The 228,281-nt window shown below is 68.5% G+C and carries 199 protein-coding genes, 1 tRNA gene, 1 pseudogene and 2 riboswitches (2 of these 203 only partly in view); of the genes and pseudogenes, 115 read left to right on the top strand and 86 right to left on the bottom strand.

What is annotated here, in order from left to right; all coding sequences use genetic code 11:
* From J2S75_RS06340 to J2S75_RS06310, 7 genes are all read right to left on the bottom strand, one after another.
* Positions 1-27: the 5' portion of an AmpG family muropeptide MFS transporter gene (locus J2S75_RS06340; protein ID WP_307018966.1), read on the bottom strand. Its footprint begins 1,320 nt before the window's first position; the window shows 27 of its 1,347 coding nt (coding positions 1-27); it begins with the start codon at positions 25-27; the stop codon falls past the left edge of the window.
* 145 nt (positions 28-172) lie between these two features.
* Positions 173-973, bottom strand: coding sequence for a SapC family protein (locus tag J2S75_RS06335; protein WP_307018965.1), 801 nt, complete (start codon positions 971-973; stop codon positions 173-175).
* Between the two features lie 186 nt (positions 974-1,159).
* A complete protein-coding gene (locus tag J2S75_RS06330; protein WP_307018964.1) occupies positions 1,160-2,077 on the bottom strand; it encodes a transglutaminase family protein in 918 nt (305 codons plus the stop codon).
* Positions 2,074-4,587, bottom strand: a complete 2,514-nt coding sequence (locus tag J2S75_RS06325; protein WP_307018963.1) for a circularly permuted type 2 ATP-grasp protein — start codon at positions 4,585-4,587, stop codon at positions 2,074-2,076. Before J2S75_RS06325 ends, J2S75_RS06330 begins: the two co-directional genes overlap by 4 nt.
* 143 nt (positions 4,588-4,730) lie before the next feature.
* Positions 4,731-8,042, bottom strand: coding sequence for a transglutaminase family protein (locus tag J2S75_RS06320; protein WP_307018962.1), 3,312 nt, complete (start codon positions 8,040-8,042; stop codon positions 4,731-4,733).
* A gap of 271 nt (positions 8,043-8,313) precedes the next feature.
* Positions 8,314-11,511, bottom strand: a complete 3,198-nt coding sequence (locus J2S75_RS06315) for an efflux RND transporter permease subunit (RefSeq protein ID WP_307018961.1) — start codon at positions 11,509-11,511, stop codon at positions 8,314-8,316.
* 109 nt (positions 11,512-11,620) lie between these two features.
* Positions 11,621-12,790 (bottom strand): efflux RND transporter periplasmic adaptor subunit, encoded by a 1,170-nt coding sequence (locus J2S75_RS06310; protein ID WP_307019160.1) that lies wholly within the window; start codon positions 12,788-12,790, stop codon positions 11,621-11,623.
* A 545-nt stretch (positions 12,791-13,335) separates the two neighbouring features.
* Here J2S75_RS06310 and J2S75_RS06305 point away from each other — a divergent pair.
* The 4 genes from J2S75_RS06305 (at position 13,336) to J2S75_RS06290 (ending at position 18,879) form a co-directional block, all read left to right on the top strand.
* Complete coding sequence (locus J2S75_RS06305; protein ID WP_307018960.1) at positions 13,336-13,725, top strand: hypothetical protein; 390 nt, start codon at positions 13,336-13,338, stop codon at positions 13,723-13,725.
* 260 nt (positions 13,726-13,985) lie between these two features.
* Positions 13,986-14,075: transfer RNA gene (locus J2S75_RS06300), tRNA-Ser, on the top strand.
* A gap of 478 nt (positions 14,076-14,553) precedes the next feature.
* Positions 14,554-14,755: riboswitch (cobalamin riboswitch) on the top strand.
* Between the two features lie 111 nt (positions 14,756-14,866).
* Entirely contained in the window at positions 14,867-17,740 is a 2,874-nt protein-coding gene (locus tag J2S75_RS06295; protein ID WP_307018959.1) for a ribonucleoside-diphosphate reductase subunit alpha, read from the top strand.
* 23 nt (positions 17,741-17,763) lie between these two features.
* Complete coding sequence (locus J2S75_RS06290; protein ID WP_307018958.1) at positions 17,764-18,879, top strand: ribonucleotide-diphosphate reductase subunit beta; 1,116 nt, start codon at positions 17,764-17,766, stop codon at positions 18,877-18,879.
* 40 nt (positions 18,880-18,919) lie between these two features.
* Here the strand turns inward: J2S75_RS06290 and metE are convergent, their stop codons facing one another.
* Positions 18,920-21,283: a 5-methyltetrahydropteroyltriglutamate--homocysteine S-methyltransferase gene (gene metE / locus J2S75_RS06285; protein ID WP_307018957.1), complete on the bottom strand. Its 2,364-nt coding sequence runs from the start codon at positions 21,281-21,283 to the stop codon at positions 18,920-18,922.
* A gap of 112 nt (positions 21,284-21,395) precedes the next feature.
* Positions 21,396-21,606: riboswitch (cobalamin riboswitch) on the bottom strand.
* Positions 21,607-22,037: 431 nt separating this feature from the next.
* Here metE and J2S75_RS06280 point away from each other — a divergent pair.
* Positions 22,038-23,216 carry an efflux RND transporter periplasmic adaptor subunit gene (locus tag J2S75_RS06280; RefSeq protein WP_307018956.1) on the top strand — a complete coding sequence of 393 codons (1,179 nt, stop codon included), beginning with the start codon at positions 22,038-22,040 and terminating at the stop codon, positions 23,214-23,216.
* 24 nt (positions 23,217-23,240) lie between these two features.
* On the top strand, positions 23,241-26,375 hold the full coding sequence (locus J2S75_RS06275; RefSeq protein ID WP_307018955.1) for an efflux RND transporter permease subunit: 3,135 nt from the start codon (positions 23,241-23,243) through the stop codon (positions 26,373-26,375).
* A 190-nt stretch (positions 26,376-26,565) separates the two neighbouring features.
* Here J2S75_RS06275 and J2S75_RS06270 read toward each other — a convergent pair whose 3' ends face one another.
* Positions 26,566-27,477: a PLP-dependent cysteine synthase family protein gene (locus J2S75_RS06270; RefSeq protein WP_307018954.1), complete on the bottom strand. Its 912-nt coding sequence runs from the start codon at positions 27,475-27,477 to the stop codon at positions 26,566-26,568.
* A gap of 118 nt (positions 27,478-27,595) precedes the next feature.
* On the opposite strand from J2S75_RS06270, the gene J2S75_RS06265 reads away from it, so the two are divergent.
* Complete coding sequence (locus tag J2S75_RS06265; protein WP_307018953.1) at positions 27,596-27,985, top strand: winged helix-turn-helix transcriptional regulator; 390 nt, start codon at positions 27,596-27,598, stop codon at positions 27,983-27,985.
* Positions 27,986-28,513: 528 nt separating this feature from the next.
* On the opposite strand, the gene J2S75_RS06260 is transcribed toward J2S75_RS06265, so the two are convergent.
* The 3 genes from J2S75_RS06260 to J2S75_RS06250 form a co-directional block, all read right to left on the bottom strand.
* A complete protein-coding gene (locus J2S75_RS06260) occupies positions 28,514-28,948 on the bottom strand; it encodes a lipid-binding SYLF domain-containing protein (protein ID WP_307018952.1) in 435 nt (144 codons plus the stop codon).
* Positions 28,949-29,137: 189 nt separating this feature from the next.
* On the bottom strand, positions 29,138-30,838 hold the full coding sequence (locus J2S75_RS06255; protein WP_307018951.1) for a methyl-accepting chemotaxis protein: 1,701 nt from the start codon (positions 30,836-30,838) through the stop codon (positions 29,138-29,140).
* An 84-nt stretch (positions 30,839-30,922) separates the two neighbouring features.
* The gene (locus tag J2S75_RS06250) at positions 30,923-31,813 is read right to left on the bottom strand and encodes a LysR family transcriptional regulator ArgP (protein ID WP_307018950.1); all 891 of its coding nucleotides are present in this window, start codon (positions 31,811-31,813) and stop codon (positions 30,923-30,925) included.
* Between the two features lie 73 nt (positions 31,814-31,886).
* Here J2S75_RS06250 and J2S75_RS06245 point away from each other — a divergent pair, with 73 nt between their 5' ends.
* The 27 genes from J2S75_RS06245 (at position 31,887) to J2S75_RS06115 (ending at position 63,196) form a co-directional block, all read left to right on the top strand.
* Positions 31,887-32,528, top strand: a complete 642-nt coding sequence (locus J2S75_RS06245; RefSeq protein ID WP_307018949.1) for a LysE/ArgO family amino acid transporter — start codon at positions 31,887-31,889, stop codon at positions 32,526-32,528.
* A gap of 122 nt (positions 32,529-32,650) precedes the next feature.
* Positions 32,651-34,024, top strand: a complete 1,374-nt coding sequence (locus tag J2S75_RS06240; protein WP_307018948.1) for an ABC transporter substrate-binding protein — start codon at positions 32,651-32,653, stop codon at positions 34,022-34,024.
* Positions 34,021-35,943: an ATP-binding protein gene (locus J2S75_RS06235; protein ID WP_307018947.1), complete on the top strand. Its 1,923-nt coding sequence runs from the start codon at positions 34,021-34,023 to the stop codon at positions 35,941-35,943. The genes J2S75_RS06240 and J2S75_RS06235 overlap by 4 nt, the downstream gene beginning before the upstream one ends.
* Positions 35,940-37,316: a sigma-54-dependent transcriptional regulator gene (locus tag J2S75_RS06230; protein ID WP_307018946.1), complete on the top strand. Its 1,377-nt coding sequence runs from the start codon at positions 35,940-35,942 to the stop codon at positions 37,314-37,316. Before J2S75_RS06235 ends, J2S75_RS06230 begins: the two co-directional genes overlap by 4 nt.
* A gap of 231 nt (positions 37,317-37,547) precedes the next feature.
* Positions 37,548-38,873 carry an ABC transporter substrate-binding protein gene (locus tag J2S75_RS06225; protein ID WP_307018945.1) on the top strand — a complete coding sequence of 442 codons (1,326 nt, stop codon included), beginning with the start codon at positions 37,548-37,550 and terminating at the stop codon, positions 38,871-38,873.
* Positions 38,874-39,035: 162 nt separating this feature from the next.
* On the top strand, positions 39,036-40,754 hold the full coding sequence (locus J2S75_RS06220) for an ABC transporter permease (protein ID WP_307018944.1): 1,719 nt from the start codon (positions 39,036-39,038) through the stop codon (positions 40,752-40,754).
* Positions 40,751-41,875: an ABC transporter ATP-binding protein gene (locus tag J2S75_RS06215; protein ID WP_307018943.1), complete on the top strand. Its 1,125-nt coding sequence runs from the start codon at positions 40,751-40,753 to the stop codon at positions 41,873-41,875. The genes J2S75_RS06220 and J2S75_RS06215 overlap by 4 nt, the downstream gene beginning before the upstream one ends.
* Positions 41,876-42,169: 294 nt before the next feature.
* The gene (locus tag J2S75_RS06210) at positions 42,170-43,072 is read left to right on the top strand and encodes a 3-hydroxyacyl-CoA dehydrogenase (protein WP_307019159.1); all 903 of its coding nucleotides are present in this window, start codon (positions 42,170-42,172) and stop codon (positions 43,070-43,072) included.
* The gene (locus J2S75_RS06205) at positions 43,069-43,803 is read left to right on the top strand and encodes an FCD domain-containing protein (RefSeq protein WP_307018942.1); all 735 of its coding nucleotides are present in this window, start codon (positions 43,069-43,071) and stop codon (positions 43,801-43,803) included. Before J2S75_RS06210 ends, J2S75_RS06205 begins: the two co-directional genes overlap by 4 nt.
* A 145-nt stretch (positions 43,804-43,948) precedes the next feature.
* The gene (gene otnK, locus J2S75_RS06200) at positions 43,949-45,211 is read left to right on the top strand and encodes a 3-oxo-tetronate kinase (RefSeq protein ID WP_307018941.1); all 1,263 of its coding nucleotides are present in this window, start codon (positions 43,949-43,951) and stop codon (positions 45,209-45,211) included.
* 61 nt (positions 45,212-45,272) lie between these two features.
* A complete protein-coding gene (locus tag J2S75_RS06195) occupies positions 45,273-46,277 on the top strand; it encodes a TRAP transporter substrate-binding protein (protein ID WP_307018940.1) in 1,005 nt (334 codons plus the stop codon).
* 98 nt (positions 46,278-46,375) lie between these two features.
* Positions 46,376-46,852: a TRAP transporter small permease gene (locus J2S75_RS06190; protein ID WP_307018939.1), complete on the top strand. Its 477-nt coding sequence runs from the start codon at positions 46,376-46,378 to the stop codon at positions 46,850-46,852.
* Entirely contained in the window at positions 46,849-48,117 is a 1,269-nt protein-coding gene (locus tag J2S75_RS06185; protein ID WP_307018938.1) for a TRAP transporter large permease, read from the top strand. Before J2S75_RS06190 ends, J2S75_RS06185 begins: the two co-directional genes overlap by 4 nt.
* 63 nt (positions 48,118-48,180) lie before the next feature.
* The gene (gene otnC / locus J2S75_RS06180; protein ID WP_307018937.1) at positions 48,181-48,819 is read left to right on the top strand and encodes a 3-oxo-tetronate 4-phosphate decarboxylase; all 639 of its coding nucleotides are present in this window, start codon (positions 48,181-48,183) and stop codon (positions 48,817-48,819) included.
* A gap of 136 nt (positions 48,820-48,955) precedes the next feature.
* The gene (locus tag J2S75_RS06175; RefSeq protein WP_307018936.1) at positions 48,956-50,089 is read left to right on the top strand and encodes a transglycosylase SLT domain-containing protein; all 1,134 of its coding nucleotides are present in this window, start codon (positions 48,956-48,958) and stop codon (positions 50,087-50,089) included.
* A 47-nt stretch (positions 50,090-50,136) separates the two neighbouring features.
* Positions 50,137-51,033, top strand: a complete 897-nt coding sequence (locus J2S75_RS06170) for a LysR family transcriptional regulator (RefSeq protein ID WP_307018935.1) — start codon at positions 50,137-50,139, stop codon at positions 51,031-51,033.
* 154 nt (positions 51,034-51,187) lie between these two features.
* The gene (locus tag J2S75_RS06165; RefSeq protein WP_307018934.1) at positions 51,188-51,697 is read left to right on the top strand and encodes a RidA family protein; all 510 of its coding nucleotides are present in this window, start codon (positions 51,188-51,190) and stop codon (positions 51,695-51,697) included.
* Between the two features lie 90 nt (positions 51,698-51,787).
* On the top strand, positions 51,788-52,909 hold the full coding sequence (locus J2S75_RS06160; protein ID WP_307018933.1) for an ABC transporter substrate-binding protein: 1,122 nt from the start codon (positions 51,788-51,790) through the stop codon (positions 52,907-52,909).
* 199 nt (positions 52,910-53,108) lie between these two features.
* Positions 53,109-55,142, top strand: a complete 2,034-nt coding sequence (locus J2S75_RS06155; RefSeq protein WP_307018932.1) for an ABC transporter permease — start codon at positions 53,109-53,111, stop codon at positions 55,140-55,142.
* Positions 55,139-55,933, top strand: a complete 795-nt coding sequence (locus tag J2S75_RS06150) for an ABC transporter ATP-binding protein (protein ID WP_307018931.1) — start codon at positions 55,139-55,141, stop codon at positions 55,931-55,933. Before J2S75_RS06155 ends, J2S75_RS06150 begins: the two co-directional genes overlap by 4 nt.
* Before the next feature lie 122 nt (positions 55,934-56,055).
* Positions 56,056-56,715 (top strand): ABC transporter ATP-binding protein, encoded by a 660-nt coding sequence (locus J2S75_RS06145; protein ID WP_307019158.1) that lies wholly within the window; start codon positions 56,056-56,058, stop codon positions 56,713-56,715.
* Positions 56,712-57,659, top strand: coding sequence for an arginase family protein (locus J2S75_RS06140; RefSeq protein WP_307018930.1), 948 nt, complete (start codon positions 56,712-56,714; stop codon positions 57,657-57,659). The genes J2S75_RS06145 and J2S75_RS06140 overlap by 4 nt, the downstream gene beginning before the upstream one ends.
* A gap of 16 nt (positions 57,660-57,675) precedes the next feature.
* Positions 57,676-58,833 carry an aromatic ring-hydroxylating oxygenase subunit alpha gene (locus J2S75_RS06135; RefSeq protein ID WP_307018929.1) on the top strand — a complete coding sequence of 386 codons (1,158 nt, stop codon included), beginning with the start codon at positions 57,676-57,678 and terminating at the stop codon, positions 58,831-58,833.
* Positions 58,830-59,828: an NAD(P)-dependent oxidoreductase gene (locus tag J2S75_RS06130; RefSeq protein ID WP_307018928.1), complete on the top strand. Its 999-nt coding sequence runs from the start codon at positions 58,830-58,832 to the stop codon at positions 59,826-59,828. The genes J2S75_RS06135 and J2S75_RS06130 overlap by 4 nt, the downstream gene beginning before the upstream one ends.
* The gene (locus J2S75_RS06125; protein ID WP_307018927.1) at positions 59,825-60,709 is read left to right on the top strand and encodes an amidohydrolase family protein; all 885 of its coding nucleotides are present in this window, start codon (positions 59,825-59,827) and stop codon (positions 60,707-60,709) included. The genes J2S75_RS06130 and J2S75_RS06125 overlap by 4 nt, the downstream gene beginning before the upstream one ends.
* A complete protein-coding gene (locus J2S75_RS06120; protein ID WP_307018926.1) occupies positions 60,706-62,310 on the top strand; it encodes a gamma-glutamyltransferase family protein in 1,605 nt (534 codons plus the stop codon). The genes J2S75_RS06125 and J2S75_RS06120 overlap by 4 nt, the downstream gene beginning before the upstream one ends.
* Positions 62,311-62,356: 46 nt before the next feature.
* Positions 62,357-63,196: a maleate cis-trans isomerase family protein gene (locus J2S75_RS06115; protein ID WP_307018925.1), complete on the top strand. Its 840-nt coding sequence runs from the start codon at positions 62,357-62,359 to the stop codon at positions 63,194-63,196.
* On the opposite strand, the gene J2S75_RS06110 is transcribed toward J2S75_RS06115, so the two are convergent.
* A complete protein-coding gene (locus J2S75_RS06110) occupies positions 63,111-63,998 on the bottom strand; it encodes an AraC family transcriptional regulator (protein ID WP_307018924.1) in 888 nt (295 codons plus the stop codon). The genes J2S75_RS06115 and J2S75_RS06110 overlap by 86 nt on opposite strands.
* A gap of 245 nt (positions 63,999-64,243) precedes the next feature.
* Between J2S75_RS06110 and J2S75_RS06105 the strand changes: the two genes are divergently transcribed.
* From J2S75_RS06105 to J2S75_RS06025, 17 genes are all read left to right on the top strand, one after another.
* Positions 64,244-66,376 (top strand): TonB-dependent siderophore receptor, encoded by a 2,133-nt coding sequence (locus J2S75_RS06105; RefSeq protein WP_307018923.1) that lies wholly within the window; start codon positions 64,244-64,246, stop codon positions 66,374-66,376.
* On the top strand, positions 66,370-67,194 hold the full coding sequence (locus tag J2S75_RS06100) for an ATP-binding cassette domain-containing protein (protein WP_307018922.1): 825 nt from the start codon (positions 66,370-66,372) through the stop codon (positions 67,192-67,194). The genes J2S75_RS06105 and J2S75_RS06100 overlap by 7 nt, the downstream gene beginning before the upstream one ends.
* Entirely contained in the window at positions 67,191-68,102 is a 912-nt protein-coding gene (locus J2S75_RS06095; RefSeq protein WP_307018921.1) for an ABC transporter substrate-binding protein, read from the top strand. The genes J2S75_RS06100 and J2S75_RS06095 overlap by 4 nt, the downstream gene beginning before the upstream one ends.
* Entirely contained in the window at positions 68,095-70,077 is a 1,983-nt protein-coding gene (gene fhuB, locus J2S75_RS06090) for a Fe(3+)-hydroxamate ABC transporter permease FhuB (protein ID WP_307018920.1), read from the top strand. The genes J2S75_RS06095 and fhuB overlap by 8 nt, the downstream gene beginning before the upstream one ends.
* Positions 70,070-71,149, top strand: a complete 1,080-nt coding sequence (locus J2S75_RS06085; RefSeq protein WP_307018919.1) for a siderophore-interacting protein — start codon at positions 70,070-70,072, stop codon at positions 71,147-71,149. Before fhuB ends, J2S75_RS06085 begins: the two co-directional genes overlap by 8 nt.
* Positions 71,150-71,170: 21 nt before the next feature.
* Positions 71,171-72,910 (top strand): ABC transporter ATP-binding protein, encoded by a 1,740-nt coding sequence (locus J2S75_RS06080; RefSeq protein ID WP_307018918.1) that lies wholly within the window; start codon positions 71,171-71,173, stop codon positions 72,908-72,910.
* A 213-nt stretch (positions 72,911-73,123) separates the two neighbouring features.
* Positions 73,124-76,243 carry a response regulator gene (locus J2S75_RS06075; protein ID WP_307018917.1) on the top strand — a complete coding sequence of 1,040 codons (3,120 nt, stop codon included), beginning with the start codon at positions 73,124-73,126 and terminating at the stop codon, positions 76,241-76,243.
* Positions 76,240-77,124, top strand: a complete 885-nt coding sequence (locus J2S75_RS06070) for a CheR family methyltransferase (protein WP_307018916.1) — start codon at positions 76,240-76,242, stop codon at positions 77,122-77,124. The genes J2S75_RS06075 and J2S75_RS06070 overlap by 4 nt, the downstream gene beginning before the upstream one ends.
* Positions 77,111-78,985 (top strand): response regulator, encoded by a 1,875-nt coding sequence (locus J2S75_RS06065; RefSeq protein WP_307018915.1) that lies wholly within the window; start codon positions 77,111-77,113, stop codon positions 78,983-78,985. The genes J2S75_RS06070 and J2S75_RS06065 overlap by 14 nt, the downstream gene beginning before the upstream one ends.
* A 128-nt stretch (positions 78,986-79,113) precedes the next feature.
* Positions 79,114-80,271 (top strand): transporter substrate-binding domain-containing protein, encoded by a 1,158-nt coding sequence (locus J2S75_RS06060; protein ID WP_307018914.1) that lies wholly within the window; start codon positions 79,114-79,116, stop codon positions 80,269-80,271.
* A 30-nt stretch (positions 80,272-80,301) separates the two neighbouring features.
* Positions 80,302-80,916, top strand: a complete 615-nt coding sequence (locus J2S75_RS06055; RefSeq protein WP_307018913.1) for an ANTAR domain-containing response regulator — start codon at positions 80,302-80,304, stop codon at positions 80,914-80,916.
* 268 nt (positions 80,917-81,184) lie between these two features.
* Entirely contained in the window at positions 81,185-82,015 is an 831-nt protein-coding gene (locus J2S75_RS06050) for a nitrilase family protein (RefSeq protein WP_370874097.1), read from the top strand.
* Positions 82,016-82,090: 75 nt separating this feature from the next.
* The gene (locus tag J2S75_RS06045) at positions 82,091-83,224 is read left to right on the top strand and encodes a substrate-binding protein (RefSeq protein ID WP_307019157.1); all 1,134 of its coding nucleotides are present in this window, start codon (positions 82,091-82,093) and stop codon (positions 83,222-83,224) included.
* 249 nt (positions 83,225-83,473) lie between these two features.
* Positions 83,474-84,310, top strand: coding sequence for a branched-chain amino acid ABC transporter permease (locus tag J2S75_RS06040; RefSeq protein WP_307018911.1), 837 nt, complete (start codon positions 83,474-83,476; stop codon positions 84,308-84,310).
* Positions 84,303-86,129, top strand: a complete 1,827-nt coding sequence (locus J2S75_RS06035; RefSeq protein WP_307018910.1) for a branched-chain amino acid ABC transporter ATP-binding protein/permease — start codon at positions 84,303-84,305, stop codon at positions 86,127-86,129. Before J2S75_RS06040 ends, J2S75_RS06035 begins: the two co-directional genes overlap by 8 nt.
* A complete protein-coding gene (locus J2S75_RS06030; protein ID WP_307018909.1) occupies positions 86,126-86,824 on the top strand; it encodes an ABC transporter ATP-binding protein in 699 nt (232 codons plus the stop codon). Before J2S75_RS06035 ends, J2S75_RS06030 begins: the two co-directional genes overlap by 4 nt.
* A gap of 10 nt (positions 86,825-86,834) precedes the next feature.
* Positions 86,835-87,569, top strand: coding sequence for a DUF1028 domain-containing protein (locus tag J2S75_RS06025; RefSeq protein ID WP_307018908.1), 735 nt, complete (start codon positions 86,835-86,837; stop codon positions 87,567-87,569).
* 140 nt (positions 87,570-87,709) lie between these two features.
* On the opposite strand, the gene J2S75_RS06020 is transcribed toward J2S75_RS06025, so the two are convergent.
* From J2S75_RS06020 to choX, 3 genes are all read right to left on the bottom strand, one after another.
* Complete coding sequence (locus tag J2S75_RS06020; RefSeq protein ID WP_307018907.1) at positions 87,710-88,009, bottom strand: hypothetical protein; 300 nt, start codon at positions 88,007-88,009, stop codon at positions 87,710-87,712.
* A 250-nt stretch (positions 88,010-88,259) separates the two neighbouring features.
* Positions 88,260-89,798: a choline-sulfatase gene (gene betC / locus J2S75_RS06015; protein ID WP_307018906.1), complete on the bottom strand. Its 1,539-nt coding sequence runs from the start codon at positions 89,796-89,798 to the stop codon at positions 88,260-88,262.
* A 105-nt stretch (positions 89,799-89,903) separates the two neighbouring features.
* On the bottom strand, positions 89,904-90,845 hold the full coding sequence (gene choX, locus J2S75_RS06010; protein ID WP_307018905.1) for a choline ABC transporter substrate-binding protein: 942 nt from the start codon (positions 90,843-90,845) through the stop codon (positions 89,904-89,906).
* 150 nt (positions 90,846-90,995) lie between these two features.
* Here choX and J2S75_RS06005 point away from each other — a divergent pair, with 150 nt between their 5' ends.
* The 11 genes from J2S75_RS06005 (at position 90,996) to J2S75_RS05955 (ending at position 104,337) form a co-directional block, all read left to right on the top strand.
* Positions 90,996-91,937, top strand: a complete 942-nt coding sequence (locus tag J2S75_RS06005) for a LysR family transcriptional regulator (RefSeq protein ID WP_307018904.1) — start codon at positions 90,996-90,998, stop codon at positions 91,935-91,937.
* Between the two features lie 215 nt (positions 91,938-92,152).
* Positions 92,153-93,274, top strand: coding sequence for a transporter substrate-binding domain-containing protein (locus tag J2S75_RS06000; protein ID WP_307019156.1), 1,122 nt, complete (start codon positions 92,153-92,155; stop codon positions 93,272-93,274).
* On the top strand, positions 93,274-93,930 hold the full coding sequence (locus J2S75_RS05995; protein WP_307018903.1) for an ANTAR domain-containing response regulator: 657 nt from the start codon (positions 93,274-93,276) through the stop codon (positions 93,928-93,930). Before J2S75_RS06000 ends, J2S75_RS05995 begins: the two co-directional genes overlap by 1 nt.
* Before the next feature lie 19 nt (positions 93,931-93,949).
* Positions 93,950-95,188 carry an urea ABC transporter substrate-binding protein gene (locus tag J2S75_RS05990; RefSeq protein WP_307018902.1) on the top strand — a complete coding sequence of 413 codons (1,239 nt, stop codon included), beginning with the start codon at positions 93,950-93,952 and terminating at the stop codon, positions 95,186-95,188.
* A gap of 383 nt (positions 95,189-95,571) precedes the next feature.
* Positions 95,572-96,444 carry an ABC transporter permease subunit gene (locus J2S75_RS05985; protein WP_244379556.1) on the top strand — a complete coding sequence of 291 codons (873 nt, stop codon included), beginning with the start codon at positions 95,572-95,574 and terminating at the stop codon, positions 96,442-96,444.
* A gap of 20 nt (positions 96,445-96,464) precedes the next feature.
* Complete coding sequence (locus tag J2S75_RS05980) at positions 96,465-97,529, top strand: branched-chain amino acid ABC transporter permease (protein ID WP_307018901.1); 1,065 nt, start codon at positions 96,465-96,467, stop codon at positions 97,527-97,529.
* The gene (locus J2S75_RS05975; protein ID WP_307018900.1) at positions 97,529-98,275 is read left to right on the top strand and encodes an ABC transporter ATP-binding protein; all 747 of its coding nucleotides are present in this window, start codon (positions 97,529-97,531) and stop codon (positions 98,273-98,275) included. The genes J2S75_RS05980 and J2S75_RS05975 overlap by 1 nt, the downstream gene beginning before the upstream one ends.
* Positions 98,268-98,981 (top strand): ABC transporter ATP-binding protein, encoded by a 714-nt coding sequence (locus J2S75_RS05970; RefSeq protein WP_307018899.1) that lies wholly within the window; start codon positions 98,268-98,270, stop codon positions 98,979-98,981. The genes J2S75_RS05975 and J2S75_RS05970 overlap by 8 nt, the downstream gene beginning before the upstream one ends.
* 30 nt (positions 98,982-99,011) lie before the next feature.
* Positions 99,012-100,004: an acetamidase/formamidase family protein gene (locus J2S75_RS05965; RefSeq protein WP_307018898.1), complete on the top strand. Its 993-nt coding sequence runs from the start codon at positions 99,012-99,014 to the stop codon at positions 100,002-100,004.
* A 137-nt stretch (positions 100,005-100,141) separates the two neighbouring features.
* Complete coding sequence (locus tag J2S75_RS05960) at positions 100,142-101,860, top strand: nitrilase-related carbon-nitrogen hydrolase (protein ID WP_307018897.1); 1,719 nt, start codon at positions 100,142-100,144, stop codon at positions 101,858-101,860.
* A 107-nt stretch (positions 101,861-101,967) separates the two neighbouring features.
* Positions 101,968-104,337, top strand: coding sequence for a Tex family protein (locus J2S75_RS05955; RefSeq protein ID WP_307018896.1), 2,370 nt, complete (start codon positions 101,968-101,970; stop codon positions 104,335-104,337).
* Positions 104,338-104,349: 12 nt separating this feature from the next.
* On the opposite strand, the gene J2S75_RS05950 is transcribed toward J2S75_RS05955, so the two are convergent.
* A complete protein-coding gene (locus J2S75_RS05950; RefSeq protein WP_307018895.1) occupies positions 104,350-105,591 on the bottom strand; it encodes an ArsB/NhaD family transporter in 1,242 nt (413 codons plus the stop codon).
* Positions 105,592-105,936: 345 nt separating this feature from the next.
* Between J2S75_RS05950 and J2S75_RS05945 the strand changes: the two genes are divergently transcribed.
* From J2S75_RS05945 to J2S75_RS05930, 4 genes are all read left to right on the top strand, one after another.
* A complete protein-coding gene (locus J2S75_RS05945) occupies positions 105,937-106,077 on the top strand; it encodes a hypothetical protein (RefSeq protein ID WP_307018894.1) in 141 nt (46 codons plus the stop codon).
* A gap of 71 nt (positions 106,078-106,148) precedes the next feature.
* On the top strand, positions 106,149-106,325 hold the full coding sequence (locus J2S75_RS05940; RefSeq protein WP_307018893.1) for a hypothetical protein: 177 nt from the start codon (positions 106,149-106,151) through the stop codon (positions 106,323-106,325).
* Positions 106,326-106,435: 110 nt separating this feature from the next.
* Positions 106,436-106,594, top strand: coding sequence for a hypothetical protein (locus J2S75_RS05935; RefSeq protein WP_307018892.1), 159 nt, complete (start codon positions 106,436-106,438; stop codon positions 106,592-106,594).
* A gap of 201 nt (positions 106,595-106,795) precedes the next feature.
* Positions 106,796-108,052: a hypothetical protein gene (locus J2S75_RS05930; protein WP_307018891.1), complete on the top strand. Its 1,257-nt coding sequence runs from the start codon at positions 106,796-106,798 to the stop codon at positions 108,050-108,052.
* Positions 108,053-108,070: 18 nt separating this feature from the next.
* Here the strand turns inward: J2S75_RS05930 and J2S75_RS05925 are convergent, their stop codons facing one another.
* The 17 genes from J2S75_RS05925 to J2S75_RS05845 form a co-directional block, all read right to left on the bottom strand.
* On the bottom strand, positions 108,071-108,799 hold the full coding sequence (locus J2S75_RS05925) for a GntR family transcriptional regulator (protein WP_307018890.1): 729 nt from the start codon (positions 108,797-108,799) through the stop codon (positions 108,071-108,073).
* A 72-nt stretch (positions 108,800-108,871) separates the two neighbouring features.
* Positions 108,872-109,738 carry an efflux RND transporter periplasmic adaptor subunit gene (locus tag J2S75_RS05920; protein WP_307018889.1) on the bottom strand — a complete coding sequence of 289 codons (867 nt, stop codon included), beginning with the start codon at positions 109,736-109,738 and terminating at the stop codon, positions 108,872-108,874.
* Positions 109,735-109,968 carry a DUF1656 domain-containing protein gene (locus J2S75_RS05915; protein WP_307018888.1) on the bottom strand — a complete coding sequence of 78 codons (234 nt, stop codon included), beginning with the start codon at positions 109,966-109,968 and terminating at the stop codon, positions 109,735-109,737. The genes J2S75_RS05920 and J2S75_RS05915 overlap by 4 nt, the downstream gene beginning before the upstream one ends.
* Position 109,969: 1 nt before the next feature.
* On the bottom strand, positions 109,970-112,150 hold the full coding sequence (locus J2S75_RS05910; RefSeq protein ID WP_307018887.1) for an FUSC family protein: 2,181 nt from the start codon (positions 112,148-112,150) through the stop codon (positions 109,970-109,972).
* 102 nt (positions 112,151-112,252) lie between these two features.
* On the bottom strand, positions 112,253-113,242 hold the full coding sequence (locus J2S75_RS05905; protein ID WP_307018886.1) for a dihydroxyacetone kinase subunit DhaK: 990 nt from the start codon (positions 113,240-113,242) through the stop codon (positions 112,253-112,255).
* A gap of 108 nt (positions 113,243-113,350) precedes the next feature.
* The gene (locus tag J2S75_RS05900; RefSeq protein WP_307018885.1) at positions 113,351-113,761 is read right to left on the bottom strand and encodes a hypothetical protein; all 411 of its coding nucleotides are present in this window, start codon (positions 113,759-113,761) and stop codon (positions 113,351-113,353) included.
* A gap of 2 nt (positions 113,762-113,763) precedes the next feature.
* The gene (locus J2S75_RS05895) at positions 113,764-115,428 is read right to left on the bottom strand and encodes a putative PEP-binding protein (protein ID WP_307018884.1); all 1,665 of its coding nucleotides are present in this window, start codon (positions 115,426-115,428) and stop codon (positions 113,764-113,766) included.
* The gene (locus J2S75_RS05890; RefSeq protein WP_307018883.1) at positions 115,412-115,759 is read right to left on the bottom strand and encodes an HPr family phosphocarrier protein; all 348 of its coding nucleotides are present in this window, start codon (positions 115,757-115,759) and stop codon (positions 115,412-115,414) included. Before J2S75_RS05890 ends, J2S75_RS05895 begins: the two co-directional genes overlap by 17 nt.
* Positions 115,759-116,160 (bottom strand): dihydroxyacetone kinase phosphoryl donor subunit DhaM, encoded by a 402-nt coding sequence (gene dhaM / locus J2S75_RS05885; protein WP_307018882.1) that lies wholly within the window; start codon positions 116,158-116,160, stop codon positions 115,759-115,761. Before dhaM ends, J2S75_RS05890 begins: the two co-directional genes overlap by 1 nt.
* Positions 116,157-116,771, bottom strand: a complete 615-nt coding sequence (dhaL, locus tag J2S75_RS05880) for a dihydroxyacetone kinase subunit DhaL (RefSeq protein ID WP_307018881.1) — start codon at positions 116,769-116,771, stop codon at positions 116,157-116,159. Before dhaL ends, dhaM begins: the two co-directional genes overlap by 4 nt.
* Positions 116,772-116,795: 24 nt before the next feature.
* Positions 116,796-118,430, bottom strand: coding sequence for a dihydroxyacetone kinase subunit DhaK (locus J2S75_RS05875; protein ID WP_307018880.1), 1,635 nt, complete (start codon positions 118,428-118,430; stop codon positions 116,796-116,798).
* 69 nt (positions 118,431-118,499) lie between these two features.
* Positions 118,500-119,516, bottom strand: a complete 1,017-nt coding sequence (locus tag J2S75_RS05870) for an ABC transporter ATP-binding protein (RefSeq protein WP_307018879.1) — start codon at positions 119,514-119,516, stop codon at positions 118,500-118,502.
* Complete coding sequence (locus tag J2S75_RS05865; protein WP_307018878.1) at positions 119,509-120,621, bottom strand: ABC transporter ATP-binding protein; 1,113 nt, start codon at positions 120,619-120,621, stop codon at positions 119,509-119,511. Before J2S75_RS05865 ends, J2S75_RS05870 begins: the two co-directional genes overlap by 8 nt.
* 4 nt (positions 120,622-120,625) lie before the next feature.
* Entirely contained in the window at positions 120,626-120,847 is a 222-nt protein-coding gene (locus J2S75_RS05860; RefSeq protein WP_307018877.1) for a hypothetical protein, read from the bottom strand.
* On the bottom strand, positions 120,844-121,797 hold the full coding sequence (locus J2S75_RS05855; protein WP_307018876.1) for a carbohydrate ABC transporter permease: 954 nt from the start codon (positions 121,795-121,797) through the stop codon (positions 120,844-120,846). Before J2S75_RS05855 ends, J2S75_RS05860 begins: the two co-directional genes overlap by 4 nt.
* Complete coding sequence (locus J2S75_RS05850; protein ID WP_307018875.1) at positions 121,794-122,762, bottom strand: carbohydrate ABC transporter permease; 969 nt, start codon at positions 122,760-122,762, stop codon at positions 121,794-121,796. The genes J2S75_RS05855 and J2S75_RS05850 overlap by 4 nt, the downstream gene beginning before the upstream one ends.
* Positions 122,763-122,976: 214 nt before the next feature.
* Positions 122,977-124,248, bottom strand: a complete 1,272-nt coding sequence (locus J2S75_RS05845) for an ABC transporter substrate-binding protein (RefSeq protein WP_370874096.1) — start codon at positions 124,246-124,248, stop codon at positions 122,977-122,979.
* Positions 124,249-124,761: 513 nt separating this feature from the next.
* On the opposite strand from J2S75_RS05845, the gene glpD reads away from it, so the two are divergent.
* The 8 genes from glpD (at position 124,762) to glpK (ending at position 134,100) form a co-directional block, all read left to right on the top strand.
* A complete protein-coding gene (gene glpD, locus J2S75_RS05840) occupies positions 124,762-126,312 on the top strand; it encodes a glycerol-3-phosphate dehydrogenase (protein ID WP_307018874.1) in 1,551 nt (516 codons plus the stop codon).
* Positions 126,309-127,418, top strand: a complete 1,110-nt coding sequence (locus tag J2S75_RS05835; protein ID WP_307018873.1) for an ABC transporter ATP-binding protein — start codon at positions 126,309-126,311, stop codon at positions 127,416-127,418. The genes glpD and J2S75_RS05835 overlap by 4 nt, the downstream gene beginning before the upstream one ends.
* 11 nt (positions 127,419-127,429) lie before the next feature.
* Entirely contained in the window at positions 127,430-128,533 is a 1,104-nt protein-coding gene (locus J2S75_RS05830; RefSeq protein ID WP_307018872.1) for an ABC transporter ATP-binding protein, read from the top strand.
* The gene (locus J2S75_RS05825; RefSeq protein WP_307018871.1) at positions 128,533-129,435 is read left to right on the top strand and encodes a carbohydrate ABC transporter permease; all 903 of its coding nucleotides are present in this window, start codon (positions 128,533-128,535) and stop codon (positions 129,433-129,435) included. The genes J2S75_RS05830 and J2S75_RS05825 overlap by 1 nt, the downstream gene beginning before the upstream one ends.
* Positions 129,432-130,253, top strand: a complete 822-nt coding sequence (locus J2S75_RS05820) for a carbohydrate ABC transporter permease (RefSeq protein ID WP_307018870.1) — start codon at positions 129,432-129,434, stop codon at positions 130,251-130,253. The genes J2S75_RS05825 and J2S75_RS05820 overlap by 4 nt, the downstream gene beginning before the upstream one ends.
* A gap of 11 nt (positions 130,254-130,264) precedes the next feature.
* Positions 130,265-130,582, top strand: a complete 318-nt coding sequence (locus J2S75_RS05815) for a DUF2160 domain-containing protein (RefSeq protein WP_307018869.1) — start codon at positions 130,265-130,267, stop codon at positions 130,580-130,582.
* 58 nt (positions 130,583-130,640) lie between these two features.
* Positions 130,641-132,398, top strand: coding sequence for an ABC transporter substrate-binding protein (locus J2S75_RS05810; protein WP_307018868.1), 1,758 nt, complete (start codon positions 130,641-130,643; stop codon positions 132,396-132,398).
* 199 nt (positions 132,399-132,597) lie between these two features.
* Positions 132,598-134,100: a glycerol kinase GlpK gene (glpK, locus tag J2S75_RS05805; RefSeq protein WP_307018867.1), complete on the top strand. Its 1,503-nt coding sequence runs from the start codon at positions 132,598-132,600 to the stop codon at positions 134,098-134,100.
* 27 nt (positions 134,101-134,127) lie between these two features.
* Here glpK and J2S75_RS05800 read toward each other — a convergent pair whose 3' ends face one another.
* The 4 genes from J2S75_RS05800 to J2S75_RS05785 all read right to left on the bottom strand — a co-directional run bounded on the left by J2S75_RS05800 (position 134,128) and on the right by J2S75_RS05785 (position 138,259).
* The gene (locus J2S75_RS05800; protein WP_307018866.1) at positions 134,128-134,559 is read right to left on the bottom strand and encodes a diol dehydratase small subunit; all 432 of its coding nucleotides are present in this window, start codon (positions 134,557-134,559) and stop codon (positions 134,128-134,130) included.
* Positions 134,556-136,862: a propanediol/glycerol family dehydratase large subunit gene (locus tag J2S75_RS05795; RefSeq protein WP_307018865.1), complete on the bottom strand. Its 2,307-nt coding sequence runs from the start codon at positions 136,860-136,862 to the stop codon at positions 134,556-134,558. The genes J2S75_RS05800 and J2S75_RS05795 overlap by 4 nt, the downstream gene beginning before the upstream one ends.
* 213 nt (positions 136,863-137,075) lie before the next feature.
* Complete coding sequence (locus J2S75_RS05790) at positions 137,076-137,318, bottom strand: BON domain-containing protein (RefSeq protein ID WP_307018864.1); 243 nt, start codon at positions 137,316-137,318, stop codon at positions 137,076-137,078.
* 95 nt (positions 137,319-137,413) lie between these two features.
* Positions 137,414-138,259, bottom strand: coding sequence for a fumarylacetoacetate hydrolase family protein (locus J2S75_RS05785; protein ID WP_307018863.1), 846 nt, complete (start codon positions 138,257-138,259; stop codon positions 137,414-137,416).
* 183 nt (positions 138,260-138,442) lie between these two features.
* Between J2S75_RS05785 and J2S75_RS05780 the strand changes: the two genes are divergently transcribed.
* Positions 138,443-139,300: a PfkB family carbohydrate kinase gene (locus tag J2S75_RS05780; RefSeq protein WP_307018862.1), complete on the top strand. Its 858-nt coding sequence runs from the start codon at positions 138,443-138,445 to the stop codon at positions 139,298-139,300.
* An 84-nt stretch (positions 139,301-139,384) separates the two neighbouring features.
* Complete coding sequence (locus J2S75_RS05775) at positions 139,385-140,458, top strand: alpha/beta fold hydrolase (RefSeq protein ID WP_307018861.1); 1,074 nt, start codon at positions 139,385-139,387, stop codon at positions 140,456-140,458.
* A 10-nt stretch (positions 140,459-140,468) separates the two neighbouring features.
* On the opposite strand, the gene J2S75_RS05770 is transcribed toward J2S75_RS05775, so the two are convergent.
* On the bottom strand, positions 140,469-141,215 hold the full coding sequence (locus J2S75_RS05770) for an LOG family protein (RefSeq protein WP_307018860.1): 747 nt from the start codon (positions 141,213-141,215) through the stop codon (positions 140,469-140,471).
* Between the two features lie 56 nt (positions 141,216-141,271).
* Positions 141,272-143,311 (bottom strand): NAD(+) synthase, encoded by a 2,040-nt coding sequence (locus J2S75_RS05765; protein WP_307018859.1) that lies wholly within the window; start codon positions 143,309-143,311, stop codon positions 141,272-141,274.
* A 115-nt stretch (positions 143,312-143,426) separates the two neighbouring features.
* Between J2S75_RS05765 and J2S75_RS05760 the strand changes: the two genes are divergently transcribed.
* Complete coding sequence (locus tag J2S75_RS05760; protein WP_307018858.1) at positions 143,427-144,701, top strand: porin; 1,275 nt, start codon at positions 143,427-143,429, stop codon at positions 144,699-144,701.
* A gap of 14 nt (positions 144,702-144,715) precedes the next feature.
* Here J2S75_RS05760 and fabG read toward each other — a convergent pair whose 3' ends face one another.
* Positions 144,716-145,495, bottom strand: a complete 780-nt coding sequence (fabG, locus tag J2S75_RS05755) for a 3-oxoacyl-ACP reductase FabG (RefSeq protein ID WP_307018857.1) — start codon at positions 145,493-145,495, stop codon at positions 144,716-144,718.
* Positions 145,496-145,761: 266 nt separating this feature from the next.
* Between fabG and J2S75_RS05750 the strand changes: the two genes are divergently transcribed.
* From J2S75_RS05750 to J2S75_RS05720, 7 genes are all read left to right on the top strand, one after another.
* Positions 145,762-146,916, top strand: coding sequence for an ABC transporter substrate-binding protein (locus tag J2S75_RS05750; protein WP_307018856.1), 1,155 nt, complete (start codon positions 145,762-145,764; stop codon positions 146,914-146,916).
* A 198-nt stretch (positions 146,917-147,114) separates the two neighbouring features.
* On the top strand, positions 147,115-148,221 hold the full coding sequence (locus J2S75_RS05745; RefSeq protein WP_307018855.1) for an ABC transporter ATP-binding protein: 1,107 nt from the start codon (positions 147,115-147,117) through the stop codon (positions 148,219-148,221).
* A gap of 2 nt (positions 148,222-148,223) precedes the next feature.
* Positions 148,224-149,141, top strand: a complete 918-nt coding sequence (locus J2S75_RS05740; RefSeq protein WP_307018854.1) for an ABC transporter permease — start codon at positions 148,224-148,226, stop codon at positions 149,139-149,141.
* A 3-nt stretch (positions 149,142-149,144) separates the two neighbouring features.
* The gene (locus tag J2S75_RS05735; protein WP_307018853.1) at positions 149,145-149,939 is read left to right on the top strand and encodes an ABC transporter permease; all 795 of its coding nucleotides are present in this window, start codon (positions 149,145-149,147) and stop codon (positions 149,937-149,939) included.
* Positions 149,936-150,763 carry a DeoR/GlpR family DNA-binding transcription regulator gene (locus tag J2S75_RS05730; RefSeq protein ID WP_307018852.1) on the top strand — a complete coding sequence of 276 codons (828 nt, stop codon included), beginning with the start codon at positions 149,936-149,938 and terminating at the stop codon, positions 150,761-150,763. Before J2S75_RS05735 ends, J2S75_RS05730 begins: the two co-directional genes overlap by 4 nt.
* 4 nt (positions 150,764-150,767) lie before the next feature.
* Complete coding sequence (locus J2S75_RS05725) at positions 150,768-151,805, top strand: phosphotransferase enzyme family protein (RefSeq protein ID WP_307018851.1); 1,038 nt, start codon at positions 150,768-150,770, stop codon at positions 151,803-151,805.
* Positions 151,802-153,127, top strand: coding sequence for an aspartate aminotransferase family protein (locus J2S75_RS05720; protein WP_307018850.1), 1,326 nt, complete (start codon positions 151,802-151,804; stop codon positions 153,125-153,127). The genes J2S75_RS05725 and J2S75_RS05720 overlap by 4 nt, the downstream gene beginning before the upstream one ends.
* Positions 153,128-153,154: 27 nt before the next feature.
* Here J2S75_RS05720 and J2S75_RS05715 read toward each other — a convergent pair whose 3' ends face one another.
* The 4 genes from J2S75_RS05715 to J2S75_RS05700 all read right to left on the bottom strand — a co-directional run bounded on the left by J2S75_RS05715 (position 153,155) and on the right by J2S75_RS05700 (position 157,089).
* The gene (locus J2S75_RS05715) at positions 153,155-153,793 is read right to left on the bottom strand and encodes an HAD family hydrolase (RefSeq protein ID WP_307018849.1); all 639 of its coding nucleotides are present in this window, start codon (positions 153,791-153,793) and stop codon (positions 153,155-153,157) included.
* Positions 153,790-155,286: an FGGY-family carbohydrate kinase gene (locus J2S75_RS05710; RefSeq protein WP_307018848.1), complete on the bottom strand. Its 1,497-nt coding sequence runs from the start codon at positions 155,284-155,286 to the stop codon at positions 153,790-153,792. The genes J2S75_RS05715 and J2S75_RS05710 overlap by 4 nt, the downstream gene beginning before the upstream one ends.
* 102 nt (positions 155,287-155,388) lie before the next feature.
* The gene (locus J2S75_RS05705) at positions 155,389-156,189 is read right to left on the bottom strand and encodes a BtpA/SgcQ family protein (protein WP_244379727.1); all 801 of its coding nucleotides are present in this window, start codon (positions 156,187-156,189) and stop codon (positions 155,389-155,391) included.
* Positions 156,190-156,225: 36 nt separating this feature from the next.
* On the bottom strand, positions 156,226-157,089 hold the full coding sequence (locus J2S75_RS05700) for a DeoR/GlpR family DNA-binding transcription regulator (protein WP_307018847.1): 864 nt from the start codon (positions 157,087-157,089) through the stop codon (positions 156,226-156,228).
* Between the two features lie 161 nt (positions 157,090-157,250).
* Between J2S75_RS05700 and J2S75_RS05695 the strand changes: the two genes are divergently transcribed.
* The 5 genes from J2S75_RS05695 (at position 157,251) to J2S75_RS05675 (ending at position 162,545) form a co-directional block, all read left to right on the top strand.
* A complete protein-coding gene (locus tag J2S75_RS05695; protein ID WP_307018846.1) occupies positions 157,251-158,057 on the top strand; it encodes an SDR family NAD(P)-dependent oxidoreductase in 807 nt (268 codons plus the stop codon).
* Positions 158,058-158,230: 173 nt separating this feature from the next.
* A complete protein-coding gene (locus J2S75_RS05690; protein ID WP_307018845.1) occupies positions 158,231-159,370 on the top strand; it encodes an ABC transporter ATP-binding protein in 1,140 nt (379 codons plus the stop codon).
* A gap of 13 nt (positions 159,371-159,383) precedes the next feature.
* On the top strand, positions 159,384-160,181 hold the full coding sequence (locus J2S75_RS05685) for a carbohydrate ABC transporter permease (RefSeq protein ID WP_244379735.1): 798 nt from the start codon (positions 159,384-159,386) through the stop codon (positions 160,179-160,181).
* Positions 160,182-160,259: 78 nt separating this feature from the next.
* The gene (locus J2S75_RS05680) at positions 160,260-161,537 is read left to right on the top strand and encodes an extracellular solute-binding protein (RefSeq protein ID WP_307018844.1); all 1,278 of its coding nucleotides are present in this window, start codon (positions 160,260-160,262) and stop codon (positions 161,535-161,537) included.
* 126 nt (positions 161,538-161,663) lie between these two features.
* A complete protein-coding gene (locus J2S75_RS05675; protein ID WP_244379739.1) occupies positions 161,664-162,545 on the top strand; it encodes a carbohydrate ABC transporter permease in 882 nt (293 codons plus the stop codon).
* Positions 162,546-162,663: 118 nt separating this feature from the next.
* Here J2S75_RS05675 and J2S75_RS05670 read toward each other — a convergent pair whose 3' ends face one another.
* The 5 genes from J2S75_RS05670 to J2S75_RS05650 form a co-directional block, all read right to left on the bottom strand.
* Entirely contained in the window at positions 162,664-164,205 is a 1,542-nt protein-coding gene (locus tag J2S75_RS05670; protein ID WP_307018843.1) for an amidohydrolase family protein, read from the bottom strand.
* The gene (locus J2S75_RS05665) at positions 164,193-165,056 is read right to left on the bottom strand and encodes a carbon-nitrogen hydrolase family protein (protein WP_307018842.1); all 864 of its coding nucleotides are present in this window, start codon (positions 165,054-165,056) and stop codon (positions 164,193-164,195) included. The genes J2S75_RS05670 and J2S75_RS05665 overlap by 13 nt, the downstream gene beginning before the upstream one ends.
* A 5-nt stretch (positions 165,057-165,061) precedes the next feature.
* The gene (locus tag J2S75_RS05660) at positions 165,062-165,850 is read right to left on the bottom strand and encodes an ABC transporter ATP-binding protein (protein WP_307018841.1); all 789 of its coding nucleotides are present in this window, start codon (positions 165,848-165,850) and stop codon (positions 165,062-165,064) included.
* The gene (locus J2S75_RS05655; protein ID WP_307018840.1) at positions 165,847-166,767 is read right to left on the bottom strand and encodes an ABC transporter permease; all 921 of its coding nucleotides are present in this window, start codon (positions 166,765-166,767) and stop codon (positions 165,847-165,849) included. Before J2S75_RS05655 ends, J2S75_RS05660 begins: the two co-directional genes overlap by 4 nt.
* Positions 166,768-166,932: 165 nt before the next feature.
* Positions 166,933-167,991, bottom strand: a complete 1,059-nt coding sequence (locus J2S75_RS05650) for an ABC transporter substrate-binding protein (RefSeq protein ID WP_307018839.1) — start codon at positions 167,989-167,991, stop codon at positions 166,933-166,935.
* A gap of 548 nt (positions 167,992-168,539) precedes the next feature.
* Here J2S75_RS05650 and J2S75_RS05645 point away from each other — a divergent pair.
* Together J2S75_RS05645 and J2S75_RS05640 are read left to right on the top strand one after the other, a co-directional pair.
* Positions 168,540-169,268: a GntR family transcriptional regulator gene (locus J2S75_RS05645; RefSeq protein ID WP_307018838.1), complete on the top strand. Its 729-nt coding sequence runs from the start codon at positions 168,540-168,542 to the stop codon at positions 169,266-169,268.
* A gap of 11 nt (positions 169,269-169,279) precedes the next feature.
* Entirely contained in the window at positions 169,280-170,035 is a 756-nt protein-coding gene (locus J2S75_RS05640) for an aspartate/glutamate racemase family protein (RefSeq protein WP_307018837.1), read from the top strand.
* Between the two features lie 9 nt (positions 170,036-170,044).
* On the opposite strand, the gene J2S75_RS05635 is transcribed toward J2S75_RS05640, so the two are convergent.
* The 3 genes from J2S75_RS05635 to J2S75_RS05625 all read right to left on the bottom strand — a co-directional run bounded on the left by J2S75_RS05635 (position 170,045) and on the right by J2S75_RS05625 (position 174,911).
* On the bottom strand, positions 170,045-172,756 hold the full coding sequence (locus tag J2S75_RS05635) for an HAD-IC family P-type ATPase (RefSeq protein WP_307018836.1): 2,712 nt from the start codon (positions 172,754-172,756) through the stop codon (positions 170,045-170,047).
* Positions 172,757-172,853: 97 nt separating this feature from the next.
* Positions 172,854-173,417 carry an ActR/PrrA/RegA family redox response regulator transcription factor gene (locus J2S75_RS05630; protein WP_370874092.1) on the bottom strand — a complete coding sequence of 188 codons (564 nt, stop codon included), beginning with the start codon at positions 173,415-173,417 and terminating at the stop codon, positions 172,854-172,856.
* 117 nt (positions 173,418-173,534) lie between these two features.
* The gene (locus J2S75_RS05625) at positions 173,535-174,911 is read right to left on the bottom strand and encodes an ActS/PrrB/RegB family redox-sensitive histidine kinase (protein WP_307018834.1); all 1,377 of its coding nucleotides are present in this window, start codon (positions 174,909-174,911) and stop codon (positions 173,535-173,537) included.
* Positions 174,912-175,102: 191 nt separating this feature from the next.
* Here J2S75_RS05625 and J2S75_RS05620 point away from each other — a divergent pair, with 191 nt between their 5' ends.
* Entirely contained in the window at positions 175,103-176,479 is a 1,377-nt protein-coding gene (locus tag J2S75_RS05620) for a polyhydroxyalkanoate depolymerase (RefSeq protein WP_307018833.1), read from the top strand.
* A 50-nt stretch (positions 176,480-176,529) separates the two neighbouring features.
* Positions 176,530-177,639 (top strand): bifunctional transcriptional activator/DNA repair enzyme AdaA, encoded by a 1,110-nt coding sequence (locus J2S75_RS05615; protein WP_307018832.1) that lies wholly within the window; start codon positions 176,530-176,532, stop codon positions 177,637-177,639.
* 22 nt (positions 177,640-177,661) lie between these two features.
* Here J2S75_RS05615 and phoB read toward each other — a convergent pair whose 3' ends face one another.
* From phoB to J2S75_RS05580, 7 genes are all read right to left on the bottom strand, one after another.
* Positions 177,662-178,363, bottom strand: a complete 702-nt coding sequence (gene phoB / locus J2S75_RS05610; RefSeq protein ID WP_018388729.1) for a phosphate regulon transcriptional regulator PhoB — start codon at positions 178,361-178,363, stop codon at positions 177,662-177,664.
* Positions 178,364-178,397: 34 nt separating this feature from the next.
* The gene (gene phoU, locus J2S75_RS05605; protein ID WP_307018831.1) at positions 178,398-179,111 is read right to left on the bottom strand and encodes a phosphate signaling complex protein PhoU; all 714 of its coding nucleotides are present in this window, start codon (positions 179,109-179,111) and stop codon (positions 178,398-178,400) included.
* 25 nt (positions 179,112-179,136) lie between these two features.
* Positions 179,137-179,958, bottom strand: coding sequence for a phosphate ABC transporter ATP-binding protein PstB (pstB, locus tag J2S75_RS05600; protein WP_244379770.1), 822 nt, complete (start codon positions 179,956-179,958; stop codon positions 179,137-179,139).
* Between the two features lie 8 nt (positions 179,959-179,966).
* Complete coding sequence (gene pstA, locus J2S75_RS05595) at positions 179,967-180,800, bottom strand: phosphate ABC transporter permease PstA (protein WP_307018830.1); 834 nt, start codon at positions 180,798-180,800, stop codon at positions 179,967-179,969.
* A gap of 10 nt (positions 180,801-180,810) precedes the next feature.
* The gene (pstC, locus tag J2S75_RS05590; protein WP_307018829.1) at positions 180,811-181,785 is read right to left on the bottom strand and encodes a phosphate ABC transporter permease subunit PstC; all 975 of its coding nucleotides are present in this window, start codon (positions 181,783-181,785) and stop codon (positions 180,811-180,813) included.
* 143 nt (positions 181,786-181,928) lie between these two features.
* Complete coding sequence (pstS, locus tag J2S75_RS05585; protein ID WP_307018828.1) at positions 181,929-182,972, bottom strand: phosphate ABC transporter substrate-binding protein PstS; 1,044 nt, start codon at positions 182,970-182,972, stop codon at positions 181,929-181,931.
* Positions 182,973-183,145: 173 nt separating this feature from the next.
* Complete coding sequence (locus J2S75_RS05580) at positions 183,146-184,438, bottom strand: ATP-binding protein (protein WP_307018827.1); 1,293 nt, start codon at positions 184,436-184,438, stop codon at positions 183,146-183,148.
* A gap of 190 nt (positions 184,439-184,628) precedes the next feature.
* Between J2S75_RS05580 and ppk2 the strand changes: the two genes are divergently transcribed.
* Positions 184,629-185,537 (top strand): polyphosphate kinase 2, encoded by a 909-nt coding sequence (gene ppk2 / locus J2S75_RS05575; protein ID WP_307018826.1) that lies wholly within the window; start codon positions 184,629-184,631, stop codon positions 185,535-185,537.
* 33 nt (positions 185,538-185,570) lie between these two features.
* On the top strand, positions 185,571-186,176 hold the full coding sequence (locus J2S75_RS05570; protein ID WP_307018825.1) for a hypothetical protein: 606 nt from the start codon (positions 185,571-185,573) through the stop codon (positions 186,174-186,176).
* Between the two features lie 13 nt (positions 186,177-186,189).
* On the opposite strand, the gene J2S75_RS05565 is transcribed toward J2S75_RS05570, so the two are convergent.
* Complete coding sequence (locus tag J2S75_RS05565; protein WP_307018824.1) at positions 186,190-187,272, bottom strand: putative bifunctional lysylphosphatidylglycerol flippase/synthetase; 1,083 nt, start codon at positions 187,270-187,272, stop codon at positions 186,190-186,192.
* A 176-nt stretch (positions 187,273-187,448) separates the two neighbouring features.
* Positions 187,449-189,332, bottom strand: coding sequence for a potassium transporter Kup (locus J2S75_RS05560; protein WP_307018823.1), 1,884 nt, complete (start codon positions 189,330-189,332; stop codon positions 187,449-187,451).
* A 575-nt stretch (positions 189,333-189,907) separates the two neighbouring features.
* Here J2S75_RS05560 and J2S75_RS05555 point away from each other — a divergent pair.
* On the top strand, positions 189,908-190,663 hold the full coding sequence (locus J2S75_RS05555) for a TetR/AcrR family transcriptional regulator (RefSeq protein ID WP_307018822.1): 756 nt from the start codon (positions 189,908-189,910) through the stop codon (positions 190,661-190,663).
* Here the strand turns inward: J2S75_RS05555 and J2S75_RS05550 are convergent.
* The 3 genes from J2S75_RS05550 to J2S75_RS05540 are packed head-to-tail and all read right to left on the bottom strand — an operon-like array spanning position 190,606 to position 193,300.
* Complete coding sequence (locus tag J2S75_RS05550) at positions 190,606-191,463, bottom strand: NAD-dependent epimerase/dehydratase family protein (protein WP_307018821.1); 858 nt, start codon at positions 191,461-191,463, stop codon at positions 190,606-190,608. The two genes, J2S75_RS05555 and J2S75_RS05550, sit on opposite strands and share 58 nt — an antisense overlap.
* Positions 191,460-192,635 (bottom strand): tRNA epoxyqueuosine(34) reductase QueG, encoded by a 1,176-nt coding sequence (queG, locus tag J2S75_RS05545; RefSeq protein WP_307018820.1) that lies wholly within the window; start codon positions 192,633-192,635, stop codon positions 191,460-191,462. The genes J2S75_RS05550 and queG overlap by 4 nt, the downstream gene beginning before the upstream one ends.
* Positions 192,611-193,300, bottom strand: a complete 690-nt coding sequence (locus J2S75_RS05540) for a glutathione S-transferase family protein (RefSeq protein WP_307018819.1) — start codon at positions 193,298-193,300, stop codon at positions 192,611-192,613. The genes queG and J2S75_RS05540 overlap by 25 nt, the downstream gene beginning before the upstream one ends.
* A gap of 182 nt (positions 193,301-193,482) precedes the next feature.
* Here J2S75_RS05540 and J2S75_RS05535 point away from each other — a divergent pair, with 182 nt between their 5' ends.
* From J2S75_RS05535 to J2S75_RS05485, 11 genes and pseudogenes are all read left to right on the top strand, one after another.
* Positions 193,483-193,881: a VOC family protein gene (locus J2S75_RS05535; protein ID WP_307018818.1), complete on the top strand. Its 399-nt coding sequence runs from the start codon at positions 193,483-193,485 to the stop codon at positions 193,879-193,881.
* 157 nt (positions 193,882-194,038) lie between these two features.
* Positions 194,039-194,980 (top strand): sugar phosphate isomerase/epimerase family protein, encoded by a 942-nt coding sequence (locus J2S75_RS05530; protein ID WP_307018817.1) that lies wholly within the window; start codon positions 194,039-194,041, stop codon positions 194,978-194,980.
* Positions 194,981-195,211: 231 nt separating this feature from the next.
* Entirely contained in the window at positions 195,212-197,107 is a 1,896-nt protein-coding gene (gene dnaK, locus J2S75_RS05525; protein WP_244379808.1) for a molecular chaperone DnaK, read from the top strand.
* A gap of 211 nt (positions 197,108-197,318) precedes the next feature.
* Positions 197,319-198,470: a molecular chaperone DnaJ gene (dnaJ, locus tag J2S75_RS05520; RefSeq protein WP_307018816.1), complete on the top strand. Its 1,152-nt coding sequence runs from the start codon at positions 197,319-197,321 to the stop codon at positions 198,468-198,470.
* Positions 198,471-198,611: 141 nt separating this feature from the next.
* Positions 198,612-199,247, top strand: coding sequence for a class I SAM-dependent methyltransferase (locus J2S75_RS05515; RefSeq protein ID WP_307018815.1), 636 nt, complete (start codon positions 198,612-198,614; stop codon positions 199,245-199,247).
* A 33-nt stretch (positions 199,248-199,280) separates the two neighbouring features.
* Complete coding sequence (locus J2S75_RS05510) at positions 199,281-199,865, top strand: NADPH-dependent FMN reductase (RefSeq protein WP_307018814.1); 585 nt, start codon at positions 199,281-199,283, stop codon at positions 199,863-199,865.
* Positions 199,866-199,913: 48 nt separating this feature from the next.
* Positions 199,914-200,624, top strand: a complete 711-nt coding sequence (gene pyrF, locus J2S75_RS05505; protein ID WP_307018813.1) for an orotidine-5'-phosphate decarboxylase — start codon at positions 199,914-199,916, stop codon at positions 200,622-200,624.
* A gap of 23 nt (positions 200,625-200,647) precedes the next feature.
* Positions 200,648-200,947: pseudogene (locus tag J2S75_RS05500) on the top strand (DUF1330 domain-containing protein); the annotation flags it as partial.
* A gap of 51 nt (positions 200,948-200,998) precedes the next feature.
* The gene (locus J2S75_RS05495) at positions 200,999-201,268 is read left to right on the top strand and encodes a DUF1330 domain-containing protein (RefSeq protein WP_370874095.1); all 270 of its coding nucleotides are present in this window, start codon (positions 200,999-201,001) and stop codon (positions 201,266-201,268) included.
* 189 nt (positions 201,269-201,457) lie between these two features.
* On the top strand, positions 201,458-201,700 hold the full coding sequence (gene rpsU, locus J2S75_RS05490) for a 30S ribosomal protein S21 (RefSeq protein ID WP_018388665.1): 243 nt from the start codon (positions 201,458-201,460) through the stop codon (positions 201,698-201,700).
* Between the two features lie 93 nt (positions 201,701-201,793).
* A complete protein-coding gene (locus J2S75_RS05485) occupies positions 201,794-202,252 on the top strand; it encodes a GNAT family N-acetyltransferase (RefSeq protein ID WP_307018812.1) in 459 nt (152 codons plus the stop codon).
* Positions 202,253-202,264: 12 nt separating this feature from the next.
* Here J2S75_RS05485 and J2S75_RS05480 read toward each other — a convergent pair whose 3' ends face one another.
* The 3 genes from J2S75_RS05480 to J2S75_RS05470 form a co-directional block, all read right to left on the bottom strand.
* On the bottom strand, positions 202,265-202,537 hold the full coding sequence (locus J2S75_RS05480; protein WP_244379814.1) for a hypothetical protein: 273 nt from the start codon (positions 202,535-202,537) through the stop codon (positions 202,265-202,267).
* 164 nt (positions 202,538-202,701) lie between these two features.
* A complete protein-coding gene (locus tag J2S75_RS05475) occupies positions 202,702-203,103 on the bottom strand; it encodes a TIGR02301 family protein (protein WP_307018811.1) in 402 nt (133 codons plus the stop codon).
* Positions 203,104-203,152: 49 nt separating this feature from the next.
* Positions 203,153-203,596 (bottom strand): NUDIX hydrolase, encoded by a 444-nt coding sequence (locus tag J2S75_RS05470; protein ID WP_307018810.1) that lies wholly within the window; start codon positions 203,594-203,596, stop codon positions 203,153-203,155.
* A 137-nt stretch (positions 203,597-203,733) separates the two neighbouring features.
* Here J2S75_RS05470 and J2S75_RS05465 point away from each other — a divergent pair, with 137 nt between their 5' ends.
* The gene (locus tag J2S75_RS05465) at positions 203,734-204,042 is read left to right on the top strand and encodes a hypothetical protein (RefSeq protein WP_307018809.1); all 309 of its coding nucleotides are present in this window, start codon (positions 203,734-203,736) and stop codon (positions 204,040-204,042) included.
* A 25-nt stretch (positions 204,043-204,067) separates the two neighbouring features.
* Here the strand turns inward: J2S75_RS05465 and dapE are convergent, their stop codons facing one another.
* From dapE to ppdK, 4 genes are all read right to left on the bottom strand, one after another.
* Positions 204,068-205,276: a succinyl-diaminopimelate desuccinylase gene (dapE, locus tag J2S75_RS05460; RefSeq protein ID WP_307018808.1), complete on the bottom strand. Its 1,209-nt coding sequence runs from the start codon at positions 205,274-205,276 to the stop codon at positions 204,068-204,070.
* A 147-nt stretch (positions 205,277-205,423) separates the two neighbouring features.
* Entirely contained in the window at positions 205,424-206,266 is an 843-nt protein-coding gene (gene dapD, locus J2S75_RS05455; RefSeq protein ID WP_307018807.1) for a 2,3,4,5-tetrahydropyridine-2,6-dicarboxylate N-succinyltransferase, read from the bottom strand.
* A gap of 65 nt (positions 206,267-206,331) precedes the next feature.
* The gene (locus J2S75_RS05450; protein WP_307018806.1) at positions 206,332-207,063 is read right to left on the bottom strand and encodes a pyrimidine 5'-nucleotidase; all 732 of its coding nucleotides are present in this window, start codon (positions 207,061-207,063) and stop codon (positions 206,332-206,334) included.
* A gap of 110 nt (positions 207,064-207,173) precedes the next feature.
* Positions 207,174-209,852, bottom strand: a complete 2,679-nt coding sequence (gene ppdK / locus J2S75_RS05445) for a pyruvate, phosphate dikinase (protein ID WP_307018805.1) — start codon at positions 209,850-209,852, stop codon at positions 207,174-207,176.
* Between the two features lie 291 nt (positions 209,853-210,143).
* On the opposite strand from ppdK, the gene J2S75_RS05440 reads away from it, so the two are divergent.
* The gene (locus J2S75_RS05440) at positions 210,144-210,542 is read left to right on the top strand and encodes a DoxX family protein (RefSeq protein ID WP_307018804.1); all 399 of its coding nucleotides are present in this window, start codon (positions 210,144-210,146) and stop codon (positions 210,540-210,542) included.
* A gap of 59 nt (positions 210,543-210,601) precedes the next feature.
* Here the strand turns inward: J2S75_RS05440 and J2S75_RS05435 are convergent, their stop codons facing one another.
* The 4 genes from J2S75_RS05435 to J2S75_RS05420 all read right to left on the bottom strand — a co-directional run bounded on the left by J2S75_RS05435 (position 210,602) and on the right by J2S75_RS05420 (position 215,469).
* A complete protein-coding gene (locus J2S75_RS05435; protein WP_307018803.1) occupies positions 210,602-210,778 on the bottom strand; it encodes a DUF3096 domain-containing protein in 177 nt (58 codons plus the stop codon).
* 234 nt (positions 210,779-211,012) lie between these two features.
* Positions 211,013-213,076, bottom strand: a complete 2,064-nt coding sequence (gene glyS, locus J2S75_RS05430; protein WP_307018802.1) for a glycine--tRNA ligase subunit beta — start codon at positions 213,074-213,076, stop codon at positions 211,013-211,015.
* A gap of 107 nt (positions 213,077-213,183) precedes the next feature.
* Positions 213,184-214,488, bottom strand: coding sequence for an MFS transporter (locus tag J2S75_RS05425; protein ID WP_307018801.1), 1,305 nt, complete (start codon positions 214,486-214,488; stop codon positions 213,184-213,186).
* Between the two features lie 36 nt (positions 214,489-214,524).
* The gene (locus tag J2S75_RS05420) at positions 214,525-215,469 is read right to left on the bottom strand and encodes a glycine--tRNA ligase subunit alpha (RefSeq protein WP_307018800.1); all 945 of its coding nucleotides are present in this window, start codon (positions 215,467-215,469) and stop codon (positions 214,525-214,527) included.
* Between the two features lie 281 nt (positions 215,470-215,750).
* Here J2S75_RS05420 and xseA point away from each other — a divergent pair, with 281 nt between their 5' ends.
* Together xseA and J2S75_RS05410 are read left to right on the top strand one after the other, a co-directional pair.
* Positions 215,751-217,364, top strand: coding sequence for an exodeoxyribonuclease VII large subunit (gene xseA, locus J2S75_RS05415; RefSeq protein WP_307018799.1), 1,614 nt, complete (start codon positions 215,751-215,753; stop codon positions 217,362-217,364).
* A 96-nt stretch (positions 217,365-217,460) separates the two neighbouring features.
* A complete protein-coding gene (locus J2S75_RS05410; RefSeq protein ID WP_307018798.1) occupies positions 217,461-217,685 on the top strand; it encodes a DUF2093 domain-containing protein in 225 nt (74 codons plus the stop codon).
* A 6-nt stretch (positions 217,686-217,691) separates the two neighbouring features.
* Here the strand turns inward: J2S75_RS05410 and lpxK are convergent, their stop codons facing one another.
* The 5 genes from lpxK to J2S75_RS05385 form a co-directional block, all read right to left on the bottom strand.
* Positions 217,692-218,711, bottom strand: a complete 1,020-nt coding sequence (gene lpxK, locus J2S75_RS05405; protein WP_307018797.1) for a tetraacyldisaccharide 4'-kinase — start codon at positions 218,709-218,711, stop codon at positions 217,692-217,694.
* Between the two features lie 4 nt (positions 218,712-218,715).
* On the bottom strand, positions 218,716-220,011 hold the full coding sequence (locus J2S75_RS05400; RefSeq protein ID WP_307018796.1) for a 3-deoxy-D-manno-octulosonic acid transferase: 1,296 nt from the start codon (positions 220,009-220,011) through the stop codon (positions 218,716-218,718).
* Between the two features lie 6 nt (positions 220,012-220,017).
* On the bottom strand, positions 220,018-220,764 hold the full coding sequence (locus tag J2S75_RS05395) for a lysophospholipid acyltransferase family protein (RefSeq protein ID WP_307018795.1): 747 nt from the start codon (positions 220,762-220,764) through the stop codon (positions 220,018-220,020).
* A gap of 70 nt (positions 220,765-220,834) precedes the next feature.
* On the bottom strand, positions 220,835-221,080 hold the full coding sequence (locus tag J2S75_RS05390) for a DUF4170 domain-containing protein (protein WP_244379846.1): 246 nt from the start codon (positions 221,078-221,080) through the stop codon (positions 220,835-220,837).
* A 28-nt stretch (positions 221,081-221,108) separates the two neighbouring features.
* Positions 221,109-221,930 carry a 3'(2'),5'-bisphosphate nucleotidase CysQ gene (locus tag J2S75_RS05385; protein ID WP_370874091.1) on the bottom strand — a complete coding sequence of 274 codons (822 nt, stop codon included), beginning with the start codon at positions 221,928-221,930 and terminating at the stop codon, positions 221,109-221,111.
* Positions 221,931-222,147: 217 nt separating this feature from the next.
* Here J2S75_RS05385 and J2S75_RS05380 point away from each other — a divergent pair, with 217 nt between their 5' ends.
* The gene (locus J2S75_RS05380) at positions 222,148-222,744 is read left to right on the top strand and encodes a DUF6101 family protein (protein ID WP_307018794.1); all 597 of its coding nucleotides are present in this window, start codon (positions 222,148-222,150) and stop codon (positions 222,742-222,744) included.
* 21 nt (positions 222,745-222,765) lie between these two features.
* Here the strand turns inward: J2S75_RS05380 and J2S75_RS05375 are convergent, their stop codons facing one another.
* The gene (locus tag J2S75_RS05375; RefSeq protein ID WP_307018793.1) at positions 222,766-223,440 is read right to left on the bottom strand and encodes a YoaK family protein; all 675 of its coding nucleotides are present in this window, start codon (positions 223,438-223,440) and stop codon (positions 222,766-222,768) included.
* Positions 223,441-223,584: 144 nt separating this feature from the next.
* Entirely contained in the window at positions 223,585-223,935 is a 351-nt protein-coding gene (locus tag J2S75_RS05370) for a hypothetical protein (RefSeq protein ID WP_307018792.1), read from the bottom strand.
* Between the two features lie 195 nt (positions 223,936-224,130).
* Here J2S75_RS05370 and J2S75_RS05365 point away from each other — a divergent pair, with 195 nt between their 5' ends.
* Positions 224,131-224,826, top strand: a complete 696-nt coding sequence (locus J2S75_RS05365; RefSeq protein ID WP_307018791.1) for a TIGR00266 family protein — start codon at positions 224,131-224,133, stop codon at positions 224,824-224,826.
* A gap of 27 nt (positions 224,827-224,853) precedes the next feature.
* Here J2S75_RS05365 and J2S75_RS05360 read toward each other — a convergent pair whose 3' ends face one another.
* From J2S75_RS05360 to J2S75_RS05350, 3 genes are read right to left on the bottom strand one after another with little or no spacing between them, the layout of a single operon-like run.
* Positions 224,854-225,405, bottom strand: a complete 552-nt coding sequence (locus tag J2S75_RS05360) for a chromate transporter (protein ID WP_244379854.1) — start codon at positions 225,403-225,405, stop codon at positions 224,854-224,856.
* The gene (locus J2S75_RS05355) at positions 225,402-226,052 is read right to left on the bottom strand and encodes a chromate transporter (RefSeq protein WP_307018790.1); all 651 of its coding nucleotides are present in this window, start codon (positions 226,050-226,052) and stop codon (positions 225,402-225,404) included. Before J2S75_RS05355 ends, J2S75_RS05360 begins: the two co-directional genes overlap by 4 nt.
* Before the next feature lie 35 nt (positions 226,053-226,087).
* The gene (locus J2S75_RS05350; protein ID WP_307018789.1) at positions 226,088-226,930 is read right to left on the bottom strand and encodes a hypothetical protein; all 843 of its coding nucleotides are present in this window, start codon (positions 226,928-226,930) and stop codon (positions 226,088-226,090) included.
* A 216-nt stretch (positions 226,931-227,146) separates the two neighbouring features.
* Here J2S75_RS05350 and tal point away from each other — a divergent pair, with 216 nt between their 5' ends.
* Both tal and J2S75_RS05340 read left to right on the top strand, forming a co-directional pair.
* Entirely contained in the window at positions 227,147-228,118 is a 972-nt protein-coding gene (gene tal / locus J2S75_RS05345; RefSeq protein ID WP_307018788.1) for a transaldolase, read from the top strand.
* 91 nt (positions 228,119-228,209) lie between these two features.
* Positions 228,210-228,281, top strand: partial view of a sulfite exporter TauE/SafE family protein gene (locus J2S75_RS05340; RefSeq protein ID WP_307018787.1) — the beginning only. It continues 687 nt past the right edge of the window; the window shows 72 of its 759 coding nt (coding positions 1-72); it begins with the start codon at positions 228,210-228,212; the stop codon falls past the right edge of the window.

Below are 228,281 nucleotides of genomic sequence, written 5' to 3'. Positions count from 1 at the left end.
GGGCTCGGTGCGGGCGGTGTCGGTCATGGTCAGCGGTCTCGATGGCGGGCGCGCCGGCGCGCGATTCGGGCTGCGTCCCGCCTATCTCTAAAGCGCTTTGGCAGCGGATTGAATCGCCAAGGCGGTGGCGGGCGCCCTTTCCTTCCGGGCGCCTGCCGCTGGGCACCGCGCCTCAGTGCGCGGCCTCGGCGCGGACGCGAGCGGACATGTCCACCAGTTCGCGCCAGCGCTGCTGCGAGGCGAGGTGGAGCACGATAAGATCGAGCCAGCCTTTGGCATGAAACTCGACCACGGCGGCGGCGGGCAGCGCCCGGAACGCCGCCTCGTCGACCAGCTGGAAGCCCTGCACCACGGCCCGGCCGGCATCGGCAAAACTGACCTGCGCGCTGCGGGGCACCAACAGGTTCTTGTCCTTCAGTGCCTGGACGAAGGCCCGGGTGCGGGTGTGCTCGGTGGCGTAGGCCTCGCACAGCGCCATTGCCGACTGGCTGGTGCGGGTGGCGGCGCCCCTGAGGTCGAACAGCATGTCGGCCTCCTTCTCGCCCTCGTCCGCCAGACGGTCGCTGGCGAGGTCGACGCCGAGCATGGTCGACCCGCTATCCTCGGCGGTGATGCCGATGAAGGGGTAGCGCCGGACATAGCCAGGAATGTAGCTGCCGGCGCGCCAGCGCCCGTCCGCCTCGACGAACAGGTTCTGTTCGGCGGTAATGCCCGTCACCGCCAGCGGCATCGCGCCCTCGTCGCTGGCGAAGACCAGGGGATAGTCGCGCCCGGCCGCCGCGAATTCGGCAGCCACCAGCGGAAGCGACGTCGCGCGGGCGGCGAAGCGGAAATCCGCCGCGCGCCGGAGGCTGAGCCGTCCATGGCTCTCGAAGCGCAGCAGCGTCGGCTTGCGGTAGAACAGCGGCAGCGGCGCGGCAGCGGCGCCCTTTGGCTTGCGGGCCTTGGGTGCTTTTGCGGGCGGTTTCGTCATGGCAGGGCCTTTCGCGAAGCGGAGCGAGGGACGGCCCTGTCAGACGGGTGCGTCCGGCGGCGCCGGACACCCCGCAGCCTTCAGCGAGAGGGTCCGTGGCGACCCGCCGGAATTACCCGATCGGCCGGAGCGCGACAACCATTCTTACCTCCGCACATATCTCCGCATGACCGCGCCAGCACCGCGTCAGGCCGGCGGCACGGCCGGGCCCTTGCGCGGCGGCTCCTCCGGCATCGGGATCACATCCACCTCGACCTTGAGCTTTTGCCGGCCGGAGCCAAACACCACGCCGCCAATGGGGGCGACATCGGTGTAGTCGCGCCCTACCGCCAGCACGACGTGATCGGTGGCGACGGTGAGCGCGTTGGTCGGGTCCAGCCCCTGCCAGCCGATTTCGTCGCCGCACCACACCGCCACCCAGGCATGAGTGGCGTCGGCGCCCTGGAGGCGCTCCTTGCCGGGCGGCGGCTCGGTGCGCAGGAAACCGGAGACATAGGCCGCCGGCAGGCCGAGGCCGCGCAGGCCGGCGATCATGATATGGGCGAAGTCCTGGCACACCCCGGCGCGCATTTCGAACGCTTCCAGCGGCGGGGTCGAGACATCGGTGGCGCGCGGGTCATAGGTGAACTCCGCATGGATGCGGTTCATCACCTCGATGCAGGCGGCGAGCATCGGCCGGCCCGGCGGGAAGCTCGTGGCCACCCATTCGGTGATCGCCGGGCTCAGCGGCACGGCGGGGCTGGGAAACAGGAAATGCGCCGGCGACCGGCCGGAGAGATCGAGGCTCGCATTCGCCGCCGCGCGCGTTTCCTCCCAGGAGGGGCCGGAATCGGCCGCGATGTCGGGCGGCGCGTCCACCTCCACCCGCGCCCGCGTCTTGACGACGAAGCTGCGATGCGGGGTCTCGATGCGGATATGCACCACCTTGTTGCCGAAGAAATCGCGGGTCTCGGTCCATTCCACCGGCTCGGGCTCGACGGCGAAATGGCTGGCGACGACGCGCTGGTTCGGCCGCTCCACCGGCACCATCCGCACCACATGGCGCGCCACCGGCACGGAAGAGGCGTAGGAATAGGTGGTCGCCTGGTGGATGTCGTATTTCATGCCTGGAGGTCCCATGGCGTTTCCACCGGCTGGCGGTGGATGAAATAGCGCTCCGCCACGTCGTTCGAGAGTTCCATCAGCTGGGCCTCGACCTTGGCGAGGCGCGCATCGTCGAACTCGACCGCGTCGAACGCCTTCATGCTCGCGGACAGCCGGGCGACAAGGCGCTCCTCCGGCGGGGGCAGCGCGTCGCCGGCATGGCCGGGCAGCACGTCGAGATGGTCGCTGATGGCAGCGATCTGGAAGGCGAGCGAGCGCGGATTCACCGGGTCCAGCAGCACGAGGTCGAGCACGGGCGCGCGGCTTTCCACCATCACATAGCGCGAGCGATAGGTGATCTGGCTGTCGCACAGCTCCAGCAGCACGTCGAGCGTGCTGGCGCTCGGCCTCTCGCCCACCAGCGCCCGGGCGAAGCGGCACACGGCGATGCCGCGTTCGATGCGGCGGCCGAGATCGAGGAAGCGCCATCCGGCGAGCCGGTTCATGTTCTCCGAGGCGAGGCCGGAAAAGGCGGCGAGCGCCCGCAGGGCCCGGTCGGCGCGCTCATAGGCGTCCGGCTCGGCGCCACCCGGCGGCACCGGCTCGTCCAGCGTCAGGCCGAGATCGGCCAGGGTACGCCAGGCATCGGGGGAGAGCCGGTCGCGGATCACCGAGGCGGTGTGGCGGGCGCTGTCGATGAGGTTTGGAAGGGCGCCCGGCCGCTCGCGCCCGGCCAGCGCCGCCAGCACGTGACGGATCGGGCGCGCGCGCGTCAATTCGTCCGGCACCGCCCCCCAGGATTGCAGCAGGTCGAGCAGCGCCGGCACCGAGCCGCCGCCGCCATCGGCGGTGGAGGAGAGCCGCCCGGCGAGCGTGCGCAGCAGGCGCAGCGTGCATTCGGCGCGCTCGACATAGCGCCCGAGCCAGAAGAAATTATCCGCCGCGCGGCTCGGCAGCGGTCCGGTCTGGCGCTTCACCTCCACCGTGTCGGGCGCCGGCAGCAGCGTGGTCTGTTCCACCGGCGCGGCGTCCAGCACCCACACATCGGCCGAACGGCCCCCGCCCTGCATCGACACGGCGCGGGAATCGAGCGTGTCGGAGACACGGCAGAAGCCGCCGGGCATCACGGTCCAGCCGGCCTCGGTGGCGGCGACGAAGATGCGCAGGATGAAGGGGCGCGGCTCCAGCCGCCCGTTGCTCCACACCGGCATGGTGGAGAGGCGCACCGCCTCCTGCCCGACGATATCCACGCCGCGGGTGCGGATGGCGCGCTCCACCGCCGCGCGCTGGACGGGATCGAGATCGGCGCCGATCACCGGCCCGTTCTCCAGCGCCCCCGGCACCGGCCGGCGGAAGGCGGGCGAGATGACGAGATCGTCGAGGCTGTCGAGCACGCGCTCGCGCTCGGCCGGCTGGCCGCACCACCAGGTCGCGATATTGGGCAGGATCGGCGCCTCGCCCAGCACTTGCTGGCCGAGACGCGGCAGGAAGCCCATCATCGCTGGCGCCTCGACCACGCCGGCGCCGAGCGCATTCGCCACCGCGACGCCGCCGGCGCGGATGGCCTGCATCAGCCCGGGCACGCCGAGATGCGAGGAAGGGTTGAGTTCCAGCGGGTCGGCGTAGTCGGCGTCGAGGCGGCGCAGCAGCACGTCGACCCGCTTCAAGCCGGCCACGGTGCGGACATAGACGACATTGTCGCGCACGGTGAGATCGTCGCCTTCCAGCAGCACGAAGCCGAGATAGCGGGCGAGATAGGCATGCTCGAAATAGGTCTCGTTCAGCGGACCGGGGGTGAGCAGCCCCACCCGCCCCTCGCCGGAACGGTCGAGCTTGGTCAGCCCGGCCCGCAGCCCCTGGAAATAGCCGGCCAGCCGCATGACGTTGAGCGAGCGGGCGAGGTCCGGCAGGGCGCGGGCGATGGCGATGCGGTTCTCCAGCGCGTAGCCGGCACCGGAAGGCGACTGGGTACGGTCGGAGAGCACCCACCAATTGCCGTCCGGCCCGCGGCCGAGATCGGCGGCGTAAATCTTGAGGAAGCTGCCGCCATGTGGATCCACCCCAACCATGGGGCGCAGGAAATCGGGATTGCCCGCCACCGCCGCCGCCGGCAGCGCACCCCCGCGCACAAGCTGGCCCTCGCCATAGAGGTCGGAGAGCAGCCCTTCCAGCATCTGCGCGCGCTGGATCAGCCCGCGCTCCAGCGCGCGCCATTCCGCCGCGTCGATAACGAGCGGCAGATGCGAGATCGGCCAGGGCCGCTCGCCGCCATTGGGGTCGTCATAGACGCGGTAGAACACGCCGGAGCGGTAGAGATGCCGGTCGGCGGCGCGGAAGCGGCGGTTGACCTCCTCCACGCCCATTTCGGCCAGCGCCGCCAGAAGCGAGGTCCAGTGCGCGCGCGGGCGCCCGTCGCCGTCCACGAGTTCATCGTGGACGCCCGGCAGCGGCTTGTACTGCGCCAGCAGCGCCGCGACGGCCGCTTCCTCGAAGCGGCGCGTGCGCGCCTGCGGCTCCGTGCGACTGGGCATGGCTCCCTCTCAGCCCGGCAAAGGATGGGCATACCATCCCCGCGCCGCCGCCGCACGCCCCGTCCCCGTCAAACCGCCCGCCCCGGCCCTGACGGAGCGGCACTGTGGCAGGAAGGAAGCAGACCGGACCGCCATTGCCCGCGTCAGATCCGCGCCGGGCGGCGCAGGTCGAGCGTCGCCGGGAATTCGGTGGAAGGCTCCTCCGCCGGGATGAAGAGATAGCCCGGCGTGTGGCCATGATCCTGGAAGCGCGCCAGCCGGCGGGCCTGCGCCTCATAGGAATTGACCGGGAAGGTGTCGTAGTTGCGCCCGCCGGGATGGGCGACATGGTAGACGCAGCCGCCCAGAGAGCGGTTCGACCACAGATCGACGATGTCGAAGGTGAGGGGCGCCTGCACGGGAATGGTCGGGTGCAGGCCGGAGGCCGGCTGCCACGCCTTGAAGCGCACACCCGCGACATATTCGCCGAAGCGGCCCGTCGGCATCAGCGGCAGGCGCCGGCCATTGCAGGCGACGACATGGCGGGCCGGATTGAGCCCTTCCACCCGCACCTGCAGCCGCTCCACCGAGGAATCGACGAAACGCACCGTGCCGCCGACCGCGCCTTCCTCACCCATCACATGCCACGGCTCCAGCGCCTGCCGCAGTTCCAGCGTCACCCCGCCATGTTCCACCTGTCCGAAATAGGGAAAGCGGAATTCGCGCTGCGCCTCGAACCAGAGCGGATCGACCCGGTAACCGGCGCGGGCAAGGTCGGCCAGCACGTCCTGGAAATCGGCCCAGACGAAATGCGGCAGCATGAAGCGGTCGGCCAGCGCCGTGCCCCAGCGCACCAGCGGGCCTTCCTGCGGCGTGCGCCAGAACCAGGCGATGAGCGCGCGCAGCAGCAATTGCTGGGCGAGCGACATGCGCCAGTCCGGCGGCATTTCGAACGAGCGGAACTCGACAAGGCCGAGGCGCCCGGTCGGCCCGTCGGGCGAGAACAATTTGTCGATGCAGATCTCAGAGCGGTGGGTGTTGCCGGTGACATCGGTGAGCAGGTTGCGGAACAGCCGGTCCACCAGCCAGGGCGGCGGCACGAGGCCCCTGCCCGGCGCCGGCACCTGCGCCATGGCGATTTCCAGCTCATAGAGGCTGTCATGGCGCGCCTCGTCGACGCGCGGGGCCTGGCTGGTCGGGCCGATGAACAGGCCGGAGAACAGATAGGACAGCGCGGGATGGCGCTGCCAATAGGTGACGAGGCTTTTCAGCAGGTCCGGCCGGCGCAGGAACGGGCTGTCCGCCGGCGTGGCGCCGCCCACCACCACATGATTGCCGCCGCCCGTGCCGGTGTGGCGCCCGTCGACCATGAACTTCTCGGTGCCGAGGCGGGTGAGACGCGCCTCCTCATAGAGATCGCGGGTGATCTCGACGCAGGTCTGCCAATTGGCGGCGGGATGGACGTTGACCTCGATGACGCCGGGATCGGGCGCCACGCGGATGACGTTGAGCCGCGGATCGACCGGCGGGGTGTAGCCTTCGACATGCACGGGCAGGCCGAGTTCCTCCGCCGTCACCTCGATGGCGGCGAGCAGTTCGAGATAGTCCTCCAGCCGCTCGGTCGGCGGCATGAACACGCAGAGCCGTCCGTCGCGCGGTTCGATGGAAAGGGCGGTGCGCACCGCGCCGGTGCCGGTGAGCACCTGGTCGACCTGGTCCTGCGACGGCTCCTCGCGCGCCGAGCGGCGGTAGAGCTGGTGCAAGGTTTCCGCATCCGGCAGGTCGCCGGAGATCGTCATCGGGTCGGCGGGATTCACATAGGGGTAGGCGGCCGGCGGCACCCAGGGCAGGCTCGCCAGCGGCAGGCGGAAGCCGACCGGGGAATCGCCGGGCACCAGCAGAAGCCGCCCGCGGCGGAAGCGCCATTTCTCGCTGACCCAGCCGCGCACGCCGCGTGCCTGCCAGCGCTGGATCGGCAGCACATAGCCGCTGGGCGTCCCCAGCCCGCGATCGAACACGCGGGCGAAGCGCGCCCGCGCCTCGGCATCCTCCAGCTTGGTGTCGAACGGGTCGGCATTCTCCGGGAGCTCGCCCTCCTTCACCATCCAGTGGGCGGCGTCCTCATAGGCCGGCTCGGCATAGGCGGCGCCGACGCCGAGGCTGTCGGCCAGCGTGGCGATGAAGCGCTGCGCCTCGTCGATCGTGGCGCCCTTCTGCGTCTCGGCGGCAACCAGTGCCGGGTCGCGCCAGATCGGCTTGCCGTCCTTGCGCCAGTAGAGCGAGAAGGTCCAGCGCGGCAGGCTCTCGCCGGGATACCACTTGCCCTGGCCGTAATGCAGCATGCCGCCGGGGGCGAAGCGCGTGCGCAGGCGGCGGATCAGCTCGTCCGCCCGGGCGCGCTTGGTCGGCCCGACGGCGGAGGTGTTCCACTCCGCGCCCTGATAATCGTCGATGGAGATGAAGGTCGGCTCGCCGCCCATGGTCAGGCGCACATCCTGCGCCGCCAGATCCGCGTCGACCCGGTCGCCCAAAGCGTCGAGCGCGGCCCAGGCCTCGTCGGAGAAGGGCAGCGTCACGCGCGGCTTCTCGGCGACGCGGGTGACGCGCATGTCGAACTCGAACTCGGTCTTGGTGCCTTCCTCGGCGGAGAAGCCGCCGGTGATCGGCGCGGCCGAGGACGGGCTCGGCGTGGCGCAAAGCGGCAGATGGCTCTCGCCGCACAGCAGGCCGGAGGTGGGGTCGAGGCCGATCCAGCCGGCGCCGGGAAGATAGACCTCGCACCAGGCGTGCAGGTCGGTGAAATCGACCTCGGTGCCGGTCGGCCCGTCCAGTGCCTTCACGTCAGGCTTGAGCTGGATGAGATAGCCGGAGACGAAGCGCGCGGCGAGGCCGAGCCGACGCAGCACCTGTACCAGCAGCCAGCCGGAATCGCGGCAGGAGCCGGAAGCGAGCGCCAGGGTCTCGTCCGGCGTCTGCACGCCCGGTTCCATGCGGATGAGATAGCCGACGCGGCCCTGAACCTTCTGATTGAGGGCGACGAGATAGTCGACGGTCATGGTCCCGTCGGCCGGACGGACCTCCTCGACAAAGGCGTCGAGAAGCGCCCCGCCCTCCTCGCGCTCAAGATACGGAATCAGCTCCTTGGCCAGCGCCGTCGGATAGGCGAAGGGCAGCGTCTCCGCATATTCCTCGATGAAGAAGTCGAACGGGTTGTAGACCGTCATGTCGGCGATGAGGTCGACTTCGACCCGGAACTCCGTGACCTTCTCCGGGAAGACGAAGCGGGCCATCCAGTTGCCGAACGGGTCCTGCTGCCAGTTCACGAAATGGTTCGAGGGCGTGACCTTGAGCGCGTAGCTCTTCACCGGGGTCCGGCAATGCGGCGCCGGGCGCAGCCGGATGATCTGCGGGCCGAGGGAGACCGGGCGGTCATAGCGGTAGGCCGTGACGTGATGCAGGCTGGCGAAGATTGTCATAGGCACCCACTGACCAACAGGGAACACGGCGCCCACGCCCGGGACGGCGGGGCGCGGTGCATTGGCCACGATCAACGCAGGAATCGTGCCGCAGGGCAATGGCTGGCAAGATGGGTCGGCAAGATGGACGCGAAGATGGGCCGCACCGATCGAGCGCAACGACCTTCACAACGCCGGGCGCCGGAACGGGCACGCCGGCCGCCGGGCGGGAGAGCCGGGCGCCCACCGAAGCGTCACCCGGCTGCCGATAGTTGAGGCGACGGCGCCGTCCTCACGCCGCCGATTGCGGAGCCCCTTCGCCGCCAGCGGGCGGCACGGTGCCGGCCGGCGCGGCTCCTGCGGGCGTCTTGCCGCGCGCGCGCCATTCCTCGAAGCGCTGCAGCACCGTGTAGAAGGACGGCACGAACAGCACGGCGAGGCAGGTGGAGGCGAGCATGCCGGAGAACACCGCGATGCCGATCGACTTGCGCGAGGCGGCGCCGGCGCCCGTGGCCAGCACCAGCGGCAGCACGCCGAGGATGAAGGCGAAGGAGGTCATCAGGATCGGCCGGAATCTCAGCCGCGCCGCCTCCGTCGCCGCCTCGATGATCTCCATCCCCTCCGCCCGTTTCTCGCGCGCGAACTCCACGATCAGGATCGCGTTCTTCGCCGATAGGGCGATCAGCAGGATGAGGCCGATCTGGGTGTAGAGATTATTGGCGAAGCCCAGCCCGGTGAGCGCGGCGACCGTGCCGAGCAGCGCCAGCGGCACGGCAAGCAGCACCGCGAAGGGCAGCACCCAGCTTTCATACTGGCCGGCGAGCACGAAATAGACCAGCAGGATGGCGAGGCCGAAGACGAAATAGACCTCATTGCCGACCACCACTTCCTGGTACGACATGGCCGTCCAGTCGAAGCCCATGCCCGGCGGCAGGGTCGAATCCGCGATCTGATCCATGATCTGCAACGCCTGGCCGGAGGAGAAGCCGGGCGCCGGCCCACCCTGGATGGTGGTGGCGGGATAGAGATTATACAGGGTGATCAGCGGCGGGCCGAAAGCCGGCTCCACTTCGGCCAGCGTGCCGAGCGGCACCATCACCCCTTCGGGCGTGCGGATCTTCAGGTTGAGGATTTCCTCCGGCGTGCGGCGGAAATCGGCCTCGGCCTGGATATAGGCTTGGAAGGTCTGGCCGAACTCGTTGAACTGGGTGACGTAGCTCGACCCGACATAGCCCTGCACGGTCGAGAACACCTGGCCGACCGTCACGCCCAGCGTCTCCGCCTTGATGCGGTTGATCTTGAGCAGCAGCTGGGGAACGTTGGCGCGGAACGAGGTGGAGAGGCGCTGCAGCGCCGACTGGGTGGAGGCGTTGGCGAGAATCTGCTGCGTCACCGCCTGCAATTCGGCGAAGTCGAAGCTTCCGTCCTTCTGCTGCACCATCATGGTGAAGCCGGAGGCGTTGCCGACGCCCTGGATCGCCGGCGGCACCAGCACGAAGGTGAAGGCCTGGTCGACCTGCTGCAATTCCTTGTTCAGCGTGTCGTAGATGAAGCGCAGCCCGTGGCCGGCCTTGTCGCGCTCGTCCCAGGGGTCGAGCATGACATAGGCGACGCCGCCATTAGGCAGGGTGGCGTTGTTGTCGAGCACCGAGACGCCGGAAATGGCGATGACATCCTTCACGCCGGGCGTGGCGCTGGCGATCTTGGAAATCTGGTCCATCACCTCATTGGTGCGCTCCAGCGAAGCCGCGTCCGGCAGCTGGGCGCCGATCAGCACATAGCCCTGGTCCTCGGTCGGCAGGAAGCCGGTGGGCACGCGGGTGATGCCCCAGATGGCGAGGCCGATCAGAACCAACCCGACGGTGACGACCACCGCGCTCGCCTTGACCATGTGGTGGATCAGGCCGGCATACCAGTGCTCGGCGCGGTTATAGACGGCGTTGAAGCCGCGGTAGAAGAAGTTGCGCTGGTCCTCCGGCACCGGCTTGCGCAGCCACAGCGCGCACTGGGTCGGCTTCAGCGTCATCGCGTTGATCGCCGAGATGAAGGCGGTGGCAGCGATGACGAGGGCGAACTGCTTGTACATCTGGCCGGTGAGGCCGGGCATGAACGCCGCCGGCAGGAACACCGCCATCAGCACCAGCGTGATGCCGATGATCGGGCCGAGCAGTTCGTCCATCGCCTTTTCCGCCGCCTCGCGGCCCGGCAGGCCGCGCTCGATATGGCGCGCCACGCCTTCGACGATGACGATGGCGTCGTCGACGACGATGCCGATGGCGAGCACGATGGCGAACAGGGTGGAGAGGTTCACCGTGAAGCCCATCGCCGCCATGGCGGCGAAGGTGCCGATGATGGTCACCGGCACGGTGGTGGCGGGCACCAGCGTCGCCCGCCAGTCCTGCAGGAAGACGAGGATGACGATCAGCACGAGGATGCCGGCTTCGAACAGGGTCTTGTAGACCTCCGTCACCGAGGCGTTGACGAAGACGGTGGTGTCGAAGGGCACGGCATAGGCGAGGCCGGGCGGGAAGTTCTTGGCGAGCTGGTCCATCTTCGCGCGGACCTCGGTCGCCACCTGCAGCGAGTTGGCCTCGGGAAGCTGGTAGATGCCGAGCGCCGCCGACGGCTTGTTGTTGAAGGTGAAGACCTGGCTGTAGGTCTGCGCGCCGATTTCCACCCGCGCCACATCGCGCAGGCGGGTGATGCGCCCGCCATCGGCGTTCGACACCTTGACGATAATGTTCTCATAGTCGGCGACATCGTTCAGCCGGCCGTCCATCAGCAGCGAGAACTGGAAGTTCTGCCCCTTCGGCACCGGCGGCATGCCGACCACGCCCGACGCCACTTCCTGGCTCTGCTGCTGGATGGCGTCGATGACGTCCTGTGGGGTGAGCTGGCGGGCCTGCAATTCATCCGGGTTCAGCCAGACGCGCATGGCATAGTCGCCGGCGCCAAACACCGCGACATTGCCGACACCGTCGAGGCGGGCAATCTCGTTCTCCAGGTTGATGACGCCGTAATTGGCCAGGAACAGGCTGTCATAGCGGCCATCAGGCGAATAGAGCGTGACGAATTGCAGGATCGCCGTCGACTTGATCTGCGTGGTCACACCCTGCACCTGCACCGCCTGCGGCAGCGAGGCGAGCGCGATGGCGACGCGGTTCTGCACCAGCACCTGCGCCATGTTGGGATCGGTGCCGATGGCGAAGGTCACGGTCAGCGTGTAGGTGCCGTCGCTGGCGCTGGTGGACTGCATGTACAGCATGTCCTCGACGCCGTTCACCTGCTGCTCGATCGGTAGCGCGACGGTGTCGACCAGCGTGCGCGCGCTGGCGCCGGGATAGAGCGTCGTCACCTGGATGGTCGGCGGCACGACGTTGGGATATTGCGCCACGGGCAGCGAATAGAGCGCCACGGCGCCGATCAGCACGAAGACCAGCGCGAGAACGTTGGCAAGGACCGGCCGTTCGATGAAGAAGCGGGAGATCATGTGACGGGCCTTCGGTTCAAGCGGGCCGGAGCGGAAGTCGCGGGGCCGGTGGCAGTCGTTCGGCGTCTCGGAGGGGTCCGGCCGCTGGCGGGCGGCCGGCGCCGGTCGGTCAGTTCGCCGGCTTGGCCGGCGCGTCGGTCTTCGTCTCAGGGTTCGCCGCGGCTGGCGCAGGCGCGGCGTCGCTTGCCGCCTTCGCCTCCACCGGCGCCACCTTGGTGCCCGGCGTCGCGCGCTGGATGCCGCCCACCACCACCCGGTCGTCGGCGGTGAGGCCGGATTCGATCACCCGGTTGGCGCCGATCTGCTGGCCGACGGTGACGATCTTCTGCTCGACCACATTGTCCTTGTTGACGACCAGCACATACTTGCCCTGCTGGGCGGTGCCGATCGCCGTATCGGCGACGAGGAAGGCGTTGGGAATCTGCTTGGCGGGAATGCGCACGCGCACGAACAGGCCGGGCAGCAGCGCCAGTTTCGGGTTGTCGAACACGCCGCGCACCAGCAGCGTGCCGGTGGCGGGATCGACCTCGGGCGACACATAGTCGAGCCGGCCCTTGTGCGGGTAGTCGTCGCCCTCGTTCTGCAGGCCGAGATCGATCTCGATCTGCTTCACCTCCTCGATGGTCCGCCCCTGCGCCGCCAGCGCCTGCTTGATGCGCAGCACCTCGTTCTCGCCAATGTTGAAATAGGCGTAGATCGGGTCCATCTCGACGATGGTGGCGAGCGTGGTCGGCTGGCTGTGGCCCACGAGCTGGCCGACATCGGCGAGATGCCGGGTGACGATGCCGTCGAAGGGCGCGGTCACCGTGGTGTAGCCGAGATTGATGGTGGCGATCTCGACATTGGCCTTGGCCGCATCCACCGAGGCGATAGCCTCGTCCCGCGCCGCGCGCGCCTTGTCGACGGTGGCCTGCGAGGAGAAGTCCTGCTGGCCGAGCGTGGCCTGCCGCTGATATTCGGCCTCATTATTGGTCAGCTGGGCCTGGGCCGAGGCCAGCTGCGCCTTCGCCTGGTCGAGATCGGCCTGGTAGGTGTCCTGCTGGATGAGGAAGAGCCGGTCGCCCTTCTTCATCACCGCGCCGTCCTTGTAGTCGATCGACATCAGGAAGCCTTCGACACGGGCGACGAGATCAACCGAGTTGATGGAAGCGGTGTTTCCGGTGAACTGGAGATACTGCGTCACCGCCTGCTGCACGGGCGCGGCGACCGTCACCTGCGGCGGCGGGGGAGCGACATATTTGTTCTCTTCCGAGCACGCCGCCAGCATCACGGCCACCATGCCGACGCCGAGCCAGCCGGCTCCCGCACGCCGTCGACCGGTCTTACTCACGCTCGGACCCATCCCACTCTCCCGTGGCGCCATTTCCGCCACCGGACTATACCGCCGACGGCCCCCTTGTCTAGTTGCACCGATCTTAACGTATTCAATAAAAAGAAACGTTACAGAAATAGAGACGCGCGAAATAGACCTATGTTTTCTTGCCATTTCATGACGGATCACGCCGGCCGAATCCGCGGGAAACCGCCTATTCGTCGCGTGAGCGCACGGGCAATAGTTCGGCTCACCCGCTAGCCGCACGGCATCTGAGCACCATGGGCGTGAAGACCGTGTGAACGGTCAAATCGTGTCACGACAGATCTTTCCGCGCGCGCATCCTCGTACCCCTCACCCACCCGCCCGCGCGGGTTCTGCCGCCGCCCGCGAGCCGTTCGCCTCATCCGGCCCGGCTCGACTTTTACCGCGCATCGACTAGGCTGCGCCGGCGCGGCGTGGCTCTGTCCCCGCCGCCGGTCCGAACGCCGCAGCCGACCGCGAGGCCCTTCATGTCGCTCCGTCTTTCATCCCGCCGCGCCCGTCGCCTCGCCCCGTCGCTGGCCGCGCTCCTGGTGGCCGCGCTGTCCCTGCCGACGGTCGTCCGGGCGCAGAGCGGCGATGCCCGCTTCGCCGGGCTCGCGCTCTCGCAGGGCGACATCTTCACCAATGACGTGGGAACGGTGATCGGCGTCTCCGTCACCAACAGCACCGCCGCGACGGTGGGTTCGGTCGGCGTCAGCTGCAGCTTCACCGTCAAGGGCAAGGCAGCGGGTTCGGCCAGCACCACCATCTACAACATCGTCGCCGGCGCGACCGGGCAGGACCAGGTGCATCTGATGGGCCCCAGGGCCGATGCCGCCAGCTGCGCCATGACCTCCATCGGCAAGCCGCTCGATTAAGCCGCTCGACTGAACCGCTCGACTGAGGGGCGCGCGGGCGGGAAGCGGCCGCGCCTTCGCCTGATCCGCCCTTGTGCGGCGATCGCGCGCCCCTGTTGGCGTGGTGAAATCAGCGCTTTTCAACAGCCGGTGACGATTGCGTGTCGATCCCGTCGCGCGGCGCTTGCCACGGAAGCGGGCTTCGCTATATTCCGCGCCTCTTCGCTGGTTCGCGGGCACGCCCGCACCCTGCGCAGACACCCGGCCTAAGGGCCGGCGACGGAGGGGTGGCCGAGTGGTTGAAGGCGCACGCCTGGAAAGTGTGTATACGGGAAACCGTATCGCGGGTTCGAATCCCGCTCCCTCCGCCATTTCAGTCCCAAACTGGGCACGCCGAGCGTAGCCGATCTCCCTCCTGAGATGGCAGCCAGCGTTCGAAGCAGGTCTCCCTTCGATCCGGTGATGCGGACTTCCTTCGCTCCCACGTCCACGCGCTACACCAAGGCGCGCAAATGATCGCGTCGATATCGGCCGCCTTCTGTGCATATGCGCTTGCGGGCGATGTCGGCGAAACGCGCGACCATGGCGCTGATCGGCCTCTGTCCCGCGCCTAATGAGTTCGGCAAGCTGTGCACCACCGCGACATCAGCGCTGGCTTCAGCGTACCCCCCTCGATCATCCGCTGGCGAGATTGAGGCGCTCCACCCTGCCGTTCGCTGGCCGATGCGTTATCCTGAACCGCCGTTCCGCATGAACTTTTCGGGGCTTGAATCTGTCGGCCTCGACCCATCCCGCCTAAATCGAAACACGGCACCTTAACCATATGTTGACCAAGTTCGGGCGTCGATGTCTATATGTTGACGCTTCGGTCCTCTGAGTCGGGTTGGCTCAGAGGCTAAGAGGGAAGCCGGTGCAAGACCGGCGCTGCCCCCGCAACTGTAAGCGGCGAGCCTGTCGTCCATTCAGCGTCACTGGAACGAGAGTTCCGGGAAGGCCGGACGAAAGGCGGTGACCCGCGAGCCAGGAGACCTGCCGTCGCAACATAATCGTCCCTGGGCGGGGTGTCCCGGTGGTGCGTTCGCGCGTCCGTCGGCTCCTCGTGCCGTCGTGCCCGCCGATGCGTCGCTCGGCCTTTGCCCCCAATGCTGATTGGGGTTTGCCGATGTCTCTCCTTCATCCTGTCGCGCCGGTCGCCGAACCGCCTCTTCCCCGCTCGGCCGGGGCGGACCCGGCCAGCACGCCGGGCTATCAGCTGATCCGCCGCAATGGCGCGGTGACGCCCTTCGATCCCGCGAAAATAGCGCTCGCCCTCACCAAGGCCTTTCTCGCCGTCGAGGGGTCGTCCGCTGCGGCCTCGCGTCGTGTGCACGCCATCGTCGCGGACCTCACCGCGCAGATCGTCGCCGGACTCACCCGTCGCGCCGATGCCGGCCGCACCTTCCACATCGAGGACGTACAGGACCAGGTGGAACTCGCCCTGATGCGCGGCGAACATCACAAGGTCGCCCGCGCCTATGTGCTGTACCGCGAGGAGCGCGCCCGTGAGCGGGCGGCTGCCAGAGTCGGCGCGACGGCGCCACCGGTTACGGGCGAATTGCGCCTGCGCCTGGCGAGCGGGGCGCTGGTGCCGCTCGACGAGGTACGGCTCGCCGCCGTCATCGGCGAAGCCACCGCCGGGCTCGCCGATGTCTCAAGCGATGCCATCCTCGCCGAGACGCGCCGCAATCTCTATGACGGCATCAGCGTGGACGAGCTGGGGCTCGCACCCATCCTCGCCGCGCGTACCCTGATCGAGCGCGAGCCGAACTACGCCAGGGTGTCGGCCCGGCTGCTGCTCGACAGGCTGCGCCGCGAGGCGCTGAGCTTCCTCGCCGGCCGTCCCGATCAGGCGACGCAGGCGGAGATGGCCGAGCGCTATGGCGACTATTTCCGTGCCTATCTCGCCCGCGGCATCGACGAAGAACGGATCGATCCCGAACTCGCGCGGTTCGATATCGAGCGGATCGCGGAAGCCCTGCTGCCCGAGCGCGACCTGCAATTCGACTATCTCGGCCTGCAAACGCTCTACGACCGCTATTTCCTGCACGCGCGCGGCACGCGCTTCGAGCTGCCGCAGGCCTTCTTCATGCGTGTCGCCATGGGGCTGGCGCTCCGCGAGGTCGACCGCGAGGCGCGGGCGATCGAGTTCTACCGGCTGCTGTCGTCCTTCGACTTCATGGCCTCGACGCCGACCCTGTTCAATTCCGGCACGCCGCGCGCGCAGCTTGCCTCCTGCTTCCTCACCACGGTCGCCGACGACCTCGACGGCATCTTCAAGGCGATCAAGGACAACGCGCTGCTCGCCAAATACTCCGGCGGCCTTGGCAATGACTGGACCCGCGTGCGGGGCTTGGGGGCCCATATCAGGGGCACCAATGGCGAGAGCCAGGGCGTGGTGCCGTTCCTGAAAGTCGCCAACGACACCGCCATCGCGGTCAATCAGGGCGGCAAGCGCAAGGGGGCGGTCTGCGCCTATCTCGAGACCTGGCACATCGACATCGAGGAATTCCTCGACCTGCGCAAGAACACCGGCGACGACCGCCGTCGCACCCATGACATGAACACGGCCAACTGGGTGCCGGACCTGTTCATGCAGCGCATCGAGCAAGACGGCCCGTGGACGCTGTTCTCCCCCGACGAGACGCCCGATCTACACGATCTGTACGGTCCGGCCTTCAAGACGGCGTATGAGGGCTATGAGGCAAAGGCTGCGCGCGGAGAGTTGAAGGTCTTCAAGCAACTGCGCGCCGTCGATCTGTGGCGGCGCATGCTGACCCTGCTGTTCGAGACCGGCCACCCCTGGGTCACCTTCAAGGATCCCTGCAACATCCGCTCGCCGCAGAGCCATGTCGGCGTGGTGCACTCCTCGAACCTGTGCACCGAGATCACGCTGAACACGAGCGCCGACGAGGTCGCCGTGTGCAATCTCGGTTCGGTGAATCTGCTCGCGCATGTCACGCCGGACGGCCTCGACCATCAGCGCCTCGCCCGCACCGTGAAGACGGCGCTTCGCATGCTCGACAACGTCATCGACATCAATTTCTACACCATCCCGGAAGCGCGTCGCTCGAACCTGCGCCACCGTCCGGTCGGTCTCGGCATCATGGGCTTTCAGGATGCGCTGCACGCGCTGCGTCTTCCTTATGGCTCGGATGCGGCCATCCGTTTTGCCGATGAGAGCATGGAGGCGATCAGCTTCCACACCATCTCCGCCTCGGTGGATCTCGCCGCCGAGCGGGGGCGCTATCCCTCCTTCGAGGGCTCGCTGTGGTCGAAGGGCATCCTGCCGATCGACAGCATCGAATTGCTGGCCGAGGGGCGCGGCGGGCTCGACCTCGACCGCTCGACGACACTCGATTGGGAGGGGCTTCGCGCGCGGGTGACGACGATCGGCATGCGCCACTCCAACACCATGGCGATCGCACCCACCGCGACCATTTCCAACATTTGCGGCGTGTCGCAGTCGATCGAACCGGCCTACCAGAACCTGTTCGTGAAATCGAACATGTCCGGCGACTTCACCGTGGTGAACGCGTTCCTTGTCCGCGACCTGAAAAGCCGCGGCCTCTGGGATGAGGTGATGGTCTCCGACCTCAAATATTACGATGGCAGCGTCGGCCAGATCGACCGCATCCCGGACGATCTCAAGGCGCTCTACGCCACCGCCTTCGAGATCGACGCTTCATGGCTGATCGAGGCGGCGGCGCGCCGGCAGAAATGGATCGATCAGGCTCAGTCATTGAACCTCTACGTCGCCAATCCTTCCGGCCGCAAGCTCGACGAAACCTATCGCCTCGCGTGGAAGCGCGGCTTGAAGACGACCTATTATCTGCGCTCGCGCTCGGCCACCCATGTCGAGAAATCGACGCTGAAGGGCACAGACGGCAAGCTCAACGCGGTCTCTGCCGTTGTTTCCGCCGCGCCGATCAGCGTGCCGGAGAGCGAGTTCGGCAAGGCCTGCGTCCTCGACGATCCCGACTGTGAAGCCTGCCAGTGAGCAGCGAAGAAGGAGACACGCACATGCTCGACTGGTCCGACACAAAGCCTGCCCCGCTTCACCCCGCCTTCGCGCCGCCCGCCAGCGACGCCACCGGTCTCGGCGCCATCGCGCGCGGCGCCGCCCGGGTCACGGTGGATGAGAAGCGGATGATCAATGCCCGCGCCGACGTGAACCAGCTCCTGCCGCTCAAGTACAAATGGGCATGGGAGAAGTACCTCTCCGGCTGCAACAATCACTGGATGCCGACCGAAGTCTCCATGCAGGCCGACATCGCGCTGTGGAAGTCGCGCGATGGCCTCACCGAGGACGAGCGGCGCATGCTGAAGCGCAATCTCGGCTTCTTCGCCGCCGCGGAATCGCTGGTGGCGAACAATATCGTGCTCGCCATCTACCGCCACCTCACCAACCCGGAATGCCGGCAATATCTGCTGCGTCAGGCTTTCGAAGAGGCGGTGCACACCCACACCTTCCAGTACATCGTGGAGAGTCTCGGTCTCGATGAGGGCGAGCTGTTCAACATGTACCGCGAGGTGCCCTCGATCACCGACAAGGCCGCCTGGGCGCTGAAGCATACGCAACGTCTCGATGACCCCGCGTTCCAGACCGGCACGCCCGAGGCCGACCAGCAGTTCCTGCGCGATCTCGTCGCCTTCTATGTCGTGTTCGAGGGCATGTGGTTCTACACCGGCTTCGCGCAGATCCTCTCGCTCGGCCGGCGCAACAAGATGGTCGGCATCGCCGAGCAGTACCAGTACATCCTGCGCGACGAGAGCATTCACCTCAATTTCGGCATCGACGTGATCAACCAGATCAGACACGAAAACCCGCACCTCTGGACGCCCGCCTTCCAGGACGAGGTGCGCTCCATGCTGAAGGACGCGGCGGAACTGGAAGCCGCCTATGGCCGGGACACCATGCCGCGCGGCTTTCTCGGGCTGAACGCCGGCCTGTGCGAGCAATACATGCACTTCATCGCCAACCGCCGCTGCGCCCAGCTCGGGCTCGCATCTGTCTTCGCCGAGGCGGACAACCCGTTCCCGTGGATGAGCGAGGCGATGGATCTCAAGAAGGAAAAGAACTTCTTCGAGACACGCGTCATTGAATACCAGAACGGCGGCGCGCTGACCTGGGATTGACGAGAGAAGGGCCGCCGCCCCGAGGCGGCGGCCCCAAGGATCATTCCGCCGCCCGCGCGAGATGACCGCGCAGGCGGTGCGCCGCCGCCACCATGTTGATGAGCGCCGGACGCACCTCAGCCCATTGCCGCGTCTTCAGACCGCAATCGGGATTGACCCAGATCTGCGCCGCGGCGAGCCGCTGCGTCGCCCGCTCCAGGAGCTCGACCATCTCCTCGACCGCCGGCACGCGCGGCGAGTGGATGTCGTAGACCCCCGGCCCGATCTCGTTGGGGTAGCGATAGTCGACGAAGGCGTCGAGCAGTTCCATCTTCGAGCGCGATGTCTCGATGGAGATCACGTCGGCATCCATGGCGGCGATGGCGGCGATGATGTCGTTGAACTCCGAATAGCACATATGGGTGTGGATCTGCGTCTCGTCCCGCACCCCGGAGGCGCACAGCCGGAAGCTCGCCACCGCCCAGTCGAGATAGGCATCCCAATCGGCGCGGCGCAGCGGTAGGCCCTCGCGGATCGCCGCCTCGTCGATCTGGATCATTTTCGCACCGGCCGCTTCGAGGTCGGTCACCTCGTCGCGGATGGCGAGGGCGATTTGCCGGCTCACCGTGCTGCGGGGCAGGTCGTCGCGCACGAAGGACCAGTTGAGGATCGTCACCGGGCCGGTCAGCATGCCCTTCACCGGCTTGTCGGTGCAGCTTTGCGCAAAGCGCCACCACTCGACCGTCATCGGCGCGGGCCGCGCCACGTCGCCGAACAGGATCGGCGGGCGGACATAGCGCGAGCCGTAGCTCTGCACCCAGCCATGCCGGGTGAAGGCAAAGCCGCAAAGCTGCTCGCCGAAATACTGCACCATGTCGTTGCGCTCGAACTCGCCATGTACGAGCACATCGAGCCCGATCTCCTCCTGCCAGCGAAGGGTGCGGGCCGTCTCCTCCTTCAGGAAGGCGTCATAGCCGGCATCGCTGAGTTCACCCTTGCCAAGGGCGGCGCGCGCCTTGCGCACCTCCGGCGTCTGCGGGAAGGAGCCGATCGTGGTGGTCGGAAACAGCGGGAGGCGCAGGCGGCCCCGCTGAAGCTCGGCGCGGGCGGCGAAGGGGCGCGACCGCCGGGTCATATCAGGCGTGACGGCGGCGAGCCGGGCGGCAACCCGCCCATCATGCACCTTGGGCGACACTCTGCGGGCCTCGGCCGCCGCGCCGGATTCCATCAGCTTGCCCAGCACCACCTCGCGGCCGCCGGCCAGCGCGGTGCCGAGCGTGACCAGCTCGTCCATCTTCTGCACGGCAAAGGCGAGCCAGCTCTTCACATCAGGATCGAGGCCGGTCTCCTGTTCAAGGTCGATCGGCACGTGCAGCAGCGAGCATGAGGGCGCGATCTCGACATGATCCGTACCGCGCTTGCGCACGAAAGGTTCGAGCGTGTCGAGCAGGCCAGGCAGATTGGCGCGCCAGACATTGCGCCCGTCAATGACGCCGAGCGAGAGCACGAGCCCCGCCCGCGCCTTGTCCGCCACCTCGCGCAATTGCTCGGGGGCCCGCACCAGGTCGAGATGCAGCCCGGCGACGGGCAACGCCAGCGCCGTGTCGAGAGTGTCGCCCAGCCGGCCGAAATAGGCCGTGAGCATGATCTTCAGCTTCGGCAGCGCATGGGCGAAAAAGCCATATGCCTCGCGGAGCGCCGCACGGGCCGCCTCGTCGAGATCGGTGACGAGGCAGGGCTCGTCGATCTGCACCCATTCCGCGCCATGGGCGGAGAGCCGGCGCAGCACCTCGACATAGACCGGGAGCAGATCGCCGAGCAGGCTGAGCGGGTCGAGCCCCGGCTCTGTCGCCTTGCCGAGCTTGAGAAAGGTCACGGGGCCGAGCAGCACGGGGCGCGTCTCATAGCCCAGCGCCTTGGCCTCGCGGTACTCGTCCATCGGCTTGGTGGAGGTGAGCGAGAAGCGCTGCCCCGGCGAGAATTCCGGCACCATATAGTGATAATTGGTGTCGAACCATTTGGTCATCTCAAGCGCTGGAACGCCGCTGCCATGCGGATGCGCGTGGCCATGCGCGCACGTCGTCTCCGCGCTCTGACTGCCGCGCGCCATGGCGAAATAGATGTCGAGCGGCACCGGCCCGCCGGACCAGCCATAGGCGGGCGGGATCGCCCCCACCATCACCGCCGTGTCGAGCACGTGGTCGTAGAGCGAAAAATCGTTGGACGGGATGTTGCTGACGCCCAGCGACTTCTGCCGGGCCCAATTTGCGGCGCGCAGGCGCGCGGCCGCCTCCAGCAATGCCGGCGCATCGCTCTTGCCGGCCCAGTAGGTCTCAAGCGCGCTCTTGAGTTCGCGGCGCGGACCGATGCGCGGCGTGCCAAGGGTGGAAACCGGCACCGTGCCGGCGGAATAAGGGAAGTTCATTCGGCTAACCCCAATCAGGATTGGGGGCAAAGGCCGAGCGGACGCGAGGCGCTGCCACGGGTGCAAGGCACCGGCGGACGCGCGAACGCACCACCGGGACACCCCGCCCAGGGACGATTATGTTGTCAGGGCAGGTCTCCTGGCTCGCGGGTCGCCGCCTTTTCGTCCGGCCTTCCCGAAGCTTGCGCTTCAGTGACGCTGATTGGACGACAGGCTCGCCGCTTACAGTTGCGGGGGCAGCGCCGGCCTCGCCAAAGGCTCACCGGCTTCCCTCTTAGCTGCGACGCAAGCGACGCCGCAGAACCATGACAGGGACCAAGATGCAGGCAGGAGCCTGCTGCGTCAACAGACATAAAGACATATTTATGTAGTTATATCCTAGATCAGCGCACGCGCCATTGAGAGTGACGTTTCTCCCGGTGGGTCAGGTGCTGTTGCATCACTCCGTTGCGACCTTGCGGCAGGGACTGTGAGCACAAGACGACCGGCAATGTCGGGAAGGAGCGGCCTCGCTCCATGAGTCAACGGCCCAAGCCTCATGCCAATGCCGGTGGCGGTCCTGCTGTCGCGGCGGACGGGCGCCGATGCCTGAGAGCGCCATACGTGAAACTCGGTATCTTGGTATTGTCGCGACAGGAATCCATAGTCCTCCGCCCGGCGCGGATGCAGACCTTGCGTGGCAGGGCCGTGGAAGGAGTGTGGCGGCATGCCTGCAAGCGATGGTCATTCAATCACGGGCTGGACCCGGACGGGGATGCTGACCTGCACCTTTGGCGCGGCGCTGCTGCTGGCAGGCTGCAACGAGCCGAACACCTTCGCCGTCCCCCCGCTGGCAAAGGTGACGGTGGCGTCGCCCACGGTCGCGCCGGTGACGCTCTACGCCGAATTCACCGGCAAGACCGCTCCCTCGCAGGAGGTCAATCTCGACGCCCGCGTCGAGGGCTATCTGAAAACCATCGGCTATGCCGATGGCGAGGCGGTGCGCAAGGACCGCATCGTGTTCGAGATCGAGCCGGACCAGTACCGCGACCAGGTGGCGCTGCAGGAAGCCGAGCTTACCATCGCCCAGGCCAAGGCGGCCAATGCGCAGACCGAATTCGACCGCCAGTCCGATCTCGGCGCAAAGCAGGTGTCGAGCCAGCGCAGCGTCGACGACGCGCGCGCCGCGCTCGACGCCGCCAAGGGACAGGTGGCGGCGGACGAAGCCAGCCTCGCCCTCGCCCGGCTGACGCTGAGCTACACCACACTGCGCGCGCCCTTCGACGGGGTGGTGACCCGCCATCTCGCCGATGTCGGCACACTGGTCGGCTCCTCCGGCCCCACCCGGCTCGCGACGATCCTGCGCGTCGACCCGCTGCATGTCTATTTCAACATGAGCGAGCAGCAGCAGATCGCCATGCGCGATGCGCTGGCGGCGCAGGGCAAAAGCCTGCGCGATGTCCGCGAGAGCAAGATCCAGCCGCCGGTCGAGATCGGGCTGCCCGGTGCGGCGAGCTATGATTACGCGGGTGTGATCGACTACATGGCCCCGCAGCTCGACGGCGCCACCGGAACGCTGCAGATGCGGGCGGCGCTGCCAAATTCAAAAGTGGAGCTGATACCGGGCCAGTTCGTGCGGGTGCGGGTGGCGATCGGCAAGATCGACAGCGCGCTTCTGGTGGATGACACGGCGGTGCAGTCCAACCAGACCGGAAGCTATGTGATGGTGGTCGGCGCCGACAATGTGGTGGAGCAGCGCTCCGTCACCACAGGCCCGGTCGAGGGGCAGCTGCGCGTCGTCACCAAGGGATTGAACGCCGGCGACAAGGTGGTCATCGGCTCGCTGCAGCGGGCCGTGGCGGGCAAAAGCGTCGATCCCGTAGCCGGCACCATGGCGGCGCTGCCCAAGGCCGACGCCGCGTCCACCTCCGCAGGCGGCACCCCGTCTCCCTGACACCGGCAGTTCCGAGGCGGCCCCATGCTCTCGCGCTTCTTCATCGAACGGCCGGTGCTCTCCAACACCCTGGCCCTGCTGATCGTGCTCCTCGGCGCGCTGGCGCTCACCAGCCTGCCGATCTCGCAATATCCCGATGTGGTGCCGCCGACCGTCTCGGTCACGGCCACCTATCCCGGCGCCAGCGCGCGCACGGTGATGGACACGGTGGCGCTGCCGATCGAGCAGCAGGTCAACGGCGTCGAGGGCATGATCTACATGCAGTCGACCAGCGGCAATGACGGCTCCTATTCGCTGGTCATCACCTTCGACATCGGCACCGATCCTGACATGGCGCAGGTGCTGGTGCAGAACCGGGTGTCGCTCGCCACGGCGCAGCTGCCGAGCGCGGTGTCGACGCAGGGGCTCAACGTCCAGAAGAAGTCGACCTCGATCCTGCAATTCGTGAATCTCTATTCCCAGGACGGGCGCTACGACAATCTGTTCCTCGCCAACTACGCCGCCATCAGCCTTGAGAACGAACTGGCGCGGCTGCCGGGCGTCGGCTCCGTCACCGTGCTCGGCTCCGGCAGCTACGCGATGCGGATCTGGCTCGATCCCGAGCGCCTTCAGACCTACGGCCTGACGCCGGCGGATGTTTCCACCGCCATCCAGCAGCAGAGCACGCAGGTCACGGCCGGCATGGTCGCGGCACCGCCCACGCCGGCCTCGGTGAATTTCCAGTACGTCATCAATGTCACCGGCCGTTTCAGCGAGGCGGCGGATTTCGAGCGCATCGTCGTCAAGGCCGCGGATGAGGGCGGCGGGCGGCTGGTACGCATCGGCGATGTCGGCCGCGTCGAACTTGGCGCCGCCACCTATGGTCACACCGCGACGCTGGACGGCAAGCCTTCCGCCGCCATCGCCATTTCGCAGCTCACCGGCGCCAACGCCCTCACCGTCGCGGAGGAGGTGAACGCGAAGATGAAGGAGCTGGCCGCCGCTTTCCCGCAGGGGCTCGACTACAAGGTCTCCTTCGACAGCACGAAATTCGTCACCGCCTCGGTCGACGAGGTGTACGAGACGCTGGTCATCGCCGCGCTGCTGGTGCTCGCCGTCATCCTCATCTTCCTGCAGGACTGGCGGGCGATGCTGGTGCCCGCGACCACCGTGCCGGTGACCATCGTCGGCGCCTTCGCCGCCATGTATCTGCTCGGCTACACCGTCAACACCACCAGCCTGTTCGCCCTCGTCCTGGCGATCGGCATCGTGGTGGACGACGCCATCGTCATCGTCGAGGGCGTGTCGCGCCACATGGAGGCGGGGCTCTCCAGCCGCGACGCCGCGATCAAGGCGATGTCGGAACTGACCGGCCCGATCATCGGCATCACGCTGGTGCTGATGGCGGTGTTCCTGCCGGCGGCGATGATGTCCGGTCTGACCGGCAAGATGTACCAGCAATTCGCGCTGGTCATCGCCGCCACGGCGCTGATTTCGGCGGTTAACGCCATGACTCTGAAGCCGACCCAATGCGCGCTGTGGCTGCGCCCCTCGACGCCGCCGGCGCAGCGCAATGTGGTCTACCGCGCTTTCAACACCGTCTATGACCGCGCCGAGGCGGTCTATGTCGCTCTCGTGCGGCGGCTGGTGCGCGGCGCGTTGCTCACCAGCCTCGTCGGGCTCGGCCTCATCGGGCTTGCCTTCTATGGGCTGACGCAGGTGCCGACCGCCTTCCTGCCGAGCGAGGACCAGGGCTATTTCATCGTCAGCCTGAACCTGCCGGACTCCGCCTCCGCTGCCCGCACCGAGGCGGTGGTGGCCACCGCGGTCGAGAAGATCCGCTCGCTCGATGGCATAGACAGCGTAATCGGCGTCTCCGGCATTTCCCCGCTCGACAATAACGCCACGCTCTACAGCACCGGCATGCTCTATGTGGTGCTAAAGGACTGGAGCGAGCGCACGACCAACGCGCTCAGCGCCGCCGGCATCGGCGCCAGGGTCCGCGCGGCGCTCGACAATCTCGGCACCGCCGAGGTCATGGTGATGATGCCGCCTCCCATCCAGGGAATCGGCAATTCCTCTGGCTTCACCCTGATGGTGGAGATGAAGGACGGCACCTCGGACTTCACCGCCCTGCAGAACGCCGCCAATGACGTGGTTGACGCCGCCGGCACCCAAACCGCCCTGTCCCATGTCGGCACGAATTTCCGCGGCGCGGTCAAGCAGCTGCGACTGGACGTGGACCGTGTGAAGGCCGAAACCTACGGTTTGACGGTCGGCCAGGTGTTCTCGGCGCTCGAAGCCTATGTCGGCTCGTCCTATGTGAACCAGTTCACCCGCTTCAACATGGTGTTCCAGGTCTATGTGCAGGCGGACGCGCCGTTCCGCCTGCAGCCGGCCGACATACTGAATCTCAAAGTGAAGGGCGCAGGGGGCGAGATGGTGCCGCTCGGCCAGGTCGCCCATTTCGTCGACGATGCCGGCCCGCCGCTGATCACCCTCTACAACCTCTACCCGGCGGCGCAGGTGACCGGCAGCCCGGCCACCGGCTTCTCCTCCGGCGAGGCGATGAGCCTGATGGATCAGGTCGCCGCCTATGCGCTGCCTGCCTCCATGGGGGCGGCATGGACCGGCATGTCCTATCAGGAACGCCTCGTCGGCAACCAGATCTACTTCGTTTTCGCCGTGGCACTGGTGCTGGTCTATTTCGTGCTGTCCGGCCAATATGAAAGCTGGTTGCAGCCGCTGGCGGTCATCCTCGCCGTGCCGCTCACCCTGCTCGGCACGGTGGCGGCGCTGGAGATCACCGGCCTGCCGAACGACCTCTACACGCAGATCGGCATCGTGCTGCTCATCGCGCTGGCGGCCAAGAACGCCATTCTCATCGTGGAATACGCGCGCGAGAAACGCATGGAAGGGATGGACATCGCGCAAGCCGCCGTCGAGGCGTCCCGCCTGCGTTTCCGGCCGATCCTGATGACCTCCTTCGCCTTCATCTTCGGCATGCTGCCGCTGGCCTTCGCCTCCGGGGCGGGCGCCGGCGCGCGCGTGTCGCTCGGCATTGCCGTGGTCAGCGGCATGCTCGCCTCCACCGGGCTCGCCGTGCTGTTCGTCCCCGCCTTCTTCACGGTGCTGGAACGGATGCGGGGCAAGCCGGCCGCCCCTCATGCGGCGGCCTGATCTTCCGAGCCGTCGCCCGGATTTGATGCCCTTTGAAGGCTTTGGCCCGCGACCACCGGCGCCGCAGGCATCGCGTTCCACGTCCGCCCGCGGAATACGCGGCTTATCTTCGCCCCAAGTGCCCGATTGGTTGAAGAAGAGAGCCGTGCCGTACGTGTCGCATGGCGAGCCCGTCCTGCACGACACGGGCTCAGACGAAGAGATCTCCCTGGAGATAGCGAAGTCCGGTGTCGATGATAACCGTGACCACGGTCTTGCCCGGGCCGAGGCGCCGGGCCAGCTGCAACGCGGCGAAGACATTGGCGCCGGACGTCACTCCGCCCAGTATGCCGGCGCGCATTGCCAGGTCTCGCGCGGTTGAATAGGCGTCGGCGTCGGTGACAGCGATCACCTCGTCGATCAGATCGCGCCGAAGGATCGTCGGCGTGAAGGACAGGCCGATTCCCTCCAGCCGATGCGTACCGCTGGTGGGGCCGCCTGAAATGTTGCGAACCTGATCGGGCTCGACAGCGACGATCCGGGTGGCGGGATTGCGCTGCTTGAGAATCTCGGCGTTGCCCGAAATGCAACCGCCGCCGCCCGTTGCCGCGACAAAGGCATCCACGGGGCCCGCGAGCGCCGCGCAGATTTCCTGAGCCATGCCATGGTAGCCGCGCTTGTTGTCGGGGTTGTTCACCTGGTCGGGCCAGTAAACATCGGACTCGGCAGCCAGTGTGCGGGCCCGGGCGATCATCCGGTCGATGACCGCGGCGGTGAGCCTGCGCCCTTCCGCCTCGATGATCTCGACCTGCGCGCCGAAGGCCCGCATCGTGCGCAGCTTTTCCTCGGCAAATCCATTCGACGAAACAAAATGCGCCCGGTAGCCGCGCATGGCACAGACCATCGCCAGCGAACTGCCGGTACTTCCGCCGGTATACTCGACCAGCCGCATCCCCCGCCGCAGCGCGCCTCGCGCCTCGGCGCCCTCGACCATCGACAGCGCCATGCGGTCCTTCATGCTGCCGGTCGGGTTGGCACCTTCACACTTGACCCAGACATCCGCGCAGTCCGGGCCCGTCAGCCGGTCGAGCCGCACCAAGGGCGTGTTACCGATCTGAAGCATCGAGGCATCCTCCCGAGGCGAGTCACTTCCAATTCGAAAGTGACTGACGACACGGTGACTTGCAATGAGAAAGTGATATGGGTCAGCGGGGGTTGGCCTGAACGGAGCGGCGGCTACGATGAAGCTCGACAGCCACGAATTTCGCTCGCGCTGTTCCATCGCAAGAGCGCTGGAGATAATCGGAGACAGGTGGACCCTGCTCGTCATCCGGGACCTGATGTGGCACGGGAAGGACACCTTCCTCGCCTTGCAGGGCAGCGAGGAACGCATCCCCGCCAACCTGCTGGCTCAGCGTCTGAAGCGTCTCGAAGCCCTTGGCATCCTGCGCCGCGAAGCCTACCAGCAGCGCCCGGTCCGATATCGCTACCTTCTCACGGAGGAAGGATTGAGCCTCGAACCGGTCCTCCTTGAGCTCATGGCATGGGGACATGCAAAGCTCGAAGGCGGATTCTACCATCCGGACACGCAGCGGAGCGTCCCGGCGGGAACGTCAGGGCGAAACCGGTAAGCCGGGCGCGAGCCTTGGGCGTGATGCCCCTTCAGCCCTTCTTCTGCATTGATTTCGTAGGCCCACATCCGCGTCGGGCGCTCTGGGGGGCCGTTTCTCAAACGGGCACCCGTTGTGGATTGGCGGCCATCCCCTGGGTCTGGTCGGCGCGATGCGCTTGCCGGCATTGTAGGGGCCATCCCGCGCCCTGTCATAAGTCGGGGGTGCGATCTCCGCCGTCCGCCGCCCGGCGCCTCCGTCTGTGACGGTCCGCGCGGCAGCCTGTCATGGGAAAAGCGGGCCATCGCCGCGCAAGCGTCGGTCCGGTCCGCGGCGGGAGGTTGCGCGGCCGGCGCGCGCGAGCGTGTCGTGCTGGTGGAGCCCCGCCTGATCGGATCGGCGATGGTGAAGCGCGCGGCGGGCTCGTCGCCGGCCAATATGGGCGCGCGAATGTCTTCCCCTCGGGCCCGGCGCGCTCAGAAACGGCCAACGGCCAGCGGAGGAGGACGGCGGGGGCGGCGTGCGTCGCGGCCGCCCCCGCCGCATGTCTCACTTCAGCGAGAGAGCCAGCCCGCTCAGATCGAGGCTGACGATCACGCCCTTCTGCTCGCCGCTGAGTTCCAGCACGGCGCCGTTCTGGTTGGTCAGCACAACCACCTGCGCGCCCTTCACGAAGGCCGCGCCGGCACCGCCCTGGGCATAGACGCCCGACACGTCGGACGCACGCTGGATATTGCGGACCTTGCCATGCAGGCGCGTCTCGGAAGCGCCGAAGGTGAAGCCATAGCTCAGCCCACCGACCGAGAGCGGATATTTGCGGCCCCGGAAGGTCAGCACGCCCTCGCCGGCGGAACCGCCGACGACGAACCCGGCCTTCACGATGCGGATGGTGATGGAGCCGTCCGCGGCGCTGGCCAGCGACATGCCGCCGATGAGCGCGGCAAGAGCGAGCAACCCGACCCGTAGTACCGACAAGAGTTTCATCGGCGATAACCTTCCCTAGTGGAGCAACGTGCCCTGTTGGCACCGTTGAATAACGCTCACTCTGGCGGTTCGTTGCCCGACAATCAACCGTGGAACCGAGGGCCATGACGCGGCGGAGGGGAAGGCGCCTGAAAGGCCACGCCCGGCGTTGCCGCCGCCGGGCGCCTCTTTTCGGGAGTGCGGCGCGGCTCAGGCTGCGCGCAGGGTGGTCACGAAGCTGCGTACCTCGGTGTTGAGCTCCACCGCCTGGCCGGAGAGCTGCTCGGACAGGCCCTTCAGCTGCACCGAAGCGGCGCCCGTGGTCTCCGCCGCCTCGCCGACGCCGTGGATGCTGCCATTGACGGCGCGAGCACCCTCGGCGGCCTGCTGGGTGCTGTAGGCGATTTCGCGCGTCGCCGCCCCCTGCTCCTCGATGGCGGCGGAAATCGCCGCCGACGCGGTGCGGATTTCGTCGATGGTGGTGGCGATCCGCGCGATCGACGCGACCGAGCGGTCCGTCGCGCTCTGGATCTCCGTCACCTTGGCGGAAATCTCCTCGGTCGCCTGCGCGGTCTGGCTGGCGAGGTCCTTCACCTCCTGCGCCACCACGGCGAAGCCCCGTCCCGCCTCGCCGGCGCGGGCGGCTTCGATGGTGGCGTTGAGCGCCAGCAGATTGGTCTGCCCGGCAATGCTGGTGATGAGGTCGATGACCGCGCCGATCTGGCTCGCCGCCTGGGTCAGCTCGGCGATCTCGCTCTGGATCCGGGTCGAATCGCTGGAGGCGCCGTCGGCGATGCTCGCGGCGCGGACCACCTGTTGGGCGATCTCGCGGACCGAGGCGGACATCTCCTCCGCGGATGCGGCAACCGTCTGCACGCTGGCCGAGGCTTCCGTCGCCGCCTCGCTCACGGCGTGGGCCTGGCGGGTGGTCTGCTCCGCCGCAGCGGAGAGCATGGTCGCGGCCTGCGCCACTTCCGTCGAGGAACTCGTGAACGATTCCGCGAGCTTGCCCATGCGGCTTTCGAAGGTGGCGGCGATCTCCTCCTTCTGCTGACGCAGCCGCTCGGCCGAGCGCTGCTCCTCGATCGCCGCCTGCGCGCGCAGATCGGCATTGGCGATCAGCTCCTGCCGGAAGCGCGCCAGCCCCCGCGCCAGCCGCCCGACCTCGTCGCGGCGTTCGGTCTCCGCGACCTCGGTCTCGAACCGCCCGGAGGTCAGCGCCTCCATCACACCCACGATGCGGCCGATGGGGCGCACAATGCCCCGCGAGGCGATCAGGAAGGCCAGCACGAGGCAGAAGAAGATCGCGGCGCCGGTGCCGGCATAGAGTTCGAGCTGGGTGGCGTCGGCCCGCGCGTGCAATTCCTCCTCGCGCTGGTGCATGTGGTTCTGCAGCGCGGCGACGAGATTGGACAGCTCGACCCGCACCTTCTCCAGTGCCGGCTCGCACTCCGCCATCATCATCTGGTTCGCGTGGTGCTTCTCGTCGGCGGTCGTGGCCGCGAGCGCCGTCTGGATGGTGGCGGCACAGGCATTCTTCACCTGCGCGTCGAAGCGGTCCACCAGCGCCTGGATGTCGGCGGCGTGGTCGGGCAACGCCTTCTGGGCCTCGGCGGCAAAACGATGCAGTTCCTCAAGCCCATGCGCAAGCTGCGTCTGCGCCTCGCGCCCCTCTTCCGGGCTGGTGGAGGCCAGGGCCTGGAAGATCGAGCGCTCCGACCATACCGCCTGCCGGTTCATGCGCGCCAGGGCGACCGCCGCCCGGGCATCGCCCTCAAGCAGCGCGGTATAATCGTCCTGCATCTCCGCCATCCGGCGGCCGGCAAACAGGGTGCATCCGGTGGAGCACAGGCCGAGCAGAGCGACCACGAGGGAGATTTTCCCCAGTATGGACCAGTTGGCGAAGCGCATCGCTGACATCTCGTAAGGTTAAGTCAGCCTCCACTAGAGGCGGGCTGGCTTGCGCGAGGCTGATGGCACGCCCGACACCCGCCCTCAGCGGCGCAGCACGGTGCCCGCCGCCGCCCGCACCGCGCTTGTCAGCCGGCTCAGCGCCCCGGCATGCAGGCGGGTCGCGGTCCAGTACAGCGGCACCTCGCTGCGCCGGCCCGGCACCAGCTCGATGAGGCGGCCGGCGTCGATATCCGCCTCGACCATCACCAAGGGGTGCAGGCCCCAGCCGAGCCCCAGCCGCGTCAGGTCGAGAAAGCCATGGGTGGACGGCACCCAATGCACCGGGCCGAGCCGTTCCACCCCCAGCGCGGCCTGCGCCCAGCGTACCTGCAGGAAATCCCGCCGGTCGAAGCGCAGGCAGGGCGCGGCCTCCAATGCCGACGCGGTGACGCCGTGCGGGAAACACCGCGCGACAAGATCCGGGCTGGCACAGGCGGCATAGGCCAGCGCCCCGAGCGGGAGCGTCCGGCAGCCCGGCACGGGCTCGCGCTCGGCGGTGACGGCGGCCAGCACCTCGCCGCTGCGCAGCCGCGCGGCGGTGTGGGCCTCGTCGTCGAGCGCGATGTCGAGCGTCGCCTGCGTCGCGCGGGCGAAGGCTGCGGCCGCCGTGGGAAACCAGGTGGCGAGACTGTCGGCATTCACCGCCACCGGCACAGTGAGGCGCTCGCCCGCCCCGACCGAGGGGCCGAGCGCCGGCGCGAGGTCGTGCTCCAGCAGCCGCACCCGGTCGAGATGGGCGCACAGCGTGCGCCCGAGCGCGGTCGGCAGGCAGGGCTGGCCGCGCACGATGAGGATGGCGCCGAGCCGTTCCTCCAGCCCGCGCACGCGCTGCGACACCGCCGAGGGCGTGATGCCGAGCGCGGCGGCGGCGCGCTCGAACGTGCCTTCCCGCACCACGGCGGCGACGGCGGCAAGCGAAGGGTAATCCAGCATGATGAAGTTTTGCTTCATCAGGCTTAGCAGAACAAGTTTTACTTGGGCAGGCGTCGCGCGCCACCAAGACGGCATGACACAGCCCCTCGCGCCTGCATTCCTGCCCTTCCTCACCGGCTTTCTGCTCTCGGGCGCGCTGATCATCGCCATCGGCGCGCAGAACCTGTTCGTGCTGCGCCAGGGGTTGCGGCGCGAACATGTGGGTCCGATCGTGCTGTTCTGCGGCACCGCCGACGCGCTGCTCATCGGCGCGGGCGTCGGCGGGCTCGGCGCCTTCCTCAACGCCCTGCCGCAGCTCGCCACGGCGCTGGCGCTGGGCGGCGCCGGCTTTCTCGGCTGGTATGGGGTGCAGGCGCTGCGGCGCATGGCGGCGACGGACGCGATGGTGGTCGATGCGTCGGCCGGCACCACGCTGGCCCGCGCGCTGCTCGCCACCGCCGGCTTCACTTTGCTCAACCCGCATGTCTATCTCGACACGGTGCTGCTGATGGGCGCGGCCGGCGCCGCCCAGCCGGAGGCGGCGCGCCCGGTCTTCGTTGCCGGCGCGGCGCTGGCGAGCTTTCTCTGGTTCGCCACGCTCGGCTATGGCGCCAGGCTGCTGCGCCCGCTCTTCGCAAGGCCGGCGGCCTGGCGGGTGCTCGATGCCGGAGTCGGGCTCGTCATGCTCACCCTGGCCGGCTCGCTGGTGCTGCGCGCGCTGAACGCGCCGGGCTGAGCCGCCGACCGCCAGGGCCTGAAAAAGGCATTGCCGGGAAGGGATTGCCGGCAAAGCTTGCGGCGGCCGGGCTCAGCGGCGATGGTGGCGCAACAAGAAACGTCACACTCCGGGAGAAGGCGGTGAAGCACCGCATATCGGCTCTGGCCCTTATCGGCCTGTGCCTGCTGATCGCGCAGGCGGTGCCGGCCTCAGCTCGCCCCCTGCGTATCGTCACCTCGTTTCCTCCCTCCATGATCGAGCTTTACCGCACGGCATTCCGGGCGGCGCGGCCGGACATCGAGGTCGAGTTCGTGCAGCGCAAGACCACCGCCGCCGTGGCGCTGATCACCGGCGGCGAGCGGCTCGATGCCGATCTGTTCTGGGCCTCGGCGCCGGATGCGTTCGAATTGCTGAAGCTGGAAGGCCGGCTCGCACCGCTCGCTCCGCGCGACACCGGCACGCCGCCGGTGGTGGCGGGCTATCCCGTCAACGATCCCTCCGGCCTCTATCTCGGCTTCGCGCTGTCGGGCTATGGCGTGGTGTGGAACGAGGCCTATCTGGAGCGCCACCGGCTCGGCGTGCCGCAGCGCTGGCGCGATCTCACCGCGCCGGTCTATCACGGCCATGTCGGCCTCTCCTCGCCCTCCCGCTCGGGCACGACGCATCTGATGGTCGAGGCGCTGCTGCAGTCGCAGGGCTGGGATGAGGGCTGGGCGGTGTGGCGGCAGGTCGGCGGCAATCTCGCCACCGTCACCGCCCGCAGCTTCGGCGTGGCGGCGGGCGTGTCGCGCGGGCGGTTCGGGGTCGGCATTACCATCGATTTCCTGGCGCGGCCGGGCGGACTCGATGCCGGGCCGGTGCGCTTCAGCTTTCCCGATCAGAAGGTGTTCACCCCCGCCAGCATCGCCCTGCTCAAGGACGCGGTGAACCGCGAGGCGGCGAACGCCTTCGTCGATTTCCTGCTGTCCGTGCCCGGTCAGCGCCTGCTGCTCGACCCCCGCATCGACCGCCAGCCCATCCGCCCGGAATTCTATGCCGAGGGGGCGACCGTCGGGCCCAATCCCTTCGCGCAGAACGACGAGGCGGCGACCTGGAGCTTCGATGCCGGCCGCTCGGCGCAGCGCTACGAACTGGTCAACATCCTGTTCGACGAGCTGATCACCTTCCCGCTCAGTGACGCCACCGACATCTGGCGCACCGTCTATGAGGTGGAGGCCGCCCTGCTCCCCACGCCGCACACCGAGGCCGCGCGCGAGGTGACGCGGGCGCGGGCGCTGCTGCGGCAGATGCCGTTCAATGAGGCGGAAGCCACGCGCCTCGCCGCCGGGGTGAAGCTGGTGCGCGTGCCGCGCGGCCTGCCCGCCGCGCCGGAACAGGCGGCGCTCACCGGCCGCATCCAGCGCTGGGCCGCCGCCAATCTCGCCGAGGCGCGCGCCGCCGCCGAGACTGCCCGGCGCCTCCTGGTGGAGGACGGGCGGCTGCCGGCGCTGCGCGCGGGGAGAGGCGCGCCATGAGCGGGGAGCGCCGTTTCGGCATTGGCGGGCGGCTGCTGCTCGCCTTCATCGGCGTGGGCGGGCTGGCGGTCATCGCCTGCCTGGTCGGCTGGCTGTCCTATGCCCGGCTGTCGTCGGAACTCGATTCCACCGCGCGCGGCCATGTGCCGGCGCTGGTCTTCGCCGCGCAGCTGTCGCAGGCGGGCGGGCGCCTCACCGCCGCCGCCACCGAACTCGCCACCGCCGAGCGCCGCGACGACCATGACCGCGCCATGGAGCGGGCGCGCGAGCGGCTCGGCGCTCTCGGCCGCCTGCTGGAGACCGCGCCGTCGCGCGAAGGCGCGCAGGGCTTCGGTGCGCTCCGCCGGCTGGTGGAGGCGCTCGGCACCACGCTCGACGCGGTGGACGCCGCCGCCCGCCGCCGCTTCGACATCGAGGCCCGCACCCGCGCCATCGTCGAGGAACTGCGCTGGCTGCAGGCCGATCTCGTCGACGAGGTCGAGCCGCTGGTGGAAGACGCGCGCTTCAACATCCACGCCGCCCTCGCCCAGGCGGGGCAGGCGGGCGAGGCCGGGCAGGCGGCGCAGCGCATCCTGCGCGACGAGACCTCCAAGACCGAGGCCATCCTCGCCCTGAGCGCGCAGGCGCATCTCGCCATCGGCCTTCTCGGCCAGGTGGCGAGCGTGCGGGTGACCGAGGATCTGCGCCAGACCGGGCATTTCCTCGGCGAGGCGGTGGACGAACTCGTGGTCGAGGCCAAGCGGCTGCAGGGCTGGGCGGACAGCATCACCGTGCGCCAGATCGTCGGCCGCCTCGCCGCGCTCGCCGAGGCGGAAAGCGGCCTGCCGGGGCTGCGCATGGCGGAGATCGCCGCGTCGGAGGAAGGCCAGGCGCGGCTCGCCACCAGCCGCGATCTCGCCGCCGAACTCGGCGGCAGCATCGGCACCGTGGCGCGGCAGATCGAGACCGATGCGCGCGCCGCCGCCGCCCGCGCGGCGGAAGCCATCGTCATCGGGCGCGGCCTGCTGCTCGCCATTGCCGGGCTTTCGCTCGGCGTCGCGGTGCTGGTGGGCTGGTTCTATGTCCGGCGCAGCCTCATCGCCCGGCTGGAGCGGCTCACCCTCGCCGCCGGGGCCATCGCCGGCGGCGGCGCGGTGGAACTGCCGGCGGCCAAGGCGCAGGGCTATTTCGGCGCCGACGAGCTGGACGAACTCGCCCGCGCCCTCGTCATCTTCCGCCAGACGCGCGACGAGCTGGTGCAGTCCGCCAAGCTGGCCGCGCTCGGCCAGATGGCGGCGGGCATCGGGCACGAGCTGAACCAGCCGCTCGCCGCCATCCGCTCGCACGCGCATAACGGCGCCGTGCTGCTGAAGCGCGGGCGCGGGGACGACGCGGCGGAAAGTCTCGCCCGCATCGAAGGGCTCACCGTCCGCATGGCGCAGAGCATCGCGCATCTCAAGCGCTTCGCCCGCCGGCCGGAGCCCGCCCTCGGCGCGGTCGATCTTGAGCATGTGGTCGAGGGCGCGCTGTCGCTGTTCGCCCAGCGCATTGCCGATGAGCGCATCGAGGTGCTACGGGCGGTGCCGCCGGGGCTGCGGGTCCGCGCCGAGGAGGTGCGGCTCGAACAGGTGCTGGTCAATCTCATCGCCAATGCGATGGACGCGGTTCACGACGCGGCCACGCGCCGGATCGAGATCCGCGCCCACCGCGAGGGAGAGCATGTGAGCATCGAGATCGCCGACAGCGGCACGGGAATCGGGGACGCGCAGCGCTCGGACATTTTCGACCCGTTCTTCACCACCAAGCCGCCGGGCTCGGGCCTTGGCCTCGGCCTGTCGCTGTCCTTCAACATCATCCGCGATTTCGGCGGCCGGCTGCTGCTGAAGCGCAGCTCGCCCGCCGGGAGCCTCTTCGCCATCGAGCTGAGCGAGGCGGCATGAGCGCGGCGCCTGACATCGTGCTGGTGGACGACGACGCCGAGGTCCGCCACGCCTATGGCCAGACGCTGGAACTCGACGGCCTCGCCGTGCTGCCGGTCGCCGGTGCGGCGGCGGCGCTCAAGCTGCTGTCGCCCGGCTTCGAGGGTGTCGTGGTCTCGGATGTGCGCATGCCCGGCATGGACGGATTCGCCTTTCTCGACGCGGTGCGCCGGCTCGACGCCGACATTCCCGTGCTGCTGATCACCGGCCATGGCGATGTGCCGATGGCGCTGCGCGCCCTGCGCGCCGGGGCGTGGGACTTCATCGAGAAGCCGGCGGACCCGGTGCTGCTGGTGGAGACGGTGCGGCGCGCGCTGGAGCAGCGCCGTCTGGTGCTGGAAAACCGCGCCCTGCGCGAGGAGGCCGCCCGCGACGACGCGGCGGCGGAGGATGTGTGGGCCGCCCGGCTCATCGGCCGCGCCGAGCCGATGCAGCGCCTGCGCCGCACCCTCGCCGTGCTCGCCGACACCCGCACCGATGTGCTGATCTTCGGCGAGACCGGCACCGGCAAGGAAATGGCGGCGCGCGCTCTGCACGATTTCGGCCGCCGCCGCGCCGGGCGCTTCGTCGCCGTCAACTGCGCCGCCATCCCCGAGAACATGATCGAGAGCGAGCTTTTCGGCCATGAGGCCGGCGCCTTCACCGGCGCGCGCGAGCGGCGCATCGGCAAGATCGAGCACGCGCACAAGGGTACGCTGTTCCTCGACGAGATCGAATCCATGCCGCTGGCGGCACAGACGCGGCTGCTGCGGGCGCTGCAGGAGCGCAGCATCGAGCGGCTGGGCTCGAATGCGGAGATCAAGGTCGATATCCGCGTGATCGCCGCCACCAAGGTCGACCTGCTGGCGCTGGCGGACGAAGGGCGGTTTCGCGAGGATCTGGTCTACCGGCTCAATACGGTCACCGTCCGCCTGCCGCCGCTGCGCGACCGGCGCGAGGACATTCCGGCCCTGTTCCGCCACTTCGTCGAGGCCGTGGCCGCGCGCGACGGCGTGCCGGCCCGCCCGGTGGAGCCAGCCGCGCTCGCTGCGCTGATGCGCCGGCCCTGGCCGGGCAATGTGCGCGAATTGCGTAACGCCGCCGAGCGCCATGTGCTGGGGCTGGAGGAAGCGGGCGCGCCGGATGCCTTCCCTCCGCCGCCGGCCCCGATGCCGGCGGGCGGGACGAGCCTCGAAGCGATGATGGACGCCGCCGAGCGCCAGCTCCTTGCCGAGGCGCTGGCCCGCCACGGCGGGCGGGTCGGCCAATGCGCGGAAGCGCTCGGCATCTCGCGCAAGACGCTCTATCTCAAAATGCGCAAGCACGGGCTGGAACGCGACGCGGTCGAGGACTGACGCGCCGGCGGCGCGCGGCGCAGACGGCGCGCCGCGATGTTACCTTCATGACCCATCCGCCCGGCCGGCGGCGTTACCGCGATGACCCATCCCCGTGCGGCAGAGCGGCGGAAGCGCTCGTAAATTTTCGATAGATCAATTGCTTATCCCAAAGCTGCCCATCTGGCACGCGGGTTGCGGAGAGCCCCGCGCTGCCTTCGGGCCGCCAAACAGACTTTTGGGAGATACGCCATGATCCGTTCCGCCGCCCTCGCGGCCACCCTTGCGCTCGCCTCCTTCGCCGCCGCCCCGGCGGTGCTGGCGCAGTCCGGCAAGGTCACCGTCGTCACCTCCTTCTCCAAGGATGTCACCGACCCGATCAAGGCCGCGTTCGAGAAGGCCAATCCCGGCATTTCGCTCGACGTGCAGAACCGCAACACCAATGCGGGCGTGAAATATCTCGACGAAACCCGCTCCAACCCGCAGGCGGACCTGTTCTGGGCCTCGGCGCCGGACGCCTTCGAGGTGCTGAAGTCCAAGCAGCTGCTGCAGAAATTCACCCCCTCGGCGGAAGGCATCCCCGAGAAGATCGGCGCTTATCCCATCAACGATCCCGAGGGCTATTATTTCGGCTTTGCGGCGTCGGGCTACGGCATCATGTGGAACACCCGCTATGTCGGGGCCAATGAACTGCCCGAGCCGAAGGAGTGGAACGACCTCGCCGCCGCGCCCTATTACGACCATGTCGCCATCGCCTCGCCCGCGCGTTCGGGCACCACGCACCTGACCATCGAGACGATCCTGCAGGGCGAAGGCTGGGACAAGGGCTGGCAGACCATCAAGGACATGGCCGGCAACTTCCAGACCATCACCGAACGCTCCTTCGGCGTGCCGGAGGCGGTGAATTCCGGCCAGGTCGGCTACGGCATCGTCATCGATTTCTTCGCCTTCTCCGCCCAGGGTTCGGGCTTTCCGGTGAAGTTCGTCTACCCCACCGTCACCACCGTGGTGCCGGCCAATGTCGGCATCGTCGCCAACGCCCCGAACGCCGCCAACGCGCAGAAATTCGTCAACTTCCTGCTCTCGCCCGCCGGCCAGGAAGTGCTGCTGGAACCCAGCATCCGCCGCCTGCCGGTTAACCCCGCCGTCTATGCCAAGGCGCCGGAGGGCTACCCCAATCCCTTCACCGACCCGCGCTTCAAGTCGATGACGATGTTCGATGTCGAGAAGTCGGGCCAGCGCACCGCCGTGGTCGACACGCTGTTCGACCAGCTCATCTCCTTCCAGCTGAACGATCTGAAGGCCGTTACCAAGTCGATCCATGAGGTCGAGGCCAAGCTCGCGGCCAAGGACAACCCGCAGGCCCGCGCCCTGATCAAGGAAGCGCGCGCGCTGATCGGCGCCATGCCGGTCAACGAGGAGCAGGCGTCGAGCAAGGAAGTGCTGGCGGCGTTCAGCGGCGGCAAGGAGAAGGGCGCCCGCCAGGCCGAGATCGAGCAGCAATGGGCCGGCTTCGCCAAGGAGCACTACGCCAAGGCGAAGGCCAAGGTCGCGGAAGCCGCCACGCTCGCCAACTGAGCCGCGCCCGCCTGAGCTTCCCCGCATAGGACGCGGCGGCGACGCCGCGTCCCCTCCTTCCACGCCCATAGGATGCGGCGACGCCGCGTCCCGTCCTTCCACGCCCATAGGACGCGGCGACGCCGCGTCCCGTCCTTCCACGCCATAGCTGGAGCGTGTTGCATGTCGCTCGCCTTCACCCAGGCCCCGGCGCGCCGCTGGCGGCTGCCGGGAACCCCCGGCCAGATCGCCCTGGCGCTGGGGCTGACGGCCTTCCTGCTGGCCTTCCTTCTGGTGCCGGTCGGGTCCGTGATCTATGTCGCCTTCACCGAGAAGGGCAGCGGCGGCTTCACCCTGATCAATTTCGTCGATTTCTTCCGCACCGACCTGTTCATGCGGTCGTTCTGGAACTCGTTCTACGTCTCGGCGATGACGGTGGGGCTGGCCTCGCTGTTCGCGCTGCCGCTGGCCTACATCACCACCCGCTTCGAGTTTCGCGGCGCGCTGATCATCCAGACGCTGGGCTTCGTGCCACTGATCATGCCGCCCTTCGTCGGCGCGGTGGCGATGCAGCTGCTGTTCGGCCGCAACGGCTCGGTCAACCTGCTGCTGAACGAGTATTTCGGCTTCCGCATCCCGTTCATGGAAGGGCTGAACGGCGTCATCTTCGTCCAGGCCATCCACTATTTCCCCTTCATCCTGATCAACCTCTCCGCCGCGCTGCGCAACATCGACCGTTCGATGGAAGAGGCGGCGCAGAATCTCGGCTCCTCCGGCATACGGATGTTCCGGCGCATCGTGCTGCCGCTCGCCATGCCCGGCTATGTCGCCGGCGCCTCGCTGGTCTTCGTCAAGGTGTTCGACGACCTCGCCACGCCGCTGCTGCTGAATGTGAAGGACATGCTGGCGCCGCAGGCCTATCTGCGCGTCACCTCCATCGGCATCACCGATCCCATGGGCTATGTCATCGCGGTGGTGCTCATCGTGGTGTCGGTGTTCGCCATGTGGGTGTCGGCGCTGGCGCTGCGCGGCCGCGACTACGCCACCACCCAGCGCGGCGGCGGCGGGCTCGCCAAGCGCCGCATGCGCCCGTGGGAGCAGGTGGTTGCCTATGGCGTCGTCGGCCTCATCCTGGCGCTGGTGCTGGCGCCGCATCTCGGCCTGCTGCTTTTGTCCTTCGCCACCATCTGGTCGTTCAGCCCGCTGCCGGACGGCTTCACCCTCGCCCATTACTCCAGGGTGTTCGGGGAAAGCTCGGTCTATATCAAGAACACGCTGATCTACGCCTCCATCGCCGGCGGGATCGACGTGGTGGTCGGCACCGCCATCGCCTATCTGGTGCTGCGCACCAAGCTGATCGGCCGCCACTGGCTGGACTGGGCGGCCACCGCCGCGCTCGCCGTGCCGGGCGTGGTGCTCGGCATCGGCTATCTGCGCACCTTCTACGACATCCGCCTGCCCGACGGCACGCCGCTGGCGACGCTGTGGATCGTGCTGGTCATCGCGCTGGCGATCCGCCGCCTGCCCTATGCGCTGCGCGCCTGCTACGCCGCGCTGCAGCAGATTTCCGTCTCGCTGGAGGAGGCGGCGGAAAATCTCGGCGCCACCAAGTCGCGCACCGTGCGGCGCGTCGTGGTGCCGCTGATGACCGGCGGCATCCTCGCCGGCTTCGTCACCAGCTTCGCCACGGCGGCGGTGGAACTCTCCGCCACGCTGATGCTGGTGCAGTCCAATGCCGACGCCCCGCTGGCCTATGGCCTGTATGTGTTCATGCAGTCCGCCGCCGGTCGCGGGCCCGGCGCGGCGCTCGGTGTCATCGCCGTGCTGCTGGTCGCCGCCTGCACGCTGATCTCCCACTACATCATTGACCGCAACCAGAAGACCACGGGGGCCGCCCGATGAACGCTCACGCCATCGACGCCAGCGCCGCGGCCGTCCTCAACACGGCGGCGCTCGACCTGCACATTGAGGGGGTGAACCTCTCCTATGGCAGCAACCATGTGCTGAAGAACGTCAATCTCGACATCAAGCCCGGCGAGTTCTTCGCCTTTCTCGGCCCCTCCGGCTGCGGCAAGACCACGCTTTTGCGCCTCATCGCCGGCTTCAACACCCCCGATACGGGGCGTGTCGTCGTTGGCGGGCGCGACATCAGCAACCTGCCGCCGTGGAAGCGCGATGTCGGGCTGGTGTTCCAGAGCTACGCGCTGTGGCCGCACATGACGGTCGCCAGGAACGTCGCCTTCGGGCTGGAGGAGCGCGGCGTGAAGCGCGGCGAGATCCAGCGCCGGGTGGCGGCGGCGCTGGAGATCGTCGGGCTCGGCCATCTCGCCGAGCGCCGGCCGTCCCAGCTTTCCGGCGGCCAGCAGCAGCGCGTCGCGCTGGCGCGCACCGTGGTCATCGAGCCCAAGGTGCTGCTGCTCGACGAGCCGCTGTCCAATCTCGACGCCAAGATGCGGGTGCAGGTGCGCCGCGAATTGCGCGACCTGCAGCAGCGGCTCGGCCTCACCACCATCTTCGTCACCCATGACCAGGAAGAGGCGAACACGGTCTGCGACCGCATCGCCGTGATGAATGAGGGGGTGGTGCAGCAGGTCGGCACGCCGGTGGAACTGTATGAACGCCCGGCCAATCTGTTCGTCGCCACCTTCCTCGGCACGGCCAATGTGCTGGAAGGCAAGGTCACGGGCACTGGCGCGGCGCGGCAGTTCGAAACCCTCGGCGGCCTGCGTCTGCCCATCGCGGCGGGTGCCGAGGTACCGGCCGACGCCCGGCTGGTGTTCCGCCCGCAGGTCGCCCGTCTGGCGAGGGAAAAACCGGCCGGGGCCTGCGCCTTCGAGGGCGCGATCAGCCGGCGCGAATTCCTCGGCAGCGTGATCCGCTTCGGCATCGAGGTCGGCGGGCAGGAGATCACCGTCGACGAGGTGTTCCAGCCCGGACTGCGCGCACCCTATGAGATCGGCGATCGCGTCTGGGTCGACATACCCGTGGCTTCCGCCCTGTGGCTTGGGCCGGGCACCGCCTGAGACCTGCGCCTCACCCTTATCGCCGGACGCTTCGCCGCCGCCCCGCACCCGCCGGGCGGCGGTTTCTTTTTGGTGCCGCCTCCCCCTCCCCATCCTCCCTCCCGCCTCCCGGTAACAGCGGAATCGCGGATCCGAAAATTTGAGTCCGACAATAGGTTGACGATCAGTCTATCAACCTGTCATACCAGACCAAGTGATCAGACGGCGGAACGAATGTTCGCGCCCCGAGCCCTGCGGCCGGGAGGAAGCGACATAGGCCGGGCCGCCGCCGCGTGTGTTGAGAGGGCAGTGAACATGAAGATTGCGATCGTCGGCTGCGGCGTGGTGGGCTCGTCCTGGTCCCTGGTGTTCGCCCGCGCCGGGCATGAACTCGCCATTTACGACCGCACCCCGGCCGCCGCCGAGGCGGCGCTGGACTTCGTGCGCGCGGCCGATCCCGCCCTCGCCGCCCGCTGCCGCATCGCCGACAGCCTCGCCGACGCGCTCGCCGGCGCCGACTATGTGCAGGAAAGCGCGCCGGAACGGCTGCCGATCAAGCAGGAGCTCTATCGCGAGATGGACGCGCTGGTGGCGCCCACCACCATCATCGGCAGCTCCACCTCCGGCTTCCCGGCCTCGGTGTTCACCGAAGGTCTCGCCAATGCCGCGCGCTGCCTGGTGGCGCACCCGATCAACCCGCCGCATCTCATCCCGCTGGTGGAGCTGATCCCCGCCCCCTGGACCGCGACGGAAACGCTCGACTTCACCCGCAATCTGATGGCCGACGTCGGCCAGAGCCCGATCACCCTGACCCGCGAGATCAACGGCTTCGTCGTCAACCGGCTGCAGAGCGCGCTGCTGGGCGAGGCCTTCCGGCTGGTCGAGGACGGCATCTGCACCCCGGCCGAGGTCGATGCGGCGGTGGCGGACGGGCTCGGCCTGCGCTGGTGCTTCATGGGCCCCTTCGCCACCATCGATCTCAACGCCGCCAAGGGCGTGTCGGAATACTGCGCCAATCTCGGGCCGATGTATTACGGCCTCGCCAAGGAACAGGCCGACCCGCGCGAATGGACGCCGGAACTCGTCGCCGCCATCGAGGCGAAGATGCGCGCCGCCGTTCCCGCGGAAGGCCTGCCGGCGCGGCGTAAATGGCGCGACAGCTTCCTCGCCGGCATCGTCGCCGCCAAGCGCGAGATCGCGGGCAAGCTCGGCGCATGAGCGGATTCGGCACCCCGGCTCATCTGCGTCGCGACCGGCTGTCCGACAAGATCGCCAAGGACATCGAGGCGCGGGTGCTGTCGGGCGAATTGAGCGTCGGCGACAAGCTGCCCTCCGAGCGGGAGCTTATGGCGCATTATGGCGTCGGCCGCCCCGCCGTGCGCGAGGCGCTGCTCTGGCTCAGCAAGACCGGGATGCTGTCTGTCTCCAATGGCGACCGCACCCGCGTCACCGAGCCGGACCCGCGCGACCTCTTGCAGCTTCTCACCGGCGCGGCGCGCATGCTCGTCGCCCGGCCGGAAGGCATCCGCCAGTTCCAGCACACCCGCATCTTCGTCGAGGTGGCGCTGGCGCGCGAGGCGGTGCGGCTGGCGACCGAACAGGACATCGCCGAGCTCGAAGCGCTGCTGCGCGTGAATGAGGCCAGTGCCGGCGACATACCGGCCTTCTCTGCCAGCGACGATGCGTTCCACCACCGCATCGCCCGCATTGCCGACGACCCGCTGCTCGACGCGCTCTACCACGTCGTTCTCGAACTGCTCGAAGAACAGCGCCGCTTCTCGCTGAGCCATCCCGACGGTCTCGGCAAGGCGATGGCGGCGCACCGGCACATTTTCGAAGCTATTCGCGACCGCGACGCCGACCGGGCGGAAGCGGCGATGCGCGAACACCTCGAAACAGTGATCAAGACTTATTGGGACATGCGCGCCCAGACACCCGACCCCGCCTAGATCATTTCACCGTGTCACGGAAACAGTGAAATGATCTAATTCTTTGTTTTGTCGCGTTTTCTTCACGCGAACCGGCATCCACTTCGCTCGAAAACGCTCCAAGCGCAACGCCCGTCCGCTCCGTCTTTTTGCAAAGGCTCTGAACATGCTTCTCGGCTGCATTGGCGACGACTTCACCGGCTCCAGCGATCTCGCCAACACCCTGTCCAAGCAGGGCATGCGGGTGACGCAATATTCCGGCGTGCCGACCGGCCCGGCCGACGCCGGCGTCGAGGCCGGCGTGGTGGCGCTGAAATCGCGCAGCATCCCGGCCAAGGACGCCATCGCCCAGTCGCTGGCGGCGCTGGACTGGCTGAAGGCGCAGGGCTGCACGCAGTTCCTGTTCAAATATTGCTCGACCTTCGACAGCACGCCCGAAGGCAATATCGGCCCGGTGGCGGCGGCGCTGGCGCAGGCGCTGGATGCGCGCAAGGTCGTGGTCTGCCCGGTGTTTCCCGGCGCCGGCCGCACCCTCTATCAGGGCCACCTCTTCGTGCAGGACCGGCTGCTGAACGAGAGCGGCATGGAGCATCACCCGCTCAACCCGATGACGGATGCGGATATCCGCCGCTTTCTGGCGCGGCAGACCGACATGAAGGTCGGCCATGTCGGCTTCGCCGCCGTGCGCCAGGGGGCGGACGCCATCGCGGAGGCGCTCACCCGCGCCGACGCGGAAGGGGCGCGGCTGATCGTGGTCGACGCGCTGTCCGACGCCGATCTGATGGAAATCGGCGCGGCGCTGGACGGCGCCCCGCTCGTCACCGGCGGTTCCGGCATCGCCATGGGCCTGCCGGAGAATTTCCGCCGCAAGGGCCTGTTGTCGGGCGAAGGCAGCGCCTGGCAGGGGGTGGAAGGCGCCTGCGTCGTGCTCTCCGGCTCCTGCTCCACCGCCACGCGCGGCCAGGTCGCCCGCCATCGCGAGGCCGGCCTGCCGCTGTTCGAGATCAATGCCGATGACGCCGTGGCCGGGCGGCTCGACGCCCAGGAGATCGCCGCCTGGGCACTGGCGCAGGCCGCGCGCCCGCTGGTCTTCTCCTCCGCCGATCCGGAAGAGGTCCGGCGGGCCCAGAACACCCATGGCCGCGAAACTGTCGCGGCGGCCATCGAGACGCTCTTCGCCGCCATCGCCCGAGCCCTGGTCGCGGGCGGCGTGGGGCGTCTCGTCGTGGCCGGCGGCGAGACCTCGGGCGCCGTGGTCGAGGGGCTGGACCTGACCTCGCTGGAGATCGGGCCGGAAATCGCCCCCGGCGCGCCCGCTTTGCGCACCGTTGCGGCCGGCGGAAGGCCGCTGGCCCTTGCGCTCAAGTCCGGAAATTTCGGCGGCGTGGATTTCTTCGCCGAGGCCGACGCCGTTCTGCGCGGCCACTGAAGCCGCGGCCCGCCGCTCCGGCGCGGGCTGCACAATCATAAGATCAAAAGGAGGACGTGACTTGTTGAACACCACCGTGAAGATGCTGAAGCTGGCGGTCTTCTCCGCCGCTTCCGCCCTCGCCCTCGCGGCCGCGCCGGCGCCCGCCCTCGCCCAGGACGTGCTGAACCTCAAGCTCGGCCACATCCAGTCCGAGCAGGATCTGTGGCATCTCGGCGCGCAGAAGTTCAAGGAAGAGCTGGAAAAGCGCTCCAACGGCACCATCACGCTCACCATCTACCCGAACTCGACGCTCGGCGGTGACCGCGACCTCGTCGAGGGCATGCAGATGGGCACGGTCGATTTCGGCCTCATCGCCGGCGTGCTCGGCAATTTCGCGCCCTCGATCCAGCTGCTGGAACTGCCCTATCTGTTCAAGTCGCAGGACGAGTTCAACAAGGTGGTGAAGGGCAAGATCGGCGAGGAGATCGCCGGCAATGTGCTCTCCAGCGCCAATGTCCGCATTCTCGACTGGTGGGAGCGCGGCTCGCGGCAGGTGACGGCGAACAAGCCGATCAACGGTCTTGACGACCTCAAGGGCCTGAAGATCCGCGTGCCGGAAATTCCCGCCATGGTCACCACCTGGCGCGCCATCGGCGCCAACCCGACCCCGATGGCGTGGAGCGAGGTCTATACCGGCCTCGAACAGCGCGTCATCGAGGCGCAGGAAAACCCGATCCCCTTCATCTATGGCGGGCGCATCAACGAGGTGCAGTCGAACCTCGCCTTCACCAACCACAAATATGAATATGTGACGCTGGTCATCAGCGAGATGCGCTGGAACCAGCTGACCCCGGAACAGCAGAAGATCGTCGCCGAGGCGGCCAATGCGGCCACGGCCTATGAGAACGAGCTGGTCCGCACCCGCACCGACGAGATGCTGAAGAAGATGGAGGCCGCCGGCCTCAAGGTCACCCATCCCGACACCGCGCCCATCGCCGCCGCCGCGCAGTCCGCGCACGACGCCTTCGGCGCGAAGGTCAACCCGGACCTCTACAACCGCATCAAGCAGGAACTCGGGCGGTAACACACCGCCTGCGCGGCCCGCGCCCGCCCGCCCCGGAAGAGCGCTCGACGCTGTTCCGGGGCGCGGCAAAAGACGCGCCGCCTGAGGGAGAAACGAGCTTGGACAAGCTGGATCGGCTGATACACCACTTCCTTCTCTGGGCCATCGCCGCGCTGATGTTCGCCATGATGGGCGTCACCTTCGCCCAGGTGGTCGCGCGCTATGCCTTCGCGAATTCGCTCAGCTGGTCCGAGGAGCTCGGCCGCTACATCTTCGTCTGGATCACCTTTCTCGGCATGGCCGCGGCGTTCCAGTCGAAGGCGCATATCGCGCTCGACTTCCTGCTGACGCTGCTGCCGGCCAGGCCCTCGCGCGCGCTCAACGTGTTCAACGCCTTCCTTGTCGCGCTGGTCGGCGTGGCGCTGGTGGTCGGCGGCGCCTCGCTCATCAAGTTCGGGCTGAACCAGCGCAGCGCCGCCCTCGGCCTGCCCATGTATTACGTCTATGCGGTGATCCCGTTCAGCGGCGCCGCCCTGGTCTATTTCGCCCTGCGCGCCGCCTGGCAGCGCGCCACCGCGCGCGAGGTCACGCCATGATTGCCCTGCTTCTGTTCGGCGGCTTCGCGCTGTTCCTCATTCTCGGCGTGCCCGTCGCCTTCGGCATCGCGCTCGCCTCGCTGGGGGCCATCCTCTACCAGGGCTACCCGATGGCGCTGTTCGGCCAGAGGCTGTTCACCTCGGTCGATTCCTTCCCGCTGATGGCGATCCCGCTGTTCATGCTGGCCGGCTCGCTGATGGGCCATGGCGGCATCACGCGGCGCATCATCAATCTGGCGCTGGCGCTGGTCGGCAATATCCGCGGCAGCCTCGCCCATGTCGTCACCACAAGCGGCGTCATCATGGGCGGCGTCTCCGGTTCGGGCGTGGCGGATGTCGCCGCGCTGGGTTCGGTGATGATCCCGGAGATGAAGAAGCGCAATTACGATGCCGGCTTCTCCGCCGCGCTCGTCGCCTCTTCCGGCAGCCTGGCGCTGATCCTGCCGCCGAGCATCGCCATCATCATCTATGGCGTGTCCAACCAGGCCTCGATCGGCGACCTGTTCCTCGCCGCCATTGCGCCGGGCATCGTGATCGGGCTCGGCTTCGCGCTCTATTCCTATGTCTATGCGGTGCGGCACGGCTACCCCACCGAAGGCCGGGTGAGCGCGGCGGAGAAGTGGCAGCGTTTCAAGGAGGCGAGCTGGGCGCTGATGATGCCGGTCATCATCATCGGCGGCATCCGCATGGGCGTGTTCACCCCCACTGAGGGCGGCGCGGTGGTCGCGGTCTATGCCTTCCTGGTCGGGCTGTTCGTCTACAAGGAATTCACCCTCGCCGACATTCCGAAGATCTGCATGGAAGCGGCCATCGCCACGGCGGTGATCGCCGCCATCATCGCCGCCACCTCGCTGTTCGGCTGGCTGCTCACCAATGCCCGCCTGCCGCAGACCATTGCCGGCGCCATTCTCGGGCTCACCGAGAACAAGATCCTGCTGCTGCTGCTGATCAACCTCATGCTGCTCGTGGTCGGCATGTTCCTCGACAGCGGCCCGGCGATCCTGCTGATGACGCCGATCCTCGGCCCGGTGGCGGCGCATCTCGGCGTCGATCCCGTGCAGTTCGGCCTGATCATGGTGATCAACCTCACCATCGGCCTGCTGACGCCCCCGGTGGGCACGGCGCTCTACCTCGCAAGCAGCATTTCCGGCGTGCCGGTCATGAAGCTCTCGCGCGCCATGCTGCCCTTCATCGGCATCATGCTGGCGGTGCTGGCGCTGGTCACCTATGTGCCCGGCTTCACCAGCTGGGCGCTGACCAACTAAGTTGCGGCGGCCGGCGCCCCTGCGGTGCCGGCCTCTCCGATCCCGGCACATGGAGACGGAACGATGAGCGGGAATGAGCGGGCGGAACTTCTGTGCGCCCTGTGCAAGAGCCTGTTCGACCGGGGCTACAGCGTCGGCGGCGCCGGCAATGTCTCGGTGCGGCTGGAGGAAGGCGGCTTCCTCGTCACCCCCACCGGCGGCAGCCTCGGGCGGCTCTCCCCCGACGCGCTGGCGCGGATCGACGGCGAAGGCCGGCCGGCGCCGGGGCCCAAGCCCTCGAAGGAATTCGCCTTCCACCTCGCTTTGTTCGAGGCGCGGCCGGAGGCGGGGGCGATCGTGCATCTGCACTCGACCTATCTCACCGCCCTCTCCTGCCTCGAAGACCTGCCGACCGACAACGCCCTGCGCCCCTTCACGCCCTATTATGTGATGCGCGCCGGCTATATGCCGGTCATTCCCTATTACCGCCCCGGCGCGCCGGAAATCGCCCGCGACCTCGCGGTGGCGGCGAAGGCCCACCCGGTCAACGCCTTCCTTCTCGCCTCCCATGGCGTGGTGGTACTGGGCAAGGACCTGGAAGACGCGGTCAACAATGCCGAGGAGCTGGAAGAGACCGCGCGCCTCGCCTTCATCCTGCGCGGCGAGAAGATCCGCTATCTCAGCGAGGCCCAAATCGCCGAACTGCGCGCCATGGGACGCTGAGGCCGGGCGCTCGCGGCAAGCACTGAGCCGGCAAAGCTCCCGCCGGCCGCCTGCGTGAAGCTGCGGCCCGGCCGCTACGGCCGGGCGGGATTTTCAGCCCGTTAAGAAATATGCTAGGCCATCGGGCGTGAAACGAGTGACAACACGACCCGCCCCGGCCTCGACGCCGCTCACCGTCGCCAGCCTCGCGCTGCTGGCGGGCGGCATGCTCGTGGCGGCGGTCCCGGCCTCAGCCGCGACCAAGAAGAACGCCCCCGTGCGCACTGTGCGCGTGGTGGCGGTCACGCTCGCCCGCGTCGTGCCGCCGCCGGTTCTGGCGCCGGTGCCGCGCTGCCCGGCCGATCTCGTCGCCCCTTCCTACAGTGCGTGGATCACCGACCCCGCGCGCGGCGCGCTCACCGGCGAGCGGCTGGTCGTGCACACGGAAGCGGTCGCCCTCGTCGCCGTCACGCCGAGCGAGACCTCTCCGGCAACGACCGCGCCCAGCCCACCCGCCGCGCCGCTGGCGTCGGCCGCCGCGCCCCCGGCGTCGGCTGCCGCCCCGGCCGACACTCCCGCGCCCGCTGCCGCGCTGCCCGCCATTCCCGTGCCGCCCAAGCGGCTGGCGGAGAAGCGCGGAATCGTTCTCGCCTCACTGGTGCCGCTGCCGCCGAGCCGCCCGAGCGAGCCCCTCGCCTTCGCCGCGCCGCCATCGGCCGACTCTCCCGCCTTCCCGGCCGCCGAGGCCAAGGCGGGCACCTCCGCCAAGGTGCCGGCCGAAGCGGTGGCCGAGGCGGAGGTCGAGCCGCTGCCGGAGGGGGAGGACGCCGCGCGCCCCATCGACGACACGCCCGAGCCGGTGGCGACCCGCGCCACCGCCGACCGCGCGCCCGACGCCATCGAGGCGCTGCTGGAGCGCCACGCCCAGCGCTTCGACGTGCCGGTGTGGCTGGTGCGCCGCGTCGCCTGGCGCGAAAGCAAGTTCGAGCCGAGCCGGCGCAACGGCCCCTATTGGGGGCTGATGCAGATTCGCGTCGACACCGCCCGCGCCCTCGGCTTCCGTGGCACGCCGAAGGACCTGCTCGACGCCGACACCAACCTGACCTACGCCGTCGCCTATCTCGCCAATGCCTACCGGGTGGCCGGGCGCGACGAGAAGCGGGCGGTGATGCTCTATGCGCGCGGCTATTATTACGAGGCCAAGCGCAAGAAGATGCTGGATTCGCTGATCCGCACCGCGAGCGCCACGCCCGCCCAGACCGGCGACGCCGCCGAGCCCGCCGCGCCGTAGCGACAACGGGCGGCCGGGCGCGCCGCCCAACGCAGTGAGCGTCAGCGATGGACACCCGCCATCTCGAAGCCTTCCGCGCCGTCTATGAGAACGGCTCGATGAGCGCCGCCGCCGTCCTGCTGGGCAAGTCGCAGCCGGCGATCAGCAACCTCATCGCCCGGCTGGAGGACGAGATCGGGGTGCGGCTGTTCCACCGCGCCCATGGGCGCCTGGAGCCGACCCCGGAGGCGGAGACCTTCTTCGCCGCCATCGTGCGCACGCTCGACGCGATGGACCGCACGCTGGCCATCTCCCGCAACCTGAAAAGCCTGTCCTCGGCGACGCTGCTCATCGCCAGCCCGCCGGGCCTCGCCACCTATCTGCTGCCGCCGATCATCGCCGATGTGCTGAAGGAGAATGCGGGGGCCACCGCCCGCTTCATCACCCGCTCCTCCTATGCGGTGCGCGATCTCGGCACCATCGGCGCCTTCGACGTGGGGTTCGCGGAACTGCCCATCGACATCCATGTCGCCTCGCTCGAACTGTTCGAGGTGGCGTGCATGTGCGTGATGCGGGCCGACCATAAGCTGGCCGGGGAGCGCTGCATCGGGCCGGAACAGCTCGACGCCGTGCCCTTCGTCACGCTGTTTCCCGAACACATCACCCATATCGCCGCCGCAGAAGCCTTCTTCGAGGCACAGGCGCACTGGAACGTGGTGGCGGAGGTGGAATTTTTCGGCACCGCCTGCGTGCTGGTGCAGCAGCTCGGCGCGGTGACGCTGGTCGATCCCGCCACCGCCCGCTTCTTCGCCGCGATGGGGCTGGTGGCGGTCCCGTTCCGCCCGCTCGTGCCCTACCGCTTCGGCATGTTCCGCCCCAGCACAAGGCCGCCCTCGCGCATCTCGGTCGCCTTCATGGAGCGGTTCCGCCGCGCCGTGGCGCCGGACCTCGCCCCGACGCGCTGAGGGGGCCGGCACCCCGCTCAAACTTCGGGCAGCGGGCGGCCATAGCACCCAAGCTATAACTTTGCTTTATGGACTTCCCGCTATTTCCTGTTTGACGGCGACGCGAAATCGACGGGAAATCAGGGCAGGAACAGCCTGCGCAGGGAAGACATACATGAGCACACCGGCAATGAGCCTCTCGGCGACAAAGCGGGTCGAGGAACTCGGCCTCGTGCTTCCCGGCGCCGGCGGCGGGGCGGGCTATTACGGCACGCGCTACGGCAAGATGAAGCCGCATTATCTCAGCGACAAGCTGCTGTTCCTCTCCGGCCAGACGGCGGGCGTCGATGCCGATGGCAAGGCGCTGTTCCCCGGCCGGCTCGGCCGCGACGTGACCGTGGAACAGGGCTATGAGGCCGCCCGCCTCACCGGGCTCAACTGCCTGTCCTGCATCAAGGATGCGGTTGGCGATCTCGACCGGGTGAAGGGGCTGGTGCGCTCGCTCAATTTCATCGCCTGCGACCCCTCTTTCACCCAGCCGCATCTGGTGGCGAGCGGGCTTACCGACCTGTTCGAGCAGGTGTTCGGCCCGGAGATCGGGGTGGGCGGGCGCGCCTCCATCGGGGTGATGTCGCTGGCCGATGATTACTGTTTCGAAACCTGGGTGACGGTGGAACTGCACTGAACCCGGCAAGACCCAATCAACCACACGGCCAGAAGGCCGGAACCTTCCGCAGCAGGCCGCACGGCTCATCTCTTCCAGAGGAGACTTCGCATGACGACCCATCGCCTTGCCGCTGCCGTGCTCGGCATCGGCCTTCTCGCCTCTCCCGGCTTTGCCCGGGCCGAGGAGATCACCATCGGCTTCACCGCCGCGCTCTCCGGCGACTTCGCCGCCTTCGGCCTCAACATGCGCAAGGGCCTCGACCTCGCAGTGGCGGCGCTGAACAAGAAGGGCGGCAACACCTACACGATCGACGCGGTGGATGACCGCGGCGAGGCGCGCGAGGGCGTGCTCATCGCCCAGCGCTTCTGCTCCGACAAGAAGGTCGATGTGGTGATGGGCTATTCCTTCTCCTCCATCGCCCTTGCCGCCGTGCCGGTCTTCAACGAGTGCAAGCTCCCGGTCCTGGCCTCCGCCGTCACCAGCCCGGCGCTGACCAATGTCAGCCCCTATTTCCGCCGCAACGTGCTCACCGACGCGGTACAGGGCACGATGATGGGCGACTACGCGGCCAAGACGCTCGGCCTCAAGTCGATCTATGTGCTGAACCAGCAGGATGATTACGGCATCGGCGTCGCCAAGGCGTTCTCTGCCGCCGCCGAGAAGGACGGCGCCAAGATCATTGGGACCGAATCCTACCTGCTCGGCTCCAAGGATTTCCGCACCCTCTTGACCAAGGTGCGCGCCGCCAAGCCCGACGCCATCTTCATCGGCGGCTTCTACACCGAGGCGGCGAAGATCGCCGAGCAGGCCCGCGCGCTCGGCATCAAGGCGCAGCTTCTCTCCACCGACGGCGCGCTCAATGTCGAACTGATGAAACTCGGCCGCAGCGCCGTGGAAGGCATGATCGTCTACGGCATGTTCGATCCCGCCGTGGCCACCCCGGCGACCGAGAGCTTCCTCTCCGCCTACAAGGCCGCCTACAAGGAAGACCCGAGCGCCTGGGCGGCGCTGGGCTATGACGCCGGCATGGCGCTCGGCGCGGCGGTCGATCTCGCCGCCAAGGACGGCCCGGTCACGCGCGAGAGCCTCAACGCCGCCTTCGGCAAGCTGAAAGACGTGCCCGGCGTCACCGGCCCCACCACCTTTGACCCCTCGGGCGACCGCGCCGGCGCGCTGTATTTCCTCGAAGTGAAGGACGGCAAGTTCGGCCTCGCCCCCAAGCAGCCATAGGCCTCGCGCCACGCTCCCTCTCCCCCACGGGAGAGGGTTGAGGTGAGGTTAATCCCCGCCGCGACCCGCCCCCTCGCCGACCCGCTGACGCGGGCCACCTCTCCCCCACGGGGAGAGGGAAGGCCGGCGCTCCGCGCAGAACCCACCCGTCCCGGCTCGCCCCGGGCCGGCGCGTCCCTAAAGGCAACGCAGGCAGGTGATGGATTATCTCGGACAGTTGCTGGCGAACGGCTTGGTGCTGGGGGCGATCTACGCCCTCGCCGCCGTCGCCTTCACCCTGGTGTACGGCGTCGTGCGCCTGGTGAACTTCGCCTTCGGCGAACTGTTCATGCTCGGCGCCTTTCTCACCGCGTCGCTGATGCTGCCCGAGGTGCGTCTGCTCGGCGCCATTGTGCCGATGCCGGGTTTCTCGCTGCCCGTCGCCGCGGCGGGGGCCATCGCGCTCACCGCCGCGCTCGGCGTGCTGGTCGACCGCATCGCCTATCGCCCGCTGCGCAACGCCCCGCGCCTCGCCCCGCTCATCACCTCCATCGCCGTCTCCGTGGTGCTGCAGAGCCTCGCCCAGACCGTCTGGGGCGCCGAGGAACTGCGCTTTCCCGAATTCCACCTCGCCACACTGCCGCCGGTGGTGCTGTTCGATTCGATCTACCTCTCGGTGATGGACCTCGTGGTGATGGCCACCGCGCTGGCCGCCATGCTCGGGCTTTCCGCCTTCATCGCCCGCTCCTCGCTCGGCCGGGCGATGCGGGCGAGCGCGGAAGACCAGATGGCGGCGACGCTGGTCGGCATTCCGGTCAACCGGGTGGTGGCCGCCGCCTTCGCCATCGGCTCGGGCTTCGCCGCTCTGGCCGGGCTGCTCTATGCGCAGACCTATGGTTTCGCCCATTCCAGCATGGGCTTCCTGCCGGGGCTGAAGGCGCTCACCGCCGCCGTGCTCGGCGGCATCGGCTCCATTCCCGGCGCGGCTCTGGGCGGGCTCATTCTCGGCCTCGTCGAGGCGCTGGGCTCGGGCTATCTGCCCAATGGCACCGCCTGGAAGGACGCGATCAGCTTCGTGCTGCTGGTCGGCCTGCTCTATCTGCGCCCGCAGGGATTGCTCGGAAAGCCGGAACTGAATTCCGCCGGGCGCGGCAGCCTGCTCGGCGGCGCCTCGGAGTTTGGCGCTGGCTGGCTGCGCGCCGCCTTCGGCAAGCTCGACGGCGGGCTGGCCCGCGCGGCTTCCGCCGGCACGCCCGCCGCGCTCGGCCTGCTGGCGCTGGCGCTTGTCGTCGGCGCGCTGCTGCCGTCCGATTACTGGCTGCGCATCCTCACCCTCGTGGTGATCTACGGCATGCTGGCGAGCGGGCTCAACGTCATTGTCGGCTTTGCCGGCCTGCTGGATCTCGGCTTCGTCGCCTTCTGGGCGGTCGGCGCCTATCTCACCTCGATCCTGTTCGTGCTGGTCCTGAAGGACCAGTTCGGCGTCGAGCCGGCGACGATTTGGTGGCTGCTCTATCTCAACCTGCCGCTGGCGGGCCTGCTCGCCGCCGGCTTCGCGGTCATGCTCGGCACTCCGACCCTGCGGCTGCGCGGCGACTATCTCGCCATCATGACGCTCGGCTTCGGCGAGATCGTGCGCGTGGTCGCCATCAACTGGATGGACCTGACCAACGGGCCGATGGGCATTCGCGGCATTCCCGCGCCGAACCTGTTCGGCATCGCGCTCGGCTCGCCGCGGGCGCAGTTCTTCTTCGCTCTGGCGCTGGCGGTCGTCGTCGTCTTCGCCATCGCCCGGCTGGTGCGCTCCTATGTCGGGCGTGCCTGGGTGGCGATCCGCGAGGATGAGGAGGCGGCGGAAGCGATGGGCGTGCCCACCGCCCGCTACAAGCTCTATGCCTATGCCGCGAGCGGCTTCGTCGGCGGCTTCGTCGGCGTGTTCTACGCCCACACCCAGCAATATATCAGCCCGCTGAACTTCTCTTTGTTCGAGAACATCCTCCTGCTGATGCTGGTGGTGCTCGGCGGGCTCGGCACCTTCATCGGGCCCTTTGTCGGCGCGCTGATCTGGATCGTGTTCCTGCAGCTGGCGCTCGACCTGCCCTTCGTGCAGGCCTATCCGGAAACCCGCTTCGCTTTGCTCGGCATCGTGCTCATCGTGCTGATGGTGTTCCGCCCGCAGGGTCTGGCGGCGAGTGCCCGCGTCGCCCTGACCATGCCGGGTGCCCGGCCCGCTAACGCGAAGGAGGCGGCATGAAACCGCTGACCGGCGCCCCCTCCCCCGCGCCGCTCCTGGAAGCGCGCGCCATCACCGTGCGCTTCGGCGGGCTGCAGGCCGTCGGCGACCTCGACATGGCCATCGGCCGCAACGCCATTCACGGGCTGATCGGCCCCAATGGCGCGGGCAAGACCACCGTGCTCAACGTGCTGACCGGCTTCGTCCGCCCGACCGAGGGCGAACTCGTGTTCGACGGCGCGGAAATAGGCGGGCTGGGCGTCAACGGCTTCGCCCGGCGCGGCCTTGCCCGCACCTTCCAGAACATCCGCCTGTTCGGTGCCATGACGGTGCTGGAGAGCGTGCTGGTCGGCGCGCATCAGCGCTTTTCCGCCAATGCGCTGTCGCTCGTCTTCGGCCGGCGCGCCGCGCGCGCGGCGGAAGCGGCGATGATCGCCCGCGCCTATGAGCTGCTCGCCTTTGTCGGGCTGGGGGCGGAGGTCGCCGACCGCGTTGCCACCACCCTCTCCTATGGCCATCAGCGCCGGGTCGAGATCGCCCGCGCCCTCATCTCCTCGCCCAAGCTGCTGCTGCTCGACGAGCCGCTCGCCGGCATGAACGCGGTGGAGAAGGCCGAAATCGCCGATCTCGTCCGGCAGGTACGGGCGCAGGGCATCGCCGTGCTGCTGATCGAGCACGATATGCAGGTGGTGCGCCGGCTGTGCGATCACCTCACCGTACTGGAATACGGCCGCAAGCTGGCGGACGGCCCGCCGGAACAGGTGCTGGCCGACCCGGCGGTGCAGGCCGCCTATCTCGGCCGGGCGAGGTGAGCGCGATGAGCCAGACTGCACACATCGTCCACCTCACCGCACCGACCGGTCCCGCCGATGCGGCCACGCCGCCGCTACTCCAGGTTGAGAACCTGGCCGTCTCCTATGGCCGCATCCGCGCGGTGGATGGCGTCAATCTGCATGTCGAGCCCGGCCGCATCGTCTCGCTGGTCGGCTCCAACGGCGCCGGCAAGACCACGACGCTGATGGCGCTGTCCGGTCTGCTGCCGCTCGCCTCCGGGCGAATTCGCTTTGCCGGAGAAGACATTACCGCGCTGGCGCCGGAATTGCGGGTGGCGCGCGGCATCGCCCATGTGCCGGAGCGCCGCCGCGTCTTCGCCGGCATGAGCGTGCGGGAAAACCTCGTGCTCGGCGCCTATGCGCGCGGCGATGCCGTTGATATCGCAAGCGATCTTGAGCGCATGGTGGCGCTGTTCCCGCGCCTGGGCGAGCGCATGGCGCAGCAGGCCGGCACCATGTCCGGCGGCGAGCAGCAGATGCTCGCCATCGCGCGGGGCCTCATGTCGCGCCCCTCCTTGCTGATCATGGACGAGCCCACCATGGGCCTCGCGCCGCAGATGATCGACCTGATCCTCGACACGGTGTTGGAGATCCGCAAGCAGGGCACCACCATCCTGCTTGTCGAACAGAACGCCGTGGAGGCCATGCGCCTCTCCGATCACGTCTACATCATGCGCCTCGGCCGCATCGTCCATGAGGACAGCGGCACCAATATAGACCCGGAGCGCGTGAAGTCTTTCTATCTTGGAGCCGATGCATGACCGATACTTCTGGCGCCCCGCGCATGCGGCTCGGAACCTTCCTCGGCGTGCCGCCGGCGACATCCGCCCGCGCCGGGCAGATCGCCGTCATCGGCCTGCCCTTCGACTGCGGCACCCACGCCACCCGCATCGGCTCGCGCCAGGGCCCGGCCGCGTTCCGCGCCATGTCGAGCGAGGTGCGCCCCTTCTATCCCCCGCTGGCGGATAGCGATCCGCGCGACGGCGGGCGGGTGGTGGATCTCGGCGATGTCGATGTCGTCGCCTCGGATATCGGCCCGTCCATGGCGGCGATGGAGGCCGTGGTGCAGGAGGTGGTGACGGCGGACGCGGTGCCGCTCTGCGTCGGCGGCGACGGCACGGTCACATTGCCGGTTCTGCGCGCGCTGGCAAAGCGTTACCCCGAGTTGGTGCTGATCCATATCGACGCCCATACCGACGCCTATCCCGGCGAGGAGCTCAACACCGGCACCACCTTCACCCTGGCGGCGCAGGAAGGGCTGATCGACACCAAGCGCTCCTTCCATATCGGCGCGCGCGGCACCATGCTGGTCGGCGGCGCCTATGACCACACGCGCGGCCTCGGCTACCGGCTGATTCCCGGTGACGAGGTGCGCCGGCGCGGCCCGGAGGCGATCGCCGCCGAGGTGCGCGACGTGGTGGGCACGCGGCCCGTTCACCTGTCCTTCGACATGGATTATTTCGACCCCTCCGCCGCGCCCGGCGTCGCCACTCCCACCTGGGGCGGCCCGCCCGTGGCGGACGTGTTCGATCTTCTGCACGGACTCAAGGGGTTGGACCTTGTCGGCGTCGACATCAACACGCTGAGCCCGCCCCATGACGTGCAGGGCATGTCGGCCATGCTGGCCGGCCATGTCGCCGTCATCGCCCTTCATCTCGTCCAGCTCGGCCAGGCGGAACACCGCCTGAATGCCGGGCATCGCTGAACGAAAGGCCCCGGTCATGAGCCTGGAAACGACGCTGGTTCCCGAACCCTATGTCTGGTCCGAGCCGCCGCTCGGCGACGCCAAGAGCGCGCCGACCCGCTTCTACACCGACCCCGCCGTGTTCAAGGCCGAGCTGGACCACATCCACATGAAGAGCTGGTTCTTCGCCGGCCGGGTGGAAGAGGTGGCCAAGCCCGGCGACTTCAAGGCGCTCGACAGCGTCGGCGGGCCGGTGCTGCTGGTGCGCGGCGAGGACGAGGTGCTGCGCGCCTTCGCCAATGTCTGCCGCCACCGCGCCTCCATCCTCATGGAAGGCTGCGGCAACGCCAAGAATCTCACCTGCCCCTACCACGCCTGGAACTACCGGCTCGACGGCACGCTGGCCGGCGCGCCCGGCATGCGCGAGGTGCCGAAATTCGAGAAGCCGCCGCACGGCCTCATCCCGATCCGCATGGAGATTTGGGAAGGCTCGGTGTTCCTGAATTACGACGACAGCGCCCCCGGCCTGATGACCCATCTCGGCAACATGCCGGAGCTGGTCGGCAGCCACCGGCTCGGGGAGATGGTCAAGACCTGGCACATGGACATCGAGACGCGGTGCAACTGGAAGCTGCTGCTCGAAAACGCCATGGAGACCTACCACACCGGCATCGTCCACGCCGCCACCGTCGGCGCCCAGCGCTCGGTGAGTTTCCCCACCCAGGGCAACTGGCATGTCATCCAGGTGCAGGCCAACCGCTCCATCGCCGTGCTCGGGCAGGAGCCGCCCTTCCCGCCGATCGAGGGTCTGTCCGAGCAGGCGCGCAAGGGCACCTTCTTCACCGTGATCGAGCCGACCGTGCAGTTCGTCTATGCCCAGGACTGCGCCTGGTGGCTGGCGGTGCGGCCGATTTCCGTTGACCGCTCCGTGCTTTCCGTCGGCGGCTGCTTCCCCAGGGCCTATACCGAGCTGCCCGATTTCGAGGAGCGCGCCGCGCCCTATTACAAGCGCTGGGAAGCGGTGGCGATGGAGGATGTGGGTATCCTGGAAAAGCAGCAGGTCGGCCTCTCCTCCTGCCTCGCCCGCCCCGGCCCGCTCTCCTGGCGCGACGACATGGTGCTGGCGATGAACCGCTGGGTGATGGCGCAGCTGCCGGCCGACATCGTCGCCGGCATGGCCGAGGGCGCCGAATGAAACCCATGCGCGTGCTCCTCACCCATAACCGCGACCTGCTGAAGCATTTCTACGGCTACAGGGCCGTCGACGCCCTGAAGGCACTGCCGATCGAGCTGGTGATGAACGACAGTCATGAGCCCCTGTCGGGAGACACCCTCGTGAAGGCGGCGGAGGGCTGCGAGGTGGTCATTTCCGACCGCCTCGCAGCCGGCCCGCGCGAGGTGATGCAGCGGCTGAAGGATGTGAAGCTGTTCACCCGCTGCGCCGTCGACATGCGCAATATCGACGTGGACGCGGCGTCCGCGGCCGGCATCCTCGTCTGCAACTGTTCTTCCGGCTATGCCGACGCGGTGGCCGAGCACACGCTCGCCCTCATGCTCGACCTCGCCCGCAACATCACACGCGACGCCGAGCGTTACCATGCCGGCGACGCCTCCCACCCCATGGTGTTCGGCCGGCAGATGGCCGGCGCCCATGTCGGCGTCATCGGCTATGGCTCGATCGGCCGGCGCATCGTCGAACTGGCGCTGGCCTTCAAGATGAAGGTGACGGTCTACGACCCCTATGCGCGCTTCGACAATGGCGCCGTCGTCCCGGTCGGGCTCGACGAGGTGCTCTCCCAGCCCGATTTCGTCGTCTGCGCCGCCTATGCGACGCCGGAGACGGAGCGGATGATGAACGCGGATGCTTTCGCCAAGATGCGGCGCGACGCCTTCTTCATCAACATCTCGCGCGGCATTCTGGTGGATGAGGACGCGCTGGAGGCGGCGCTCACCTCGGGCACCATTGCCGGCGCCGGGCTCGATGTCGGCGACGGGCGCGACCAGCAGCCCTCGCTCCGCCTCGCCCGCCTGCCCAATGTCGTCGCCACGCCGCATTCGGCGGCGCTGATGATCGAGCCCTCCGAATTCCAGGCGATGGAGACGGTGGAGCAGGTGAAGGCGATGCTGGAAGGCCGGCTGCCGATCCACGCCAAGAACCCGCACCGCCTGTCCAACTGGCGGTCGCGATGAGCGCGCTCCTGCCCGCCCGGGCGCCGGCCTTCACGCCGCCGCCCGGGGCCTGCGACTGCCACATGCATATTTACGGCCCGGCGGAGACCTACCCGCCGGCACCCGCCTCGCCGTTTCCGCCGGTCGCCGGCGGCGATATCGCCGCCTATCTCAAGGTCCGCACCACGCTCGGCCTCTCGCGCGCCGTCGTCGTGCAACCCTCGGTCTATGGCTTTGACAACCGCGCCACGTTTGACGCGATGGCGATCCTCGGGGAAGACGCCCGCGGCGTCGCCGTGGTGCCGCCTGACGTGAGCGACGCGGAGCTGGAGCGGCTCACCGGCCTCGGCATATGCGGCATCCGCTTCTTCATGATCGGCGGCGGCGCGCTCGGCTGGGACGATCTGGAAACGCTGGCGGCGAAGACCGCGGCTTTCGGTTGGCATGTGCAGATGCAGATGGACGGGCGTCTCCTGCACGAGGAAGCCGACCGCCTCGCCCGCCTGCCGGGCCGGTTGGTCATCGACCACAACGGCAAGTTCCTGGCGCCCGTCGGCCTCGACCATCCCGGCGTCAAGGCGCTGCAACGGCTTCTCGATAATGGTCGCACCTATGTGAAGACCTCGGGCGTCTATGAGACCTCGCGCCTCGGCCCGCCCTTCTACAGCGATGTCGCCGCGCTCGCCCGCGCGCTGATCGCCCATGCGCCGGAGCGCTGCCTGTTCGCCACCAACTGGCCGCACCCCTCCAAACCCGGCAATCCGCCGGACGACGCGGCGCTGGTCGACCTGTTCCGCGACTGGTGCGGCAGCGACGCCCTTGCCGCCAAGATCATGACAGACAATGCGGCGGCGCTGTATGGCTTCCCCGCAGTACCGCCCGAGCAGGAACGCCTCCCGTGATCACCACCCACCGCTCCACCTTTTTCGGCCCGTCCCGCCCCACTCTGTTCGCCCGCGACGCGGCGATCGCCACCTCGCACCCGCTGGCCACGGCGGCGGGGCTTGAGGTGCTGCAGGCGGGCGGCAACGCCATGGACGCAGCCCTGGCGGTGGTGGCGGCGCAATGCGTGGTCGAGCCGGCGATGACCGGCATCGGCGGCGACTGCTTCGTGCTCTACGCGCCCAAGGGCAAGCCCACCGTGGCGCTGAACGGCAGCGGGCGGGCACCGATGGCCGCCAGCGTCGCGGCGCTGAAGGCCGCCGGCCTCACCACCGAGATTCCCCGCACCAGCCCGCACGCGATCACCGTGCCGGGCGCGATTTCCGCCTGGACGCGCCTTCACGCCGACTATGCGACGCTGCCGCTCGACCGGCTGTTCGCCCGCGCCATCGACTATGCCGAGAACGGCTATCCCATCGCCCAGCGCGTCGCCTTTGACTGGGCCGACGACGCGCCGCTGCTGGCGCAGGATGCCAATGCCAGCGCCTTTTTCCTCAAGGACGGCAAGCCGCTGGTGGCGGGTGATCGCCATGCCCAGCCGCTGCTGGGCCAGCGCCTGCGCGACATCGCCGCCCATGGCGCGGCCGCTTTCTATGAGGGCGCCACCGCGCAATCGCTGGTGCGCTATCTCAACAGCCTCGGCGGCCTGCATACCGAGGAAGACTTCGCGGCGATGACCAACGGCGCCTTCTACACCACGCCGATCGCGACCGAGTATCGCGGCTACACCGTGGAAGAGTGCCCGCCCAACGGGCAGGGCCTCGCGGCGCTGATGCTGCTCAACATCCTGCGCGAATTCGACCTCGGCGAGGGAATGTCGCTGGCCGACCGGGTGCATCTCCACGCCGAGGCGGGCAAGCTCGCCTACTACAACCGCGACGCCCTGCTCGCCGACCCCGCCGCGATGACGGTGCCGGTGGAGACGCTGCTCTCCCGCGACACCGCCCGCCGGCTCGCCGCCCGCATCGATATGGGCCGCGCTCTGCCGCCCGCGCTGTGGGACGAGCCGGAGCACAAGGACACCGTCTATATCAGCGTCGTCGACCGCGACGGCAACATGGTGTCCTTCATCAACTCGCTGTTCCACGGCTATGGCTCCACCCGCATCGACCCGGAAACCGGCGTGCTGCTGCATTCGCGCGGCGCGTCCTTCCGGCTGATCGAGGGCCACCCCAACGCCATCGCTCCGGGCAAGCGGCCGATGCACACCATCATCCCCGGCCTGCTGCGCAAGGACGGCGAGGCGCTGGGCGTGTTCGGCGTCATGGGCGGGCAATACCAAGCCTCCGGTCAGGCGGCGCTGCTCTCCGGCCTGTTCGACCGCCATCTCGACGTGCAGATGGCGGTAGATGCGCCGCGCGCCTTCGCCCATGACGGCGTGCTGGAAATCGAGCCGACCTGGCCCGACAGCCTGCGGGCCGAGCTGGAAGCGCGCGGCCACACCGTCACCGCCGCCGTCGAGCCGCTCGGCGGGGCGCAGATCATCCTGCGCGATCCCGCGAGCGGCTTCCTGCTGGCCGGCTCGGACCCGCGCAAGGACGGCTGCGCCATGGGCTTCTGAGCCCTTGCGGCAGGTCCGCCTTCCCCTCCCCCGTCGGAACAGCGCCATGCACGATGAACGACTCTCCCGCCGGCATCGGATCGGCATGCTGACGCCGTCTTCCAACACGGTGCTGGAGCCCTATACGGCGCGGATGCTGGAGCCGCTTTTCCCCGAGGTGACGGCGCATTTCGCCCGCTTCCGGGTGACGCGGATCGCGCTCGACGACAGCGCCTCCAACCAGTTCCGCCAGGAGCCCATCCTGGCGGCGGCGGAGCTGCTCGCCGACGCCCGCACCGACATCATCGCCTGGAACGGCACCTCGGCGAGCTGGCTCGGCTTCGATACCGATGCGCGGCTCTGCGCGGCGATCGAGGCGCGAACGGGGGTGAAGGCCACCAGCTGCATTCTCGGCCTCAACCGGCTGCTCGCGGAGGGCGGGGTGAAGCGGCTCGGCCTCGTCACCCCCTATACGGCGGATGTCGGCGCCCGCATCGCCGCCAATTACGCCACGCTTGGCGTCGAGGTGGTGGCCGGACTCCATGCCGGCCTGTCCGACAATTTCTCCTTCGCCGACATCGCCGACGACCATGTCGGCCGGATGTGTGCGGAGGTCGCGGCCGCTAAACCCGACGCCATCGCCATCGTCTGCACCAATATGCGCGGCGCGCGGGTCGGCGCGGAGATCGAGCGCGCGCTCGGCCTGCCCATCATCGATTCCGTTGCCGCCACGCTGTGGGGCTGCCTGCGCGCGCTCGACCTTCCCACCGCGCCGCTCGCCGGCTTCGGTTCGCTCTTCGCCACGCCCGTCTTTGCCGGCCTCAGCGCCCCTGCGCCCGCCGCCACGCCGCCGGGGTCGTGCCGATCAGCCGGCGGAAGCTGCGGGTCAGGTGCGCCTGATCGGTAAAGCCGGTGGCGGAAGCGATTTCGGTGAGCGGCAGCTCGGTGTCGGTCAGCAGCGCCTGCACCCGCCGCAGCCGCGCCTTGAGATGCCACTGATAGGGCGGCACCCCCGTCGCTGCCTTGAAGGCATGGCTGAAATAGGATTGCGACAGGCCGGTCAGCTCTGCCAGTTCCTGCAGGCGGATATTGCGGGCGCAATGGGCCTCGATGAAATCCGTCACCCGCCGCAGCTGGCGCGGGGAGAGGGCGGGGCCGCGCGCCGCCGCGCCCGGCGCACGGCCGAGCTTCAAGAGGTCAATGAACAGAGCGAGGGTCAGGCCGTCGCCATAGAGGTCGTGGCGACGCTCGGGGCTAGTGCATTCCTCCGCGATCAGCTGCGCCAGGGTGAACAGGCGCGGATCGAGAAAATCGAGCCGCGGCGTCGCCAGCCGCTCATCGTCGAGATCCTCGCCGAGGCGCTCGCTGAGCGTCGGCGCGTGGAAATGCAGGTCGAGGTGGCGCACCCGCACCGGCTCGTCGACATGCGACCAGATCGGCAGGTCGGCGGGCACGAAGCTCATCCGGTGCGGGGCACGCTGCACCCGGCGCGGACGGCCATCCACCGAGAGCTGCACATCCGAGCGCCCGCCCTCGCGCTCCAGCACCACGAACAGCCGGGCATCGCGCGAGACATAATGCCCACCCGCCCCCGCCGCGCAGGCGACATGCCAGACATCGGCGATGATGCCGTTCCAGCTGCGCCAGTGCAGGTCGTCCAGAAGGGTGATGCCCTCCACGGTGGAGGTCATGCGCGGTTGAAAGCTCATTCAGCGTGCCATTCGTCAAGATCAGCGCGGCACTTCATAGATTAGAATCAATATGAAGTAGCACTCTCGCCTTGATCTCGCGCCAAATCCGTTCGATCAGGGGGCAATAGAGAACACGATCGTTCAAAACACAAGAGGATGCGACAAGAACGGCGGAATGTTGATTGATATGAAGCGGTGTTTCCCAGGGCCGGAGGGGAACGCTTCTTTATAATTCATCTCAACTGCTGAAAACGGGTACCGTGATGCGCAAAGGGCTGGCCCTCTCAACGATGTCGCTGCTGATGGGCAGCACGGCGATCCTTGTCTCGGCCCCGGCGGCACGGGCGCAGCAGGGCGCGGCGGCCATCGAGCTTGAGCAGATCGACATTCAGGGTCAGCGCACGGACGACACGCAGGGCTATGTCGCCCGCACCAGCACCGCCGGCACCAAGACCGACACGCCGCTGATCGAGGTGCCGCAATCCATTTCCGTCGTCACCCGCGACCAGATGGACGCACGCGGCGTGCAGAGCGTCGGGCAGGCGCTCGACTACACCGCCGGCGTGGTCTCCCAGCCCTTCGGCGCCGATCCGCGCTTCGACTACCCGATCATCCGCGGCTTCGCCGCCGATAACAGCATGTATCTCAACGGCCTGAAGCTGATGCGCGAGGCCGGCACCACCGCCATCGACCCCTATGGGCTGGAGCGCATTGACGTGGTGCGCGGTCCCGCCTCGGTGCTCTATGGCCAGGGCAATCCCGGCGGCCTGCTCGACTTCATCTCCAAGCGCCCGACCTTCACCAATTTCGGCGAGGTGCAGGTGGACGCCGGCAGCTTCGACCGCTATGTCGGCCGCTTCGACATTGGCGGCGTGCTGCCGGACAATGCCGACATCTCCTACCGCTTCACCGGCCTCGCCCGCGAGAGCGACACCCAGACCGACTATATCGACGACAACCGGCTGTTCTTCGCCCCGGCGCTGACCTGGCGGCCCTCCACCGACACCGAGCTCACCGTGCTGGCCAATATCCAGTACGACCAGACCGGCACCCCGGTCGGCCTGCCGGTGCAGTACACGGTGGATGCCGATGGCGGCCTGCGCCTGCCGCGCAACCTGTTCCTCGGCGATCCCGACTACGACAATTCCAACCGCACCTTCGGCAGCGTCGGCTACGAGTTCAAGCACCGCTTCAACGAGACCTGGGAGTTCCGCCAGAACGCCCGCTACGCCGTGCTCGCCTGGGACTATAACAGCCTCTATTACAGCGCGCTGAGTCCGACCAACCCGCTCGTCGCCAATCGCGGTTCGTCGGAAAACGCCGAATCGCAGCAGACCTTCAACCTCGACAGCCAGATGCTCGGGCAGTTCGACACCGGCGCGCTGAGCCATGAGGTGCTGGTCGGCGTCGATTATCGCCGCTACAGCGAATCCAACACCACCGCCTTCGGCACCGCCTCGCCGATCAACATCCTGTTCCCGATCTACAACCAGCCGGTCGGCGGCACGCCCTGGTACACGTCGGATGTGAACGGCACGATCTCGCAGACGGGCGTCTATGCGCAGGACCAGGTGAAGCTGCAGAACTGGCTGCTCACCGTCGGCCTGCGCCATGACTGGGCGACGACCGATTCCACCAACCTGACCAATTTCGGCAACACCGCGCAGAACCAGGACGACAGCGCCTTCACCGGCCGCGTCGGCCTCACCTATCTCTTCGACAACGGCATCGCCCCCTATTTCAACTATTCCACCTCCTTCGAGCCGGTCATCGGCAACATGCCGACGCAGCTCGGCGGCGGCGCCTTCCAGCCGATGGAGGGCGAGCAGGTCGAACTCGGCGTGAAGTACCAGCCGGTGGGCTGGAACGGCTTCTTCACCGCCGCCGTCTACGACCTCACCCAGTCCAATGTGCTGTCCTCGCAGCTGATCGACGGGGTGAGCTACCAGACCCAGATCGGCGAGGTGCGGGTGAAGGGCTTTGAGTTCACCGCCGTGGCCGGGCTCGCGGACGGGCTCAACCTGATCGCCAACTACACCTATATGAACGCCGAGATCACCCAGGGCCAATATGCCGGCAACCGCCCGGCCAATGTGCCGGAGAACATGGCCAATCTCTGGCTCGACTACACCGTCCCGTCGGGGGCGTGGGCGGGCTTCGGGGTCGGCGGCGGCGTGCGCTTCGTCGGCGACCGCTACGCGCTCGACGACAACAGCATCTTCCTGTCCTCCAACACGCTGTTCGATGCCGCCCTGCATTACGAGAAGGGCCCGTTCAAGGCCCAGCTCAACGTCAACAACATCGCCGACGAGACCTATGTCGCCGGCTGCGGCTTCTTCGGCTGCTTCTATGGCAATGGCCGCACCGTGCTCGGAACCCTGTCCTACAAATGGTAGAGGCCGCTGCTCCAGCGCCGGCGGGCGCGCTCTGGTCGCTGCATGAGACGGCCTTCACGGCCGGCGACCGGGCGATCCTCAGCCCGCTGACGCTCGGTCTGCCGGCCGGGCGCGTCTATGGGCTGATCGGTCCCAACGGCTCCGGCAAGAGCACGCTGCTGAAGATGCTCGCCCGCCAGATCGCCCCGACCGGCGGCGCGATAAGGTTCGACGGCCGACCGCTCACGGCCTGGACCGGGCGCGCCTTCGCCCGCGAGGTCGCCTATATGCCGCAATTCATGCCCGCTTCCGACGGCATGAATGTGCGCGAACTGGTCAGCCTCGGCCGCTATCCCTGGCACGGCGCGCTCGGCCGCTTCACCGCCGAGGACGAGGCACGGGTGGAGGCGGCGATCCAGCGCACCGGCCTTTCCGCCTTTCGTGACCGGGCGGTGGACAGCCTTTCCGGCGGCGAGCGTCAGCGTGCCTGGCTGGCCCTGATGCTGGCGCAGGGCGCGCGCTGCCTGCTGCTCGACGAACCGACTTCGGCGCTCGACATCGCCCACCAGATGGAGGTGCTCGCCATTCTGCGCGAGCTGGGCGACGAAGCCGGGACAGGCGCGGAGGGCGGCGCGATGACGGTGATCGTCATCCTGCACGACATCAACCTCGCCGCCCGCACCTGCGACGGCCTGCTCGCCCTGCGCGGCGGGAGGCTCATCGCCCAGGGCCCGTGCGGCGAGATCATGCAGCCGGAGAACCTGCGCGCCATTTACGGGCTCGACATGGGCGTGATGGCACATCCCGTCAGCGGCGCGCCGATGAGCTACGTGCTGTGAGCGCCGCCCCGCACCTCAACCGCCGTGCCCTGCTGGCCGCCGGAGTGGCGGCGCTGGCGCTGCGCGGCGCGCCCGCGCGGGCGCAAGCTCCGGATCTTCGCCTCGCAACGGTCGATTGGGCGCTGCTGGAAACCCTGCTGGGCATGGGCATCTCGCCGGTGGCGGCGGCCGAACTGGTGCTGTTTCGCGAGGTGGCGGTGGAGCCGCCCGTGCCGGCCTCCGTGGTCGATATCGGCCTGCGCGGCGCGGTGAATTTCGAGGCGCTGCGGCTGACCCGCCCAAGCCTCATCCTCAGTTCCAACTTCTATGGCTGGATGGAGCCGAAGCTGCGCCTCATCGCCCCGGTCGAGACGCTGTCCATCTACCGGACCGGTCGCCCGCCCTATGGCGAGGCCGAGGCGGCGGCAATGGCGATCGGTGCCCTGACCGGGCGCGAGGACGCGGCCCGAGCGCTGATCGACGCCGTCGCCGGGCAGATCGACGCCTGCCGGCAGCGCCTCGCCGCGCAGGCCGGTCGGCCGCTGCTGGTGCTCAATCTCGGCGATTCCAGGCATTTCCGCGTGTTCGGTGCCGACAGCCTGTTCGGCGAGGTGATCGCCCGCCTCGGCCTGGCCAATGCCTGGGGCGAGCGCACCTTCTACGCCGCCTCCGCCCCGCTCGGGCTGGAGGCGCTGGCGCGCTTTCCCGAGGCCTTCCTCGTCATCCTGCGCCCCGTCCCGCCGGATGCGGCGCGGGTGCTCGCCACCAGCGCGCTGTGGAACGCCTTGCCCAATATCCGCGCCCGCCGCTTCGCCGTGCTCGACAGCGTCGATCCTTTCGGCGGCCTGCCCACCGCCGCCCGCTTCGCCCGCCTGCTCACGGCGGCGCTGCTGGAGGGCGGATCGGGGAACGGAGGCGGCCTTGGCTGAGCTCGCCTTGCCCCGCCCCACCGGCATGCGGCCGCTGCCTTTCGGGCTCGCCCTCTCCGCGCTCGGCCTCGGCCTGTTCGCGCTGGTGCTGATGCGCCGGCCGGATCTGCCGGGCGCGGCGTTCGATCTCGACGAGCTGCTGCTCTGGCACAGCCTCTTGCCGCGCGCGGCGACCGCGCTGCTGGCCGGCGCGGCACTGGGGCTTTCCGGCGCGCTGCTGCAGCGCGTGCTGCGCAACCCGATCGCCGATCCCTCCACGCTCGGCATCGCCGCCGGCGCGCAGCTGGCCCTGACGCTGGCGCTCGCCTTCGCCCCGGCGCTGCTCGCCCTCTCGCGCGAGGGCACCGCCTTCGCCGGCGGGGTGGCGGCGGTGGCGCTGGTGCTGGCGCTGAGCGCCCGGCGCGGCTTCGAGCCGGTGACGCTGGTGGTCGCGGGCATGACGCTGTCGCTGATGGCGGGGGCGCTGAGCGCGGCGCTCATCCTCGTGCGCGGCGATTATGTGTTCGCCCTGTTCATCTGGGGCGCCGGCTCGCTGCACCAGCAGAACTGGGAGCCGGCGCAGCTGATCGGCACGCGGCTGGCGCTGGCGGCCGGCGCCACCTTCCTGCTGCGCCGCCCGCTCGGCCTCATGGCGCTGGACGATGCCGGCGCGCGCAGCCTCGGCATGGCGGTGCAGGGGATGCGGCTGGCCGTCATCGCGGTGGCGGTGGCGCTGGCGGCGAGCGTGGTGTCCGAAGTCGGGGTGATCGGCTTTGTCGGCCTCGCCGCCCCGGCGCTGGCCCGCGTCGCCGGCGCAAGGCGGCCGGACGCCGTGCTGCTCGCCGCCCCGCTGATCGGCGCGCTGCTGCTCTGGATCACCGACAGCCTGGTGCAGCTCACCGCCGGCAATGGCGGCGACCTCATCCCGACCGGCGCGGCGGTCGGCCTGCTCGGCGGGCCGCTCTTGCTGTGGCTGCTGCCGCGCCTGCGCGCCGCCGCCCCGCCGCTCTCCGTCCCCGCGACGCCGCGCCGCCGCTGGCGCCGCCCTGGCCGCGCTCTCGCCGGGCTCGCTGTCGCGGCCCTTCTGGCCGGGCTGTTCGCTCTGGTCGCCGGGCGCGATCTCGACGGCTGGGCCCTCGCCACCGGACCGCTGCTGACCGAGCTTCTGGCGTTCCGCGCCCCGCGCGTGGTCGCAGCGGCGGCCGCCGGCGGGCTGCTCGGCGCGGCGGGGGCGATCATGCAGAAGCTCACCGGCAATCCGCTCGCCGGGCCGGAAGTGCTGGGTGTCAGCGCCGGCGCCGGGGTCGGCCTCGCCGCCGCGCTGCTGCTCGCGCCCGATGCGGGCCCGGGCCTGCTGCTCGCCGCCAGTGCCGGCGGGGCGCTGGGCGCGCTGCTGCTGGTGCTGGCCATCGCGGCGGCGACCGGCTTCGGGGCGGAAAAGCTGCTGCTCGCCGGTATCGCGCTCGGCTGCATGGCGCTCGCGATTCTCTCCGCCTTCTTCGCCGCCGGCGGGCCGGGCAGCTTCCTGCTGCTGGCCTGGATGGCCGGCACCACCGACCGGGTCGACCTGATGCAGGCCGCCATTCTCGCCGCCTGCGCGCTTCTCCTGCTGCTCCCCGTCGCCCTTGCCGGCCGCTGGCTGAGCCTGCTGCCGCTCGGCGCGGGCGTGGCCGGCTCGCTCGGCCTGAGGGTGGCGGCGAGCCAGCTGCTGCTCACGCTTCTGGCGGCGGCGATGACCGGGGTGGCGGCGTTCTTCGTCGGCCCGCTCAGCCTTGTCGGGCTGATCGGCCCGCACCTCGCCCGCCAGCTCGGACTGAACCGCGGCGCCGTCTTCGTCTTCGCCTCGGCGCTGATCGGCGCGCTGGTGCTGCTGCTGGCGGACTGGCTGGCCCGCATGGTCGCCTTTCCCTACCAGCTGCCCACCGGCCTGCTCGCGGCGCTGGTCGGCGGGCCGTATCTGATCTGGCTGCTGCAACGGGGAGACCGGCATGGGTGAACCCTTCACCACGCAGGCGCGCATCGCCTGCACCGGCGCGGCGGATCTCCTCGCCCGCCTCTGCGCCCGGCTGGAGCCGGAGACGCTGCGCGAGCGCACGCCGCATTCGGCGCGGCTGGAGAACTGGTGCGGCGAGGCGGCGCTGTCCATCGACGCCGCCGGCCGGCTGGTGCTTGACGCCCGCAGCGACCGCGAGGACCGGCTTTCCGTGCTGCGCATGCAGCTGGCCGAGCATCTCCATGCCGCGATGGAAGGCGCCACCCCCGCCTTCGCCTGGGAAGGCCATGGCGCCGGCAATCCCGCCCTGCCCTATTTCCGCGCCATGCGTGTCGCCGCCGCCTACCCGGTCACGCCACGCATGCGCCGCGTGGTGCTGGAAGGCGACGCCGCGCATTTCGCCAGCGGCGGGCTGCATGTGCGGCTGCTCATTCCGCCGGCCGGCCGCACGCCGGTCTGGCCGCACGCCGCCCCCGACGGGCGCGTCGTCTGGCCCACGGGGGCGGACGCACTCGTCCCCCGCGTCTATACCGTGCGCGAGGTCGATGCGGCGGCGGGCACGCTGGCGCTCGACATGGTGCTGCACCCCGGCGCGGCGACACCTGGGTCGGATTTCGCCCGTGACGCCCGGCCCGGCGACCCGGTGGGGCTGCTCGGCCCCGGCGGCGCCGGCCTGCCGCCGGCCCGCTTGTATGTGCTCGCCGGCGACGAGACCGCGCTGCCCGTCATCGCCCGTTTTGTGGCGGAGCTGCCGGCGCAGGCGCAGGCGGTGGTGCGGCTGGAAGTGGCGGATGCGGGCGAACGCCAGCCCCTGCCCTCGCCCGCCCGGCTCGATGTCGCATGGCTCACCCGCGACGGCGCCCCCGCCGGCACCAGCGATCTTCTGGAGCGGGCGGTGCGCGCGCTCGACCTGCCCGCCGACCCTGAGGACGTGTATGTCTTCGCCGGCTGCGAGCAGCAGACCGCGCGGGCGCTACGCCGCCACCTGACCCAGGAGCGCGGCCTCCCCAAGTCCCGCTGCGCCATCGCCGCCTATTGGCGGCGCGGCCACGCGGGAGTCGATCTGGCCGATTGAGGCCGCTATAAGCGATCCATCATGCAGCTCATCCGGCCCTTCCTGTCCTATTACGCCCCCTATAAGGGGCTGTTCATGCTCGATTTTTCCTGCGCGGTCGTCTCCGGCCTGCTGGAACTCGGCTTCCCCATCGCGGTGAAGCTGTTCATCGATCATCTGCTGCCGGGGCAGGACTGGCACCTCATCGTCTGGGCGGCGGCGGGGCTGCTCGTGGTCTATCTGCTCAATGCGGCGCTGATGGCGGTCGTCACCTATTGGGGGCACATGCTCGGCATCAATATCGAGACCGAGATGCGCCGCCGCGCCTTCGACCATGTGCAGAAGCTGTCCTTCTCCTATTTCGACAACCACAAGACCGGCCATCTCGTCGCCCGGCTGACCAAGGACCTCGAAGAAATCGGCGAGGTCGCCCATCACGGCCCGGAAGATGTGTTCATCGCGCTCATGACCTTTGTCGGCGCGTTCCTGGTGATGCTGAGCGTCAATGTCCCGCTCGCTTTGCTCACCGCCGTCATCGTCCCCGCCAGCGCGCTCATCACCACCCGCTACGGGCGGCGGATGACGGAGAATTTCCGCGCCCTGTTCGGCCGCGTCGGCGCCTTCAACGCCCGTATCGAGGAGAATATCGGCGGCATCCGCGTGGTGCAGTCCTTCGCCAATGAGGAGCATGAGACCCGGCTGTTCGCGGTGGAGAATGCGCATTACCGCACCACCAAGCTGGAAGCCTACCGCCTGCTGGCGGCCAATGCCTCGCTGTCCTATCTCGGCATGCGCCTCACCCAGGTCATCATCATGCTGGCCGGCACCTGGTTCGTGCTGCGCGGCGAACTCAGCAATGGCGGCTTTGTCGGCTTCCTGCTGCTGGTCGGCGTGTTCTTCCGGCCGCTGGAGAAGATCGCGGCGGTCATGGAAGTCTACCCCAAGGGCATTGCCGGACTGCGCTCCTATCTCGATTTCCTCGCCACCCGCCCGGATGTCGCCGACAAGCCGGGCGCGGTCGCGCTCACCGAGGTGAAGGGCGCCATCCGCTATGAGGGCGTGCGCTTCGCCTATGGCAATGCCGCGCCGGTGCTGAACGGCATCGACCTCGACATACGCGCCGGCGAAAGCGTCGCCTTTGTCGGCCCGTCGGGCGCGGGCAAGACCACGCTGTGCTCGCTGCTGCCGCGCTTCTACGATGTCGCGGGCGGGCGCATCGCGATTGACGGGCACGACATTCGCGACGTGCAGCTCGCCTCGCTGCGCCGGAACATCGGCATCGTGCAGCAGGACGTGTTCCTGTTCGGCGGCACCATTCGCGAGAACATCGCCTATGGCCGGCTTGACGCCGGCGAGGAGGCGATCCGCGAGGCGGCGCGCCGGGCGCAGCTCGACGGCCTCCTGGCCGAGCTTCCGCTCGGGCTCGATACGGTGATCGGCGAGCGCGGGGTGAAACTTTCGGGCGGGCAGAAGCAGCGGCTCGCCATCGCCCGCATGTTCCTGAAGGACCCGCCCATCCTCATCCTCGACGAGGCGACCTCGGCGCTGGACAGCGAGACGGAATGGGAGATCCAGCGCGCGCTGGCGGCGCTCTCGGTCGGGCGCACCACGCTAATCATCGCCCACCGGCTCTCCACCATCCGCACCGTCGACCGCATCGTCGTCGTCACCCGCGAGGGCATCGCCGAGCAGGGCAACCATGCCGAGCTGGTGGCACGGGGCGGCATCTATGCCCGCATGGTGCGCACCCAGTTCAGCGAGCCCGCGCGCATCCCGGCGTGAGGTGGGCCGGCCACGTTCGCGGCTGGCTCACTTTCTTTCGCAACAGATGGAACCTTCCGGCTGTAGAAGTGTTTATGGGCGCCGGGAGAATGCGTCCTGCGCGGAATGAGCGGCGCGGCAGGTGCGCCAGCACGTGACGCGGCGGACAGCACGGCATCTGGCGGGTCGGCGGCGCGCAGCCCCGCAGCGTTTTTTCAGGAGAGTGAGGGCAGCGTGCAGTTCAGGGCGCTCGGAGAGAAGCCGATCCTTCTCTATGCCATTCTCGCCGCGCTCACCGCGCTGGTCTTTCTGGCGGACCTTTCCTTTCCTCTCGGCGTCGCCGTCTGGGTCGCCTATTTCATCCCGGTCGTGCTCGCCTTTCTCGCCTGGCGCACCCACGTGCCGCTCGTCACCGCTGCCGCCGTCACCGGCGTCATCGTCATCGGCTATATGGTCGACCGCGCCGGCATCGATCCCAGCGTCGCTCTGCTCAACCGCAGCATGGGCACGGCCACGGTGTGGATCCTGGCGGCGACCGGCTTCTTCTTCATCCGCAACAAGCTCGCCGTCCGCCGCGAGGAGTGGATCCGCGACACACAGGTCGACCTCTCCCGCCGAATGATGGGTGATCTCTCCAGCGCCGAACTGGGCGAGCGGGTGCTCACCTTCCTCGCCGAGCGGCTCGGCGCCCGCGCCGCCCTGTTCTATGTCCGCGACCACGACGCTTTCGCCCGCGCCGCCGGCTATGGCGTGCCGGCCGATGCGCCGGTGCCGGCCCGCATCCGCCGTGGCGATGGGCTGGTGGGGCAGGTGATCGCCGACAAGCGCAGCTTCACCGTCGATTCCGTGCCCGAGAACTATCTCTATTTCGGCTCCGGGCTCGGCAAGGGCAAGCCGGACTGGCTGCTGCTTACCCCCACCTTCGAGGATGACGAGGTCAATGGCGTCATCGAGCTCGGCTTCGCCCGCAAGCCGCTCCCGGAGGCGCTGGAATTCCTGGAGCGCACCGCGAGCGCGGTCGGCGTCGCTCTGCGCTCGGCGCAGTATCGCACCCGGCTGGAAGAGCTGCTGGAGGAAACGCGCCGGCAGGCCGAGGAGCTGCGCACCCATGGCGAGGAGCTGACGGCGGCGAACGAGGAACTGCAGGAGCAGAGCCAGGCGCTGCAGGATTCGCAGCGCCGGCTGGAGCGGCAGCAGGCGGAGCTGGAGGAATCGAACGCCCAGCTTGAGGAGCAGACCCAGCTGCTCGAAGCCCAGCGCGACGATCTCGCCCGCACCCAGGGCGCGCTGAAGCAGCAGGCCGACGATCTCGCCGCCGCCAGCCGCTACAAGTCCGAATTCCTCGCCAACATGTCGCATGAGCTGCGCACGCCGCTGAACGCGCTGCTGATCATGGCCCGCCTGCTCGGCGAGAACCGCTTCGGCAATCTGACCGAGGACCAGATCAGCTACGCCCAGATGATCGAGACCTCGGGCAACGACTTGCTCACCCTCATCAACGATATTCTCGACCTGTCCAAGATCGAGGCCGGCAAGCTGGAATTGCGGCCGCAGCAGGTGGAAATCGCCGCGCTGGCGGAAAAGCTGGTGCGCAGCTTCGCCCCGCAGGCGGAGGAGAAGGGCGTCGCCCTGCGGGCGCAGATCGCGCCCGACGTGTCGCCGGTGCTGGAGAGCGATCCGCAGCGGCTGGAGCAGGTGCTGAAGAACTTCCTGTCCAACGCCGTCAAGTTCACCTCACAGGGCGAGGTGGTGCTGGACATCCACAGCCAGGCCGATGGCCGGCTCGTCTTCGCCGTGTCGGATTCCGGCATCGGCATCGCCGAGGAGCAGCAGGACGCGATCTTCGAGGCGTTCCGCCAGGCCGACGGCACCATCGACCGCCGCTATGGCGGCACCGGGCTCGGCCTGTCGATCTCGCGCGAGCTGACCAACCTTCTCGGCGGCGAGATCGAGCTGGAGAGCCGGCTCGGGGAAGGCAGCACCTTCAGCCTCCTCGTGCCGACGCGCTTCAGCGGCGTGGTGGTCGACAGCGCCGCCGCCGCCCAGCCGCTGCGCGCCCCGCGCCGCAGCCCGGCACCGCGCACGGCCCCGCCCGCCCCGCTCGCAGTGGACGCGCCCGCGCGGCCCGCGCCCGCCGGCATCGACGACGACCGCTCCCGCCTCACCGCCGGCGCGCGGCTGATCCTGGTGGTGGAGGACGACCTCGCCTTCGCCCGCATCCTGCTCGATCTCGCCCATGAGCTGGGCTTCCAGTGCATCGTCACCACGACAGCCGATGACGGCGTGCTCGCGGCGCGGCAATATCTGCCGCATGCGGTGATCCTCGACATGGGGCTGCCGGACCATTCCGGCCTCACCGTGCTCGACCGGCTGAAGCACGATGCCCGCACCCGCCACATCGCCGTCCATGTGGTCTCCGCCAGCGATTACGAGCAGACGGCCATGGCCTATGGCGCCGTCAGCTACATGATGAAGCCGGTCAAGCGCGACGAGCTGGTGCAGGCACTGGAGCGCCTGGAATTCCGCATGGCGCGCCAGCTGCGCCGCATCCTCATCGTCGAGGACGACCCCGCCCAGCTGCGGGGCCTCAGCGAACTCCTCGCCGCCAAGGAGGTGGAGACGATCGGTTGCGCCACCGCCGCCGAGGCGCTGGCCCGGCTGGAGAGCGAGACCTTCGACTGCATGGTGCTCGACATGACGCTGCCGGACGCCACCGGCTTCGATCTTCTGAACCGGCTCGCTGACAATGAGGCGGCGGCGTTTCCGCCGGTCATCGTCTACACCGCCCGCGAGCTTACCGATGCCGAGGAACTGCGGCTGCGGCGCTATTCCAAGTCGATCATCATCAAGGGCGCGAAATCGCCAGAGCGGCTGATCGACGAAGTCACGCTGTTCCTGCACCAGGTGGTGTCCGACCTGCCGGCGCAGCAGCAGAAGCTGCTCGCCACTTCGCTCAACCGCGATGCGCGGCTGGAGGGCCGGCAGATTCTGGTGGTGGAGGATGATGTGCGCAACGTCTTCGCCCTCACCAGCATTTTCGAGCCGCACGGCGCCAGGGTGCAGATCGCCCGCAATGGCCGCGAGGCGCTGGAACTGCTGGAGAAGGCCGAGGGCGGTCCGCCGATCGATCTGGTGCTGATGGATGTGATGATGCCGGAGATGGACGGCCTCACCGCCACGCGCGAAATCCGCCGGCGCGAGGCCTGGCACGGCCTGCCCATCATCATGCTCACCGCCAAGGCGATGGCGGACGACCAGGAACAGTGCCTGGCGGCCGGGGCGAACGACTATCTCGCCAAGCCGCTGGATGTCGACAAGCTGCTCTCCCTCGCCCGGGTATGGATGTCGCGATGACGGGCCCCGCCAGCGTCACCGGCCACACAAGCGTCAGCGAGAAGATCGAGCTCGATCTCCTGGTCGAGGCGATCCACCGCCGCTACCACTATGATTTCCGCTCCTATTCCCGCGCCTCGCTGGCCCGCCGGGCCGATTTGCTGCGCCAGCGGCTGCACTGCGAGACGCTCTCGCATGTGCAGGCGCGGCTGCTGCGCGAGCCCGAGCTGCTGCCGCTGATGATCGACTGCCTCACCGTGCAGGTGAGCGAGATGTTCCGCGATCCCGACTATTTCCGCACCCTGCGCGAGGAGGTGATCCCGCATCTGCGCACCTTCCCCTCGCTCAAAGTGTGGGTCGCCGGCTGCAGCGCGGGCGAAGAACTCTATTCGCTCGCCATCCTGTTCCGCGAGGAAGGGCTGGAATCGCGCACCCTGTTCTACGCCACCGAGATCAACCCGGTGGCGCTGGCGCGGGCGGAACTCGGCATTTACGACCTCGACCGCATCCCGCTGTTCACCGAGAACCACCGCAAGTCCGGCGGGCGTTCCTCGCTGTCGGACTATTACACCGCCGCCTATGGCGGGGCGGTGTTCGACAAGTCGCTGCGCGCCCGCACCGTCTTCGCCGAACACAGCCTCGCTTCCGATGAGGTGTTTTCCGAAATGCACCTGATCTCCTGTCGCAACGTGCTGATCTATTTCGATTCGAACCTGCAGGACCGCGCGCTGCGGCTGTTCCGGGAATCGCTGACGCGCGGCGGCTTCCTCGGCCTCGGCATGAATGAGAGCCTGCGCTTTTCCGCCCATGCCGACGCCTTCGCCGCCTTCGCGCCCGATGAGCGCATCTTCCGCCGGCTGGCGACGGCACCGCTGCGGGAGGCCCGCCATGATGTCGCCTGAGCCGGTCAAGTTCCTGCTGGTCGACGACATCGAGGAGAATCTGCGCGCGCTGGAGGCGCTGCTGCGCCGCGACGGGCTCACCCTCTACAAGGCGCGCTCCGGCGTCGAGGCGCTGGAACTGCTGCTGGAGCATGATTTCGCCCTCGCTTTGCTCGACGTGCAGATGCCCGACATGGACGGGTTCGAACTCGCCGAGATGATGCGCGGCACCGAGCGCACGCGACGTGTGCCCATCATCTTCGTCACCGCCGCCTCCACCGATGAGGGCCGCCGATTCAAGGGCTATGAGGCCGGCGCGGTCGATTTCATCTACAAGCCGATCGATCCGCTGATCCTCAAGAGCAAGGCGGAGGTGTTCTTCTCCATCGCCCGCCAGCATGAGCAGCTGGCCCGGCAGAAGGACGCGCTTGCCACCGCCGCAGCCGAGCTGAAAGGCGCGCTCGACCGGCTGCAGGCGCACACCGACAATTCCCCGCTCGCCATTGTCGAATTCGATCCCGACATGCGCCTGCTCGCCTGGTCCAAGGGCGCCGAGCGCATGTTCGGCTGGACGGCGGCGGAAATGACGGGGCAGTCGCTGTCCGATCTCGGCTGGCTCTGCGACAGCAGCATCGGCGAACTCGCGGAAATGCTCTCCGGTTCGCTGGCGGATGCGGCGCACCAGCGCGGGCACCACACGGTGCGCTGCCGCACCCGCGCGGGCGCGGTGCTGGACTGCGAATGGTACAGTTCCGTGCTGCGCCGCCCCAACGGACAGCCGGTCTCGCTCAGCGTGCAGATTCTCGACATCACCGACCGCCGCCGCGCCGAGGAAACCCAGACCCTGCTCATCGGCGAGCTGAACCACCGGGTGAAGAACACACTTGCCAGCGTGCAGGCCATCGCCACCCAGACGCTGCGCTACTCCCGCAACCCCGACCAGTTCTCCGCCACCTTCTCAGGCCGCATCCAGGCGCTGGCGCGCGCCCATGGCATGCTCAGCGACCGCACCTGGCAGGGCGCCGATCTCATGGACCTCGTGCACGACCAGCTGCGGCTCGGCGCCGTCGATCCGGCGCGGCTCGACGCCCGTGGCCCGCGCGTGCAGCTGCTGCCGCAGCCGGCGCTGCGCCTCGCGCTGATCCTGCACGAGCTGGCGACCAATGCGCTGAAATACGGCGCGTTCTCCCGCCCCGCCGGCCGCGTCGTGCTGGAATGGTCGGTGGAGGGCGACCAGCTTCAGCTGCGCTGGCAGGAAAGCGGCGGCCCGCCGGTGCAGACGCCGGTCAAGCGCGGCTTCGGCTCCACTCTCATCGACAGCAGCATGAAGTCGGACGGCGGCACCGCCTCCGTCTCCTACCGCAATGAGGGGGTGGTGTGGGAGCTGATGATGCGCCTGGACCGCACCCCGGACCCGATGGCCGACATCGCCGCCCGTCCAGTCGCCCCGGCGCCGCCGGAGCCGCCGCGCGAGGTGCCGGCGCTCGACGCTTGCCGCCTGCTCGTGGTGGAGGACGAGGCGCTGGTGGCGCTCGAACTCATCGCGGTGCTGGAGGATGCCGGCGCCAGCGTCCATGGCCCGGCGCGCACCGTGGAGGAGGCGCTGGAGGCGATCGAGACCGGCGCGTTCGACGCCGCCCTGCTCGACGGCAATCTCCACGGCAAGCCGGTGGATGCCGTCGCGGCGGCGCTCACCCGGCGCGGCATTCCCTTCGCCTTCGTCAGCGGCTATGGCCGCGAGAACCTGCCGGCCGCCTTCGCCCAGGCGCCGGTGGTGAGCAAGCCCTTCATCCCGCAGCAGCTGGTCGAGGTGGCGGGACGGCTGGCGCGGCGCGACGGCAATGTCCTGCCCTTCCCCGCCGCGACCGGCACGTCGCGCTGACCCGTCGGCCGCGGGCGCGACTTGACCAGCCGGGCGCGGGCGCGCCAAAACGGCAGGCGGGCTCAGCGGGGCCCGGCCGGCGCACACGGGGCGGCCGGCGCGGCAACAGGTGAGACAGGCAGGCGCCGGTGGCGAATTTCGGCAGCGCGGAACAGGGCTCGGGCACGGCGGGGGCCGTCTGGCGGGTCGGCGTGCTGTTCTCCCGCAAGGGGCACATGCGCGAGCCGGAGACCGAGCATTTCCGTGGCACGGCGCTCGCCATCGAAGAGATCAACCTCGCGGGCGGCGTGCTCGGCCGCCCGATCGAGCCGGTGTGCTACGATCCCGAATCGAGCCCGGAACTCTACCGCCGCTATGCCGAGCGGCTGCTGACCGAGGACGGCATCAGCACCATTTTCGGCTGCTGCACCTCGTCCTGCCGCAAGGCGATCCTCGCCACGGTGGAACGGCGCAACGCCCTGCTCTGGTACCCCTCGCTCTATGAGGGTTTCGAATATTCGCCCAACGTCATCTATACCGGCGCGGCGCCGAACCAGAACAGCCTGCAGCTCGCCCGCCATCTGCTCTCGCGCTTCGGGCCGCGCTTCTATCTCGTCGGCTCGGACTACATCTATCCCCATGAATCCAACCGCATCATGCGCGATCTCGTTTCGCGCGAGGGCGGCGAGGTGGTGGCGGAAACCTATGTGCCGGAACAGCCGCACGCGGACCAGATCCGCCGCGTGGTCGAGGATATCCGCCGCCGCGCGCCCTCGGTGGTGTTCTCCACCGTGGTCGGCGAAGGCGCGCATCTGCTCTACCGCGTCTTCCGCGAGGCGGGGCTCGATCCGCGCAGCATGCCCATCGCCAGCCTCACCATGTCGGAAGGCGAAATACGCGCCATCGGGCCGGAACTCTGCATCGGCCACATCACCTCGGCGCCCTATTTCTCCACCGTCGACACCCCGGCCAATCGCCGCTTCGTCGCCGCCTACCGCGCCCGCTTCGGCCGCGACGCGGCGGTGACGATGTATGCGGAAGCCGCCTATTTCCAGATCCACCTCTTCGCCGACGCGCTCCGGCGGGCGAAGTCGCTCGACACGCAGCGCCTCGTCGACGCCGCGCTCGGCACCGAGTTCGACGCGCCGCAGGGCCGCATCCGCATCGACCCCGACAACAACCACACCTATCTGCTGCCGCGCATCGGCATGGTGAACGAGCACGGCGATTTCGACGTGGTGTGGGAGGCGAAGGCGCCGGTGAAGCCCGACCCCTATCTCGTCGACCATATTTACGACCATGCGTGAGGCTTGGGCGAAGGCGAAGAGGCGCGACGCATGAGCGCCTCGCAGCTGATCCAGAACCTGCGCAACATGCGCGTCGCCGTGGTGCATCCGCGCGACCAGGACGGCGAGGACCTCGTGCGCCAGTTGCAGCGCATCGGCTGCCAGGTGCAGGTGGTGTGGCCGCCGCCCGCGCAATTGCCGCTCCCGCTCGATGCGGTGTTCTTCCTGCTCGACCGCGACACGAAAAGCTCGATGCCCTGGCGCATGGCCGACCTCGCCATCGCCCATATCGCCATTGTCGACTACGAGAACCCCACCGTGCTGAAGGCGCTGCTGGATTCCAGCGCCCATGGCGTGCTGGTGCGCCCGATCCGTGCCTCCGGCGTATTGTCCAGCCTCGTGCTCGCCCTGTCGCAGCGCGGCTATGAGGGCCGGCTGCTGGCCAAGATAGCCAAGCTGGAGGACACGCTGCGCACCCGCCGCGACGTGGAGAAGGCGACGCGGCTGTTGATGAGCCTGCGCAACCTCTCCGAGGACGACGCCTACCAGTTCCTGCGCAAGCAGGCGACGGCCAAGCGCGTGCCGATCGGCACCATTGCCGGCTCCATCATCAACGCCCATGCCATGCTGGCCGAGCTCGACCGCGAGGGAGAGAGCGAGAAATGAGCCAACTGCCTAACTGATAGGCATTGCGCCCCCTGCCTCTATCCTCGGCATTTGCGCTTGACAGGCTCCGCCGCCTGCGCTTTGCTACCCCCATCGCTTCGTGAGCGTGGCGGCAGCGTTGCCGCCCTACATCCAGGCTATGCAGCCCTCGATGGTGCCGGAAGGCACTGCCGGGGGCTTTTTGTTTTCACGCCGCGGCGCCCCGCGGCGATCGCAGAGGTGCGCCTTCATGCCGGTCTCAAGCCTTGTCCGCGTCGCCTGCATCCAGATGGAGCCGCGCTTCGGCGACACCAGCGCCAATGTCGCGCATTCGCTCGGCCTCATCGCCCGTGCGGCCGAGGGCGGCGCCAAGCTGATCGTGCTGCCGGAACTCGCCAATACCGGCTACGTGTTCGAGACCCGCGAGGAAGCCTTCGGCCTCGCCGAGACCATTCCCGACGGGCCGAGCTGCCAGGCCTGGGCGAAGATCGCCAAGGAGCGCGGCCTGCACATCGTCGCCGGCATCACCGAGCGCGAGGGCACGGCGCTCTACAACAGCGCGGTCGTCATCGGACCGGAGGGCCATATCGGCACCTATCGCAAGATGCATCTGTGGGGCAACGAGAACCTGTTCTTCGAGCCCGGCAATAACGGCTTCCCGGTGTTCCACACCGCGCTCGGGCGCATCGGTGTCGCCATCTGCTACGATGGCTGGTTCCCCGAGACCTACCGGCTGCAGGCGCTGCAGGGTGCGGATATCGTCTGCGTGCCCACCAACTGGGTGCCGATCCCCGGCCAGGCGGAGGGGCGCGAGGCGATGGCCAACATCCTCGCCATGGCCGCCGCCCATTCCAACTCGCTCTACATCGCCTGCGCCGACCGCATCGGCACCGAGCGCGGCCAGCCCTTCGAGGGGCAAAGCCTGATCCTCAGCTATACCGGCTGGCCCGCCGCCGGCCCGGCGAGCCGCGACGGCGAGGAGATCGTCTCCGCCGAGATCGACCTCGGCGCCGCCCGCCGCGCCCGCAACTGGAACGACTTCAACCAGGTGCTGCGCGACCGCCGCACCGATGTCTATGCCGAGATGCTCGGCGCGCCGATTTCCCGGGGCTGGTACTAGAGCCCCGCTTCTCTCCACCGCTGCCAAAAACCCATAACCTTCCGGAGAAAGCCTATGTCCCGTCTCTCGCTGCTGATGGCCGGCGTGTTCGCCGCCGGCCTTCTCACTGGGCCGGCGCTCGCCGCCGACACCATCACCATCGGCATTCCCGTCGGCCTGTCCGGCGCGAACTCCGTGGTCGCCCCCTCCGTCGTCCAGTCCGCCGAGCTGGCGGTGGAAGAGATCAACGCCAAGGGCGGCATCCTCGGCAAGAAAGTGGTGCTTGAGGTCGCCGACGACGCCTCCGGCGCGGCCGGCGCGCAGAAGGCGTTCGACTCGCTGATCTTCCAGAAGAAGGTCGACGTGCTGATCTCCATGGAGACCTCGGCGGCGCGCAATGCCGGCCTGCCGATCGTCAATCGCGGCAAGGTGCCCTACATCTACACCTCGTTCTATGAGGGCCGCTCCTGCAGCCCCTATATGTATGTGAACGCCTGGGTGCCGGACCAGCAGGTCGCCCCCATTGTCGACTTCTTCAACAAGGAAGGCGCCAAGACCTATTTCCTGATCGGTTCGGACTACGCCTTCGGCCGCGGCATGCTGGCCTTCACCAAGGCCTATATCGAAAAGACCGGCGGCAAGGTCGTGGGCGACGAATACGCCCCGATGGACGCCACCGACTGGACCGCCATCCTCTCCAAGGTGAAGGCGGCCAACCCCGACGCCATCATCACCTCCACCGCCGGTGGCGCGCCGAATGTGACGCTGACCAAGCAGCTGCGCGCGGCGGGCATCAAGTCGCTCTATGGCAACCTCGCCGTCGATGAAGGCACGGCCAAGGCGATGGGCCCGGATGCCGAGGGCATCTATATCGCCGGCTCCTACTTCACCAATATCGACACCCCCGCCAACAAGGCGTTCCTCGCCGCGATGGAGAAGAAGTTCGGCAAGGACCTGAAGACCCCGAACGACCTCTCCGTGCCGGAATATGAAGCCGTCTACGCCTATAAGGCGGCGGTGGAGAAGGCCGGCACGACGGATGCCGCCAAGGTGATCCCGGCGCTGGCGGAAGTCGCGGTGGAAGGCCCGCGCGGCACCATCGTCATGAACAAGCAGCGCCACGCGCCGCTGACCATGTATCTCGGCCAGGTGAAGGCCGACGGCTCGGTCGGCATCATCTCCAGCTTCAAGGACGTGGATCCCGGCGAGCAGTGCCCGAAGCTGAAGTGAGCCATTCGCCTTCCGCCCCTGTCCTGCGGGAGAGGGGCGGAGCGTGCATGGTGAGGGTCGCGGCTTCTCTACCTGCCCGCCGGGCCCCTCACCCCATCCCTCTCCCCGCCGGGGAGAGGGGGCCGGCGGCACCGATGGCGCGAACCTTGCGGCCCGCCTTGCGACATCATCCTGAGGTGCCCGGAAAAGCCGGGCTTTGAGGGATGACGTGACCCGGCCCGCCGTGCCTCCAACCCCAAAGGACTTCGCATGATCGCCCAGACGCTGGACATCGTGACGACCGCCGCCATCCTCTATGCGGTGGCGACCGGGCTGCTGCTCGTGTTCGGCGTCATGAAGATCATCAATTTCGCCCATGGCGGACTGATGACCCTCGGCGGCTATGCCGCGCTCGTCACCACCCAGGCCGGGCTCAACCCGTGGCTCGCCATTCCCATCGCCGCCTTGTTCGGCGGCGTGACCGGCATGGCCATCGAGCGCTTCGTGGTGCGCCCGCTCTATTCCCGCCCGCTCGACGCCATCCTCGCCACCTGGGGCCTGTCGATCATCATCGGCCAGCTTATCACCCTCGCCTTCGGACGCGGCGTGCAGTTCACCCAGTCGCCGCTGAGCGGCACCATCGACATTCTCGGCGAGGGCTATTCCGCCTATCGCCTCGCCCTTGTCGGCATCGCCGCCCTGCTGGGCCTCGCCCTCACGGCCCTGCTGCAGGGGACAAGGCTGGGGCTGGAGACGCGGGCGGTGATCATGAACGAGGATCTGGCGCGCGGGCTCGGCATCAATAGCGGGCTGGTGCGCTTCCTCACCTTCACCCTCGGCTCGGCGCTGGCCGGCATTGCCGGCGCGCTCATCACCCCCTTGTCGAGCGTCGATCCCGCCATGGGCGTGCCCTGGCTTGTCAACGCTTTCATGCTGGTGCTGGTGTCAGGCGCCTCGCTGGTCAGCCTGCTGTTCGCCTGCCTGGTGCTGGGCGGGGCGCAGGTGCTGGTGGCCACCCATTTCAGCCCGGTTCTCGGAGGTCTCACCATCGCCGTGCTCGCCGCCATCATTCTGCGCCTGCGTCCGCAGGGGTTCGCCCGTGACTGAAGCGCGCCGCCTGTCCCTCATCCTCGCCGTCGCCCTGCTCGCGCTGGCGGCGATCTTCGCCGGGCCCTATGTGCTCGACACCTATTCGGTGAACGTGCTCACCCGCTCGCTGCTCTATGCGGCGGTGGCGCTGACGGTGGACCTGCTGTGGGGCTTCCTCGGCATCCTCACCTTCGGCCAGTCGGTGTTCTTCGCCTGCGGCGCCTATGCGGCGGGGCTGGTCTTCACCCATCTCGACTTCTCTACCGGCAATGCCGTGCTCGCCCTCGCGCTCGGCGTCGGCGGGGCGCTGCTGGTGGCGGCGATCGTCGGCTGGCTCGCCTTCTGGCACGGCGCCTCGGCGCTCTATGCCTCGGTCATCACGCTGGTACTGCCCATCGTGGCGACGCAGCTGCTCTATTCCGGCGGCACCTTCACCGGCTCGTCGAGCGGGCTGTCCGGCTTCATGAGCTTCGATTTGTCGATGGAAGCCTGGTTCTGGCTGGCGGGCGGCTTCCTCGTCCTCGTGACCACGGCCGCCTATATCTTCGTCAAGAGCGATGCCGGCAAGCTCCTGGTCGCCGTGCGCGAGAACGAGCAGCGCTGCAAATATCTCGGCCTCGACACGTCGCGGCTGAAGATCCTCGTTTATCTCGCCTGCGCCGCCATCGGCGCCATCGCCGGCTATATCTATGCCGGCTATGCGATGGTGGTGGCGCCGGAACTTGCCGGCTTCGTCTTCGGCACCGAGCTGGTCATCTGGACCGCGCTCGGCGGGCGCGGCACGCTGCTCGGCCCGGTGTTCGGCGCGCTGATCGTCGATTATGAGAGCGCGCAGCTCGCCGGCGACTATCCCTTCGTCTGGCAGCTCATCATCGGCGTGCTGTTCGTGCTGGTCATCGTCGCCTTCCCGCGCGGCCTGCTGCCCGTGCTGTTCGACCTGCCGCGCCGGCTCGTCGGTCTCCTCCGTCCGCGCCGCGCCGCCCCGGCGGCCAGCGTGCGGCTTTCCACCCTCGACGCGGCGGAAACGCAGGGCGTCGAGCCGGGCGAGGGGCCGGCGCTCAGCGTTGCCGGCGTCGCCAAGCGCTTCGGCAGCCTCACCGTGCTGGAAGCCATCGATTTCGAGGCGCGTGCCGGCGAACTCGTCAGCCTTGTCGGCCCCAATGGCGCCGGCAAGACCACGCTGATGCGCTGCATCGCCGATGGCGCGGAACGTTCCGCCGGCAGCATCGCCGTCAATGGCTACGACATCGGCCGCAAGCCGCCGGAAGCCTGCGTCGCGCTCGGCGTCGGCCGCAAGTTCCAGATGGCCAATGTGTTCGAAACGCTCACCGTCGCCCAGTGCCTGCAGATCGCCCGTGTGCGCCATGCCCGGCCTTCGCTGTGGCGGCGCGCCGAGGTCCTGCCGCTCCCCGAGGCGGCGATGCATGTCATCGCCACCACGGGGCTGGACAAGCAGCTTTCCACCCCGGCGCATCTGCTCTCGCACGGCATGAAGCAGGCGCTGGAACTCGCCATGGTGCTGGCGCTGGAGCCGCGCGTGCTGCTGCTGGACGAGCCCACCGCCGGCCTCACCAAGACCGAGCGCATGCAGATCGGCGCCATCCTCATCGAGCTGACCAAGAAACAGGGCCTGTGCGTGCTGCTGGTGGAGCACGATCTCGACTTCGTGCGCGAGATTTCCTCCCGCGTCATCGTCCTGCACCAGGGCCATATCGTGCTCGACGGCTCGGTGGAGGAGGTGGTCGCCTCCGAACTCGTGAAGCAGGTCTATGCCGGTTCCGGCCATGCCGGCATCGACCATGAAACCGCCCCCGCGCCCAAGGAGATGCCGGCATGAGCCTCCTCGCCGTCGATCATCTCTCCAGCGGCTATGCCGGCGCGGTGGTGCTGCGCGAGGTGAGCCTCGCCATCGCGCCCGGCGAGATCCTCGCCGTGCTCGGCAAGAACGGCATGGGCAAGTCCACCCTGCTGAAATCGGTCATGGGCTTCCTGCCGAAAATGACCGGCACCGTGGCCATTGCCGGCGCGGAGGCCACACGCCTCGCCCCCCACCGCGTCGCCCGCCTCGGTGTGGGCTATGTGGCGCAGGAAAAGGCGCTGTTCCAGGACATGAGCGTGGAGGAAAATCTCCGCCTCGCCGTACGCCGCCCGGATTTCGAGGCCGCACTCGCCGAGGTGGAAGCCTCCTTCCCCTTCCTGCTCCAGCGCCTCAAGCAGCGCGCCGGCACGCTCTCGGGCGGCGAGCAGAAAATGCTGCTGATGGCCCGCTCGCTGGCCACGGGGGCGAAGCTGCTGCTGGTCGACGAGATCACCGAAGGCCTGCAGCCCTCGGTCATCGACCGGCTCGCCGGCGTCATCCGCAGCGCCCGCGAGCGTCATGGCACCACCATGCTGCTGGTGGAGCAGCATCTGCCCTTCGCCTTGGCGGTGGCGGACCGCTGGGCGGTGCTGGACCGGGGCGAGATCGCCGAGACCGGCGCCACCTCGGAGCCGGATTCCCGCGCGCGGGTGCTGAAACATCTGAGCGTGTGAGGTAAGTGGCATGACCTTCTCCATCGTCGCCCGCTGCCCGTCCACCGGCCTCTTCGGCGTCGCGGTCGCCACCGCCGTGCCGGCGGTGGGCTCCATGTGCCCGTTCTCGCGGGCGAAGGTCGGCGCCGCCTCCACCCAGTCCTGGGTCAATCCCTATCTCGCGCTCGGCGTGCTCGACGCCATCGCCGCCGGCACGCCGGCACGTGCGGCGCTTCAAGCGGCACTGGCGGCGGATGCGGCGCGCGAACTGCGCCAGATCGGCGTGGTGGATCACGCTGGCGAAGCCGCCGCCTTCACCGGCGCCGACTGCACGCCCTGGTGCGGGCAGGAAATCGGCGACGGTTTCGCCGTGCAGGGCAACATGCTCACCGGCGCGCAGGTGATCGACGCCATGGCGGGCGCCTTCCGCATGAGCGCGGGGCAAAGGCTCGACGAGCGGCTGATGCGGGCGCTGGAAGCCGGCGACGCCGCCGGCGGCGACAGGCGCGGGCGGCAGTCCGCGAGCCTTCGGGTGCAGGGCGAGGAGGATTATTGCGCGCTGGACCTGCGGGTGGACGAACACGCCCAGCCGGTCACCGAGCTGCGGCGCGTGCTGGAGATCGCCCGGCTGCAACTCGTGCCCTTCATCGAGGGCATGCCCCGGCGCGGCATTGCCGCCGGGCCGGCGCCGGAATCCGTCACCTCCATGCTGGCGCTCACCCCGCCGGACCGTCCCGGCGGCGGCGGAAGCCGCCGCTTAACCTGAGACAGCGGCGGCGGAAGCCGACGCCCGGCCTAAGCAATCGGCGGCGGAAGCCGGCCCGACGGACCGGATACGAAAAAACGGCGGCCCCGGAAGGAGCCGCCGCAAAGTCGCATCGAGAAACGCTGTGTTTAAGGCCGCACTCAGTCGGTGCTGCGCGCGTTCTGCTCGATCTGGTTGGCGATATAGGGCTCGACGCCCTGGGTGTTCGGGCCGCGCATGCTGCGGCTGTCATACATGCCGCCCTCATACATCGTCGTGGCGTTACGGCCCTCGGTGACGGTGCCGCGCTGCGACCAGCCGCCCTGCTGCGTCGCATTATGGTTCTGCGACCAGCCGGACGGGGCGCCGGGGCCGGCATTGTAGCCCTGGGCGAGAGCGGGGCCGGCGAAAGCAGCGGCAAGAACAGCACCAATCACCGGAATGGAAACGGTCTTCTTCATAATCAACATCCTTTGAAGAGCGCGACAATTCGACACGATATCCGGCATCAAAAAAGGTCGCGATTTCGGGTTCGACACGCATTCACCTCGCCGGAACCGCACGGCCCGGCCGGTGAATCTGCTGGTACAACGTAGGCCAGCCGCGATGGTTTCCGCGAATTGGTGTGTGCGAGATCGCAAGCGCGTGATGCGGCGCAACTCATCTTCGCGGCAGTGCGGCAAGCCGGGGTGCGCGCCCGGGGGGGCGCCGCTACTCGCCGCGCGGAAAACGCTGGTTCTCTTCCAGCACGTTCAGGTCCATATGGTTGCGCATGTAACGCTCGGACGCCTTTTGCAGCGGCTGGAAATCCCAGGGGTAATAGGCGCCGTTGCGCAGCGCCGCATACACCACATGCCGCCGCGCCTGGCTGGCGCGCACCTCGGCGTCGAAGCGGGCGAGGTCCCAGCGGGCGTCCATCGCCGCCGTCATCGCCGCCATCACCCCGGCGCAGGCCGGGTCCTGCGCCCGGTTGACCAATTCCTGCGGGTCCTCGTCGAGGTTGGTCAGGATCGGCGGATCGAGATCGCACAGGATGAGCTTCCACGGCCCGTCGCGCAAAGCCACCAGCGGCGCATAGGAGCCTTCCGCCGCATATTCCATCGGCACCGGCGAGCGCTCGCCCGTGCCCTTCGCCGGCCCGACGAGGCTCTCGCCATCGGTCCAGGGCAGCACGCCGCCGAGGTCGAGCCCGACCAGCTCCGCCAAAGTCGGCAGCACGTCGAGCGTGGAGGCGGCACGGTCGATCCGGCCGGCGGGCAGGCCGGGAGCGGCAATCATCAGCGGCACTCTCGCCGAGCCTTCCAGGAAGTTCATCTTGAACCACAGGCCGCGCTCGCCCAGCATGTCGCCATGGTCGGAGACGAAGACGACGATCGTGTCGTCGCTTAGCCGGCAACGCTCCAGCACGTCGAGCAGTTCGCCGATCTTTTCGTCGACATAGGAGATGTTGGCGAAATAGGCCCGGCGGGAGCGCCGCACATCCTCGTCCGTCACATGGCTGGCAGCATGGTCGCTCGCCAGCATCAGGCGTTGGGCATGCGGGTCCTGCTCCTCGAAGGCAATGGGCGGCACCACAGGGTCCAGCGCCGGGCAGTCCTCATAAAGGTCCCAGAAGCGCTTGCGGGCGACATAGGGGTCGTGCGGGTGGGTGAAGCTCACGGTGAGGCACCAGGGCCGCGCATCGTGCCCGCGCGCGAGATCATAGAGCTTGCGCGCGGCGTGATAGGCCACCTCGTCGTCATATTCCAGCTGGTTGGTGATCTCCGCCACCCCGGCGCCGGTGACGGAGCCCAGATTGTGGTACCACCAGTCGATCCGCTCGCCGGGGCGCGTATAGTCCGGCGTCCAGCCGAAATCGGCGGGATAGATGTCGGTGGTCAGCCGCTCCTCATAGCCGTGCAGCTGGTCCGGCCCGACGAAATGCATCTTGCCCGACAGCGCGGTGTGATAACCGGCGCGGCGCAGATGGTGGGCGAAGGTCGGGATATCAGAGGTGAACTCGGCGGCATTGTCATAGACCCGCGTGCGGCTGGGCAGCTGGCCCGACATGAAGGAAGCCCGCGCCGGCGCGCAGAGCGGGCTCGCCGTATAGGTGTTGGCGAAGCGCGCGGAGCGATCGGCGAGGGCCCGCAGATGCGGCGCGTGCAGAAAGTCCGCCGGCCCATCCGGGAAGAACGTGCCGTTCAGCTGGTCGACCATCAGGATGAGGATGTTCGGGCGGGCGGGCGAAGGGGTCGGCGTCGCGGTCATGGCACGGTCCACGCGGCAGGCTTGGGCGAGAGCTTGGGCGAGTTCTTGGGCGAGTTCTTGGGCGGAGGAAGGGCCGGCAGCGCCGCCGCCGGCCTCATTGAGGGTTCACAGGCCGAGCGAGGCCTTCACCGCCGGCAGGCCCGGCTTGCCGTCAAAGGTGGTCACGCCGGCGAGCCAGGGGCCGAGCACGTCGGGCTTGGCCTTCAGCAGCGCCTTGGCCGCCGCCTTGGGGTCCTGCCCGTCATCGAGAATCTTGCCCATCATGGTGTTCTCCATGGCGAGGTCGAATTTGAGCTGCTTGAAGAAGGTCGCCGCGTTCGGGCACTCGCCCGCCCAGCCGGCGCGGGCGAGGGTGCGCACGTCGGCACCGCCGAAATTGGCGCCGAAATAGGCGTCGCCGCCGGAGAGATAGGTGAGGTCAAACGTCTCGTTCATCGGGTGCGGCGCCCAGGCGAGGAAGACGATCCAGCTCTTGCCGTTCTGCGCACGCTTCACCTGCGCCAGCATCGCCTGCTCGCCCGATTCCACCACCTTCCAGCCCTTGAGGCCGAAATCATTGGCGTCGATCATCTTCAGGATGTTCTGGTTGGCCGGCGCGCCGGGCTCGATGCCGTAGATCTTGCCGTCGAACTTGTCGGCGTTGGCGGCGAGATCCTTGAAGTCCTTCACCCCGGCCTCGGCGACATAGCTCGGCACGGCGAGGGTGAACTTGGCGCCTTCGAGATTGGTGGCGAGCACGTCCACCGCCTTCGCCTCATTCAGCGCGTCGATGAATTTCTGCTGCGCCGGCATCCAGTTGCCGAGGAACACGTCGATATTGCCGTTCTTCATCGACTCGTAGCCGATCGGCACCGACAGCGTCTTCACATCCTGGGCATAGCCGAGCCCCTCCAGCAGCACGCCGGCAATGGCGTTGGTGGAGGTGATGTCGGTCCAGCCGGGGTCCGACATGCGGATGGTCTTGCAGGCGGGGGCGTCGGCCGCGAAAGCGGGGCCGGCGAGGAGGAGCAGGGAAAGGGCCGAAGCGGCCAGTGTCAGACGGGTCATCGGGGTCACCTCTGGAAGCATTGAGACAGGTGAGATGCTCAAGGGCCCGCCTTGTCGAGCGGCGGCTTTCCTTGCCTGAGGGGTATCAGGCAGTTAAATGTGGTGGGCTGTGAAGCCCGATATTTTCGATGTTTGACATAAGCTGCATCTATGTCTGAGCGACCTCTCGATCTTGGCTGGATGCGTGTGTTCGAGGCGGTGGGGCGGCTCGGCTCGCTCACCGCCGCGGCGCGCGCGCTCGGCCTGTCGCAACCGGCGGTGAGCTATGTGGTGCGCGAGCTGGAAACCCAGCTCGGCACGCCGCTTCTGCTGCGCGGCCACCGCGGCAGCACGCTCTCCCCCGCCGGCGAGGTGCTGCACCGGGCGAGCGCGGCGGCGGTGGCGGAAATCGACGGCGCCGCCCGCGCGGTGCGCCGGCTCAGCCGCCGCCCCGTGGTGCGGCTGTTCACCGATTATGGCTTCGCCTCGTTCTGGATGATGCCGCGCGTCGCCGCCTTCCGGCAGGTGCGGCCGGAAACGGATGTGCACATCATCGCCTCCACCAGCGCCGATCCCGGCCTCGACGGGGCCGAGGATGTCGCCGTGCTGTTCGGCGCCCGGCGCGACTTTCCGCCTGAGAGCGTGCAGCTGGTGGAGGAACGCATCTGGCCGGTGTGCAGCCCGGCCTTCGCCGCCCGCCACGGCCTCGGCGGCGATCCGGCGCGCATCGGCAATTTGCCGCTGCTGCATCTGGAAAGCACGCCGCACCCGCGCTGGTTCGGCTGGAGCGACTGGTTCGCGGCGATGGGGCTGGCGCGCGGCCCGGCGGCCAGCGATCTCAGCCTCAACACCTATGGCCTCGTGGTGCAGGCGGCGATGGCGGATCAGGGCGTCGCGCTCGGCTGGGCCGGGCTGATCGACGGCGCGCTGGCCGACGGCACGCTGGTCGCGGTGGGCCCGCCGCTGGCGCGGGGCGAGACCGGCTATTGGCTGGTGCCCGGCCCCTCTCTGTCCGATCCCGCCCGCGACCTCATCGACTGGATCCTGCGCGAGGCGCAGGCGGTGTCACCGCCGGACCCGGCGCTCACCCCCACGCGCGAAAAAGCTTCTTGACAAGAAGGTAACTTCACGCGAGCCTAGAAAACGAGCGGCGGGCAAGGATGCCCATTGTCGCGGCACTTTCGGTCAACATTTCCAACGACGGCGTGTCAACGCTGGCTGGTTGGTGGCAACGACGCCCACGGCCTGACGGCCGGCGGGCGTTTTTTGTTTTGGGCTTCGGCCCGGCATTGGAGCGATACGTGGCGAAGCACTTCCGCATCGGCGTCATGTTCTCGACCACGGGACCCTACAATGTGGTCGCGCGCTCGATGCTGAACGGCGCCCTGCTGGCGGTGGCGGAGCGCCCGGCGCCCGGCCTCACCATCGAGCCGGTCGTGGTCAATCCCGGCGGCGAACTTCCCCGCTATGCCGCGCTCAGCCGGGAGCTTCTGCATGACGGCATCCGCCATGTCGTGGGCTGCTACACCTCGTCGAGCCGCAAGGAAGTCATTCCCTGCTTCGAGAAGCATGACGGCCTGCTCTGGTACCCTTCCCATTATGAGGGCTTCGAGAGCTCCGGCAATGTCATCTACACCGGCGCCTCGCCCAACCAGCATGTGCTGCCGCTGGTCGATCACGCGCTGGCGACGCTCGGTAGTTCCGCCTTCTGCGTCGGCTCCAACTATATCTGGGCGTGGGAGAACACCCGCATCTTCCGCGAGGCGATGACCGCGCGCGGGGCCCGCGTGCTGGCGGAACGCTATGTGCCGGTGGGCGACACCGAGATCGACCAGGTGGTCGAGGCCATTCTGGAAGCGCGTCCCGCTTTCGTGTTCAACAATCTCATCGGCACCAGCAACTACGCCTTCTTCCGCGCCTTCCGCGCCGCCTGCGCCGCACGCGGCATCGACCAGCGCACGACCTTCCCGGTGGTCAGCTGCACCCTTTCCGAGCCGGAGCTGGAGGAGATCGGCCAGGAAGCGGTGGACGGGCACCTGTCCTCCTCGGTCTATTTCTCCTCCCTCGCCTCGCCCGCCAATGCCGCCTTCACCCGCTTCTATGACGAGACCTTCCCGGAAGGCCCCACCACCTCGGCCGATGCGGAAGCCTCCTATATCGCGATGAAACTGCTCATCCTCTCGCTGGCGGAGAGCGGCACCGACGATGTGGAGACGGTGAAGGAAGCCGCCACCCGCCAGCATCTGCTCGCCCCGCAGGGCGAGGTACGGATCGACCCGCAGACGCTGCACGCCTATCTCACGCCACGAATCGGCATTTCCAATGCGCAGGCGCGCTTCGACATTCTGGTCGAAGCGCCCGGCCCGGTCCGGCCCGACCCCTATCTCGTCCAGTCCTCGCCGCGCTATGCGGTCGCTGCCCGCAACGCGACACTGAGAGTGGTGAAGTGATGGCACCTCGGCTGCTGCAGAACTTCAATGGCGGGCGGGCGCACATCGTCACGTCGAGCCTCACCGCCGTGGAAGCGCTGGAAAAGACGCTGGGCAAGCTCGGCGTCGCCACCGTCTATCCCGCCCTCATCGACGGGCGGGCGCAGATCGACCTCGCGGCGCTGCAGCCCGAGCGCGACATCCTGTTCATCGACGGCGATCTCGACAATCCGGTGGCGCTCGACACCGATGCGGGGGCGCATCATCCCCCCGTTCCGGTCATCGGCCTTGTCGGCGTCGAAGCGCCGAGCCGGCTCAAGCACCTGGTGCAGATCGGCGCCTCCGCCTTCCTGCGCAAGCCCGTGCAGGGCGGCGCGGTCTACACCGCGCTGTTCCTCGGCATCAACCAGTTCCTGTTGCGGGGCGACCTCCGGGCCCGCCTCGACGACATGGATCGCCGCCGGCGGGGTCGCCGCGCGGTGGTCAAGGCCATCATCGCCCGCATGAATGAGGCGGGCGTGGATGACGACGAGGCCTATGAATGGCTTCGGCGCGAAAGCATGCGCTCGCGGCAGACCCTTGAGGCCTATTGCGAGGCGTTCGTGACGGCGAGGGCTGGCCCCCTCGATGAACCCGTGCAGTTCCGCCCGGCGGAACCCAGCGCGGGAAAAAGATAACCTTTCACAGGAGAGTAAGATGAACGGGAAGACCATGCGAGGGCTGCGTGCCGCAGCCCTCACGGGGACGCTTTTGCTCAGCGTCGCCAATGCTTTCGCTGCCGATCCGATCAAGCTCGGCGTGCTGGAAGACCAGTCCGGCGACTTCGCCGCCGCCACCATCGGCAAGGTGCACGCCATCCAGCTCGCCGCCGAGGAGATCAACAAGGCCGGCGGCATCGATGGCCGCCCGCTCGAACTGGTGATCTACGACACCCAGTCCGACAATACCCGCTACCAGGAGTTCATGCGCCGCGTGCTGCAGCGCGACAAGGTGGACGTGGTGTTCGCCGGCTTCTCTTCCGCCTCGCGCGAAGCCTACCGCCCGATCGTCAACCAGTTCGACGGCCTTGCCTTCTACAACAACCAGTATGAAGGCGGCGTCTGCGACGCCAACATGATCGTCACCGGCGCGGTGCCCGAGCAGCAGTTCTCCACCCTCATCCCGTGGATGATGGAGAAGTACGGCAAGAAGGTCTACACGCTCGCCGCCGACTACAACTTCGGCCAGATCTCGGCCGAATGGGTGCGCAACATCGTCAAGGAGCATGGCGGCGAAATGGTCGGCGAGGATTTCATCCCGCTCGGCGTGTCGCAGTTCTCGCAGAACATCCAGAACATCCAGAAGGCGAAGCCCGACTTCGTGGTGACGCTGCTGGTCGGCACCGCCCAGGCTTCCTATTACGAGCAGGCTGCCGCCGCCAACGTCAACCTGCCGATGGCGTCTTCCGTGAACGTCGGCCAGGGCTATGAGCACAAGCGCTTCAAGCCGCCATCGCTCAAGGACATGTACGTCACCACCAACTACATCGAAGAGATCGACACCCCGGCCTCGAAGGACTTCTTCGCCAAGTTCAAGGCGAAGTTCCCGGACGAGCCCTATGTGAACCAGGAAGCCGAGAACTCCTATCTCGCGGTCTATCTCTACAAGCAGATGGTGGAGCGGGCGAAGTCGACCAAGCGCGACGATTTGCGCAAGGAGATCGCCAAGGGCGATGTCTGCATGGACGCTCCCGAGGGCAAGGTCTGCCTCGACCCGAAGAGCCAGCACATGTCGCACACCATCTATCTCGCCAAGGTGGGCGCCGATCACTCCATCACCTTCCCGAAGGTGTGGGAGGGCATCAAGCCGTACTGGCTGGGCGAAGCCGGCTGCGACCTGACCAAGAGCGACCCGAGCGCGCAGTACACGCCCTCCAACCCGCCGCCGAAGAACTGAGCGGTCACGGCAGGAAGGGCTGGCAGGCAACTCTCGCCATGTCATCCCGGCCAAGCGAAGCGCCGAGCCGGGATCGCCAGCCGAATGGTTACGCGATCCCGGAGACGGCCTCCGGCCGTTCCGGGATGACGACGTGACGTTCGCGCCATCCCTCCACCCCATCCGGGCGGCCGCCCTGTCCCCCCTCGGCGGCCCCCGAAGGCATCGCCCCGGCCCGACCCCCCAGCTTTGGCCGGGGCGATCGCCTTCTTCCCCGTGCGGTCATCGTCTCCCTCTCCCCGCCGGGGAAAGGGAATGAGAGAGTGGTCCCTCTCCCCGTCCGTACTTGTCTCTCGCCCACCGTTCCTCGATGCGACGAACTGAACCCAAAGGCCCCACCGCACATGGATGTCGGAACCCTCGCCTTCTCCGCGCTCTACCAGTTCGGCGACGCCTTCGCCTTTCTGGTTCTGTCCGCCTGCGGCCTCGCCGTCATCTTCGGCATGATGGGCGTGATCAATCTGGCGCATGGCGAATTCATCATGTGCGGCGCCTATGTCACCGTCTCCGCCGCCCATGCCGGCGTGCCGCTGCCGCTCGCCATTCTCATCGGCGCGCTGGTCTCGGCCGCCGTGGGCGCGCTGGTGGAGATCCTCATCATCCGCCATCTCTATGACCGCCCGCTCGATACCATCGTCGCCACCTGGGGCCTCAGCCTCATCTTCACCCAGGGCACGCTGATCGTGCTCGGCTCCACCATGGCCGGCGTCGGCACCCCCTTCGGCAGCTTCACCGTCGGCGACTACTCCTATTCGCTCTATCGCCTCGTGCTCTGCGGCATGGCGGTGCTGGTCATTGCCGGGCTCTACGCGCTGTTCAACTGGACGCGCTTCGGCGTCATGGCGCGCGCCACCATCCAGGTGCCGCACATGGCGGCCGCGCTCGGCATCGACACCCGCCTCGTCTACAGCCTCACCTTCGCGCTCGGCGCCGGCCTCGCCGGGCTGGCGGGCGGGCTTTACGCCCCGACCATGACGCTGGTGCCGACCATGGGCACCACCTTCATCATGGAAGCCTTCGTCACCGTGGTGGTCGGCGGCGCCGACGTGTTCCTCGGCACCGCCCCGGCGGCGGCCGTGCTCGCCGTGGTCAAGGCGACCATGACCTCCTGGTACGGCCAGCTCGCCGGGCAGATCGGCCTGCTGATCGCCGTCATCGTCGTCATCCGGGTGCTGCCGCGCGGCATTTCCGGCTTCCTTCTGCGCGAGCGCGCCTGACCCGGACACGAGACACAGCCATGAACGCGCTCTCCCGCTTCTTTTCCCGCCTCGAAGGCCCGCAGACGCTGGGCCGGGGCCCCGGCTTCTGGATCGGCTTCCTCGTCGTGCTGGCCGGCGCCTGCGCCTACCCGCTGTTCTCCGACGGCTATACCGTCGGCAACACCGTGTATTTCTTCACCTGGATCTTCATGGCGCTGGGCCTGTGCCTCATCTGGGGCTATGGCGGCGCGCTCAGCTTCGGCCAGACCGCCTTTTTCGGCATTGCCGGCTATAGCTATGGCATCCTCACCATCAATTTCGGCGCCGCCTATGGCTTCACCTTCGTGGCGCTGCTCATCGCCATCGGCATCGCCGCCCTGTTCGCGGCGCTGCTCGGCTATTTCCTGTTCTTCGGCCGCATCTCCGGCGTGTTCCTCGGCATCGTCACCCTCTCGGTGACGCTGGTTCTGGAGCGCTTCATGGCGCAGACGGCGGGCCCGGAATGGAAGATCGGCGCCGCCCGGCTCAACGGCTTCAACGGTATGAGCAACATGCCCCCGCTTACCGTGCCCTGGCCCGGCGGCGACATCGTGCTGTTCCCTGACGTGCAGCTCTATTACGTCGTGCTCGGCCTCTTGGTGCTGGTCTATCTCGGCCTGCGTATCCTGGTGAACTCGCCCTTCGGCAATGTGCTCGTCGCCATTCGCGAGAACCCGGAGCGGGCGGAGATGCTGGGCTACGACATCCGCAAATACCAGCTCGGCACCTTCGTCATCGGCGCCGCGCTCGCCGGCCTGTCGGGCGTGCTCTACACCAGCTGGGGCCAGTACATCACGCCCTCCTCCATGGGCATGACGGCCGCCGCGCTGCCCATCGTCTGGGTCGCGGTCGGCGGGCGCTCGGACCTCACCACCACGCTGGTCGGCACCCTCACCGTGCTCGCCGTGTTCCAGGCGCTCACCATCCATGGCAGCCAATATGCGCTTGTGGTGATGGGCATCATGCTGGTGCTCACCGTGCTGCTGGCGCCGCGCGGCCTCATCTATGCGCTGGCGCGGCTCATCGCCCGCCCCTTCACCAAGCGGCAGCCGGGAGACGCCTGATGCCGATGCTCCAGACGATAGGCCTCAACAAGCGCTTCGGCGGCCTGCATGTCACCAACAATGTCGACCTGACGCTGGAAGCCGGCGAGGTGCATTGCCTCATCGGGCCGAACGGCGCCGGCAAATCGACTCTGTTCCGGCTGATCCTCGGCGAGCATCTGCCGAGCAGCGGCGCCATCCTGTTCGGCGGCGAGGACATTACCGGCCTCAAGCCGTTCCAGCGCATCCGCCGCGGCATGAGCGTCAAATTCCAGGTGCCCGGCATCTTCAAGGCGCTGAGCGTGCGGCAGAATCTCGAAATCGCCATGCAGCACCATTACCCCCCGGCGGCGCTGGGCGAGGAGATCGACAGGCTGCTCGCCTTCCTCAACCTCACCGCCGATTCCACGCGCCTCGCCGGCAATCTCTCGCATGGACAGAAGCAGTGGCTGGAAATCGGCATGGCGGTCAGCCTCAAGCCGCGCCTGCTGCTGCTCGACGAGCCCACCGCCGGCATGTCGCCCGAGGAAACCTTTGCGACCGGCGAAATGGTCAAGCGGCTCAACGCCGAGGGCATGACCGTGCTGGCGGTGGAACATGACATGGCCTTCGTCCGCCAGGTCGCCCACAAGGTCACGGTGCTGCATCTCGGCCGCGTCTTCGCGCAGGGCTCGATCGACGAGATCGTCGCCAATGAGGATGTCGCCGCCATCTATCTCGGCCAGACCACGGCGCACGAAACCGCTCACGAGGCCGCCCATGCGTAAGGAAGTCATGCTGTCCACCCTCGGCCTGCGCGCGGGCTATGGCGGCAAGCCGGTGCTGCAGGGCCTCGATATCGAGGTGCGCCAGGGCGAGATCGTCGCGGTCATCGGCCGCAACGGCGTCGGCAAGTCGACGCTGATGAAAAGCCTCATCGGCCTTGTGCCGGCGATGGAAGGCTCCATCGTCTTCGGCGACCGGCCGGTGGAACACCTCTCCGCCTTCCGCCGGGCGCGGCTCGGCATCGGCTATGTGCCGCAGGGCCGCGACGTGTTTCCCCGCCTCACCGTGGGCGAGAACATCGCGGTCGGCGGCATGCGCGCGGGCCGCGTCAGCGAGGCCGACCGCGAGCGCGTGCTCGGCTATTTCCCCATCCTGCGCGAGCGCTGGAGCCAGCGTGCCGGCACCATGTCCGGCGGCCAGCAGCAGCAGCTCGCCATCGGCCGGGTGCTGGTGGCCAATCCGCAGCTCATCCTGCTCGACGAGCCCTCGGAAGGCATCCAGCCCAACATCGTGCAGGACATCGCCCGCATCATGGTGCAGCTCAACGCCGATACCGGCGTCACCGTCGTGCTGGTGGAGCAGAACATCGACATGATCCGGGCCATGGCCCAGCGCTGCTATGTCATGGACAAGGGCCGCGTGGTCGCCGAACTCACCCGCGAGGACCTCGCCGATGGCGAGGCGATGCGCCGCCATCTCGCCGTCTGATCGCACAGCCAGCCATTCAAGGAGAACATCATGTCCTGGCTCGAAAATTCCCTCATGGCTCGCAAAGGCCTCGCCAAGGGCCAGGCGGGCGCCACCCACTCCCTCACCGAGGCGGAGCAGGGCAAGTACCATTATGTCTACGGCCCCTATGTCGACCCGGTCCTGAAGGTCGATCCCGGCGCGGTGGTGGCGGCGGAAACGCATGACGCCTTCGAGGGCGCGATCAAGCACGAGACCGACAACCCGCTGGAAATCCTCAACTTCCCCTATCTCAACCCGCAGAACGGCCCGATCTACGTCAATGGCGCGGAAAAGGGCGACACGCTGGCGGTGTACATCAAATCCATCGTCCCGCGCGGGCCGCAGCCCGTGGGCACCACGCTCATCATGCCGGATTTCGGCGGGCTGGTGCCGACCAAGGACACGGCGATGCTGAACGCGCCGCTGCCGATCAAGGTGAAGAAGCTGCATGTCGATGCCGAAACCGGCACCAAGTGGAGCGACAAGATCACCCTGCCCTATCAGCCCTTCATCGGCACCATCGGCACCTCGCCGGAGATCGAGGCGATCACCTCGCTGCAGCCGGATTATTACGGCGGCAACATGGACCTGCCGGATGTCGGCGTCGGCGCGGTGATCTATCTGCCCGTCAACATTGCCGGCGGCCTGCTCTATCTCGGCGACTGCCACGCCACCCAGGGCGATGGCGAACTGTGCGGCGTGGCACTTGAGCACCCCACCGTCACCACCATCCAGATCGACCTGATCAAGGGCTGGACCATCCACACCCCGCGGCTGGAGACGGAAGAGTTCATCATGTCCATCGGCTCGACCCGGCCGATGGAGGATGCCACCCGCATGGCCTATCGCGATCTCATCCGCTGGATGGCGTCCGATTACGGCTTCGACGAGATCGAGGCCTATATGCTGCTCACCCAGTGCGGCCGCGTGCGGCTCGGCAACATGGTGGACCCCAAATACACGATGGGCGCCTCGATCCTGAAGTCCTACCTCACGGCCTGATCAAGGCCCCACCCTCATGGCCGGGCCAGCCCCGGCCATGAGCGCCTGACACCGTAACCGCCATCCGAGCGACATTCCCGGACCCGCCGCCGCAACCGGCCGGGCGCCGAACGCTCCCCCATGCCCGGAGACCTGCCATGACTGTCCCGCTGAAGGTCGCGACCGTCCAGTTCGAGCCGACCATGTTCGAGAAGGAGCGCAACATCGCCCGGCTGGAAGCGCTGGTCGGCAAGGCCGCCAGCGCGGGCGCGAAGCTCATCGTCACGCCGGAAATGGGCACGACCGGCTATTGCTGGTTCGACCGCACTGAAGTCGCCCCCTTCGTCGAGCCGATCCCCGGCCCGACCACGGAGCGTTTCGCCACCATCGCCCGCGCGCAGGACTGCTACATCGTCGTCGGCATGCCGGAGGTCGATGCCGCCACCAACCTCTATTACAATTCCGCCGTGCTCATCGGGCCGGAGGGCGTGGTCGGCACCCACCGCAAGACCCACCCCTATATCGCCGAGCCGAAATGGTCGGCGCCGGGGAATAGGGGCCATGCCGTGTTCGACACGCCCATCGGCCGCATCGCGCTTCTGGTGTGCATGGACATCCATTTCATCGAGACCGCGCGCCTCGTCGGCCTCGCCGGGGCGGACATCATCTGCCACATCTCCAACTGGCTGGCCGAGCGCGCCCCCGCGCCCTACTGGATCACGCGGGCGATGGAGAACAGCTGCTACCTCATCGAATCCAACCGCTGGGGTCTGGAGCGCACGGTGCAGTTCTCCGGCGGCAGCTGCGTCATCGGTCCGGACGGCGCCATCGAGGCGGTGATCGATACCGGCGACGGCGTCGCCTGCGTCGAGATCGATCTGGAGCGCGCCCGCGCCCGCCGCATGCTCGGCGAAGCCGTGTTCGAGCAGCGCCGGCCGGAGCTCTATATGGAGCTGCCGACCAACACCTTCACCTGGAACCCGCTCGACTTCTTCAGCCTGTACGGCCACCGCCCGCTGCCCAAGGGAAGGCGCTCGCAGGTCGCCGTGGCGCAGTTCGCGCCCACCGGCGACGCAAACGCCAATCTCGACCGCATCGAAGAACTCGCGACGGAGGCTCGCGCGGCGGGTGCGGAACTCGTCGTCTTCCCCGAGCGCGCCGTCACCGGCCTCGACGCCCCCGCGGCCGTGCCGCTCAGCGGCGAGGCGGTAGCCCGCCTCATCGCCATCGCCACCCGCCATGGCCTGCACCTCGCCGCCGGCCTCGCGGAGGATGACGACGGCACGCTGTACAATTCCGCCGTGCTCGTCGGCCCGCAGGGGGTGATCGGGCGCTACCGCAAGACTCATCTCGACGCCTCCGACCATAATTGGGCGACGCCGGGCGATGAGTGGGGGGTGTTCGACACCAAATTCGGCCGCATCGGCCTGCTCATCGGCCATGACGCCGCCTTCCCGGAAGCGGGCCGCGTGCTGGCGCTGCGCGGCTGCGACCTCGTGCTCTGCCCGGCGGCGCTGCGCGGAAACCTCACCTCCGCCCATGCCGGCACGGCAATTTCCCAGAACTACCCGATCCCCACCGGTGCCGATCCGCATCACTGGCACCTGATGCGGGCGCGGGCGGGCGAGAACAATGTCCATCTCGCCTTCGCCAATGTGCTGGACGAGAGCGCCGGCTATGGCGGCAAGAGCGGCGTGTTCGGGCCGGACACGTTCGAATTCCCGCGCCGCGAGGCGATTCTCGGTGCCGGCGAAGGGGTGGCGGTAGCGGAGATTGACACCAGCAATCTCGACACCCCCTACCCGACCAATGTGGTGCGGCGGAAGGATCTGGTGACGATGCGCCAGCCGCATCACTACCTCCCGCTCATCGGCTGAACACGGCGAGTTCATCCACAAGCCACGCCGCCGCCCGCGCGCGGCGTGGCCTTGCGGTCGGCGAGTGAATATTGTCGCGCCTCCCTTCACGCGATTCCGTAGCCCGCATGACCGACAGCCTCGCCACCACCACCGCCCGGCAGCTCGCGCAGAAAATCGCGCAAGAGATCGCAACGGAAATCGGTGCCCGCCCACAGCAGGCGGAAGCCGCCATCGCCCTGCTCGACGAGGGCGCGACCGTTCCCTTCATCGCGCGCTACCGCAAGGAAGTGACGGGCGGGCTGGACGACACGCAGCTGCGCCGGCTGGATGAGCGGCTGGTCTATCTGCGCGAGCTGGAATCCCGCCGCGCGGCGATCCTCGAGTCCATCCGCCAGCAGGAAAAGCTGACCCCGGAGCTGGAAGCCGCGCTCGCCGCCGCCACCACCAAGGCGGAGCTGGAGGACATCTATCTCCCCTTCAAGCCCAAGCGCCGCAACCGGGCGGAAATCGCCCGCGAGCGTGGCCTCGGGCCGCTGGCCGACGCCATCCTCGCCGACCGCGCATTGGTGCCGGCAGAGCTGGCGGCCGGCTATGTCACGGAGGAGGTGGCGGATGTGAAGGCGGCGCTGGAAGGCGCGCGCGACATCCTCTCCGAGCAGTTCGCGCAGAATGCCGAGCTGATCGGCCGGCTGCGGTCCTATCTCCACGCCAATGCCTTCCTGCGCGCCCGGCTGGTGGAGGGCAAGCAGGAGGAAGGCGCCAAGTTCTCCGACTATTTCGACCATGTGGAGCGCTGGTCCGGCGTGCCGAGCCACCGCGCGCTCGCCATGCTGCGCGGGCGCAACGAGGATGTGCTGGCGCTGGAGATCGAGGTCGACGCCGAGGATACCCGCCCGATCAAGCCGGTGGTGCGGATGATCGCCGAGGCCTATGCCATCGGCGAGAAGCTGCCCGGCGATGTCTGGCTGATGGAGATCGCCGGCTGGACCTGGCGGGTCAAGCTGTCGCTCCACCTCTCGCTCGATCTGATGACCGAGCTGCGGGCGCGGGCGGAGAAGGAGGCCATCGACGTTTTCGCGCGCAACCTGAAGGATTTGCTGCTCGCCGCCCCGGCCGGCTCGCGCACCACGATGGGGCTCGACCCCGGCATCCGCACCGGCGTCAAGGTCGCGGTCGTGGACGGCACCGGCAAGCTGCTGGCCACCTCCACCGTCTACCCGTTCCAGCCGAAGAACGATGTGCGCGGGACTCAAGGAGAACTCGCCCGGCTCATCCGCGCGCATAATGTCGATCTCATCGCCATCGGCAATGGCACCGGCAGCCGCGAGACCGAGAAGCTGGTGGCGGAACTCCTCGCCGCCCTGCCGCCTTCCGCGACCGGCTCGAAGCCGCTGAAAGTCGTGGTGTCGGAAGCCGGCGCCTCGGTCTATTCCGCCTCCGAACTGGCGGCGGCGGAATTCCCCGGCCTCGACGTGTCGCTGCGCGGCGCCGTCTCCATCGCCCGCCGGCTGCAGGACCCGCTGGCCGAACTCGTCAAAATCGACCCGAAGTCGATCGGCGTCGGCCAGTACCAGCACGATGTCGACCAGTACCACCTCGCCCGCGCGCTCGACGCGGTGGTGGAGGACGCGGTGAACGCGGTCGGCGTCGATCTCAACACCGCTTCCGCCTCGCTGCTGGCGCGCGTCTCGGGGCTGGGCTCCTCATTGGCCGAAGCCATCGTCGCCCATCGCGACGCCAATGGCCCCTTCGCCAGCCGCAAGCAGCTGAAAGACGTGCCGCGCCTCGGGCCGCGCACCTTCGAGCAATGCGCCGGCTTCCTGCGCATCCGCGATGGCGCTGAGCCGCTCGACGCCTCCGCCGTCCACCCCGAAGCCTATGGCGTGGCGCGCAAGATCGTTAGCGCCTGCGGGCGCGATCTGCGCAGCCTGATGGGCGACAGCGCCGCGCTGTCCGGGCTCAACCCCGCCGCCTTCGTCGATGAGCGCTTCGGCCTGCCGACCGTGCGCGACATCATCGCCGAATTGGACAAGCCCGGCCGCGACCCGCGACCCGCCTTCAAGACCGCCACCTTCGCCGACGGCATCGATGACATGAAGGATTTGAAGCCCGGTATGGAGCTGGAAGGCACCGTCACCAATGTCGCCGCCTTCGGCGCCTTTGTGGATATCGGCGTGCATCAGGACGGGCTGGTGCATGTCTCCCAGCTCGCCGACCGCTTCATCAAGGACGCACATGAGGTGGTGAAGGTCGGCGATGTGGTGAAGGTGCGGGTGCTGGAGATCGACATCAAGCGCAAGCGCATCTCGCTCTCCATGCGCCGCGATGCCGGGGCCGGCGGGGCGAAGCCCCAGGGCGAGCGTGGCCAGGGCGAGCGCGGCCCGCGCGATTCCTCCCCGCCCCCGCGCGGCCCCCGCCCGCCCGCGCGCGAGCCGCAAAAGGCGCCGCAGGGCGCGCTCGGCGCGGCGCTGATGGACGCGCTGAAGCGGCGCTAGGGCGGCGCGCGCTCAGGCGGCGATGAGGGCGATCCAGCCGGCCGCCATCGCCATGCAGGCGAGGCTGACCGGCACGCCGGCGCGGGCGAATTCGCCGAAGGAGATCTTCACCCCGCAGGCCGCCGCCTGTTCCACCACGATGATGCCGGCGAGGCTGCCGAAGACGATCAGGTTGCTGGAAAAGCCGGTGCCCAGCGCCAGCGCCGCGCCCAGCGCCTCGGCCTCGCCGCCGGGCGTGAGGAAGGGCACGAGCAGCATCACGGCGGGGCTGTTGCCGACGACATTGCTCAGCACCCCGCCCACGAGATAGAGCGCCAGCGGGTCGTCGAGATTGAGCCCGGTGGCGCGCAGCCCGCTCAGCAGTTCCTGCGGCAGGCCGGTGGCCGCCATCGCCGCATTGACCACGAACAGGCCCATGATCAGCAGCAGCAGGTCGCCATCGACCTGCGCCAGCAGATCGCGCGAGGCGATCTGCCGGTTGATCAGCAGCACCCCGGCGGCGCCGAGCGCGATCAGTTCGCGCGGCCAGTCGCTGAAGATGAAGGCCGCCACCACCACCGCCGTCACCAGCCCCGCCTTCGCCGTCTCCAGCCGGTCGAGCGTGACCGGCGGCGCCACCACCGGACCGGCCCGCGTCCCGCTCGCCTCCGGCAGCCTCCAGCGGCCGCGATAGATCAGGGCGACGATCCCCCATACCAGCGGCAGAGAGGCCAGCGCCGGCAGGCCGGCCACGGCGAGGAAGCCGGTGAAGGACAGGCCGAGCTGCTGGGCGGCGATCATGTTCTGCGGCGAGCCGATCAGCGTGCCGGCCGAGCCGGTATTGGCGGCGAAGCAGAAGGCGAGCAGGAACGGCACCGGGTTCAGCCCCCGCGCCAGGGTCAGCGAGACCAGGAGCGGCGTCATCGCCACCACCACCACATCATTGGTCAGCAGCGCCGAGAGACCGCCGCCGACGCCGACCAGCACCGCCAGCAGCACCGGCGCGCTCACCGGCAGCAGCGCCACGCGCTCGGCGGTCCAGCTGTAGAAGCCCGAGACGACAAAGGCGGAGGACACCACCATCAGCCCGAACAACATGCCGACGCTGGCATAGTCGATCGATTCCCACGCCGCCTTCGGGCTGATGCCGCCCGCCACCATGACCGCCAGCGCCCCGACCAGCGCGGCGCCGGTGCGGTCCACCATGAACCCCGGCAACTTGCCGAAGCCCATGGCGACATAGACGAGCAGGAAGATGAGGAGAGTGAGGGCCATGGCGGTCACGGTTCCCGGCGCGGCAGGGGACGCTCGCCGGGGAACGGCGACGTATCGACAGGCAGGCTTAGGCGGCCCGGCCCGCCGGAGCAAGCCTTGCCGACCCACCAGCCGTCAGAGGTCGCCCGGCGCGTTTGGCGCGACGAGCCGACTCACATAGGCCACCGCCATAAGCGGCACCTGCCAGGGCGCGCGCAGGATTCGCCTCCGCCTTCGCCGAACAACGCCTGCGCCGCCCGCAGCGTGCAGTGCCAGCGCGGAGACCTGGCGAAACGCTCCACTCTCCCCAGCTTCGCCGGATCGGCCGGCAACGGGTTGGGCAGGTCGCAACAGGCCTCGGTGACGGTGAGCAGGCGCCGTACCGACCTTTCCCATCCCGCCTGCTTCACCCGCGAGGCGCTGCGCCGGCTCGGCCGTGGCGCGGCCTGTTCGCTGCCGGTCCCCCTGGCCATCATGACCATCGACCGCGCCGCCGCCGTCAGTTGACGGAGCGGCACAAGCGGTGCATTTTTACCTCCGATCATTTAGACTGCGACTCCGCGGGTCAGGGGACAGGCATGGCGACGGATCGTCCACCGGAAACCGGGCAGCAATCGCCCGCCGCGTCCACCGCGCCGTCGGGTGCCGACGCGCGGCGGCGCGTCACGCTGGCGAAGCTGGGCCGCGCCGCCGCTTATACCGTTCCCGGGACGCTGGGCCTGATGAGGATGCCGCGCGCCGCCCGCGCGCGCTGAAGCCGGTCTCACTGCCTCACAGCCATGGGGCAAGTTCCTGACAATCCCCGACAATGACGCGCCGCACCACCGGCTGGCCCCGAAGGGCCGCCGGTGGGCCGGAGACCCGAATGTCCACCGAAAACACCCCCCGCCCGGCCGAAAGCCCCCCGGAACCGGCCGATGAGCGGCGCCGCGCCGCGCTGCGCAGACTCGGGAAGGCGGCGATCAACGCCGCGCCGGCGACGCCGAGCCTCCTGGCGATCCGCCGCGCCGCGGCCGACAGCTAGAGCCATTCCCGCAAAGCCTCTCGGCGGTTTGCGACCGGAAGTGCCGGACATCAGAGAGTTAGAACAGGTCCGGTGAAATCGAATTCACCAGGTCCGCTCTAGACAACAGCTTCACATCCCCGGACTGTCCGGCAAGGCCCGGCCCGGCGCGCGCCGCCCGCGCGGCGCACCTCCCGCTTCGAACTGGCGACCTTCCCTCCCATGATTCCTTCCGCCGAACCGCGCTTCTATTTCCGTGTGCTCGACGATGTGCTGTTCGTCTTCGACCAGCACCGCGAAATGGCGCACGCGCTGAACGCGCCGGCCGCGCGTCTGTTCCTCGCGCTTTCCGACAGCTTCCGGCCCGCCGCGGCCCTCGGCGCGGAGGCGGCGGTGCATGGCGCCGAGGATCTCGCGGCCTGCTTCGGCGCCTGGGAGGAACTCGGCTGGATCGAGCGCGACGGCACCGGCCAGGTGCGGCTGCGGCCCTCGCAAAGGGATGCGGCACCCGCGCTGGCCCGCCCGCCCAAGGCGGAAAGCCGCCCGGCGGAACTGCTGCAGCAACTCCAGGTCCGGTTGGCGGGCACCTCGGTGGTGCTGCGTCTGCTCGCCACCGGGCGCCGGGGCGGGGAAGCCACGCCGCCCGCCTGCCTCGCCATACGCCTCGCCACGGGCGACAGGCTGATGGGCTTCTTCAGCGGCTTTCTCGATCCCGACCCCATCCATCACACGCCGATCGCCACGATCGATATCATCGTCGTGGAGGAGGGCTTCGCCCTGCGCTGCGTCAGCGGCGGGGCGATCACCCGCCAGCTCTTCACCGAAGAGGCGTCGCAGGCGGTCGGCAAGTCGCATCTGTGGCTGCTCGATCTCGTCTATCGCGATCCGCCGCCTGCCGTCTTCGTCCACGCCGCCGTGCTGTCCACCGCCGATGGCGCGCTGATGATGGCGGGGGTCTCCGGCGCGGGAAAAAGCACGCTGTCGGCCTATCTGGTGGCGCAGGGCTGGCGTTTCGGCACAGATGATTCCCCGGCCATCGCCTTTTCCGGCGGCGAGGCGGTGGTACTGCCCTGCCCGGGGGCGATCAGTCTCAAGCCCGGCAGCCTTGACGCGCTGGCGCCGTTCTATCCCGGCCTCGCCGAGCGGCCGCGCGTCGGCAGCGGCGAGAAGCGCGGCTGCTATCTGCCGGTGCCGCTGGAGCAGCACATGCCGCCGCACGGCCCGGAAAACCGCCTCGCCTGCCTCGTCTTCCCCCGCTTCGAGCCGGGAGCATCGACGCGGGTCGAACCGATCGGGCCGGCACGCGCGCTGCTGGAGCTGATGGATGCCGAATTCGGCCTCGCCGAGCCCGCCGGCGCCGCCGAACTCGATGCCTTTTTCGACGCGCTGGAGCGCCTGCCGCGCTACGCCGTCACCTATGGCGACCTTGCGGACGTGGAAGCCGTGCTGCGCCGCCTGCTGGCCGGCGCGCCGGCCTGAGCCGCGCCGGCCGCGACTTCAGCCGGCGGCGCTCAGCCCGCCGGGCGCGCGCTCCCAATAGAACGTCTCCACCGCTTCGAGATGCGCGCGCATCGCCGCTTCCGCCGCGTCCGCATCATGGGCCGCGATCCCGTCATGGATGCGCTCGTGGTAGGCAAGGGCGAGTTCCTTCGCCTCCGCCACCTGCAGCGTCACCTTGCGCTGCTGCGACAGCCACTGCACCACCGCCTGATGCAGCCCGTTGAACAGCGGGTTCTGCGCCACCAGCACGATCTCATAATGAAAGGCGATGTCGGAAGCCTCGAACGCCGCGGTATCGCCGAGGTCGCGCCGGTTGCGGGCCAGCGCATCGCCGATGCGGGCGATGTCCGCCGGCCCCGCCTCGCGCGCGGCATGCCGGGTCAGGGCGAGTTCGAGATGCAGGCGCGCATTCTGAAAATGCGCCATGCCGGCCGGCTGGGCCAGATAGGCCCGTACCGAGGCCGAAAGCTCGTGGATGAAATGCTTGGGGTCCGGCCGCACCACCCGTGCCCGCTCGCCATTGGCGATCGACACCAGCCCGGCCTTCTGCAGCGACAGCAGCGCCTCGCGGATCGCCGGGCGGCCGACCTTGAACTGCTCCATCAGCTCACGCTCGGACGGCAGCGCATCACCCTCCCCCAACGTGCCGTCGAGCATCAGCTGCTGCAGGCGCTCGGCCACATCCTCATAGATGCGGCGGCGGCGGATCGGTTCGATATCCAGCACGGCGACTCCCCAAGTGGTATGAAAGGATCGCCGGCCGGGCCGCCCTGTCAACCGCAAGATGCGCGGGCGCGTTCAGCGCGTCTTGGGCAGAACGACGACGGTGGCGGTCAAGCCCGCCACCAGCCGCACTTCCGGCGGCAGCGGGCCGAGCTTGATCCGCACCGGAATGCGCTGGGCGAGGCGAATCCAGTCGAAATTCGGGTCCACCTGCGCCAGCAGCCCCTGGCCGGGATTGGCGATGGCGCGGCTCAGACCCTCCACCTCGCCGTCGATCACCACGCCGCCGGCCATCAGCTCCACCCGGGCGGGGTCGCCGTCGCGGATGGAGGGCAGCTTGGTTTCCATGAAATAGGCGTAGACATAGAAGGAATGGCTGTCGACCAGCGCCAGTATGGGCTCGCCAACCCGGGCGTAATCGCCGGCATCGACGTTGAAATTGGTGATGTAGCCATCGGTCGGGGCGCGCACGCGCGAGCGCTCAAGATTGATCTGCGCCGTGGTCAGCGCCGCCTGCGCGGCGTCGAGCTCGGCCTGCGCCTCGGCAGCGTTGGCGGCGGTGAGTTCCACCGTCTGCGCCGAGACCGCGTCGGGATCGGCCCGTTCCAGCCGGGCGTCGCGCTGCGCGGTGTCGCTGGCATAGCGCAGCGCCTGCTGCTTCAGTTCCACATCCGCCTGCGCCTGCCGCAGCGCGGCGGTGAAGCGCTGCTGGTCGATGACGAACAGGATTTCGCCCTTCTGGACGAACTGGTTGTCGCGGACATTAACGGAATCGACGAGGCCGGAGACATCGGGCGCGATCGCCACCACCTGCGCCAGCACCCGCGCGTCGCGGGTCCAGGGCGCGACGGTGTAGTAGAGCCACAGCCGCCAGCCGACGAAAACCGCCGCCGCGGTCGCCAGCAGGGTAACGCCCACGCGCAGGGCGGAGCCCATCTTCATCGCAGAACCTCCAACAGCGACGGCAGCAGCAGAACGAACATGCCGAACAGGATGATGTAGAGCGCCGCGTCGAACAGCGGCCGGTGCCAGACGAAGCGGTAGAACCCCGCCCGCGCCAGCCCCCAGCGCAGCAGCAGGTACGGCGCCAGCGCGACGAAGGCCCAGATCAGCACCGGCGGGAAATAGATGCCGAAGGCCTCGGGGGTGAAGAAGGGCCAGGTGGTGTGCATCTCAGCCCTCCCCGAAGGCGTGCAGCAGATAGGCGCGGTCGATGTCGAAACGGTCGACGATGAAGCGCAGCGACGCCCCCGCGCGCAGGTTCAGCCCCGCCGCCTTCGAGCCGGCCGGCAGAGCGAGCCCGGCCAGCCCCGCCTGCGTCGCTTGCGCCAGCGCCTCCGCCGCCGCCACACGCGCCGGCAGCGCGCTCCCCGCCTCGGGAAAGCCGGCGAGTTCGGCGGCGAAGCGGTCGAGGAAGAGCGCGATCAGGGCGCGCGTTTCCTCCGCCAGTTCCGGCGCACCCAGCAGCCGGCGCAGGCGGCCGAGCTCCAGCGCGGTCGAGGCCGCGCCCAGCGTGCCGCGCAGATATTCGTCCTCCCCCGGCCGGGCGAGGGCGAGGCGCGGCAGCAGATCGGCCAGCGCGCCGACGATCTCGCGCAGGATCGCCCGCTCGTGCCGCACGCCGCGCGCCGCCTGCGGCAGGCGGGCACCGAGCGTCGTGTTCCACAGCTGCCGGCGCGAGGCGCGCGAGGTGATGGGAAACAGGTTCAGCAGCACCAGCGCCGCCCCCATGCCGAACAGTGTGGCAAGGGACGCATTGAGGAAACCCGCCTCGTCCGGGCGGAACACATTGCCGGTGCCGAGCTCGGCGACGAAATAGGCGCCGAAGGCCGTGCCCGCCAAGGCGAGCGCCGGCGTTCCCGCCATCAGCCCGGCCGGGAACAGCACCAGCATCAGGAACAGCGCCAGCGCCTCGAACCCCTCGATGCGCGGCAGCACGAACACCATGGCGCCATAGGCCGCCGCCATGCCGAGCCCGGCGCAGATGAGGAAGGACAGGCCCAGCGCCCCCGGCCGGTCCTGGTTGACGGCGAAGAACAGCAGCACGGCGAGGCCGGCGGCGGCGTTGAAGCCGCTGGTCCATTCCGTCGCCGCCCAGAAGCCGCACATCGCCAGCAAGAGCAGCCCCGCGCGCAGCCCGGCCAGCCGCGCCTCCCAGCGCTGCGCCGGCGCCATCACCGGCGGCGGGCGCGCGGTCTTGGGCGCCGCCAGGGTCGCGAGGCCGCGCAGGGCGAGCGGGCCCGTGGGGCGCAGGCTCGCCGCCTGGCTCACCATCACCATGGAAAGCCCGTGCAGCAGATCGCCGGCGCGCCGCAGGATCAGCACGCCATTGGCGAGCGCCAGGAACGGCACCTGTCCGGCCATGGCCTCCAGCTCGGCGCCGGCGGCGTTGAGCGCGACACGGGCGGCAAGCAGCTGCGCGCGCACGCGTCGTGTGTCGGTGAAGGCGGAAGGGTCGGCCGCCAGCCGCTCCAGCAGCGCCGCCACATCCGCCATGGCCGGGCGCAGCCGGTCGGCCACCGGCCCCGCCCCTTCCACCGCGAATTCGTCGAGCCGCAGATAGAGCCCGCGCGCCACCGCCAGCACGCGCAGGAACTCGCGCGTCATCCGGCGCAGGCCGGCATCGCTGGCGCGCATTTCCGGCGCCTCGAACAGGGTGTAGGAGCGCAGCGCATCGAACTTCACCACCGCTTCCACCATCTCGCGGCGCAGCGGCGCGAAGGCGGTGATGGGGGTGACCGGCTGCAGCGCCACCGCGCCATAGTGGCACAGCCGGCCGAACAGCACCGCCAGCTGGCCGCGCAGCACGTCGCCGGCATAGACCGGAAACACCAGCACGCTCATCGCCGTGACGAAGACAATGCCGAGGATGATTTCCGCCGTGCGGTCAACGGCAAGGTGCCAGGCATCCGCCGGCGCGGAGGCCCCTCCCAGCCCCACCAGCAGCGCGGTGTAGCCGGCGAGCAGGAAGCTGTAGGAGGTGTAGTTGCGCGAAAGCCCCGCCTGGGTGAAGCAGAAGCCGAGCCACAGCGCGAGCGAGCCGACCAGCGGCAGCGGCGCCTGCGACCATAGGGTGAGAATCACCAGTCCCGCCGCCGCGCCCAGCAGCGTGCCGGCGACGCGGAAGGCGCCCTTGGCCACGGCGGCGCCGGCGGTGGGCTGCGCCAGCAGATAGACGGTGAGCGCCGCCCATTGCGGGTCGTCCAGCTGAAGCCAATAGGCGGCGGCCAGCGCCATTACCGCCGCCGCCGCGGTGCGCAGCGAAAACACGATATTGCGCCAGCCGAGATCCACCGGCACGGCGGCGCGCAGCCATGTCCACACATCCGGGAAGGCGGTGCCGGCAGGGGTCATGGCGCTCCAACGCGTCGGGGGAAACACCGGCGAGCCGGCGCGGGGCGCGCCCGAAACCGCGGCGACCCTACCAACATGCCGCCCGGACGCGCAATGGCGGGCTTACCACACCAGCGCGGCCGTGCGCACAGGGGCGCACCACAGCGCGAATTCGGCCGGGGTAAGCAGCGCCAGCGTCAGCGAGAGCCCCGCCATGTCGAGCGAGGTGACGAAGGTGCCGACCAGCGCCCGCGCCGGGACGAGGCCCCGCTCGCCCAGCACGGCACGGGCGAGCGCATGGGCGCGGTTGAGCTCGATCGGCGGCGTGCCGCCAAAGCCGTTGACGATCAGCAGCGGGTGCGCCTCGGCGAGATGGGGAAGCTGCGCCAGCACCGGCTCGCACAGCAGGCGCACGATCTCTTCCGCCCCGGCGCGGCGGGTGCGGTAGAGTCCCGGCTCGCCATGAATGCCGACGCCGATCTCCATCTCGTCCGGCCCGAGGGCGAAGGTGTCGCGCGCCGTATCCGGCAGCGAAACCCCGCGCAGGGCGACGCCCATGCTGCGCAGCCGGCCCGACAGCCCGTCGCCAAGCGCCTTGAGTCCGGCGAGATCCGTGCCCTGCTCGGCCGCCGCGCCGAGAATCTTCTCCACTACCACCGTGCCGGCCACGCCGCGCCGGCCACGGCTGCGGACGGAAGGCCCGGTGGCGGCGTCGTCCTCGACAATCACCGTCTCCACATGATGGCGCCCGGCGGCCATTTCCGCCGCCATCTCGAAATTCATCACATCGCCATCATAGTTCTTCACCACCAGCAGGCAGCCGGCGCCGGTGTCGGTCTCGTCCATGGCGGCGAGAATCTGGTCGGGCGTCGGCGAGGTGAAGACATGGCCGGTGCAGGCCGCGTCCAGCATGCCGGCGCCGATGAAGCCGCAATGCAGCGGCTCGTGGCCCGCCCCGCCGCCGGAGATCACCGCCACCTTGCCGGGCGTGAGCCGGCGGCGGCGCACGAATTTGCCCTCAAGGCCGAAGGCGACGAGATCCTCATGCGCGGCGACGAAGCCGGCGAGGCTGTCCGCCACCAGCGTCTGCGCCGTGCTAGGACGCCGCGTCATCGCGCCCTCGCGCCTTCCGGCGCGCCATGTGCCGCCTCTGCCGCCCGCTGCCGCACCGGCTCAGCCCGCCCGCTGCGGGCCGCGCGCGCGGCCCGTCTTCGCCTGCATTCACTCGCTCCCATTCACCAGCACCGCCATCTTAGCCACGAAGTCGGCGACGGCATCGTCGAAGCTGCGATTCTTCCGGTCATCGCCGAAATCCGGCACCATCAGCGCCAGCGTCCGCATGGAGGAGCCCCCGCCCACCTCAGGCAGGCGGCCGGGATGGGCGGCCTGATAGGCGGCAAGGAAGCGCTCCTGCTCCGCCGGGCTGAAATGGCACACCCGCAGGATGGTCGGCAGATGCCGGGCCGGCAAGGGCGTGTCATAGGCCGGGCTGGTCACCTGGGTGACGAAGCTTCGGTGCTTGCCCAGCGCCGCCGCCAGACGCTGGCGCGTGCCGGAGGGCCGGTTGTCGAGAATGCCGGACAAGAGGGTCTTGTAGGCGATCACCGCCTCGTCGCTGGTCTCGCGCGCCATGGCTAGCCCCGCCCCGGCGGGGAATTGGGCGCGGCGCCCGCCAGCGCCGCGCGCACCGCCTCGATCTGGCCGGGCGGCACGGAAAGCCCGTCGAAGCCCAGCGCCCGCAGCCGGCCCGCCGCCTCGGGCCGGGCCGCGAGATCGCCGCACAGCGACACCGGCCGGCCCAGCGCCCGGGCACTCGCGCAGATATGGTCCAGCAACCGGAACATCGCCGTTTCCGCTCCCGCACAGAGCGGCGCCACCGCCGGATTGTCGCGCGCCGCCGCTGCGAGATACTGCATCAGGTCATTAGTGCCCACGGAAAAGAACGCCGCCTGCGGGAACAGGTCCAGCGTCAGCGCCGCCGCCGGCACCTCCACCATGATGCCGAGCGGCGGCAGACGGGCCTCCACCCCTTGCCGCGCCAGCCGGGCGGCTTCCTCCTCGAACAGAAGCGCCATCGCCTCAAGCTCCGCCGGCACCGTCACCATGGGCAGCAGCACGGAGAGCGGCCCCAGCGCCGCCGCCCGCATCAGCGCCCGCGCCTGGATGCGGGCGAGATCGGGATGCGCGAGCAGAAAGCGCACCCCGCGCAGGCCGAGCACGGCGGCGGGGTCGCCTTCGGCAAGGCCGGGAAGCGCCTTGTCGCCGCCGAGATCGAGCAGGCGCAGCGTCACCGGCTTGCCGCCGAGCGCCGCAAGGAGGCGGCGATAGACGGCGAGATGCCGCTCCTCGCTCAGCGCCTCGGCGGCGTGGGTGAAGAGGAACTCGGTCCGCACCAGCCCGACGCCGTCCACGTGTGCGGGATCGAACCCGTCGAGATCGGCCAGCGTGTCGATAGTGGCGAACAGGCCGGGTCCACCGACAGCGGGGGCAAGGGATGCCGGGAAAGCGACCGGCGCGCGGGCGGGGGCTGAAGAGGGGGGCGAAGGTGGGGCGGGTGCCGTCGCCATCTCCCCGCCGTCCGGGTGGAGGCAGGCCGTGCCCCGCGTGCCGTCCACCAGCAGCGGATCGCCCGCATCCCCCGGCACGGCGCCGAGGCCGACCACCATCGGCACGCCGCGCGCCCGGGCCAGCAGGGCGACATGGCTCGCCGCGCTGCCGGCGCCGAGCGCGATGGCGCCGCCCGCCGACCAGTCATGGGCGAGGAAGACGCTGGGCGGCATGTCGCGCCCGACATAGACCGCGCCGGGGGGAAAGTCGGCCCGGGTGCGGCCGGCGAGCGCGTCGAGCACGCGGTGCTGCAGGTCCCTCAGGTCGGCGGCGCGCAGCGCGAAGGGATCGGGCTCGGCCTCTTCGTCCTCATCGGCCTCACTGTCGGTCTCACTGGCGGTCTCACCGGCCTCACCGGTCACCTCATCGATCCGCTCATTCATCGCCGCGGCAAAGGCCAGGGCCGCGCCTTCCCCGCGTTCGATACGGGCCAGAGCGGGGGCGAGCAGCTCGCCATCGAGCAGGAGTTCGATCTGGAAATCGAGGATTCCCGCGCTTTCGGCATCGGCCTTGGCGGCGAGCGCGCGCAATTCGGCAATGGCGCGCTCCACCGCCGCCGTCAGCGCCGCGCGCGGCTCGCCCCCGCTTCCGGCCGGCCCGGCGGCCTCCGCCGGCTCGCCCGCGCGGTAGAGCGGGCCGACCGCCCGGCCGGGCGAAGCGGGCTGGCCGCGCTGCTCACACCGGGCGGCCATCGGCGCGCCCGGGCTTGCGGTCCTCGTCGAAATTGCGCCGCACCAGCTCGCTCAGCGCCGCCACCGCCTCCTGCGCCCGCGCCCCCTCGGCGCGAATTCTCATTTTGGTTCCGCGCCTTATGCGGGCACCGATGATCTTGACGATGCTCTTGCCATTCAGCCAGTCGGCCGATCCGTCGAGCGCCACTTCCACCGTGCAGGGAAAGCTCTTGGCCAGCCGGGTGAAGGCGACGGAGGGGCGGGCGTGCAGCCCGACTCCGTGCGTGACCTCGACTTCAGCCTGGCAGCGATGAGCGGAAGGCCGCCCGATAAGGGGGAGAGGTTCGGCCATCACGCGGACAGCTCTTCCGCCGTTGCGACCACCCGGGCCAGCGGCGACCCGCCGGAGGCTTCCGCCGCGGCCACCACCGCGCCTTCCACCAGCGGCGCGTTGCAGATGGCGACCTTGGCGGCGCGCGCCGGCTCCAGCATCTCCACCGCCATCTCGCTATTGGTCTCCGCCCCGCCGAGATCGACAAAGATGGCCACCCCGGCTTCCGACCACGCCGCCTCGATAGCGACCAGGATACCGTCAACATGCGTTCCCAGACCGCCCTCGCCATTGCCGCCGGTCCAGGCGAGAGGCACGCATCCCCCCACCATCTGACGCACCATGTCGGCGGCTCCCTGGGCGACCAGAGGCGAATGCGACACGATCACGATGCCCACATTGGCGCCGCGCGCGGGGGTCATGATGGGGTATGCTCCTGAAAATACTGGCAGATTGTCATGGCAAGCAGGGCACAGCTGGACGCACCGGGGTCCTCGTGACCGACGGAGCGTGCGCCGAGATAGGACGCCCGGCCGCGCCGCGCCAGCATCATTTCCGTCGCCTGCGCGGCCGTGCGGGCGCAGGCGGCGATGCGGTCGGGCGCGGCGTGGCGCGCGATCTCCGCCTGCACGGGGTAGAGCACGTCGAGCAGCGTCTTGTCGCCGGGCCCGGAACGGCCGCGCCGGGCCACCGCCGCGATCGCCCGTGCCAGGCTGGCGGCGAAATCGGCCCGACCGCCCTCATCGGCCAGGCCCCGGCCCAGTTCCATCAGCAGCGTCCCGTAGAGGGGGCCGGCGGCGCCACCGATCGTCATCACCAGCACCAGCCCGATCCGCTCCAGCGCCGCTGGCAGCGGCAGGGAAGCGATGTCCGCCCGCTCGCGGTACACCGCCTCAAGGCCCCGCTTCATGTTCGCGCCGTGATCGCCATCGCCGATGGCGCTGTCGAGCCGGCCGAGATGCTCGCAATGCCGCTCGATCTGCGCGCGGCACAGCGAAATGAGCTGGGAGAGATCGCAAGCGTCGAGCGGCATCGTTCTCGTCCCTCGCCGGGTTCTTCAGCCGCCTGCGGCCAGCGCCTCGAACACCCGTGCCACCGCCACCGCGCCGGGATCGGGCGATCCTTCCAGCTCCCGCGCGGCGATATAGGCCGCGCGCCCGGCCCGCGCCCGCGCCATCGTCCGCGTCGCTTCCGCTCCAGCCGTCGCAGCGGCGGCGGCGGCGGTGAGATCGCCGGCGGCCAGCGCTTTCAGCGCGGGATCGAGCGCATCGATCATGGTGCGGTCTCCGGGTACCGCTCCGCCGTAGAAGACCACGCGGTCAAGGCCGGCGAGCAGGGCGGCAGCGAGATTCTGTCCCTCTGCGCGCGCCTGACCGGCGGCGGTGAAGAAGATGGACAGCAGGACACCGCTCGATCCGCCCATGGCGGTGCCGAGCCCTGCGCCAATGGCCTTCAGCGTGGCAGCCGCATCGGCCAATGGCAGATGAGGAAGAGCGTTCAGAACGAAGCGGGCGCCGGTCGCGACGGTGCTCCCGGTGTCGCCGTCGCCGGCGCGGGCGTCGAGCCGGTTCAACTCCTCCTCCAGCCCGATCAGCGTCGTGCAGACGCTGCGGATAACCGCCTCGGTGGCCGCGTCGGCGCTGGCGGCAACGTCCGTCGCGCGCGGCGCGGTCGGCGCCGCCTCAATCGCCACCATGCCAGGAGGCACCGCCGGCCGCCACGCCAGCGGCTCGGCCGCTGCGGTCAGCGCCGCCTCGCGCGCCGGGTCGAGCTTGAGGTAGGACAGCGAAAAGCCATTCATGTTCAAGGCGGTCATCAGCGGCGCCGGCCCGATGACCAGCTTCACCCCGCGCCCCAGATCGGAGGCCAGCAGAGCCTCGGCGATCAGGCTCATCTCCAGAGGCGGCACCGAACCGAGATTGTTGATCAGCAGCGCATAGGCAGCTGCGGGATCGAGGCGGGCGCCGAGGCGTTCGTGCATCAGCCCGACGATATCGCTTGCCGGAAGAAGCGGAATCCGCTCCACGCCCGGCTCGCCATGGATGCCGAGGCCGAGTTCCCCCTCCTCAGCCCCCAGCCGCCCCTCGAAAGGCTGGCCGGGTATCGAGCAGGAGGACAGAGAGACGCCGAGCGAGGCGATGTCGGCCGCTGCGGCTCGGGCGGCGGTCGCAACGGTCGCGAGGTCCGCGCCGGTCTCGGCGAGATGGCCGGCGATCTTGTGCACGAACAGCGTGCCGGCCACCCCGCGCGGCTGCGGAATGTCCGGCAAGGCGATATCGTCGGCCACGATGGCCATCTCGACCTTGTAGCCTTCGGTGCGGGCGCGTTCGGCGGCGAGGCCGAAATTCAACCGGTCCCCCGTGTAGTTCTTGACGACGAGGAGGCAGCCCGGCGCGCCGGTGACGGCGCGGATAGCGGTCAGCACCGCCTCCACACTGGGTGAAGCGAAGATTTCGCCGGAGACGGCGGCGGTGAGCAGCCCGCGGCCGACGAAGCCGGCATGCGACGGCTCGTGTCCCGCGCCGCCGCCGGAGATGACGGCAACCCTGGACTTGTCCCAGTCCGCGCGCAGCACGACCTTGATGTCGGGATAGGTGTCGAGCCGGGCCAGCCGACCGGGGGGCGTCGTGCGCAGAAGCCCGTCCAGCGCCTCGGTGACGATGCTATCCCGCCGGTTGAAGAAATGTTTCATGGCCGTCTTCCCTTCGTTCGACGCGGCCTCCGGCACGGCTGCCTTCCGCCCTCAACGCACCTTGTCTGCTTAGATAAGCCTTTGGCCATCCTGGCCAAAATAGAGTGGATTCTTCAAGGTCAGGCTGACGCAGTCGCCGGGTGCCACCGCCATATCGGGATCGGCGAGGGTGACCAGCTTGTGCTCGCCAAGGCGGATATGCAGGTGGTTCTGGTCGCCAAGATGCTCGATCCAGTCCACCCGCGCATTGCCGCCCTCTCCGGGCAAGAGAACGATGTGCTCCGTCCGCGCGCCGATGGTGCGGGTGCCGGGCGGTATCGGCACATCCGGCACGAGGCCGACGGGGAGAAGATTGATATGCGGCTGCCCGAGCCGGGCCGCGACATGGAGATTGGCCGGGCTGGCATAGATCTCGCGCGGCGTGCCGATCTGTACCAGCCGCCCCTCGGCGAGAATGCCGATGCGGTCCGCCATCGTCATGGCCTCGATCTGGTCGTGGGTGACATAGAGCAGCGTCGCGCCGAGGTCCTTCTGGATTCGCTTCAGTTCCAGCCGCAATTCGCCGCGCAGCTTGGCGTCCAGCGAGGAAAGCGGCTCGTCCATGAGGTAGATGGACGGCCGGCGCACCAGCGCCCGGCCGATCGCCACGCGCTGCATCTCACCGCCGGAGAGGCGGGTGGAGCGGTTCTCCAGCTTGTGGTCGATGCGGACCATCTTCGCCACCTCCCGCACCCGCGCGTCGATGGCAGCGCCGTCCATGCGCCGTGCCGGGGACCGCAGCGGAAAGGCCAGGTTCTCGTAGACGGTGAGATGGGGATAGAGCGAATATTGCTGAAAGACGAAAGCGACGTCGCGGCTTGCCGGCGCGAGCCCCGCCATGGGCCGCCCGCCGATGCTCACCGTTCCGGCATCGGGCGTCTCCAGCCCGGCGATGAGGCGCAGCGTCGTCGTCTTTCCCGCGCCGGTGGGGCCGAGGAGGACGACGAATTCGCCGTCGGCGATATGCAGGTCGATACCGTCCACCGCCCGCTTGGCCCCGCCCTTGCCGAAACTCTTGGTGATGCCCTTGAGCGTCACGTCAGCCATGGCGGGCCTCCTGGCGCAACGCGCCCTCGTGCAGGGCGGAAGGAATGACGCGGCCGGAACCGGCATCGAAAAGCGACAGCCGATCGCTCTTGAAGGTGAGACCCACCGGCTCGCCGATGCGGTAGCTCTGTTCGGCGGCAAGCCGGGCGCGCACCAGCCCGCCCTCCGTCTCCACCGTCACAATCTGGTTGGTGCCGAGATATTCGCTGCCATAGATCGCGCCGCGCAGCGGCGAGGCATCCGAGAAGCGCACATGCTCGGGACGCACACCCAGCGCCAACGGGCCGGGTGGAACATCCGCGCGCAGCTCCGGCATCGCCACCTCCGCCGCGCCGATGCGCGCCATGCGCGCGCCCCGCGCCAGCCCGCCGGTGAAGCGGATGAAGTTCATCGGCGGCGAGCCGATGAAGTCGGCGACATACATGGAGGCGGGCCGGTCGTAGATTTCCTGTGGCGTGCCGAACTGCTCGATCACGCCGTGGTTCATCACCGCGATCTTGTCGGCCATCGCCATGGCCTCGATCTGGTCATGGGTGACATAGACCGTGGTCGCGTGGATGCGGTTGTGCAACTCGCGCAGCTCGCGCACCATCACCTCGCGGAACTCGGCGTCGAGCGTGCCGAGCGGCTCGTCCATGAGGAAGCACATCGGGCGGCGGACGATGGCCCGCCCAAGCGCCACGCGCTGGCGATCGCCGCCGGCGAGCCCGGAAACGGGCCGGTCGAGAATGTGATCGATCTGCAGCAGGCGCGCCGTTTCCTCGACGCGCGCCTTGATCTCCGCCTTCGCCACGCCCTGCGCGAGCAGTGGGAAGCCGATATTCTTGCGCACATTCATATGCGGGTAGAGCGCGAAGAGCTGGAACACGAAGGCGATGTCGCGCTCGCTGGCGCGCTTGTAGGTGACGTCTTCTCCGCCCAGGCGGATGGTCCCTCCCGTCGGCAGCTCCAGCCCCGCAATCATGCGCAGCGTGGTCGTCTTGCCGCAGCCGGATGGCCCGAGCAGGGCCAGGAACTCGCCATTTTCGACGGTGAAACTCGAGTCCTGCACGGCGACGAACTCGCCGAAGGCCTTGCGCAGGTTCTCGACCCTGATCTCGGCCATGCGCCTACTCCGGAAATTTGGACACGATCATGAACATGAACGTGCCGGCGAGGAGGGTGACGAGGGAATAGGTGTAGAGCACCAGCGCGAAGGGCTGGAACAGCATGAGGAAGCCAAGGCCGATGACGGTGACGGCGACCGCCTCCATCGGCCCGCGGCGCAGGAAGAAGGGGCGGGAGGGCTTCGCCGAAGCGGCTGCGTGCGGGGGGAGAACAGGCTCGCTCATTTGCGTACCGCCCCGAAAGTGATGCCGCGGAGCAGCTGCTTGCGCAGCAGAATGGTGAAGACGAGGATCGGCACCAGGAAGATGGTGGTGCCCGCCGCCACCGCCGGCCAGTCCTGTCCACCCTCGCCGATGATGGTGGGGATGAAGGGCGGCGCGGTCTGGGCGCTGCCGGAGGTGAGCAGCGAGGCGAAGGCGTATTCGTTCCAGGCGAAGATCAGGCAGAAGATCGCGGTAGCCGCGATACCGGTGGTCGCCTGCGGCAGCACCACCTTGCGGAAAGCCTGCAGCCGCGAATAGCCGTCGATCATCGCCGCCTCTTCATATTCGCGCGGGATCTCGTCGATGAAGCCCTTGAGCAGCCACACGGCCAGCGAGACGTTGACCGCCGTGTAGAGCAGCATCATCCCCAGCGCGGTGTCGGAAAGGCCAAGCTGCCGGTACATGAGGTAGATGGGGATCGCCACCGCGATGGGCGGCATCATCCGGGTGGAGAGGATGAAGAACAGCAGATCATCCGCCAGCGGCACCTTGAAGCGCGAGAAGCCATAGGCCGCCAGCGTGCCGAACCCGACCGCCAGGAAGGTGGAGCCGAAGGCGATGATCAGCGAATTGGTAAAGCGCGGCAGGAAGTTGGACGGACCGGCGATCACCATGTTGCGCTCGCGCGTGACCGCGTCGCACATACCCTCCGGCGGCGGAAGGGACGCGATGTATTCCGGGGTCTGCCGCGTGCGCGTGGTGAAGAGGTTGCAGTAGCCTTCCAGCGACGGCGTGAACAGGATCTTCGGCGGATAGGAAATCGAGTCCGGCGGGGACTTGATCGAGGTGAGGAAGATCCACACCAGCGGGATCATGGTGATGACCGCATAGAGAATGACCAGCGTCGCGGCGATGCGCTTGGAACGGGCGCTCGGCTCGACGACCGAATGGGCGGTGTTTGCCGAGCTCATCGCTGTTTCACCCTGTTGAGCGCCTTGACGTAAATGTTGGCGAGGCCGAACACGGCGACGAAGAGAACGATGGCGAAGGCCGACGAGCGCCCGGTCGCCCACGCCTCGAAGGCGTCGCGCTTGAGCGCGATGGAGGCAACCTCGGTGGTCGAGCCAGGCCCGCCGCCGGTGAGCAGGTTGACCATGTCGAACATCTTGAAGTTCTCGATGCCACGGAACAGCACCGCCAGCATGATGAAGGGCAGCGCCATCGGCACGGTGATCGACCAGAACTGCCGCCAGTTCGACGCGCGATCGACTTCGGCCGCTTCATAGATGTAGTCGGGAATGGAGCGCAGTCCGGCGAGGCAGATCAGCATCACATAGGGCGTCCACATCCAGGTATCGACGATGATGATCGCCCAGGGCGCCAGGCTCACGCTGCCGAGCATCTGGATCTCGGAGGTCGGGATACCGGTGAGGAACGAAACGGCATAGGCGAACAGGCCGATCTGCGGCTCATAGAGGAACCGCCAGAAATTGCCGACCACGGCGGGCGAGAGCATCATCGGAATGAGGATGAGCGTCGTCCAGAACGCATGCCCCCGGAACTTGCGGTCGATGAGATAGGCCAGCGCGAAGCCGATCACCGTCTGAAGAAGGATGGTCCAGAACACGAAATGCGCCGTGGTCTGCATCGAGGCCCAGATATCGGGATCGTTCAGCACCCGCGAATAATTGCCGAGGCCGACATTCTTGACCTCCGCATTGGGGCGGTTGGCGCGGTAATTGGTGAAGGACAGGTAGATCGCCCAGAACAGCGGGAAGATGTTGATCGCGAGCAGCAGCGCGATGGTGGGCGCGATGAACAGCCAGGCAATCGCCTTGTCGGAAAGCGCCCGCACCCGCCTCGCGAGTGGTTCCGGGGTTGCCCGCACGGCCGCCTCGGCGGCCTTGTCGGCATAGGTGTGTGGGGATGTCGTCACGCGCGCCCTCGCTGGCGTCGGCGGAAAAGGGGCGATCCGGTGGGGTCTCGGAAGGAGCCGGATCGCCCGCGGGAGGAAGCGGAGCCTACTCCCTCTCCCCGCCGGGGAGAGGATGGGGCGAGGGATGCGGGGCGCTCGACGCGCAGGTCGCCCCCTCACCGACCCGCTTGGCGGGCCCCTCTCCCGTTCGGGAGAGGATCAGATGGTGGCAGTCTCAGATCTTGCCGTCTTCCTTGAAGATCTCGGTCCAGTCCTTCTCAAGCCCGTCGAGCGCTTCCTTTGCCGTGCCCTTGCCGGCGACGACATAGTCATGCACCCGCTTCTGCATCGCCTGCAGCAGCTCGGCGTAAGACGGCTCGGCCCAGAAATCCTTCACGATCGCCATCGATTCCAGGAAGGCCGGCGCATAGGGCTGACTGGTCTTGAAGTCGGGCGCGTCGACCACCGCCTTCAGGCAGGAATAGCCGCCGAGCTGCCACCACTTGGCCTGCACCTGCGGCTGGGCGAACCATTTGATGTACTGGAGGGCGGCGTCGCGCTTGTCCGAGTAGGACACCACCGAGATGCCCTGCCCGCCGAGCTGGGCGTAATGATACTTCTCCGCCGGATTGGGGAAGAAGCCGATGCGGTCGCCACCGACCTTCTCGTCCTTGTAGAGGCCAGGCCAGGTGAAGGCGAAGTTCATCTGCATCGCCACCTGCCCGGATTTGAAGGCGTCGGCCGATTCCACCATATAGACGTTCGACGCACCGGGCGGGGTGCAGCAATCGTAAAGCGCCTTGTAGAATTCGAGGCCCTTGATGGCGTCCGGCGAGTTCACATAGCCCTGCATGTCATAGGGCTTCTTGGGGTTGTCATACATGAAACCCCAATCGTACAGGACGTTGGTCACGCCCATGGTGATGCCTTCCGAGCCGCGCTCGGTGTAGATCGAGGCGCCATAGACCGTCTTGCCGTCGATCTGCCGCTTCTGGAAGAACTCGGCGATCTGCTTGAGCTGGTCATAGGTCTTCGGCGCGTCGAGGTCCCAGCCGTATTTTGCCTTGAACTCCTTCTGGATCTCCGGGCGCTGGAACCAGTCCTTGCGGTAGGTCCAGCCCACCACGTCGCCCATCGCCGGCAGGGCCCAGTAGTTCGGCGTGTTCTTCGGCCATTCGGAATAGCCGACGACCGTCGCGGGAACGAAGTCATCCATCTTGATGCCTTCCTTCGCGAAGAAGTCGTTCAGCTTCACATAATGCCCGTTCTCCGCCGCCCCGCCGACCCACTGGCTGTCGCCGATGATGAGGTCGCACAGCTTGCCGCGCGAATTCAGTTCATTGAGGAAGCGGTCGGCATAGCTGGTCCAGGGGACGAACTCGAACTTCATGTCGATGCCGGTCTTGGCGGTGAAGTCCTTGGACAGCTCCACCAGCGCATTGGCCGGGTCCCAGGCCGCCCAGCACAGCGTGAGCTGCTCGGCCTTCGCCGCCTGCGGCACGGACATCAGCGCGCAAACGGCCGTCGCCCCCAAAAGGGGTATCCACTGCTTCAGCATGCTCTCCTCCCAGAGAACGAGGGGCTTTCTGCCCCTTTCATGGCTCACCGTGGCGCAAGACGCGCCGGAACGATTTAGCTTTGTGTTTAGTTATGCGCCGATAACTCAACATGACAAGAGCAAATCGTTGCTGCAGCGCAGCGGTGCCGGGGGACCGCACGCCCGCCGTCGCCGGCACGGCCCGGCCTCGCTTACGATTTGGGGAAATGCGCTCCCACAGTCCGATAGACGCCTCACGGCCGAGCCGTCGCGCCGGCGCCGGTGCGCAGCGTCGCCGGGGGCGACGGGCGGCGCGGCTGGCATGCCAGCAACCTGCCACGGAATTGCTGCAATGCACCCAATCGAAGGTTCGCTTCTTTCGATTTGACGCTATTGCGACCAAAAACACTTTCGTATAGCGTCGATATGAAGATAAAAACGAAAGCGCTACTGACCTAAAGCAGCGCATCGGGAGACACGCCTTTGAACGCTCGAACTCGGGACGAGATTTACGACCTTGCGATCATTGGCGGGGGCGTGAATGGCTGCGGCATCGCCCGCGATGCCGCCGGGCGCGGGGTCTCCGTCGTCCTGCTGGAACAGGGCGATTTCGCCGGCGCGACCTCTTCTGCCTCCACCAAGCTGATCCATGGTGGGCTGCGCTATCTCGAACATTACGAGTTCCGGCTGGTGCATGAGGCGCTGGCCGAACGCGAAGTGCTGTGGGCGATTGCCCCGCACATTATCTGGCCGCTGCGCTTCGTGCTTCCGCACCACGCCGGCCTGCGCCCCGCCTGGCTGCTCCGGCTTGGGCTGTTCCTCTACGACCATCTCGGCGGGCGCAAGCTTCTGCCGGCCACGCGTTCGCTCGATCTGGCGCGCGACCCTGCCGGCCGGCCGCTGCGCGAGGGTTATCGCCGCGCCTTCGAATATTCCGACTGCTGGGTGGAGGACAGCCGGCTGGTGGTGCTGAACGCACTCGACGCGGCCGAGCGCGGCGCCGACATACGCCGGAGCACCCGCGTCGTCTCCGCCAGCCGAGAGCCGGAATTCTGGCGCATCGAGTTCGAGGAGGGCGGCGCACGCCAGGTGGTCAATGCGCGCGCGCTGGTCAATGCCGCCGGCCCCTGGGTGCATGACGTGCTGGCGCATGTGCTGCGTGCCAATTCGCCCGCCAATGTCCGCCTCGTGCAGGGCAGCCACATCGTCGTGCCCCGGCTCTACGACCATGACCGGGCCTACATTTTCCAGAATGCGGACGGTCGTATCATCTTCGCCATTCCCTATGAGCAGGACTTCACCCTCATCGGCACCACCGACCGCGACTTCGGCAGCACGCCGAGCCGGCCGGTGGCGAGCGAGGAGGAGATCGCCTATCTCTGCGCCGCTGCGAGCGAGTATTTCAGCCGCCCGGTAACGCCTGGCGACGTGGTCTGGACCTATTCCGGCGTCCGACCGCTTTATGACGACGGCGCCTCCAAGGCGCAGGAAGCCACGCGCGATTATGTGCTGGAACTGGACGACCAGGACGGACGGGTGCCGGTTCTCTCCGTCTTCGGCGGCAAGATCACTACCTATCGCCGCCTCGCCGAGCACGCCATCGAAAAGCTGATCCCCTATCTGCCGGCTGCCTCCAAGACATCCTGGACCGGCACCGCACCGCTGCCGGGCGGGGATTTCGGCGTGCATGACCAGCCGCGCATCGTCGCCCAGATCCTGCGCGCGCACCCCTGGCTCGATGAACGCCTCGCCCGCCGGCTGGTCGTCGCCTATGGTACGCGCGCCATGCGGATCCTCGACGGCGCCCGGTCGGCCGGCGATCTCGGGCGCGTGTTCGGCGCCGACCTGACCGAGGCGGAGGTCCGCTACCTGATGCGGGAGGAGTGGGCACGTACCGCCGAGGATGTGCTATGGCGGCGTTCAAAGCTGGGCCTGCGCTTCTCCGCTGAGGAGACGGCCGCGCTCGATGCCTTCATGGCCGAAAGCGGGGTGAGTGTCGCGGCGCCGGCCTCGCTGCGGGGGATTGCGCAATGACACTCGAACTCGCCCATGTCTCGCGCAGCGTGCGCGGCGTTCGCTTCATTCGCGACGTGTCGCTGCGGCTGGAGCGCGGCAGCCTGAACGTGCTGCTCGGGGCCACCCTCGCGGGCAAGACCAGCCTCATGCGGCTGATGGCCGGCCTCGACGCCCCGACCTCCGGCCGGGTGCTGGTGGACGGACGCGACGTCACCGGCCTGTCGGTGAAGAAGCGCAGCGTCGCCATGGTCTACCAGCAATTCATCAATTACCCCGCGCTTACCGTCTATGAGAACATCGCCTCGCCACTGCGGGTGGCCGGACTGCCGCGCGCGGAGATCGAGGAGCGCGTGCTCTCGGCGGCGAAGCTGCTGAAGCTCGACCCCTATCTCCAGCGCACGCCACTGGCGCTCTCGGGCGGCCAACAGCAGCGCACGGCCATCGCCCGGGCACTGGTGAAGCGCGCGGATCTCGTGCTGCTCGACGAGCCGCTGGCCAATCTCGACTATAAGCTGCGCGAGGAACTGCGCGAAGAGCTGCCGCGCATCTTCGCTTCGACCGGCGCCGTGTTCGTCTACGCCACCACCGAACCGACCGAGGCCCTGCTGCTCGGCGGGCACACCGCCACGCTGCTGGAAGGCGCAATGACCCAGTTCGGCCCCACCGCCGAGGTCTACCGCCGCCCCGCCAATCTCGCCACGGCGCGCGTCTTTTCCGATCCGCCGCTCAATGCACTGCGCGTGACCAAGCAGGGGCACACGGTGCTGATGGAGAACGGCACCGTGCTGCCGGCACATGGGCCGCTGGCGCACGTCCCGAACGGCGCCTACACGATCGGCGTGCGCGCCCACCATCTCGAAGTGGAGGATGTCGCCACCGCCGAGCGTATCGCTGGGGAAGGGCTGATCCGGCTCGGTGCCACCATCGCGGTGACCGAGGTTACTGGGTCGGAGAGTTTCCTGCACATGGATATGGGCGCGGAACGCCTCACCGCGCTGGTTCCCGGCGTGCGACGCCTGGAGCCCGACGCGCCGGTGGAAGTGCTGATCGACCCCCGCCACATTCTGCTGTTCGACGCCGAGGGCCGGAGCGTCGCGCCCGTCCGCGATGCGGCGGCGGCCTGAGGGAGAGCATCATGGCAAGCATCACCCTCGACGGTCTCGCCCATGCCTACCGGCCCGACCCGCGCGGCCCGCAGGACTACGCGCTGAAAGAGATCAACCATGTGTGGCGGCAAGGCGGCGCCTATGCGCTGCTCGGGCCGTCGGGCTGCGGCAAGACCACGCTGCTCAACATCATCTCCGGCCTCGTCATCCCGACCCGCGGGCGCATCCTGTTCGACGACCGCGACGTCACGCGGCTGCCGACCGAGGCGCGCAACATCGCCCAGGTTTTCCAGTTCCCCGTCGTCTACGACACGATGACGGTGCGCGAGAACCTCGCCTTCCCGCTGAAGAACCGCAAAATGCCGCGCGAGGCGATTGCCCGCCGCGTCGAGGAGATCGCGAGCCGGCTCGACATGAGCTCGGTGCTCGACCGCAAGGCGTCCAACCTCACCGCCGACGCCAAGCAGAAGATTTCGCTCGGGCGCGGGCTGGTGCGCGAGGATGTCGCCGCCATCCTGTTCGACGAGCCCCTCACCGTCATCGACCCGCATCTCAAATGGCAGTTGCGCTCGTCGCTGAAGGAGCTCCACCGCGCGCTCGACCTGACCATGATCTATGTGACGCATGACCAGACGGAGGCGCTGACCTTCGCTGACACCGTCGTCGTCATGCATGACGGCGCAGTGGTGCAGACCGGCACGCCGGAAGAGCTGTTCGAGCGCCCCGCCCACACCTTCGTCGGCCATTTCATCGGCTCGCCGGGCATGAATGTGCTGCCGGCAAAGGTCGAGGGCCGCACCGCCCATGTGGGTGGCGTCGCCATCGCGCTGGAACGGGCCTATCCCGCCCTGCCGGCGGGGGAACGGATCGAACTCGGCGTGCGGCCTGAATTCGCCACGCTGGCCAAGCCGGGCCACGGCCTGCCGGTGAAGGTGACGCGTATCGAGGATATCGGGCGCGCCCGCATCGCCCGCATCGAGATATCAGGCAACCCGGCGGCAGCCATGGTCCCGGAGGAATTGTCGCTCGACGGCGATAGCGCCGGCCTGACACTCGATTCCCGGCAGATCCACATCTACGCCGATGGCGTGCTGGTGCCCGGCGAGCCCGCCGGCCGCGAGGGAGTTGCGTGATGGACAAGCCCGTCAACAACCGCGCCTGGCTGCTGGTCGCCCCGGTTTTCCTCATCGTCGCCTTCTCGGCCATCCTGCCGATCATGACGGTGGTGAACTATTCGGTGCAGGACACCTTCGGCAACAACCAGTTCTTCTGGAACGGTCTTGGCTGGTTCCAGGAACTGCTGGATCCCTCGACCGAGCTCGGCGGGCGCTTCCTCGACGCGCTGTGGCGAAACCTGCTGTTCTCCGCCATTATCCTTGCCATCGAGGTGCCGCTCGGCATCCTCGTCGCGCTGTCCATGCCGCGTGAGGGCTGGAAGGTGGCCGCCACGCTGGTCATCATGGCGCTGCCGCTGCTGATCCCGTGGAACGTGGTGGGCACCATCTGGCAGGTGTTCGCGCGCGGCGATATCGGCCTCGCGGGCTGGGCGATCAACGCTCTCGGCATCGACTACAACTATACGGGCGACCCGCTCGCGGCCTGGATCACCATCGTGGTGATGGATGTGTGGCACTGGACCAGCCTGGTCGCGCTCCTGTGCTATGCCGGCCTCAAGTCGATCCCCGACGCCTATTACCAGGCCGCGCGGATCGATGGCGCCTCGCGCTGGGCGATCTTCACCACCATCCAATTGCCGAAGATGAAGCGGGTGCTGTTGATCGCGGTTCTGCTGCGCTTCATGGACAGCTTCATGATCTACACGGAGCCCTTCGTGCTCACCGGCGGCGGGCCTGGCAACGCCACCACCTTCCTGTCCATCGACCTCGTGAAGATCGCTCTCGGCCAGTTCGATCTCGGCAAGGCGGCGGCGATGAGCCTCGTCTACAACCTCATCGTGCTTGCCCTGTGCTGGGTCTTCTACACCGTGATGACGCATGCCGGGACCGAGCGCCGGCAGGAGGAGAACCCGGCATGAGCGCCTCGTCCCACGCCTCCTCGCGCGGCGGCACCCTTGTCATGGTGCTGTATCTCGCCTTCCTGATCCTGCCGATCTACTGGCTCGTGAATATGAGCCTGAAGACGAATTTCGAGATCAATTCCGGCGTCACACTGTGGCCGAACGAGATCACGTTCGAGCACTATATCAAGATCTTCACCGACTCGAGCTGGTACTCCGGCTACATCAATTCGCTGACCTATGTGGCGCTGAATACCGTGATCTCGATCACGCTGGCGCTGCCGGCGGCCTATGCCTTCTCGCGCTACAGCTTCGTCGGCGAGAAGCACCTTTTCTTCTGGCTGCTGTCAAACCGCATGGCCCCGCCGGCCGTGTTCGCTCTGCCCTTCTTCAATCTCTATTCGGCCATCGGCCTGTTCGACACGCCCTGGGCCGTGGCGCTGGCGCACTGCCTGTTCAATGTGCCGCTCGCCGTGTGGATTCTCGAAGGCTTCATGTCCGGCGTGCCGCGCGAGATCGACGAGACGGCGGCCATCGACGGCTATTCCTTCCCGCGCTTCTTCGTGAAGATCTTCATGCCCCTGATCGCGAGCGGCATCGGCGTCGCAGCCTTCTTCTGCTTCATGTTCTCCTGGGTAGAACTGCTGCTGGCGCGCACGCTGACCGCCACCAACGCCAAGCCGATCGCGGTGACGATGACCCGCACCGTCTCGGCCGCCGGCATGGATTGGGGCCTGCTCGCCGCCGCCGGCGTGCTCACCATCATCCCCGGCGCGCTCGTCATCTGGTTCGTGCGCAACTACATCGCCAAGGGCTTCGCCCTCGGGCGGGTGTGAGGAAGGACGGCATGGAAAACGCTTCGTCGCCCTTCATGGAACGGCTCGCCGAGAACACGGCCTGGATGGCGTGGACCTGGCCTACGGCGGCCTTCTTCGCCACCATCGCCGCCCTGCTTGCCGTCTTCACCGTTCTCGCCCTGTGGCGGCCGGAGCGCGCGCGTGTCGGCGTGCTCGGCATTCCGACCACGCGCGGCGACCGGCTGTTCATCACGCTGCTCGGCAGCGCCTTTATCAACCTCGCCTGGCTCGCCCTGGTGGGACCCAATCTCGGCTGGGCGCTCGCGCTCTGCCTTGTCTACGCGCTGGCGGTGTTCCGCCTCGTGTGAAGTCGCCTAAGCGGCAGAAAGCCGCGTGATTTCTGGGAATGAACGGGAGGAAAGACCCATGTTGCCGACAATGAGCCGAGGCCGGCTTCTGCTGGCCGCCAGCGCCATGGCGCTGATCGCCTTCGCCGCGCCCGTGCGCGCGGACGAGGCCGCCGCCAAGAAGTGGATCGACAGCGAATTCCAGCCCTCCACGCTCTCCAAGGACGAGCAGATGAAGGAGATGGAATGGTTCATCAAGGCTGCCGAACCGTTCAAGGGCATGGAGATCAACGTCGTCTCCGAGACCATCACCACCCATGAATATGAGGCGAAGGTCCTCGCCAAGGCGTTCTCCGAGATCACCGGGATCAAGCTCACCCACGACCTGATCCAGGAAGGTGACGTGGTCGAGAAGATCCAGACGCAGATGCAGTCGGGCAAGAACATCTACGATGCGTGGGTGAACGATTCCGACCTCATCGGCACGCATTTCCGCTACAAGCAGGCCGTGCCGCTGACCGACTGGATGGCCGGCGAAGGCAAGGACGTGACCTCCCCCACGCTCGACCTCGCGGATTTCATCGGCATCTCCTTCACCACCGCGCCGGATGGCAAGGTGTACCAGCTCCCGGACCAGCAGTTCGCGAACCTCTACTGGTTCCGCTACGACTGGTTCACCAACCCGGACATCAAGGCCAAGTTCAAGGCCAAGTATGGCTACGAGCTCGGCGTGCCGCTGAACTGGTCCGCCTATGAGGACATCGCCGAGTTCTTCACCAACGACGTGAAGGAAATCAACGGCGTGAAGGTCTATGGCAACATGGACTACGGCAAGAAGGACCCCTCGCTCGGCTGGCGCTTCACCGATGCGTGGCTCTCCATGGCCGGCAACGGCGACCGCGGCCTGCCCAACGGCAAGCCTGTCGATGAATGGGGCATCCGCATGGAAGGCTGCCGCCCCACCGGCTCGACCGTCGAGCGCGGCGGCGACACCAACGGCCCGGCGGCCGTCTATTCCATCGTCAAGTATATCGAGTGGCTGAAGAAGTACACGCCGCCGCAGGCGGCCGGCATGACCTTCTCCGAAGCCGGCCCGGTGCCGGCCCAGGGCAACATCGCCCAGCAGATGTTCTGGTACACCGCCTTCACCGCCGACATGGTGAAGGAAGGTCTGCCGGTCATGAACGCCGACGGCACGCCGAAGTGGCGCATGGCCCCGAGCCCCAAGGGCGCCTACTGGAAGGACGGCATGAAGCTCGGCTACCAGGACGTCGGTTCCTGGACGCTGCTGAAGTCCACTCCGGTCGACCGTCGCAAGGCGGCCTGGCTTTATGCCCAGTTCGTCACCTCCAAGACCGTCTCGCTGAAGAAGAGCCATGTCGGCCTCACCTTCATCCGCGAGAGCGACATCTGGGACAAGAGCTTCACCGAACGCGCGCCCAAGCTCGGCGGTCTGATCGAGTTCTATCGCTCCCCGGCCCGCGTGCAGTGGTCGCCCACCGGCGCCAATGTCCCGGACTATCCGAAGCTTGCCCAGCTCTGGTGGCAGGCCATCGGTGACGCCTCCTCCGGCGCCAAGACCCCGCAGGCGGCCATGGACTCGCTCGCGCAGGCGCAGGAATCGGTGATGGAGCGTCTGGAGCGTTCCGGCGTGCAGGGCGAATGCGGCCCGAAGCTGAACGCGAAGCACCCGATGGAATACTGGGTGAAGCTCGCCAAGGAATCCGGCAACCTCGCTCCGCAGCCCAAGCTCGCCAATGAGAAGCCGCAGGGCGAGACCATCGACTATGACACGCTGATCAACTCCTGGCCGGCCACCCCGCCGAAGAAGAACTGACGCGGGTCCACTGATCCAATGCCGGAGCGCCCAAAAGGGCGCCCCGGCTTCTGCGTCCCGGACGCCCCCGCCGTCCGGGACGTTGTCTCGTCCCGTGCCGTCATGCACGGCATGCCGCCCGACATAGACCACGTCCCGAACAGGTGGCACTTTGCACGCGCCGCCCTCGCCGGGATGACGCCTTTTCGCGGAGCGCCTCGTGACCACCCATCTTCTCGCCATCGACCAGGGGACGACGTCCTCCCGCGCCATCCTGTTCCGGCCCGACACCTCGATAGCGGCACAGGCGCAGCAGGAATTTCCGCAGCATTTCCCCGCTTCCGGCTGGGTCGAGCATGAGGCGGAAGACCTGTGGCAGACGACGCTCGCCACCTGCCGCGCGGTGATGGAACAGGCTGGCCTCACCGCCGCCGACATCGCCGCCATCGGCATCACCAATCAGCGCGAAACCACCGTGGTGTGGGATCGCAAGACCGGCGCGGCCATCCACCGCGCCATCGTCTGGCAGGACCGCCGCACCGCCGAACTGTGCGCGAAACTGAAGGCGGAAGGGCATGAGGCCTTGGTGCGGGAGCGTACCGGGCTGATCCTCGATCCCTATTTCTCCGGCACCAAGATCGGCTGGATTCTCGACCATGTGCCGGGCGCGCGCGCCCGCGCCGAGCGCGGCGAGCTTGCCTTCGGAACGGTGGACAGCTGGCTGCTGTGGAAGCTCACGGACGGTGCGGTGCATGCCACCGACGCCACCAACGCCGCCCGCACCCTGCTGTTCAACATCCACACCGGCGCCTGGGACGACGACCTGCTGGCGCTTCTGCGCGTGCCGCGCTCCATGTTGCCGGAGGTGAAGGACTGTGCCGCCGATTTCGGCACCACGGCCCCTCGCCTGCTCGGCGGCGCCATCGCCATTGGCGGCATCGCCGGCGACCAGCAGGCGGCCACCGTCGGCCAGGCCTGCTTCCAGCCGGGCATGATCAAATCGACCTACGGCACAGGCTGCTTCGCCCTGCTCAATACCGGGGCGACCGCCGTTGTCTCAGAGAACCGGCTGCTCACCACCATCGCCTATCAGCTCGGTGGCAAGCGGACCTATGCGCTCGAAGGCTCGATCTTCGTCGCCGGCGCGGCGGTACAGTGGCTGCGCGACGGGCTCGGCATCATCAAGAACTCGGCCGAGAGCGAAGCGCTGGCGGAAGCCGCCGATCCGGCCCAGCAGGTCTATCTCGTGCCGGCCTTTGTCGGCCTCGGCGCGCCGCATTGGAACCCCGATGTGCGCGGCGCGATGTTCGGCCTCACCCGCAATTCCGGGCCCGCCGAATTCTGCCTCGCGGCGCTGGAGAGCGTCTGTTACCAGACGGCCGATCTCATCGCCGCGATGAATGCCGACTGGGCGCGCTCGGGGGCCAGTGGCCACCGCACGCCGGTGTTGCGTGTCGATGGCGGCATGGTTGCCTCCAACTTCGCCATGCAGCGCCTCGCCGACCTGCTCGCCGCGCCGGTTGACCGGCCGGTGATTCGCGAGACCACGGCGCTCGGCGCCGCCTATCTCGCCGGGCACCAGGCCGGGATCATGCCGGCACCGGGGCGCTTCGCCGATTCCTGGCGGCTCGACCACCGCTTCGATCCGGTCATGCCGGCCGAGACGCGTGAGGCCAAGCTCGCCGGCTGGCGCGACGCCGTGCGCCGTCTCACCTTGCCCTGAAAGCTACTGCCAAGCCTTTGAAACGGCTCAGTATCTCTTCACGAAGAGGCCGCGCCTGGCATAAACGGCGGCGGCTTCCTCGATGAGGGCGGCCACTCGCTCGGCGCCGTAGTCGCGGCGCAGCAGCGCCGCCCGGTCGAGCAGCTGCTGCACGTTTTCGGCGCGGCCGGGGCGCAGCAGCTCATAGGTATCGAGGATGAGGTCCTGCGGCACGCGCACCAGATCGGCGGCGCGCTCGAAATTGGCCGCCAGCGTCGCCCGGCCGGCGGCGCGGGCGATATTCGCCTGTAATATCAAGGCCTCCGGGGTGATGGCGATGTCCTCATTGCCGACCTCGCCGGCAAGCACGGCCTCTAATGTCAGGGCGGAAAGCGGCTTGCCGGTGGGCGTCGTCACCCGCTCCGGGGCCTTTTCGGCGACGGGGTAGAGGTCGAGATCGCTCAAGGGTTTCGCGCTCATTGGGCAGCCTCCGTCGCCGGCCGGGCGGGGCGGTAGTTGAGTTCGATGGGGTGGACAGTGAGATCGATGAGACCGGTCTCGATGGCGTAGAGCAGCGCCACCCGCACATGGAAGCGCGCGCCGAGCGCCTCGCCATGGGTGGGCACCATCACCGGCTCGGGCGCCTCGCCGAAGGTGTGGCGAGCGGCGTTGCGGCCGAGCGCGCGGTAATGTTCCAACCCGGTCAGCGGGGCGTTGGAAAACAGTTCGAGATTCATGTGTGGCATGCGGTCGGCCTGGTGCAGCACGGTCGTGCCCTTGGCCTGTATGCCGATGCCGAAGCCGGAACCCGACAGTCTTGCGGCGGCGAGGCCGAGGAAGGAGGTGTCGGCGGTGTGCATCATCCGCACCACCCGCGCCGTGCCGCCCCCCGCCTCGATGCCGCCGACCAGCGCCGCCACCACGTCGGAGAGCGCATGGCCGGCCGTGGTCTGGTGCAGTTGCCGGGCGAAGGCCGGGCTGACGCCGATCACCACCTCATGCGGATCGCTGCCCTTCGCCGCGACGCCGGCCGGCACCAGCCAGTCCGCCTCGCCCACCGCCTCGGCGACGACATTCTCGGCCGCCAGCACGCGCTCGCGGGTGAGCACGTTGCGGATGCCCTGCACGGCCTGCCAGCGCGGCTCGGGCATGCGGTAGCCGGTGCCGGGGCCGCGATAGTCATTGGGGTCGTTGATCGCGCTCAGCACCCGCCCGTCACGCACCAGGGCGGAGGTCTGGAGATAGTCGCCGGAAATGCGCTGGCGCAGCATGAGGAGCAGGTTTTCCGCCTCCTCGGTGTAGCCGCGCCTCGCCAGCGCCCGCACCACATCGAGCGCGGTGATGCCGCGCGCCTTGATGGCGGCGCTGATCGGCGTCACTTCGCCGGCGCTGTAGCTCTGCGTCTCCTCCGAGCCGGAGGCGAACACGACGGACATCATCCGTGCCCGCGGCACGGTGCCGAGGCCGAGCTCGTCCATGACCGCCGCCAGCGCTTCCACCGCCCGCACGCGCAGGCCCAGCACCTGGTCCTCCTCCACCGGGGTGAGGCCGCCATCGGTCTGGAAATCGCGCTGGAGCAGCAGATAGTCCTCGATCTCCTCGCCATTGAACAGCGAGGGGTTGAACGAATTGTCGTATTTCTTGATCGAACCGAAGCCCGAACAGATGAGGTCGGAGCCGGCCAGCAGATAGGGCGTGATCTTGGCGCCGACGCGGATTTCCGACTCGCTGGTGCGGCAATCATTGCCGGAGGCGCATTCGAGCCCGAGCCAGACGGCGATGAGGTTTTCCGCCATCAGTTCGCGCACCCCCCCGGCCATGGAGGCGGTGAGCGGGGCGCCGTCGATGCCGCCATTCTGCGTGCCCTGCACGCCCATCGCCCGCTGCAGGCACAGGCAGCGCGCTTCGAGATAAAGCAGCGAGCGCTGCTCGTGAAAGCCCATCAAGAGTTCCGCCGCCGCGCCGGAGGTGCAGCGCGCCTTGATGCCGCGCGAGGCATAGGCGGCGGTGAGCAGCGCCTTGGACCACGGCGTGTCGTCGCCGTCGATGAAGGCGCGCTCGGTGCCGTAGACCGAGACCGTCTCGGCATAGGAGGCGAGCCCGGCAAGGCCGATCTGCAACTCCTCCGCTTCCTCGATGGAGCACTGGAACAGCACGCCGCCGCGCCCGACCGCCGCCCCCACCGTGCAGGCCAGCGCATTGGCCCAACTGTTGGAGGAGACGCGCATCGTGGTCTCGATCTCGTCGAAACCCAGCGCCACGGCGACGGCGGCGTCAGCGGCGAGCTGGAGCGGGTCGTCCTTGGCATTGGTGACATGGGCCTGATTGCCGGGGGTCTGGCGCTGGCGCATCTTGGAATAGGCGAAGGCGATCTCAAGCGCGGACAGCCGGCCCACGACCTCGGCAAGGCGCGCCGGGGTCAGGCCCCGCGCCAGCGCCTCAAGTTCCTGACGCGGCACATTGATGTCCACCAGCATGCGGGCGATCTCGCCCGGGTCCATCGCCATCGCCGTCTCGGCCATGGCGGGGTCGATGTGATGGGCGGCGATGAAGGCGTCCAGAATGTCGAAATCGGCTTCCGCCTTGCCGTCCATCACCGTCACCCGGCCGCCCTCGACACTGAGCGAGGGCGCGGGGTCATAGGGGCTGCGGAACACGGAGAAGCCGGCCTCGGGGTTTTCCGCCGCGAACAGGTCGTAACGCAGCGGGCGTTCGTCCCATTCGGCAAAGCGGCGCCAGCGATTGGAGCTTTGGGGTTCGGCTTTCGGCGGCATATCGGTCATGCTCGGACGTCCCTCATGGTCCGCGACGGGACCAGCGTCAGGATGGTGACGACGGTGAGCAGGATAAAGGAGAAGGCGGCCGCCTGTCCGATGGCAAGAAAGCGGAATCCGCGGCGATCGACAAAAAAGGAGATGGCCTGCGTCGCCTTGCCCGGCCCGCCTGTCGATCAGCGTCTCGACGCTTCAAGGGGAGCGCGACAATCGGCGCCGCGCTCAATGCAGCCGCACCGTCCGGCAATAGAGCGGCGGCTCGACCTTCACCTGGTTGACGATGGTGAACCCGCCGGCGAGGCGGCCGACCGCATCCTCGATGCTGATCTGCAGGCCGCGCGTCGGCACGCGCCCGGTCAGGGTGATGATGCGCTTGTCGCGGCAGATGCCCACTTCCACCTCGGCATCCCTCAAAACGCGCTCCACGGCGTCGCGCAGGCGGCGGTTAAGCTCGGCTTCCGGCATGGCACCCTCCCACGTCGACCACGGGCGGACGTGAACGGCGGAAGCTCAGCACAGGCGCGCGCGCGGCGCCTTGATCTGCCGCAACCGGGCCGGCTTCAACCCGCCGCGACGGTGGTCTGGCGCTGCTCACCGAGCCCGGTGATGGACAGGTGCATCGTCTGGCCGGGACTGAGGTAGACCGGCGGCTTCATGCCGAGGCCGACGCCCGGCGGCGTGCCGGTGGAGATGATGTCGCCCGGCTGCAGGCTCATGAACTGGCTGACATAGGACACCAGCGTCGGCACGTCGAAAATCATGGTGCGGGTGGAGCCGGTCTGGCGGCGCACCCCGTCCACCTCCAGCCACATGTCGAGCGCCTGCGGATCGGGAATCTCGTCCGCGGTCACCAGCCAGGGGCCGATGGGGCCGAACGTGTCGCAGCCCTTGCCCTTGTCCCAGGTGCCGCCGCGCTCCAGCTGGAAGGAGCGCTCGGACACGTCATTGACGATGCAGTAACCGGCGACATGGTCATAGGCGTCTTCGACCGCTACATATTTAGCCGGCTTGCCGATGACGATGCCGAGCTCGACCTCCCAATCGGTCTTGGTCGCGCCGCGCGGAATCTCCACCGCGTCGTTCGGCCCGACGATGCAGCTGGTGGGCTTGAGGAAGATCACCGGCTCGGCGGGGATCGGCATGCCGGCCTCCTCGGCATGGTCGAGGTAATTGAGGCCGATGCAGACGAATTTGCCGACCGCGCCGACGCAGGGGCCGAGGCGCGGCGTGCCTTCGACGACGCGCAGTTCCGACGTGTCGAGGCCGCGCAGGCGGGCGAGGCTTTCCGGCACCAGCACCTTGCCCTCAATATCGGCCACCAGCGTCGAGAGATCGCGCAGCACGCCGTCCGCGTCGATCAGGCCGGGGCGCTCGCGCCCGCTCTCGCCATAGCGCACCAGCTTCATCGGTCCCGTCTCCCTGTGCCCGCCGCCAGCAGCCCAGCAAAAGCCTCGGCGCCTCCTAGAGGTAGCGGCAAAGCGCGGCGGCGTCGAGGCGGCGCGGCGGCCCGCGAACGCTTGTCAAACCCCGCGCCCGCCCCTATCGCTCGCCGCGCGGCATGCGGGCGCGGGCCGCCCCGGAGGAACCCCATGGCCCATGTGCTGGTGATCGGAAGCGTCAATGTCGATCGCCTGTGGCGCCTCACCGCCCCGCTGCGTGCCGGCGAAAGGCTGACGCGGAGCGAGATGAGCCTGCGCCTCGGCGGCGGCGGCTTCAACACCGGCGCGGCATTGCGCGCGCTCGGCCACCGCGTGACGCTGGTGGCGCCGCTCTCCACCGACGCCGCCGGCCGCGCCTGCCGGACCCAGCTTGAGGCGATGGGGTTCGATCTGCGCGCGATGCGCGAGACCGATGCGCCCACCGTCCCGCTCGATATTCTCATCGGGCCGGAGGGCGAACGCACCATCATCGCGCCGGCCGGCACGGAGGCGCGCCGGCTCACAAGCCTGCCCGCGCTTGAAGCCGACATCGCCTATGTCAATCTCCGCCGCGCCGCGCCCGGCCTGCTGGAGGCGCTGGCCGCACGCCTGCCGGTGGTGGCGCAGGTGCCGCTGGAGCGCACGGAAAGCCGGCCGGCACAGGTGCTCATCGCCTCCAGCGCCGACCATGCGCTGTTCACCGGGGCGGATGCCTTTCGCGAGGCGCGGGCGATCGGCGGCGACGACCTGCGCTCGCTGGTGGTGACGCAGGGCGCGGGGCCGGTGCTGCTATGCGAGGCGGAGCGGCGCACCGCGCTCCCGGTGCCTGCGCTGGCCGCGCCCGCCGAGACGACCGGGGCGGGCGACGCCTTCGCTGCCGGCTTCATCGATGGCTGGCTCGCCGGTTCGCCGGCGGCGGCGGCAGCGCGGCGCGGCATTGAGATCGCCGGGCGTGTCTTGGCCGGCGCGCCCGGCTTCCAGCGCCCGCCGCCGCTGCCTCTGGCCACGGTGCTCGCCGCGACCGACTGACCCGCATCAAGGCGAGCGGCCGTTCCCGTGCTAGGCTGGCTCCACCGGTCGGCGGTGCCGGCATCGGTGATGGAGGACGCCCTGTTGCCCGACGCGCCGTTCCCCGACCCTCTCGCCTTCGCCCGGGCGACGCAGCGCGCGGCGCAGGAGAATTGGCGCGCGGCCCAGGCCCGCACGCTCGACCTGCTCGGCTACGGCCTCGCCGAGCACCCCTATGAGATCGTGGCGGAGACCCCGCTCTGGCGGCTGCGGCACTACATCGGCGGCACCGCGCCCCAGGGCCCGCCGGCGCTGATGGTCCCCGCCCCGATCAAGCGCGCCTATGTCTGGGACCTCGCGCCGGAGGTGAGCGTTGTCGGCACCGGGCTCGCCCATGGGCTCGACGTGCATCTGGTGGAATGGCGGCCGCCCGCGGCGGGCGGGGCGCCGCACGGGCTGGAAGACTATGCCCGCGCCGTGCTCGCGGCGGCGGAAGCGGTGACGGCGCGCGTTGCGGGGACGCCGGTGGTCCTCGGCCATTCGCTCGGCGGCACGCTGGCGGCGCTGGCGGCGGCGCTGGAACCGGCGCATTTCCGCGCGCTGGTGCTGCTCGCCGCGCCGCTGAGCTTCGCGCCCGGCTCCAGCGCCTTCCGCGACGCGGTGGCTTTGCGGGAAGACCGCACGCCGGAAGACGGCCTTGTGCCCGGCGCGCAGCTGGGACAGGCCTGCGCCCTGCTCGCGCCCGGCACTTTTGTCTGGCACCGCTGGCTGGACGGCGCGCTGAGCCTCGGCGATCCCGCCGCGCTCGCCCTGCATCTGCGGATCACCCGCTGGGCGCTCGACGAGGTGCCGCTGTCCGGCAAGCTCGTGCATGAAATGGTGCAATGGCTCTACCGCGAGGACCGCTTCACCGCCGGGCGGCTGGAACTCGGCGGCCGGCTTATCGGCCCGCAGACGCTGCGCCTGCCGGCACTGGCGGCGGTGAGCCGGAGCGACGAGATCGGCCCGCGCGCGGCGGTGGAGCCGTTCTTCGCACATATGGCGGCGGGCAGCACCGAGATCGTCGAGCACCCGGCCGAGATCGGCGTCGGGCTGCAGCACCTCGCCATTCTCGCCGGACGGCAGGCGCACCGGCTGGTGTGGCCGCGCATCGCGGCCTGGATCGCCGCCCGCGCCTGAGACGGCGCCGTCAGCGGGCGGGCAGCTTCAGCCCGCCCTCGACCAGCTGGGTCCAGATGTCCTCCGCCGTGTCGGCGAAGCGGAGGCTGGCCACTTCCGCCGCGCTCACCATGCCCTCGTCGATCAGCGCCTGGAAATTGACCACGGAGCGCCAATAGGCCTCGTCGAACAGCACCACGGCCGCAGCCGGGGCCTTGCCTGTTATCTGCAGGTTGAGGATTTCGAACAGCTCGTCCAGCGTGCCGAAGCCGCCGGGAAACACCACCAGCGCATTGGCGCGCATGGCGAGGTGCATTTTGCGCATGGCGAAATAGTGGAAGCGGAAGGTCAGCTGCGGCGTGGTGTAGGGGTTCGGCACCTGCTCATGCGGCAGGGTGATGTTGAAGCCGATGCTCGGCGCCGCCACCTCATAGGCGCCGCGATTGGCCGCCTCCATCACCCCCGGCCCGCCGCCGGTGGCGATGACATTGTCGCGGTAGCCGCCTTCCGCCACATCGAGCGCGCCACCGCGCTGGGAGGCGAGGCGGCCGAAGGCGCGCGCCTGCTCATAGATGAAGGGTTGGCGGCCCGGCCCGTTCTCCCGCACCCGCGCCGAGCCGAACACAACGAGGGTGGAGCGGATGCGCCAGCGCCGCAGCTCTTCCTCCGGCTTGGCGTATTCCAACAGGAAGCGCACGCCGCGCATGGAATCACTGAGGATGAAATCCTGGTCGAGCGCGGCGAGGCGGTAGCTGTGCGGGGTGGTGTCGTCGGTCATGGGCTCACGCCCGCGCGGCTGGCCGCGCGGCTCCTCATTCTGGCGGGCTGCGTTTCTCAGGCGTCCTCGGGGAAGTTCGCGTCGAGCTCATCGAGCCAGAGTTGCGCACTCGCATCGGACGGCGCGCGCCAGTCGCCGCGCGGCGAGAGCGAGCCGCCCGAGGTGATTTTCGGTCCGTTGGGCAGGGCCGAGCGCTTGAACTGGTTGGCGAAGAAGCGCTTGAGGAACAGGCGCAGCCAGTGGCGGATCTCCGCGCGGCTATAGGCGCGCCGGTCCTCCTCCGGGACATTTGCCGGCCAGGCGCCGCGCGAAGCGTCCCCCCAGGCGTGCAAGGCGAGATAGGCGATGCGCGAGGGGCGGAAACCATAGCGGGTGAGGTAGTAGAGGTTGAAATCCTGCAGCGCGTAGGGCCCCACCACCTGCTGGGTCGACTGGATGGTTGCTCCCGCCTCCGCCGGCACCAGTTCCGGCGAGATTTCGGTGGCGAGCACGGCTTCCAGCGCCCGCGCGGTCGCCGCCGACACGTCGCCCGAGGCAGCGACGAAGCGGATGAGGTGCTGGATCAGCGTCTTCGGCACCGAGGCGTTGACGTTGTAATGGGACATGTGGTCGCCGACGCCATAGGTGCACCAGCCGAGCCCCAGCTCCGAGAGGTCGCCGGTGCCGACCACCAGCCCGCCCTGCTGGTTGGCGAGGCGGAACAGATAGTCGGTGCGCAGCCCCGCCTGCACATTCTCGAAGGTCACGTCATAGACCGGCTCGCCGCCGGCGAAGGGGTGGCCGAGATCGGCCAGCATCTGCCGCGCCGCCGGGCGGATGTCGATCTCGCCGCCGGTGACGCCGAGCGTCTCGATCAGCGCCTGCGCATTGGCGCGGGTGGCATCCGACGTGGCGAAGCCGGGCAGCGTATAGGCGAGAATGTCGCTGCGCGGCCGGCCGAGCCGGTCCATCGCCCGCACCGCCACCAGCAGCGCCTGCGTCGAATCGAGCCCGCCGGAAACGCCGATCACCGCGCGGCGGACGCCGGACGAGGCGAGCCGCTGGGCGAGGCCCTGCACCTGGATGTTATAGGCCTCGTAGCAATCCTCGGCGAGGCGTTCCGGGTCGGCCGGGACATAGGGGAAGCGCTCGAAGATCCGCTCCAGCGGCGCCGGAGCGGGCGGGGTTTCAAGCGAGAAGCCGATGCGGCGGAAGCCTGCCGCCCCCTCCTCGCGCATGGTCTCGCCGAACGTGTTCATGCGCATGCGCTCCTGGCGCAGGCGCTCCAGATCGACATCGGCGGCGAGCAACGTCGGCCCTTCCGGAAAGCGCTCGCTTTCGCCGAGGCAGTCGCCATTCTCGAAGATGGCGGCCTGTCCGTCCCAGGCGAGGTCGGTGGTGGATTCGCCCGGCCCGGCGGCGGAATAGGCATAGGCGGCGAGGCAGCGGGCGGAATGGCCGGCGCAGAGCAGCCGGCGGTGGCGCGCCTTGCCAATGGTGATGTTGCTGGCGGACAGGTTGAGCAGAACTTCCGCGCCCGCCAGCGCGCCGCGCGTGGAGGGCGGCAGCGGCACCCACAGATCCTCGCAGATCTCGACATGGAAGGTGAAGGGCACCGCGCCGCCGGAGCGGAACAGGAGATCGGTGCCGAAGGGCACGTCCATGCCCGCCACCGCGATGCTGCCCGTCGTGCCGAGGCCGGGGGTGAAGTGCCGACGCTCGTAGAATTCGCGGTAGTTCGGCGGGTAGCCTTTGGGCACCACGCCGAGGATCGCGCCACGATGGATCACCACCGCCGTGTTGAACAGCTGGCCCTCGCGGCGCAGCGGCGCGCCGACCACCAGCACCGGAAACAGATCGCGCGAGGCGGCCACCATCTCGGCGATCGCCGCCTCCACCCGGTCGAGCAGCGCGTCCTGAAACAGCAGGTCGTCAATGGCGTAGGAGGACAGGCCGAGCTCGGGATAGAGCAGCACGCCGATGCCGCGCGCCTCGCCCTCGCGCGCCAGAGCGAGATGCTCGGCGAGGGCGAAGCCGACATCCGCCACCCGGCCGCGCGGCACGGCGGTGCCGAGGCGCAGGAAGCCGTGGCGATAGAGACAGTGCGAATCGGCCATCACGCCCTCATCAATAGCGAAGCGGGCTGATATTTAACGTCTCATGCGCTTTGAACCAGCAAAAGCCGCAGGGCAATGCCCGCCGAGCCCGGCCCGCCCCCGGGACGGGGGCAGCGTGGGGGCACGCGCGGCGGCGCTGCTCGCCCTCTTCTGCGCCTTCGCGACCCCGGCCGACGCTGGCGAGCCGCCCGCCCCCGCCTACGCCGCCCGCCTTCTGCGCGCCTGCACGGCAGAAGGGCCGGGCTTCGTCCTTATCCCGGAGACCGGCACCTGCCTGCGGATCGGCGGCTATCTCTGGGCGGAAACCTACGCCAACAGCTACACGGACTATCCCGCCGGCAATGCCCGCGCCTACTGGTTATCCACCTTCGGCTTCGTCACCGATGCGCGCACCCAGACCGACTATGGCACGCTGCGCTCCTATACCGATGTGCGCCTCATCTGGCGCGGCGCCGACCCCTGGGGGGAGGCTCTCACCGACCGGGCGGACTTCCAGCCCTATGACATGCGCATCGAATTCGCCGGCTTCACGATGGGCTATCACCAGTCCTTCTTCGATTTCTACGCCAATGCCAATGTGATGGGCACCGACCCGGTGACCATTGGCGACCAGACGCAGATCTCTGTGCTGGGCTACACCTGGAACCTGCCGGCCGGCTTCACCGCGCGGCTGGCCCTGGAAAGTTCGGCCGAGCGCGACAATGGCATCCTGCCCGTCGTCGCGGAGGGGACAGCCTCACGGACGGATGACGCTTCCGGGAGCCCCGCCACGCGCCTGCCGGAGCTTGTCGCCACCTTTGGCCAGAGCGGGGACTGGGGCGACTTCCAGCTCTCCGGCGCGCTGCACCAGCTCGCGCAGGCGCCGGTGAGCGAGCGCATCGGCGCCTCCACCCATGTGTGGGGCTATGCGCTGCAGGCGGGGGTGATGTTCAACCTGCCGACGCTGGGCACGGGCGACACGCTTTATCTTCAGGCCGCCTATGCCGACGGGGCGACCTCCTATCTCGGCCTCATCGACCCCAGCGGGCGCCTCACCGCGCCCGACGCGTTTCGGCGGCTGGACGGCTCATTGGTCAAGGTGCGCGGCTGGAGCGCTGTGGGCCAGTATCTGCACAACTGGAACGACCGGTGGAACTCGGCCTTTTTCGGCGGCTATGGACGCTTCGCCGTCGATGACCCGCTGGCGCAGGTCACCTATGGCGCGTCAGCCATCGACAATGTGAATGTCGGCGCCAATCTCAGCTGGACCCCGGCCGGGCCTTTCACCGTCACGCTGCAATACGACTACAATCTCTACCGCGCGGACGGTTTCCGGCCCACGGCGCAGGGCCTGCCGGTGGCGGAGCAGGCCGCCAGCCAGCTGATGCTGATGTTCGCCGCGACGTTCTGAGGTGTTCTCGCGCCTCAGGCGGTGCCCATCTCATCCAGCGCCATCGGCGATTCCGGCAGCACCTGGCCGCCATCGATCACCATGCCCTGCCCGGTGATGTAGCCGGCTTCCTCGCTGGCGAAGAACAGCGCCGCATTGGCGATGTCGAACACGCTGCCGAGCTTCTTCATCGGCACGCAGGCGGCGGTGGAGGCGATATAGGCCTCGCCCATGCCTTCCATGCCCTCGGTGAGGATGTTGCCGGGCATGACGGCGTTGACCGTGATGTTCCACGGCGCCAGCTCGATCGCCGCCGTGCGCATGAAGCCCATCTGCCCGGCCTTGGAGGCGCCGTAATGGGTCCAGCCGGGAAAGCCGGTGATCGGCCCGGTGATGGAGGAGGTGATGATGATGCGGCCTTTCTTCGCCGCCTTCATCGCCGGCAGCACGGCGGAGACGGAGAGGAAGGTGCCCTTGAGATTGGTGCCCATGACATGGTCGAAATCCTCGCCCGTCATGTCGCCGAGCTTGGCGGCGGGGAAGATGCCGGCATTGGCGCACAGCACGTCGATGGCGCCGTAGCGCTCCAGCGCGGCGGCGGCCATCGCCGCCATGTCCTCGGCCTTGGTCACGTCGGCGGCGAAGGCGGAGGCTCTGGGGCCGATCTCGGCCGCCACCTTCCCGGCCTCGGCGAGCGAACGGCTCACCACCAGCACATTGAGCCCGGCCTGGCCGAAGCGCAGCGCGAGGCCGCGCCCGATCCCCTTGCTGGCCCCGGTGACGATGACGGTCTTGCCTTCAAGCGAGGTAAACATGATGCGGCGGGTCCCGATGTTCTCTGGAGTTTATTATCCGGCAAATGAAAATGCCGTCGGCTGGCATGCCTGCAAAACAGGCTGCCCTCCTTTTCATCAGGTTGGGCCGCAAATTTGGTGTTGTAAAGCCCAAATCCAGATGTTTAGGATCTCACACAGTCCAACATATCTACCACATCCGCCCACCACGGATGCCGCAGGACGAATGCCGAACGCATGCGCGGCCGCCCGACGTTCCGCGCCAACAATCCAGAGGGGACTTCGAGATGGCGCCTGTTTCGAGAAGGTCGGTACTGAAAGGCATGGGGGCGGGCTTCGGTGCGCTTGCCGCCGCCGGGCCGCTGTTCAACGCCAACAAGGCGTTCGCGGCGCGGGAAAAGGAGCTGAACATCCTGTGCTGGGAGGGCTACAACTCCGCCCAGGTGCTGGACCCGTTCCGCTCCAAGACCGGGGCGACGGTGAAGGCGGAAAGCCTGACCAACGACCCCACCATGATCAACCGGCTGCGCGCCGGCGAGATCAACACCTGGGACCTGATCAACGTCAACAATCCCTGGGCACGCAAGGTGATGCTGCCCGAAAAGCTGATCAAGCCGCTGCCCAAGGCCGAGTTCGAGCCCTATTTCGACAAGATGCTGCCGATGTTCAAGCCGCCCTATAAATGGGCGATGAGCGACAGCGGCACCGAGCTGATCGGCATGGCCCAGCGCTTCGGGCCCTACAGCTTCGTGGTCAATACCGACAAGATCTCCCGCAAGACGGCGGAAGACACCGGCTGGGACCTGTTCAACGACCCCGCGCTCGCCGGCAAATACGGCATTCTCGAATCCGACGACTGGAATGTCTTCAACATCTTCATCATCGCCGGCATCGACCCGTTCAAGGTGCATACGCCGGAGGAGTTCGCCAAGTTCGAGGAAACCGCCAAGCGCGTCTTCAAGGGCGCCAAGCTGATCGGCGACATCGCCTCGATGAACCAGGCGCTGATTTCCGGTGAGATCGACCTGCACATGACCGGCGGCACCTATTCCGTCTCCCCGGCCCGCGCCGACGGCCACCCCAACCTGCGCGGCATCACCCCGCTGAAAGGCCCGCTGCCCGGCGGCAAGGGCGGCATCGCCTGGATCGAGATCACCTCCACGGTGAACAACCCGAACCTGTCGCCTCTGGCGCTCGAGTTCCTGAAATATGTGCAGGCGCCCGATATCGCCCACACCGTCGCCTTCGCCGAGGGCACGTTCAACCCGGTGGCGCAGATGGGCAGCAAGGCGTGCTTCGACCTGTTCACCAAGGACGAGCTCGACGCCATCCAGTGGGACAGCCTGGACGAGGAGATGGCGCGCTCGGTCGAATACGACATCGTGCCGGATTACGACAAGGCGCTCGACCTGATGAACGCCGCCAAGCGCCTGCGGGGCTGAGGCGGCTCGGACCTGCGTCCTTTACCTCATCCTGCCCTCATGGCCGGGCTTGACCCGGCCACCCAGGGGCAACGCCGCGCGACGGCGGAAACAGCTGGGTCCCCGGGTCAAGCCCGGCGATGAGGGGCGGATAGGAACGATCGACATCCTCGACCACCGGCGGCGATCGCCCGCCACCGGCTCATGACGGAAGACCTGATGCTCCAGACCCTGCCGGCCGACGCCCTGAGCACCGAACTGCCGAAACCGATCCTTCAGCTGGTCGGCATCCGCAAGACGTTCGGTGCCTTCACCGCCGTCGAGAACATCGACCTCGATGTGCGCGAGGGCGAGTTCCTCACCATTGTCGGCCCCTCGGGCTCGGGCAAGACCACGCTGTTGCGCATGCTCGCCGGCATGGACACGCCGAGCGAGGGCAACATCACCCTGCACGGCAAGCTCATCAACGATGTGCCGCCAAACAAGCGGCCGACCTGCCTCGTCTTCCAGTCGCTGGCGCTGTTCCCGCACAAGAGCGTGGGCGAGAACATCGCTTTCCCGCTCAAGGTGAAGGGCGTGGATGCGGCCGCCCGCAAGGCGCGGGCGCTGGAACTGATGCGCATCGTCCGCCTGCCGGAAAGCTATTTCGACAAGAACGTGATGAAGTGCTCGGGCGGTGAGCGCCAGCGTGTCGCCCTCGCCCGGGCGCTGGCCTATGACCCGGAAGTGCTGTTCTTCGACGAGCCGCTCTCGGCCATCGACTACAAGCTGAAGAAGACGCTGGAAAAGGAACTGAAGGATCTGCACCGGGAGACCGGCAAGACCTTCATCTACATCACCCATTCGCTGGAAGAGGCGATGGTGATGAGCGACCGCATCGGCGTGATGCGCGCCGGCCGGCTGGTGCAGGTAGGCACGCCGGAGGAAATCTACGGCGCGCCGGTCGACCGCTTCGTCTGCGAATTCGTCGGCGAGGTGAACACGCTGAAGGTGAAGCGCGCCGCGGATGGCAGCTGGCAGGGCGTCGACGTGCCGGGCACCTTCACGCTCGCGCCGCCGCGCAGCGGCGCCGTGCTGGACGAGGCCTTCGTGGTGGTGCGGCCCGAATTCATGCGCATTCTCGGCCCCGGCGAGAGCGCCGACAACCGGCTGGGGGGCGTGGTCTATAACGAATATTCGCTCGGCTCGCGCATCCAGTATCAGGTGCGGGTCGGGGCCAAGGTGATGCTGGTCGAGCTCTCCCGCGGGCGCGCTTTGCCCGCCAGCCTCGACCGCCAGGTGACGCTCGGCTGGGACGCCGCCGACGCCTTCACGCTGGAGAGCTGAGCATGGCCGATCTCGCCCTCGCCCCCGCGCCGGGGGCCGCCGCCGAAAGCGCCCGCCAGCTGCGCCATGCCCGGATGCTCTCGGTCGGTGCGCGCTGTGCGCTCCCGGTCGCGATCCTGCTCGGCATCGGCTTTCTCGCGCCGCTGGTGGCGATCTTCGGCTATGCCTTCGCCACGCCGCGCAGCTTCGATGTCTTCACCAGTTTCACGCTGACGAATTTCGCCACGCTGTTCGACCCCTCCAACACGGTGTGGCTGTCCTTCCTGTGGTCCTGCGGGCTGGCGCTGCTGACCGTGGCGATCCTCGCCGTCATCGCCTACCCCATCGCCTATGGGCTCAACATGGTGTTCGGCCGCTGGTCGGCGCTGATCAGCGTGTTCTTCGTCTTCCCGCTGTTCGTCTCGGAGAATGTGCGGCTCTATGGCTGGGTGCTGTTCTTCATCAAGAACGGTGTGCTCGACGGCACGTTGAAATGGCTCGGCCTCTCCGGCGGGCCGGAAGTGCTGTACACGCCGGGCGTCACCCTGTTCGGCATGGTCTACACCTACCTGCCCTTCATGCTGTTTCCGATGACGCTCGGCCTCGCCCTCGTGCCGCGCGACCTCGTGGACGCGGCGCGCGACCTCGGCGCCGGGCGGCTGTTCATCTGGCGCGAGATCGAATTGCCGCTGGCCATGCCGGGCATTCTCATCGGCATGCTGCTCACCTTCGTGCTCGCCATCGGCGCCACGGCGGAAGCGAAGATACTCGGCGGCCAGTCGATCATCGTCATCTCGCACGATATCGAAATCGCCTTCACCTATTCGCAGAACTGGCCGCTCGGCTCGGCGCTGGCGGTGCTCGTCACCTTCTTCATCGGTGCGCTGACCCTGTTCGCCCTGTCGAAGCTCGATCTCGACCGCATGCTGGGGAGGCGCTGAGCCATGGGCCACAAGCGCACCAATGCCGCCATCTGGGCGTGGACGGCGTTCGTCCTCGTCGCAATCTACCTGCCCATCGTCTGCGGGGCGCTGGCGAGCTTCAACAAGAGCCGGTATTTCGGCTTTCCGATCAAAACCTACTCGACCGAATGGTGGCAGAAGACGCTGGATTCGATCGAGATCGGCATGATCGTGAAGACCTCGATCGCGATCGCGCTGCTGGTGACGGTGTTCTCCGTCGTCATCGCCACCTTCGGCGCGCTGGCCTTCGCCCGCTATGAGTGGAAGGGGCGCAAGCTCTACCAGAAGCTCATCCTGCTGCCGATCTTCTTCCCCCAGCCGGTGCTGGGGCTGGCCATGCTGCTCGGCTTCAACGCGGTGGGCATCCAGACAAGCTGGATGACGGCGGTGTTCGCCCACATGATCTGGATCGTGCCTGTCGTGACGCTGGTCATCGCCATCCAGGTCTATGGCTTCGACCCGTCGCTGGAAGAGGCGGCCTATGATCTCGGCTGCTCGCGCACCCAGGTGTTCCGCGAGGTGACGCTGCCGCTGCTGTGGCCGGGCATCTGGTCCGGCATGCTGTTCGCCTTCCTGCTGTCCTGGAGCAATTTCCCGCTCTCGCTCTACACAACGGGTGCCGACTCGACGATTCCCGAATGGCTCTACGCCAAGATGGTGGCCGGCTACACGCCGATGGTGCCGGCGCTCGGCACCATGGCGACGCTGGGCGCGGCCTGCCTGCTGTTGGCCGGGGGGCTGATCGGCATCCTGCTGCGGCGGCGGGCGGCGGCATGAACGGCGCCGCACCGAAGGACAGGGCCGAGCCCGATACGCGCGCCGGGCGCCGCCCGCCCCGCCTCGACAAGGCGGCGCGGCAGGCGCGCATCCTCGCCGAAATGCGCGCCTCGGCCTCGGCGCGCGTCGGCGACCTCGCCACCGAGCTCAACGTCTCGACGGAAACGATCCGCCGCGACCTGTTCGAGCTGGGCGAGAAGGGGCTGATCAACCGCACCTATGGCGGCGCAGTGCGGCCCCTGGCCTCCGAACCCTCCGTCACCGAGCGGCACGGGCTGATGGTGGCCGAGCGCGAGGCCATCGCCGCCGCCACGGTGAAGCTGATCGCCCCGAAGGAGGTGATCGCCATCGGCGCCGGCGCCACCACGACCCATGTCGCCCGCCGCATGGCCGCCGCCTGCCGCGACCTCACCATCATCACCCATTCCTTCTCGGTGGCGACGGTGGTCTCCGCCAACCCGACCATCGAGGTCATCATGTGCCCCGGCCGCTACAATGCGCGCGAGGGCATGATGGTGGGGGTGGAAACCGGCGAGTTCCTGCAGAACTACAATGTGAACCGCGCCATTCTCGGCATATCAGGCATCACCACGGACGGCCTCGCCGATGCCGAGCCGGATGCCGCCTATGTCTACCGCGCCATGATGAACCGGGCGGCGCAGACCATCATCGTCTCCGACCACCAGAAATTCGACGTGCCCTCGCTCGCCATCTGGGCCCGCATTCCCGACATCCAGCACCTCGTCACCGACCGCGCGCCCGAAGGCGCGGTGGCGCGGGCGCTGGGGCGGGCGCGGGTCGAGATCACTATTGCCGAGACGTAAAGCCATGACCCAGCCGATCTATGACGCCGCCTTCCTCAGCCGGATCGAGAACGCCCTGCGCGCCGCCCTGCCGCGCTGGGGCCTCTCCGACGCGAGCGAGGTGCGGCTGCTCACCATTTCCGAGAACGCCACCTTCCGCGCCGAGGACCCGGCGAGCGGGCGCGCGCTGGTGTTCCGCGTCCACCGGCCGGGTTATCACAGCCGCGCGGAGATCGAATCCGAACTCGCCTGGCTCACCGCGCTGGGGCGCGCGGGCGTGGTGGCGACGCTGACCCCGGTGCCGCAGGTCGACGGCGGGCTGATCGCCGATCTCGACGAGGACGGCACCCGCCGCCATGCCGTGGCGTTCGAGCTGCTGCCGGGGCGCGAGCCGGCGGAGGGCGACGACCTCGCCCGCTGGTACCGCGAGCTCGGCGCCATCAATGCCCGGCTGCACCTTCACGCCCGCGCCTGGCAGCGCCCCGAAGGCTTCACCCGCAAGCGCTGGGACTATGACGCCATGCTGGGCAAGGTGAAGCTGTGGGGCGACTGGCGCGCCGCGCCGGGCCTGACGCCTGAGGGCCGCGCCGTGCTGGAGCGCACCGACGCGGTGCTGCGCGACCTGCTGGACGACTATGGCACCGACGACGCGCGTTTCGGCCTCGTCCATGCCGATATGCGGCTCGCCAATCTGCTGGTGGAGGGCGACACGCTCTCGGTGATCGACTTCGATGATTGCGGCTTCAGCTGGTATCTCTACGACTTCGCCTCTGCCGTGAGCTTCAGCGAGCACGAGCCGTATATTCCGACGCTGCAGGCGGCGTGGATCGAGGGCTATCGCACGGTCGCGCCGCTCGCCGAGGAGGACTGCGCGCTGCTGCCGGTGTTCATCATGCTGCGCCGGCTGCTGCTCACCGCCTGGATCGCCTCGCATGCGGAAACCCCGACCGCGCAGGCTTTGGGCGAAGGCTATACCCATGGCACGGTGGACCTCGCCCGCGCCTTTCTCGCCACCTATGACGCGCAGCAGCCACGCGCCGTGGCCGGGAGGGCAGCATCATGACGCGGCCGGACGCGCAGCCGGAACGGCAGATTCTCGATCTCAACGCCTTCTCCGGCGCCACCGGCGCGATGGCGCCCGATGTCGCCGCGCTGGTGGAGCGCCGCCGCCGCGCCTTCGGGGCGGGCTCGGTGCTGTTCTATGACGAGCCGCTGCGCATCCTGCGGGCGGAAGGCGCCACGATCCACGCCTCCGACGGGAGGGCCTATCTCGACTTCTACAACAACGTCCCCAGCGTCGGGCACTGCCACCCCAAGGTGGTGGAGGCGGTGCGGGCGCAGATCGGCAGCTTCAACACCCATTCGCGCTATCTGTTCGATGTGGCGCATGATTACGCGGAAAAGCTGCTCGCCACCTTCCCGGCCGCGCTGAGCAATGTGGTGCTGACCTGCACGGGCAGCGAGAGCAACGACCTTGCCCTGCGGCTGGCTCGAAAGGCGAGCGGCGCGGAGGGCATCATCGTCACCCGCGCCGCCTATCACGGCAACACCGCCACCGTCACCGAGGTCTCGCCCTCCTCCTACAAGACCGGCGCGCCGCCGCGCCATGTCCGCACCGTGCCGCCGCCCGACCCGGCGCTGTTCGGCAATGATGTGGCGCAGGGCTTCGCCGACGCGGTGAAGGCGGAGATCGCGGCGCTGAAGGCGGACGGCATCGGCTTCGCCGGGTTGCTGGTCGACACCATCTTCTCCTCCGACGGCGTCTATGCCGACCCGCCGGGCTTCCTGAAAACCGCTGTCGAGGTGGTACGCGCGGCCGGCGGGCTGTTCATCGCCGATGAGGTGCAGCCTGGCTTCGGGCGCACCGGCGCCGGCATGTGGGGCTTTTCCCGCCACGGGCTGGTGCCGGATATCGTCACCATGGGCAAGCCGATGGGCAATGGCTACCCCATCGCCGGCCTCGTCACCCGCCCGGAGATCCTCGACGCCTTCTGCGCCGATTTCGGCTATTTCAACACCTTCGCCGGCAGCCCGGCAGCCTGCGCAGCCGGGCTCGCCGTGCTGGAGGCGATCGAGGAGGACGACCTCATCGCCAATGCGGCGCGGGTCGGGCGGCACCTCACCGCGCGGCTGACGCGGCTGCAGGCGCGCGCACCCATCACCGCCGTGCGCGGGGCCGGGCTTTATCTCGGCATCGAGTTCGGCACCGAAAAGGGCCCGGCACCCGACCTCGCCAAGCGGCTGATCAACGGGCTGCGCGACCACGGCATCCTCATCGGCGCCGCCGGCCGCTATGGCAATGTGCTGAAGATCCGTCCGCCGCTGTGCGTGACCACGGCGCATGCCGACCTGCTGGTCGATGCGCTGGAGGAACTGCTGGTCTAGCGTGCCGCTCGCTGAGCGGCGCGTGCGTTACGAGAACAGCGCCAGCAAATCCTCCAGCCGGTCGATCTCAAGGTCGACCGCCTCGAAGCCACCGCCGGTCGGGGTGTAGCCCACCACGAACAGCCCGGCCGCGCGGGCGGAGAGCGCGCCAGAGCGGCTGTCCTCCACCGCCGCCACGCTCTCGGGCGGCAGGCCGAGCCGGGCGCAGGCGCGGCGATAGGGCTCGGGGTCCGGCTTGCCCGCCGTGACATCGTTGAGGCTGAGCGAGAAGGCGATGGCGTCAGCGATGCCGAGCGCGGCGATGTTGGCGTCCACCACCGAGCGGCTGGAATTGGAGACGCAGGCCTGCGCCACGCCGAGCTTCTCCAGCGCGCGGATGGTGGCGACGGCGCCCGGCAGGGCGATGAGGCTGGCGCGGTTCTCGGTATAGTGCGTGTCGATCAGCGCCGCCCATTCGGCCTCGGTCACCTCGGCGGCGAGGCGCGGAGAGACGAGCTTCCACACATCGCCCATATGGATGCCGCGAAAGGCCTGGTCGGGCAGGTCCGAGAGATCGCTGCCGAGCGCCCGGCAGGCGGCAAGCAGCGCGCGGTGATGCAGCGGCTCGCTGTCGATCAGCGTGCCGTCAATGTCCCAGGCCACCGCCCTGAGGCGCGGCGCGCTCATGAAGGGCGCCCTTCGAGGCGGCGATAGAGATCGCGGTAGCGGGCATAGCCGGCGGCATAGATCGCCGCAAAGGCCGGGTTCGGCTGCAAGGTCTCGTCCTGTTCGACGAAGCGGGAAATGCCGCCCCACTCCGCCGCGCCGATGCCCACCGCCGCCGTCCAGGCCGCGCCGAGCGAGGAGCCGGGATGGCCTTTCAGCCGGTGCACCGGCTGCTGCAGCACATCGGCGACGATCTGCATCCACACGCGCGAATTCGAGCCGCCATCGGACACCAGCACGCGGCCGGCGGAGTGGCCCATGTCGGCCAGCACCTCGACATGGTGGGCGCAGGCATAGGCATAGCCTTCCAGCAGCGCCCGCCAGACATGGCCGATATCGTGCGAAAGGGTGAGCCCGTCGATCGCCCCGCGCGCCGCGGGGTCGTGAATGGGCGTCTTCTCGCCGAGGAAATAGGGCAGCACGGTAAGACCGTCCGCGCCGGCCGGACGCGTCTCGGCGAGCGTGTCGAGATGCTGGTGCAGGCTGAGCCCGGCTTTCTCCGCGGCCGCCGCCTCGCCGCCGGCGAAGTTGCGCACGAACCAGTTCAACCCCGAGCCGCCGGTCGCCATGCAGCCATTGGGCATGAAGAGGCCGGGGATGAGGTGATAATCGAGATAAAGCCGCGGGTCCGGCTTCACCTGGTCGGTGGCCACCAGCACGTCAATGGCGCCGCCGAACTTCAAAAGGATGTCGCCGCGCTGGGTGACGCCGGCGCCCAGCGCCGAGGCGATCATGTCCGCCGCGCCGCCGATGACCGGCGTGCCGACCGCAAGGCCGGTGGCCGCCGCGCCCTGCGGCGAGACATGGCCCATCACCTCATGCGAGGCGGTCTTGCGCGGTATGGCGCTGCGGGGAATGCCCGCCCAGGCAACGAGATCGTCGTCGATGGCGTGGCGGGAGACATCGACGAAGCCGGCCTCCAGCGCCCAGTTCTGCTCCACCGCCCGTTCGCCGGTGAGGCGCCAGTTCACATAATCATAGGAGCCGAACACGGTGGCGATGCGGGCGAACACGTCCGGTTCGTGGCGGGCGATCCAGCGCAGCTTGGCGGTGACGAGCTGCTGGTTGATGCCGTTGCCGGCCTTGGCGATGAAGGCGGCCTCGTCGCGCTCGGCGCGCAGTTCCGCCACTTCCGCCCCGCAGCGCCCGTCGCTCTGCTGGATCGAGGGGCGCAGGAGGTTTCCGGCCCCGTCCAGCAGCACCACGGCCGGCAGCATGCCGGTGACGCCGACGGCGGAAATCTCGGCGGCGTCGATGCCGGCGCGCGCGATGAGTTCATGGCTGAGCGCGCAGACATTGGCCCACCACTCGGCGGGGTCTTCCTCCGCCCAGCCGGCGTGCCGGGAGGTCAGCGTCACCGGCCGCGAGGCGACGGCCAGGATCTCCCCCGGCAGCCGCAACAGCAGGCCGATGGTGGAGGTGGTGCCGATATCGAGGCCGAGGACGCAGCTCATCGTGAAGACCTCATCGTGGCGCGCGGCCGCGTGGGGGTAAGGCAAGCCTCATCCCGGCACGGCGCTCGCCGTGCCGGGATGAGGACAGGCTGAAGGTTCAGATCAGCGGATGGAGTTCACCACATCCATGAAGCGCGACACCCGGGCCTGCTCCACCGCATTCCAGGTGTTGCCGTCCACCTTGAAATGGGTGCCGATGACGACACCCGAGGCCACCGAGAAGATGTCGCGGATATTGTCGATATTGACGCCGGTATTGGCGAAGATCGGCACGTCCTTCACCGTCTCCGCCACCTTCTTGAGGTGCGACTGGTCGGCCGGCTGGCCGGTGATCGGGCCGGAGACGAGGATGGCGTCGGCGAGCGAGGAGAACACCGCGCTCTTGGCGCGCAGCTCGATCGGCCGCTGGTCGAGCGAATGCGCGAACTCGGCATTGATGTTGAACAGCATCTTCATGTCGTCGCGCTTGAGGTCGTGGCGCAGCCGCGCCGCCTCGGCGCAGTTCGGCTCCCACAGGCCCATGTCGGAGGCGAACAGGCCGGTGAAGATCTCGCGCACGAAGCTGGCCCCGGTGACGGCGCCGATGGCGACGGTCGCGACGGGGTCCCAGAGATAGTTCACGCCGAACGGCACTTTCAGGCTCGGCTTCACCGCCTGCACGATGGCCGACATGGCGGCGATGGAGGCGGGCGACCCCTTGAACACGTAGGGACGGTCGTTCTCATTGCCGAACATGATGGCGTCGACGCCGCCGGCCTGCAGCTTCTCGACATCGGCGAGCACGCCCTCGATCAGCTTGTCGAGGCCGCCATCGGCGTCATAGAGCGGCGCACCGGGCAGGGCACCGATATGGGCCATGGCGATGACGACCTTCTTCTTGGCGCCGAAACACTCGAAAACCATTGCAACTCTCCTTGAGGGGACGGCGCGCGCGGCGCCTCACTGTCCGGCGGCGGGCGGCGCGAGCCGCACCTCGACACGCGCCGCGGCGAGGGCGGCGGCGATGCGCGGGGGCGGCTCGGCGTCGGTGACGAGCAGGTTGATGTCGGCAAGCGTGCCGACCTGGACCAGAGACATGCGCTGGAACTTCGCGCTGTCGCACAGAAGGATCTTGAACCCCGACCGGCGCAGATAGACGCGCTTCATGTCAGTGTCCTCGAAGGAATAATCGAAGAAGCCTTCCGCCGTGATGCCCGACGTGCCGAGCACGGCGACATCGAACCACAGCTTCTCGAACTGGGCGACGGCGGTGGGGCCCCACACCGACATCTCCTCCGGGCGCACCCGGCCGCCGGCGACATAGACTTCCGGCGCGCCGCCATCGAGATGGGCGGAGACGCGCAGGCTGTTGGTGAAGACCTTGAGATGGTCCGCCTCGCGCAGATGCCCGGCCATCAGATAGGTGGTGGTGCCGACATCGATGGCGCAGGTGCGGTAGCCGGCGATGATGCCAGCGGCGCAGGCGGCGATGGCGGCCTTGGCCTCGCTGCCGCGGCGCAGGCGGGCGTCGAAGCGCGGCTCCTCGCTGTCCATGGCGACGCTGCTGGCCGGCGTCTCCGCCAGTACCGCCCCGCCATGCACGCGCAGCAGCCTTCCGTCGCGCTCCAGCTCCAGCAGATCGCGACGGATGGTCATGTCGGACACGCCGAGTTCGGTCGCGAGAGCCGCGACGCCAACGGAACCGGCGGCGGCGAGATGATCCAGAATCCGGGCGTGGCGTACATGCGAGAGCGGGCGCGGACGGTCCTCGCCGGCCGACGGCTCGGCCAGGACACTCTCTCGGTAGGACATATCGTCGGCCATCGCTCACCCCTGCCTGATCGCGGTTCCCTCGCAGAGGAGCGGATTCGCGGCCGGTCGGCCAATCCTGTCTAGCCCATTAAACGCACAAGATCAAACACAACAACACACTTGATGTGCGCTTATGTTCATATAAGCTGCCCCGCGAACATGAGGAGCCCCGCATGAACCCGCCCCCGCTTTCCGCCCCCGTACCGGCCTATTACGAGCTGAGGGGCCGCCTCGCTTTTGTGACCGGCGGCGCCACCGGCATCGGGCGGGCCATTGCCGTCGCGCTGGCCAGGCAGGGCGTGCGGGTCGCCGTCGGCGACATCAACCTCGCGGCGGCGCAGGAGACGGTGGCCACGCTTGGCGACGGCGCCATCGCGGTCGAGGTGGATGTGCGCAAGCGCGCCTCGGTCGAGGCCGCCTTCGCGCAGGTTCTGGAAGGGCTGGGGGGCTGCGACCTGCTGGTCGCCAATGCCGGCGTCTCCACCATGCGCGGGGCGCTGGACCTGACCGACGAGGAATGGGACTTCAATTTCGACGTCAATACGCGCGGCGTCTTCCTCACCAACCAGATCGCCGCCCGCCACTTCGTGGCGCAGGGCAAGGGCTGCATCGTCAACACCGCCTCGCTCGCCGCCAAGGTCGGCGCCCCCTTCCTCGCGCATTACTCCGCCTCGAAATTCGCCGTGCTCGGCTGGACGCAGGCGCTGGCGCGCGAATTGGCGGCCAAGGGCGTCCGCGTCAATGCCGTCTGCCCCGGCTTCGTGGCCACCGGCATGCAGTCGCGTGAGGTGGAGTGGGAGGCCAGCCTGCGCGGCGTGAGCCCGCAGCGTGTGATCGACGACTATATCGCCCAGACCCCGCTCGGCCGGCTGGAAGTGCCGGAAGACGTGGCCGATGTCGTGGTGTTCCTCGCCTCGGAACAGGCGCGGTTCATGACCGGACAGGGCGTCAACGTCACCGGCGGCGTCTACACGACCTGAGCGCGCCCGCCGCGCGACGTGATCGATTTTCATGCAGTCGCGTTTGAATTAGCGCTTGCGGTGTTCGTTTTTGTCCGATTACACTCCGCCCGCCGACGGCGCAGCGGGCGGAGTTTTCCTCCTCCCTCCGCACCCGAGGACGGGGCCCGGCCCCGATGGGCAAAGGATCGCTGATGTCGTCGATCGAACTCGATCATGTCTCCAAGCTCTACGCCAACGGCGCCTATGGCGTCCGCGACGTGGACCTTTCCATTGGAGAAGGCGAGTTCGTGATCTTCCTCGGCCCCTCCGGCTGCGGAAAATCGACAACACTGCGCATGATCGCGGGGCTGGAGAGCATCACCTCGGGTGATCTGCGCATCGCCGGGCGCAGCGTCAACAATGTGCCCCCGCGCGACCGCAACATCGCCGTCGTGTTCCAGTCCTACGCGCTCTACCCGCATATGAGCGTGCGCGAGAATATGGGCTTCGGCCTCAAGATGCGCGGCGTCGCCCGCCCGTTGATCGACGAGAAGATCCGCGAGGCGGCGGGGCTGCTCGGCCTCACCCCCTATCTCGACCGCAAGCCCGCCGCGCTCTCCGGCGGCCAGCGCCAGCGCGTCGCGCTCGGCCGCGCCATCGTCCGCGATCCCGTCGCCTTCCTGCTCGACGAGCCGCTATCCAATCTCGACGCCCAGCTGCGGGCGGAAATGCGGCTCGAACTCGTCAAGCTGCACCGCCGGCTGGGCCGCACCATCGTCCATGTCACCCATGACCAGGTCGAGGCGATGACCATGGGCGACCGCATCTGCATCATGCGCGACGGCCGGATGATCCAGGTCGGTCGGCCGCTCGATGTCTATGCCGACCCGGTGGACACTTTCGTCGCCCGCTTCCTCGCCACCCCGCCGATGAACCTGCTGCCCGCCCGGCTGGAGGCCCGCGGTGACGCGCTCATGGTGGTGGGCGACGGCTTTGCTGTCGAGGTGCCGGAGCGCCACCGCGCCGCCTATGCACCCGTCGCCGGGCGCGAAGTGATTTTCGGCCTGCGCCCGGAAGACCTGCACGAGGCGCCGCAGCCCGGCTACGCGCCCATCGAGGCCAGCGTCGTGGCGATGGAAGCGCTCGGCGTCGAGAATATTCTGGTCGGGCAGATCGGGACGGGCGCCGGCACGGGCAAGCCGCAGGAAATTTCCGCGCGGCTGTCGCGCCATTTCACGGCGCCGGTGGGCGCGCGCGTGCCGCTCTATCTCGATCCGCGCCCCATGCACCTGTTCGACACGGAGACGACGCGGGCCTTCCCCCGTCCCAGCCTCCGCCTCGGTCAGAACTGAGGGAGGGGGCGGCATGCGGCGCATCGGACTTCATCTCGGACTTCTCTTCGCCTGCGCCGTCATCCTCGTGCCCCTGCTCTGGGTCATCCGCACCAGCCTGCTGCCCGAGCACCTGTCCTATTCGCCGGAGCTGATGCCGGCGGTGACGCTCGACAATTACGTCGCCCTGTTCACCTCCACCCGCTACGGCCAGTCCTATCTCAACAGCCTGATCGTCGCCTTCGGCTCGGTGGTGGTGGCGCTGCCCTTCGCGGCGATGACCGGCTATGCCTTCGCCCGCTTCAAGACCAGCGGCCGGGCCGGGCGCTTCGCCGTGCTGGCGACGCAGATGCTGCCCCCCGTCGCCATCGTGCTGCCGGCCTTCGCGCTGCTGCGCACGGTGGGGCTCACCAATTCGCTCACCGGCCTCATCATCGTCTATGCCGCGGTCAACCTGCCCTTCCTCATCTGGATCCTGATGGGGTTCTTCGAGGGCATCCCCGTCGATCTCGAATGGGCGGCGCAGACCGACGGCGCCACCGCCTGGGGGGCGTTCTGGCGCATCGTGCTGCCGGTCTCCCTACCCGGCATCGCCGCGGCCGGCGTGCTCGGCTTCATCCTCACCTGGAACGAGTTCCTGTTCGCGCTGGTGCTGAGCGGTCCACAGACCGCGACCGTGCCGGTGGCGCTGGCCGCGCTCCAGACCTCCAACGGCGTGCAGATCGCCAAGGTTTCCGCCGGCGTCGTGCTCGCCGTGCTGCCGCTGGTGATCGCCTCGCGCTTCATCCAGCGCTTCATCGTCCAAGGGCTGACCTTCGGCAGCGTGAAGTAAGCGTGCCTTCCGCCGCGCCCATTCGGGCGTGCGCCAACGAGGCGGGCAAAGCCCGCTCCAGAGGAACAGGAGAACGAGATGCAGTTTAGGTGTGGCCTCAAGGCGGCGCTGCTCGGCGCCACCCTGCTCGCGACGGCCGGTGCGGCGCAGGCGCAGAACGTGACCCTGCGCGCGCTGATGGAAGACGTGCCGGAGACGCAGATCATCGAGAAGCTGCTGCCGGAATTCGAGAAGGAGACCGGCATCAAGGTCGAATTCGAGAAGATCGGCTATGGCGACATGCACGACAAGCTGGTCGCCCAGCTCGTTTCGCCGGAGAGCTACTACAACCTGCTCGAAGTCGACTTCCTCTGGGCGGGCGAATTCCCCGCCGCCGGCTGGCTGGAAGACCTGAACCCCTACATCGCCAAGTCCGGCTTCGACCTGAAGCCGTTCATCCCGTCCATGCTGGACCTGCTCGGCCAGACCAAGGACGCGACCCCGATCCTGCCCATGTACAATTACTCCATGGGCCTGATCTACCGCACCGATCTGCTCAACGACGCCAAGATCAAGGCGGACTACAAGGCCAAGACCGGCAAGGAGCTGGCTCTGCCGGCCACGCTCGCCGATTACGTTGCGCTCTCCGCCTTCTTCAAGGCCAACACGCCGGTCGTCGGCGCCGCCATGCAGGGCCAGCGCGGCGACCCGAATTCGATGGAGTTCTCCAACTATCTGTTCTCCGCCGGCGGCGCCTATCTCGATGCCAACCGCAAGGTGGTGCTCAACAGCCCCGAAGGCCTGACCGCGCTGAAGCTCTATGCCGAGAACGTGCAGAAGGGCGCGCAGCAGGGCGCCCTCTCCGCCACGCTCGACGACACGATGCGGCTGATGTGCGCCGGCGAAGCCTTCAGCATGGTCACCTATTGGTGGATGCTGCCGCAGCTCGACAATGCCGAGAAGTGCCCGAAGGTGGCCGGCAAGCTGGCGCTGTCCGTCATGCCCGGCGGCCATGGCGAGAGCGGCGGCTGGGGCTGGGGCATCCCGAAGAACACCTCGGATGAATCGAAGGCCGCGGCCTGGAAGTTCATCGAATGGGTGCAGGGCAAGAAGATCTCCGTCGCCCGCGCCCTGGAAGGCCACGCGCCGGTGCGCTCGGACGTGTTCGAGGATGCGGCGGTGCTGAAGAAGTACCCGTTCTACAAGACCGGCCTCGAGGTCGTCGCTTCCGGCAAGTCGTTCCCGATCTTCGCCTATTCCGCCCAGTATGAGGACGTGCTCGGCGCCCAGCTCTCGCTGGCCGCCGGCGGGCAGGCCAAGCCCGAGGACGCGCTGAAGGCGGCCGCGGACGGCCTGACCCAGCTGCTCAACAAGTAACCCCATCCGCCGGGAACCCTGCGTGAGCCCCGCAGGCTCCCGGCGATACGGCGCGCCAGCCTTCCCCCTCGTCGGCTGGCGCGCCGGTCTCTCTTCTCGACGCTCATGAAGTAACGGACGACGCGCATGCGCTTTGCGGCACTGGCGGATCGGGACTGGCGCACCGGCTGGGCCTTCGCGGCACCGGGCCTTCTCACGCTGGCCATCGTCATGGGCCTGCCGCTGGTCTATGCGGCGCTGATCTCGGTTTCCTCGCTCACCTTGCTGAAGCCGATGCTGCAGCCCTTCACGGGCTTCAAGAACTTCACCATCGTGATGAGCGACCCGCTGTTCTGGGACGCGCTGTGGCTGACCATCAAATATTCCGTGGTCACGGTGGCGGGCGAATTCGTGCTCGGGCTCGGTGTCGCCCTGATGCTGAACCGCGCGGTGACGATGAAGCCGGTCTATTTCGCCATCCTCACCATTCCCATGGCGATGTCGCCGGTGAGCGTGGCGCTGATCTGGCGCATGCTGCTGCAGCCCAATCTCGGCATCGCCAACCAGGTGATGGAAAGCCTCGGCCTGCCCCGGCTCGACTGGCTCGGCAATGCCGATTTCGCGCTGTGGACCATGGCGGCGATCGACATCTGGCAGCAAACCTCCTTCGTCATCCTGATTCTCGCCGCCGGCCTCGCCTCGCTGCCGCGCGATCCCTATGAGGCGGCGGAGGTGGACGGGGCGACGCCGCTGCAGCAGTTCTGGTACATCACCCTGCCGATGCTGCGGCCGGTGGCGGCGATCGCGGTCATCATCCAGCTGATCAACGAATTCCGCACCTATGACCTGCCCTATATCCTGACCAAGGGCGGGCCGGGCAATTCTACCGAGGTGCTCAGCTTCTTCGCCTATCGCCGGGCCTTTCTCGGCCTGCACCTGAATGAGGGCGCCGCCGCCGCCTTCGTGCTGCTGCTGATCGTGCTGGGCCTCACCGTGCTGTTCTTCGCCACGCTGGAGCGCCGGCGCTGAGGCTGCGTGAGCGCACGCCCTTCACGCGAACCGGTATCCACGTCGCTCGAAAACGCTCCAAACACGAAAAAGGGCGCCCACGCGGGGCGCCCGTCTCTCAGCGCGCAGGGTCGGGGGGTTAGATGCGCGCCGAAGCGGCGTAGAACGGCGTCGGCTCGGCCTCGGGCAGATAGCCCTCATAGAACTTCTTCACATAGGGGAACACGGCGCGGCCAAGCTCGCGGCGGGCGACCTCGTCCTCGCTGCGCGGCTTGCCAAGCGTCTCGGCGATCTCCGCCAGCACCGCCTCGCGATCGACCTTGGTGAAGCGGCCATCCTCATAGACACGCTCGCCATTGATGAAGACCGCGTCGACCGCGCCCATCTTGGCGCGTTGCACCAGCGCGTCGAGCATCGGAATGTCCGGGTCCTGATAGGGATAGGTCGCCTTGTTCCAGTTGATCAGCACGGCGTCGAAGAAGCGGCCCGCATCCAGCCGGCCGATGCTGGCGCCGAACGCCGTGGTCATGGCGCCGGCTTCGGTCGCCATCTTCACCACCTGCGGGCAGGTCGGCACGTCCTCGTCCTCCATGCCCGGCTCGCGGTGGACGCGCAAAGCGAGGCGCAGTTCGGAGAGCATGTCGCGATCGTCATTGATGCCGGCTTCATCAAGGCCCATGCCGACCGTGATGCCCTTGGCCTCCCAGCGGTTGAGCGGGGCGAGGCCGGAGCGCAGGCGGAAATTCGACGAGCAATTGTGGCAGATGCAGGTGCCGGTCTCGGCGACGATGTCGATATCTTCCTCGTTCAGCCACACGCCATGGCCGAGCGTCATATGCGGGCCCAGCACGCCGAGATCGTGGAGATGGCGCAGCGCCGTCTTGCCGGTGCGGCGGCGGGCATATTCCTTCTGGTAGATGGTCTCCAAGAGGTGCATGTGCATCGGCACGTCGGCCGCCCTGGCCTTGGCGTCGAGCGCCTGCAGGCCCTCATCCGTGCACCAGTGCAGATTCGCCGGCGCGAGCTGGATCCGGGTCAGATCCTGGCCGGCATTCTCGGCCGACAGCTGGTCGAACAGTTTGAGGAAATCGTCGAAGGGCATGGCCTGCGACTTCAGGTGCTTGGCCAGCGCTTCGCCGAGATCGGCCGGTAGCCGGGCGCAGAAGGCTTCGTCCGCCTCATAGACCAGCCGGTTCTGCTCGCGCACCGCATAGCAATAGGAGGCGCGCATGCCGAGCGAACGGTAGGCGTTCAGCACCTTGCTGGCGGCGCCGTGGATGGCGTCATAGCCGCCCGGCATCCAGCCATGAATGTGCTGCACCGTGGTGACGCCGGAGGCGATCATCTCGAAGGCCGAGTAGAGCGTGTCGAGCGTCAGGTCGAGCCGGCGGGCGGGCATGCGGCTGGCGAACCACAGTTCCAGCGCATGGTCGGGCGAGCCGAGCTGCAGCGGCGTCATGCCGACATGGTGGTGGCTGTTGACGAAGCCGGGCAGCATGGCGTGGTCGGGGTACTTCCGGACCTCGGCCATTGGGGCCAGCTTCTGCATGTCGTCCAGCGTCCCGGCCGCGACGATGACGCCGTCGCGCGAGAGCACCGCGCCCTCCTCGATCACCTCGGGGGTGAAGCGGTCGCGGATGCCGGTAACGACCCAGCGGGCCTGGACGATCAATTCAGACATGATGCTACCTCAAACTGACGGGGCAGGCGCAGGCGCGCCGCCGTGGCGTTGGTCTCTCGCGCCTTGGCGAGACGTTCGGGATCGATGGCGACGCTCAGCGGCCGGCGGTCGGCGCGCGCGGCGCGGGCGAGCAGCGCCCCGTCGGGGCCGAAGGCGAGGGTTTCGCCATCATGGCGCACCGGCCGGCCGGTGACGGTCTCAGTGCCGAAGCGGGCCGCGGCCAGCGCGTAGACGGCATTGGCGCGGGCGCTCGCCTGAAGTTCGGCGGCGTAGAGCCCTTGCGGATCGGAGGGGGCGGGCCCGCCGACAAGCACCGCCACCACCTCCGCCCCCGCCTGCGCGGCGGCGCGCCAGCATTCCGGGAAGCGGCGGTCGTAACAGATGAGGGCCGCCACCCGGACCGGGCCGATCTCGACACTGCAGACGGCCGGTTCGCCAGGCGAAAAATGATCGGGCTCGCCATAGGGCTCGCCGGGGCCGGCGGGCGGCAGATGGATCTTGTGCGCCAGCACCTCCACCCGCCCGTCCGGCCGGGCGAGCAGAGCGGCGTTGAAGGGCCGCCCGCTGTCATTCGCCAGCGCCATGCCGAACAGCACGGCGGCGCCACTTTCCATCGCCGCCGCCCGTATGACCGTCACGGTTGGCCCGTCGAGGCTCTCCGCCAGCACGGCCCAGTCGCCGGGCGCTTCCGCGGCGACATAGGGAAGGGCGAAGAGTTCGGGCAGCACGACGAGACCGGCGCCGGCGCGGGCGGCGGCGGCAATGCCCGCCTCGGCCTCGCGCCAGAGCGGCGCGGGATCGCGGCCCGCCGGGCCGATCGGCAGGGCGGCGGCGAGGAAATGGGCAGCCATGGCGCCTACACCGCCTCCTGCTCGGCGAAGGCGCGGTCCACCTCGTCGGCCAGCAATTCGGTGAACAGGTCGCGATAGGCGTGGTAGCGCGGATCGCGGGATTCGCGCGGGCGCGGCAGGTCGATGGGCACGATGGTCTTCACCCGGCCGGGGCGCGAGGTGAACACCACGACCCGATCGGCCAGCGAGATGGCTTCGTCGATGGAATGGGTGACGAGCAGGATGGAAGCGCCGCTGTCGCGCCAGATCTGCAACAGGAAGTCCTGCATGCGGGCGCGGGTCTGCACGTCGAGCGCGGCGAAGGGCTCGTCCATCATCAGCACCTTGGGCCGCATGGCCAGCGCCCGCGCGCAGGCGGCGCGCTGGCGCATGCCGCCGGAAAGCTCGTCCGGCTTCTTGTCCAGCATGTCGCCGAGGCCGACGCGCTTGAGCGTCTCGACCGCGATCTCGCGGCGCTTCACCGGCTGCACATGCTGCACGGCGAGGCCGAAGGCGACATTGTCGGCGATGGTGAGCCAGGGAAACAGCGAGGCTTCCTGGAAGATCAGCCCGCGCTCGGCGGAAGGCTCGGTGACCGGCTCGCCATCGCAGGCGATGGTTCCGCCGGAGACCTCCTCCAGACCCGCGATCATATAGAGCAGGGTGGACTTGCCGCAGCCGGAAGGGCCGAGCAGGACGATGAACTCGCCCGGCGCGACATCGAAGCTGAGGTTGTCCAGCGCCAGCACCGGGGCGCGGCCCTCAGGGGTCCAGCGCTTGGAGACGGACTGGATGGAAACGGCGGGGCGGCTCATCGTGCGGCTCCCTGGTTGGGGGCGATCCACCACAGCATCTTGTTCTGCACCTGCCGCAGGGCGAAGTCCGAGAGGAAGCCGAGCAGGCCGATGATCGCCATGGTGAAGAAGACCAGCTTGGCGTTGAAGGTGGAGCGCGCCATCGAGGTGATCTGGCCGAGCCCGGTGCCCACCCCGACCGTCTCGGCGATCAGCACCACCATCCAGGCGGCGAAAAGGTTCAGCCGCAGCGTCATGAACAGGCTGGGCAGGATGGCGGGCAGAATGACCTTCCAGAAGGTCTGGCGCTGGCTGGCGCCCATGATGCGGGCGACATGGATGTAGTTCTTCGGCACGCTTTCGATCTGCGCTCCCGTCGAGAGCACGATGGCGAAGAACACGGTGATGAAGACGAGAAAGATCGCCGGCACATCGCCAATGCCGAAGACGAAGATGGCGACCGGCAGCCACGCCACCGGCGAGATCGGGGCCAGCAGCAGGATGGTCGGCAGCAGCAGGTTGCGCAGGAGCTTCACATAATGGATCGCCGCGCCCACCGCGACGCCGCAGGTGAAGCCCAGCGTGAGGCCGACGAGCACGCGCAGCGTGGTCGAACCCATGGTGAACAGCAGCGGCCACACGCCCACCCCGCTCGCCACCGAGCCGATACGGTTGGAACGGTCGAAGAATTTCAGCGTGCCGGGAATATCGGAGAGAAACAGGTGCGGCGGCGGCAGCAGCAGCGGGTTCAGCATGCCGAAGAACCACAGCGCCTCCCACAGGCCGGCGAACAGGCTGAGCGAGATCAGCCCCCAGCCGATGGCGGAAAGCCGCCGGCGCAGGGCGGGCGAGAGGAGCGGCGGCTTGATCTTCGGCGCCGGGCGCCCGGCCCCGGCCTCGCCGAGGCGCGTCTGCCCGGCATCTGCGGTCATCGTCATGGCGTCCTTCCAGTGAAGCGGGGCCGGGCGGAGACCGGACCCCGGATGGCACGCCCACGGGCCGCATGGCGCCCGTGGAAGGCTCAGCAGGAGGCGGGGGCCGCCGCAGGGCGGCGGCGGCGCCCCGCCTCGGCCCTCTTCCCCGTGGGCAGAGGGCCGCCGGGCTCAGGCCGATTTCAGCTTGAGGCCGTCATAGAGCGGCTTGTTGGCGGCGATCACCGCCTCCAAGAGGCTCCAGTCGAAGGCGCCCTGATCGGGCAGCTTTTTGACGTAGCCGAGTTCCATCATCGACTGGCCGCGATCGATGATGAACTGGGTCTGGTTGCGCTGGTCGACGACGATGGGCTGCTTGGTCGAGGCGTCCTCGGCCGCTTCCATGCTGGTCTTGTAGTATTTGCCGACCGTGTCCTTGAGCGCGGCCTGCTTGTCGGCCTCGGCCTGCGACTGGGCGACCATCAGCGCCTTGATCACCGCCTTCACCGCCGCCGGGTTGCTCTCCAGGAGCGGGGTGCGCACGGCGAGCACGCAGTCGGAATAACCCTTGCCATAAACGTCGGTGCCGTTCGACAGCACGGTCGCACCCTTGCGGCCGAGCACGCATTGCGAGGCATAGGGTTCGATATGGCAGATGGCGTCGATGGCGCCGGCCATGAAGGCCTGGGCCAGTTCCGGCGAGGTGTCGAGATATTTGATTTGCACGTCGTTGAAGGAAAGCCCGGCCTTCTTCAGGTAATCATAGGGCAGCACTTCCAGCGTGTCGGCCTGGAAGGTGCCGAAGGTCTTGCCCTTGAGGTCGGCGGCGGAGGTGATGCCCTCCTTGGCGACGATGATGCAGCCTTCGACGCCGCCACCGGCGACGATCTTCACCGGCGCGCCGGCATCGTAGAGCGTCATGAAGTTGGAATAGGGGATCATCGACATGTCGACGAGACCCGCGCCGAACATGGTGGTGATCTCGGTATTGGACGGGGTCACCACGAATTCGAGATCGACGCCGTCGGCCTTGGTCAGTTCCCGCTCCTTGGCGAGGAAGATGCCCATATTGCAGAAGCCGGAGCCGTGCGTCGCCTTGATGGTGGTGCCGGCGGCGCGCGCCGCGTTCGGCGCCAGCAGGCTCGCCAGCCCGGCCGGCAGCGCGATGGTGGCCGCCGCGCCGGCGGCCGAGGTCTTCAGGAAGCTGCGGCGCGAGAAGTTACGATAGAAGGTGCCGTCACGATCACACATGATCCCCTCCGGATCTTGAGAACCGATACGACCCCGCCTTACAGCCCGTTCGTTGTCGAACTGTAGATTACGCCGCTACGGTTGCACGCCGCAGCAACGGAACCCGCAGACGGGATCACGATGATGGGCACGCCAACCCGAAAGAGCATTTTCGCCCTGCGCTACACCACAGGTGCGGCGAAAACATCCGCACTATACGAGGCCAATACAGGCGGCCAAGCGCAAATAAGCGTCAGAAAACCTTCGTTTCTGACCAAGAAATGAGCTGAACACGCTCACTCCCCTTTACGCCTGCCCATTCCCGCCGGAGCGGATCACCGCTCCGGGCGGCCTGCGGCACCGGGCTGCCTCTTCCTGCGAAGCGGCAGCCGAACCGCGCCTGCCGGGAAGTAAAAGACGCGCGGACCGTCCGCGCAATGATTTTTTGTATGTTGAATACAATTTACTCCAAGCGCCTATTCCAACGTCAGAATGTGGCTATAATTGCAGCGTCAAGGCTGCTTATCGCGGCGCGCCTGCGTGCTAGGATCGGCAGGGGGACGGAACGGATGGACACACCACGCAAGCGAGGGCGCCCGCGCAAGCTGCGCCCGGTCGAGGCTTCGGCAACGGAACGGCTCAGCCGCGCCGGGCTGCACGCGCAGGCCGGCCGCCAGTTGCGGGAGATGATCGTCACCGGGGCGCTGGCGCCGGGCGCACCGATCGTCGAGGCGGATCTGTGCGCGCGCCTCGGCATCTCCCGCACCCCGCTGCGCGAGGCGGTGAAGATGCTGGCGGCGCAGGGGCTGGTGGAGCTGCGCCCCAACCGCAGCGCCCGCATCGCCCCTTTCGACGCCACCCACATCACCGAGTTGTTCGAGGCGCTGAGCAATGTGGAGCGCATCGCCGCCGAATATGCCGCCGAGCGCCTGAGCGCGCGTGAACTCGGCCATCTCAGCGATCTGCAGGAGACGATGGAGGCGCATTACCGCGCCGGCGACCTCGCCGCCTATTTCGCGGTCAATCAGGCGATTCACAGCGCCATTCTCGCCGGCGCCCACAATGCCACGCTGGTGGAAATGCATGGCTGGCTGTTCGCCCGCGCCGAACGGGCCCGCTATTTCGCCCTCGGCACCCATGCGCGCTGGGCCGAATCCATCGAGGAACACCGCGCCATTCTCGCCGCGCTTGAGGCGCGCCAGTCCGACACCGCCGGCCGGCTGCTCGCCGCCCATGTCATGCACACGAGCACCGGCGTGCTGGCGCGGCTTGCCGCCACCGCCGGGGCCGCTGCCTAAGGATTCACCCCGTGCGCCTTCTCGTGCTCAATCCCAACACGACCGACGCCGTGACGCAGATGCTGCTCGCCGCCGCCCGCCCCACGGTTGCCCCGGGCACGGTGCTCACCGGCCTCACCGCCCCGCGCGGCGTGCCCTACATCGCCTCGCGCAGCGAGGCGCAGCTCGCCGGGGCGCTGACGCTGGAAATGCTGGCCGAGCACCAGGGCGACCATGACGCCGCCATCATCGCCGCCTTCGGCGATCCCGGCCTGCTGCCGGCGCGTGAATTGTTCGACCTGCCCGTGCTCGGCATGGCGGAGGCGGCGATGCTGACCGCCTGCACGCTGGGCCAGCGTTTCAGCATCGTCACCTTCACCACCACCATGGCCAACTGGTATCAGGACACGGTGGACGCCTATCGCCTCTCCGGCCGCTGCGCCGGCATCCGCGCCCGCAGCCTGCCGTTCACAGCGATCGAAAATGTGCAGGCGGAGATGGAACAGGCCATCGTCGCGCTCGCCTGCGAGGCGGTGGAGGAGGATGGGGCGGATGTGGTGATCCTCGGCGGGGCGCCGCTCGCCGGCATGGCCCCGCGCCTGCGGGCGCAGGTGCCCGTGCCGGTGGTCGATCCCATCGTCGCGGCGGTGAAGATGGCGGAAGGGCTCGTCACCCTTGCCCCGCGCAAACCGGTGCGCGGCCGCTTCAGCCGCCCGCCGGCCAAGCCGACCACCGGGCTTTCGCCGGCGCTCGCCGCCCGCATCGAGCACCGCGACGCGGCGCAGTAGCGGGGCCCGCTACATCTCGCCCGCCGCGAAGAGGCCGAGGCGCCGCAGCAGCAGCTTTTCCCCCTCCAGCACGACCATCAGCGCGACACCGATGGCGATGATCATCACCCCGTCGAGCAGCGCCACCGGCCGTGTGTCGAAGATCGCCTGCATGACCGGCAGATAGGTGAAAGCGAACTGGCCGGCCACGACAGCCGCCAGCGCCAGCAGCACCGCCGGCGTGCCCAGAGCCCCGCGCCAGCTGAGCGAGCGCATGTGCAGGAAGCGGACGTTGAAAAGGTAGAAAATCTCCATCACGACAAGCGTGTTCACCACCAGCGTGCGGGCCATTTCCACCTCCTGGCCGCGCCAGAGCGACTGAAAGAACACGGCGAAGGACACGAGGGTGAACAGAACCGAGACAAGCACCACCCGCCACAGCATGAAGCGGCTCATCAGCCCCGCCTTGGCCGGGCGCGGCGGGCGCGCCATGATGCCGGGTTCGGTCGGCTCGAAGGCCAGCGCCAGGCCGAGCGTCGCGCTGGTCGCCAGATTGATCCAGAGGATCTGCGCCGCCGACATCGGCATGGCGACGCCGGACAGGATGGCGCCGATCACCGCCAGCACCTCGCCGCCATTGGTCGGCAGCGTCCAGGCGATCATCTTGCGGATATTGTCGTAGACGGTGCGGCCCTCCTTCACCGCCGCGACGATGGTGGCGAAATTGTCGTCGAGCAGCACCACATCCGCCGCTTGCTTCGCCGCCTCCGTGCCCTTGCCGCCCATGGCGATGCCGACATCGGCCTGGCGCAGCGAGGGCGCGTCATTCACCCCGTCGCCGGTCATCGCCACCACCGCGCCGGTGGATTGCAGCGCCCGCACGATGCGCAGCTTGTTCTCCGGGCTGGTGCGAGCGAACACATCGGTGCGGGCGGCGAGGGCGACGAGGTCGTCGTCGCTCACCGCATCCACCTCCGCCCCGGTGGCGACCACCGGGGTCTCGGCGAGGCCGAGCTGGCGGGCGATGGCCCCGGCGGTCGCGGCATGGTCGCCGGTGATCATCTTCACCCCGATGCCGGCGCTGCGGCATTCGGCGATGGCGGTCACCGCCTCCGGACGCGGCGGGTCGATGAAACCGATGAGGCCGAGAAAGCTGAACCCCTCGCGCACATCCTCGAAGGAGAGGCGCGCCGGCGCCACAGGGAGTCGCTTCATGGCGAAGCCGAGCACGCGCTCGCCCGCCGCCGCCGCGCGGGCGATCGCCGCCTCCCAGGCGCCGCCACCCGGAGTGCCGGCAAGGCGCAGCACCTCCTCCGGCGCGCCCTTGACGAAGAGCACCGCCTCGCCCTCCGGGCTGCGGTGGAGGCTCGCCATGAAGCGATAGGCGGCGTCGAACGGGATCTCGTCGAGCCGCACCCAGGCGGCCCGTTCGACGGCGGCATCGCGACCCGCCTTGACCGCAAGCGTGACGAGCGCTCCCTCCATCGGGTCGCCCTCCGCCCGCCAGACGCCGTTCTCAGCGTGCAGATGCGCGTCGTTGCACAACAGCCCCGCACGCAGCAGCCCCGCCGCCGCCGTGGCCGGGTCGCCCTGCCCGCCGGCTCCCGTCCAGCCGAGCGCACCGGCGGGGTCATAGCCGATGCCGGACACGGCGATCTCGGCGAGGTCGTCCTGGGCGATCACCAGCCGGCAGGCGGTCATCTCGTTGCGCGTCAGCGTGCCTGTTTTGTCGGAGCAGATCACCGAGGTCGCCCCCAGCGTCTCCACCGCCGGCAACTGGCGGATGACCGCGTGCTGGCGTGCCATGCGCCGCACGCCGATGGCCAGAGTGATGGTGATGACCGCCGGCAGGCCTTCCGGCACCGCGCCCACCGCCAGCGCCACCACGGCGATCAGTGCCTCGCTCCAGCCATAGCCCCGCACCGCGACGGCGAACAGGAACAAGGCCGCCGCGCTGACCAGCGCCACCGTGGTGAAGCGGCGGGCGAAGACGTCCACCTGCCGCAGCAGCGGGGTCGCCAGCGGCTCCACCTCGGCGATGAGGCGGCCGATGCGGCCGATTTCCGTATGCGGGCCGGTGGAGACGACGATGCCGGCCCCCTGCCCGGCGGCCACGGTGGTGCCGGAAAACGCCATGGAATGCCGGTCGCCCAGCGCCGCTTCCACCGGCGCGGCCGCCTCGTTCTTGAGGGCGGCGACGGATTCGCCGGTGAGGATCGCTTCGTCCACCCGCATGCCGCGCGCGCGGATGAGCCGCGTGTCCGCCGGCACCCGGTCGCCGGCTTCCAGCAGCACGAGATCGCCGGGAACGAGGTCCCGCGCCTGCACGCTCTGGCGGCGGCTGGCACGCACCACATGGGCGTGCGGCGAGATCATGTTGCGGATGGCCCGCAGCGCCTGTTCCGCCTTGCCTTCCTGGATGAAGCCGACCAGCGCATTGACCAGCACCACTGCGACGATGACGCCGGCATCGACATAATGGCCGAGCGCCAGCGCCGCCGCCGCGCCGGCGAGCAGGAAATAGATCAGCGCATTGTTGAACTGGGCGAGAAAGCGCCGCAGAGGCGGGCGGCCGGGCGGTTCGGGCAGCGCGTTCGGCCCATGCGCCTTCAGCCGGGCCTGCGCCTCCTCCGGTGTCAGCCCGGCGCTGGTGACGCCGAGCCGGCCGGCCACCTCCTCATGGGGCAGCGCATGCCACTCGGCGGCGGGCGGGGCGGACGGGCGGGACGCGGCATCGTTCATCGGTCGGGGGCGCTCGCTGACGTTGCGTTAGACCGAACCTAGAAGCACCCCCTCCCCCGGGCCAAGCGTGGTTTTGCTTACAAAGCGACGGCCCTCATCAGCGCGGCGCGCGTTTGGCGAGGATGCGCTGAAGGGTGCGGCGGTGCATGGACAGGCGCCGGGCGGTTTCCGAGACATTGCGGCCGCACAGCTCATAGACGCGCAGAATGTGCTCCCAGCGCACCCGGTCCGCCGACATCGGGTTTTCCGGCAGCTGGGGCTTGTAGTCGCCCTGGGCGTTGAGGGCGGCGCAGATATCGTCGGCATCGGCCGGCTTGGCGAGATAGTCGACGGCGCCGATCTTCACCGCGTTCACGGCGGTGGCGATGTTGCCGTAGCCGGTGAGAATGATGCCGCGCGCTTCCGGCCGCCGGCGCTTGAGGGCGGAAATCACATCAAGCCCGTTGCCATCGCCGAGGCGCATGTCGACCACCGCATAGGCGGGCGCGCTGCCTTCGACGCTGGCGAGGCCGTCGGCCACGGTCTCCGCCGTGGTCACCATGAAGCCGCGGGTTTCCATCGCCCGCGCGAGGCGCTGCAGAAACGGCCGGTCGTCATCGACGATGAGCAGCGTGCGGTCCTGCGGTTCCATGGCGGTATCGAGCATCTCAACGCTTTCCATTGTGCCGGCTGCGGCCCCGCCGCGCACGGGCGAACCCACGCGGCGCTGCGTCGCCAATTCGACTTTTGACCGAGCTTATACCCCATGGGCAGCGAGATCAAAATGTCGCAACCCCTTCTACGGGCGGGCGGGTACCCCGGTCTCGCCCTCGACTTCACGATCGCCTGATATGTCGATCAGCCCACGCGGCCAGCGCACGCCGACGGAGGCGCCATGCGCCGGCGGCGGCCGGTTGACGAAGGTGAGCGCGGCGCCGGTGCGCTCCAGCAGCGTCTTGGCGATGAACACGCCGAGGCCGAGGCCGTTCTGGTCCTCGCCATCGCTTTCCGCGCCGCGTTTCCAGCGGTTGCGGCCGCGACTGGTGACATAGGGCGCGCCGATACTGTCCAGCAGCTCGATGGGAAAGCCGGGCCCGTCATCGGTGACGGAGATCGTCACCTCGTCCTCGCTCCAGCTGGCGACGATGTTGACGCGGCTTTCGGCGAAATCGACGGCATTCTCGACGATGTTGCCGAGGCCGTAGAGCAGGCCGGGATTGCGGGCGATGATCGGCTCGCCCGGCGCGCCATTGGGCAGGGTGACGGCAATGGTGATGCCGAAATTGCGGTGCGGCGCCACCACGTCCTCCAGCAGGTGCGAGATCGGCATGCGGTCGAACGGCGCCTCGCCGGAATCGAGCGTGGTCAGCCGGCGCAGAATGGCGCGGCAGCGTTCCGCCTGCTCGCTCACCAGCTTGATGTCCTCGCTCAGAGGGCTGTCGGGCGGCAGCGACCGTGCCAGTTCCTTCGCCACAACGGTGATGGTGGCGAGCGGCGTGCCGAGTTCATGCGCCGCCGCCGCCGCCAGCCCGTCGAGTGCGGAAAGGTGCTGCTCGCGCGCCAGCACCAGCTCCGTCGCCGCCAGCGCCTCGGAGAGTTCGCGCGTTTCCTCCGCCACGCGCCAGGCATGCACGCCCATGAAGGCGATGGCGATGGCGATTCCCAGCCAGATGCCGACGAGATAGAGCGTCGGCAGTTCCGGCACCTCGCCAAGCGCGCCGTTCGGGGCCCAGGGCAGCGGCATATGCCAGAAACCGACGAGCCCGGCGCAGGCCGCCGCCAGCACGCCGAGCAGGATGGTGGTGCGCGGCGACAGCGCCGTCGCCGAGATCAGCACCGGGGCGAGAAACAGCAGCGCGAAGGGATTGGACAGGCCACCGGTGAGGAACAGCAGCGCGGCGAGTTGCAGAATGTCATAGGCGAGCAGCCAGGCCGCCTCGACATCCGACAGGCGCCGGGCGCCGGGATTGCGCAGCCTCAGCGCCAGGTTGAGCCAGGCGGACAGCGCCACCACGGCGAGGCTGGCGCCGATCGGCAGCGAGAAGCCGAGCAGCCACTGCACCACGACGATGGCCACGGTCTGGCCGGAAATCGCCAGCCAGCGCAGACGGATAAGCGTATCCAGCCGCAGGCCGAAAAAACGTTCGCCGATGGGATGGTCGAGGGAAAGCGACATGAAAAGGCCCCTGCGCGCCCCCTTCGCGGACGGGCGCGACTTTCTATAACCTTTCGTGAAGCTGTCATGCGAGAGTGGAGCCGCGTTGACGCGGGCGTGAAAGAGCCTATTTATGCTGCAATGCACAAGAACGGCCGGCCGGGACCGATCACGGGGACGGTTCCGAACAGGCGCGGACGACGGAGGACAGCATGGCGATCGGCGTTTTCGGCGATGTGCCTGATGCGACGGAAGCGGTAGCCTCACCCGAGGTGACGCTGGAAGCCGCCTCGGTGCTGACGCGGCCTATGTACTGGATGTTCGAGCTCGGCCATGCCGCGCTCGATCCGCTGCGCATCATGGCCGATGCCGGGCGGCTGTTCTACCGCAACCCCGCCAATCCGCTCAGCCATACCGGCTTCGGCAAGACCATGTCGGCCTCGCTGGAAATGTTCGAGCGTACGACGCGGCGCTATGGCAAGCCGGAATGGGGCATTGACGAGGTCACGGTGGGCGGCGTCAGCGTTCCCGTCACCATCGAGACGGTGTGGGAGCGGCCCTTCTGCAAGCTGCTGCATTTCCGTCGCGACTTCGCGCACAAGCCGCGCCGGCCGCAGCCGCGCATGGTGATCGTCGCGCCGCTGTCCGGCCATTACGCGACATTGCTGCGCGGCACGGTGCAGACCCTGCTGACCAATCACGATGTCTACATCACCGACTGGGTCGATGCGCGCAATGTGCCGGTGTCGGAGGGGCCGTTCAGCCTCGACGACTATATCGACTATGTCATCGACATCTTCCACCATCTCGGTGGCGGGGTGCATGCGCTCGCCGTCTGCCAGCCGGCGGTGCCGGTGCTGGCCGCCGTGGCGCGGATGGAGGAGCTGGGCGACCCGGATGTCCCCGCCTCCATGGTGCTGATGGGCGGGCCGATCGACACCCGCGAGAGCCCGACGGCGGTGAATCATTTCGCCCAGGAGCGCGGCATCGAGTGGTTCCAGCGCAATGTCATCACCACCGTGCCCTGGCCCAATGCCGGGGTGATGCGGCAGGTCTATCCCGGCTTCCTGCAGCTGCACGGCTTCATGGCGATGAATCTGGAGCGCCATCTGAAGGCGCATGCCGACATGTTCGGCCATCTCGTCAAGGGCGACGGCGATTCCGCCGCCAAGCACCGCGAGTTCTACGACGAATATCTCTCGGTCATGGATTTGCCGGCGGAATATTACCTGCAGACGCTGCAGACCGTGTTCATCGACCACGCGCTGCCGCGCGGGCGGATGACCCATCGCGGCGCCAGGGTCGACCCTTCCAAGATCCGCAATGTCGCGCTGCTCACCGTCGAGGGCGAGAATGACGATATTTCCGGCATCGGCCAGACGCGCGCGGCGCAGACCCTGTGCTCCGGCCTGCCGGAGGACATGAAGGCGCATTACCTCCAGCCGACCGTCGGCCATTACGGCGTGTTCAACGGCTCGCGCTTCCGTGCCGAAATCGCCCCGCGCATTTCCGACTTCGTGCTCTCGCACAACTGGCCGAAAAAGGGCCACAACCGGCCGGAGGGCGGGGCCGAGGCGGGCGGAGAATAAACGCCCGATTTTCGGCGGCGCGGGAACCGGCGCGGTGCTAGCGTCGGCCCATGCTGACCGATGCGACCCATGATCTGTTCGACCTCACCTTGCCGGATGCGGCGACGCTGTATGAGGCGCTGCTCGCGCGTGACGCGCGCTATGAAGGGCGCGCCTATGTCTGCGTCGCCACCACGGGCATATTTTGCCGGCTCACCTGTCCGGCGCGCAAGCCGCTGATCGAGAATTGCAGCTTTCGCCCGACCATCGGCGCCTGTATCGAAGCCGGCTTCCGCCCCTGCAAGCGCTGCCATCCGCTGCAGCCCGCCGCCGAGGCGGAGCCGATGATCGCCGCGCTGCTCGCCGCGCTGGACGCGCGCCCGGCCTATCGCTTCGGCGAGGAGGACATTACGCGCCTCGGCTATGACCTCTCCACCGTCCGCCGGGCCTTCAAGCGGCATTTCGGCATGACGTTCCTCGACATGGCGCGCCACCGGCGGCTGCGCGAGGGCTTCGAGACACTCGCACTCGGCGGGTCGGTGATCGCCGCGCAGCAGGAGGCCGGCTTCCAGTCCGCCAGCGCCTTCCGCGCTGCCTTCGCCCGGCTGATCGGCTGCGCGCCCGGCGAGATCGCCGGCGAGGGGCGGCTGCTCGCCGACTGGATCGGCACGCCGCTCGGCGACATGATCGCGATTTCCAGTACGACCCATCTGCATCTGCTGGAATTCGTCGAGCGGCGCGGCCTGCCGGCGGAGATCGCCCGGCTGCGCAAGGGGGTGAAGGGGGAGCTGGGGATCGGCAGCAACCCGCCGACCGAGAGCATTCGCCGCGAACTCACCGCCTATTTCGCCGGCCGCTCGGCGGAATTCACCACGCCTGTCGCGCTCGACGGCAGCGCTTTCACCCGCGCCGTCTGGGCGGAGCTGCGGCGCATACCGGCCGGGGTGACGGCGAGCTATGCCGACATCGCCCGCCGGATCGGCGCGCCGGCGGCGATCCGCGCCGTGGCGCGGGCCAATGGCGCTAACCAGCTAGCGCTGATCATTCCCTGCCACCGTGTCATCGGCACCGATGGCGCCCTCACCGGCTATGGCGGCGGGCTGTGGCGCAAGCAGCGCCTTCTCGAGATCGAGGCGCAGTACCGCACCCCGCTGGCACCGGCGCCGGTGCCGGCGGGGTGATGAGGCGAATGTGCCGGCGCGCTCAATGCGCGCGGGCGAACATCTCGTTGAAGGAATAGCCGGAGCCGCGCACGGTGCGGATCGGGTCGGGCTGGCGCGGGCGGTTCAGCGCCTTGCGCAGGCGGCCGACATGCACATCGACCGTGCGCTCGTCGATATAAACATCCTGCCCCCACACGCCGTCGAGCAGCTGCTCGCGCGAATAGACGCGGCCCGGCGACTGCATGAGGAATTCCAGCAGCCGGAACTCGGTGGGGCCGAGATGCAGCTCCCGCCCGGCGCGGTGGACGCGCTTGGTCTCCCGGTCGAGCTCGATGTCGCCGGCGCGCAGCAGGGTGGAGATGTGCTCGGGCTTGGCCCGGCGCAGCAGCGCCCGCACCCGCGCCACAAGCTCCGGCACCGAGAACGGCTTGACCACATAATCGTCGGCGCCGGTCGCGAGGCCGCGCACGCGCTCGGTCTCCTCCCCGCGGGCGGTGAGCATGAGGATCGGCATGCGCTCGGTCTCCGGCCGGGCGCGCAGGCGCCGGCACAGCTCGATGCCGGAGAGACCGGGCAGCATCCAGTCGAGGATCAGGAGGTCCGGCACGCTTTCGCGCAGCCTTGTCTCCGCCTCGTCGCCCCGCCCGACATTATCGACCGAATAGCCTTCGGATTCGAGATTGTAGCGGAGCAGGAGGGTGAGGGGCTCCTCATCCTCCACGATCAGTATGTTGGTGGGCATGATGTCGTCCCCGAGCGTTCGCGGGTCGCCGGTGTCAGGCCGGGAACGCGACGCTGGTCAGGCTGCTGGTATCCTGCTTCGGCCGCTCCTCGGTGAGCAGCTGGCCGGTGACAAGATAATGGATGGTTTCGGCCACGTTGGTGGCGTGGTCGCCGATGCGCTCGATGTTCTTGGCGCAGAACAGCAGATGCGTGCACAGCGAGATGTTGCGCGGGTCCTCCATCATATAGGTGAGGAGCTCGCGGAACAGCGAGGTGTAGAGCACGTCGACCTCGCCATCGCGCTGCCAGACTTCCAGCGCCCGCGCCTCGTCGCGCGTGGCATAGGCGTCGAGCACCACTTTCAGCTGTTCGAGCACGATGGTGGACATGTGCTCCACGCCGCGCACCAGCTTCTGCGGGTGGAACTCGCCGGTGAGGGCCAGCACGCGCTTGGCAGTGTTCTTGGCGAGGTCGCCGATGCGCTCCAGGTCGTTGGCGATGCGCATGGCGGCGACGATCTCGCGCAGATCGCCGGCGAGCGGCTGGCGACGGGCGATGATGAGCACCGCCTTTTCCTCGATCTCCCGCTGCAGCAGATCGACCGGCCCGTCGAGCACGATCACCTTCTGCGCCAGCTCGGTGTCGCGCTTGACCAGCGCCTGCACGGAATCGGCGACCAGGCGCTCCGACTGTCCGCCCATTTCGACCACGCGGCGGCCGAGTTCCTTCAGGTCGGTGTCGAATGACGAGACAATATGTTCGGTCATGGGGCAGGCCTCTCTCGTCGCGGGCTCAGCCGAAGCGGCCGGTGATGTAGTCGCGGGTGCGGGCTTCGCGCGGGTTGGTGAAGATCTCGTTCGAGGCGGCGACCTCGATGAGCTCGCCGAGATAGAAGAAGGAGGTGATGTCGGCGCAGCGCGCCGCCTGCTGCATGTTGTGCGTCACGATGACGATGGTGAATTCCTGCTTCAGCTCGTCGATCAGGTCCTCGATCTTCGAGGTCGAGATCGGGTCGAGCGCCGAGGTGGGCTCGTCGAGCAGGATCACTTCCGGCCGCACGGCGATGGTGCGGGCGATGCACAGGCGCTGCTGCTGACCGCCCGACATGCCGAGCGCCGAGGTGTGCAGGCGGTCCTTGGTCTCTTCCCAGATCGCCGCCTTGCGCAGGCACCATTCGACGCGCTCGTCCATCTGCGCCTTCGACAGGCGCTCATGCAGCTTCACGCCGAAGGCGATGTTGTCATAGATCGACATCGGGAACGGCGTCGGCTTCTGGAACACCATGCCGATGCGCGAGCGCACGACGGTGGAGTCGAGGTCCTTGCTCAGCAGGTCGGCGCCGTCGAACAGGATCTTCCCTTCCGCGCGCTGGCCCGGATAGAGCTGATACATGCGGTTGAAGATGCGCAGCAGCGTGGACTTGCCGCAGCCCGAGGGCCCGATCATCGCGGTAACGCGCTTTTCCGGGATCTCGAAATTGATGTTCTTCAGCGCATGGTTGTCGCCGTAGAAGAAGTTCAGCTTCTCGACCTTGATCTTGGCTTCGGCCGACGGCGCGGTGGCGCGATTGACGGCGGAGGCGATGTCGATCGACGTTTCAGGTGCGAAATTCATGGTCCGTCTCACTTCATCTTCGCCAGGACGAGGCGGGAAAGGATGTTCAGGGTCAGAACCCCGACGGTGATCAGAAGGGCGCCCGCCCAAGCGAGGGCCACCCAGTCGTCGAAGGGGCTGGCGGCATATTGATAGATGGCGATCGGCAGGCTGGCCATCGGGCTGTTCATGTCGAGCGACCAGCTGTTGTTGCCGAGCGAGGTGAACAGCAGCGGTGCAGTCTCACCGGCGGCGCGGGCGACGGCCAGCAGAATGCCGGTGACGATGCCGGCGCGGGCGGCGCGCCAGGTGACGAAGGTGACGACCTTCCACTGCGGGGCGCCGAGCGCGAAGGCGGCTTCGCGCAGGCCGATGGGAACAAGATTCAGCATGTCCTCGGTGGTACGGACCACGACCGGGATGACGATCACCGCAAGCGCGGCGGCGCCGGCCCAGCCGGAGAAGCCACCGAAGGGCATGACCAGGATCTGATAGACGAACAGGCCGATGAGGATCGACGGCGCCGACAGCAGCACGTCGTTCACGAAGCGGACTGCATTGCCGATCTGAGTGTTGCGCCCGTTCTCGGCCAGGAAGGTGCCGCACATCAGGCCGATGGGCGTGCCGACGACGAGGGCGATGGCGATCTGGATCAGCGAGCCGACAATGGCGTTGAGCAGGCCGCCACCGGCACCCGGCGGCATGGTGATGCGGGTGAAGACGTGCGGACCCATCGCGGGCAGGCCGCGGATCACCAGGGTCCATAGGATCCAGGCGAGAAGGAGGAGAGCGACGGCGGCGAAGAGCGTGCTGACGACCTTGACCGTGTAGTCGGTCGCGCGGCGGCGGGCGAGCGATGACATGGCAGCTACCTCAGCCCTTCAGCTTGGAGCGAACGAGAAGGCGCGAGAGCGCGAGCACGATGAACGAGATCACGAACAGGATGAAGCCCAGTTCCAGCAGCGACTGCAGCTTGAGCGAGCCGGGCGCGGCCTCGGGGAATTCGTTGGCGATGGTGGAGGCAATGGTGGAGCCCGGCGCGAAGAGCGAGGCCGACATGCGCGTGGCGTTGCCGATGACGAAGGTCACGGCCATGGTTTCGCCCAGCGCGCGACCGAGGCCCAGCATCACCGCGCCGACCATGGCGGTGCGGCCATAGGGCACCGAGACGTTGCGATAGACCTCATAGGTGGTGGCGCCGACGCCATAGGCGGATTCCTTGATCATCGGCGGCACCGATTCCAGCACCTCGACGAACATGGCGGTGATGAAGGGCAGGATCATGATTGCCATGATCAGGCCGGCGGTGAGCATGCCGGCGCCGAGCGGCGGACCCTGGAAAAGCGCGCCGATCACCGGCAGCGGGCCGAGCAGGTCGATCAGTGGCGGCTGCACATAGGCGGCCATCAGCGGAACGATGACGAAGAAGCCCCACATGCCGTAAATGATCGAGGGGATCGCGGCGAGCAGCTGGATCGCGACGCCGATCGGCCGGCGCAGCGCGCCCGGGGCGATCTCCGTGAGGAAGAAGGCGATGCCGAAGGACAGCGGCAGGGCGATGATCACGGCGATGACGGCGCTGAAGATGGTGCCGAACACCATCACGCCGGCGCCGAACACTTCGGTCACCGGATTCCAGGTCGTCGACCACAGGAAGGAGATGCCGAATTCCTGCAGCGCGGGAAGCCCGCCCTCGAACAGCATCGCGATGATGAGGCCGAGCAGGATCAGCACGAAAATGCCGCTGCCCCAGAGTATCCCGACGAAAACCGGGTCGCTGACGCGCCCGGCCGGCTTGCGCGCAGAAACCAGCGCCGGGTCAGCGGTGCCGCTCAGTGTGGCGTCCATGTGCGAAAGGTCCCTCAGGAACAGACGGAAACAGCGGCCCTTGAAGCGGCCGGGAAGATATCACGCATCAAGCGCGGGCGCGCGGCGCCCGGCACAGACAAACGGGGAGGGATGCGGGCATCCCTCCCCGGCGATCAGAGGTGTCAGTGAGTCCAAACCGGCTTGCCGTCGGCCTTCACTTCGGTCTTCCAGGCTTCGCGGACGCGGTTGGCAACGTCTTCGGGAAGCGGGATGTAGTGCAGCTTCTCGGCGATGGCGCCACCATCCTTGAAGGCCCAGTCGAAGAACTTGATGACCTCGGCCGCCTGGGTGCCCGACTTGGGCTCCTTGGGCAGCAGGATGAAGGTGGCGGAGGTGATCGGCCAGGTGGCCTCGCCGGGGGTGTCGATCATCGACGCGGCGAAGTCCTTGGCACCGGCCCAGTCCGCATTGGCCGCGGCCGCCTGGAAGGCAGGAACGGTCGGGGCGACGAACTTACCGGCCTTGTTCTGCAGCGAGGTGGTGATCAGGTTGTTCGACGAGGCATAGATGTACTCGACGTAGCCGATGGCACCCTTGGTGTTCTTCACCGTGCCGGCGACGCCTTCATTGCCCTTGCCGCCCGCGCCCGCCGGCCACTGGACCGAGGTCGCCGCGCCCACCTTGGACTTCCACTCCGCGCTGACCGCCGAGAGATAGGTGGCGAAGACATAGGTCGTGCCCGACCCGTCCGAACGATACACCGGGACGATGCCGAGGTCGGGAAGCTGCGAGTCCTTGTTGAGCTCGGCAATCCGCGGATCGTTCCACTTGGTGATCTTGCCGAGATAGATGTCGGCGAGCACCGGGCCGGTCAGCTTGACCTGGTTGGCAGAGACGCCGTCGAGATTGACGATGGCGACGACCGAGCCGATGACCGCCGGGAACTGCAGCAGCTTCTGCGCCGCCAGCTTGTCGGTGGCGACCGGCGCATCCGACGCGCCGAAATCGACCGTGCGGTTGAAGATCTGGGTCTGACCGGCGCCCGAGCCGATCGACTGATAGTTGAGGCCCGTGCCGGTCTTTTCCTTATAAGCAACGGCCCAGGCCTGATAGACGGGAGCCGGGAAGGTCGCGCCCGCGCCCGTGATGTCAGCGGCGAAGGCGGCGCCAGAGAACATTGCGCCGAGCGACAGCGCAGCAGCGCCGAGCAGATGGGTGAATTTCAAGGGTCTTCTCCTTAGGTCGGGAGATGGGCAGCCTGGCCGAGACGACGCCGGCCTGCCCGATTGGCCGAAGGGCGGTGGACAGTTCACTCGGGAGTCTTACCGCCCGGGCACCAAGGTTCTATGACCCTTCAATGAAGCCTTGATGACAGTTCAAATTACTGAAAATATTCAGCTTATCGCTTCGGCGCCGACGCGGTCGACAAACGCACGGAGAATGTCGAGCCAACGCCCGGGGTACTCTCGATGCCCATCTTGCCGCGATGGCGGGCGACGATGTGCTTGACGATGGCGAGGCCGAGCCCGGTGCCGCCCTGTTCGCGCGAATGGGCGGTGTCGACGCGGTAGAAGCGCTCGGTCAGGCGCGGCACATGTTCGGGCGCGATGCCGGGGCCGTAATCGCGCACTGTCGCCACCGCGTCCGTGCCCTCGCGCGCGACGGTGATCTCCACCCGCCCGCCGGTGCCGCCATATTTCAGCGCGTTCTCCACCAGGTTCTCGAACACCCGGATCAGCTCGTCGCGGTCACCGCGCACTTCCACCGGCTCGGCCGGCGGGGTGAACAGGATGTCCACGCCACGTTCGCGGCCGAGCGGCGCGAGCGCCTCGCGCACATGGCCGACCACGGCGCCGAGATCCACCGCCGCCTCCGGCCGCAGATGCGCGTTCAGTTCGATACGCGAGAGCGAGAGGAGGTCATCGATCAGCCGCGACATCCGCCGGGCCTGCTCGTTCATGATCTTGAGGAAACGCTCGCGGGCATTGGCGTCGTTGCGCGCCGGCCCCTGCAGGGTCTCGATGAAGCCCGACAGCGAAGCCAGCGGCGTGCGCAGCTCGTGGCTGGCATTGGCGACGAAATCCACCCGCATCTGCTCCACCCGCCGCTGCGGCGTGAGATCGACGAAGCTGACCAGCACAGCCTCGATCGGGGCACCTTCGCGCAGCAGGCCGGGCCGGATCGGCACGATATCGGCGCGCAGCCAGCGGTCGAGCGGCACGCGCTCGGCGAATTCGATACGGCGGGCCGTGCCATCGGCCACCGAGGCCCGCAGCGCCTCCAGCACCTCCGGCACCCGCACGGCGAAAGAGACGGGATCGCCGACGCGCACACTGGCAAGCAGGCCGACCGCAGCCGTGTTGGCGGCAAGCACGGTGCCGCGGGCATCGAGCAGCAGCGCGGCTTCCGGCAGGGCACGCACCAGCGCCGGCAGCCGTTCCTCGGTGCGCGGGGAGGGTTTGGGCTCGCCGCTGAAGCGGGCGAGCGCCGCCGCCACCGGGCGCCTGCGCGTCGGCAGCAGAGCCGCGAAGGCGACCAGCAGGCCGATGGCCAGACCCGCCCCCGCCGTCATCGCCCCGGCCCCGATCGCCCCGGCAAGGCCGAGCGCAGCGGCGGCCAGCACCCAGCGGGCGCTGACGAGGCGTTCCCGCAGCGTTTCCTCCGCCAGTTGCCGCGTCTCGTTGACGGCCATGCCCGCGTTTCCTGCCCGATGTTAAGGCGCGGCTTTCGCCCTGTTTAAGGCGCGCCGCGCTTTCCTGATATGCTTTCTGAGCCGGCATCGGAAGGCGAATCGCTCGTGGCGGGCGCTGATCGCGACGCACCGGCCCGAACCTTCCGCAGTTCGGCACGTTGCCCTTATGATCGTGTTGAAAGGCTTCCATATGACGAAGCGGCCCGCCGCCCCCAAGGCGCAGACACAAGGGAGCGAAGAGGCGGAACTCGCGGCCGCCGTGGCGGGGTTTTCGGTAGAGACGGCGGAACTGCCGCCGCTTATCGCCGAGCGCGCCTATGGCAGCGGCAATTATCCCTACACCGACCGGCCCAAGCGCAAGACCTATGAGGCCGAGCTGCACGCGCTGCAGATCGAGCTCTTGAAGCTGCAGGAATGGGTGAAGGCGCAGCGCGAACGCATCGCCATCGTCTTCGAGGGGCGTGACGCGGCGGGCAAGGGCGGCACCATCCACCGCCTGACCCAGCACCTCAACCCGCGTTTCGTGCATGTGGTGGCGCTCGACAAGCCGACCGAGGCGGAAGCGGGGCAATGGTATTTCCAGCGCTACGTCGCCCATCTGCCGCGCCGGGGCGACATCGCGATCTTCGACCGCTCCTGGTACAACCGCGCCGTGGTCGAGCCCGTTATGGGCTTCTGCACGCCGCAGGAAACCGCGCATTTCCTTGAACAGGTGCCCACCTTCGAGAAGATGCTGGTGGATGACGGCATCCGCCTGTTCAAGATCTGGCTCGATATCGGGCGGGAAATGCAGCTGCTGCGCCTGCATGAGCGCCATCAGGACCCGCTCAAGCGCTGGAAGCTCTCCCCCGTCGATCTCGCCGCGCCCGCGCGTTGGGACGCGATCTCGGCGGCGCGCGACGCCATGATCGCGGCGAGCCACACCCCGGTGCCGTGGGCGGTGGTGCTGGGCAACGACAAAATGCGGGCACGGCTCGGCGTCATTCGTCAAATCCTCGCCCAAATTCCGTATGAGGGCAGGGATGACGGCGTCGTCGGGATTCCCGATCCCGCCATCGTGCTCGACGGCCGCGCCTTTCTGGCGCGTTCCGCCACCTGAAATGCCTGCCGCAGCCCGTGTGAAGGACGCCTGATGCGCCATTATGGGATCGCCAGCCTCGTGCTGGGCATCGGCCTGTCCATCGACATCAGCGGCGCCAGCGCCGACCCCATGCCCGCCCCCGCGGCGGATTACCATGCCCGTGCCCACGCGCTGCCAGGTGTGGAGCTCAGCGTGGCGCATCATCAGGGCAAGGTGCGGGTCGAGGTGGAGCGGGGCAACCTGCCCAATGGGATGGTCAGCCTGATCGATCTTGCGACCAGCAGCGTGGTCGTGATGATGGACGTGCCCGGCATGGACCGCCTCGCCGTCGAGACGGAAATGCCGCCCGGCTTCGCCTTTTCCGACGCCAAGCGTCAGGGCACGCGCGCGGGCCGGGATGAGGCGCTGGGCGAGGCGTGCGACCTGTGGCGGTTCAACGCGCCGGCGCTGAACCAGCCGGTAGAGAGTTGCATCACCGCCGACGGCATCGTGCTGCGCACCACCACGCAGATCAATGGCAAGCCGGTCGTACTGTTCGAGGTAACCGAACTCTCCCGCACGCCCCAGGACCCGGCGGCGTTCGCGCTGCCCAAGGGCGTGAAGCCGAGCAAGATTCCGCCCAGCATGCGCGCCCTGCTGCCCGGCCTCGGCCGCTAGGGCGCGCGCCACCTCAGCCGGCGGCGCGGCGGCGTTGCGGCTTGGAAGCCTCGTCCGGCGCGGCGTCCGGCTCGATCACCGGCAGGGCGGCGAGCGGATCGGGCGAGATGCCCTTGGTGGCGTCGAGCCGGCGCCGGCTCATCATCAGTTCGCGCGCGCCCATCAGGATCAGCGCGATGGCGAAGGGCGTGACGTAATAGAGCAGCCGCAGCAGCAGCAGCGCGCCGAGCAGCGGCTCGGTCTCGAACTGCGGCAGCGCCACCAGCATCGCCGCGTCGAACACGCCGAGCCCGCCGGGCGCATGGCTGGCGAAGCCGAGCAGCGTGGCGGAGATGAACACCACGCCGAGCGCGATCGGATCGATGAAGGGCTCTTCCGGCATCAGCACATACATGGCTGCGGCGCAGAAGGAGAGATCGATGATGCCGATGACGATCTGCAGCAGGGTGAGCTTCCACCCCGGCAGGGTCACGGTCCAGTGCCCCTTGCCGACACCGATGCGGCGCGGCTTGAGCCCCACCCAGGTGACATAGGCGGCAAGGCCGGCGAGCAGAGCGAGGCCGATCAGCCGGTTGACCCAAGGCGGCAGGTGGTCCACCGCGCTCGCCGCCCAGGGCTCGACCGAGACGCCGAGGCCGAGAATGGCGATGTTGCCGAGCCAGAAGGTGAGGCCGGTGATGAAGCAGAGCTTCGCCACGTCCACCGCGCCCAGCCCGTGGGCGGAATAGATGCGGTAACGCACCGTGCCGCCGGTGAAGGCGGAGAAGCCGATATTGTGGCCGATGGAATAGGAGGTGAAGGAGGCCAGCGCCGCGACCCGATAGGGCACATGCGGCTTGCCGATGGTGCGCAGGGCGAACCAGTCATAGAAGGTGAGGGTGAAATAGGCCCCCGCCACGAGCAGCGCCGCCACCCCGATACGCCAGGGATCCGTGCCCGAGATCGCCTCCAGCACCTCGGTGGGCCGGATGTTGCGCAGCATCTTGTAAAGCACGAAGACGGCGATGCCGATGATGACGAGGCTCGCGACCAGACCGAGCGTGTGCCAGCCAAGCCGCGCACGCAGCCAGCCGGCGATCGCCTTCAGTCCCTTCATCGCGTCTCCGTCCCTGCTGTTATGCCAGTGTGCCGGCCAGCCCTAGCAGACCCGGCGGCCTTGTGAAACACGGTCGACCAAGCGTCGCATTAGCGCATCCCGCCAGCAGGCGCCACAGGACGCCGGACATGTGACGCGGCGGTGACGAGCGGTCAGTTACGCCCCGCCCCACCCGTTCACAGCCGGACCGGATAGCCGATCTCGATGGTACGCGGGCGCGGCAGGCCGAAGCGGTCGACCGAGCGCTCGGCATTGCGGGCGAGGAAGGCAAAGATATGGGCGAGCACGTCGCGCACGCCCAGAATATCGTCCGGCGGCATCACACGCTCGTGACCGATGACATAGACCGCGTCGTCGGGATCGACGCCCTGGGCATAGAGCGCCGGGCCCAGCACCGCCGGCACATCGATCTGCTGCATATAGCCGAAGCGCACATCGATGCGCAGATGGGCGGAGTCGAGCGGCAGCACGCGCACCCGCTCATCCACCGGCACGCGCGGGCGCGAGGCGACCCACACCGAGACGATGACAGCGCGGGTGAACTGCACGTTGAGCAGTTCCGACAGGCGCCCCAGCGCCACCGGCGTCATGGCTCCGCCACGGGAAAGGAAAATGGCGGTGCGCGGGCTCACGGCGCAGCCCGCCGGGCGGCCCTTGGCGACGAAATCGTCGAGCGGCTCGGTGAAACGGCGCTGCTGCAGACCCACCCCTTCCATGCCGCGCCGCCACGACACCATGACCACCAGCACCAGCGCGGCGATGGTGACCGGCAGCCAGCCGCCATCATGCAGCTTGGTGAGGTTGGCGGTGGCGAAAGAGAGGTCGATCACCCCCAGCCCGCCCGCCAGCCCCACCAGCGCCGGCCAGGGCCAGTGCCAGCGGCGGCGCACATAGGCGACGAACAGGAAGGTGGTGGAGACCATCGCCATCGCCACGGCGATGCCATAGGCGGAGGCGAGCCGGTCGGAGGAGCCGAAGGAGACGACGATGGCCGCGCAGGCCCCCATCATGATCCAGTTCAGCCGGCCGACATAGATGTGCTGGTCATTGTGCTCGCTGGTGTAGCGGATGCGCATCGGCGGCAGGTAGCCGAGTTCGATGGCCTGCTTGGCGAGGGAGAACACGCCGGTGATGATGGCCTGCGAGGCGATGATCGTCGCGAGTGTCGCCAGTATCAGCAGCGGTACCTCGAACATTTCGGGCGTCAGGTCGTAGAACGGGTTGCGCACGGATTCGCGGTGCACCAGCACATTCGCGCCCTGGCCGTAATAGTTGAGCAGCAGGGAGGGCATGGCAACGAACAGCCAGGCGCGGGTGATGACCGGCCGGCCGAAATGGCCGAGATCGGCATAGAGCGCCTCACCGCCGGTAACGGCCAGGAAGGTGGCGCCGAGAATGAGCCCGGAGAGCATGGGATTGTCGGCGAGCAGCAGGATGCCGTGGCGCGGATCCAGCGCCGCCAGCACCTGCGGCGCCTGCACGATGCCATGGATGCCCAGCGCCGCCAGCGACAGGAACCAAACCAGCATCACCGGCCCGTAAAAGGCGCCGATGCGCTCCGTGCCCGCGCGCTGGGAGATGAAGACGAGCAGAATGACCAGAACGGTGGCAGCGACGATCCAATGGTCGAGCTCGGGGGCGATCACCTCCAGCCCCTCCATCGCCGACAGCACCGAAATGGCAGGCGTGAGCACGCCATCGCCGATGAGCATGGCCGCGCCGACGAGGCCGGCGATCAGCAGGAACAGGCGCTTGCCCGTGGCGGAGCGGTGCAGGTCCAGCAGGGTGACGAGGGCCAGAATGCCGCCTTCGCCGTCATTGTCGGCCCGCAGCACCAGCATGACATATTTGAGCGTGACGGAGAGAATGATCGCCCAGCTGATGAGGGAGAGCAGGCCCAGCACGTCGGCATCGGACACGCCCGGGCCGCCCACCGCATTCAGCCCCTGCTTGAAGGCATAGAGCGGGCTGGTGCCGATATCGCCGAACACGACGCCGAGCGCCGCCAGCTCGGCGGTGAAGGGGATCGCCCGGCGCCCGGCGGAGCGGCGTTCAGCCATGCAACGCCCCTTCGCCGCGGCCGTGAGGCTCGCGGCCGGCGCAGGCGGCATGGTCCCGCCGTCCACTGATGGGGCGGCAGACGGGAGATAGGGGCGCGGGAGGCGAGGCGAAGGTACGGGGCATGAAGGCCGATTCACGCAGAACAATGCCGAGGCATCGGGGGCACTGCAGCAATACCCCGCCGCGCCATCGCCGCCAAGCGCTGTGTGAGCACCGCCAGGGCGGCGTCAGGACCCCCATATCGGGCCCCGCATTGCATGTTCACACACGAATGTGACTCGGCGGGGGCGGTACGGGACCAAGGCGAGGGAGGAGGATTCTGGGGGCGGTTGATCCCTCCTCCCTCTACCAGCGGAACTGACATGTCCAAAGGCTTGCGGGTTCCTTCGGACCAGCGCGGCTGGCGCGTCGATCCTTAAGCGGTTCGACCCGCCAGATCAACATCGGACCGAACCGTTCGGTCAATTGTGGATTTCAACCCGGCACCGGTGTTAGGATCGCTTGCCTGCCTGGGTCGATGCCGCGCACCGTATGGCGGACATCGCGCCTCATTGCTCCTCCGATTTGATTGTTCATGGCTGCTTTACCGGACTTCGCCCACCAGACGAGTGCCCAGCCTGCCGCCGGCCGAACGCCGGTCGGTCCGGGTACTGGCGGGGCGGCATCCACTCCCCCCGCGCCCAAACGGGAGCAGATTCTGCGCGGCGCACGCGAGGTGTTTCTCACCTCCGGTTATGACGGGGCCAGCATGGGCGAGATCGCCCGCGTCGCCGGCGTCTCCAAAGGCACGCTCTATGTCTATTTCGCCTCCAAGGAAGACCTGTTCGCCGCGCTGGTGACGGAGGAATGCAGCCGCACCGCCGAAGCCTGCTTCGAGCTCGACCCCGATGCTCCCACTGAGGCGACGCTGCGCGCCCTCGCCTCCCGCTATATCGAGGCCATGCTCGAACCCGCCCATATCCGCACGGTGCGGATGGTGATCGGCGTCGCGGAAAAGCTGCCGATCATCGGCCGTGCCTATCTCGAAGCGAGCCAGGAGGCCGGCGTGCTGCGGCTGTCCGGCTGGCTGCGGGCGAAAATGGCGCAGGGCGACCTCGCGATCGCCGATGTGGAGATGGCGGCGTGGCAATTCGTGCTGGGCTGCCAGGGCAAGCTGATCATGCCGATGGTGTTCGGCGACCCTTCCCGACCGGACGAGGCGGCCACCGCTCAGGTGGTGAACCATATGGTGGGGTCGTTCCTCGCCGCCTTTGCCGGTCCGCGCCTCGCCCCCTACGCTCCGGCGGGCACCGCCGCCAGCGCCGACAGTCCCTCGCGGAACGTCGGGTAGCGCAGCGCGCCGCCGATGAGCGCATGCAGCCGCGCATTGCGCACCCGCCGGTTATCGGCCCAGAAGGACAGCGCCATCGGCGACATGCGCGCGGACGCCTCCTCGAAGCGCTCGGGCGCCGGAGGTTCGACGCCGAGCAGCTGCGCGGCATGGCGCACGGGGGCGCAGGAGGGCGAGGGTTCGTCGTCCACCACATTCACCACACCGTCGAAGCGCTGCGCGAGCGCGGCGGCAATGGCGCCGGCGATGTCGTCGACATGGATTCGGTTGAACACCTGGCCCTCGCGCTCGATGCAGCGCGCGGTGCCGTCCGCCACGTCGATCAGCGCGTTGCGGCCGGGGCCATAGATGCCGCCGAGCCGCAGCACCGCCACCGGACGCCCGGCATGGCGGCCGAGGGCCTGCCAGCCGGCCTCCGCCTCGATGCGGCGGCGGGCGCGGGGCGCGGCGGCGGCGGTACCGGCGCTCTCGTCGATCCACGCCCCGCCGGAATCGCCATAGACACCGATGGTTGAGAGGTAGACCAGCGGCCCCTGCCCTTGCGCCAGCGCCTCGCCGAGTGGGCCGAGGAACGGGTCGCCCGCCTCCCCCGGCGCGGCGGAGATCAGCACCGCATCCGCGGCGCGGGCGGCGGCGAGCAAGGCCGGCGCGGCGTCACCGTCGAAGCGCAGCATCTCCATCCCGGCCGACGGCGCGCCCGTGCGGCTGGTGCCGATGCGGCGGGCGAACGAGGCGCCATGCAGGGCGACGAAGCGCCGGGCGCAATAGCCATGCCCGAGACAGAGCAGGGTTTGGGTCATGCGTGCTCTCCCGCTGAATCACTCAGGGCCAGTTGCCATTCCGTCCGCACATCGGCGTCCGTTTCGCCCGCATGGTCAGCGCTGAGGGCGGCGAAGGCAGCGGCCGGCAGCAGCCGGGCCAGCGCCCATACCGCCGCGCCGCGCACCAGCGGATCGGGATCGCCAAGATGCCGCTCGGCCTCGGGCGCGAGGGCCACATCGCCGGAATTGCCGATCGCCACCAGCACATTGCGCAGGAAGCGGGCGCGGCCGATGCGCTTGACCGGGCTCTTGGAAAAGCGCGCCCGGAACGCGGCATCGTCAAGCCGCGCCAGCTCCGCAAGCGCCGGGGCGCGGTTCTCCTCCCGTGCCGCAAGCCGCATCTCGCGGCCAAGCGCGGCGAATTTGTTCCAGGGGCAGGCGGCGAGGCAATCGTCGCAGCCATAGATGCGGTTGCCGATCAGCGGCCGCAATTCGCGCGGAACGGCGCCTTTCAGCTCGATGGTGAGATAGGAAATGCAGCGGCGCGCATCGATGCGGTACGGCGCGGGAAAGGCGTTGGTCGGGCAGGCGTCGAGGCAGGCGCGGCAGGAGCCGCAATGGTCGACCTCCGGCGCATCGGCCGGCAGGGCGAGATTGGTGGCGATGGCGCCGAGGAACAGCCAGGAACCCTTGTCGCGCGAGACGAGATTGGTGTGCTTGCCCTGCCAGCCCAGCCCGGCTGCCTGCGCCAGCGGCTTTTCCATCAGCGGCGCGGTGTCGACGAACACCTTGACGGCGACCGTGCCCGGCGCGCCGGCGCGGGGCACGAAGCGCGAGGCGATGCGCTTGAGCTTGCCCTTGATCAGCTCGTGATAATCGTCGCCGCGGGCATAGACGGAAATCGCCCCGCGCGTGCGGGCGGAAAGAATGGCGCGCGGGTCCTCGTCCGGCCCGTAATTCAGCCCGAGCATCAGCAGCGAGGCGACCTCCGGCCACATATTGGCCGGCGCGGCGCGACGTTCGGCCGTCTCTGGCATCCACGCCATCTCGCCATGCGCGCCATCCATTATCCACTTATGCAGGCGCGGCCCGGCATGGGGGATGGCGTCGGCCGCGGCGATGCCCATGGCGTCGAAGCCTTCCGCGCGGGCGAGCGCGAACAGGTGGTCCCTGGCCGCCTGTAGCGTCAGAAATCCAGATCCGCGTAGCACGGCGCCGGCGGCATGCCCGCCATGGTCAGCGCGAGCAGGGGCCGGAACGACGGACGCGACTTGATGCGGGCGTACCAGATCTTCGCTCCCTCATCTTCGTCCCAGGGCACGTCGCCGAGATAATCGACGCTGGAAATATGCGCGGCGGCGGCGAGATCGGCATAGGTCATGCGGTCACCGGCGAGCCAGTTCCGCGCCTTCAGCAGCCAGCCGATATATTGCAGATGATAACGGATATTGGAGCGCGCCGCGCGGATGGTGGCCATATCAGGCGGGCCGCCGCCGAGTTCGCGCGGGGTGTAGCGCTTGTACACCTTCTCGCGCACCAGCGGCTCGGAGACTTCGGCGAAGAATTTGTGGTTGAACCAGGAGGAGAGCCGGCGCACCTCTACCCGTTCGCCAATATGCACCGGCAGCAGCCGCCGGGCCCCGAGCGCGCTGCCGCGCGTCTCGTCGAGATATTCGGTGATGGGGTCGATGCCCGGCACCACGAAGCCGTCATCTTCCACCAGCACCGGCGTCGCGCCGGCGGGATCGAGCATGAGAAATTCCGGACGGCGCTCCCACACCCTCTCTTCGATCAGTTCGGGCTCGATGCCCATCTCGCTGAGGGCGAGACGCACGAGTCGCGAATGGGCGCAGAAGGGGTGGTGATAAAGCTGCATGTTCCGGGAGGGTTGTCGCGGACCGTGGGCGGGCGGCGCCTGAAATCGGTCTAGAAGGGATCGCGGCTCATCGCAAGCCATCGCGGCGTCAACATGGCGGGCGCGGCTCTGCCGGGCGCCGAACCCGGCCGGGCTTTTCGGGTTATGGTGTGCGAAGCGTTAACGGGGCAGGGAGAAGCACCATGGAAACGACGGCAGGGTCCGGGCGTGCGCACGGCATTTTCATCTGGAACGAACTCAACAGCCGCGACGTTCCCGCCGCCAAGGCGTTCTACGCGGCGACCATGGGGTGGACGTTCGAGCCCATGCCCATGCAGGGCGGGCCGGACTACTGGATCATCCGCCAGGGCGAGGCCCGGATCGGCGGCATCTTCCCGCTTGAGGGGCCGGAATTCGAGGGCATTCCCGAACACTGGCTGCCCTATATCGGGGTCGATGATGTCGATGCGCGCTGTGAACGCGCCCTTGCCGCCGGCGGCAGGTTGCTGCGTCCCCCGTTCGACGTGGCGGGGGTCGGCCGCATCGCCATCGTCTGCGATTCGCAAGGGGCGGTGGCGGGGTGGATGACACCGATAATGTGACCGGCCGCCGGACGCCTGGCGCAGCTAACCTACCGTAACTTCAAATGATTCGGACGATCCGTTACGTCCGTGCCATATATGTGCCGTAATATGGACGGGCCGGCGCCTCGCCGCCGCTCATTTCGTTCACGCCTGCCCCAAGGGGAAGATCGCCACGATGCAGTTTCACATCCCGGTTCCCGCCATTCGCGCCTGCGGCTTCTCCCTTCGTGAAGGGAGCCCCGAATTCGACGATGTGGGAGCCGGGCTCGACGAGGCGGAGGCGCTGGGCGTCGATCTCGTGGAACTGCCGGTCTATGCCTGGCATCTGGTGGTAAACGGACGCATCCTCGACAACCGGCTGAAAGACCTGGTCCGGGCACTGGAGGGCCGGCGGCTCGGCTACAGCGTGCATGGCGCGCTCGCGGTCAATCTGATGGACCTGCCCGAACGCCTGCCGCGCCATGAAGAGGTTCTGGCGGCGAACATCGAGATCGCCGCCGCCATCGGCGCGCCGCATCTCGTCATGCATTCGGGCTTCGTGCGCGATGCCGACGACGACCTCGAAGTCGCCTATTCCCGCCAGCGCGACGCCCTCGCCCGCGCTGGCGACCTCGCGGCGGCGAAGGGGGTGACGCTGTGCGTGGAGAACATCTTCCGTTTTGTTCACGCCCGGGAAACGGCAACGCCGGCCAAGCTCGCCGGCGAGCTGGCGGCGATCGATCATCCCGCCGTCAAGGCGACGCTGGATGTGAGCCACGCCTATATTCGCTGCACCGATGCGCGGCTCGACCCCCTCGCGGAGATGGCGGCGCTGGCGCCGCATATCGCGCATTTCCACCTGCACGATTCCTTCGGCCGGCCCAATGAGCGCCGGCCGGGCGATGTGTGGTACTACGACCCGGCCGAGGCGGTGGCCTTCGGCGAGGGCGATCTGCACCTGCCGATCGGCTGGGGCGGCATCGACTGGGACGCGGTGGTGCAGATGGTGCGCCCGCCCGCCGGCGCCGTCGCCATTCTCGAACTCAACCCCCGCCACTGGCGCGAACTGAGCGACCAGATGCCGGTGCTGCGCGCTTTGGCCGGGCGCTTTCAGGCGGCGGTAACGCCGGCGGCGTGAGCGCCGCCGCGCCCGCGCCATCCCCTTGCCGGGCGAGGCTTTCGCCGCGCGCATCTTTTCCGCGCACGCTGCTTCTTGCGGCGGAAACAGCCGCCCCCTATATCGGCCCCGAACGGCGCGGATAGCGTCGTACCCGATTGTTTGGGGGCCGGTCCGGGGGCGCGGCACATCTGACCGTACCTCCCCGGGTGCTTCAAGAAGGTCCGGCCGGCCTGCCGGAAGGAGAAACACATGTCTAAAGTCATCGGCATCGATCTCGGCACGACCAATAGCTGCGTCGCGGTCATGGAAGGCTCGACCCCGAAGGTGATCGAGAACGCGGAAGGCGCGCGCACCACGCCGTCCATCGTCGCCTTCACCGAGGATGGCGAGCGCCTCGTCGGCCAGCCGGCCAAGCGCCAGGCGGTGACGAACCCCGAGCGCACCTTCTTCGCGGTGAAGCGCCTCATCGGCCGCCGCTATGAAGACCCGATGGTCGAGAAGGACAAGAAGCTCGTCCCCTACCAGATCGTGCGCGCCGACAATGGCGATGCGTGGCTGGAAGCGGACGGCAAGAAGTACTCGCCCTCGCAGATCTCCGCCTTCACCCTGCAGAAGATGAAGGAGACGGCCGAGGCCTATCTCGGCGCCAAGGTCGACAAGGCGGTCATCACCGTCCCGGCCTATTTCAACGACGCCCAGCGCCAGGCCACCAAGGATGCCGGCCGCATCGCCGGCCTTGAAGTGCTGCGCATCATCAACGAGCCCACCGCCGCCGCGCTCGCCTACGGCCTCGACAAGAAGTCGGCCGGCACGATCGCGGTCTACGACCTCGGCGGCGGCACGTTCGACGTGTCCGTGCTGGAGATCGGCGACGGCGTGTTCGAGGTGAAGTCCACGAACGGCGACACGTTCCTGGGCGGCGAAGACTTCGACATGCGGCTCGTCACCTATCTCGCCGACGAGTTCAAGAAGGAGCAGGGCATCGACCTGCGCAACGACAAGCTCGCCCTGCAGCGGCTGAAGGAAGCCGCCGAAAAGGCCAAGATCGAGCTGTCGAGCGCCTCGCAGACCGAGATCAACCTGCCCTTCATCACGGCGGACGCCTCGGGCCCGAAGCATCTGACCATGAAGCTCACCCGCGCCAAGTTCGAGGCGCTGGTGGACGACCTGATCCAGCGCACCATGGAGCCCTGCAAGAAGGCGCTCAAGGATGCCGGCCTCACCGCCGGGCAGATCGACGAGGTCGTGCTCGTCGGCGGCATGACCCGCATGCCCAAGGTGCAGGAGATGGTGAAGCAGTTCTTCGGCAAGGAGCCCCACAAGGGCGTCAACCCGGATGAAGTGGTCGCCATCGGCGCCGCGATCCAGGCCGGCGTGCTGCAGGGCGACGTGAAGGACGTGCTGCTGCTCGACGTGACCCCGCTCTCGCTCGGCATCGAGACGCTGGGCGGCGTGTTCACGCGCCTGATCGACCGCAACACCACCATCCCGACGAAGAAGAGCCAGGTGTTCTCCACCGCCGAGGATGGCCAGACCGCGGTCACCATCCGCGTGTTCCAGGGCGAGCGCGAAATGGCGGCGGACAACAAGCTGCTCGGCCAGTTCGACCTCGTCGGCATTCCCCCGGCGCCGCGCGGCGTGCCGCAGGTGGAAGTCGCCTTCGACATCGACGCCAACGGCCTGGTCAATGTCTCGGCCAAGGACAAGGGCACCGGCAAGGAACAGCAGATCCGCATCCAGGCCTCGGGCGGCCTCTCGGACGCCGACATCGACAAGATGGTGAAGGACGCCGAGGCCCATGCCGAGGAAGACAAGAAGCGGCGCGCCGCCGTCGAGGCGAAGAACCATGCCGAGGCTCTGATCCACTCGACCGAGAAGTCGCTGGCCGAATATGGCGACAAGGTCGGCGCGGCGGAGAAGGCCGCGATCGAAACGGCGCTGGCCGATCTCAAATCGGCGATGGAAGGCAATGACGGCGAGGCGATCGCCGCCAAGACCAACACGCTGGCGCAGGCCTCCCTCAAGCTGGGCGAAGCCATGTATGCCTCCCAGCAGGGCGATGCCGGCAGCGCCGAAGCGCCGAAGGACGATGTGGTGGACGCCGAGTTCACCGAGGTCGACGACGACAAGAAGAAGTCGGCCTGATCCCTCTCTGAGCGCCGCCCCCGGATCTCATTCCGGGGGCGGATTTCTTTCCGTGGCCGCGCCGCCGGTGGCGCGCCGCCGCGGGTGGCGTTAAGCCCTTCACGCAGGCGCACCGCCCGGGTCTTTCCCGGCAAGGTTCCTGCATGGCGGCCCGAACCGCCCGCCGCAGGACGCGCCGGCGGCGGCCAAGGATGCGACGGCACAGCGACCCATGTCCAAACGCGACTATTACGAACTCCTCGAAGTCACCCGGACCTGCAGCGACGGTGAGCTGAAAAGCTCCTACCGCAAGCTCGCCATGAAGTGGCACCCGGACAAGAATCCCGGCAACAGCGATGCCGAGCTACGCTTCAAGGAGATCAGCGAGGCCTATGACGTCCTCAAGGACCCGCAGAAGCGCGCCGCCTATGACCGCTTCGGCCACGCCGCCTTCGACGGCGGCATGGGTGGGGGCGCCGGCGGCCCCGGCTTCGGCTCCGACTTCGCCTCGACCTTCTCCGATATTTTCGACGATCTGTTCGGCATGTCCGGCGGCCGGCGCGGCGGCGGGGGTGGCGGCGGACGCGGCGGGCGCGAGCGCGGCGCGGACCTGCGCTACAACATGGAAATCACGCTGGAGGAGGCGTTTGCCGGCAAGGATGCGACCATCCGCCTGCCGACCTCCATCACCTGCGAGAGCTGCTCGGGCAGCGGCGCCAAGCCCGGCACCCAGCCCACCACCTGCCGCACCTGCTCCGGTTCCGGCCGCATCCGCCAGGCGCAGGGCTTCTTCACCCTTGAGCGCACCTGCCCGACCTGCCAGGGCCGCGGCCAGGTGATCGAGGATCCGTGCCCGGCCTGTGCCGGCGCCGGCCGCACCACCAAGGAGCGCACGCTGGAAGTGGCGATCCCCGCCGGCGTGGAAGACGGCACCCGCATCCGCCTCGGCAATGAGGGCGAGGCCGGTGTGCGCGGCGGCCCGCCGGGCGACCTCTACATCTTCCTCTCGCTCGCGCCGCACGACTTCTTCCAGCGCGACGGGGCGGATCTGTTCTGCCGGGCGCCGATCTCCATGGTCACCGCCGCCCTCGGCGGCACCTGCGAGGTGCCGACCATCGACGGCGAAACCACCAAGGTGAAAATCCCTGAGGGCACCCAGTCCGGCAAGCGCTTCCGCCTGTCCGGCAAGGGCATGCCGGTACTGCGTAGCCGCACCCGCGGCGACATGTATGTGCAGGTCGTCGTCGAAACGCCGCAGAACCTGACGCGACGTCAGCGTGAACTTCTGGCCGAATTCGATGCGGAATGTTCAAAGGACACGCATCCCGAATCCAGCGGCTTCTTTGCCAAGGTGAAGGATTTCTTTGCCGGCGACGCCGATTAAGCCGGAAAACGTAATCGGCACGTCATCGCGGGGCCTTAACAGGAGGGCTTGCGGCCTTTAGTGTCGCTCTCGGTCCCCTGTCGCCCCGCGCGCCCCTGCGTGCCGCGCCTTCCCGCCACGGCTTACCGGAATCGAAGTCGCATGCTCCATCGTTCTGCCTGCCCCTCGCCGAAAGAGCGCCCCGACGAAGTTCGCTTCCTCCAGTCCTGGCTGCAGAATCCGCTCCGCACCGGGGCGGTGTCGCCCTCGGGCCGGGCGCTGGCCCGCACCATGGCGAACTATGTCGACCCCGCGCAGGACGGCCCGGTGATCGAACTCGGTCCCGGCACCGGCCCGGTCACGGCGGCGCTCATCGCCCGGGGCGTCGCGCCGGAGCGGCTGGTGCTGATCGAGTACAATCCGGAATTCTGCAAGCTGCTGCGGCTGCGCTTCCCCGCCGCCACGGTGATCGAGGGCGACGCCTACAACATGGCCCGCACGCTCGAAGGCCAGCTCGACCGCCCGTCCACCGCCGTCGTGTCGAGCCTGCCGCTGTTCACCCGCCCGGCGCCGGAGCGCCACGGGCTGCTCGACCAGGCCTTCGGGCTTTCGGTGCCGCGCGCGCCCTTTATCCAGTTCACCTATGCCGTCGTCTCGCCGGTGCCGCTGGCGCCGGAGCGGTTCGACGCCCATGTCAGCCAGCGCATCTGGGCCAACCTGCCGCCGGCGCGCGTCTGGGTGTATCGCTCCACCAAGCGCGAGGCCGCCGCGCCGGAGCTTGCCGCCATCGGTGCGTGAGGCCGGAAGCGCCGCCACCACGGGAGGTTCTTCATGCGCCCGCCGCGTATCCTTAGCTTCGCCGGGTCCATCCGCACCGGCTCCTTCTCCGCCAGCCTCGCCGCGCTGGCGGCCAAGGAACTGGCGCAGATGGACTGCGAACCGGTGCTGCTCTCGCTCGCCGACTATCCGATGCCGATCTATGACGGCGATCTCGAAGCCACGGAGGGCGTTCCGCCGGCCGCCAAGCAGCTGCGCGACCAGCTCGCCCGCGCCGATGGCGTGTTCATCGCCACGCCGGAATACAATGCCGGCCTGCCGCCACTGCTGAAGAACGCGCTCGACTGGGCGAGCCGCGTGCGCGGGGGTGAGGGCGACGCGTTCAAGGGGCCGGTCTATGCCATCGGCTCCTCCTCCCCCGGCGGGCTCGGCGGCTACCGCGCCTCCATGATGCTGCGCCAGACGCTGGCGCTGGGCCTCGGCTGCCTCGTGCTCGCCGAGCAGGTGATGGTGGCCGGCGCCTCCCACGCCTTCGACGCGCGCGGCGACTTCACCGACGAGAAGGCGCGCGAAAGGTTGCGCGCGGTGATGACAGCGCTTATCGAGCAGGCGGCGCTGCGGGCGGGTCTGCGCGCCTGAACGAGACGGCGTCTTCCCCTGGAGGGCGCGAGCGCGGAGACCGTCTGCATGCACGCCCCTGTTCCCGATCCGCGCGACCGGCTCATCGTCGCGCTCGACCTGCCCTCGGTCGGGGCGGCGGAAAGCGTCATTACCCGCCTCGGCGACAGCGTGAGCTTCTACAAGATCGGCTATGAGCTCGGCTTTGCCGGCGGGCTGGGCCTTGCGCGCGAATTGATCGCCGACGGGCGCAAAGTGTTCATCGACTTCAAGCTGCACGATATCGGCAACACGGTGGCGCGCGGGGTCGCCAGCCTCGCCGCGCTGGGCGCCAGCTTCGCCACCGTGCATGCCTACCCCCAGACCATGCGCGCGGCGATGGAAGGCAAGGGCGCCAGCCCGCTGCGCATTCTCGCCGTCACCGTGCTCACCTCCTATGACGAGGCCGATCTCGGCGAGGCCGGCTATGGCGCCGGCGTCGCCGCCACCGTGGCGCGCCGGGTGGCGCAGGCGCGCGAGATCGGCATTGACGGCATCGTCTGCGCGCCCACCGACGCCGCCTCGGTGCGCGCCGCGCTGGGGGCCAAGGGCGCCATCGTCACCCCCGGCGTGCGGCCGGACGGCAGCGATGTCGGCGACCAGAAGCGCATCGCCACGCCCTTTGCCGCCATCCGCGCCGGGGCCGATCATCTCGTGGTCGGGCGCCCCATCGTCGCCTCGCCCGATCCCGCCGCCGCCGCCCGCGCGGTGCAGGCGGAGATCGCCCGCGCGCTTTCCTGAACCGACGCAGAAGGACCGACCCCATGGCCAAGGGCTACTGGATCAGCCGCCTCGATGTGCATGACACCGAGGGCTACAAGCCCTATCTGCAGGGCGCGGAGCCGGCGATCGCCGCCTTTGGCGGGCGCTTCCTGGTGCGCGGCGGCACGCCGGAGGCGCTGGAAGGCACCGCCCTGTCGCGCAATGTCGTGGTGGAGTTCGAGGATTACGATACCGCGCTCGCCTGCTTCCGCTCGCCGGAATATCAGGCCGCCTATGCCCATCGCGTCGCCTCCTCGGACGGCGATCACCTCATCATCGAGGGCTATGCGGGCGACCAGCCGGCTTCAGGGACGATCGAAGGCCCGGCGGACGGGCCCGGCACCGGCTATTGGGTGATGCGGATCGACGTGCACGACATGGAGACCTACAAATCCTATGTCGCCGCCGACGCGGTCGCCATCGCCAAATATGAGGGCTGGTTCGTCGTGCGCGGCGGCCGGCATGAGGCGGTGCACGGCACGGCGCGCTCGCGCAATGTGCTGATCGCGTTCAAGGACCTTGCCACTGCGCTCGCCTGCTATCACTCGCCGGAATATCAGGCCGCCCTAGCCTTCCGCGCCAAGGCGGCGGTAGCGGAAGTGATCGCCATCGCCGGGGTCTGAGAACGCCGTTTCGGCGCCTCACGCGGCTTTGTCGCGCCCCGCGCCGCGCACCGGTGGACAAGGCGGGTGAGTCCTGCTATGTGCCCTCACCCTGATTGGCTGCCCGTCGTCCCGGAGGCTCCGGAACACCCGCGTCAATCGCCAGAATTCAACGATGCGCGACACGCGAAGCACGAAAGAGGAAGACACGTGCAGGTTCTCGTTCGGGACAACAACGTCGACCAGGCCCTGAAGGCGCTGAAGAAGAAGATGCAGCGCGAGGGCATTTTCCGCGAGATGAAGCTGCGCGGACACTACGAGAAGCCGTCCGAGAAGCGCGCCCGCGAGGAGGCCGAGGCCGTCCGCCGCGCGCGCAAGCTGGCCCGCAAGCGCGCCCAGCGCGAAGGCCTGCTGCCCTCCAAGCCCAAGGTCGTTCCCGGCGGTCCGCGCTGAGACGACGCGGCGTCCCCTCGCGGGAGCCGTCTTTAAGCGCATCCCGAGCGCGGTGACGCCTGTCGCCGCGCTTTTTGCGTTGGAGATTCCGCCATGCCGGCCATCGTCTCGGACCTGCGCACGGTGCCGGCCTTCGCGCCCCTCGTCGCCGATCGGGTCTGGCGCGCCTGGTGGGAGGGAAAAGGCGTACCGCTCAGCGACCTGCGCGCCCGGCTGGACGAGAGCTTCGGCACGGACCCGGTGCCCTCCACCTTTGTCGCGCATGAGGGCGCGCGCTTTCTCGGTTGCGTCGCGCTGATCGCCTGCGATGTCGAGGAACGGCCCGCGCTGACGCCCTGGGTGGCGGCGCTGTGGGTGGAGCCGGAGGCCCGCCGGCAGGGCATCGCGGCGGCGCTGATGGCGCGGGCGACGGAAGCGGCCTTCGCCGCCGGCCATCCGCGCGCCTATCTCGCGGCGGTGCCGGCGCTGGCGGCCTATTATGCGGCGCGCGGCTGGGCGCTGGTTGAATCCGATATCGACGGGCTGGAGATTTTCGCCCGGCAGCGCAGCTGAAGGCGCCGCCGCCTACTGGCGGTTATAGGGGATCGTGTATTCCCCGGCGCGGATGCGCTCGGCCAGACGCTCGGCAAAGCCGGCGGCGGCTTCCTCGCCATAGGTGGCGACCATGGAGCGAATGGCGGTGAACAGCGCCGCCTGCGCCAGACAATCCTCGTCCAGCCCGTCATAGACGGCTTCGTTCCACGCCTCATCGAGATAGGCGAGCGCGGCATGGCGCTCATCCTCATGGGCCTGATCGGCCTTGTCGTCGATGTCGAGCGTTTCAGGATGCTGAGACAAACCAAATCCTCCGCGTGCCGGTCTTCCGCCCCGCGGGGCACGCAACGCCCGAACCTTAGCATGCCGTGCCGGCACGTCCGCCCAAGAATTGAAGGACGGTTAATTTGCCGCGGCATAAAAGCGACAGCTGTGACATAATCGTGCGGCCGTGGCGGCGTAGTTGCTCAGTTGCTGCCGTAGCGCGTCGCCACGTCGCGGGCGAGCTTGGCCCCGGTTTCGAGATAACGCTGGCTGGCAAGTTCCGCCGAGGGCGTGCAGCTGCGATAGACCTGGCGATAGCTTTCATAGCCATTGTTGAAGGCGGCGGTGAGCTGGCCGCGCCGGTCGCCCGAGGGCGCCTCCACATCGAGCAGGCCCTGCATCTCGTCACGCCAGCGCGCGGTTTCCGCCGCGCCGCAGAGCGGGCGCAAATAATGCAGCGCCCCGAGAATTTCAGCGAGATGCATGAGGTCCGCCTCATAGGGCGGGGCGCCGCCCTGCGTCGCCTGCGCCGCCGCCGGCAGCGGGGCGAAGGCGAGGCACGCCAGCAGGGCGAGCAGGAGGGAACCGGGCGCGGAGCGTCGCATGAAGCTGGGATGCGCCGCCGCCGCGCGGGCGTCAAGAGCCCCGGCGCCGCTATTGTGCCTCTGGCACATCATCCGCCTGCGCCAGCAGAAAAGCCGCCTCGACGATGCCGGCGAGCCCTTCGGTGGTTTCCGTGGGAAGGGCAGAGGGCAGAAACCAGCCGACTTCCGCCGCCTCCGGCCCGGTCGAAGGTTCGCCCGCCACCCAGCGCGCGGCATGGCTGACGACGACGAAATGGGCGGTCAGCGTGCCGTCCTTGTCGCGCGGCAGGATGTCGAGCGCGCCGGCGACGCCGAGCACCTCGCAGGCGACGCCCACCTCCTCCATCACCTCGCGCGCGGCCGCCTGCGCCAGCGTTTCGCCGGCCTCCACCCGCCCGCCGGGCAGCGTCCACAGCCCCTTTGCCGGCGCGTTGCCGCGCCGCGCCAGCAGCACCCGCCCCTCGCGGAAGACGGCGGCGCTGGCGGCGAGCACGGGACGAATGGGCATGGTCATGAACGGGCCTCCGGCCAGGGAATCGCGGCTCATCCTAGCCGGTTTTGCCCGCCTTCCCGAGGGCACGCGCCCGAAAGGAGCCGCAATCGCGGCCGAAGCTGGCAGGCGTGGAAGCAGGGGGGAACATGGGGAACATCATGAGCGGGACGACACAGCGCGGCGCGCATGCGGGACACAGGGGCGCGGGCGTCCTGCTGGTCGCGGGAGCGATGCTTCTCGCCAGCCTGCCGGCGGCCGCGCAGACCGCCGCGCCCGGCACCAAGCCGGCGGCGCCGGACCCGAAGAGCGACCCGCTCTGCGCCTCCTATGGCGCCGGCTTCGTCCGGCTGGCCGGCTCCTCCACCTGCGTGAAGATCACCGGCAGCGTGCAGGGCGATTTCTATGCCACCGATGTCAACAGCGCAGGCCGGGTCGACGCCCTGACGCCGGGGCTGAAGAGCAAATAGGCGGCGCGGCCGAAGCCCACGCGCCTCAGCGCCCGCGTGCGGCGAAGTAACGGGCGATCACCTCCGCGAAGACACGGGTGAGCGCGGCCACCTCATTGACCGGCGTCGCCTCGTCCACCGCATGCATCGAGGTGCCGACCAGACCGAATTCGATCACCGGGCAGAAATCCTTGATGAAGCGCGCATCCGAAGTGCCGCCCGTCGTCGAGAGTTCCGGCTGCCTTCCCGTCGTCTGAGCGATCGCCGCCACCACGAGATCGACGAATTCGCCCGGCGCGGTGAGGAAACTGTCGGAAGAGCGCGGCTCGAAGGCGAGGGCGTAGCGCAGCTCATTGCCGGCAGCGGCGCTCAGCCGGCGGCTGATCTCGGCGGCCAGGGTTTCCGGCGTCCACAGGTCGTTGAAGCGGATGTTGAAGCGGGCCCGTGCCTCGGCGGGAATGACGTTGAAGGCGGGATTGCCGACATCGACCGAGACGATTTCCAGGTTCGAGGCCTGAAAATGCGCGTTGCCGCCATCGAGCGGCTCGGCCTTTAGCGCGGCGAGCAGCTTCACCATGCCGGGGATCGGATTCTCCGCGAGATGGGGGTAGCCGACATGGCCCTGCTTGCCCAGCACGGTGAGCGTGGCGGAAAGCGAGCCGCGCCGGCCGATCTTCACCATGTCGCCGAGTTCCACCCGCGAGGTCGGCTCACCGAGCACGCAATGATCGATGCGCTCGTCGCGGTCGGCCAGCCAGCGCAGCAGTTTCTCCGTGCCGTTGATCGCCGGGCCTTCCTCGTCGCCGGTAATGAGGAAGGAAATCGAGCCCGGCAGCTCCGCGTGGTCGGGGTCATGGCCATGGGCGCCGGCGAAATCGAGCCCGGCGGCGATGAAGGCGGCCACGCCCCCCTTCATGTCGACGGCGCCGCGCCCATAGATGACGCCCTCATGGATCGCGCCCTCGAAGGGCGGAAAGCGCCACTGCGCCGCATCGCCGGGCGGCACCACGTCCGTATGGCCGGCAAAGCAGAGATTGGGGCCGCGCGTGCCGAAGCGGGCGTAGAGATTCTCCACATCCGGCGTGTCCGGGCTGGTCAGCGTCACCCGGTGGGTGGAAAAGCCCGCATTGGAGAGCAGCGCGTCGAGATAGGCGAGCGCCCCGCCTTCGGCCGGCGTCACCGAAGGGCAGCGGATCAGCGTGCGCAGGATGTCGATCGGATCGGCGGGAGGCTGGGAGGGTGCGGTGGCGATCATGCATGTTCCTCTCATCGTCATCCCGGACGGCCACAGGCCGATCCGGGAGCGCTCGCCGACGGCGTGCCCGGCCGCCGCCGGCGATCCCGGCTCTTCGCTACGCTTCGGCCGGGATGACGGTCAAGCGGGAGCGCGAGGAACCCCCGCTCAATCGCGCAGCAGGTCGTTGATCGAGGTCTTGGAGCGGGTCTGCTCGTCCACGCGCTTGACGATGACCGCGCAATAGAGCGACGGGCCCGGCTGGCCATTGGGGAGCGGCTTGCCGGGCAGCGCGCCGGGCACCACGACGGAATAGGCCGGCACCTCGCCGACGAAGATCTCGCCGGTGGCGCGGTCGACGATCTTGGTGGTGGCGGAGATGAACACGCCCATGGAAAGCACCGAACCGCGGCGGACGATCACGCCTTCCACCACTTCCGAACGGGCGCCGATGAAACAGTCATCCTCGATGATGACCGGGCCGGCCTGCAGCGGCTCCAGCACGCCGCCAATGCCGACGCCGCCGGAGAGATGCACATTCTTGCCGATCTGCGCGCAGGAGCCGACGGTCGCCCAGGTATCGACCATGGAGCCGGAATCGACGCGGGCGCCGAGATTCACGAAGGAGGGCATCAGCACCACATTCGGCGCGATGAAGGCCGAACGGCGGACGATGGCGCCCGGCACGGCGCGGAAACCAGCGGCGCGGAACTCGCCCTCGCCCCAGCCCTCGAACTTGGAGGGCACCTTGTCCCACCAATGCGCGCCGCCGGGGGCGCCGGGAATGGCGGTCATGTCGTTGAGGCGGAAGGAGAGCAGCACCGCCTTCTTCAGCCACTGATTGACGGTCCAGTTGCCGTCCGCGCCCGGCTCGGCGACGCGCGCCGCCCCGGCGTCGAGCATCGCCAGCGCCTCGTTCACCGCGTGGCGGATCTCGCCGCCGGTCTCGAAATTGACCTCCGCCCGGTGGTCGAAGGCGGTTTCGATGATGCTCTGAAGCTGGCTCGACATGTCATTCTCCGCTGTTCGCGGGTCTTGTCCGGTCGCGCGGCGCTTCTGTCAACGGCCGAGTCGCCTCAGGCGCTGCGCAGACCGTTCAGGAACGCGGTCAGGTCGTCGGTCACCACGTCGATATGGTCGCCATCGCGGCCCTCATGTTCCCACGCCTCGCGGTCGGCGGGGTTCACGGCGAGGCCCGGCGGCACCACCAGCACCGTGCGCATGCCGAGCTGCGCCGGCACTTCCAGGTTACGCGCGAGGTCCTCGAACATGGCGGCGCGGGTCGGGTCCACGTCGAAGCGGGTGAGGAATCCCCGATAGGCGATCTCGTGCGGCTTGGGGTGGAATTCCGAGGAGACGATGTCGTGCACATCGGCGAAATGCTCGGAAATGCCGAGCTTGGCCAGAATCTGCTCGGCATGGCCGCGCGAGCCATTGGTGTAGACCAGCTTGCGCCCCGGCAGCGCGCCGAGCGCCTCGCCCAGCGCGGGCGCCGCCTCCAGGCTGGTCAGGTCGATGGCGTGGACTGCGCTGAGAAAGTCGTCCGGGTCCATGCCGTGCTCGATCATCAGCCCGCGCAGCGAGGTGCCGTATTTCCGATAATAGCCCTTCTGCAGCGCGAAGGCCTCGTCCAGCGTCAGGCCGAGGAAGTTGGCGATATAGGCGCGCATCTTCATGTCGATCTGCCGCCACAGGTCGAGCCCGGGCGGATAGAGCGTGTTGTCGAGATCGAACACCCAGGTGTCGACATGGGAGAAGTCGACAGGGGCGGCGGTGAGCGCGGAAGGGGAAGACAGGGAAGCGGACATGCGGCTGTTCTAGCCGAAACGGTCCCGGCCGTCATGCCCGTGCCGGCAGCGTGGGATGATGGGCCCCCCTGACGGGGAGAAGCGGGGCGGCAGGCGCCGCCCCGATCCATTCACGCCTGGCTGGCGGCCTTGGTCTTCAGCGCCGCCTGGGCGGCGGCGAGACGGGCGATCGGCACGCGGAAGGGCGAGCAGGACACATAGTCGAGCCCCACTTCCTCGCAGAAGGCGACCGAGGCGGGGTCTCCGCCATGCTCGCCGCAAATGCCCAGCTTGAGCTTCGGGCGCACCGCGCGGCCGCGCTCGGTGGCGATCCTCACCAGCTCGCCCACGCCCTCGGTGTCGATGGACACGAAGGGGTCCACCTCGAAAATACCCTTGGCGATGTAGGTGCCCAGGAACGTGCCGGCATCGTCGCGCGAGATGCCATAGGTGGTCTGGGTGAGGTCGTTGGTGCCGTAGGAGAAGAACTCCGCCGTCTCCGCGATCTCGCCCGCCTTCAGCGCCGCGCGCGGCAGCTCGATCATGGTGCCGACCTGGTACTCCAGCGTGGTGCCGGTCTCGGCCTCCACGCGCTTGGCCACCGTGTCGATGTCGTGCTTGACGAGGTCGAATTCGCGCTTGCCGGTGATGAGCGGCACCATGATTTCCGGCACCACCGGCTTGCCCGTGGTCTTCTGCGCCGCCACCGCTGCCTCGAAAATGGCGCGCGCCTGCATCTCGGCGATTTCCGGGAAGGCGATGGCGAGGCGGCAGCCACGGAAGCCGAGCATCGGGTTGAACTCGTCGAACTCCCGCTTGCGGGCGGCAAGCTTGGCCGCGCTGACCCCGAGGCCCTGCGCCACCTCGGCGATGTCCGCCTCGGTGTGGGGCAAAAATTCGTGCAGCGGCGGATCGAGCAGACGGATGGTGACCGGCAGCCCGTCCATGATCTCGAACAGCTCCTGGAAGTCCGAGCGCTGGGCGGCGAGCAGCTTGGCCAGGGCGGCGCGGCGGCCCTTCTCGTCATCGGCGAGGATCATTTCGCGCACGGAACGGATGCGGTCGCCCTCGAAGAACATGTGCTCGGTGCGCGAGAGGCCGATGCCCTCGGCGCCGAAATTCTTCGCGGTGCGCGCGTCGAGCGGGGTCTCGGCATTGGCGCGCACCTTGAGGCGGCGCACGCCGTCGGCCCAGCCCATGAGCGTGGCGAACTCGCCGGAGAGTTCCGGCTGCAGCGTCGGCACCGCACCGGCGATGACCTGGCCGGTGGCGCCGTCAATGGTGAGGATGTCGCCCTTCTTCAGCGTCACCCCGCCCGAGGTGAGCGTGCCGGCGGCATAATCGACGCGGATGGTGCCGGCGCCGCAGACGCAGGGCTTGCCCATGCCGCGCGCCACCACGGCGGCGTGCGAGGTCATGCCGCCGCGGGTGGTGAGGATGCCCTGCGCCGCATGCATGCCGTGAATGTCTTCCGGCGAGGTCTCGATGCGGACCAGAATGACCTTGCGGCCTTGAGTCTTCAGCAGCTCCGCCTCGTCGGCGGAGAACACGATCTCGCCCGAGGCGGCGCCGGGCGAGGCCGGCAGGCCCGAGCCGATCACCTTCTTGTCGGCCTTGGGGTCGAGCATCGGGTGGAGAAGCTGGTCGAGCGCGGCGGGATCGACGCGGCCGATCGCTTCCTCGCGGGTGATGACACCGTCATGGGCGAGTTCCACCGCGATGCGCAGCGAGGCCTTGGCGGTGCGCTTGCCCGAGCGGGTCTGCAGCATCCACAGCTTGCCGCGCTCGACAGTGAATTCGAGGTCCTGCATGTCGCGGTAATGGCCTTCGAGCACGCCGGCGATGCGGACGAACTCGGTATAGACCTCCGGCAGCGCCTTCTCCATGGAGGGCTTGTCGGAACCGGCGCCGATGCGCGCGGCCTCGGTGATGTTCTGCGGCGTGCGGATGCCGGCCACCACATCCTCGCCCTGGGCGTTGATGAGGAACTCGCCATAGAGCGCGTTCTCGCCGGTGGAAGGGTTGCGGGTGAAGGCGACGCCGGTGGCGGAGGTCTCGCCCATATTGCCGAACACCATGGCCTGCACGTTCACCGCCGTACCCCAGCTTTCCGGAATCTGGTGCAGGCGGCGATAGACGATGGCGCGCTGGTTCATCCACGAGCCGAACACGGCGCCGATGGCGCCCCAGAGCTGGTCGTGCGGGTCCTGCGGGAAGGGCTTGCCCAGCTCATGCGCCACCAGCGCCTTGTAGCGGGAGACGATTTCCTTCCAGTCCTGCGCCGACAGATCGGTGTCGAGGCTGTAGCCATGATCGCCCTTGAAGCCGTCCAGAACCTCCTCGAAATGATGGTGCGGGAAGTCCAGCACCACATTCGAGTACATCTGGATGAAGCGGCGATAGCTGTCATAGGCAAAGCGCGCATCGCCGGAGGAGGCGGCCAGCGCCTCGACGGTCACATCGTTCAGCCCGAGATTGAGCACCGTGTCCATCATGCCGGGCATGGAGGCGCGCGCGCCCGAGCGCACGGAGACGAGCAAAGGGTTGGCGGGATCGCCGAAGGTGCGGCCGGCAAGCTGACCGACATGGGCCAGCGCGGCGTCGACATCCCCCTTCAGGCTGTCCGGATAGACGTTGCCATGGGCGTAGTAATAGGTGCACACCTCGGTCGAGATGGTGAAGCCGGGAGGCACCGGCAGGCCGAGATTCGACATTTCCGCGAGGTTCGCGCCCTTGCCGCCGAGCAGGTTGCGCATCTCCGCCGCACCCTCTGCCGTCCCGTCGCCGAAGGTGTAGACCCATTTCGTCATTTCGGATGCCCTGTTGGGTGGGGCCACAAAGTCCCCGACGCCGTGATGGAAATTCAGCCCTGGCTGAAATATACGCAACGCCAACGGGTTGAGACCGGCCCCGCAAAAGGTCCCGCGCCTTTTCCCACAAATGGTCTAGCGTCTTGAGGTCTTCCCTTCAATCCATCATTCGCAGTTGCGTCATGAACTTTGTGCCATGCGCCAAAGGTGGGGCGCGCGGGCGATTGCGGGGCGCCTGCGCTTGAGGCAGGGTTCGCCCGCCGGCAACCCCAAGCCCCGAGGGCGACTTCCATGAATGCTACTTTGACGCGACTGGCTCCGCACATTCTCAGCCTGCTGCGCATCGCCGCGGCGCTGCTGCTGCTCCAGCACGGCACCACCAAGGTGCTTGGCTTTCCCGTGACGCAGATGAGCGGCATCAGCCTCACCGCCCTGCCCGGCATTGCCGGCATCATCGAGCTGGTCGGCGGCGCGCTGCTGCTGATCGGGCTGTTCTCGCGCCCGGTCGCCTTCATCCTCTCGGGCATGACGGCGGTGGCCTATTTCCTCGTCCACGCGCCGCAGAGCTTCTTCCCGATCCTCAATGGCGGCGAACTGGCGGCGCTGTACTGCTTCGTGTTCTTCTACCTCACCTTCGCCGGTCCCGGCCCGTGGAGCGTCGACGCGCTGCGCGGCGGCGAGCGGGGCTGAGCGCCCGTCAGCCCTGCCCGGAACGCCGGGCAGGGCCTCATGCGTTCACAGGCTCAGGCTCACAGGCCGAGGCGCTGGCCGATATTGTCGATGCCGCCCGTGCCGAGCAGGCCGACAATGCCGATGAAGATCAGATAGATCGCGACGATGAAGTTGAGCAGGCGCGGCATCACGAGGATGAGGATGCCGGCGATGAGCGCGACGATCGGCTGGATGGCGACGATATTGATGTCCATGGAACGCTCCGCTGGGTGGTAGCGACATAAGCCGCGCCCGGCAGGATGGTTCCGCCCTTGGGTGTGCGCAAGCGGTCCGGCGCCTGAACGCCCGATCGCCGTCATCCCGGCCGCAGGCGAAGCCGGAGAGCCGGGATGGCGATGGTGCGAGGCGCGCGGGAAGGCAAGACACCCCGTCATCCCGGAGACGGCCTTGCGGCCGTTCCGGGATGACGGTGTCAAGGAGCGTGCCGCCTACCCCTCGATACGCTCGAAATCGGCGATGGAGCGGGTGGCGGCGCGGATGTCGGCGAGCAGGCGCAGGCGGTTGACCCGCAGCGCCGGGTCTTCCGCATTCACCGTCACCTTCTCGAAGAAGGCATCGACCGGGGCGCGCAGCTGCGCGATCAGCGCCATGGCGGCCTCGAAATCCTCGCGCACCAGCGCCTGTTCGATCTGCGGCCCGAGCGCGGCGATGGAATCGGCCAGCGCCCGTTCCTCCGGCTCGTGCAGCAGAACCACATCGACGCCGCCCGCGTAAGCGACGCCGTCCTTCTTCTCCTCGATGCGCAGGATATTCGCCGCGCGCTTGGTGCCGGCCAGCAGGTTCTTGCCGTCCTCGGTGGCGAGGAACCGCCCCAACGCCTCGACGCGCTTCACCACGAGGAGGAGGTCATCCTGGCCCGGGAGCGCAAAAACGGCATCGACGAGATCGTGACGGGCACCGGCCTCGCGCAGATGCACCTTCAGCCGGTCGGCGAAGAAGGAGAGGAGGTCGGGCTCAGCGAAATCGCCAAGCTTCACCGTCAGCCCGTTCTCCAGGATAATCCGCACCACGCCCAGCGCCGCCCGGCGCAGCGCGTAGGGGTCCTTGCTTCCCGTAGGCTTCTCGTCGATGGCCCAGAATCCGGTGAGCGTATCGAGCTTGTCGGCCAGCGCCACGGCGACGGAAACGGGCGCGGTCGGCACGCGGTCGGTCGGGCCCTGCGGCTTGTAGTGTTCTTCCGCGGCCAATCCGATTGCCGGATCCAGCTTTTCCAAATCCGCGTAGTAACGGCCCATCAGCCCCTGCACTTCGGGGAATTCGCCGACCACTTCCGTGCGCAGGTCGCTCTTGGCGTAGAGCGCGGCCTGCTCGGCCAGCTCCGGGTCGGCGCCCGCCAGCGGCGCCAGCGTCTTCGCCAGCGCGGCGATGCGGCGGATGCGCTCCAGCTGCGAGCCGAGCTTCTCGTGGAAAGTGACGTTGCCGAACTTCGCCAGCCGGTCTTCCAGCGAGACCGAGGCGTTGGTCTTCTTGTCGGTCTCCCAGAAGAACTTGGCGTCCGACAGACGGGCGCGGATGACGCGCTCATTGCCGGCGATGATCGCCGCGCCGCCATCGCTGGCGGCGAGGTTCGACACCAGGATGAAGCGGTTGGCGAGGCGCCCGGTGGCGGGGTCCTTCAACACGAAGCATTTCTGGTTGGCGCGGATGGTGGCGCGCACCACCTCGTCCGGCACGTCGAGAAAGGCCGGGTCGAACGAGCCCATGAGCACGACGGGCCATTCCACCAGGCCGGAAATCTCGTCCAGCAGGCCGGCATCCTCCACCAGCTCCAGCCCCTGCGCGAGGGCGAGGTCCTTGGCGTCGTTGAGGATGATGTCCTTGCGCCGCTCGCGATCGACCACCACGAAGGCGGCCTCCAGCTTGGCCATCCAGTCTTCCAGCCGGCGCACGCGGATCGTGCCGTCGGAAAGGAAGCGGTGGCCGCGCGTGGTGTCGCCCGAGCGGAGGCCGTCGACCTCGAAGGCGACCACTTCCGGCTCCTCGGTCTCGGGGCCGAAGGTGCACAGGATCGACTGCAGCGGCCGCACCCAGCGCAGCGCGTTCGGGCTGGTGGAGCCCTTGCCCCAGCGCATGGACTTCGGCCAGGGGAAGGCGCGGATGACGGCGGGCACGATCTCGGCCACCACGTCCGGCGTCGGCCGGCCATGTTTGTGAAGGCGGGCGACGTAGAACTCACCCTTCTTCGGGTCGCTCTCGATGCTAGCCTGATCGATGGAGGTAAGCCCGGCGGCTTTCAGGAAGCCGTCGATGGCGCCCTGCGGCGCGCCGACGCGCGGGCCCTTGCGCTCCTCATGCGTGTCGGGCTGCTGCGCGGGCAGGCCGTGCACGGCCAGCGCCAGCCGGCGCGGAGTGACGAACGCCTTGGCGCCCTCATAGACGAGGCCGCGCTCGACCAGCGCATCGGTGACGAGCTTGCGCAGGCTCTCCGCCGCGCCGGCCTGCATGCGGGCGGGGATTTCTTCGCAGAACAGTTCGAGCAGGAGATCGGGCATGGCGCTGCGTCACGTCGGCTGGCGGGCGGCACCTTGCGGCGCGCGCCGTTGCGGGAAGGTCGGCCGACGCCCTAGCACGTCGCGCCCGGCGAGGGGAGGCGTCTCGTTCAGGAAAGCGCCCGGCCACGGGTTTCCCGCATCGTCAGCGCGGCGATGAGCGAGACTGCCGCCACCGCGATGAGATAGACGGCCGGGCCCATGTCGAACTGCTCGCGGTTCACCAGATACACCGCCACCATCGGCGCGGTGCCGCCGGCGAGGCCGAGGGCGAGATTGTAGCTCAGCGACAGCGCGCTGCACCGCGTCGCCGGGCGGAACATCTCCACCAGCACGCAGGGCATCGGCCCGGCATAGGCGGCGACCAGCATGGCGAAACCAAGCTGTCCCACAAGCGCCGCGCCGGCATCGCCCGAATCGAGCAGGCGGAACAGCGGCCAGGACAACAGGATGAGCCCGACCAGCCCGCCGCACACCACCGGCTTGCGGCCCACGCGATCGGACAGAGCGGCGAAAACCGGCGCCAGCCCCAGCACGGCGATCATGCTGATGGTGTTGATCTGCAGCGAGACGCGCTCCGTGAGCCCGTCCACCTGCTGCATATAGGTCGTGAGGTAGACGAACAGCATGTAGAAGCCGACACCCAAGGTGAGGTTCAGCACCGCCGCGCGGATCATCTCCCGCCCGTCCGAACGCAGGGCCTCGATCAGCGGCAGCCGGCCGGGCCGGTGCGCCCGCGCCGGCGGCTCATTCCCATGCGCGGACGAGCCGCGCAGATAGAGCGTGAAGCCGCCGAGCAGGATGCCGAGCAGGAAGGGGATGCGCCAGCCCCAGGCGATGAGGTCGTCCGTGCTCATCAATGTCGCGGTGGCCGCGCCCACCATGGAGCCGAGCAGCGTGCCGCCCGAGGCGCCGCAGCCGGCGAAGGAGGCGATGAGGCCGCGCCGGCGCAGAGCCGCGTTCTCAGCGAGGAAGATCGCCGAGGTGGTGTATTCGCCGCCGATGGAAAGCCCCTGCAGCAGCCGCAGCAGCAGGAGCAGCAGCGGCGCCGCCGCGCCGATGGCGGCATAGGTCGGCAGCAGGCCGATGGCGACGGTGGAGACCGTCATCATCGCGGCGGAAATGAACAGCGCGTGGCGCCGGCCATAGCGGTCGCCGATATGGCCGAAGACCATGCCACCGACCGGGCGCATGACGAAGGAGGCGGCGAACACGCCAAAGGCCGCGATCAGCCCGACAAAGGCGTCGCTGTCGGGGAAGAAATTCTTCGCGAAAATGGCGGCGAGAAAGCCATAGGCGGCGAAATCATACCATTCCAGCGCATTGCCCAGCGCGCCGGCCAGCAGCGCGCGCCGCCCGGCCGGGACTTCAGCCGGAAGGCTGCCACCGGGCAACGCGACGTCGAGGCTGGACATGGGCGTCGCTCCGCGCGGGAGATGGACGGGGGAGGATCAGACCGCCGGTGTGCCGCCCGCCGCTGTGGCCAGCCAGGCCGCCCCACAGGCTTTGGCGAGTTCGCGCACGCGCAGAATGTAGCTCTGGCGCTCGGTGACGGAGATCACGCCGCGCGCGTCGAGCAGGTTGAACACATGGCTGGCCTTGATGCACTGGTCATAGGCCGGCTGCGCCATCAAATGGCGGCTCTTGCTGCCGTCTTCCCAGCCCGCTTCGAGGTATTTCGCCGCCGCGCTCTCGGCCATGCGGAACTGCTCGAACAGCATGTCGGTGTCGGCATGCTCGAAATTGTGCCGGGAATATTCCTCTTCCGCCTGCAGGAACACGTCGCCATAGGTGACCTTCTCGTCACCCTCGCGGCCGTTGAAATTGAGGTCGTAGACGTTCTCGACCCCCTGCACATACATGGCGAGGCGTTCCAGCCCATAGGTCAGCTCGCCCGCGACGGGGGCGCATTCAAAGCCGGCCACCTGCTGGAAATAGGTGAACTGCGAGACTTCCATCCCGTCGCACCAGCACTCCCAGCCGAGCCCCCAGGCGCCGAGCGTCGGGCTTTCCCAGTCGTCCTCGACGAAGCGCACATCGTGCAGCTTGAGATCGATGCCGATGGCCGACAGCGAGGCAAGGTAGAGGTCCTGCAGATCGGCGGGCGAGGGCTTCAGGATCACCTGATACTGGTAATAGTGCTGCAGCCGGTTGGGGTTCTTGCCGTAGCGCCCATCCTTGGGCCGGCGCGAGGGCTGCACATAGGCCGCCTTCCACGGCAGCGGCCCCAGCGCGCGCAGCGTGGTGGCGGGGTGGAAGGTGCCGGCGCCGACTTCCATGTCATAGGGCTGCAGCACGACGCAGCCCTTGTCCGCCCAGAAGGCATGGAGCGCGAGGATGAGCCCCTGGAACGACTTGTCGGGGCGCATATGCGGCGGCAGAGCGGGATCGATCATGGATAAGCCGGCGGTTGGCTGGAAAAGGCGGCGCAACCTAGGCCGGGGAAGGGCGGGGATCAAGGTGGCGATGCCTGCGTGGCACCAAGGCAGGTGCGCTGCATCCTGCGCGCCGTCATCCTGAGGTGCCCGGCCCATGGCCGGGCCTCGAAGGATGTCCGTTCGGTGCGCCCCATCACCATCCTTCGAGGCTCGCTGTGCTCGCACCTCAGGATGACGGCGCCGATGGGTGACCGGCCCGCCCGGTTTCCGCCCCGCTCAAAACCCATTATCACTCCCCCATGCCCGACAGCCTCGCCGAATCGCCTGTCTCCAACGCCGCCGACTGGACCGTCTCGGAACTCTCCGGCGCGCTGAAGCGCACGGTGGAGGATTCCTTCGGCCATGTGCGGGTGCGCGGGGAAATCTCCGGCTATCGCGGGCCGCATTCCTCCGGCCACGCCTATTTCAGCCTGAAGGACCAGAACGCCCGGCTCGACGCCGTCGTGTGGAAGGGCAATTTCGGCCGGCTGAAGCTGCGGCCGGAGGAAGGGCTGGAAGTGGTCGCCATCGGCCGCATCACCACCTTTCCCGGCAAATCCTCCTACCAGATCGTCATCGAGCAGCTCGAATTCGCCGGTGCCGGCGCCATCATGGCGATGCTGGAGGAGCGCAAGCGCCGCCTCGGGGCCGAGGGCCTGTTCGCGCCCGAGCGCAAGCGCCGCCCGCCCTTCCTCCCGCGCGTCATCGGCGTCGTCACCTCGCCCACCGGGGCGGTGATCCGCGACATTCTCCACCGGCTGAACGACCGCTTCCCCCGCCATGTGCTGGTGTGGCCGGTGCGGGTGCAGGGCGACACCTGCGGCGCCGAGGTGAGCGCCGCCATTCGCGGCTTCAACGCGCTCGCCCCCGGCGGGCCGATTCCCCGCCCGGACGTGCTCATCGTCGCGCGCGGCGGCGGCTCGCTGGAAGATCTGCTCGGCTTTTCCGAGGAGAGCGTGGTGCGCGCGGCGGCGGAGAGCTCCATTCCGCTGATTTCCGCCGTCGGGCATGAAACCGATGTGACGCTGATCGACTTCGCCGCCGATCTGCGCGCCCCCACCCCGACCGCCGCCGCCGAGATGGCGGTGCCGGTGCGCGCCGATCTCCTCGCCGAAGTCGCCGGGCTGCATGCGCGGCTGCGCGCCTGCTTCGCCCGCGGGTCGGAGCGGCGCCGGACCGATCTGCGCGCGCTCGCCCGCCTCTTGCCCAGCGCCGATGCGGTGCTCGCCGTGCCGCGCCAGCGCCTCGACCTTGCCGGCCAGCGCCTGCCGCGCGCGCTCAAGGCCAATGCCGGCGCGCACCGGCTCGGCCTCACCCGCGTCGAAGGCCGGCTCACGCCGCAGCTGCTCGCCGTTGCCCTCGCCCGGCGGCGCGAGCGGGCCGGCGACCTCGCGGCCCGGCTGCCGCGCGGGCTGACGGCGAACACGGCCCGCCACCGGCTGCGCCTCACCCGCGACGAATCGCGCCTGCGCCTCATCGCCCAGGCGCTGCGCGACCGCCGCGAGCGGGGTCGCGACCGGCTGGACACGCTCTTTACCCGCCTCCAGCGCTGCCGGCGCCAGCAGGCGGCAGAACGCGCGGGGCGGCTCGACGCCGTCGCCAAGCTGCTCACCGCCCTCTCCTATAAGGGCGTGCTCGCGCGCGGTTATGCCCTCGTGCGCGACGCCTCCGGCGCGCCGGTGCACGCGGCGGCGGGCATCGGCGCGGGCGACGCGCTGGAAATCGAATTCCGCGACGGCCGCGTGGCGGTGACCGCCACCGGCGCCGGGCCGGAGGCCCCGCCCTCCCCCGCCCGCCCGGGGCGCAAGCCGGCGAAGACGCGGCCCGCGCCCTTGCCGGAGCCGCCGCGCCAACCCACCTTGTTCGACAGCTGAAGCCCGTCGCGCCGCGAGGGGATCGCACCGGGCTTGCCCGATACCGTGCCGGGTCTTTATTGTCGCGCCAAACCAACCGACAGGAGGAGCGGGACCATGAACCGCTTCGAACGATTCTCCGCCTCGGGTGAAGCCGAAGTGCGTTATCTCGACGGCGACTTCCGTGTCGTGCGTCCCGGCACCTTCGTACGCTGCGCCGTCACCGGCGAAGCCATTCCGCTCGACGAGCTGCGCTATTGGAGCGTGGATCTGCAGGAAGCCTATGCCACGCCGGAAGCGGTGCTGGCGCGGCTGCATCCGGACCGGGTCAAGCCCCGCTGAGCCGGCTCACGGCTCGCGCGGGCCGGCCTCCAGCCCGCCCAGCATGCGCTCCAGCGCCCGCGCGCTCTGCGGCTCCAGCGCCATGCGCACCGGCAGCACGTCCGACACCTCGATGAGGGGCTGGCCGACCTCGCTGCCGGCGAGGCGCATCGCGTCCTTTTCCGTGGTGACGAGCAGAAGGTCGAGCTTCTCCGCCTCGGCGCGCAATTCCTCGACCTCGGCCGCCGTGTAGACATGGTGGTCGGGGAAGGCCCGCGTCACGACCGGCAGCACGCCGAGCGTGCGCAATGTCTCGAAGAATTTGGCGGGACGGCCGATACCGGCATAGGCGAGCACCCGCTTGCCGAACAGCCGCGCCACCGCCTGCGCCTCCGGCGCCAGCCGGCCGCGCAGAACCACGGCGCCCGCCGCATAGCCGTCGCGGGCGGCGCGTTCGCCGGGCGCGCCTTCGCCGATGACCAGCAGCGCCTGCGCCTGCTCCAGCTGCGGGGCGAGCGGGGCGCGCAGCGGCCCGGCCGGCAGGCACAGCCCGTTGCCGATGCCCACCCCGGCATCGATGACGAGGATGGAGAGCGATTTCGCCAGCGCCGGGCTCTGGAAGCCGTCATCCATGATGAGCACGTCCGCCCCGGCCTGCGCCGCCGCCTGCGCGCCGGCGAGCCGGTCGCGGGCGACGAAGGTGGGCGCGGCGCGGGCCAGCAGCAGCGGCTCGTCGCCCACATCCTCCGCGCTGTGCAGCAGCGGATCGACCCGCACCGGGCCCTTCAGCCGGCCGCCATAGCCGCGGGTCAGCACCGCCGGCTTATGGCCGTGCAGAGCGAGGCGGCGGGCGATCTCGATCACGGTGGGCGTCTTGCCGGCGCCGCCGACCGTGGGGTTGCCGACGCAGATCACCGGCAGGCCGACCCCGGTTCCCGGCCGGCGCAGCCGCGCCAGCGTCACCCCGCCCACCAGCGCGCCGAGCGGCGCCAGCAGCTTGGCCAGCCAGCTCTGTTCCCGTCGCCACCAGAAATGCGGTGCCTGCATGGCTTCAGTGCCTCTCCAGCTGGATCTGCACCAGATAGGGGTCGATGGCGGCGAGCGTGCGCTCCAGCGCGCCGCCAAAACTGTCCACCGTGGCCTGCCCGGCCGCGATCATCGTCGCACGGAAAGCGGGATCGGCCAGCAGCCGATAGGCCGCAGCGGCCAGCGTGCGGCCATCGGTGACGGCGAGCGCGCCGCCGGCCTCGTCGAGCCCGTCGTAGAGCGCGTTGAAATTGGTCACATGCGGGCCGTGCAGGATCGCCGTGTCGAGCTTGATCGGCTCGATCGGGTTCTGCCCGCCCCGGCGTACCAGCGAGCCGCCGAGCAGCGCCACCGGGCCGAGCCGGTAGAACAGGCCGAGCTCGCCGATCGTGTCGGCGACATAGATCGCGGTGCCCCTGTCGGGCTGGTAGCCGTCGCTGCGCAGCACCGCCGGGCAGCCGGCGGCGGTCGCCAGCTGCACCACCGCCGTGCCGCGCTCGGGATGGCGCGGGGCGAGAATGGTGAGCAGGTTCGGCAGCTCCTTGGCCAGGCGCTGATGCGCCTCGATGACGATCTCCTCCTCGCCGGGGTGGGTGGAGGCGGCGACGAAGACGATGCGCCCGGCGGTCGCCAGCCGCAGCGTGTCGAAGGCGGCGATGTCGACGGGAGGCGGCGGCGCGTCGAATTTGAGATTGCCGGTCACGGTGACGCGCGGCGCGCCGAGCTGCTTCAGCCGCGCCCCATCATCGGGCCCCTGCGCCAGGCATAGATCGACCCGCGACAGCAGCGCCGCGACGCTGCCCGGCACCCGGCCCCAGCTGGCGAAGGAGGAGGGCGACATCCGCGCATTGACCAGCACCAGCGGCGTCGCGCGGGCATTCACCTCCAGAATGAGGTTCGGCCACAGCTCGGATTCCACCAGCAGCACCAGATCCGGCCGCCAGTGCTTGAGGAAGCGGCGCAGGAACAGCGGCGAATCGAGCGGCACGAACTGGTGCGGCACGTCGGGCGGCAGCCGCGCCAGGGCAAGGCGCGCCGAGGTGACGGTGCCCGAGGTGAACAGCACGCGGAAGCCGCGCGCCCGCAGACGCTCGATCAGCGGCAGCACGGCGATCATCTCGCCGACACTGGCGCCATGCACCCACACCAGCGGCCCGCGCGGGCGGGCGGCGCTGGCGCGGCCGTAGCGCTCGGTGAGACGGGCGCCGTCCTCCTTGCCCCGCTTCAGCCGGCGCGCCAGCAGCAGGCGGACGAAAGGCGTCGCCAGCCAGGTCGCCGCCCGGTAGCAGCGGACGAGAAAGGGGGAGCGGGGGCTGGCCATGGCGCGCTAGCCGTTGCGCGCCGGCGCGGGGGCGGGCTCCAACGGCGCGGACTGTGAAGGTGCGGTTTCCGGGGACGCGGCGGCCCGTGCAGCGGCTTTGCGGGCGAGCGCCCGCGCCTCCTCGGGCCGGCCGACGAGTTCCTCGGCGCGGGCGGTGGCGACCTCCAGCTGGCGCTGCAGCTCGCGCCGCGCCGCTTCCAGCTCCTCCGGCCCGGCATCGGTCGGCACACGCACGCCGTCGCCGGCGACCACGGCGGCACGGCCGAAGGGCAGATGGATCGCCGACTTGTCCCAGGAACGGGCGATGATGCGCCGCGATGTGGCGATGGCGACGGGATAGATGGGGCGGCCCGAATGCTTGGCGATGGTGACGACGCCGAGGCCGGCGACGCGCGAGATCTTCGGCACATCCGCCGTCATCGCGACATTGGTGCCCTCGCTGAGATGGCGGATCATCTCCAGCGTGGCGTTGAAGCCGCCCTTGGTGCGGAAATCGCGCCCCTGCGCCCCCGAGCCGCGCACCGCGCCGATGCCCAGCGCCTCGGCGGCGATGGCGTTCACATCCGCATCCGCGCTGCGCGAGATCATCACCTTGGCGCGGTGATAGGGCCGCACCAGAAAGGGGGTGAGGAAATGCTGGCCATGCCAGAAGGTGAGGATCATCGGCAGTTGGGCGTCGGCCAGCTCATAGAGATTGGCCGGCTCCATCACCACGCGCTGGGTGCGCCAGACGAAACGCAGATAGGACGCCATGCTCCGCCCGAGAACGGTGCGGACCGTCGGTGAGGTGCGCAGTCGACGCCACATGCCAGAGGGCCGACGCTCAGCTGGTCTTCGCGCTGGCGTCCGGGTCCAGCAGGCGATGAAGGTGCACGATGAAATAGCGCGTCTGCGCCTGGTCGACGGTCTGCTGCGCCTTGGCCTTCCACGCCGCATGGGCGGTGGCGTAGTTCGGGAACACGCCGACGATGTCGAGCGCGTCCAGGTCCTTGAAGGTGACGCCGTCGATCTTCTCGAGCTCGCCGCCGAAGACGAGGTGCAGAAGCTGGGGACTGGTGGTCTCGGGCATTCCGGTCGCGTCCTGTGCTCGGGAACGATCAGCGCGCCACAGCCATCAGCGCCGGATGGAGCTGGCTGCCGGCCGAAACCAGCGCCCCATGCCGCGGCACCGGCGCGTTATAGGCGAGCGGACGGCCGTCGAGCGTGGTCAGCCGTCCGCCTGCTTCGTGCACCAAAAGGTCCGCGGCGGCAAGGTCCCAATCATTTCCGTTGGGCGAGGCGAGCGCGGCATCGAGCTCGCCGGTGGCGACGCGGGCGAGGCGCAGCGCGAGCGAGCGGATGCGGTCGACCCGGCGCCAGCTGCCCGCCCGGTCGAGATGGGCGAGCCAGGGCGCCGGCCCGTCGATCACCGCGCCGGCAAGCGCCTGGGTGGTGGAGACCTGGATCGGCTGGCCGTTGCGCGTCGCCCCGCCGCCACGCACGGCGATGAACAGCTCCTCGGTGACCGGGGCGAACAGGGCGCCGGCGATCGGCCTTCCATCCTCCACCAGCGCCGCCTCGACGCACCAGTCGGCGCGCCCGGCCATATAGGCGCGGGTGCCATCAATGGGATCGACGATCCACACCCGGCGCCGCGACAGGCGGGACGGCTCGTCCACCGTCTCCTCCGACAGCCAGCCATAGGCCGGGCCGACGAGGCTCAGGCGCTCGCGCAGCATCACGTCGACGGCGAGGTCCGCTTCCGTGACGGGGGAATCATTGTGCTTGGACCAGCTCTTCACCCCGGCGCGGAACATTTCCACCGCCACCGCCCCGGCCGCCACGACCGCCTCCGCCAGATGCCGCGCCGCGACGGCGGGATCGGCGAGAGGATCGGTGACGGCATCGCCCATAGGCAGGTCGGGGGAAAGGTGCGGCATGGATTCCATTTTCGGGACGTACGCGGGAGCGGTGAGGATTGCAAACGCGATATCGGCATTGCGAGCCAATCCGACAAGCATTCGTCAAGCATAGGTGCCATTCGCGGCCGGGAAGAAACTCTCAACCATGTCCCTTAAGCGGCCCGGTACAGGGGCGCGACTACGGTGTCCCCACGACCGAGGCCACTGAGCCAGAAAATCGGCGGGGAGATGCGTGATGCGTCAACGGATGATGGAAGCACAATTGAGGCCGCCGGTGGCGCTGGTCCCCTATGTGGCGCTGGCCCGGCCCGCCACGCAGGAGGGCTGGCCGCTGCGGTTCGAGGCCGCCGATGACGGGGCCGATGAAGGGGTGCGGCAGATCGAGATCGGCCTCGACCGGGTGGTGCTGCACCGCCGCGTCGCCGGGGTGGCGATGAAGGCGGCGCGCCCGCTCCACGCCTATCGCGGGTTGGCGGTGACGCTGCTCGACCCGGAGGGCGACGATGACGGGGTCGCCATCGTGCTGGTGCATGAGGACCCGGCGCTGTCGGTGACGCTTTATAGCGCGCCGCATATCGACGATGTGGTGGCGGAGTGGCGCGGCTGGAGCGCGGCGCTCGGCCGGCCGATGCTGGTGACGCTGGCCGATGGCAGCCACCAACCCGCTTACACGATGATCGGCCGGCTGGTGATCGGGGAGATGCGCGCCCGCCGCGCCCGCCGCGGGGCGCTCAAACACCGCCGGCCGAGCGTCTATCGCCGGCGCGGCGCCGGGCGGACGGGCGAACTCACTGTCCATCGCGGCGAGCGGGAACTGAGCGCGCGGGACTGACGCCGGTGCCCTCAGCCCCTCTCAGTCGCCGCCCTCCTTGCCAATGGGCCGCACCAGATGGCCGTGAAAGGCAAAGGCGGTTGCGGTAAGGCCGGCGAGCAGCAGGCAGGCGGCGACCAGCGACGGTACCAGCCCGCTCGCCGCCAGCAGCAGGGCACCGATGCCGGCGCCAGTGACGAAGGACGCCCAGGACCCGGCATAGGCCAGCGCCTCCACCGGTCCGCCGCGCCCCTTCATCCAGCGCGCCAGCGCCTGGCCGAAGCCGAACAGCGCCCCGGTAACGAAGCTCTTGCCGATATCCGCCCCCGCGATGATCTGGTGCACGCTGTTCTGCATGCCCATGGCGAGCGCCACCGGCAGCAGCGCCAGCCGCCCGGCATCGAGGCCGGCGAGGACCGCCGCCAGCGCGAACAGCACGACCTCGCTGCCCAGCACCGCGACCAGTTTCCACTCGCCGACCGCGTCGGTGATCAACGTGCCGACAAAGGCGCCGGCGACGAATCCGCCAATAACCGAGGCGGTGAACAGCGCCATCGCCCCATGGCCTTCGGCCAGCTGGATACCGAGGCGGGTGCTATTGCCGCTCATGAAGGAGAGGAACAGCCCGCCGAGATGGGCGTAGCCGACCGCATCGACGAAGCCGGCGACCAGCGTGGCGAGGGTGGCGAAGAGAAGCGGGCGATAACCCTCTGGCATGGGCGTCTCAGGACTTTCGCGACGGCGAGGGCCGGCATGGCGAGGGCCGGCATGGCACGGCATGAAAAAGGGCGCGGGAGACGCGCCCTTTCTCCGGATGATGAAGCACGAAGCGGCGCGGCCTGCGTTTCAGGCCGCACGGCCTCACGGGCAGACATGCACCCAGCCGCCACCCCAGTTACGGCGCCAGTAGCAGTTCGGGCGCACCGGCGCCCCCCAGCCACGGGCATAGGGAGGCACATACCAGTTATAATTCGGCCGCCAGAAGCAGCGGAACGGACCGCAGACCCAGCCGACATTCTCGGTAAGCGCCCCGGAGGGGGCCAGCGTGTCAGCGGCGACGGCCGAAGGAGCGGCGAGGCCGGGCGTGGCGACGCCGGCTTCGGCGGTGCCGCTGGCGAGGCCGGCGGCGGTGAAGGCGGCGACCGCCAGGGCAACGGCAAACGCCGCCTGGCGCAGCCGCGCGACGGCGGAGGCGAACGACGGATAACGCATAAAGCACTCCCGAAGGGACAAGGTGGTGATACCGTGCAAGGATACCACGACACTATCTCAGCACCAGCCGTAACCCCATGCGTCCATGGAAATTTTCTCTGCCCGGCGCGGCTGCGGGCGACAGCGGGCGCGGCTTCGCCTAATCTCGGCCCCGCATCCCGCGCCGCGTGCGGCGGCGCCATTCGGAGGCCATCCATGCGCTCGAAAATCATCGGCACCACGCTACCCGTGCTCGAACTCCAGCTTGACGCCGGCGACCGCATCCTCGGCGTGCCGGACCAGCTGTCCTGGATGTCGGGTGACATCGTGCTCACCACCTCCACCGCCGGCGGCGGGGCGAGCGGCCTGCTCGGGTTGGTGAGCCGTGCGGTGTCCGGCGGCGGCCTGTTCATGACTGAGTTCCATGCCGAGCGTGGGCCGGGCAATGTCGCCTTCGCCGCCAAGCTGCCCGGCAATTTCGTGGAAATCGAGATCAGCCCCGGCCGTGCCTACCTCGCCCATCGCCACGGCTTCGTCTGCGGCACGCCGGGCATCGAGGTGACCACCGCCTTCCAGCAGACGCTGGGCGGGGCGGTGTTCGGCGGCGAGGGCTTCGTGCTGCAGCGGCTCGCCGGGCAGGCCAGCGCCTATGTCGAACTGAGCGGCGAACTGGTGACCTATGAGCTTCAGCCCGGCCAGCAGCTGCTGGTCCATCCCGGCCATGTCGGGCTGTTCGAGGAGAGCGTCTCCTTCGAGCTGACGACGATGCGCGGCGTGCGCAACGCGCTGTTCGGCGGCGACGGGCTGTTCCTGGTGCGGCTGTCCGGCCCGGGCAAGGTGTGGCTGCAAAGCCTGACCGCACCCGGCCTCGCCCATGCGGTCAGCCCCTATCTGCCGGAACGCCGCGGCTGATCGCTCCATCGCCCTTTGAGGGCAGGGTCAGGACGGCGGCATCCCCGCCCCGGTGCCGCTGAGCAAGGCGAGGCCGACCAGCCCGCCGCCGAGCACCAGCAGCGCCGGGTTCACCTTCTTCACGCAATAGACCCCGGCGAAAACGGCGAAGGCGATGATGACGGTGAGCGTGCCGTCGATCGCCGTGCGGGCGATGGAAATGGTGCCCGAGGCCATCAGCCCCACCACCAGCGGCGCCAGCCCCTGCTGCAGCGAGCGGCGCCAGGGCGAGCCCTCGAAATGGTCCCAAACCCGCGAGGCCGCCCAGGACAGCGCCCCCGCCGGAAGGAAAAAGCCGACAAAGGCCATCAGCGCGCCCATGAAGCCGGTGACGTGGTAGCCGATGACGATGACCATCAGCATGTTCGGCCCCGGCACCACCTGGCCGAGGCCGTAAATGTCGCGGAACTGGTCGTCGTTCAGCCAGTGATAGGTGCCGACGACGAGTTCCTTGGTTTCCGGCAGCACGGCGGCGCCGCCGCCCACCGCGAGAATCGAGAGCAGGGAGAAGACGCCGAGAACTGAGAGATTCTCGTTCATGGCGCCTTCCTTTCGCGGGCATCGGCCTCGTCTGCCCCCTCGGCGCCCTTGCGCGGGCGGAACAGAAACACCGCCACCGGGCCCACGGTGAGCAGCACCCAGATCAGCGAGATGTGCAGCACGCTGACCATCAGCACGGTCGCGGCGATGATGGCGACGTTCAGAATCTGCCCGAGCTGCTTGTGGCCGATCTGCAGCGTCACCGCCGAGAGCATGCCCACCGCCGCCGCGCCGACCCCGACCAGGGTGGCGTTGACATAGGGGTTATGGGCATTGGCGGCATAGGCGACGCCGAGAGCCAGCACCATGCTGCCACCGGGCAGCGTCATGCCGGTGAAGGCGACGAGGGCGCCCGGCAGGCCGCGCAGCCGGTCGCCGACGATGATGCTCATATTGGTGGCGTTGAGGCCCGGCAGCGCTTGCGAGATTCCCAGCGCGGAGAGGAAATGGTCCTCGTCCAGCCAGCCTTTCTTGATCACCAGGCTGGCGCGCAGATAGGCCACTACGCCCCCACCGAAGCTGATGGCGCCGATGAACAGGAAGGTGACGAAGATCTCCCACAGCGGCACGTTGCGCGGCACCGCATAGGGGGCGGGCGGCTCGCCTTCGGCGGTAGCGCCCGGCACGGGCGGGGTGGAGGAGGTCATGCGGGGCGGTTCCCGGAAGGCGCGCAGCGGCGTGTTCAGCCCTCGTGGCTGGCGACCAGCTGCTTGCCGAAATTATACACCAGCGCGGTCTTGGTGGCGCCGAGCTTGACCCATTCCGGCGCCTGCGTCTGTGCCGCGCGGAAAAACTCCTCCGAGCGTGTCAGCGCCTTGGCATGGAGCGCGTCGTAGCGGTCGAATTTCGCCTGGAAGGCGAACTCGCCGATGATTGAGCTCTCCGTCGCCCGGTCGCGCCACACTGCGATGGTGGCCTTGGCTTCCAGCCCATGGCCGAAATCGAACGAGCCGACATTCACCTGCACCTCCTCGACCGGGAGGTTGTTCACCAGCGCGATGGTCGCCGCCTTGTCGGCCGGGCAATGTTCCGCCAGTTCCGGAAAAACCGAGGTGATGCGCTCCAGCCCGGCGTCCAGCACGATGCCGGGGCTCAGCAAAACGCAATTATGCGAATAGAGCGAGCGCATGCCACCGAGGCTGTCCTTCAGCGGCAGCAGTTCTTCCTTGAACTTGATGTCGGCCTTGCCGCTCAGATGCGGCACCACATCCACCGCCGCCGCGACGGCGAGTTCGGGATGGCGGAACTTCAGCGTCAGCTCATGTTCCGGCTCGGGCCAGCCATCGGTGTAGAAGGTGCGTTTGCGCAAGATGAAGGCGTTGCGGTAGAGGTCGTAATCCGGCGTGTCGTAGAACAGCACCTCGCGCACCTGGCGCTTGAAGCCGTCCTTGTTCGTCGTCACCCCGACCTTGAACTCGGGGGCGATCTGTCCCAGCTTGTGCCAGTAGACCTCGAACTGGTGCGGATCGAAAAAGCGCTCAGGGCGCAGCAGGATTTTGTATTCGCGGTAGTGAATATCGTCCATGGAAGGTCCCGCCGGCCCAAGCCTCTCGCAGGGTTGAAAGATTTACGCCTGTCCCGACGCCGCGACAAGGCCGTTCGCGTGGCAATGTCACATGCGCGTCATCGCTTGCGCAGCTTGAAGACAGCGCCCCAAATGTGGTCCAACGAAGCCGATCCGTTGCTCCGTGCCTGCGGACAGGACCACGGGGTCCTTTCCCGCGAGAAGAGAGATAGCGCCATGCCCTCCAAGCTCGACCAACTGCGTGCCATGACCGTTGTCGTTTCCGACACCGGCGATATCGAGACGGTGCGCCGCCTGAAGCCGCAGGACTGCACCACCAACCCGACCCTGCTGCTCAAGGCGGCGGAAATGTCGGCCTATTCCTCCCTCGTCGACGAGGCGCTCGACTGGGGCACCAAGCAGGGCGGCACCTCGGACGCCGTGGTTTCCGCGACCTGCGACCGGCTGGCGCTGAATTTCGGCGCCGAACTGGCGAAGATCGTTCCCGGCCGCGTCTCCACCGAGGTGGATGCCGACCTGTCCTTCGACACCGAAGCGACGCTGGCCAAGGCCCGTTCCTTCATCAAGGCCTATGAGGCGCGCGGCGTCGGCCGCGAGCGCATCCTCATCAAGATCGCCTCCACCTGGGAAGGCATCCGCGCGGCGGAAGTGCTGCAGAAGGAAGGCATCGACTGCAATCTCACCCTGCTGTTCTCGCTGGCCCAGGCGGCGGCGGCGGCGGATGCGGGCGCCTTCCTGATCTCGCCCTTCGTCGGTCGCATCCTCGACTGGCACGTGAAGGCGGGCGAGGGCCCGTTCACCTCCGAGACCGACCCGGGCGTCGTCTCGGTGCGTCAGATCTACGCCTATTACAAGAAGCACGGCATCCCCACCGTGGTGATGGGCGCCTCCTTCCGCAACACCGGCGAGATCGAGGCTCTGGCGGGATGCGACCGGCTGACCATCGGCCCGTCGCTGCTCGACCAGCTCGCCGCCGACGAGGGCACGCTGGAGCGCAAGCTCGACCCCGCCAATACCGACGGCGCGCCGGAGCGGCTGCATCTCGACGAGCGCGGCTTCCGCTTCAGGCTCAACGAGGACCAGATGGCGACGGAAAAGCTCTCCGAGGGCATCCGCCAGTTCGTGCGCGATCTCAATTCGCTGCGCGCCCTGGTCGCCAAGCGGATCGACGGCGCCAAGGCGGCCTGATCGCCCATGCCGGGAGGAGGGCGGGCCCCTTCTCCCCTTCTTCCCACGGGAGGGGGCCTCTCCTCCCGTCCCCGCGCCGGTCTCTCCCTTCATGTTCGTGCCCGATCTCGGTTTCGCCCTCGCCGCCGGCCTCGCGGCCTTCTTCGTCGGCATGAGCAAGGGC

It is taken from the genome of Ancylobacter polymorphus, from assembly GCF_030813495.1.
Classification (GTDB): domain Bacteria; phylum Pseudomonadota; class Alphaproteobacteria; order Rhizobiales; family Xanthobacteraceae; genus Ancylobacter; species Ancylobacter polymorphus.
The sequence above is the reverse complement of the archived record's forward strand: the minus strand, read 5'-3'. Positions and strand labels throughout refer to the sequence as shown.

What these genes read in the sequence shown, in the direction of transcription:
- J2S75_RS05400 (WP_307018796.1), bottom strand. Translation starts at nt 220,011, where the DNA reads ATGGCCAGCCCCCGCTCCCCCTTTCTCGTCCGCTGCTACCGGGCGGCG.
- J2S75_RS05950 (WP_307018895.1), bottom strand. Translation starts at nt 105,591, where the DNA reads ATGGCCCTCACTCTCCTCATCTTCCTGCTCGTCTATGTCGCCATGGGC.
- J2S75_RS06330 (WP_307018964.1), bottom strand. Translation starts at nt 2,077, where the DNA reads ATGAAATACGACATCCACCAGGCGACCACCTATTCCTACGCCTCTTCC.
- J2S75_RS05350 (WP_307018789.1), bottom strand. Translation starts at nt 226,930, where the DNA reads ATGGACGATATTCACTACCGCGAATACAAAATCCTGCTGCGCCCTGAG.
- J2S75_RS06080 (WP_307018918.1), top strand. Translation starts at nt 71,171, where the DNA reads ATGCAGCTCATCCGGCCCTTCCTGTCCTATTACGCCCCCTATAAGGGG.
- J2S75_RS05790 (WP_307018864.1), bottom strand. Translation starts at nt 137,318, where the DNA reads ATGCCGGAAGCCGAGCTTAACCGCCGCCTGCGCGACGCCGTGGAGCGC.
- J2S75_RS06305 (WP_307018960.1), top strand. Translation starts at nt 13,336, where the DNA reads ATGTCGCTCCGTCTTTCATCCCGCCGCGCCCGTCGCCTCGCCCCGTCG.
- J2S75_RS06005 (WP_307018904.1), top strand. Translation starts at nt 90,996, where the DNA reads ATGTCTGAGCGACCTCTCGATCTTGGCTGGATGCGTGTGTTCGAGGCG.
- J2S75_RS05620 (WP_307018833.1), top strand. Translation starts at nt 175,103, where the DNA reads ATGGCGATCGGCGTTTTCGGCGATGTGCCTGATGCGACGGAAGCGGTA.
- J2S75_RS05810 (WP_307018868.1), top strand. Translation starts at nt 130,641, where the DNA reads ATGTTGCCGACAATGAGCCGAGGCCGGCTTCTGCTGGCCGCCAGCGCC.
- J2S75_RS05510 (WP_307018814.1), top strand. Translation starts at nt 199,281, where the DNA reads ATGCGCCCGCCGCGTATCCTTAGCTTCGCCGGGTCCATCCGCACCGGC.
- J2S75_RS05665 (WP_307018842.1), bottom strand. Translation starts at nt 165,056, where the DNA reads ATGGCTGCCCATTTCCTCGCCGCCGCCCTGCCGATCGGCCCGGCGGGC.
- J2S75_RS05650 (WP_307018839.1), bottom strand. Translation starts at nt 167,991, where the DNA reads ATGTGTGATCGTGACGGCACCTTCTATCGTAACTTCTCGCGCCGCAGC.
- J2S75_RS06065 (WP_307018915.1), top strand. Translation starts at nt 77,111, where the DNA reads ATGATGTCGCCTGAGCCGGTCAAGTTCCTGCTGGTCGACGACATCGAG.
- J2S75_RS05960 (WP_307018897.1), top strand. Translation starts at nt 100,142, where the DNA reads ATGACTGTCCCGCTGAAGGTCGCGACCGTCCAGTTCGAGCCGACCATG.
- J2S75_RS05770 (WP_307018860.1), bottom strand. Translation starts at nt 141,215, where the DNA reads ATGACCGACGACACCACCCCGCACAGCTACCGCCTCGCCGCGCTCGAC.
- J2S75_RS05745 (WP_307018855.1), top strand. Translation starts at nt 147,115, where the DNA reads ATGCTCCAGACCCTGCCGGCCGACGCCCTGAGCACCGAACTGCCGAAA.
- J2S75_RS06280 (WP_307018956.1), top strand. Translation starts at nt 22,038, where the DNA reads ATGCTGACCTGCACCTTTGGCGCGGCGCTGCTGCTGGCAGGCTGCAAC.
- J2S75_RS06135 (WP_307018929.1), top strand. Translation starts at nt 57,676, where the DNA reads ATGAGCCTGGAAACGACGCTGGTTCCCGAACCCTATGTCTGGTCCGAG.
- J2S75_RS05355 (WP_307018790.1), bottom strand. Translation starts at nt 226,052, where the DNA reads ATGACCTCCTCCACCCCGCCCGTGCCGGGCGCTACCGCCGAAGGCGAG.
- J2S75_RS05375 (WP_307018793.1), bottom strand. Translation starts at nt 223,440, where the DNA reads ATGCCAGAGGGTTATCGCCCGCTTCTCTTCGCCACCCTCGCCACGCTG.
- J2S75_RS05485 (WP_307018812.1), top strand. Translation starts at nt 201,794, where the DNA reads ATGCCGGCCATCGTCTCGGACCTGCGCACGGTGCCGGCCTTCGCGCCC.
- J2S75_RS05785 (WP_307018863.1), bottom strand. Translation starts at nt 138,259, where the DNA reads ATGAAGCTGGTGCGCTATGGCGAGAGCGGGCGCGAGCGCCCCGGCCTG.
- J2S75_RS05825 (WP_307018871.1), top strand. Translation starts at nt 128,533, where the DNA reads ATGGACAAGCCCGTCAACAACCGCGCCTGGCTGCTGGTCGCCCCGGTT.
- dapD (WP_307018807.1), bottom strand. Translation starts at nt 206,266, where the DNA reads ATGTCGAGCCAGCTTCAGAGCATCATCGAAACCGCCTTCGACCACCGG.
- J2S75_RS05855 (WP_307018876.1), bottom strand. Translation starts at nt 121,797, where the DNA reads ATGAGCTCGGCAAACACCGCCCATTCGGTCGTCGAGCCGAGCGCCCGT.
- J2S75_RS05910 (WP_307018887.1), bottom strand. Translation starts at nt 112,150, where the DNA reads ATGACCCCTGCCGGCACCGCCTTCCCGGATGTGTGGACATGGCTGCGC.
- J2S75_RS06070 (WP_307018916.1), top strand. Translation starts at nt 76,240, where the DNA reads ATGACGGGCCCCGCCAGCGTCACCGGCCACACAAGCGTCAGCGAGAAG.
- dnaJ (WP_307018816.1), top strand. Translation starts at nt 197,319, where the DNA reads ATGTCCAAACGCGACTATTACGAACTCCTCGAAGTCACCCGGACCTGC.
- J2S75_RS05970 (WP_307018899.1), top strand. Translation starts at nt 98,268, where the DNA reads ATGCGTAAGGAAGTCATGCTGTCCACCCTCGGCCTGCGCGCGGGCTAT.
- pstC (WP_307018829.1), bottom strand. Translation starts at nt 181,785, where the DNA reads ATGGACGCCACACTGAGCGGCACCGCTGACCCGGCGCTGGTTTCTGCG.
- J2S75_RS06235 (WP_307018947.1), top strand. Translation starts at nt 34,021, where the DNA reads ATGAGCGGGGAGCGCCGTTTCGGCATTGGCGGGCGGCTGCTGCTCGCC.
- J2S75_RS05410 (WP_307018798.1), top strand. Translation starts at nt 217,461, where the DNA reads ATGAACCGCTTCGAACGATTCTCCGCCTCGGGTGAAGCCGAAGTGCGT.
- J2S75_RS05565 (WP_307018824.1), bottom strand. Translation starts at nt 187,272, where the DNA reads ATGAAGGGACTGAAGGCGATCGCCGGCTGGCTGCGTGCGCGGCTTGGC.
- dapE (WP_307018808.1), bottom strand. Translation starts at nt 205,276, where the DNA reads ATGATCGCCACCGCACCCTCCCAGCCTCCCGCCGATCCGATCGACATC.
- J2S75_RS05395 (WP_307018795.1), bottom strand. Translation starts at nt 220,764, where the DNA reads ATGGCGTCCTATCTGCGTTTCGTCTGGCGCACCCAGCGCGTGGTGATG.
- J2S75_RS05390 (WP_244379846.1), bottom strand. Translation starts at nt 221,080, where the DNA reads ATGCCCGAGACCACCAGTCCCCAGCTTCTGCACCTCGTCTTCGGCGGC.
- J2S75_RS05615 (WP_307018832.1), top strand. Translation starts at nt 176,530, where the DNA reads ATGCTGACCGATGCGACCCATGATCTGTTCGACCTCACCTTGCCGGAT.
- J2S75_RS05730 (WP_307018852.1), top strand. Translation starts at nt 149,936, where the DNA reads ATGAACGGCGCCGCACCGAAGGACAGGGCCGAGCCCGATACGCGCGCC.
- J2S75_RS06270 (WP_307018954.1), bottom strand. Translation starts at nt 27,477, where the DNA reads ATGCTTCAGATCGGTAACACGCCCTTGGTGCGGCTCGACCGGCTGACG.
- J2S75_RS05975 (WP_307018900.1), top strand. Translation starts at nt 97,529, where the DNA reads ATGCCGATGCTCCAGACGATAGGCCTCAACAAGCGCTTCGGCGGCCTG.
- J2S75_RS06125 (WP_307018927.1), top strand. Translation starts at nt 59,825, where the DNA reads ATGAGCGCGCTCCTGCCCGCCCGGGCGCCGGCCTTCACGCCGCCGCCC.
- ppk2 (WP_307018826.1), top strand. Translation starts at nt 184,629, where the DNA reads ATGACGAAGCGGCCCGCCGCCCCCAAGGCGCAGACACAAGGGAGCGAA.
- J2S75_RS05900 (WP_307018885.1), bottom strand. Translation starts at nt 113,761, where the DNA reads ATGGCGCGCGAGACCAGCGACGAGGCGGTGATCGCCTACAAGACCCTC.
- J2S75_RS05815 (WP_307018869.1), top strand. Translation starts at nt 130,265, where the DNA reads ATGGAAAACGCTTCGTCGCCCTTCATGGAACGGCTCGCCGAGAACACG.
- J2S75_RS05780 (WP_307018862.1), top strand. Translation starts at nt 138,443, where the DNA reads ATGGCCCATGTGCTGGTGATCGGAAGCGTCAATGTCGATCGCCTGTGG.
- J2S75_RS05765 (WP_307018859.1), bottom strand. Translation starts at nt 143,311, where the DNA reads ATGGCCGATTCGCACTGTCTCTATCGCCACGGCTTCCTGCGCCTCGGC.
- xseA (WP_307018799.1), top strand. Translation starts at nt 215,751, where the DNA reads ATGCCCGACAGCCTCGCCGAATCGCCTGTCTCCAACGCCGCCGACTGG.
- phoU (WP_307018831.1), bottom strand. Translation starts at nt 179,111, where the DNA reads ATGACCGAACATATTGTCTCGTCATTCGACACCGACCTGAAGGAACTC.
- pyrF (WP_307018813.1), top strand. Translation starts at nt 199,914, where the DNA reads ATGCACGCCCCTGTTCCCGATCCGCGCGACCGGCTCATCGTCGCGCTC.
- J2S75_RS05860 (WP_307018877.1), bottom strand. Translation starts at nt 120,847, where the DNA reads ATGAGCGAGCCTGTTCTCCCCCCGCACGCAGCCGCTTCGGCGAAGCCC.
- J2S75_RS05980 (WP_307018901.1), top strand. Translation starts at nt 96,465, where the DNA reads ATGAACGCGCTCTCCCGCTTCTTTTCCCGCCTCGAAGGCCCGCAGACG.
- J2S75_RS06310 (WP_307019160.1), bottom strand. Translation starts at nt 12,790, where the DNA reads ATGGTGGCCGTGATGCTGGCGGCGTGCTCGGAAGAGAACAAATATGTC.
- J2S75_RS06290 (WP_307018958.1), top strand. Translation starts at nt 17,764, where the DNA reads ATGCTCGACTGGTCCGACACAAAGCCTGCCCCGCTTCACCCCGCCTTC.
- J2S75_RS06030 (WP_307018909.1), top strand. Translation starts at nt 86,126, where the DNA reads ATGAGCCTCCTCGCCGTCGATCATCTCTCCAGCGGCTATGCCGGCGCG.
- J2S75_RS05895 (WP_307018884.1), bottom strand. Translation starts at nt 115,428, where the DNA reads ATGGCCGCCCGGTGTGAGCAGCGCGGCCAGCCCGCTTCGCCCGGCCGG.
- J2S75_RS05830 (WP_307018872.1), top strand. Translation starts at nt 127,430, where the DNA reads ATGGCAAGCATCACCCTCGACGGTCTCGCCCATGCCTACCGGCCCGAC.
- J2S75_RS06295 (WP_307018959.1), top strand. Translation starts at nt 14,867, where the DNA reads ATGTCTCTCCTTCATCCTGTCGCGCCGGTCGCCGAACCGCCTCTTCCC.
- J2S75_RS05995 (WP_307018903.1), top strand. Translation starts at nt 93,274, where the DNA reads ATGGCACCTCGGCTGCTGCAGAACTTCAATGGCGGGCGGGCGCACATC.
- J2S75_RS06110 (WP_307018924.1), bottom strand. Translation starts at nt 63,998, where the DNA reads ATGAGCTTTCAACCGCGCATGACCTCCACCGTGGAGGGCATCACCCTT.
- J2S75_RS06040 (WP_307018911.1), top strand. Translation starts at nt 83,474, where the DNA reads ATGATCGCCCAGACGCTGGACATCGTGACGACCGCCGCCATCCTCTAT.
- J2S75_RS05475 (WP_307018811.1), bottom strand. Translation starts at nt 203,103, where the DNA reads ATGCGACGCTCCGCGCCCGGTTCCCTCCTGCTCGCCCTGCTGGCGTGC.
- J2S75_RS05450 (WP_307018806.1), bottom strand. Translation starts at nt 207,063, where the DNA reads ATGTCCGCTTCCCTGTCTTCCCCTTCCGCGCTCACCGCCGCCCCTGTC.
- J2S75_RS06255 (WP_307018951.1), bottom strand. Translation starts at nt 30,838, where the DNA reads ATGCGCTTCGCCAACTGGTCCATACTGGGGAAAATCTCCCTCGTGGTC.
- dhaM (WP_307018882.1), bottom strand. Translation starts at nt 116,160, where the DNA reads ATGACCCCCGCGCGCGGCGCCAATGTGGGCATCGTGATCGTGTCGCAT.
- J2S75_RS06250 (WP_307018950.1), bottom strand. Translation starts at nt 31,813, where the DNA reads ATGCTGGATTACCCTTCGCTTGCCGCCGTCGCCGCCGTGGTGCGGGAA.
- J2S75_RS05990 (WP_307018902.1), top strand. Translation starts at nt 93,950, where the DNA reads ATGAACGGGAAGACCATGCGAGGGCTGCGTGCCGCAGCCCTCACGGGG.
- J2S75_RS06220 (WP_307018944.1), top strand. Translation starts at nt 39,036, where the DNA reads ATGTCGCTCGCCTTCACCCAGGCCCCGGCGCGCCGCTGGCGGCTGCCG.
- otnC (WP_307018937.1), top strand. Translation starts at nt 48,181, where the DNA reads ATGAGCGGGAATGAGCGGGCGGAACTTCTGTGCGCCCTGTGCAAGAGC.
- J2S75_RS06085 (WP_307018919.1), top strand. Translation starts at nt 70,070, where the DNA reads ATGGGTGAACCCTTCACCACGCAGGCGCGCATCGCCTGCACCGGCGCG.
- pstB (WP_244379770.1), bottom strand. Translation starts at nt 179,958, where the DNA reads ATGAATTTCGCACCTGAAACGTCGATCGACATCGCCTCCGCCGTCAAT.
- J2S75_RS05365 (WP_307018791.1), top strand. Translation starts at nt 224,131, where the DNA reads ATGCGCTCGAAAATCATCGGCACCACGCTACCCGTGCTCGAACTCCAG.
- J2S75_RS06000 (WP_307019156.1), top strand. Translation starts at nt 92,153, where the DNA reads ATGTTCTCGACCACGGGACCCTACAATGTGGTCGCGCGCTCGATGCTG.
- J2S75_RS06100 (WP_307018922.1), top strand. Translation starts at nt 66,370, where the DNA reads ATGGTAGAGGCCGCTGCTCCAGCGCCGGCGGGCGCGCTCTGGTCGCTG.
- J2S75_RS05710 (WP_307018848.1), bottom strand. Translation starts at nt 155,286, where the DNA reads ATGAGCTGCGTCCTCGGCCTCGATATCGGCACCACCTCCACCATCGGC.
- J2S75_RS05905 (WP_307018886.1), bottom strand. Translation starts at nt 113,242, where the DNA reads ATGACGCGGCGTCCTAGCACGGCGCAGACGCTGGTGGCGGACAGCCTC.
- J2S75_RS05655 (WP_307018840.1), bottom strand. Translation starts at nt 166,767, where the DNA reads ATGACGATGACCGCAGATGCCGGGCAGACGCGCCTCGGCGAGGCCGGG.
- J2S75_RS06165 (WP_307018934.1), top strand. Translation starts at nt 51,188, where the DNA reads ATGAGCACACCGGCAATGAGCCTCTCGGCGACAAAGCGGGTCGAGGAA.
- J2S75_RS05670 (WP_307018843.1), bottom strand. Translation starts at nt 164,205, where the DNA reads ATGTCTGAATTGATCGTCCAGGCCCGCTGGGTCGTTACCGGCATCCGC.
- J2S75_RS05515 (WP_307018815.1), top strand. Translation starts at nt 198,612, where the DNA reads ATGCTCCATCGTTCTGCCTGCCCCTCGCCGAAAGAGCGCCCCGACGAA.
- J2S75_RS06205 (WP_307018942.1), top strand. Translation starts at nt 43,069, where the DNA reads ATGAGCGGATTCGGCACCCCGGCTCATCTGCGTCGCGACCGGCTGTCC.
- J2S75_RS05935 (WP_307018892.1), top strand. Translation starts at nt 106,436, where the DNA reads ATGTCCACCGAAAACACCCCCCGCCCGGCCGAAAGCCCCCCGGAACCG.
- J2S75_RS05800 (WP_307018866.1), bottom strand. Translation starts at nt 134,559, where the DNA reads ATGAGCGCGAAACCCTTGAGCGATCTCGACCTCTACCCCGTCGCCGAA.
- dhaL (WP_307018881.1), bottom strand. Translation starts at nt 116,771, where the DNA reads ATGCCGCTCGACGCTTGCGATCTCTCCCAGCTCATTTCGCTGTGCCGC.
- J2S75_RS05930 (WP_307018891.1), top strand. Translation starts at nt 106,796, where the DNA reads ATGATTCCTTCCGCCGAACCGCGCTTCTATTTCCGTGTGCTCGACGAT.
- J2S75_RS06275 (WP_307018955.1), top strand. Translation starts at nt 23,241, where the DNA reads ATGCTCTCGCGCTTCTTCATCGAACGGCCGGTGCTCTCCAACACCCTG.
- J2S75_RS06130 (WP_307018928.1), top strand. Translation starts at nt 58,830, where the DNA reads ATGAAACCCATGCGCGTGCTCCTCACCCATAACCGCGACCTGCTGAAG.
- J2S75_RS06265 (WP_307018953.1), top strand. Translation starts at nt 27,596, where the DNA reads ATGAAGCTCGACAGCCACGAATTTCGCTCGCGCTGTTCCATCGCAAGA.
- J2S75_RS05435 (WP_307018803.1), bottom strand. Translation starts at nt 210,778, where the DNA reads ATGGACATCAATATCGTCGCCATCCAGCCGATCGTCGCGCTCATCGCC.
- J2S75_RS05580 (WP_307018827.1), bottom strand. Translation starts at nt 184,438, where the DNA reads ATGGCCGTCAACGAGACGCGGCAACTGGCGGAGGAAACGCTGCGGGAA.
- J2S75_RS06020 (WP_307018907.1), bottom strand. Translation starts at nt 88,009, where the DNA reads ATGAAGAAGACCGTTTCCATTCCGGTGATTGGTGCTGTTCTTGCCGCT.
- J2S75_RS06140 (WP_307018930.1), top strand. Translation starts at nt 56,712, where the DNA reads ATGACCGATACTTCTGGCGCCCCGCGCATGCGGCTCGGAACCTTCCTC.
- J2S75_RS05705 (WP_244379727.1), bottom strand. Translation starts at nt 156,189, where the DNA reads ATGGTTTTCGAGTGTTTCGGCGCCAAGAAGAAGGTCGTCATCGCCATG.
- J2S75_RS05890 (WP_307018883.1), bottom strand. Translation starts at nt 115,759, where the DNA reads ATGGCCGAACCTCTCCCCCTTATCGGGCGGCCTTCCGCTCATCGCTGC.
- J2S75_RS05645 (WP_307018838.1), top strand. Translation starts at nt 168,540, where the DNA reads ATGGACACACCACGCAAGCGAGGGCGCCCGCGCAAGCTGCGCCCGGTC.
- J2S75_RS06335 (WP_307018965.1), bottom strand. Translation starts at nt 973, where the DNA reads ATGACGAAACCGCCCGCAAAAGCACCCAAGGCCCGCAAGCCAAAGGGC.
- J2S75_RS06155 (WP_307018932.1), top strand. Translation starts at nt 53,109, where the DNA reads ATGGATTATCTCGGACAGTTGCTGGCGAACGGCTTGGTGCTGGGGGCG.
- J2S75_RS05680 (WP_307018844.1), top strand. Translation starts at nt 160,260, where the DNA reads ATGCAGTTTAGGTGTGGCCTCAAGGCGGCGCTGCTCGGCGCCACCCTG.
- J2S75_RS05660 (WP_307018841.1), bottom strand. Translation starts at nt 165,850, where the DNA reads ATGAGCCGCCCCGCCGTTTCCATCCAGTCCGTCTCCAAGCGCTGGACC.
- J2S75_RS05720 (WP_307018850.1), top strand. Translation starts at nt 151,802, where the DNA reads ATGACGCGGCCGGACGCGCAGCCGGAACGGCAGATTCTCGATCTCAAC.
- J2S75_RS06215 (WP_307018943.1), top strand. Translation starts at nt 40,751, where the DNA reads ATGAACGCTCACGCCATCGACGCCAGCGCCGCGGCCGTCCTCAACACG.
- J2S75_RS06315 (WP_307018961.1), bottom strand. Translation starts at nt 11,511, where the DNA reads ATGATCTCCCGCTTCTTCATCGAACGGCCGGTCCTTGCCAACGTTCTC.
- J2S75_RS05630 (WP_370874092.1), bottom strand. Translation starts at nt 173,417, where the DNA reads ATGGAAAGCGTTGAGATGCTCGATACCGCCATGGAACCGCAGGACCGC.
- J2S75_RS06150 (WP_307018931.1), top strand. Translation starts at nt 55,139, where the DNA reads ATGAAACCGCTGACCGGCGCCCCCTCCCCCGCGCCGCTCCTGGAAGCG.
- J2S75_RS05870 (WP_307018879.1), bottom strand. Translation starts at nt 119,516, where the DNA reads ATGGCTGACGTGACGCTCAAGGGCATCACCAAGAGTTTCGGCAAGGGC.
- J2S75_RS06160 (WP_307018933.1), top strand. Translation starts at nt 51,788, where the DNA reads ATGACGACCCATCGCCTTGCCGCTGCCGTGCTCGGCATCGGCCTTCTC.
- J2S75_RS06230 (WP_307018946.1), top strand. Translation starts at nt 35,940, where the DNA reads ATGAGCGCGGCGCCTGACATCGTGCTGGTGGACGACGACGCCGAGGTC.
- betC (WP_307018906.1), bottom strand. Translation starts at nt 89,798, where the DNA reads ATGACCGCGACGCCGACCCCTTCGCCCGCCCGCCCGAACATCCTCATC.
- J2S75_RS05675 (WP_244379739.1), top strand. Translation starts at nt 161,664, where the DNA reads ATGCGCTTTGCGGCACTGGCGGATCGGGACTGGCGCACCGGCTGGGCC.
- J2S75_RS05360 (WP_244379854.1), bottom strand. Translation starts at nt 225,405, where the DNA reads ATGAACGAGAATCTCTCAGTTCTCGGCGTCTTCTCCCTGCTCTCGATT.
- J2S75_RS05725 (WP_307018851.1), top strand. Translation starts at nt 150,768, where the DNA reads ATGACCCAGCCGATCTATGACGCCGCCTTCCTCAGCCGGATCGAGAAC.
- J2S75_RS05740 (WP_307018854.1), top strand. Translation starts at nt 148,224, where the DNA reads ATGGCCGATCTCGCCCTCGCCCCCGCGCCGGGGGCCGCCGCCGAAAGC.
- J2S75_RS06115 (WP_307018925.1), top strand. Translation starts at nt 62,357, where the DNA reads ATGCACGATGAACGACTCTCCCGCCGGCATCGGATCGGCATGCTGACG.
- J2S75_RS05465 (WP_307018809.1), top strand. Translation starts at nt 203,734, where the DNA reads ATGAGCGGGACGACACAGCGCGGCGCGCATGCGGGACACAGGGGCGCG.
- J2S75_RS05750 (WP_307018856.1), top strand. Translation starts at nt 145,762, where the DNA reads ATGGCGCCTGTTTCGAGAAGGTCGGTACTGAAAGGCATGGGGGCGGGC.
- J2S75_RS05695 (WP_307018846.1), top strand. Translation starts at nt 157,251, where the DNA reads ATGAACCCGCCCCCGCTTTCCGCCCCCGTACCGGCCTATTACGAGCTG.
- J2S75_RS05835 (WP_307018873.1), top strand. Translation starts at nt 126,309, where the DNA reads ATGACACTCGAACTCGCCCATGTCTCGCGCAGCGTGCGCGGCGTTCGC.
- J2S75_RS06325 (WP_307018963.1), bottom strand. Translation starts at nt 4,587, where the DNA reads ATGCCCAGTCGCACGGAGCCGCAGGCGCGCACGCGCCGCTTCGAGGAA.
- J2S75_RS05955 (WP_307018896.1), top strand. Translation starts at nt 101,968, where the DNA reads ATGACCGACAGCCTCGCCACCACCACCGCCCGGCAGCTCGCGCAGAAA.
- pstA (WP_307018830.1), bottom strand. Translation starts at nt 180,800, where the DNA reads ATGTCATCGCTCGCCCGCCGCCGCGCGACCGACTACACGGTCAAGGTC.
- J2S75_RS05625 (WP_307018834.1), bottom strand. Translation starts at nt 174,911, where the DNA reads ATGTCGCTTTCCCTCGACCATCCCATCGGCGAACGTTTTTTCGGCCTG.
- J2S75_RS05915 (WP_307018888.1), bottom strand. Translation starts at nt 109,968, where the DNA reads ATGCACACCACCTGGCCCTTCTTCACCCCCGAGGCCTTCGGCATCTAT.
- J2S75_RS05875 (WP_307018880.1), bottom strand. Translation starts at nt 118,430, where the DNA reads ATGAAACATTTCTTCAACCGGCGGGATAGCATCGTCACCGAGGCGCTG.
- J2S75_RS06320 (WP_307018962.1), bottom strand. Translation starts at nt 8,042, where the DNA reads ATGACAATCTTCGCCAGCCTGCATCACGTCACGGCCTACCGCTATGAC.
- J2S75_RS05550 (WP_307018821.1), bottom strand. Translation starts at nt 191,463, where the DNA reads ATGACCCAAACCCTGCTCTGTCTCGGGCATGGCTATTGCGCCCGGCGC.
- glyS (WP_307018802.1), bottom strand. Translation starts at nt 213,076, where the DNA reads ATGCCCGATCTCCTGCTCGAACTGTTCTGCGAAGAAATCCCCGCCCGC.
- J2S75_RS05940 (WP_307018893.1), top strand. Translation starts at nt 106,149, where the DNA reads ATGGCGACGGATCGTCCACCGGAAACCGGGCAGCAATCGCCCGCCGCG.
- J2S75_RS05985 (WP_244379556.1), top strand. Translation starts at nt 95,572, where the DNA reads ATGGATGTCGGAACCCTCGCCTTCTCCGCGCTCTACCAGTTCGGCGAC.
- J2S75_RS06025 (WP_307018908.1), top strand. Translation starts at nt 86,835, where the DNA reads ATGACCTTCTCCATCGTCGCCCGCTGCCCGTCCACCGGCCTCTTCGGC.
- J2S75_RS05865 (WP_307018878.1), bottom strand. Translation starts at nt 120,621, where the DNA reads ATGGCCGAGATCAGGGTCGAGAACCTGCGCAAGGCCTTCGGCGAGTTC.
- ppdK (WP_307018805.1), bottom strand. Translation starts at nt 209,852, where the DNA reads ATGACGAAATGGGTCTACACCTTCGGCGACGGGACGGCAGAGGGTGCG.
- J2S75_RS06225 (WP_307018945.1), top strand. Translation starts at nt 37,548, where the DNA reads ATGATCCGTTCCGCCGCCCTCGCGGCCACCCTTGCGCTCGCCTCCTTC.
- tal (WP_307018788.1), top strand. Translation starts at nt 227,147, where the DNA reads ATGCCCTCCAAGCTCGACCAACTGCGTGCCATGACCGTTGTCGTTTCC.
- J2S75_RS05420 (WP_307018800.1), bottom strand. Translation starts at nt 215,469, where the DNA reads ATGATCGATCCCGCTCTGCCGCCGCATATGCGCCCCGACAAGTCGTTC.
- J2S75_RS06210 (WP_307019159.1), top strand. Translation starts at nt 42,170, where the DNA reads ATGAAGATTGCGATCGTCGGCTGCGGCGTGGTGGGCTCGTCCTGGTCC.
- J2S75_RS05635 (WP_307018836.1), bottom strand. Translation starts at nt 172,756, where the DNA reads ATGAACGATGCCGCGTCCCGCCCGTCCGCCCCGCCCGCCGCCGAGTGG.
- J2S75_RS06055 (WP_307018913.1), top strand. Translation starts at nt 80,302, where the DNA reads ATGAGCGCCTCGCAGCTGATCCAGAACCTGCGCAACATGCGCGTCGCC.
- J2S75_RS06170 (WP_307018935.1), top strand. Translation starts at nt 50,137, where the DNA reads ATGGACACCCGCCATCTCGAAGCCTTCCGCGCCGTCTATGAGAACGGC.
- J2S75_RS05535 (WP_307018818.1), top strand. Translation starts at nt 193,483, where the DNA reads ATGGAAACGACGGCAGGGTCCGGGCGTGCGCACGGCATTTTCATCTGG.
- J2S75_RS05965 (WP_307018898.1), top strand. Translation starts at nt 99,012, where the DNA reads ATGTCCTGGCTCGAAAATTCCCTCATGGCTCGCAAAGGCCTCGCCAAG.
- J2S75_RS05920 (WP_307018889.1), bottom strand. Translation starts at nt 109,738, where the DNA reads ATGAAGATGGGCTCCGCCCTGCGCGTGGGCGTTACCCTGCTGGCGACC.
- J2S75_RS05690 (WP_307018845.1), top strand. Translation starts at nt 158,231, where the DNA reads ATGTCGTCGATCGAACTCGATCATGTCTCCAAGCTCTACGCCAACGGC.
- J2S75_RS05685 (WP_244379735.1), top strand. Translation starts at nt 159,384, where the DNA reads ATGCGGCGCATCGGACTTCATCTCGGACTTCTCTTCGCCTGCGCCGTC.
- phoB (WP_018388729.1), bottom strand. Translation starts at nt 178,363, where the DNA reads ATGCCCACCAACATACTGATCGTGGAGGATGAGGAGCCCCTCACCCTC.
- metE (WP_307018957.1), bottom strand. Translation starts at nt 21,283, where the DNA reads ATGAACTTCCCTTATTCCGCCGGCACGGTGCCGGTTTCCACCCTTGGC.
- fabG (WP_307018857.1), bottom strand. Translation starts at nt 145,495, where the DNA reads ATGTTTACCTCGCTTGAAGGCAAGACCGTCATCGTCACCGGGGCCAGC.
- J2S75_RS05570 (WP_307018825.1), top strand. Translation starts at nt 185,571, where the DNA reads ATGCGCCATTATGGGATCGCCAGCCTCGTGCTGGGCATCGGCCTGTCC.
- J2S75_RS05470 (WP_307018810.1), bottom strand. Translation starts at nt 203,596, where the DNA reads ATGACCATGCCCATTCGTCCCGTGCTCGCCGCCAGCGCCGCCGTCTTC.
- J2S75_RS05555 (WP_307018822.1), top strand. Translation starts at nt 189,908, where the DNA reads ATGGCTGCTTTACCGGACTTCGCCCACCAGACGAGTGCCCAGCCTGCC.
- J2S75_RS05715 (WP_307018849.1), bottom strand. Translation starts at nt 153,793, where the DNA reads ATGAGCGCGCCGCGCCTCAGGGCGGTGGCCTGGGACATTGACGGCACG.
- dnaK (WP_244379808.1), top strand. Translation starts at nt 195,212, where the DNA reads ATGTCTAAAGTCATCGGCATCGATCTCGGCACGACCAATAGCTGCGTC.
- lpxK (WP_307018797.1), bottom strand. Translation starts at nt 218,711, where the DNA reads ATGCAGGCACCGCATTTCTGGTGGCGACGGGAACAGAGCTGGCTGGCC.
- J2S75_RS06050 (WP_370874097.1), top strand. Translation starts at nt 81,185, where the DNA reads ATGGAGCCGCGCTTCGGCGACACCAGCGCCAATGTCGCGCATTCGCTC.
- J2S75_RS06185 (WP_307018938.1), top strand. Translation starts at nt 46,849, where the DNA reads ATGATTGCCCTGCTTCTGTTCGGCGGCTTCGCGCTGTTCCTCATTCTC.
- J2S75_RS05370 (WP_307018792.1), bottom strand. Translation starts at nt 223,935, where the DNA reads ATGCGTTATCCGTCGTTCGCCTCCGCCGTCGCGCGGCTGCGCCAGGCG.
- J2S75_RS05425 (WP_307018801.1), bottom strand. Translation starts at nt 214,488, where the DNA reads ATGTCCAGCCTCGACGTCGCGTTGCCCGGTGGCAGCCTTCCGGCTGAA.
- choX (WP_307018905.1), bottom strand. Translation starts at nt 90,845, where the DNA reads ATGACCCGTCTGACACTGGCCGCTTCGGCCCTTTCCCTGCTCCTCCTC.
- J2S75_RS05845 (WP_370874096.1), bottom strand. Translation starts at nt 124,248, where the DNA reads ATGTCCGTGCCGCAGGCGGCGAAGGCCGAGCAGCTCACGCTGTGCTGG.
- J2S75_RS06105 (WP_307018923.1), top strand. Translation starts at nt 64,244, where the DNA reads ATGCGCAAAGGGCTGGCCCTCTCAACGATGTCGCTGCTGATGGGCAGC.
- J2S75_RS05540 (WP_307018819.1), bottom strand. Translation starts at nt 193,300, where the DNA reads ATGCAGCTTTATCACCACCCCTTCTGCGCCCATTCGCGACTCGTGCGT.
- J2S75_RS05380 (WP_307018794.1), top strand. Translation starts at nt 222,148, where the DNA reads ATGCGTCAACGGATGATGGAAGCACAATTGAGGCCGCCGGTGGCGCTG.
- J2S75_RS05820 (WP_307018870.1), top strand. Translation starts at nt 129,432, where the DNA reads ATGAGCGCCTCGTCCCACGCCTCCTCGCGCGGCGGCACCCTTGTCATG.
- J2S75_RS05795 (WP_307018865.1), bottom strand. Translation starts at nt 136,862, where the DNA reads ATGACCGATATGCCGCCGAAAGCCGAACCCCAAAGCTCCAATCGCTGG.
- J2S75_RS05530 (WP_307018817.1), top strand. Translation starts at nt 194,039, where the DNA reads ATGCAGTTTCACATCCCGGTTCCCGCCATTCGCGCCTGCGGCTTCTCC.
- J2S75_RS05735 (WP_307018853.1), top strand. Translation starts at nt 149,145, where the DNA reads ATGGGCCACAAGCGCACCAATGCCGCCATCTGGGCGTGGACGGCGTTC.
- J2S75_RS05560 (WP_307018823.1), bottom strand. Translation starts at nt 189,332, where the DNA reads ATGGCTGAACGCCGCTCCGCCGGGCGCCGGGCGATCCCCTTCACCGCC.
- J2S75_RS06260 (WP_307018952.1), bottom strand. Translation starts at nt 28,948, where the DNA reads ATGAAACTCTTGTCGGTACTACGGGTCGGGTTGCTCGCTCTTGCCGCG.
- J2S75_RS05700 (WP_307018847.1), bottom strand. Translation starts at nt 157,089, where the DNA reads ATGGCCGACGATATGTCCTACCGAGAGAGTGTCCTGGCCGAGCCGTCG.
- J2S75_RS05440 (WP_307018804.1), top strand. Translation starts at nt 210,144, where the DNA reads ATGAATGCTACTTTGACGCGACTGGCTCCGCACATTCTCAGCCTGCTG.
- J2S75_RS06045 (WP_307019157.1), top strand. Translation starts at nt 82,091, where the DNA reads ATGGCCGGCGTGTTCGCCGCCGGCCTTCTCACTGGGCCGGCGCTCGCC.
- J2S75_RS06245 (WP_307018949.1), top strand. Translation starts at nt 31,887, where the DNA reads ATGACACAGCCCCTCGCGCCTGCATTCCTGCCCTTCCTCACCGGCTTT.
- otnK (WP_307018941.1), top strand. Translation starts at nt 43,949, where the DNA reads ATGCTTCTCGGCTGCATTGGCGACGACTTCACCGGCTCCAGCGATCTC.
- J2S75_RS05385 (WP_370874091.1), bottom strand. Translation starts at nt 221,930, where the DNA reads ATGCCGCACCTTTCCCCCGACCTGCCTATGGGCGATGCCGTCACCGAT.